Source organism: Enterococcus sp. AZ141, assembly GCF_051714385.1.
Classification (GTDB): Bacteria; Bacillota; Bacilli; order Lactobacillales; family Enterococcaceae; genus Enterococcus_D; species Enterococcus_D entomosocium.
The window spans coordinates 640,687-871,372 of record NZ_JBIORT010000001.1; the positions used below are offsets into that span (position 1 = coordinate 640,687).

Sequence of the window (230,686 nt, forward strand, 5' to 3'; positions counted from 1 at the left end):
TTGCATTTATGTACGAATACTCTTCTCTGATTTCTTGCCATTTTTGTTCATAAAATGACTGCGCCTCGCTGAAAGTTGCAAATGTGAACGCCTCTTGAATATCTGACTGCCATCCCTCAAAAAACCACCACGGTTCATTGTCCCCATACATGACTACTACTTGATACATTCCATTGCTCCTTTCACGATTCCTTCCCCATATTAGTCACTTTTACTTAAACTTGCAAGGAATAAGTTTCAGCATTTAATCATCGCTTAAAGAATTCATTAAACCTTCGTTTTTTTGTACGTTTTATCGGTTGCTTAAGATTACATCATTTCTATGCCCTTATAGTCTAGCACAGAAGTTTCCTGTTGTGAATATAACAGGAAAAGATTAAAAAAATATCAAACAAGATTTATTTTAACCTCGCAAAAAAAATTTTATCTGTGATGGATATGCTACAATAATGGCAACCACGAAACTGCTAGGAGGTGCCCCATGTATCTCGAACAAATCACTTTTCCCGATCAAGAAACCGAGTTTGATTTTTTCCTTTCTATCCAACGGACTGTCTATGATTCTTACTACCCTTTTCAGATTCTCAGTGCCCGCCGTTTTCAGCAGATCGATTTTGAACCAATCACGATTTTATATGGCGGTAATGGTTCTGGCAAAACCACTGCATTGAACGTGATTGCAGAAAAGATCCACGCTCAGCGCTTTGCTGCGTATAATCGGTCGAATTTTTTCGAGGACTATCTATCCTACTGTTCTGCTCGTAGCAACGACGAACCGCAAGAAAAAGTGCTATTGACCAGCGATGACGTCTTTGACTTCATGCTGGATATTCGAAACTTAAACCAAGGGATCGATCATCGCCGAGAAGAAGTGTTTCAAGAATACTACCAAGCAAAGTATGCGGACTTTCGTTTCACTGGTTTTGACGATTACCATGAATTGAAGAAAATCAATCTCGCACGATCCAACACACAGTCCAAATTCACCCGCAAGCACTTGATCGACAACGTCCGAGAATATTCCAATGGTGAAAGTGCCTTTCGCTTCTTTCAAGAAAAAATTCGTCCCAACAGCCTTTACTTATTAGATGAACCAGAAAATTCCCTTTCTGCTGATCGTCAGCTGGAACTAGTGCAGTTACTGGAAGATTTTGTCCGCTATGAACAGTGCCAATTCATTATTGCTACTCATAGTCCTTTCGTTTTATCTTTAAAGGAAGCCAAAATCTATGATTTGGATCAAACACCTGTCGATGTTCGGAAGTGGACGCAGTTAGCTAATGTCCAGCAGTATTACCGCTTTTTTCAAGCACATCAAGCCGAATTTGATGATCGATCATGACCAAAGCAAACCATTTTCCGTCAAAGATTTCTTTTGGCATTTTTTTCCGCTACACTCACACAAAGACCAAAATCAAATTGATCAGAGCAATATAGAAGGCGACAACTCCCGCAATTTTGCCTCACTTGACTTCTGCTTGGTTATACTGATCGGAATGCTCCGCAATCTGAGCGGACAAAAAGTAGAACTTTTTAAAAACAAGCAAATACCCGGCTAAACCAAATAGTACGGCTAAGGCAAGTTGGTTGATTTGGCTTGAAATGACCTGATTCTGATGAAGCATTACCAACCCTACGGCACTAACCTCCCCTCATTTCATGAGGTTGGCTCTTGTACGATTCATGCACCTCCCCCTTTCTTTTAAAAATGCCAATGCATCAAAAACATTCATTTTCTGACTAAATTATAGCATAATTTGACTAAAAAAATAAAATCCAAGAACTCGTAAACGAATGTTCTTGGATTTTTATCAATCGAAAAAGATGATTACTTGCTGGCTAATCACCACCAGCAAAAATTTCTTCTTTATTATAAATCGGTGCATGTTTTTTCAAGTCTTCAAGTGTTCCTACTTGTCTCCCTTTGGAGTAAAAACCATCTAACAAGCCTAAAGATTGAAAAATCGTTTGCTTATAGGCAATTTCCGCATTCCATTCCGTGGTATCTAGTATTTGCAAAGCTTTATGGATTGCTTCGATGCCAGATGCTCCTGGCGCACTGATCAGTACCCCATGACTGTTGAGGAGCAACATATTCGGTAAGGCGAGTTGTTCTTTTTTCATGTAATCAGAAACTAATTCTGCTAATTCTGGTGAGCAATTAGGTTCAAAGTCTAGTACAGGAATATAGCCAATTTTTTGGGTCGCTTCTGTTAAGTTAGGCATATCCAATCCGGCGGTTGCCCAAAACATCGAGTGAGGAGAATGGGCATGTAAGACTGCTTTTATCGCTGGATTCGTATCATAAACCGCTTCGTGTAAGTTGATTTCTCGTGTCAGCTGACCAACCCCATCAATCACTGTTCTCGTATGAGGCTCAACGACTAAAATCTGGGCTGGTGAGACCTCTCCTAAATAGGCTTCTGACATCATAGTTGGTGTCATAATAATGTATTCTTTTCCAGTTTCATCGGTTGTTTTAAAAGAAAAATTACCGCCTGCAACATTTGTATTCTTCCGGGTAAAAATCAATTTTACGATTCGTGCTAAATCTTCCCGTTCTCTTTCAAAAATCATCCGTCCATCTGACATATTCAAGACCACCTTTTTTATTTTTCAAACGTTTTGTTGCGTAAGATTGTTTGTACAGCTTCCCTTACTTTAGCTGCTTCTTCCTCTTTTTTCTTTTTTCGTTCATCGTATTCTTTAAAAAGTACTGGACTGCCATATTTGTATACACAGACTGCTAGACCAATCGCTACGACATTAAATAGGTACTGTTGTGTCACCAAAGCTAAGAGATAGCAGCCAATTGCTAGAAAAAGAAGCAATTGCCATTTTATTTTTTCGCTCTTTCCCATTCCTGTCGTCCTTTCCTTTTTGAAAATATTAGCCATTCGTCGCACGTACTTGCGTCGATGGGGTCCCTTGTTCTTCATATCTTTGACTTGGTACCTTTACCTTATTCATATATTTATACAACCAGACAAACATTGCGATAAACACAACGGAACCGACGATACCCAAGATATTTCCTTTAAACGCTTCTGCAAATAAAATTCGAAATTCCGGTCCTTCGATCGAAGACCAAGTGATTTGCTGCCCTTTTTGTATTCCTTCTACTGCGCCGGTTCGATCTGCTAAGCCCGTTAGGATCGGCGTCAAATACGTAGCTGCATATAGATAGATTGGCATCGAAATAACCCCCATGATCAGCATACGAACCAAGTTTCCGCCGGTGAGCAATAATCCACCTACTGCGATCGAATAGTTAATGATTCCTGCTAAAGGCAACACAGCATTTCCCGGCAAGATGATAGCATAGCCAATAAAGACAGGTACCAACAAGATAGCAGTGACCCAAATCTCAGAGCGACCAGCTAATACGGGCCAATCTAACCCAATATAAACTTCCCGATCTTTAAAGCGTTTTTTCATCATTTCCGACATTGCATCAGCCAGTGGTGAAAGAGACTGCATAAACATTTTTGAGATCATTGGGAACAAAGCCATTGCAGTCGCGATTTGAATAGCTAAGTTCAATGAGCCTGACACGCCATAAGCTGCAGCTAATCCCAAGCCCAAACCAATGAGAAAGCCCATCACCGAATTTTCAGAGAAGATACCGATTTTCTTTTTTAAGGCTTTGGTATCGGCCCGTCGATTAAAGAAAGGAATTTTATCCATAATCACATTGATCGGTAATAAAAGCACTGCTGAAATATTCATCAAGTGGGTCACTGTTACTAAAGGAATACCAGTCAAATCCTCAATGTGGCGTTGGAACATATCCCCCATTTTAAGTTCCAAGATAACCTGTACGATGGCGGTGATAAACCCAGCAAGTAAACTTCCACTGATAAAGTAGACCAGATAGGCAGTCAGCGCTTTGCCCCATACATTCCACATATCGACATTCAACGTCTTGGTCCAGTTCAAAATCAACATGACAAAATTCACGCCAAGAACGACGGCAAAGAAAACAAATGCATAGGACCATGACCAGGTGATACTTGCCGCTCCTGTCCACCCTAAATCTAGCGCAGGCAAGTTCAAGCCAGTATTTTTTGCCAATGCTTCGGAAGCTGGACTAACTGCATTTGACATAAAGCCAATGACCATAGACATCCCAGTAAAAGCAATACCTAACGTGATTGCAGACATAAAGGCTTTTTTGAATTTCATCCCTGCAACCAAGCCTAGGATTAAAATGATTAGCGGCACAAAAATAGCGGAACCTAAACCTAAGATATAATTGATAATGTCTTGAAATACTTGCATTTTTTTCACTTCTTTCTTTTGATAGGATGTTTTGTACTAGCCAATCAATTCTTTGATTTCTTCATAAATCGTATCCATACCCATACCGGTAAGAAACGGAATCCCAGCAAAAACGTGTACACCTAGCTCAGCGGCTTTTTCCAATACTTCATCATCTGGCTGAGCAACATACACATAAATTCCTGTCGACGGCAATTCATTTTGGATCGACTTGTAATCAACTGCTTCAACGGGGAAATCGATTCCGTCATCTTCAAGCATTCCAGCAATTTTACTTGCGATCGTTTGACTTGTTGCAACCCCACTTCCACATGCTACGATCAATCTTCTTTTCATCTTAAATTCCTCCAAAAATTTTATTTTGTATACTGTGTAACTAGCTGATAAATTGCCTGCACTTCTTGTGTTTCAATGAATGCCTTTACAAATCCTTCATCCATAAATAATGCCATTAACGATTGCAGTAAGCCGACTTGCTCTTTTGGTTCTTTGATTCCTAGAAAAAAGAGATCCTTGACCTGCATTTCTTGACTGTCGCCCATTTGCTTCATCTTCACCTCGTTTTTCAGACGCACGATCGCAATAAAAGGCTTTTCGACATACGCTGGTTCTGAATGAGGCAAGCCAATATTCAAATACTGTGTAATCAGTCCAGTTGGAAAAGCTTGTTCTCTTGCTAGTAATCCTTCTACATACTGTTCATTCACAAAACCTTGTTGCTGTAATCGTTTGGCTATTTCTTCAAATAGTTCTTTCAACTCCTCTCCTTCCACATCGAGAAAAATTAGCCTTTCATCAAACATGCTCGTATAGCCCACCTATTCTTCCTCCTTGTTCAACTCAAATGATAAATATTGTTAAAGTTTGTTACAATATGTTTTACAATGTAAATATACAATAGTTAATTTTTCTTGTCAACGCTTTCTTTTGGTATTTTTTTCAAACTGATTCCTTTCACCAATACACGAAACTATCAAACTTTAACAAAGATGAACATTTTCCCTTGCTTTTTCCAAAAGTAAATGCTATTAATTAATGTATAAAGAACATCGATAAAAAAGAAACTTAAAAAAATCGTTAATCAACCAGAGGTGAAACTATGTTAAAGAAAGAACGGCAAGAAAAAATTCTAGCGCTAGTGAATCAGCACGATTACTTATCCATTGCAGAAATAGCCAAAACATTAGACGTTTCCGATATGACCATTCGTAGAGATATTACAGAGTTAGCGAATCAATCTTTATTGGTAAAAATCTATGGTGGCGCCCAAAAACTCGAAAAAATCGAACACGAGCTTTCTACTCAAGAAAAAATCGATACGAACGTTGCCGAAAAGAAATTCATCGGAAAAGTAATGAACAGTATCATATCAGACAACGATACTATCTATATCGGTGCGGGAACTACGATGCTCCACGCTTTACCTGAACTAAAAAAAGCAAACTTATTCGTGATCACAAATAGTTTACTTGCTTTTAATTATTTGATTTACAACACAGACTATCGTGTCTTATTGACCGGTGGAGAATTTTCCCGCACGACAGAAGAATTTTATGGAGAAACAGCAGAGAAGAGTTTTGAAAATTTAAATATCGATATCGCTTTTGCTGCTACAAATGGGATTTTTGAAAATAATATTACCACTGCAAATCTTGTTGAAGGTTCGATTCAACGAGTCGCATTCAAACATTCCCGCAAAAAATGCATCGTTGCAGATAGTTCCAAGTTTAATCGCTCTGACGTTTATACCTTCTACTCGCTTTCAGATATCGACTATTTGATCACTGATGATAAACTTTCTGAGACTACTTTTGACTATTATCGTTCCTTTACAGAGATCCTCAAGGAGGAACAAAAATGATTTTAACCATCACAATGAACCCTTCCATGGACTACAACTATCTTGTTCCTTCGCTAAAATTGGATCAAGTAAATCGGGTAGATAACCCACATACATCAATTGGAGGAAAAGGCATCAATGCTGGCAGAGTCATCGCACAATCTGGGGAAGCCGTTTTATTGACAGGTATTTTAGGTGGACCTGTAGGCAAAACGATCCTTGATTCTTTACTAGCTGAAGAACGTTATGTATTGGATTTCCTCACCATCGACGGCAATTCTCGCAATGCGATCACGATCATGCATGACGGTAACACCCATACTGAGCTAGTAGAAAAAGGACTTTATCTGTCGGAGGAAAACGAACAACTTTTTTACCAACACCTTGCAGCAATAATTAAACAACACCCCATCACGGTCGTCTGTATTTCTGGATCAGTAAATTCTGATAATGGGCATTTTCACGATCAATTGCTTCAATTCATCCGTCAATCATTAGGTGAACAAGTCCCGATCCTCATGGATATAGCTGGGGAACAACTAAAAAATTGTTTGACTCAAACGAATGCTCGTCCGAATTTTATTAAACCAAATCAACAGGAATTAGAAGAACTAATGGGTCAAAAATTGCATTCATCGCAAGACATTTTCTCTGTCTTAGAGAGCTCTCTCTTCGAAGGGATCGACACCGTCATGGTTTCTCAAGGCGACGATGGGGCAATCGTTAAACATCAGTCGACTTTTTTTAAGATCGAGATCCCTAAAATCGCCATCGTTAATACGACTGGTTGTGGTGATTCAACCGTTGGTGGTATGGCTGTTGCATTGAATAAACAGTTTCCAATGGAACAAGCATTGATCTATTCGATGGCTTGCGGTATGTCTAATGCGCTCTCGAAAACAAACGGTACGATCGATCCTGCACAAGTCGCTGCATTTAGCGAAAAGATCCACCTTTTCAAGATCAAAGAATAAACGGCTACCTATTTTTTTGGTTCTCTTGATTACGCAAAACATTCGTTGGTACAAATAAAGAAAGCCCTAGCTAAGTGCAACTGATTGGTTCAGTGTTCTTAGCTAGGGCTGATTTTGTTAGGTGTTAAACATATTGTAATTCTTTGGCTTCTTTGTAGGCTGCATCGATCAAACCGCCGCCCAAGCATTCCATGCCGTCATAAAAAACGACTGCTTGTCCCGGAGTGATGGCGCGTACTGGTTCGTCAAAAATCACTTCTGCTCGATCTCCATCTAATAGACGCACGGTTACCGGTACATCTTGTTGACGGTAGCGGAATTTTGCTGTGCATGAAAATTCCGTGCCGCGGTCTTGTTCTGTAGTAAAGTGGATTTGGCTTGCTTCCAAGCGATCTGCATACAAAGCGGGGTGATGGAATCCTTGTCCCACATACAAAGTGTTGGTCGCTAAGTCTTTTCCTACGACAAACCATGGTTCTTGAGTGGCACCGCCGCCGCCAATGCCTAAGCCTTGACGTTGTCCGATGGTGTAGTACATCAAGCCATCGTGTTGTCCTTTGACTTCGCCATCTAATGTAACCATATTGCCTTTTTTCGCTGGCAAGTAATTACTCAAAAATTGTTTGAAATTCTTTTCTCCGATAAAGCAGACACCCGTGGAATCTTTTTTCTTGGCTGTTGCTAGACCTGCCCGTTCAGCGATCGCTCGTACTTCTGATTTTTCCATGCCGCCTAGTGGGAACATGGTTTTGCTCAATTGTTCTTGTGACAATTGGCTTAAGAAATACGTTTGATCTTTGTTGTTATCCACGCCTCGCAACATATGAGTTACGCCGTTTTCATCAACGGTCACTTGCGCATAATGGCCAGTTGCTACATAGTCGGCACCAAGATCCATCGCATAATCCAAAAAGGCTTTGAACTTGATTTCCTTGTTACACATGACATCTGGATTTGGCGTCCGTCCGGCACGGTATTCTGCAAGAAAATATTCAAATACACGGTCCCAATATTCTTTTTCGAAATTCACTGAATAATAAGGAATCCCGATTTGCGCAGCCACTTTGGCTACGTCTTTGTAGTCTTCTGTTGCGGTACAAACACCGTTTTCATCGGTATCATCCCAATTTTTCATAAAGATCCCGACAACATCATACCCTTGTTCTTTCAGCAAAAGTGCTGTTACTGACGAGTCTACCCCGCCACTCATTCCAACCACCACACGGGTGTTTTCGTTAGACATGATCGTTTCACCATCATTTCAATTATAGATTCTGAAATCATCTACGATTTGAAGGTCGCAACTTTTCAGTAATTTGCATTATACAACAAAACACAAAAAACTTCACTGTTTGCTGTCTTTTCTTAAAAATTCCTTTTTTAGAAAAGACATCTGGAGAGAAGTTGCTGTTCGTTATTCCACCCACTCAGCCAAATAGAGGAAGCGCTGCTTTTGTGTCTGTCATCGACAGCTGTCCAAACAGTAACAACTTACTTTTCAAATGGTGGTTGTCATAAAATCGTATGAAATTCTTCAGGAAATGCAGAAATGCTCTTATTAGAAAAAGACTATACTTCTCTTAGATATTACTTTACGAGGAGGGGCATTTCATGCGATTGCACACAAGGATATCGAAAACGAGGAGAAACGATGGGAAGAAAGAAAAGAGCCTTGCACTGCTGCTTTTTCTCATCGGTGGTGTTTTTGTCATTCATTACGTGATTGATCAGGTCAGGGATGCTGCGTTTGATCAGACAGCGCTTGTCTCAAAACAGTTCACTCGCCAAGCCAATCAAGCTCTTCAACAAGCGATGGCAGATACGCAGCAACTGCCGTTGATTGTACAAACCGATCAACGCTGGGGCAATAACACGTATGGATATGGAGAAGAGCAAAATACGTTTGCGGCAAACGGGTGCGCTATTGCTTCTTTAGCCATGATCGATTCTTTTTGGACGGATCGTCCGCCGAATCCTGACAAACTATTGGAGTGGGCTGGCGATCAATTTTATCTTCCCAAACAAGGAACGAGTTGGCAAATCTTTCCTCAGTTTGCCGAAGCTTTTGGTTACCAATTTGCCGATTTAGGGGACTCATTTGAGGCTGCCTATGAGAAAATGACACAAGGCATCCCCGTTGTGGTCTCGGTTCAAGCAGGAACCTTTACGACATCCGGACATATTATGGTATTGGCTTTGAACAAAGAAGGAACGATTCAAGTATTCGATCCTAATGATTCCCCCGAAAAAGCCCATTATGAGAAAAGCTATCCTAACGATGTCTTTCAAGCAGAAGGAATCCATTATTGGAGCTTTTGGCTTTGATGTTCTGATCGGCTGAAGCTGCAAAAATACGCCTTTTGTGGGACAAAAAAAGACTAGCCGAAGCTAGTCTTTTGCTTATCTTGTTATTATTGAACGCGTGGTTCGTTGTTTTCTTGAATACGCGTCGTTGTCCGGTTGAAGGCACCTTTGGCTTTACGTGTTTGTTTTGACGCAAAGTCGCCAGTTGTTTCTGCCGCACTGCTTACTTTGTCTTGAACTGTTTCAGAGTCTTTTTCGAATTGTTCACGTGTTTTGACATCTGCTACATTCACGTTTACTTCGATGACTTCTAAATTCGTCATTTTGTTGACTTGTGTTGAAACAACCTCTTTGATTTGGTCGTAGATCGTGGTCATGTCGCTGCCATATTCTGCAACGATATCAAGATCGACTGCCACTTGTTTTTTCCCAACTTCAACATTGATCCCTGAAGTCACATCATCGGTGTTGACTAATTTACCTGCAATATTTGAGAAGAAACCGCCATCGACTGTTAAGAGTCCGTCTACAGATTCTAATGCAATGCCTACGATTTTTTGAATCACTTTATCTTCGTAAGTTAATTCTCCTTTAACACCTGTTGTTGGTTTTGTTTGGTTTTCCATCGTACATTCCTCCTACTATAATCTTGATATAAATTAAACTAATAATGTTACCAAAGTTAACGGCGCGGTCTTTGAAATTGTTCAAAGAATCCGACTTCTTTGAGATAAAATCCCAGATACGTACCTAGTGCCGTAAATAGCACCAGCAGTATGGTTTTCAAAAAGCCGATCGTTAGAAACAGGATCGCTAGGATCAAACCGAAACCTGCAAAGATAAGCGGGATCTTATAGTGGTAGAACCATTCACTCATACCTGTTCCTCCTAAACTACACGCGGTTGGTCATGGGCTGCTGGCGTTTCTTGCGTATCTTTTAAAACAACTTCCGTTTGGATATTGCTTTCGATACCGAAAAGCTGCTGCAGACTGCTGCTGATCTCACCAACCAAAGCTTCTTGTTTTTGCGGGATGGCTGCTGTTTGTTTCATTTCTCCATCGATTTTTACCGCTACTTTATTCTTGACGATTTTGATTCTTACCGATGGCTGATGGATGAAATCTGCTTGTTTCACCCGCTCGAGCACAAAATGCTCTAACGCCTTCTTCTGAATCACTAAATCGCCTGTCTTATGGGGAATGATCAAGCGGTCTGAGCGTTTTGGATAAAACAAAACGACAAAGAGTGCGATCACTGTAAAAATAGCAAAGCCAACAGATAACCAAAAGAGCAGCATACTCATGGAAGATCCGACCCAAGGATATTCATCCAAAGGAATCAAGTAAACAGGCAATGAAGCCGCTTGCTGATTGGCGATGATCCCAAAATAAAAGACAAGTAAGAGTAAAAGCAATCCGATGATAAAAATCACTTTAGAAATCTTACGCATTGGCAACCTCCTTTACTGCTTTCTACTTAAAGCATACACATTTCTTAAATATCCATCAAATAATAACTCTTGGAATCGATTATTTTTTACATATAAAGTTTATTTTTATCAAAAAAATTTCCTTAATCAAAGCTTGCTGTCAAAGTCATCACAAAAAAAGCAAGCCACCCGAATCTGTTTGGATGCTTGCTTTTCTTGTTATCTGTTAACGAGCTAGCTTGGCAAGTTCTTGTTGCTTTGCATGATGTAGCACCGCCAGTTCATTTTCGGAAACTGGTCGACCGAAGGGACGCGGCTGCGGCAGAAACGCCAATTCCGGTGCATCGACTCCTACGTTGAGATTCTCAGCGATTGGTACACTATGATGATGGATATGCCCATGCAGATTGCGGCTGTTTTTGGTGATCCCCAGCAGCATAGGATAATGGGTTAGTAAAAATTGCTGATGAGCAAACTTCAGCAAAACACCAACATCTTCAAACGCATACTTTTGGGCTCCCAAACAACCAGGATCATGCTTGCGCAAGTACGCAAAGAAAGCCCGGGTATCATGATTGCCTTTGATAAAAACGATTTTGCCCTGCAGCTGTGCTAACAGCGCCGCAATTTCTGGAAAACCTGCTTCATAAGCAGGGTGCATCGCGACATCCCCTAAATGATAAACGACATCTTTATCCGCAACGACCTCATTCCAGCTAGCGATCATCGTTTCATGCATTTGCGTCACTGTCTCAAAGGGGCGTGGGGCAAAGTCATTGTCCCCGAGCAAGGCTGCATGAAAATAATGGGTATCAGACGTAAAAAATTTCATAGTCGCTCCTTACTTTACTGCTTTTTTCTGTGATTAGGGTCTTCAAATCATCGCTAGCGGCTGCTTTTTCGTTGGCTCCGGAAAGCGTGCATCGATTGTCGCCAATTCGCTTTTGGAAAAAACGATTTTGGTAGCTTCAATGTTCTGCAGCATATGCAGCGAGTCACTGGTTTGGGGGATCGCTAAGACGTGGGGTTGTCGAAGGGTCCATGCCAAAAGCAGCTGAAAAATCGTGCAGCCTTTGGCTTCTGCCAGCTCTTTCACCACTTCATCATTTTTGAAGTGGTGCCCTAGCCGATCGCCTTGAGCAATGGGTGAGTAGGCAATCACCGGAATCTCAGCCTCTGCCTGCCAAGGCAAAAGATCGTATTCGATCCCCCGGGCACCTAAATTATAGAGTACTTGGTTGGCGGCACATTGATCGCCGTTTTCTAACCGCAACAGCTCCTCCATATCTGCCACGTCAAAATTAGAGACGCCCCATGCACGAATCTTTCCAGAGGCTTTGGCAGCTTCTAGTGCGTCAACTGTTTCTGCTAACGGCACATCTCCTCGCCAGTGGAGCAGATACAGATCAAGATAGTCGGTGCCTAAACGCGCTAAGCTACGGTCTAAAGCTTTCGGCAATTCATCTGCGGAGGCATTCCAGGGATAAACTTTTGAAATCAAATAAAGATCCCCTCGTGTAAAGGGCTGGATCGCCTTGCCAACTAGCGTTTCTGCGTTTCCCTCGCCGTACATTTCTGCGGTATCGATGACAGCCGCTCCGGCTTTGATGCCCGCTTGCAGCGCATCGATCTCGGCTTTTTCCTTAGCAGGGTCATCCCCCATATGCCAAGTCCCCATTCCAACGGCTAACACGGATTGCTTGTTTAAGGTTCGTTTCATCTGGATTCCTTCTTTCTCGTCTCAACGTATCCACTTTCTGAGAACGGCTTAGGTTTGTTTACTTTAGTATAAAAAGAAACCGGCAAAGATACAAAAGAAGTGTATCAATCCCTTGCCTGTTTGGCGGAGTGACACACTTCTTGCCCTTTGAACGGTATAGCTGCTTTTGACAAAAGCTTACGCTTTGACAAACAACCCGCGGCTGATAAAACCATCCATTAAAAAGTAAAATTTTTCTTGCAGCATTTTGTGCTGTTCATCTTTGAAAATATTGACTGCTTTTAATCCATTGGCTGTCGTGATCGACATCTTGAAGGTTTGCAGATCTTTTGCAACAGTGATTTTTAATTTAAATCCTTCTTTGCTTTGGGGTGTTGCTTCAAGGCCACGAATCAATTGGAAGTTGCCGCCGTTCGTTTCTGTAAAGCCATTGTCCCGCAACGTATATTTTTTTGCTTCAGGAGCAATGCGGTATTGGGTTGCTGCGCCTAAAACGGTTGCTGTTGTTTCAAATGCCATGTTCTTCACCTCTTTAACATCATTTCTTTCATTATAAATAGTTTTCAGCGAGATTGCTAGCTGTTCTCCTACTTTTTCGTTGCTAAGACAGTTTCTGCTAATAGCTGAGCAAATGCTTCGATTTCCGCCAATGTGTTGCCATAGCCAAAGCTGACTCTGACCGATTCCCGGATAGCTGGATGCTCTTTGCCTACCATCGCTTCTAGCACATGGGAGGGTTCCACATTGCCCGCCGTACAAGCGCTGCCTGTCGAGATGGCGGCCCCTTTTAAGTCCAATTTCATCAGTAACAAGTCACTGCTGACACCTGGGAAACGCAGATTCAAAATATGCGGCAATTTGTGTGCTGGGTCACCATTCAACTGAACATCGATGCCTTGTGCTGCTAAGGTCTCCATCAGTACATCGGCAAACGTTTGATATTGTTCCGCCGCTGCTTGCTGCGCTTCGGGGGTATGCAAAGAAGCTGCTTTGGCCATTCCCATGATGGCTGCTAAGTTTTCCGTCCCTGCTCGCCGTTTTTCTTCTTGTTCGCCACCATGGAGTAGCGCAGGTAGCGACAAGCCATCTCGTTTATACAAAAAGCCGATCCCTTTTGGTCCGTTGATTTTGTGAGCGGAAATGCTTAAGAGATCAATACTGTTTTCATTGATTTCAAGCGGGATTTTGCCATAAGCTTGCACGGCATCGGTATGAAAAACGGCGGGATGCTCCCGTAAAAGGGCGCCAATTTCTGCAATCGGCAACAAATTGCCCGTTTCATTGTTTGCCGTCATTATGGATACTAAAATCGTATCGGGACGTAAGGCAGCCTCAACTTCACTGACGGCCAATTGCCCCTTTTTATCTACGGGCAAATAGGTCACCTCAAAGCCTAAGCCTTCTAAATAGCGCATACTCTCAATGACCGCCGGATGTTCGATCTGGGTCGTAATGATATGTTTGCCTTGTGCTTGTTTGCTAAGGGCTGTACCGATGATCGCTGTATTATCGCTTTCGGTACCTCCACTGTTAAAAATGATCTCATGTTCCTTGACCCCTAGCTGCTGAGCGATCGCTTGACGAGCCAATTCTAATTGGGTGTGGGCGTCTCGACCATAATGATGAATGCTTGATGGATTGCCAAAAAATGTCTGCATCGTTTCACTCATCACTTTGATCACTTCTGGGTGCAGCGGTGTCGTTGCTGCATGATCTAAGTAAACCATTCTTTTCACCTATCCTTCATTACTGCCATTATAACAAATCTTCCTCAGACGTCTATCGTGAGTGTCCATACGAAAAAACCTGTCAGTCAAAAGCGGAAAAATCGCCAATGATGACAGGCAGCTGAACGCGTTCAGCCTTACGAAAAATCAGGAACGTGTGCTGTTTTGCTTGTGCGAATCACGTCACTTGCTGATCGTTTTATTTTTTTCCAGGTTCAGAGGCAATGACAGTCAATTCACCAACCAATTCCCATTTCTTGATCGGGTTTGGCAAAATGCAGCTCGTGCCCATTTTTAGTTCATAGGAATGACCGTCGATCATCAACTGCCCATACCCATCAATCACGGTCATCAAGGTATAATCGGCCTTTTGTGCCAAAGATAATTTCCCACGTACTTCCCATTCATACACATTGAAAAATGGCGTTTCAAGATAGGTAACGACTGCTGATTGTCCTTGTTTGACTTCACGGATCGATAATTCTGGCGTCCGTGCAGGAATCGTCGTCACATCGATTGATTGTTGGATATGCAGCTCCCGTGTTTGTCCTTGATCATCAGTACGATCATAGTCGTACACCCGATAAGTCGTATCCGAGCTTTGTTGGGTTTCTAAGATCATGATCCCTTTCCCAATGGCATGGATCGTTCCACTTGGCACGTAGAAGAAATCGCCTTTTTTCACAGGGACTTTTGTTAACAAATCATCCCAACGACCCGCTTCGATCATTTCCGCAAGTTCTTCTTTGGTTTGTGCGTGGTGGCCATAAATGATTTCCGCACCTGGTTCGGCATCAATAATGTACCAGCATTCCGTTTTCCCTAATTCCCCTTCATGGGCTAGCCCATACGTGTCATCAGGATGGACCTGAACGGATAGATCATCTTCCGCGTCTAGAATTTTAATTAATAATGGAAAGACTGGTTCGTCTGAATGTCCAAACAGTTCTTGATGGTCTTGCCAAAGATCCGCCAATGTTTTGCCTTTAAAAGGACCATTTTCAATGACGCTCACCCCATGAGGATGCGCACTGATCGCCCAATCTTCACCGATTTTGTCACTCGGTAAATCAAAACCAAAAACAGAATGCAGGCGACTGCCGCCCCAAATTTTTTCTTGAAAAACAGGTTTCATAAACAATGGTTCCATAATTGTTCCCCTCTCTAGTTGTTCGTGCATATTATAGCATGAATCCGCTTATTCGGCAGATTCTTTTAAGTAACATTGCAGGATTTCGTCACGATGACCCAAGTAGCTTTCTCGATGATCCACTGGATGGACCCGATTCGATAAGAAAATAAACGCTTTTTGGTTAGGGATATCTACTGCGAGAAACGTGCCTGTATAGCCTGTATGAAATAATTGGTATGGTGCACCCAATAAGTCCCAGCCATAGGTGCGGGGCTTTGTGCTTTCAGGCGTCTGCCTCTGAGCCAGCGCCTGCATCACTTTTTCTGAGAAAAACGGCGCACCTTGCTGCTGACCATTTGCCAATAACAGTTGAACGAACAGCGTCAAATCATCCACGGTAGAAAACAACCCGGCGTTGCCGGCATGGTTTCCCAGCACTCGTGCTTTTGGGTCATGGGTGATTCCTCTAAGGATACTGCCGTCTGGCTGCTGCTGGGTAGGCACGATCAATGGCAGCTGTGAAGGAGGAAAAGGCGGAAAGCCGCTGTTCTTCATGCCTAAAGGCGTCAAGACTTCTTCTTGAAAAATCTCGGTCACTGGTTTTTGATACAGCTCCTCCAATAAAAAGCCCAGCAAAATCGTCCCAGTATCCGTATAGCTGACCGTTTGACCGATCGTATCACTGCTTTCAAGCTGCAAATACGCCTTGCGCAAGGCAGCAGCATCCAACTGGTCTCGATGAGGAATCCACGTGTTGATGGCTGCCGTATGCGTCAGCAAGTGCTTGATCGTTACCCGATCGTCTTTAAACGCTGGCAACCAACGAGTAAGCGGCGCCTCCATCTCGATTTTTCCTTGATCCCACAATTTTAACAGAACACTCGTTGTACAAACGACTTTCGTCAATGAGGCTAAATCAAACAAATGATCTTTCGTCATAGGTTCGGTTTTCGGAAGAAGCGCTGCCTGTCCGAATACCTGGGTCTCTTGGGTTTCACCAGCGATAAAACGCAGCACCGCTCCTGGGAAAACGGTCGGCATTTTTTCTTGAATGAGCTGTACTGTTTCTGGGTACATTGTCATCATTCCCTACTCGCTCCTTTCAGGCTTGTCTTGCTTCTAACTTTAGCACTTTTTAGCAGCAAACAAAACTCGTTATGCCCTTTTTTTCTCCAGCTATTCGCCTCGATCAGCTAATCGATTCGCTTGCTTGGTTTCTTAGCCATCAAAAAACATCGACCACTCAAAAGAGTTTCCGATGTTTTTCTTATCTATTTGGATTTATTTTTTTACGATAAACCACCATTCGATACCGATCGCATCGTAGGTCGTCAACAATTGCCGTTTTTTGTCGATGAAAAACTCTTGATTCTTCTCAGACAAGTGTTTTTCCAATGTATCGATATCTTCTTGACTGATGGAGATTTTCAAGAAGTCTAAGCCAAGCACCTCATGGGTCGGTAAATCGATCGTACCACCTTGTGCTTCCGTCAAGCCAACTTGGAAGTCACCATCATTGAGGATAAATTCCTTCGTTTCGGCTTCTTTTGTTTTCAAGCCTAAGCTTTCTTCTAAGAAAAGCTGCTCTTTGGCTAGATTACTGACGTTTAAATACAGCTTGCCAAAATGAGCTTCTTTTGATAAGCCAGCCGCTTTTGCAGGTGCCGCTTTGATCAATTCTGCTTCGTCTTTTGGTACCGCAGTTCCTGCGGGTGCTGTAAATAAGACTTCGATTTTGTTTCCTTCTGGATCAGCTATCAGGAAGCCTAATTGATTCGCTTCATAACGAGCTTCTTCGAAAGCAATCGCTTTTTGTTGGGCATTGCTCGCGATAGTTGCCGCTTCTTCTAGCGAGGATACGGCTAAAACGATGCGCTGCATCTTTTTGATCTCACCGAAATGGTCGTTGGCACGCGGGCTTTCTTCCAACCATAAAACTTCTCTATCTAATCCTTTTAGACCAAAGATGGCCAACTCATTTTCTTCTCTTTTCAGCTCAAAGCCAAGTACATCGCGATAAAAGGCAATCGCTTGATCGCGGTCTTTTACCCGAATTGCAACAGTCAGCAACTTCGTACTGCTCCCCAATAAGAAATCTGTCATTGTTTCTCCCCCTACTTACATATGTACTCATTGTACTGATAAAACGAAATTCTAGCAAATGAAATCCCTATCTCTTTTATTCTTTTTTTAGAGAAAATAAGAAGAAACGCACAGAAAAGTCAGAATTTTGCATTTTTATGAGTAGAGAGGAGGCGCTTGGGTGTCGCTAATGGCTTCAACTACAGCCAGCTGCTGCTGGACTTGCCGCGAGGATCTGGGTTCCTAAACGATCGATCCGATCGGTGATACAAACGGCAGCTACCCCTGCTTTTAAGGCTTTCTGAGCACTTTTTAGTTTTGGCAGCATGCCGCCCGTGACTACTTCTTCGGCGATCAGTTGGGGGATCTCCTCAAAAGAAACAGCCGACAACCACTTGCTTTCTTGCTTGATCCCAGGGACATCCGTCAACAAATACAGTTTTTCGGCTTGTAAGCTGGCTGCGACCTGACAAGCCACTTCATCCGCGTTGATGTTCAACCATTGCCCCTCTGGCGTAATTCCTAGTGGGGCCAAGATCGGGACATGTTTTTTCTCTGTCAAGAGCTGCAAGAAGGCGGCGTTGATTCGCTGAACTTTCCCTACTTGCCCTAATTTCTCCTCATCGATAACTTCTCCTTGGATCAGCTGATCACAGCCAGCATTCAGTCCCACGGCATGGAAGCCAGCTTGCTGGAAAGCAGTCGTAATCAGCGGTTGAACTTGTCCCAAAAGGACCATTCTAGTCACTTCAAGCGTCTGGGGATCGGTCACCCGCAAGCCGTCTTTGATTTTGACTGTCAACGCCATTTTCTCCATCATTTCTGAGATGTAGTGACCACCGCCATGGACGATGACCACTTTTTTGCCCGCAGCTTGCCAATCTGCTATCGTCTCAAAGAATGACGGGGTTAAATTTTCTGAGGCGACACCGCCGATTTTTACTACGATCGTTTCCATCTACTCGCTCCTTTTTGTCTAGTACCTGATTTGTTTCAGGTATGATATAGTGCGTTGATTTTCACATAGTCATACGTCAGATCACAGCCCCAAGCGGTGCCAACACCTGCCCCTTCTTTCAGCTCAACAGCGACTTTGACTTCATTTTCCGCCAACTGTTCTTGCATGATGGTTTCGTCAAAAGCTACCGGCGTCCCTTGGACAAAGACGGGAATGTCGGCTAATGCGATCGATACCGTTGCTGGATCGATGGGTTGCCCACTATAACCCACTGCACATAAGATACGCCCCCAGTTTGGGTCTTTGCCAAAGAGGGCTGTTTTGACCAGCGGCGAACCGACGATGGTTTTGCTGATCATGCGGGCTGCTTCATCGGTCACAGCTCCACTCGTGTGAGCTTCGATCAATTTGCTGGCGCCTTCTCCGTCCTTCGCAATTGCTTTGGCTAAGGCGGTCAGAACTGCTTTAAGCATCCCTTTAAACTCATGATAAGCTGGCGTATCGGCTTCGATCGTTGGATTTTTGGCTAACCCGTTGGCTAAAACTAACACCATATCATTGGTAGATGTATCACCATCGACCGTGATTTGATTAAAGGTGACATCGGTCAACTCTTTCAGCAGTGTTTGCAAGAGTGCTGACGAGATCGCTGCATCCGTCGTAACAAAGGCCAGCATCGTGGCCATATTAGGATGGATCATACCAGACCCTTTGGCACAGCCCGCAACAGTCACCGTTTTGTCAGCGATCGTTGATTGGATGACACTGCTTTTTTCAGTCAGATCCGTCGTCAAAATTGCTCTTTGAAATCGGTGGGCATCCCCTTGCCTGTTTAGTTGCTGAATCCCTGCAGTGATTTTTTCCATCGGTAAGCTCTTGCCAATGATTCCGGTGGAGGCTACCGCAAAGGCTTCGGGACTCGTATGTAGCTGGGCTGCTGCCAATTCTGCCATCTCTTGTGCATCTTTTAAACCTTGCTCCCCGGTACAAGCATTGGCATTGCCCGCATTGACGATCACGCCTTGCAAGGTGCCTGCTTGCATTTTTTCCTTTGTAACGAGAATGGGTGCCGCTTGTACTTGATTGGTGGTAAAGACTGCCGCAGCACTGGCTGGCACTTCAGAGACGATCCAACCAAGATCGACTTTCTCTTTCTTCAGACCGCAATGCAGACCGTCGGCAAAAAAACCTTTGGGGGTTGCGATCGTTCCTTCGATTTCTTTCATTTTCTTTCCTCCTACTGCCACCTTTTTGCGGATTGTCCACTGGCTGACACGAGTATCCTCACGTGTCTGTTGGCTATTTTATGGGTATAACGGAGCTTGCATAAGACCGGTCGTTTCTGGTATCCCTGCCCATCGATTGAAGTTTTGGATCGCTTGGCCAGCAGCCCCTTTGCCTAAATTATCGATCACTGCGACAACGGTCAACACTTGGGTCAGCGGATTGAAACATAGGCCAATGTCACAAAAATTCGTTCCCGTCACTTGCCGTAGCTCGGGCAGCTTTCCTAACGGTTGCACTCGAACAAACGGATGGTCTTGATACGTTTTTACGTACTGCTCATAGATGTCCTCTTGCGAAATCGCGTCTTTGAGAGGCGCATAAAGCGTCATAAAGATCCCTCTTTTGACAGGCAGTAAGCTGGTAGAAAATTGGATCGGCGGCATTGCCTGATCCCATTGTTGAAACTGTTGCATGATCTCGGGAATATGCTGATGCTGATTTGGCTTATACATCGTCATGTTATCCGCAGCGGTTGCAAAGTGACTGCTGTCGGTCAATTTCTTACCAGCACCCGATAAGCCCGACTTGCCATCAAAAATCAACGTGCCGCTGAATAGTTTTTGCTGAACCAACGGCGCAGCCACTAAAATGGCAGCAGTCGCATAACAGCCTGGATTGGCGATCAAATTGCCAGGAGTCGTTGCAAACTCAGGCAGCGAATAGGTCGCGTGTGCCAACAACTCGGCAGGGGCAGCTTCTTGGTGATACCATTTTTGATAGCTATCCCGATCCTTCAATCGCAGATCACCAGAAAGGTCAATCACTGGAAAGTCATTTGCGACAAGAGTCGCTGCGAGTTCTTTGCTGATTCCAGCAGGAGTCGCAAAAAACACGAGTTGATTTTCCTTTTGGATTTTTTCTGCATCAAAAGGTTCGATTAACCGCTCTGTCAGTCCAATTAAATGAGGATACAAAACTGATGAATTTTCATGCATAGAATGACTATGCAAGGTGCCCACCTCCAATTGGGGATGCTGCTGGATCAAACGAATCAATTCAATTCCGGTATACCCTGTTACACCAACGATTGCTGCCTTCAAACACGTCACTCCTCAAAAGAATTTACTTAAGATTATAAGAAACTCCCATCGCTCTGTCAATGATTATTTATAAAACTATTCAAAATAAACTCGCTGTTATTCGGTTTTTATAAGAAAAAATGCCCAAAAAATCTATTTTTATACAATTATGCTAAGATCGCTTGTAAAATCGCCAAGGCTGCTTGCGTTTCCTCTTGCGAGATCGTTAAGGGTGGCAGCAAGCGCAAAACCTTGGTTCCCGCCTTTAATGCGAGGAGGCCTTGGTTCCGCAGTTGGGTCAACACGGATTGCAAGCTTTCCGAATCTGCTAATTCGATACCGATCATCAATCCTTTCCCACGAATCGCCTGCACTTTAGATAATCCTTGCAATCCGTCGAAAAACTGCTGCTGGCGCAATTGAACATTGACTTGAATGTCCTCTTCTTGCAACACACTGCAAACGGCACTAGCAGCGGCCATCGCTAATTTATTGCCACCAAAGGTCGAACCGTGACTACCTGGTCCAAAAGCCGTTTGCAAATGACTTTTGCCTAGCATCGCTCCGACAGGGATCCCGTTACCAAGCCCTTTGGCTACGGTAAAAAGATCAGGTTCAATGCCGTATCCTTCAAACGCAAACAGCGTTCCTGTCCGTCCCATCCCGGTTTGGATCTCATCCACCACTAGCAGTGCTCCCTGCTCCTGACAAAGGGCTGCCACGGCTTGGACCCATGCCACCTCAGCAGGGATCACGCCGCCTTCGCCTTGGATCAATTCTAAAAACACGGCTGCCGTCTGCTCATCTAAAACGGCTTGCAATGCCTCAAGGTCATTAAACGGTACATAAACCATCTCTGGTACCAGCGGACCAAACCCATCGTGAATACTGCTTTGCCCAGTCAAAGACATCGCGCCAAAGGTCCGACCGTGGAAAGATTGTTCAAAACTGATGACTTTGCTACGGCCAGTCGCTTTGCGAGCCAGCTTTAAAGCTGCTTCGTTCGCCTCAGCGCCGCTATTACAAAAATAGGCCAGATACGGCTCGTCTGATACGTTCTTTTGGTTTTGGGTCAGCTTTTGGGCAACTTCTTCTTGTAGTTGGCTGTCATATAAATTCGGCACATGCCAAATCTGCTCTGCTTGGGTCATCAAAGCGGCTTGCACTTTGGGATGTCCATAACCGAGATTGACAACCCCGATACCGCTCGTTAAATCTAAATATTGGTTCCCTTGCGAATCTACGACATAGCTCCCGCTGCCTTGCTGGATATCGATGGGCAAACGGCTGTAATTAGGAAAAAGATGACTCATTGGTTTCACTCCTTGTCTTGGATCATTCGAAATTATGTATTAATATACATTTTTATCTAGATAATTGCAATAAATATTTAAATTAAAGCGATAAAAATTCATAAAAAAAGAAAGCAGTGACAATCACTGCTTTCTTTCAGTCAACCTTTGGCGGTCTGTTTATTATCATTTGGGGAAGAATTTCTTTCATTACAAACAGTGGATCACGCCACTTCTTCTGAAAATTGACTGTTATAAAGGTCTGCATAGAAACCGTTTTGCGCCATCAATTCCTCATGGTTTCCAGTTTCAACAATAGATCCGTGATTCATCACGATGATATTGTCAGCATCACGAATCGTAGAGAGACGGTGAGCAACCACAAAGCTGGTCCGATTTTCTAACAAACGTCCCATTGCTTTCTGGATCAAAATCTCTGTCCGCGTATCGACACTAGAAGTTGCCTCATCCAAAATCAATACATCTGGATCCGCTAAGAAGGCACGGGCGATCGTGATCAGCTGACGTTGACCTTGGGAGATATTGCTGGCTTCTTCATTCAAGACCGTATCATAGCCTTCTGGCAATTTGCGAACAAAATCATCCACATGGGCAGCCTTCGCCGCAGCAATCACTTGTTCTTTGGTCGCTTTTTCATTTCCATAATGAATGTTGTCATAGATGGAGCCGGTAAACAACCACGTATCTTGCAGCACCATCGAGATATTACTACGCAATTCATCACGAGTCAAGTCTCGGGTATCTCTGCCATCATAACGAATGCTACCGCCAGAAACATCATAAAAACGTTCCAAGAGATTGATCAGCGTGGTTTTCCCAGCGCCGGTTGGTCCTACGATAGCCACCATCTCACCAGCTTTGACATCCAGATTAAAATCGGTCATCAATAATTTGTCTGGGGCATAACCAAATTGAACATGATCGAAACGAACTTTGTATTCACTGTCTTCCACTGGTAAACCAGAAGGCTCATCATTCATTTCTTCTTCATCCAAGACTTCAAAGACCCGTTCGGCAGATGCAACGGTTGATTGGATGGTGTTTAGCAAGCTAGCGATTTGAGTGATCGGTTGAGAGAATTGATTGGTGTATTGCAAGAATGCTTGCACATCCCCTAACGTCATGTTCCCATTCGCTACCTTGATTCCACCAAGGACAGCCACGAAGACATAGCCTAAGTTTTTAATGAAGTTCATCAAGGGCATAATGATCGCTGAAATAAATTGGGCTTTCCAACCAGCAGAATACAGACGGTCATTTTCTTCTTCAAAAACGACTTGATCGGCAGCTTCATGGTTGAAGGTTTTGACTACTGTATGACCGCCGTAAGTTTCTTCGACTTGGTCATTGAGCAATCCTAAACTTTTTTGTTGGGCCGCAAAGAATTTTTGCGATTTTGGTGCGACGATCATCACGACGATCAAGCTTAAAGGAACCGTTGCTAAAGCAATCAAAGTCAGTTGCCAACTGATCGTCAGCATCATCCACAAAACCCCGATAAAGGTCACGACACTCGTAATAAATTGGGTCAAGTTTTGTTGCAGGGTACTTGCGATATTATCCATATCATTGATTGCCCGTGACATGATATCCCCATTTGAGTGAGTATCATAGTAAGAGATCGGCAAGCGGTTCATTTTTTCATCTAAGTCTCGACGCAGCTCATAAACCGTTCGTTGAGAGACACGGGTCATAATAAACTGTTGTAGAAAGTTGAAGACGGCTGAAATCACATACATGCCGATCGCGATCAAAATGATTTGACCAACTTTCTCAAAATCGATAGGAAATTCTGTCACCTGTTGGCCGGCTTGCATCTGCTGCGTACCGATCATGACCCCTTTAAAAATTTCAGTGGTCGCTTCTCCTAAAATTTTCGGTGTTTGGATTTGGAAGATCACGGCTGCGATCGCTAAAACGAAGACGGCAATGATAGCGATGGAGCGTTTCGACATGTACCCGAAAAGCCGTTTGACCGTCCCCCAAAAGTTTTTTGGTTTTGGTCCTTTGGCACCGATGTTACGGCCCGGGCCGCCACCCATTGGTCCGCCACGGTGTTGTGTTGTTGTTTTCTTTTCACTCATGCAAGATCCTCCTCTCTCAATTGTGAAGAAACGATTTCTTGATAGGTTTCATTGTCTGCCATTAATGATTCATGGGTCCCTTTCCCTACGAGTTGTCCTTCATCTAATACTAAGATCGTATCGGCATCCATGACGGTGCTGACCCGTTGGGCAACCACGACCATGATGCTGTCTTGCATGTCGCGTTTCAGCGCTGCTCGTAAGTTTGCATCGGTTTTGAAGTCCAATGCGGAGAAGGAATCATCAAAGACATAGACATCTGCTTGTTTCACTAACGCACGAGCAATCGCTAAACGTTGACGTTGTCCACCAGAGAAGTTGCCGCCGCCTTGTTCTACACGGCTATCTAAGCCATCTGCCAGTTCGGAGACAAAATCTTTGGCTTGGGCGATCTCTAATGCTTGCCAGATTTCTTCGTCTGTCGCATCAGGTTTTCCGTATTTCATATTTTCACGAATGGTACCGGAAAACAGTACCGCTTTTTGCGGAACAAAGCCCACGACTTCTCGTAGATTGTGCTGGGTGATTTCTGCAATATTGACCCCATTGATTTTGATTGCACCAGACTCCACATCGTACAAACGAGGCAAGAGATTGACTAGTGTCGTTTTCCCTGAGCCCGTCCCACCGATGATGGCAACAAAATCACCAGATTTTGCTTGGAAGTCGATATCTTCCAACGCCAATTTCTCAGCGCCTTGGTAGCGATACGCCACATGGTCAAAAGTCAAGGTTGCTTGATCCCCTTGTAAGCTCAATGTCGCTGGTGTTTTTGGATCGAGAATTTCATCTTCTTCATTTAAGACTTCGTTGATCCGGTCAGCTGATGCTTGGGCTCTTGGCACCATCACGAAGATCATGGACAGCATCATAAAGCTGATCAAAATTTGCATCGCATAAGTCATAAACGCAATCAGGTTCCCGACTTCTAAGGTCATTTCGGCAATATAATGACCACCAAACCATGTGATGGCAATGTTCGTTCCACTCATGATCAACGTCATCAAAGGCATCATCAAGGCCACGATGGTATTTACTTTGATCGCGGTGTGGGTGTAATCTTTGTTGGCTTGATCAAAGCGATTCGCTTCATAATCCGTCTTGTCAAATGCCCGAATAACGCGGACCCCCGTCAAGCCTTCACGAAAGACTAAGTTCAAACGGTCAGTTTTCTTTTGCATACTTTTGAATAAAGGAACGGCAAAATACATAATACCGCCAACTAATACTAGCATGATAGGAATAACGACTAAAAAGATTCGTGTTAATTGGGCATCTTTTTGATAGGCCAAGAAGCTCGCCCCAATCAGTGTGATCGGTGCATTGATCATCATACGTAAAAACATTTGCGTCACCATTTGAATTTGGTTGACGTCGTTAGTGGTTCGTGTGATCAATGATGCGGTCCCAAATTTATCGAAAGAACGGGAAGAAAAATTCTCAACTTTTTGGTAAATGTCCGAACGTAGTTTTTGTCCTAATTTTTGTGATTCTCTTGTTGCGAAATACGTATTTCCTAAAGCGGCGATGATACTGATCAATGAAAAGCCGATCATGTAAAAGCCGGTTTTCCAAATGTAATCAATGTCCCCTGTCGCCACCCCATTGTTGATAATATTGGAAGTCAATGTCGGTAGATACAAATCAGAAACGACTTGGATCACCATAAACACCACTGCCATGATTATGGAAATGACGGATACGCGTTTTATCAGCTTAATCATAGGTTTCCCCTCTTTCTTTTTTTGCGCCCTCTCTTAACCAGCGGACTTTACTGTTGAAATCAGCGATCGCTTCGGCAGGATCATAGTCTGGATCAAATGCTGATTGGCGATAGGCTTCGGCAATCGTCGAAAAGACGGTATGCATCAGCAGCTGGATCAGCATTTTCAACTCATGGTCGTCTTTGACTTTCAATAAATCTTTGTCGACCTCTGACAAAAAGATGGCTTGCTGCTTCTGCCGATCGGCTTTGTGTTCTTGATGCATCTTGTGCTGCATCTCTGGCACGACTTTATGGAAGGAACGATAATCCATACTCATAAATAAATTGCGGTAAAAGTTTGCGTTTTTGCCTTTGAAAACCTCGGCGATCATCCGTGAAAAGTACCATTCGAACCCCGCAAACAGATCCCCGTTTTCATGTTGGATCGATTTCAGCAGATCTCGCTGACTATTTTTTTTCAACGTATGGAAATAATAGTAATAAAGATCTTCTTTGTTTTCGAAGTATTGGTAAAAACTCCCGCGAGGAATCTCGGCATCTTTGATGATGTTGGCGATCGAGGCGTCTTTCAGCGGCAGTCTTGAGAATTCTTTTTTCGCCGCATTTAAGATGCGCTTTTGTTTTTCTGGCGGCAAGTGAAAAAATGTATCGGTCGGCATCACAAGCAACTCCTTTCTAATTTAAAATAAATCACAGCTCTCGATATGACACGTTGTCATATGACACTGTGTCATTATACACCCCTCACCAGAGAATGCAAGAATTTAAATTTGACTTTTTTATGAAGGAATCGATTCTGGTCTTTTTATAAAGGGCGTTATTTGAAAAGAAATAACCAATGAAATTTCTGAAAACAAAAAACCTTCGTTTCCCTGATGGAAAACGAAGGTTGCTATTTTTTCATTCTGCCGATTATAAATAACGATCATTTTTTCTTTCGGCGCCATAAAATCAAGAAAACGATCAGCAGCAGGATAACACCGGCGATCAGTAAGGTATAGCTTGGCGCTTCATTGGTTTTAGGTAATGTTTTTTCACCATCGGCAGTAGCGTTGGCCTCTTTCGAAGAAGTCGTTGTCGCTGTTTCTTGAGCAGTCGTCGATGTTGCCGTCGCTTCTTCAGTCGTACTCGTTTGCGTGCCTGTAGGCAGATACATGGAATCATTTGCCGCTTGAATGATATAAGAGATCCGTCCTGGGACAAAGGCACCTGGATCGACTTGCATCTCTTGTTCCATCTGATTTAAATTGGTCAAAATTGAAATCATCCATTCGTTGGAAACGGCTTGATTCAAATGTAAAAAGACTCCGTCTGCTGGATAGACGACCCGTAAATATTCCTGCAACTGATCCACGACAGGAATCAAGTCAGCAAAACTGGCGTAGCTATTCGCATCAAAAGCCAGTTGCGGCTCAATGGCTTCCCAGGATAACGTCTGATCGACAAACAAGGCGCCGATGATTTTTGCCAAGTAAGCAATATCAAAGCCCATCGCATCACTAGAATAACGTAGCGCTAGGCGATTGCCATTGGTCAATTCTTCATCTGTCAACTGGTCCAACTGTTCTTGGGTAAATGCGGTCACACTGCCTTCAGTGATCCCTTGGGTTAACGCACTACGCAACGAACTAGGTTCATCGGCTAATGTATTGATTTCATTGACGTTTTGCGTTCCTGTCTCTGCTTGGATCGAGGCAATAACGGCTTCGGAATCGACCGGCTCTTGATTCTCGTCAGCTGTAGTTTCTGAAGTAGCGGATTGATCCGTTTCTTGGTTTTCCGCTGTACTTTCTTGGGCAGAATTTTGGATCTGCTCACTGTCTGTTTGCCCTTCTGATGAAAGTGTCTCGCTAACGGCAGCCGGATTGTCACTTCCACTCGTAGCCGTTTCATCTGCATGAACCATCAATGGTGAAAATGCCAACGTCATTAGTCCGAGCCAAATTATTTTTTTCATCGTCATTGCCTCCTCGTATGGGATTTCTCCCTTTGTAACGAAACTGTAACATAAAGGCCTCGTTTCCGCAATCAATTTAGTAACTTCTTAAAAAAAACCTCCATCTTTATCAGATAGAGGTTTTATCATTATTTTATCGTTGCCACGTGCATCACTGCTTGACCTGCGTTTGTTTCCGCGATCGGTAACAGTTCAACGTTGGCAGCTTGGTCCATATTGGTGATAATGACAAGCATCTCAGAAGCTTTGCCTTTAGCTGTCAACTGCGCCAAATCGACTTGGGCAACTTGGGTTGCTGGTGTCACGGCTTGGCCTTCCTCCACCAGGATTTCAAAAGGTGCTCCTTGCAATTCCACGGTGTCGACACCCATGTGTAGCAGAATCTCTAGCCCGCTGGCAGTCTTGATCCCCAATGCATGTTTCGTTGGGAAAATCGTTGTGATTGTTCCTGCTGCTGGTGCAAAGATCGCTCCATTGTCTGGCAAGACAAAATACCCGTCGCCCATCATTTTTTGCGAAAATACCGGATCACTTGATGCACTGATTGATTTTGTCGTGCCTGTTGCTACTGCGTATAAGGGTGTATCGATCGTTGTTGCTGATGAATTTGCTGCCGTTTCCTTTGCCGCCGTTTCACTCGTTTCTTTTGGTTGCGGTTGCACAGTGACGGTTGCAGCTGGTTTTGCCTCCTCTGCCTCAATCCCTTTGACTGCTTCTAAGCGATCTTTAGGAATCCCAAAGAAGTAGGTGGCAACGAAGCCGCCAGCATAGCCTGCTAACAAGCCGAAAATATAGCCCATCCAACGGCCGTTGGCAATCAATGGAATCAAAGCTAGCCCTGATGGTCCAATCGCCGTTGCGCCGATATTTGTCAAAGCGCCAATGACCGCACCACCGATCCCACCACCAATACAAGCAGTGATAAATGGTCGACCTAATGGCAATGTCACTCCGTAGATCAATGGTTCGCCGATACCTAAGATCCCAACTGGCAATGCACCTTTGATCATTTCAGAAAGCTCTTTGTCTTTACGTAGTCGTACCCATAAGGCGAAAGCTGCTCCGACTTGACCGGCACCAGCCATGGCTAAAATCGGTAATAATTGCGTGCTGCCTGTTGCTTCGATCATTTGGATGTGGATCGGGGTTAAAATTTGATGCAAACCAAACATGACCATTGGTAGGAAGGCCGCCCCTAAGACAAACCCAGAAAACGCACCGCCCACATTCAAGACCCAAGTGATTGAACCGACTAAGCTGTCAGAGATCAGACCTGCCAATGGCATGATCAAGAAAATCTCCGTCAAACCGATGATCAACAAACACAACGTCGGAGTCACGATAATATCGATCGCTTCAGGAATCACTCGATGCAGCACTGCCTCTAATTTCGCCAAAAGCCATACAGCGAAGATCACACCGATGATCCCTCCTTGGTTGGCAGCTAAAGCTTCGCCGGTGAACAAGTTTTGGATCGGGGCTTCTGGGTTCATACCGGTCAGCAAGATGATCGAACCGATCACTCCACCAAGGGTTGGATTGGCTTTAAAGACCTGCGCAGCATTGACCCCAGTAAAGATTGCTAAATAGGTGAACATCCCATTTCTTAGGACGTTTAAAATCATGACATAATAATTCCAAGTGTCTCCATCTAAATTTCCAGCAGTGATCATGTTGGTCAGAACGGAGGCGATCCCTGCAACGAGTCCTGCACCAACGAAGGCTGGAATCATTGGAACAAAGATATTTGAAATGTCTTTCAGCAGCGACTTCAATGGTGATGATTTTTGTTTGGCTTTTTGGGCTGCTTTCATCTCTGCCGTTTTTTCTGATAACGCCTCTTTGCCTGATTTTTGCTGCGGGATCTCTTGCCCTAAATCAACACCGGCTTTTGCCACCATTGCGTTGGCTACTTTGTTGACTTTCCCTGGTCCGATAATGACTTGCAGCTGCTCGTCATTGACGACACCCATCACGCCGGGAATCTCTTTTAACCCTTGTTGATCGACCTTGTCGTGGTCGCGGACGGTCATTCGTACGCGAGTCATACAGTGATTGACTGTTTCTACGTTGTCCATTCCGCCGGCTTCTTGAAAAATCTTCTCCGCTAACTCTTCTACCGTCAGTGTTTCTTTTGCCATTACTTTTCTCCTCCTAACGCCGTTTTGACAAACCCTTGTGCCGTGGCAAGTTTTGCTTGTGCTTCGTCTTTCGTGCTATCCGTCAACAGCATCACGATCGCCAATTTGACATTCTGATCTGCTTCTTCAAATGCTGCAGCGGCTGTTTCATAATCAGCTTCAGTTGCCTGCATGATGATCCGTTTTGAGCGTTCCACCAATTTTTCGTTGGTCGCTTTCACGTCGACCATCAAATTATTGTAGACTTTACCGATCCCTACCATCGATAACGTCGAGATCATATTCAAAATCAATTTTTGGGCAGTTCCTGATTTCAAACGAGTCGAACCCGTCAGAAACTCTGGGCCACAATCGACTTCAATTGGAAAGCTGGCATGTTGAGAGATCTCCGCATCTTTGTTACAAGCGATCGTAGCCGTTGTGGCACCAAGCTCATTGGCGTAATCAAGAGCCCCAATCACGTAAGGCGTTCTACCACTGGCAGCGATCCCGATCACCATGTCATTTGGGTTCAACTTCAGATCGACAAGGTCTTGTTTCCCTAGCGTTAAGGAGTCTTCTGCTCCTTCGACAGCGACCGTCATCGCTTCTTCACCACCGGCGATCAGACCAACCACCATCTCAGGTGATACCCCAAAGGTTGGGACACATTCGGCCGCATCCAAGACGCCTAATCGACCACTTGTCCCAGCGCCAAGATAAATCAAGCGTCCGCCTTTTTTAAAAGCAGCGATAGTTTGTTCAATCACTTTTTCAATACTAGGAATTTCTTTTTCCACTGCATAGGCAACTTTTTGATCTTCTTGGTTCATTTTTTGGCACGCTTCTAAAATCGTCATTTCATCTAAATTGCTCGTTTCGCTATTGCGTCGTTCAGTCGTTAATTTGTCTAAATTGATTTTATTCATTGGAATCATCTCTTTCTAATTTAAATCGCATCCCTGCTTTGATTTGTTGGATCAAAGGCAGATCGGCTGGTATCACCTGAGCGGCGAGGTTGACTTTGGGGTCTGCAGGCAATGGTCGTTTGCACACTTGAATCTCTCCCATATAACGCAAGTACTCTTGGTTATCGATCGTCACAGCACCCATTGGCCGCTCTTGACTAAGTTCAGGTTTGACTTCTGGAATGGCATTGAAACGGGCATCGGTGCTACGCAAGACATCTCGAGCTTCATCGTAACGATTCTGGTGATCCCCTAGTACGTGTTCAAAGTAAGTAGAACCAAGATCTTTGACCCGCAAAACGATCCGCGCTTCTTGCAGATACGTCGCAAACTGCTGCGCACTTTTTGCAGAAACCATGCCATCGCCAATGTAAACAGCATCAACTGAGCCAGTAGCCAACAAGTCGATTGCTGCGGCAAAAGGCGACCAGTTGCGGTGTCTTTCCAGTGTGGGTAATCCTTGAAATAACGGTCCGCGTTTCTTGGCATCTCCTGGAACAAAGGCTTGGACGAAAAAGCCTTGTGCTTTCAACCAGCGGTTCTTCTCCTGAAACCAGTCAGCATCTAGTCCTGTTTCTGGCCGGGGGTAATAATTGTGCCAAGCTTCCAAACGAGTAAAATCGGCTCCATACGCCTGCAGCTCTCGAATGTCTGTTTCCGTTAATGTACTGGCATTCAAACTGATGGTCATTTCTTTTGAAAAAGCAGCGATTTGTTGATTGTCGATGGCATAGTCCATTCGTAAACCAGTGACACCGATCTCCCTTAGTTCCCCCAGATTGTCGATGGAAAAGCCCGCTTCTGCTAAGGCGTTTCCAGAAATATCTACCATTAAAGACAGCTGATGGTCTTTTGCGAAACCTCCCAAGTCCGTCAGACGCTGCCGATAGGTACTGCGATCGTCTTCTGGTATGTGCATGGAGGTGAAAATCCCTTTAAAGCCTGATGCCATCGCAGTCATCTGCTCAAGTTCTGCTGCCGTCAAGTCTTCGTTCATAAATACAGAAAAGCCGAACATCTCTTTGCCTCCTTGGTGAGTCACTATCGTGATACCGTTTTCTATAAAAGCATTATAACTGATTCTCTTCCTGTTCGCAACTATATTTCATAATTAAACCATCAATATAGAAATATCGTTTCATTTAATAAGAAAGCTTTAGCGTTTAAACTTTCTTATGCCCTTCTTTCTGCACTTGTGGTACACTTTATTAGGAACGAAACTTGCTTTCGTCATTTTTACATAGTAGGAGGAATCACATCATCAATGATTACAATGGATGATATTATTCGCGAAGGCAATCCAACCTTGCGTGAAGTAGCAAAAGAAGTACCATTTCCTTTGAGCGAAGAAGATATCGCACTAGGAAAAGAAATGATGACCTTTTTAGAAAACAGCCAAGACCCAGTCAAGGCAGAAGAACTCGAATTAAGAGGTGGTGTTGGTCTAGCAGCTCCTCAATTAGATATTTCAAAACGAATCACAGCGGTCCTCGTCCCTAGCAGCGACCCAGAAAAAGCAGAACCTGATTTTAAAGATGTTCTTTACAATCCTAAAATTCTAAGTCATTCCGTGCAAGAAGCTTGTTTGGGTGAAGGCGAGGGCTGCCTGTCCGTGGACCGTGAAGTCCCTGGCTACGTGGTACGCCATGCCCGGATCACGATCAGCTATTACGACATCAACGGCAAAAAGAAAAAAGTTCGTTTAAAGAACTATCCTGCGATCGTCGTTCAGCATGAGATCGATCATTTGAACGGGGTCATGTTCTACGATCATATCAATCAACAAAATCCTTTTTCATTGAAAGAAGGCATTTTAGTCATCGACTAACTAAAAAGTCTCTACCGACATTTTGCGGCAGAGACTTTTTTTTCTTCTATATTATTGAGTATCCTCTGGATATCTTCCTTCACGGTTTTGGCGTTAATTGCCTTTTGCTAGGCTTTCTTGATGATCGGCTTTGATTTTTTCTAATAACGCCGGTTGTTCAAAAAGATCTAACGCGGTCAGCGCTAAAAGTTCAGCCGCGATAGCGATCGACTGCAAGCCTTTTTCACTCTTGGCAGCGGCTTTGAATTCTTTCGAATGACCCGCAATGTAGTCATCTGAAATCGAAACGGTGGGTTGGATCGTCGGGATCACTTGACTGACATTGCCGACATCAGAAGAACCAAGACTTGTTTTGGCTTCCGTATCGATCTCATCGGCAGGTACGCCCGCTTCTTGGGCATGCGCAAAGAAAATCTCATCAAAACTTGGTGTCACGATCACATCATCGACGGAGTTTTGGAACAAGCCGAATTCATAGGTCGCTCCCGTGGCTAAAGCGGCTCCTTTGACGATGTTTTCGACTTTCTCGTAGACATCGTTCAAGGTCGCTCGATTGGCTGCTCGTAAATAAAAACGACCGGCTGCATATTCTGGCACGACATTGGCTGCCACGCCACCATCGGTGATCACACCATGAATATTGACGTCTTTTGGTAAGTGCAGACGCAATCCATTGATCCCGTTAAAGACTTGCAGCAATGCTTCTAACGCGTTGATGCCTTTTTCTGGTGCAGCTGCCGCATGGGAAGCTCGACCATAGAACTTGATATCCACTGGATCATTGGCTAATGACGCTGTCGTTTTGCCATAGCGATGGGCTGGATGGACACAAAGAGCGGCATCGACATCATTGAAGAACCCTTCACGGACAAAACTGCCTTTAGCGGAACCATTTTCCCCACCTTCTTCTCCTGGCGTCCCATAGACTCGAATCTCCCCGCCTAGCTCATCGATGAAAGGTTGCAGGGCACTGGCTGCTAAGACGGAATAAGTCCCGAAGAGATTGTGCCCACAAGCATGACCGATCCCTGGTAACGCATCGTACTCAGCTAAAAAGGCAATCGTTGGGCCCGGTTTTCCACTGACATAGCGGGCATCAAAGCCGGTGCGATGTCCTGCGACATCCTTTTTAACAGCAAAGCCTTCTTTTTCTAATTGGGCGATCAGGGCATCGGCTGAGTAAAACTCATAGTTGCTGACTTCTGGGTGATTATGGATATCTAATGCCAAGGCTTGATAAGCGGCTAAACGCTCTTGGATAAATGGTTTAATCGTTGCTTTTGTAATAGTTGCTGTTGTCATAATCAAATCTCTCCTTTTTCTTACATGGTTTTTTTCAGTGTTTTTATCAAATTACATAGCACTTATTTTGCTCCAAAGGTTTCCCAAGCAGGAACACTTGATCCTTTTGACGTTTCCTCGATGACTTTTTTCGTATCCTCTGTTTGGTAAGCAGCAACCACTTTTTGGTAAACTTCATTGTCTTCATCTTCTTTACGGGCGGCAATGATGTTGACGTAAGGACGGGCCGTTTCATCAACAGGCTCTAAAAAGATTGCATCTTCGGTAGGCACAAATCCTGCATCTACCGCCATGCCGCTATTGATAACAGAAACATCGACATCGGAAAGTGCCCGGGCTGTTTGCGCTGCATCAAGTTCCGAAATTTCTAAATTCAAACGGTTTTCAGTAATATCCGCGACCGTTGGTGTTTGTCCGGCTGCTTCATCCACTTTGATCAATCCAGCTGATTGTAACAAGAGCAATGCCCGACCACCATTGGTCACATCATTCGGGATCGCAACTTTAGCTCCTTCAGCCAAGTCGTTGACATCCGTCACTTTGTCGGAATAAATGCCTAATGGCGCGTTGACTGTATTGCCGATCGATACGAGATCGGTACCAAATTCTTTATTATAATTGTCCAAGAAAAATTGGTGTTGGAATGAATTGAGGTCAATGGAACCATCAGCTAAGGCTGCGTTGGGTTGATTGTAATCAGAGAATTGGACATATTCTAAATTGATGCCTTCGTCTTTCAAACGATCTTTGACATCATCCCAGACATCGGTGTCCGCGCCAATCACTCCTAATTTCACAGTGACTTCTTCTTGGTCAGTGGCTGCGGCACTGCCATTGTTTCCGCATCCGGTAATAAATAATAATGCTGCCCCTAAGACGATTGATTGTACGATTTTTTTCATTTTTTCTTCCTCCATAGACTTGCTTGTTTTTTTATTTGTACGTAAGTGGTGGTCAGTGTGATACTCGTTTAATGAGTAGGTTGCTGACAAATTGACTGATAAAAACGAATACTAAGATGATCAAGGTCGCCATGATCGTGACATCGGTCTGGAATCGGTTGTACCCGCGGGTGATGGCTAAGTTACCTAAACCGCCAGCGCCAACTGCTCCTGCCATGGCGGTCAATCCGATCACATTGATCACGGTCAATGCAGAGACCCGAATGATTCCCGCCACGCCTTCTGGCAAATAGACCCGAAAAATGATGCCGAAAGGACTGGTGCCCATCGCTTCGGCTGCTTCCACGACACCGGGGTCAACTTCTAGCAAGGCAATCTCGATCTGCCGAGCAAAGAAAGGAATGATCCCAGCAATCAGAGGAACCAATGCTGCTGTTTCGCCGATCGTCGTTCCCACAAGAAATCGGGTAAAGGTTCCTAGCAACGTCAATAAGATAATAAAAGGGATCGAGCGGACCACATTGATGACCTTATCGAGAAATTCAAAGAGTGGTCGATTTTCTAAAATTCCACTCGGTCGAGTCACTACCAGGACGATCCCTAACAAGATGCCTAAGATGCCCGCGATCAAGGAGGTCCAAAAAACCATATACAAGGTTTGGATCGTTGCTGCGACAAATTCATCTTGGATCGCAACAACATTGGGAAAATATCTTTCTAATAAGGCAGCCATCTAAAATCCTCCTTTAATCACATTGTTTAATGGTTCTGCATGATTTTCTTTTAAAATATTGGTGTACACTCCTTGAGACTTCAAATATTCTAAGGCATGTTTGCGCTGTTGGTACTCTCCGGATAAGCTAACGACCAAGCTGCCGATCGGCACTTCTTGCAAGATCTCCACGTTGCCGTAAAGAATATTGGTGGTCACTTTGTAGCGACTGTACAATTGGGCGATCAGTGGTTCATTGGTTTGATCCCCCACGTAGGACAGCTCCACCAGCCATTCATTCGGTGCCAAGGAAGAAAACTTCGAACTGCCGAGGATCGTTTCTAAGGCTTGGTCGATGTGCGTCGCCGTTCGGATGAAATCTTTGGTCAATGGTTTTTCTGGTTGGCTAAAAATCTGAACGCTCGAACCTTGCTCAATAACTTCACCGTCTTCCATCACTGCCACTTTGTTGCAGATTTCTTTGACAACTTGCATTTCATGGGTAATGATCACGATGGTCAAACCGAGAGTCCGATTTAATTTTTTCAACAAAGCCAATATCTGTAAGGTCGTTTTCGGATCAAGGGCGCTAGTTGCCTCATCACACAGCAAGATCTCTGGATCATTTGCCAAAGCTCTGGCAATGGCGACCCGCTGTTTTTGTCCTCCAGATAGTTGGCTAGGAAACGCTTGGGCTTTTTCTTCCAATCCAACAAGCGCCAGCAGCTCGGTTACTTTTTGATGACGTTCCTGTTTGGACCGTCCCCCATATTTCAAGGAAAAATCCACGTTATCAAAAACATTGCGGCTGTCCATCAAGTTGAAGTGCTGAAAGATCATTCCGATCGTTTTCCGTTTTTCTCGCAGGTCTTTCGCAGAAAGTGTGGTCAGCTCCGTGCCGTTGACGACGACGCTGCCGCTGCTTGGGCGCTGCAATAAGTTGATCACACGGACGAGTGTACTTTTCCCGGCGCCTGAGTAACCCACGATGCCGTACACGTCCCCTTTGTCGATCTCGATCGATACGTTTTTGACCGCTTGGATCGCGGGTTTCTTTGATTGATTGAATGTTACTGATATATCTTTTAATGAAATCATCGTCTTCCCCCTAGTTCTTGTCTTTTTCAATAAAAAAAGGCATCCTCAAACAAGTCACCTGTGACTTGTTTGAGGACGCCTTTTTGCGTGTTACCACCTCAGTTTAAGCTGTACTCGCATACAGCTCCTTTTCGAGTACGATCATACTCTAGCCAGATAACGGTCGCTACCGTCGTCGCCTTGCAAACTACTGCTCGGAACGAATCACTCCTTGGCCATTTTCTAAAAGTCGTTTGATGCTTCTTTTCAGCTACCGAAGCTCTCTGTTGAAAAAACGTGCTTTTGTACTTACCAATTCTTCGTGTGTGGTGCTATTTGATTTTTGTGTATAAAAAAAGTCCTTTTACCAGCGTTTGCTAGTAAAAGGACGAATACTCGTGTTACCACCTTTTGTTTAGAAGGTTTCCCTTCCCTCAACCCAACGTCTAGCCGTGCTAGAGATTGGTGCACTTTGTAACGGTAGTGCGCATCCGTGATTGCCTACTTATCGACAATCAATCCTCCAAGGCCATTTTTCATCGCTTCTGACTTGACTCTTTCCACCAACCAGAGTCTCTCTTTAAAGTATCCGCGGTTACTTTCCTTCTCAACAGATTCATTATTCTTGTTGAGTTGTACTTTACTGGAAAATGAACGCCTTGTCAACAAAAAATCACAATTTTTTCATCTAAGTGTTCCCCAAGACTGCCGATAGCGTCCTTGCCAGAATGGTTTACGCCTCAATTTTGATAGAGCATGCCTTTTTCTGCTAACTGTTGTTTGGCTTTTTCCAGAGCCGCAGGATCGGTGTAACGCAACGTATGCAAGTGTACCCCATTGGTTAAATCTGAGAGCAAGCGGGCTTCTGCATGTTTGGTTTTGTTGATGAAATCAGTCACGTCTTGGTCTGTTTGAATCTGCAAATTGCCAGTGATCTCTCCATAGATTTCATGTTCAACGATGACATCGACCACTTCCACGCCACAAGCGACAAAAATCCGCAATTCTTCTTCGGTTTGTTCAGGCCGATGCTGCACCGCTAGCTTGCTGACATGCCCCGCCTCATTCAACAGTGCTTGCAGTCGATAGCCGCGAGCAGTGGCCGCGATCGCTTCACCGGCTGCTCGCAGCAAGGCAATGTCCCCAACGATGATTTGGCGACTGACTCCTAGTGATTCTGCCAGTTTGCTGGCACTGATCGCTTTGTCCGCTTGCTTCAATGCCGCTAAAATCGTTTCTCGACGTGTTGCTCCATCCATACTCATTCCTCCAATTGATTCTCTTGATAGGTTTTTGAGTGTTTCATAATTGATTGAAACATGGCTAAAATCGTTTCCTCATAGGCTTGATTTGAAATCGCCTGCCGAATATTTTCCAGCACTTTCTCTTCACGATTTTCATCTAAAACCGGCAACTGACTACTTTTCTTCAATTGCACGATTTCATTAACTGTACTCATGCGTTTTTCTAAAAGATGCGTGAGCTGCCAATCAATGTCATCGATCGCCGCTCGCTGAACAGCCAAAGGATCTTGCTGGTTGTTTTCTTCTTCCAAGTCGATCGTCTTGATGACCCGTGCCGGATTTCCCGCCAGCACAACATTGTCTGGGAATGATTTTGTGACCACACTGCCAGCCCCCACCACGACATTGTTACCTAAGCGCACCCCCGGCAAAATCGTGGCCGCGCCACCGATCCACGCGTTATCGCCAATCACGATCGGTGCCCCTAATTCTAAGCCGCTATTTCGTTTGACCGGATGCAATGGATGAGTCGCCGTAAACAACCGAACATTGGGTGCCAGCATACAGTTGTCACCAAAGGTAATTGGACAAACATCTAATAGCACACAGTCGTAGTTAGCATAGAAGTTTTTGCCGACAGAAATATTGTAGCCATAATCAAAGCGGACATTCGGTTCGATATAGATTCGACCAGTCACAGAGCCGAAAGTTTCTTTTAGTAACTGCTCTTTGATTTTTGTATCAGTTTCTTGGTTGATCAGGTTCATTTGTTCACGGGCATATTTCCGGTCTGCCACCAATTCTGGATCTGGGGAAAAGTACAATTCGCCAGCAATCATTTTCTCTTTTTCGGTACGTTGTGTCATATCATAAACTCCTTCATTCAATTTTCTGGAAAAACGTTTCGGCTGCTGCGGTCAACATGCCATATTCATTCGGGATCGCCAATGGTTCCTTATTGATGACCAACACCTGCTGGCTGTAATCGACTAGCCCTGCAAAAGGATAGACTTGCAGCGAAGTCCCCACGACCACCGTCAGGTCGGCTTGAGCAACGGCCTGAATGGCTCCTTCAATGGTTTCATCCGTAAATCCTTCCCCATAAAGCACGATCGCCGGCCGAATCTGACCGTCACATCCTGCATGGTGCCAATCCTGCAAATACGCTTGCCAAGGTACCGGATTACCGCATTTTCGGCAATAACAGTTGTACAAGGAGCCGTGAAAATCGATTCTTTGGTGACTCCCCGCTTTTTCATGCAGTCCATCGATGTTTTGTGAAACGACCGAAACTGTTTTTTTCGTTTGCAGCGCAGCCATTTTTTGATGAATGATGTTCGGCTGGGCCTGAGGATGGTAGAGGTGCTTGACGAACTGATAAAATGTTTCCGGTTCGTTTTCTAAACAGTCATGGCTTAACAAATACTCTGGCTGGGCCAGTCCTTGATAGACCCCTTTTAAGGAACGGTAATCAGGAATGCCCGATGGGGTTGAAACACCGGCACCCGTCAAAAAGGTCACGGATGATGCGGCGGTGACCGTTGCGATTGCTTGCTCAATAGATACCTTCATCGTTCTAACTTCCTTTATGGCTTTTCTCTTATTCTAACCGAAAAAGAACCGTTTTTGCGAAAAATCAGCCATTTTCTTTTTTAAAAGCAACTAATGCTTTTTCTTGCGGAATTGCTTATAATAAATGCAATAAATACAAGAAGAATGGGAAAACCAAATGAAAATTTTGATTATCGAAGACAACAATGAGATCAGCGAAATGTTGGCTACTATTTTAGCAGCTGACTATACCGTCCAGCAAGCCTATTCAGGCACGGAAGGTCTGCTGCTTTTTCAGCAAGATGCTTTCGACTTGATTTTGCTAGATCGAATGCTCCCCGGTAAAGATGGGACACAAGTCTTGCAAGAGATTCGCCAAACCTCCACGGTCCCCGTCATTATCTTGACTGCCTTAGATGAACCAGCTGATGTTTCCACCCTTTTGCTGGCGGGGGCCAATGATTACTTGACCAAACCCTTCAATGTCGAAGAATTAAAGGCACGTATCATTGTTCAATTGCGAACAAATAAACAACCCCCTCCAGTTGCCAGCAGCCACTCGTATAAAAACATTCAACTGTTGCCTGACTCGTTTCAGCTGCAACGAGGAGAGGCAACGGTTCAGTTAAAGAAAAAGGAGTTTGAGATTTTTTCCCTGCTCTTAGCGAACCCCAAAAAAGTTTATACCAAAGAAATGCTCTATGAAGCTGTTTGGCAAGAACCTTACTACGGTGAAGAAAACACGATCAATGTCCATATCAGCCATTTACGCAGCAAAATCAAAACACTCGATCCAGATGAAGCGTATATCGATACTGTCTGGGGCATCGGCGTCAAGCTAGCTTAAAAAGGAGGAACCTCATGCATATACTTCAGTTTTTCGCCGCTCTGATCGTTGTGTTATTGTTGGGCTATTGGTTTTTCTTACTTTATGATCTAAAAAAGTACCACCAGCAATTAACAAGAATCAGCGAAATCGAAACAAATCAAGAGATCCATTTGCAGACCCGCGTCCCCGCTTTAAAAGCGATCGCCTTGTTAAACAATCAGATACTTAGAATAAATAAGCAGCAACACTATCAAATGCTGCAAGAAAACCAGCAGTTGGAACAAGCCATTCAAAATATCTCTCACGACTTACGCACACCTTTGACGGTCGCCAGCGGCTACACACAACTGCTGCAAGCCGATGCGACCCTCACCCCGCAACAGCTACAGCTGCTGGATAAAGTCAGCAGCAACCTAGAAAAAGTCGAAAATCATCTGGAACAGTTGTTGACCTATCAGCGTCTCAAAGACAATCAGCTCGCTTTGACTTTGGAAGAATTCAATCTTTCTCGTTTATTGGAAGAAGAACTGCTCCAGCTTTATCCTTCTTTTGAGGAAAACCATTTATCACTGACGGTTGCGATCCAACCCAACATCATGATCATTTCAGATAAAAAAAGCTGGCAACGAATTTTCCAAAATGTCCTTGGTAACCTGCTGGAACATGGCAGTGAAACGGGGACGATCCGCTTGAATCAGCAAGGAGATCGTATCGTTTTCCAACAAGAAAATCAGCTGAGGACACCGATCCAGCACCCAGAAAAATTGACTCACCGCTTTTATACGGAAGACCTTTCACGGCATAAACAGCAAGCCGGACTTGGTCTGTATATCATCGCGGCATTGACTAATGCATTAGACGGCAAGATCCAATTGGATACAACCGAAGAGACGTTTCGTTTGACCCTTTTTTGGCAGCAGTCCGTTGAACCCCACTAACTCATGGCTATACACAAAAAACACCCAATCGCTCGACCTTCACTAGTCGATACGGTTGGGCGTTTTTCTGCTCTTACAATTCTTGTCTCTTAAACACCAGATGCGCAGCCAAGAGGCAAAGCAATAAACTGATCAGGCTCCCAAGAAAAATGGGTTGGACTGTTTCCCATGTTTGGAAAGTAGTCATGGTCACCATCTCTAACCCGCCTTGAAAGTCCAAGTATTCTAAAAACTTCCAGTTGGGTAAAGAGATTCGGGCAATAGCAAAGGCCATCGGAATAAAAATCGTCGCCAACACGCTGACCGCTGTATTTTTGGTCAAATACAAAACTAGCACTGCAAAAGAGGAAGTCGCTAATAAAATCAGTACAAAACTAACGAAATAATACAACAAGTTTTCTATCTGTGAAAGGTCATTATAACCAATCCCCCCAATAACCGTTCCCGCTACAAAGCTCACCAAACAAATCGCGACGATCTGTAAGACCAGCACCAATGTATAAACCAAGAATTTCCCAAAAAGATAAGCGGGTTTGGAGACACCAACGGTAATGATATTCTTCATGGTCCCTTTCGTGTACTCACTGCCTAAGACCTGCATCACCAATGGCAAGGAGTAATACAGCAACATGGAAGACAGACTGGTCTGGATCGCCAGAAAGCCAGTCATTTCCGTAAGGCTGCCTGCTGTTTGCGTACTATCCCCAAGAGTGACCCCTACACTACCATTGGAAACAACGGATAAAATCACCAACAATAAAATAATTCCTTCTGTGATCCAAAAACTTTTACTTCTTGATAAACGATACAAATCGGCTCGAATAAAATTCAACATCTTAATTTCCCCCTTCACTTGTTACTAACTCTTTGAAATACGACTCTAGATTTTCCCCTTCAAAAGAAATCCGGTCGATAGCGATCCCTTCATAAACCAGCTGACGGACCAGGTCACGAATCAACACATTCTCTTGATAAATATGAATTTTGTGGTCACTGACGACTTTATATTCGGAAATCAGCTGACTCTCTAGCAAGCGGCTAGCTGTGGCTACATCATCCACTTCTAATTGAATAAACCGTTTCGCCATCAGATCGAATTCGTGTTTGGTCATCTCTTTGATCAGACGCCCCTCACTAATGACCCCAAAACGTGTAGCCACTAAGTACAACTCTTCTAAAATATGACTGGAAATCAAAATCGTCATGCCGCGTTCTTGATTCAATCGTAAAAGCAGCTCCCGAAACTCAACGATCGCTACAGGATCCAGGCCATTGATCGGCTCATCTAGTATTAGAAAATCCGGTTGGTTCAATAAAGCGATGGCTAAGCCTAGCTTTTGTTTCATACCCAAAGAAAAATCACGGTATTTCTTGTGGCCAACATTGGTCAATCCGACAAACGCCAATGCTTTACTGACCGCCTCAGGTTCCACCACCCCGCTGATTTTGCAATAATAGTTCAAATTTTGCTCTGCGGTCAATTGGTCGTAAGCAACTGGGGTCTCAATCACATTACCGACCCGTTTCAGCATCTGAGTGTACACTTTGCCGCCTTCAACATCAAACAACTGCAGACTGCCACTAGTTGGTTGGATCAACTGAACGATCGCTTTTAATAGGGTCGTCTTCCCAGCACCATTTCTCCCCACCAATCCATAAATATCTCCCTTAGCGATCGTTAGATCGACATCATGTAGCGCCTGCTGTTTGCCGTAACGTTTGTTTAATCCTTTGATTTTAAGAACATTTTCCATTTTTACTTCCTCCTTGCTTGCTTCTGTGCTTATTCTAGCAAGCAGATCTAAATCAGCTATTAACTAATTATTAATTGATTCTTAACTCGTAGTTTTCTGCAAAAAACAGTTTATTTCTATTATACACAGCTGAAAATGAACCGATCTAGAAAAACCGTCCCTTTTCAGCAAACCAACCAATAGCAGATGATCTTTTCATTACTGCTTTTGCTCTTTGTTTTTTGCCTCACAAAGAAAGAGATTCCTTCATGACAAGGAACAAAAAACGTGGTAAACTAGTCACGAATCAAAGTGAGGTGAAATACATTGGTAGCAGCTATTATTTATTGGGCAATGATCATTATCAGTTTCGGTTGGTTGGCAGTCAGCTTATATTTCTCTATCTTCTATTTAGCACGTAAAGAAAATGGCAATTTATGGGCATTCGGCTTTTTAAATGTCATCACAGCAATCATTCAAGCCATCGTCCTTGTGGTTTACCGTACCTTCGGACAAGATTGGGGCGTTACACAATACTCAAGCCTCATCTATCTAGCACTTGGCTTATTGCTTGCTTTGACAGTCATCCAAGCTGTTTTAGGCCGTGAACCAAAAGCGAAAGTCGCTTAAGGGTTCCAATAGACACTCGTAAAAACGATCCGCTTTCTCTTTGATAAAAATAGGGAAATGGTCGTTTTTTTGTTAAAAAGAATTGACATTTGGGTGCTTTTCTTCTAAACTCTGAGAAGAATCAAATTAAATACGAGTACCCTTTAACATTTAGGTAGAGGTCGCGAGGTTCATTAATCCTGCTGAGTGAAGCAACACGTTTACAGCAGAGCTAGGGAACATCGCCGAAACAAGGTCGGTTTTGCTTGCATCGATTTTGTTGGGCCGCAAATGAACAATTTGCGGACTGTCTTAGCTTGTCTAAGTTGCGCTATGTTTTGTGAAAGGTTTGTCGACGATGACCTGTCAACAGCCGTTTTCCAATCATGGAGTACGGCTGTTTTTTTGCTTTTTCATCCTTACCTGCTTGTCCAACTCGTGAAAGGAAAGAGAAAAAATGAAAAAAAATAATTGGATCTGGGCAGTCTTCGCCCTCTGTCTAACCCTCATTCAGCTGCCCCTAACCGTGCAAGCGGATGACCAAACGCCTGCGGAACAATTCCGTGTCGGTATGGAGGCAGGCTATGCCCCATTTAACTGGACGCAAACGACGGACGCCAATGGTGCCGTGCCGATTTCTGGGGAAGAAGGCTCGGCGTTTGCCGGCGGTTACGATGTCCAGATCGCCAAACGAATCGCTGAAGGCTTAGGCAAAGAATTAGTGATCGTCAAAACCCAATGGGACGGTCTGCCGCCAGCTTTACAAGCGGGGACTATCGATGCTGTGATCGCTGGTATGTCACCAACTGCCGAACGTCGCGAGCAAATTGATTTTACCGATCCTTACTATGAATCAGATTTGGTGGTAGTGGTTCGTAAAGATGGCGAGTTCGCCGATGCCAAAAGCCTCGCTGATCTTTCGGGGGCAAAAATCACTGCCCAGCTGAATACTTTCCATTATACGGTCATAGATCAAATCCCTGAGGTCCAAAAAGAACAAGCCATGCGGGACTTCTCCTCCATGCGCGTTGCTTTAGCTTCGGGTATCATTGACGGCTACGTCAGCGAACGTCCAGAAGGCGTCACTGCCGTCGGGGCAAATCCTGATTTGAAGATGGTCGAGTTCGATGAAGGCGCCGGTTTTGAAACCAACCCAGAAGACGTCCAAGTAGCAGTCGGGATGCGCAAAGGCGATCCCGATGTTGAAAAAGTCAATGAGATCCTTGCAGGAATTTCTGAAGAAGAACGGGTTTCCCTGATGGATCAAGCAGTTTTAGATCAGCCTGCAGATGCCAGCGGAGAAACGGCAGATCAAGGTCTGATCGCTGATTTTAAAAAAATCATTGATGATTACGGCATGCTCTTTTTACGAGGCGCTGGCTTGACCTTATTCATCGCGATCCTTTCAACGATCATCGGATTGATTATCGGTCTTTTAGTCGGTATCTTCCGGACATTGCCGCTTTCAGAAAATCCAGTAGGACGTTTCTTCCAACGCATAGTCAACGGCCTGCTGACTATTTATATCGAAGTTTTCCGCGGCACCCCAATGATGGTTCAAGCAATGGTTATTTTCTACGGAACTGCTCTAGCCTTTGGTGTCTCCATGAATCGCACGCTGGCAGCCGTGCTGATCGTTTCTATCAATACGGGTGCCTACATGTCTGAAATCGTTCGTGGGGGGATTTTTGCTGTAGATGACGGCCAATTTGAAGCAGCTCAAGCCATCGGAATGACCCATTGGCAAACCATGATCAAGGTCGTGTTGCCGCAAGTGATGCGCAATATTTTACCAGCTACCGGGAATGAGATCATTATCAATATCAAAGATACTGCCGTCTTAAGTGTCATCAGTGTTGCAGACCTCTTCTTCCAAGGTACATCAGCCGCTGGAACGAACTTCCAATACTTCCAAACATTTGCGATCATCGGTGTGATCTACTTAGTCTTGACCATCAGTGCCACCCAGATCTTGCGCTTTGTTGAACGCAAAATGGATGGTCCCAGTGCGTATGTCAAATTAGAAGACATCAACCCGAACGAATAAGGAGGAAGAACATGTCAGCAATCATTGAAATTGACCATTTAAAAAAGAGTTTTGGCGACAACGAAGTCTTAAAAGACATCAGTTTGTCTGTTAATAAAGGAGAAGTTGTCACGATCATCGGTTCTTCTGGTTCAGGAAAATCTACACTTCTTCGCTGCATCAACTTATTAGAAAAACCAACCAGTGGGCAAATCATCTACTTAGGTGAAAATGTGCTGGAAAAAGGCTATGACTTGCCGAAATACCGTACGCATCTAGGAATGGTTTTCCAATCCTTTAACCTATTCAACAATATGAATGTATTAGAAAACTGCGTGACGGGCCAAGTCACTGTTTTGAATCGTGATCGCAAAGAAGCAGAAGCGACTGCCAAAGAAAATCTGGAGCAAGTCGGTATGGCTCAATATGCCAATGCCAAGCCTTCCCAGCTTTCAGGTGGACAAAAACAACGAGTAGCCATTGCCCGTGCCTTATCGATGAATCCGGATGTCATGTTGTTTGATGAGCCGACTTCTGCGCTAGATCCAGAAATGGTCGGTGAAGTGTTGAAGACCATGAATACGTTAGCTCATACTGGCTTGACAATGGTGATCGTTACCCACGAAATGGGCTTTGCCAAAGAAGTGTCTGATCGGGTCATCTTTATGGATCAAGGTGTCATTGCCGAACAAGGGACGCCTGAAGATATCTTTATTCATCCAAAAGAGCAACGCACCAAAGAATTCCTTTCCCGTGTGTTGAATTAATTTTCTGTCTTGAAACACTTAGCGGTCTTCTTCCGAGCTTTTTCGTCCTTTTTCAGTAAGCTTGGAAGAATTCAATGCTAAGTGTTTTTTTATTGCAGGAGGAGTAATTGTCAGAATTTATCAAAAAATCACAAAAAACCATTGCTATTTGTTAGAAACTTTGTTATTTTTTTTAAAACTAAGGAATTATAGGAGCTTTCATTTATGGAAAAAAAGTTACAGTTTAAGGATTACATGTATGTTGGATCAATGCTTTTCGGTCTTTTCTTTGGTGCCGGAAATCTGATTTTCCCCGTTCACATGGGACAAGAAGCTGGCGCGAATGTCGGCTTAGCCAACCTTGGCTTTTTAGTTACAGGGATCGGCTTGCCATTTTTAGGGGTCATTGCTATTGGCGTTTCCCAAAGCAGCGGTGTTTTTGAATTAGCTTCTCGGATCAATCGCCGCTATGCAATGATATTTACGATTTTGCTTTATTTAGTGATTGGGCCATTCTTTGCTCTGCCTCGTTTGGCTACTACTTCTTATGAGATCGGGATCGCTCCCCATGTTTCATCAGACATGCAAACTTGGTTATTGGCGTTGTTCTCTGCCCTATTTTTTGGAGCTGCCTGGTGGTTTTCACGCAAACCTAGCAAAATCTTAGATTATGTAGGGAAGTTTCTAAATCCCTTGTTTCTGGTCTTACTAGGAGTTTTGCTCTTTTTTGCCTTTTGGCAACCACTAGGAACCATCAGCGATGCGCCGATCTATCCTAGCTATCAAAGCGATGCTTTCTTTACTGGTTTCACAAACGGCTACAATACTCTCGATGCGCTGGCATCTTTAGCCTTCGGGATCATCATCGTCTCAACGATTCGCAATATGGGGGTTGAGAAACCTGCGACGGTCGCAAAAGACACGATCCTTTCCGGCTCTGTCAGCATCGTGTTGATGGGGATCATCTATACCTTACTTTCTTATATGGGAACCAAAAGTTTAGGCCAGTTTCCCATCAGCGAAAACGGTGGGATCGCTTTGGCACAAATCGCCAACCATTACCTTGGCACTGTCGGCAGTCTGCTATTGGCATTGATCGTCATCTCTGCCTGTTTAAAAACCGCCATTGGTTTGATCACGGCCTTTTCCGAAACCTTTGCTGGATTGTTTCCAAAGCAAAGCTACGGATTCTTTATCGCTTTGACAAGTATCTTACCAGCGATCTTCGCTAATGTCGGCTTGACCAATATCATCGAGTTTTCTATTCCAGTCTTGATGTTTATCTATCCACTGGCGATCACTTTGATTTTGTTGGCGATCATCAGTCCATTATTTAACCATCGTGCCAGTGTCTATCGAATGACGACATACTTCACGTTGATCGCTGCAATCATCGACGGCTTAAATGCGAGTCCTGCAGTGATTACCAACAACGCTTTCGTGCAAGGAATCTTGTCTTTTGCGTCAGATTATCTGCCCTTTTTCCAAATCGGGATGGGGTGGGTCGTACCAGCTGCGATCGGATTTTTGATCGGTTTGCTATGGTCGTGGTTCAAAAAAGACCCTGTTTCAGCCTAAATTAGTTAAAAAGATGAAAATAACCTACCTTTTTTTAAAGGGTAGGCTATTTTTTTGATTAAAAAGACTGACAGTTTCGTAAAAAAAAGATACAATAGAGCCACAAAGGAGGATACCTATGTTTTATGAAGAACTTATGATGGACCCGCAAACATTAATTAAATTTAAAATATTCCGGCGTATGCTGACTCTGCAAAACCCTAGCCACCCAATCGCACAATTGGCAAAGGAAATGGAGTTAAGCTACCAACAAGCTTTTATAGAGTTGACTGAGATCGACCAAGATCTAACTGAGTTAACTCCGGATCATATGTCGATACTCGGTCGTGGCGGTAAATTACAGCCTCAGAATATCGCGGTAACGATCGATGAATACCGCTTCTATTTATTGAATAAAAGCGTTCCGTTCTTATATGTTCTTTACATGCTGAATGAAGACAATCCTACGATCACGGATTTTTGTGCAAAATACGATGTCAGTCGTTCAACGGTGTCTCGCAAATTTGAACATCTAAAAAAACATTTGAAGCAATTTCAGCTTCGCTTTACGTACACTGAATCAAACTTAGTGGGCGATGAGCGTCTTGTGCGGCTCTCCCTATTCAATATCATTTGGTTAGGTACTCGTGGAATAGAATGGCCATTTGCGATCGCTGAGAGTGAGACAGAAAAAATGGTGGATCGATTCACGGAGTATTTCCCAATGACTCATTCTTATCTTGGCCGATTAGAGTTGAAGTATTTCGCCGCCTTGATTCTTTTACGAATCAAAAAAGGGAATTTTGCCAAATACGACAAGCGGTACAATTTCCTGATGAAAAATAATCCATATTTCGATTTTGAGCGTTTGACACAAGTCGTTGATCCTGAAGTTTCAATGACAGACAAACAATTAAAAGGCGAATCAGGGTTTATTTATTTGATGGCGCAAATCTTCCCATTTTACTTGAGTCCTGAAGAAGAAGCTTTGCAACAAACCTTGCAATTCTTTTCAAGCAAACAAAACCCAGTTTATCCGTTAGTCGCAGACTTGTTAGCAGAGATGAAAGCAACCTTCTTTGCTTCACAACCTGGCCTGTTAGACGAGCCATTGGTCGTGGGTAATTTAATCAATGTGACTTTCGGCAACTACGTTTTCCGTCAGCCGTTTCCAAATATCTATCGCTTGCTGACACCCTCGATCAATCGCGGGTCTGCTGAAGAGCAGCTGCAGCAAAAAATCGATGAATTCTTAACGAACTATCGCGAAGAATCAGCGGTGGACTATATCAATGATGAAAACCAAGAGCAGATGGCAACGATGTATACCCACGCCCTGCTGCCGTTTTATGATCAAATCCGTTATTCGAATCGTTTACGGGTAGGGGTTGCGTTAGAAGATAATTTCTTAGTCGTTCAAGGATTGAATCAATTCCTACATGACTTGACCTTCGTAGCAGCAGAACCTTATGATCTAAACCAGCAAGAAAATTATGATGTCATCGTTAGTTCCAATCAGTTGATGAAAAAACTCAAACCAGAAAAAATGAGTTATATTTGGGATTATGCGGCAGACGATCGGCAATACATTGATTTGTATCGTACGTTGAAAAACCGTTTTGATGAAAAGAACCTTTCTCTGTAACCAAACCGTTACGGTTTCTTAAGAACTTCCGAAAAGATTTGTCACAGAATATTCATATTTATCTCGTATACTCTATGTATACCAACAAACAACCCTAACTAACACTTTTTCATTTTTAACTCCTTCCCGTCGGCCACCCACCGACGGGTCTTTTTTTACTTATTTTCGCAGCCAGCAAACTTAAACACTTTCCAATCTTTTCTCCACAAAAAATTCATATTTGGACAGTATAGTATACATAACCCAACAAACAACCCTAACTAACACTTTTCATTTTTACTCCTTGCCTGTCAGCTACCCACTGACAGGCTCCTTTTTTTCTTACGGGGTTTGCCGTATACTAAAGGCAGGAGGTGGCCTATGACAACAGCCATTACGACAGTTGACCAATACATTGCAGCAGCTCCAGCAGAACGACAAGCGATTTTAAGAAAGGTCCGTCAAACCATCAAAGCCGTTTTACCTGAAGCGGTTGAAAAGATCAGTTATCAAATGCCTACTTATCATCAGGGAGAAAATATCGTACATTTTGCCTGCGCCAAACAGCATCTAGGCTTTTATCCCACGCCTTCTGCGATCACGGCCTTCCAAGAGGACTTACAACCATACAAGACCAGTAAAGGGGCGGTCCAGTTTTCTTTTGCACAGCCGATCCCTTACGAACTGATCGCTGTGATGACCGCTTGGCGACTCGCAGAAGTCAAAAACAAGCACGCGTAACTAGCAATTAAAAAACCGCTATGTCTAATGACGCAGCGGTTTTTTTGCTATGCACAGGCTTGTTTACAAGCCGGGTTTTGTATTCAAGGTGCTAACTTTCAGCACATGATGCAGGGGAATAATCCGCAGCTGCTGACGGTCGCTTTGTAATTTCAAGACAACTTGTTCTTTTGCTACCGTTTTGCCGACGATCCAGCCGGTAACGGTTTCAAAACCACCCAATTTCTCTGTTTTTACTTGCAGCACGACCAGATGCTTGGCAGCGGCTGCCTCTTGCAGCGTTCGCCGGATTTCTTTGACTTTCTCAGACTGATTCTTCTTGTCAGCATCATCACTGAAAAAGGTATCCAGCAACGTTGTGGATGTCATCACAATGAGTTTGCCCAATTGTTTGATAGGCGATGGTTTCTTTTCCATTGGACATTCCTTTCTGCGCGTTGCAGCAGTTTCTAAAACCACACATACGTTCGCATTTCCATGGTTCTATTTTAGCAAATTTTTGATAAAATACAAGCGAACACGCCTTATTTTTCAGAAGAAATAACCTCTAGCCAATAAGGAATCCCCTCTTGCAGCAGTTGATAGGTCTCTTCGAAATCTCCTGTATAATAAGGATCTGGTACTTCCTCAGCCTCTTTGCCAGGAACAACACTCAAATACGAACGGATCTTTGCGGTCGTATCGGCAGGTGCTAGCGCTTGAAGTGTTTCAACATTGTTCGCATCCATGCCGATGATCCAATCAAATGTGGCAAAATCCGCTTCAGTGATCTGCCGTGAAATAAGACCGTCACTAGAGATCCCTGCTTGACGCAGTCTTTTTTTGGTTCCGGGATGAGCAGAATGTCCGACTTCCCATGAGCTGGTCGCTGCCGAATCGATCTGCCAATCCAACTTGTGTTTTGCTATTTCTGCTTTATAAATAGCTTCTGCCATGGGGGAACGGCAAATATTACCTAAACAAACAAATAAAACTTTCGTCATCGCTTACTGCTCCTCTTTTTCATAGATTTGGTGGCCAAAAAATTCCACATCCTTCGCCAAACGAAACAATTGCGTCGCAATCTCTAATGGGGTCTCTGGAAAGTCGTTGTGAATCCAATTTTCCAAAATGCCTCCGCAGCCGTAGGAAAAGAATCGGCTATAAAATAGAATGTCTTGTTTCGTCAATTGCTGCTCTTGATCGACCTCCAAGAACAAGCGCTGAAAAAGCGGTTCTGTGATCTGTAAAAAACCGTTCATTAAGATCTCGCGGTCATAAGCCAGTGATTTGCGGTAAAAGGCCGGCGCTTGTTTCATTGCTTTCAGCATGCGCAAGGCGGCTTCTTCCCAGTTATCAAGGGAGACATCTTCTGTCGTCAAAAAAATCAGGGCATCTTGCCGATAGATCCATTGGATCAAAGCTTTTTTATCAGGAAAATGGTAGTAAAACGTCTGCCGATTGACTTGCGCCTTTTCGGCGATCTCCTGTACGCTGATTTTATTCACTTCTTTGGTCTCACAAAGGGTGATCAATGTCTGGCCAATCACAGCCTTCGTTTGTTTCCCATCCATCATAGGGCACCTCTTTTTCTTCTCTTTCTATCATACCAAATTTTCTAGCAAAAAAAAATCCTATCAAATGGTCCTTTTTCACAGACCTTATCCGAACACTTCGTCAGGGCAATAGATCCCTGTGTGCTTTTTGCATATGGGAGATTTCTGCAAAAAACGCCTGCCTTCATTTGAGGCAGACGCTGCTTTTGATAGTTAAACGGCAGGATGCTCACTGTGCCATTTTGGTTTGAAATTGTTCTCTGCGAATCACGCTGATTTTTTCAGTAAAATTGGCCCAATCGATGGGTCTAGGTGGTGCGAGCCATAAAATATGGTCGATCCCCAACGCACCATAAAATGGCAGGTTTGAAAGAATCAGGTGCGTATGATCATCTGGGTAACTCTGGAATTGTACATTCAAATCGAGAATTTTTTCAATATTCTTTTTGATCATCTGGTTGTAGGAATCACCAAATGAAAAATCAACACAGACATATAAAGGAACCAAAATCTCTTTTAATGGAATCGTAGAAACTAATAAAATAAGGTATCTAAAAAACAAAAACTCTTTATTGTTCCATAAGATCGGTCGATTACGACTTTCTTCCAGATAGTTGCGGCAAAAGGCAGCATATTCAGGATACGTCTCAAGAAAATACGTGACATCCATGTATTGGTACTCATAGCGAGAACTAAAAGAAAACGACAGGAGCTGGTAATGAATCGTAGTCGTTTCGGCATGAAGCAGTGCCAACGTGTCCGTGGCTAGCGAAAACTGCTGTTGGACCGCCTGAATAAAATGCTCGTTTAATTGTTGGATATAGGTTTGTTCTTGGTCGATGTAGCTATTGTTGTCGATCAGCCAACCCTCAACGATCAAAAAGCGCAAAATATCTCGTGCTTCACGTTCTAGGACTTCTTGATCGGTGATCGTCAAGATCTCCTGCAACCAACGCTTCAAATCTTCAATGATCACTAAATGTTTTGGCAAGACTAAATCGTTTTCCACACTGTTTTGCATGAAATGTCCTTTAGACATCCGCGCCAAAACAATACCTAGATAATGTTTCTTGCGAATCCGCATGCGGGCAGACTGTTCTGGATTCAGCCAAGTACTTTCATTGAATCGATCAAAGGTTTTTTCTTTGTCCAAGATACCTTTTGGGAAAGGGGAATGGTTCAAATAATATTCCTTCATAAAAAAGAGAAAAATAAACTCCCGAATCTCACTTTCTTCACCCACCAGCTGAAACTCTTTCGTCACTTCAATGTCGTATTCTTTCAAGATCAGTTTAAACTGTTTAAATTCTTTATAGACGGGATTATGACTTAGATAGTGATTGGTAGCAAATTCGTATAAAGAAGACAATTGCTCAAAAAAGCATTCTTTCAACATAGAAAATTTTAACGCTTGATCTAGATAATAGGTCAGTAGTGTGTCTGAAGTTGCCAGCCCGGAGGCATTCAGTTTAATGACCGTCCCATCGGTCACGATCTCAAATTCCTCATTCAATCCTAGTTCATAAAAATCAAGATTCAATTCTTGAACGGTCTTGTTGATCAGAAATTCCGACATGGTCAATTGGTCCATCAATGTTTCCTTCGTTTCAGAAAGAGCGACTGCGTTTTCCAAATATTGCAGCATCATCAATTTTCGTTTGTCCGCCTTATTCAAAAATGTCACAAACATGCGTTTTCAAGCCTCCGTTATTTTTTTGGCCATAAAGAACGTTTCCTGAAAATAGATAGCATAAGCTGGCAAGATACGAAGGTTTGTCATCCCCGTCACCATCCGTATTATTTCCCGGCAGTGCTAAATCGACAGCCAAACGATCCGACGCAAAAACATCTTCTAACATGACTCGTTGTGCTAAGTGCTTCTGTTTTTCCAAAAAACTGCTCTCTGGAAATGCGGATTGTTCCTGTTCTTTTTTCGGAACAGGTTCCGGTTCAGGAGCCGGCGATTCTTTGGATTCTTCCTTTTCTGCAGGCGGTTCATCTGCTTTTTCCGTACTTCCTTCTGGCGGATCCGTTGGGACGATTTCTTCTGAGGGGTCTAGCGGATTATAGATAGTCGCAAAAACAACTTGTTCTGTGACAAGATCGATCATTCCAATAATCATGCAGGCACCAATGACAAAACCAAATCTGCGTTTCATTTCTTCACCCTCCTTATCAACAGAGCTTCTTTTTGATGCTCTTTCTACGGCGCTGAACGTTTCAACAGTTTGTGAACGCCAAGCAGACATCCACTAATTATAAATAAAATAACAAATAAAAGAAACCAATTTTTTTCAGATTGTTGTTTCCATAACATTTCTTGTTTTTGAGCCAACACTCTTGCGCCTTGTGACATACTGCCCATGGTCGCTGTGTTTTGCGACTGCCCGGCAGTTGCTTGCTCAACAGGAATCGCTGTCAGCACGTAGCGTTCTTCTGTTCGAGTAGGTGTGGGACAAGTAATCAATGTCAACTTTGGTGTCTGGTCATCTGTTAGAACCGACAAGTCGGATTCATCTACGACTTTTTTATCGATAATAATATACTGCTGGCGTTCCTCGAGGTAGGTTACGGACACTTCCATCCCCACCTGTGCTTCTAGCAATTGACCAAATAACAAACTTTGTCTACCGAGATGATGCCCTAAAACGACAAAATTGTTATTTTTTAACAAACGTTCCGGAAACATCACGACACCGCCTTTCAGCAGCTGCTGATTGGTTATCCCCACCAATAGCGGCTGCTGGAACTCGATCGCTTCAATTGCAACAAAGCCGTACCCGGTGATCGTTGCCGACTGCGGAGCCAATACATCCCCTAGAGCCGGCATTTGAATCGTTTCTTCTTCTGGAATCGTTGTCGGCAGCTGGGTCGCTATCGTCAATTCGCTTGTGCGTAATTGCCAACTGACGATGCTTTCTTTTAAAAAAGGAAGTGCCAACAAGAGGATACCTGCGATGATCAAGCCATCGATCAAGTATTTCTCAAGGTGCTCACGCTTCATCCGTTTCATTTTTTTTCTTTCGTCGGTACCATAAAAGCAGCAGTAAGGCGAGCAGCAGCAACAGACCGCCGATCAAGAAGTAAAGCCACGTGTAATCTGTTTCGATCGTCACATCTTTCTTATTAAGATCACGAGCAACATCGCCAGTCACTGTGAATTCTTTTTCGAAGCTCCATTTATAGAGATAGCTTTCTTCCTCGCCTTCTTCATTCTCCACTTTGTATTGTCCTTCATCGCTTTTCCCACCATAGGCCACGGAAGTCAACACATAGGTCCCTGCTTCTAAACGTTGTCCTTCCAAGGAAATTGGGTACGAGAAGTTTGAATTAGGTGCCATTTGCATTCGTGAGGTATCTGAAGTATACAAGACATCACTATCGCCTTTCTTCTTCACTTCATTGATCAACCGTAAGGAATTTAAGTAAGCTGATTCAGGATTTTGCAACGTAACATTGATGGTATTGCGAGCGTTGACTTGTCCCGGTCCAACATCCAGCAGTTTTAGATCCGGCGTGACTTCTGTTGTATTTTGACGGAGTAAAATCGCAACGACATAGGCATACTCATTCTTGATGGCTAACCCTTGGTCTTCTTCACTGTCAGCAGTATCGGTTTCCGCTGTCGTTTCTTTCAAGGTCAAACCACCGGCAATAACCCCTTCAAACGATTCTGAGGGCATACTGATCTTTAAGGGTAAGGTGATTTGGGATTGTTTCGGGATCGTGATCTCTTCCTCCACTTCAATCAAATCAGCCATATCATAAGGCAAGGTTTCGTCCGCTTCGATGTCGTTTTCGCCATATTCCACGACCCCGTTTAGATTCGTAGTAGCAGAAGCGATCACTGGCGCGATGACGACCTCTTGATCGGTGTCATTGCGCAATTGGACTTCTACAGTTTGAACCGCTCCTGGCTCCATTTTCAAGTCAAAATAAGTCTTTTCTTTATCGATTTGATTCTCTGGAATCACTGGATTGACGGCAAAGTTAAATTCAGAAGCGGTTCCTATGATTGGTACAAAAAAGAAAATACTTGCGAATAGGAGCGCCAAAAGCTGTTTGATTTTTTTCATGATGGATGTCCCTTCTTTCTATGTATTCTCCTTGAACCCTTTCGAGGTTCAAGGAGAAAGCTGGTACTTATGGGTTGGTTGGTGTGTCTGTTAGTAACCAAGTAAACGTGGTGTTGTATTGGCTGGCATATTTCGTCGTTGAGCCTGGAACTTCCAACTCAATGCTATCCATGGCTGCAGCTAAACTATCGCCCCAGCTCATTAAATAGGTCCCTGCCCCTTCGCCATCTTGGGCACTCATCACTAAGGATTGGGCACCGTTTGGATTCAATGTGATCGTTGCGCTCACATTTGATGGTTTTGGTGACAATGAAGGAGTTACTACAGTTCCCTTCGTCAAACGAATTTGCGCAGCAGTCAATTCTTGATCTTCCGCTGTTTTGAACTGACCATTTTGGCGAACATTCAATGTCCAACCGCTCTCTGTTCCCCGATTGTCTGTCACTTGGACAAAATTCGGTCCTTCTTGATTATCACCAACTGAATCCACATATTTTTGAGTTTCCGCATGGTAGATCTCTGTTTTTGAGGTGATTTTTTGTGTGCCAAAGTAAAGGCTTGAAGCAAAATCAATCGATAGCGGTCCGTTCGTTCCTGGATTTGGTCCATCTGGGTCCGTTGGATCCACTGGTTTGATCGGATTTTCTGGATCTGGATCTGTTGGGCTGATTGGATTGGTTGGATCTGTATTTGGTTCAAAGGTGATTTGTCCATTTGAGTTGTAATCTGCACTGTCCGCTGCTTGTGCCAGCACTGGTGCTGCTAGGCTTAAGCCTAATACTGAGAGAAATGCTAGTGTTTTTTTCATGTCTATACTCCTTATCCTTCCGTTCCTGGTGTATCTGATAATACCCAAGTCAATGTAGTCGTGTAGCTAACGGCATCTTTTGGGGTGCTGCCTGGTACAGAAAGTGCGACTGCTTTGGTAATATCGGCTTGTACTTCTTGATCATCTTTGTCTATTTCAGTGATCGACTCAACACTTCCCCAAGCGTTGACCCATGTTCCAGCACCTGTTTGCTTTGCTGCAGTCATCACCACTGATTCAGCACCGGCTGCATCCAACGTGATCGTTGCTTCTGCCACGGGAGCTGTGACGCCAACCGCATTTGATTTAACGTCAGGACTTGTTAGGGTGATGACAGAACCTGTCAATTCTTTATTCAAGGTCGTCTCATTTTTAAATTGACCATTTTGCTTCACAGACAACCGCCAACCGGCATTACTACCGCGATTATCAGTTACTTGGACATAATTGGCAGTTTTTAATGTAGAAGCTGTGCCATCATCGTTCAAGTACCCTTGTGCTCGTGCATAATAGACTTCGTTTTTATTAGAGATTTTATTGACACCAAAATCTAAGCTAGAGGCATAATCGATCGATAATGGGCCATTCGTTCCAGGATTTGGTCCATCGGGATCGGTTGGATCCACAGGATTGACCGGGTTTTCTGGATCTGGATTTTCTGGATTGACTGGGTTCGTCGGATCAGTATTCGGAATAAAATCAACCGCCCCATTTGAGGTGTAAGAAGCCGCTTCGGCTGCTGAAACCTCGGTTGCTGCACTCGCTGCTGCCAAGACGGCAAAACTTACAAAGACCCATGCTGTTTTTTTCATTTCTATTTGACACTCCTTTATCTGTTTTACTGAAAATCAGTGATTTTAATTGCTTTCAGGGACATTCTTTAAATTCCAAGTCAATGTCGTCCGATACTCTTTGGCTAATTTTACGGAACTGCCTGGCACGTTTAATTTTACTGCTGTTGACCCTTCCGTTGCATCGTTCCCAAACTTGTAGATCCAAGTGCCCATTCCTTTTCCGACAGGTGCGTTGACCAAGGTGATTTCACTATCGGGTACAAAGGTATGACTTGCAGTAACTGTTGGTGCATACTGCATATCGGTGACTGAAGTTGCTGCACCTGAGGCGATCGACAATGAAGCGCCAACTAGCTCTTCGTCATCAGCCGTTTTGAATTGTCCGTTTTGCACAACACTCAATGACCAACCTTCTTGTGTTCCTCGTTTATCTGTTACTTGCACATAGTTTGGTCCAGCAGCGCCAGCTGTGAACTCTTGCAGCTGTGCGTAATAATCTTTTGTTTCAGAAGTGATCAGTTGGTTGCCAAATTGAAAACTTGAAGCAAAATCGATCGATAATGGTCCAGCTGTTCCAGGGTTTGGTCCATCTGGATCGGTTGGATCGACGGGATCCACTGGTTTTTCTGGATCGGTCGGATCAACTGGATTGGTTGGATTCGGGTCCGCTTCAAAAGTGATTGCTCCATTTGAGGTGTATTCAGCGGCATTAACGGTTGTTGGTAACAGAGCAGTGCTCATCAATAGAATGCCTGCCGTCAAGAAAAGTTTTTTCATTTTTTGTTCTCCTTTTGATTAAAATGATTCCTGCTGCCAACAAAACGACGAGACCACTGCTTTGATAGCTATTAAAGTGATCCGACCCTGTTGCAGGCAGAATGTTGTTGCCTGTTTGATTTACTTGTTTATTCCCTGGCTGTTCTTTTACGGGCTCTTCTGGCTCCTCAACTGGTTCTTCATAGACGCCGAAAAAGGAAGTAATGCCATTGCTGTCATAGGCACCTGCTTCGGCTGCTGAAACGAGCTGAGGAAACATTAATAGACAGCCAGCAATAATACCGATCATGATTTTTTTCATTTATTTTCCTGCCTTTATGGGTTGCCAGGTGCCGAAACCAGCTGCCAGCTCAAGGTTCCTTGATAGTCCCCGACTTTTTGCTGTTCGACTGGAACGGTAAGCTTGATTCCTTCATTCTGACTTTCGCCCCAGTGCTGATTCACGACGTATGTGCCATTTTCTGTCAATTCCGTTTCCTCGATGATCATTTCCCCACTGGTTATCATCTGTTCTTGACCGTTTACCACAAAGCGGAAGACATCGGTTAATTGATCTGTCCCATCCGTTAATGGCTGTTGCTCTTTGACCGTCAAGCGCCATGGACTCCGTTCGGATCCTCTCGTATCTTTCACCGCTAGCTCGCCTGTGATCGTTGGCCAATAATCTTGTGTTTCTGTGGCAACTTTCTGCTGCCCAAAATCAAAGTCTGTTGGCACACTGCTTAAAATAAGCTCGCCGGCAACTGCGACATTGACGACTTTTTCTGCCCGTTGACTGCCTGCTTCATAATGGTAAGCCGTTGATACATTTTTCAACAGCTCATCTTCCGTTGCTTGCTGGATCGCGGCAAAAGCTTGCGGATCGACAGTCGGTGGTATATTTGCCCGATTATCTGCAAAAATCGTGGTTGCTTGGGTATAGTCTGCCAAAGCGGCTTCATCTGTCAGCGCCGTTGCTTCTGGTAAGGTCAAACGGACATCTTTTGCATAGACGGCAAATTGCCGATCAGCAGAAATGACACTTTCATTTTTGACCACCACCAGATTCACGGTAGTTTCTGCCTGATTCTGATCGTTTTCCCCTACGGAAAAAGTGATCGCTTGTTTGCGGTAGACCGCTGTTTCTAACGGTTCTTGAATCGCAGCTAAGACCTCATCTGTCAGCGTATCCTTAAAGAAAGGACGCCCACTGGCTTCGAGATAAGTCACGGCTTGTTCTTTGGTCAGCGATTGTGCCTCTTGCTCTGTAAGGATCACATTGCGGGCTTGGACTTCCGCCTTATTTGAGTAGCGGACACTAATATCGTAACTATACTCCCCATCAGGACTCGTCCAGTCAACTGGCTCTGAATCTGGTTGTTCCGTCAACTGCTGATCCGTGCTATCCAGCTTGCTGGATTTGATTTGCCCCGCATAGACCCATGAACCGGACGTTTGGGTTTCTGGTGTAAACGTCAATGTTGGCAATTCCGTTACCGTGTAGGGAATCAATAAACGCCCTTTTTGCACCTGTGTCCCCGCCTGCTCAGTTCCCCATGCTTGCAAGGTCAGCGGCGTATTGTTCTCTTTGACTGCCGTTACATTGTGACTAATGGCGCCAATCCCGTTAGCGACTCCCGGTGTTTCGACTTCGTAGTTAATGATCGAACCTGGTATCGCAATACCGTACCCGTTGGCTGCATTGGTCACATCGTTGTCCCCGATGAAGGTTTTCCCAGTCGCTTTTTCGATCCCGCTGAAGCTGATTGGCGTGATCGCTGCAGCATTAGCAGCAGTTGGATTTATAGTCAGTACTTGATAGGCACTAACCGCTCCAAACCACGTCCCTTGACTGTTGACTCGAGAACCTGCATCATTGGTCGTCGTTTTCAGCCACGTTAAATGATCTTTGTCCGTATCTGGTGTTGCGAAATCTGAAAGATTGATTCGCCCCGTTCCCGGCGGTGACTCAATCGTCCCTTTGTCTTCCACCGTTAACTTCGCGCCTGAAATCAAATTCGTTGCAGAAGAAATACCGATACCGGCATCCTTGGAAAGATGGATGTCACCGAACTGATGATAGGTCGTTGCGTGATTCGCAGCAGTGGCTGAACGGCCATTTTTGATGTCTCCCCCATTGGCCATTAGCTTGATGCCGTTTGTCACATTCAATTCGGTAAAGTTGACGATTCCCAGACCCGTCACAGCGATTGGATCAGTTTGATAAGAAGCTGTCCCATCGACATTTTCACCAAAGCTCATCTTCACTTGATTGCTGCTGTTGGCTACGATCGTGTTCGTAAAGTTGTCTGACGCATTTCCGCCTGAAATCCCATTGATACTTTTGGCTCCTTGAACCCGCATTTCGACATCTCTTAAAATTCGATTTGAAGAAATGTTTGAATAATTTGTTGTATACAAGTTACCGATACTTGATCCTTCAGCTTGTATATTAATATTGATTTTACCGCTTCTTGTGTTGGCGGCCGTTGAACCACCATCGCCATAGATCGTTGCACCATTCAGTGCATCTGACCCCGGCTTTGTGTATATGTTCAATGTAATCGTATTGGTACTATCAGTCCCAACGATGTTGGTACTGTTAAACGGATTTCCACCTGAGATATTCGTTCCTGAAGGAAGCTTAAATTCCCCTTCATAATCCCTTAGGTCGATTGTTAATTGGGCATCCCCTAGCAGCGAACCTGCATTCGTGATTCCCCCAGAAAAAGCACTTGGACCTGTCCGAGGTGTTCCAGAAAAATCTCCGCCGTAAATTCGATTATCAGAATTTCCATTGATCGTGTGTCCCGAAAAATATCCATATGATGCACCCATTGAGGCATTGATAATACCATCATGAACAGTGACTGAAACGTCCCCTGTAATTTTGGCATCCCCCCAACCGCCGCCACTAAGAAACCAGTCGACTTGACCGTAATTTACTTCAGCATGTGAATTACCGAATACACGTTTACCGGTATATCCTGCACCTTCCAAAGTATCAACGATCCCGCCATTCAAGATGTTTGCCGTGTTTCCCTCGATGATTCCTGAAAAACCACCACCATAGGTCCAACGAGCGACTACATTGTTTAAGACTGTTTTTGTATCCCCATAAATATAAAGGTTGGTTGCTTGCACACCATTGGTACCGCCTCCGCCTACGATATCAAACGTTCCGACACCATTTGCTCGTGAATTCAAGCTATTTGAATAGGCGATACCATCTTTATAAGATCGTCCCCCATAACTGTAGACGAATCCAGGTCCGCCGACCGTGCGAGAATCATTTAATACGCCGACTTCGACAGTTGTGCTGCCGTCAATAAAGCCACCATACCCAGCTGCCCGCGTATACGATAAGTTGTCTCCTCCATAGCTGACACAGCCTTCTAGGATTTTCGTCGTAATATCACCGTATACTTTAAAGCGAGCAGTGGTTTCAGCGTAAGCCCGGCGATCAGTTGGTGTCATCGCGTCATACACACTATCAGATCCAGTTTGCAGACTGGTAACACTTACGTCCATTCCTGCTCCGCCATCGACACGATTGAACGACCCTTGATTGTAGTCACCTGCTTTAATCGTATTTTCAATACTCCCAGTAATCGTTCCATTGGTTCGATTGGCACCAATAAAATAGGCTGCTCCTGTAGAATAGGCGCTAGTGTCTACTTGGTTCGTAATCGCTGTTTGCTCTCGTGTCTGTCCAATATTTCCTTCTCTGGAACCACCATAATAATTCAATCCTGTACCGGTCCAACCACCCACTCCTGTGAGAGTATTGTGGACTGTTCCACCAATGTTCCCGTATTGAACACCGCCATAATAGGTTCCTAAACGGAAATTGGTGTTCGTTGTTTGAAAGACTGTTGCGACATTACCGGTAACATTGGCTGTATTTGAAGTAGTGGTTCCGACACCGCCCCCATAATAATTGGTCAGTGTGCCATTTAGTCGATTGATCGTGACACTGGTATTCCCATCAATCGTACCGATATTGGCACCTCCTGCAATCGTACTGATGCCGCCCACCGTATTATTTACGACAACCGCTGTATTCCCAGTCAATGTACCACCGCTTTGATTCCCACCATAGATGTTCCAAGTTCCAGAGCCTGTCGCATTTACAGTGATCGTCGGATTTCCAGTAAGGTCGCCATTGTTGCTTCCTCCATAAATAGAAAGGCCATTGCCGGTGGAACCACCGTTCAAGGAAAGACTATGCCCATTCATGTACATTCTCGTCCCCGTATAGTTGAGGTTTCGAATCACTACATCAGAACCAAAGTAGATGTCCGTGCCAAAAGGAACGGTTCGACTACCCGAAGTCAACGTTGTTGCATCTGTGATGGGATCATCACTATGCCCTGTGATGATCAAGCGACTGATTTTTCCTTGTAGTGCATAAAAAGTCATGTTTGTATTATCGACTGTGTCTGGAATCGTCTTTGAAGTCAGATTTGTTGGCAAAGTCGCTAAAGCTGAGCCAGAGCCGACATACAAAGCAAATTCTTGACCATTGCCGTTTTGATACATATCGAACAACGCTTGACGAATCCCTTCAGCACTATTGGTGTATTCTGCATATGCTGAATCATCTCCAGCTGGACTTGGTACAGCGATCACTTTCGTTTTATCGGCTTCTGCAATGATCTCTTTGATCGATTGTTCTGCCAACGAGATGTCCGCCGCTCTTGCCTTAACAGTCGGTTTAAAAACAGCGGTCAAGGTTTGATTCTCCGTGAGAATCAATTCGGTCAGCGCTTGACTTGTATAGACCGTACCGTCTAACGCCCATCCTTCAAAATTCCTATCATCTTCAAAAGCCGGCAGTTCACTTTCTTTTAATGCTTCCCCTTTATTTTTGCTGATCTGGATGCGAGTTTTTCTGGTAGCAAATACATGCTCAGTATCTGTTAGAAAGGTCACCTGGACTTCTTCTACAGCTTCGGATGACTCTTCTGTCTCAGAAGAAGATGTCTCAGTGGTTGCTGCAGTCGAATCTGCCGAAGCAGCTTCGCTAGATTCTTGTATTTCCGTTTGATTGGTTTCTTCCTGATTGTCGGTTGATGAAGCGACCGGCTCAGCAGAAGAAATCATTTGTTCTTCACTTGTTTTTGTAACACTTTCGGCTTGTGCCACTACCATTGCATATGAAAAACAAGGACCTGATGTTAGTAGAAAAACAAGCAAAGTTGTTAAAAACCGTTTCACTTTATCCCTCCTATCTAAAAAAATGAACGTATCGCGCAGTGCACGCCCTGTGTTACAACTCTTAGTTTAGCGATTTCAAGAAAAAAAATTATAATTCTTTTTTTCTCCCACTCAAAATTATGATTATAATTGTTTTTTCATAATTAAAAATATCTAACAATTTCCATTTATAATGAACTTATTTTTAATTTAAAAACTTCTTTGAAGAAAACCTATTTTAAAAACCTTTTTTTGCAAACAATGAGTATCAAGGATTCATTCATCCTTACAGATAATACAAAAAACGAGGAATAAATCAAGAGAGAAAATGAGCGTTACATTAGAAAAATAAATTAAAATCCAAAAAAATTGACAAATAGAACATCAGTTATAATTTAAATAGCTAAAACTAACTAATAATTAGTACCCAATCAATCCTTACTCGCCCTAAACAATATAATGGTTATAATGTTACAACAATAATTAGAGAGTTTTTTTAATCATCTATATTTAAAATAACAAAAAAAAAAAATATTTTTTTTTGCAAAAATACTTTTAGGATGATGTATTATATAAATATTTAAGAAATGCGGATATTTATAAAACAAAAAAAGTATCAAACAGTCTTCACTGCTTAATACTTTTTTTGTATTGCTTGTTAAAACGAGCCACCATCCACAAAAGTGGTATAAATATGCTCGTCCGCCACTGGTTCCCCTTGGATCGATTGTACGATTTTCTCAGCTGCAACCATCCCCCATCGATGTTTCGAATAGGAGATCGTCGCTAAGCGCGGCTGCACAAAAGCGCCTAATTCCGTGTTATCAAACCCGATGATGCGGATCTCTTTTCCGATGCGATAGTCGGTCTCGCGGACATATTTGTAGACACCGATCGCCATTTCATCATTGAAGGCAAAGATATCAATGGGAAACTGGGGATCATTTGCTAAGAGCTGTTTTGCCGCTCGATAACCAGAAGGTTCCGTGAAGTCACCAGGAATGACTTCATAAGGAATACCAAAGCGCGTCAATTCTTTCGTACTGGCTTCCAAGCGCTCCCGACTGTCGTAGCCTTTTTCTGGCCCTGCTAAGAGGAAGACTTTTTGGCTTTGTCCAGCGATCAAGCGATCGATCGCCAGCGCCGCCCCTCCTTTATTGTCTAACAAGACTTGATGGATATTTTCATGAGACAAGACACGGTCTAACACGACGATTTGATGTCCTCGTTGGGCGTATTGCTCGATTTCCTTTGCTGGAAACGTCCAATCCAAAATGATGGCACCGTCCACCATCCGCTCAGGAATAAACAAGTGTGATTTCTTGCCGCTGCAGACGATCATTTCATAGCCGAAAAGTTCCAACCCTTTCTTGATGCCATCTAGCAATTCCCCATAAAAACTTCCGGCATAATCGGCGAGATAAACACCGATGATGTTGGTTTGTCTGCGTTTCAGTGTGCGAGCAGCCATGTTCGGAACATAGTTCAATTCGTTTGCGATCGCTTGAATCCGCGCACGGGTTTCCTCGGTCACTTTTGGACTGCCATTCAATGCATACGAAACGGTGGATATGGAGACACCCGCTTTTTGGGCAATATCTTTGATTCCTACCATGGCTTCTCCTTTCTTAACGATAAATATCGATCGTATTGGTTTGGTTTTCGCTTAATTTGGCGCAAAGCGCTGCTTTCTTCAGGACAAACGCACCTTGGCGGTAGCGATTTTCCGCAAACTCAGTGGACATTTCTTCGCCGTTGATCAATATTTTCGGCGTACTTGACGAATGATAGACGATTTCGACCGGCCGATCATAGAGTCGATACGTCAGTGTCAATCCTGCTAATTCCGCTGGCAAGACGGGATCAAGTTCAACGTGATCAAAAAAGGTCCGAATGCCTAACACATTGCTGATCAACTGATTCATATAGATCCCCGGTCCACTAGAATAGATGCGCCAGCCGCCTTTGACGCCGACTGCTGCCTCCTTAAGTTTACCAAAATTTTCTTGGGCTTCAACCCTTGTTTTGAAATCGCCATCAGAACTGCTGAAATACGCATTTGCTTGACGGATCTCCGCGTTTTCGACCCGTTGAGCGATCTGGATCGGATTGATGACCCCAAGCGCTTGCCAAGTCTCTTCTTCTCGGCCTAATTTCGCCATCGCTTCGGTAAAGCGGATGTGGGCATGAACGTACTGCAAACCGATTTCTCGTCCAAAGTTGGCTGCTTGTTCTGCTCGCTTGAAATTGGTGCTGACACCACCTGCATAAGTCGCTGGATGATTCATCAAGCGCACCCCATCTGGAAATTGCAAATGCTCCTTGATGATCGCCACATGATGCTCGGCTTGTTCGGGAGATAACAGCTCCCCGATCATGCTTTGCTGCATCGGCAACAAGCGGTATTGGATACCGGTTTTCTTGTCAGTCGGATGGACCATCAGTTCCACGTGCTCGCTATCTTCCATATAGACAAATCCTGGCAAAGTCCCATCAGCTAACATGTATTTTTCAAAGTCATGTTTGATTCCCGCAGACAGTTCCGTTAGATGTTTGGCATACTCTGGGTCAACTGACTGCAACTGGCTGGCTAATTTTTTCAATACTTCATAGGTCAAGGCAACGGTCCAACTGCTGGCCATTTGTTTCTTCAACTTGCTGTTATTTGGCTGCAAGGTGTCATCCCAATCGCCATCACCATAACAAGACAGGTACGTTCCTTCCAAGAAGTTCGCTTCGATATACGCCACTTCTTTTTTCAAATGATCAAACAAAGAAGCTTTGGTCTTGGTTTTCAAGAAGGTTGCGCGATCCGTATAAGGCAGTTCTTTTTCCAAAATCGCAAAATCTTTGGTTTTTTCGAGATAGTCACTAACGACTTTCATTGGCCAGACGATCACATCTCCGTGGCTCTCATCGGCTTTTTGTTTCTCATAGCGATCAAACATAAACCATTGTGGCCAGTTGCCGTCATCTGCAAATTGATTTTCAAACAAATGCTCGATGATGGACGCCACCATCTCAGGACGATTAAGTGCTAAGAAATACTCAGTCGGTCCTTGGGAAACGTCTCGAGTCCCCCAAGCAGCACCACCGTACTGTTCAAGACCATGAGGAGACAAGTAATGAACAAGCATATTGTGGGTGTACCAACGTGCCAAGTGATTGAAGGATGCGACATCCGCCTGCGAATGTTTCAATTCAAACTGATTCAACAAATCATCGACAAAGGCCGTATAGGCAGTGTCTTCTTGCTGGCGATCTAACGTTTCGGAAACAAAGGGTTCACCAGTCAGTGTGCCTTGGATCACGAAGGAAACCGTCGCCTGTTCTGCAAAGGTCAATACGGTCGTGCTATCGTCGGCTGCCACATTGAAAATCGTTTCATCGGTCAGTTCAAAAGGTTGAGCCGCATGGAGATAATACGTCAATTCTGGATAAGTTTCCGCAATCGGTGAATCCGCTGATCCTTTGATGGTGAGCAATTGCTGGTCTTGCGTAATGGTAACAGTCGGTACCGCTTCATCGACCCCCATCACAAATTGATTAGTGATGGCCCAGGTGTAAGCACGACCTTGTTCACTAGTGATGGTGGTTGCAATCGTGCGTCCATTTGCTTTCGTGAAGGTCGTTACTTGAATGACATCATCCGCTGTTTTGTAGTACCACGTCGCCGAATTCAAGCCCATTTCAAAGGCAGATGGCATCGTTAAAATCCGCCATTGATCGCCGTCTTTCAGATAGATCCGCTGACCGGAACGTTTGAAAAGATTCAATGAGTTGCGGCTATTACTCAACAATTTGTTCATGTTCGTATTGCCTAATACGATTTGGGAGTTAAACATCCCCGTCATGTAAACAGTCGTGCTCAAAATGGGTTGATCGACGATCAACTCTTGTCCGCTCATCAAAATATGCCCATGGGAGCGTTCCATCTGCCCTTCCTTTTCCTTCAACACGACATGGTGATAATCAGGGGTAAAAAAGGAATAAAGCTGTTGGTCAACGATTTCCACTGCTTCTTGCTGAGGAAATCGCTCGTTGATTTCTTCTGTGGTAAATGTCAGCCCTGTGAGCGGTCGACCGAAGTTTTTTCGAGCCTGCGCCGTTGCCTGCAACGAGTCAAAGGACAAGGCTTGATACGTTTCTTTCAACGTTTCAAGTGCAAACTGCGGTTCATTGACTGCCGTCGCTTGATTGGCTTTGACCGCTGCGTAAAAAACGATTTCCGTAGGTGTCTCACTTATTGTCAACCATTGCGTTTGCAGTGCCGTATAGGCAAATTCGTATTGATACACTTCATTGGCTAATGTCTCTTGGCTGAGTGCAGCTGGTTGATTCGTTTCTTTGTAGCTGCGACCGAAAAATTGATAGCCATCCGTCGAGAAGCCTTTTAAGGCTTGGAAGCTGCCCTGTTCCACCAATGGAAATTGACCATTTTGTGGTTGATTTTGGCGAGAAGATAGCACGATTCGATCCTTATCATGGCTAACATGATGGTCGATATATTGCGAAACATAGGCTTCATTGGATTGAACAGCCCCTTTGGCTGCGTTACCAAGATCTTGTCCGTAAACCAATTCCGCTTCCCCAGAACCACTCAATTGAACTCGCCAGAACCAGCAATCTTGTGCCAATTGGAAATCTACTTGGTAACTGATAGACTGGTACGTTCCAGTCCAAGTCAGCTGTTTGTCTGAGTAAGCAAAGGCACTGTCAGCATTTGAGCCGATCAAGGGAATGAAGTGCCATTCCCCCGCTTCACGCAGTCGTAGATAGATTTGATTCAAACTGCCATCTAGCGCATTCCCATTCAATTGATTGATCATCACATCGTGACTTTGGATCTCATATAAATCACCGTTTGGTAAAAACGTCACGGTCGTATTTGCATTATTCATCACTATTTTTTTCGTCATAGAAACCTTCCTATCTTACCTAACTAATTGCAGGGTTGTTTGTTGGGTGTCTCGGCTGTTCCCACCAATCATGATGTGGAATTTCCCAGGATCACTGCTTGCTTGTTGGTTGCTGTGGACATAGCGCAGCAGTTCTTCCGTGATCTCAAATTGAACGGTTGTTGATTCGCCAGCTTCTAGCCAAATTTTCTTAAAGCCTTTCAGTTCTTTCACTGGGCGAACCACTTCACCGACTAAATCGCGAATGTAGCATTGGACCGTTTCCCAGACCGCTGCTGTTCCTTGGTTCGTAACAGTGATGGATGCCGTGACTGTTTGATCTTTGGTCATGGTCGGCTGATCCAACGTCACCGTAGAATACGCAACTGGGCTATAGCTCAAGCCGAAGCCAAATGGATATTTGGCATAATTGGAGACATCCAAATATTTTGAGACATATTTTTCATCCGGTGCACTTTCATATGGACGACCGGTATTGTCAACGTTGTAATACACAGGGACTTGTCCAACGGTTTCCGGGAATGACATACTCAAGCGGCCGCTTGGATTGTATTCTCCCCACAAGATCTGAGCAAGTGCGTTTCCGCCTTCGGTTCCAGGGAACCAAGCCTCGACGATCGCTTTGGCTGCATCAACCCCTTGCAAGTCAAGAGGACGACCGTTATAAAGGGTTACGATCAATTGCTCGTTGTATTCTTTCAAGGTTTCAACCAAGGACAATTGGGCTTGCGGCAATCGAATGTCGCTGCGACTGGCAGCTTCACCGCTCATCCATTCTTGCTCTCCTAGCGCTAAGACAACTTTATCCGCTTCTTTCACTAATTCGATCGCTTCTTGGATCGCTGCTTCAGACGGTGCAAAATAATCAAAGGGCTCTTGACCGATCAACAGATCCGCGCCCAAGGATTGAGCCCCCGCCACTAATGTCACCACTTCTTCTTGTTTCCCTTGCCAAGACCAAGCACCTAATAGATCACGGGAGTGAGCACCCGGGCCCACGATCGCCACTTTTTCGGTTTTCTGCAACGGCAGGACACCTTCATTTTTCAACAACACCATTGATTTCTTTGCGATATCGCTGGCGATCTCTCGGTGTTCTTGAGACAGAACAGTGGCTGCTTCAGCGGCTTCATCAGCACCGCGGTATGGATTTTCAAATAGACCTAGTTCATTTTTCAAGGTCAAGATTCTTAGCACGGCTTCATCGACTAAGGCTTCCTCAACGGTGCCTTCTGCGATCAGCTCTTTCAAGTTATCAGTGTAGCAAGTCGTCATCATCTCGATATCGACCCCAGCTTTGATGGCTAATTCAGCGGCGTGTTTTTCATCTTCCGCTGCGCCATGGGCGATCACTTCTTTGATTGCTGCCCAGTCAGAGATCACAACGCCTTCAAACCCGAATTCTTCTCGCAAAACATCGCGGAAAAGCCAGCGATTGGCTGTTGCTGGAATACCGTCCACCGTATTGAAGGAGGTCATCACCAGTTTGGCACCGGCATCAAGGGCCGCTTTATAGCCCGGTAAATAACTTTCTCGCAGTTGGCGTTCTGACATATTGACCGTGTTGTAATCGCGACCGCCGATAGCCGCACCGTAAGCCGCAAAATGTTTGACACACGCAGCTACGCGGTTGAAATCTGTTCGCAGATCATCCCCTTGATAGCCTTTGACAAAGGCTTCAGCGAAGCGACTGTTCAAGTAAGGATCTTCCCCCGTCGATTCCATGACACGGCCCCAACGTGGGTCTCTTACTAAGTCCACCATCGGTGAAAAGGTCACATGCAAGCCAGAAACAGCTGCTTCTTTGGCAGATACTTCCGCCATCTTCTCCGCTGCTGACAAATCCCATGAACTACCTAATCCTAATGGAATCGGAAAAATCGTCCGAAAGCCGTGAATGATGTCCGCCATCAATATCGTCGGGATATTCAAGCGGTTATTTTCGATATACTCTTTTTGGACGCGGATCGCTTCTTTTGCACCAGAAACACCTAGCGTTGTTCCCGCATTGTTGATGTTCTCTTGTGTCAGTCCTAAGTCGCCCATTGGGCCGGTTTTCTCTTCTGCTTTATCTGAATAAAAAGCCGCTGCCAGTTGCAGCAACTGATCGATTTTTTCATCTAAGGTCATTTCTGAAAGTAGTTCGGTTAATTTCTGCTGTTCCATTTTTATTCATCCTTTGCTTTCTTCAAATTGGACTTCTGCTTCTAAAGGGAAATGATCGGAAGGAAAACGACGATCACAAGAATCCGTTAGACAGGCGGTTTTGACCACCGTGAAGCCTTTCGTATAGATATAATCAATTTCTTCTAGTTCTTGCCATGGTAACGTATAAATAAAATTTTGATAGGAGCCTTTGGGTCCGTGATGAGGCTTTTGTCCGTGTTCTTTGGCATTTCGAAAATGCTGCTCTAAGTACCAATGCACCCGCTCGGTTGGTTCCGCATTCAAGTCGCCCATCAGCAATACAGGATAGCGTTCGATTTGATCTGCCAGCTGCTCAAAGATCACTTTCATCCCTTCAAAACGAGCCATTTCTGAAATATTATCTAAATGGGTCGTGATGACAAGAAACGGCGGATTCTTTTTTTCCTGTAAGACAGCCCAAACACATAAGCGTGAATAGGCAGCTTCTGGATGAATACTTGGTTCAGTCGGTGTCAATGACAACCAAAACGAACCTGAAGCTAATAACTCGAAAGCCTCTTTTTGATAATACAGTCCGATGCCTTCGCCTAAGCCATCACCATCTCGTTCAGCCGTGACGGAAGCAAACTGCGCTAACTTTGCTAAATCTGCAAATTGGCTGGGACGAGCTTCTTGGATCGCCAGAACATCCCAGTCGTAGTAATCGATCAAGGAGCAAACCGCCTCCGATCGATAGTGCCATTGCCATTCTTGGTCATAGTCGGTATCGACTCGTAGATTGTAGGTTGCTACTTTCATCTTCATTCATTTCCTTTGAGTAATTTTTTGATTTGCTGCATTTCACGACGGATTTGTTTCGCTTCGCCGCCGCCATGCCCTTTATTTAAGTAAATACGCAATTCTTTCGGTCCAGGAATCTTTTTATAGGAAACGAAGAAATCTTCCATGGGACAGATCGGATCAGCACTGCCGACCGATGTATAAACAGGACCAGTTATCTGATGAGCAAAATACTTCAAATCAAAATAACTCATGACTTGATAGATCGTTTCCCGCATTTCTGGAAATTGTTCGATATACTCTTGAATCACCTGGTAACTTCCTGTTTTTTGTTCGATCCGATGGACAAGATTGGAGTGGCTTGGCACATCGGCAAACGTCGCAAAAATCGGGACGTTCGTTAATGCGTTGACCAATAAGGCGATGCCGCCTCCTTGCGAGCCGCCTCTTAAAATAACCCGCTGCGGATCGATTTCCGGTATCTGTTGAAGGACTTCTAGTGTGCGCAAACTATCTGCGACCAATCGCTTCATATAAAAATCTTCTTTTTTCAAGATGCCGCGTCCAAAAGGTGCTTCATGCTGCGTGGTTTCATAGGGAACCTGATCTTGCGTGCGTCCCCCTTGTCCACGATTGTCGATGACAAGACAGCCGCAGCCGATCAGTAACCAATGAGCGAATTGGAACGGTTCTTGCACATGATTCATATAGCCTAAAAAATCAATCACGATTGGACAATCTGCCGCTTGTTCTGGCAGCAGCAGATGCCCATAGATCGTTTCATTACCAAGACTTTGAAAAGAAATCGTAAAACAATCGATCCCTTTTAGCAAAGGCGTTTGTTTGGTTCTTTCAAAGGCTAGCGGAAGGGCGTCAAGTTCTTGTTGGACCGAAGCCCAAAAACAGGATCGATCAGTTGCGGTCGATTCAGTCATTTGTCTCTTCTCCCTTCGCTAATACTTTATTGAAAAACAACACCTGTACAAAGGCTGAGCCTGAAATGCCTAAACAAACAAATAAGAATAGGTTTACTTTGCTGCACAATACAAAAACAATGATTGGGATCACCAGTAAAATGATCGCATTCGCCGTACTGCTAAGAACCGCATATGCCGTTTCTTTCGCTGTTTCTTGCAATGATTGCGCAAACAAACTGTACAAGAGAACGAACACGACGAGATACAGCGCAGCCAAGCTGACGAGGATCACGGCTAAAACGCCAAAGTAAGGTGTAAGCATCATCAAGGAATAGATCAAACCGGCAAAGACTGCGACATACGCAATAACAAGACCTTCTAAGAAGAGACCACGTTTGAGGTTGCTTAAGAATGCTTGCTTGTATCGTTGCCAAATCGGGACATCTCGTTCCTTGTACAATTGATCGATCGTCCGATACAGCGCGATCAATGCTGGCCCTGCGAGAATCAGCGTCATTGCTGGAATCATAAAGAGAAAACTAACAATGATCATATCTGCTAGAAAAGCAAAGACCCGATAGTACCATCCTTCATAAGAAAATAGTCGATTCATTATGATCCTCCAATCAAAACTTGCTGATTTGTGCTGCGGGTGCTGCGTAAACCTGTTTCTTGCCTTCTTGTGATTTTGGGTCGTTTCTCAACGTACGGGTTTCTGGGTTGCAGGTCTCACTGCGTGAGCCAATCGCAGTGCTTCTTTGTATGGACACTACGCTCCCTGCAGTCGCCTAGTACTTTTCATCATCTGCTCGTCTCCGCTTTCGCTTCGCCTACAGTTGCACTAAGTAAAACACACTAAGTGCAGCTTGCATGTCTCACTACGCGAGCCAATCGCAGTGATTCTTTGTATGGTCACTACGCTCCCTGCGGTCGCCTAGTACTTTGAAACATCAGATTTTGCGCAAAGTGCGCGCAAAACCTGTGTTTCAAAGCAAAGGAGAGGAAAGGTCTTTTTTTTGGCTTCCTTTCCTCTCCTATGGGGGTTATTTTAGTCGTTCGCGGTTTTCGGCCATTTTTTCAGTTTTAATGTCTTTGATTGCATCCCAGTTGTTTGAATCTAAGAAGCCTTCAAAGTCGGTTAGTGTGCTGTCAAATGTTCCTTCATCTTTTGAACGAATCAATGAGATGATCGTACTGTTGATTTTGGTTTTGATCGCTGTGTTTGAACGTGCTTCAGCAGTTCCGGCATCTGGATCCGTATTTTCGATCACAAAGTGTGGATACAATTTGCCTTCGCCCCATTCTTGCATTTGGGTCAACGCATTTTCGGTTTTGACTTTCAGTGCATTGACACGGTCGTTGTTAAAGTAGTTGAAACGGCTGATACCATATTTTTTGTTGTAGCCTTCGTTGTCGGTTTGTTCCATTTCTTTGATTTCTGGCAAGTAATCGATTTTGCCTTCATCGTTGTATTCATACGTCACGCCTTCAACACCGAATTTTGTCAAAATTTGTCCTGGTTCATCGATCAAGTACGTGAAGAGTTGGGTTACTTTTGCTGGATCCGCCGCATCTTTTGTGATGTAGTTGATCAACCAGCCAGAGATTCCTGTTTGGTTCAAGGTTGCTTCACGACCAGAAGTGCTGGCAGGTCCGTCGATTGCGATGTAGCGTGTGTCAGAGTTTTTCATGAATTCGGTGAAGTTCCCACCTTGTCCGCTCGTTCCTGCGACTAAGATCGTTGCATAGTCCCCTTGTTTTACTTTTTCATCATAGGTTGGACCGTCATCGGTAAAGCTGTCATCACTGATGTTGCCGTCACGATACACTTGATTAAAGGTTTTCAACCATGAGATATATTCTTCATCTAAGTTACGATCGTAGAAAGCACCATCTTCATCTTCTAACGGAACACCTAAGAAGTCTTGCAATTTATCTAAGAATGGTCCTGCTGTTTCGCCGATCGTTGTGAAGCCCATTGGTGTCAAATCAGGGAATTTCTCGCTGATTTCTTTCATGACTTTCACATAGTTTTCTGGAGTCGAAACATCTGGTTTGCCCAATGCTTCATAGACATCTTCACGGATCACAAAGTTATCGTTGACGGGAATATTGCCGCTTTCGTAGTCCGCTGCTGTGTTGGAATAGTTTGGATAGCCATAAGTTTTGCCATCATCTAAAGCAAACCATTTGAAGGTATCTTCGGTCACGACATTCATCAAATACGGATCGTATTGTTCCGCTAAATCGTTTAATGAGTATGCCCAGCTATCAGCTTTTGTGGCTGCTTGACTGGTTTTATCCATCAACGTCACGATATCAGGCATATCACCACTTGAAATCAAAGCATTTAATTTCGAATCATCACCTGAAATAAATTCAATATCAATGTTCAAATCTTTTTTGATTTGGGCTGTCGTCACATCTTCACCAAATGGCAAAGCTGTCCAGTCTGAATTGATGTACCATGTGATCTTGGTTGGTTCTTCTTTGGTATCGAGTTTCCATGCTGGTGTCTTTTCATCTAACTCATACCGATCTTTGATAGAAAAATCCGAACTGCTGGCATTGTCTGAGCTGCCGCCACATGCTGCTAAGCTAAGTAATGCTGATGCTGCCAATAAACCGCCTACTACTTTTTTCATGTCTATCCCTCTTTCTATTCTTTTACTGCACCGGCCATCATACCGCCGATAAAGTGTTTTTGAAGCAATGGATATATAATTAAAATTGGCACTGTCGTGATGACGATCGTAGCCAACTGAACCCCACGGGTCGTTGCTTGGACGATAAAGTCGGTACTACCGCTTTCAGTCATCGTACTCAAGTTGGATTGGACGATGATTTCATAAATCTTCATTTGCAGCGGATAAAGATACTCTTTTGTGATATACAGTTTTGTTGTCATAAAATCGTTCCATTGGCCAACCCCGTTGAACAAGATGATGGTTGCCAATGCCGGTTTCGTTAATGGTAAGAAGATTTTATAAAAGATTTGGAATTCACTTGCACCGTCGATCTTCGCCGATTCTTCGAGTGAAGGCGGAATCTCACGGAAAAAGTTCATTAAAATCACGACATCATAATAGCTGAACAAAGCTGGAATAATGTAGACCCAGAAAGAATCCAGTAATCCTAGCGAGCGAATCAGCAAGTACGTTGGAATCATCCCACCACTGAAGTACATGGTGATGACCCCCATCGTTGTATAAATGTTGCGGCCAACCAAGCGTGATTTACTCAATCCGTAAGCCACGATCGCACAAAACAAGGTATGGGTTGCAGCCCCAAGAACCGTTTTTAACACTGAGATCAAGAAGGCACGGGGGATACTTGCGTCGGAAAAAACTTTCCGATAGTTTTCCCAGGTAAAGCCTTTGGGCCATAACACGAGGCCGTTGCCCGCTAATCCAGAACTAGAAGACACGGAGGAAACCAAGATATTCCAAATCGGTACAATGATCATTAACGAGAATAAAATCAAGATCACGGTATTGAAGAAGTAAAACCACGTGTTTTCTTTTGCTTTTCTTTTGATCATGTTTTTTCCTCCTATAAGATAACTGAATTGCCGTTGTTCAACTTGCGGGTCACTCGATCCGTGATCACCAATAAGATGACGGAAATGACCGCGATCCCCAAGCCGACAGCAGTTGCATAAGAGAAATCACCTTGCGTCAACCCCATTTTATAAACAAAGGAGTTGATAACTTCTGAACGGTTTTGGTTCTGTGAATTCATCAAAACTAATGTTTGATCTAGGTTTGACCCTAAGATACCGCTCACATTCAGAATCAAGTTTAAGGAGATGATCGGTGTCAGTAATGGCAATGTGATCGAACGAATCTGTCTTAGCTTGCTGGCACCATCGATTCGTGCGGCTTCATAAAACGTTGGATCGATCCGCGACATACCTGCCAAGTAAAGAATCGTTCCCCAGCCGACTTCTTTCCATAGATCAGAAAGGACCGCGATCCACCAATATTTGCTTGGATCCAATAGATGATTGACCCCTTTGTCCATCAATCCTACGGACATCAACACTTGGTTGATAAAGCCGTTCGTGGACAGCCAAGAGATCATCATCCCACCTAGCACGATCCATGAGAAAAAATGGGGAATGTATGAAACCGTTTGAATAAATTTCTTCAAGCGCCCATCTTGCATTTCAAAAATCATAATGGCTAACACAATCGGGATCGCAAAACCTAATCCTAATTTCAATAAGCTGATGGCTAACGTATTTCTAACCGCTTCCCAGAAAAAACTGTCATTCATAATGATACGGAAATTCTCTAACCCAACCCATGGTGCTGATGAAATCGTGTCAATCACCGTATAGTTTTTGAAAGCGATTATAATTCCGTAGATCGGAATATAATTAAATACGATCATAAATGCCACGCCGGGAAAAACCATCCAGTGAAGCTGCCGTTGACTATAAAACTTTTGCAGTTTACTCATACACAAAATCTCCTTCTTTCTATCCTCGCAACACTACGTATATCTCCACACTTTGGTGAAACGTTTCTACAAAAAGATTATATCCGCTGCCATTCGAAAATGCAAGCCTTTCCAATTATTTTTTTCAGGTTTTCTTTTTTCACAAATTTCGTTGAGCTCCTCACAAACACAAAAGCTATTATATCAACATTTTCATAAGAAATCATTTTTCCAAACACTTCCGTTTAATCAAATTTCACAAATAATGTATTTTTTCAACATCGATTGATTCTCAGAAATTATTAAAAAACAAAAAGAAACGTTTCACCAAAAGCACAAAAAGCAGCAATCATCGTTGATTGCTGCTTCGTTCTATTCACTTCTTTGGGGATAGCCAAAATGGTCATACGCTAACGGTGTTGCGATCCGCCCACGCGAGGTGCGTTTCAAAAATCCTTTTTGGATCAAAAACGGTTCGTACATATCTTCCACTGTTTCGGTTTCTTCCCCGATATTGACAGCGATCGTACTTAATCCCACCGGGCCGCCTTGATACAATTCGATCATCGTGCGGATCAATTTCTGATCGATATAATCCAAGCCAGCATGATCGACTGCCAAAAGCGCCAATGCCTGGTCAGCAACGGTGCGATCGATCAATCCATCTGCTTGCACTTGCGCATAATCGCGAACTCGTTTAAGCAAACGGTTGGCGATCCGCGGGGTGCCTCGTGACCGACGGGCGATTTCGATCGCCCCTTCTTCCACGATATCCGTTTCAAAGATCGACGCAGTCCGCTGCACGATCTCTTTTAAATCATGGTCTTCATAATATTGCATATGAGAAATGATCCCGAAGCGATCCCGTAATGGCGCCGAGAGCATCCCCGCCCGCGTCGTTGCGCCGACTAAGGTAAATGGCGGAAGCGGAAAATGTACTGGGTGAGCCGTTGTCCCTTGCCCCACCATGATATCCACATAAAAATCTTCCATTGCCGAATAAAGCATTTCTTCGGCGACACGAGGCAAGCGATGGATCTCATCGATAAACAGAACATCCCCTGGCTGCAGCTCATTCAAGATCGCAATCAAATCCCCTGGTTTTTCGATTGCAGGACCGCTGGTCGTCTTGATTTGGACCTGCATCTCGTTGGCGATCACCATTGCCATCGTCGTTTTCCCTAAGCCTGGCGGACCATATAAGAGGACATGATCCAACGCTTCTTCTCGATTTTTCGCCGCTTGGATATAAATCGAAAGCTCCTGCTTGACTTTGTCTTGTCCGATATATTGGGCAAGGGTTTGCGGACGCAAGGATTTTTCGATGATCTCTTCTTGTTCAGTACTTTCTGGCGAAACAATTCGTTCATCCATCGTCTACTTGCTCCTTACTTTTTCATCATCAATCGGAGAGCTTCCCGCAAGTACTCATCCGTCGATTTTGTCGTATTCGCCGCTAATTGTTTTTCGGCTTTCTTGACTTCTTTTTCGCTATAACCCAATGCTTTCAAGGCTTCCATCGCTTCATCTAAAGCAGTCGTTGCCACGCTTAGAGGAACGATCGCTTCTTCTCCAACCAGTTCAGCCACTTTGCCTTTCAAGTCTAGGATCATTTGCTGCGCCGTCTTTTTACCGACACCTGGGAACTTAGTCAAATAGTTGACGTCCCCATTTTCGACTGCTGTGATCAACCCTGTATGGTCTTCATTGGCCATAATTGCTAACGCACTCTTGGGTCCAATGCCTGAGACACTGATCAATTTTAAAAACAACTGCTTGCCTTCGATCGTGGCAAAGCCGTAGAGACTATGGGCATCTTCACGAATCACTTGGTGCAGATAGATTTTTACTTCTTGGTTTAACTTGCCGCTAAATGAATACGGATTGCCAAAAGCGATCTGATAGCCGATGCCATGGGTCTCAACGACGATATACGCCGGAAAGATATCCGTTACTTTCCCTATGATATATTCGTACATGTGCTTTCCTTTCTGTACATATGTTCCCTTTATTGTAGCACAGACGAGAGGGCAAAAAAAGGACTGTGAACGAAGGAAAAGGCTTAGCAGGAAACAAACGGAGGAAAAACCGTTGTTTCAGTCGCATTTTTTCAAACGAGACATGCTGCTGCATCTTTTTTTTCGCACACAGTTCCTAATACTTACTCAACGAGTGATTTGAATTCGCCATAGCCTTTTTCATCCATTTCTGCTAAAGGGATGAACTTCAATGCTGCCGAGTTGATACAATAGCGCAAACCGCCTTTGTCTTGAGGACCGTCTGAAAAAACATGTCCTAAATGAGAGTCAGCTTCTTTGCTGCGGACTTCTACCCGATGCATACCGTGAGAAAAATCGGCTTTTTCTTGAATATCTTGGCGACTGATCGGCTTCGAAAAGGAAGGCCAGCCACAACCGGCGTCATATTTATCAGTAGAAGCAAACAATGGTTCTCCGTTGACGATATCAACATAGATCCCTTTTTCATAAAAATCATCATACTCGCCAGTAAAGGGGCGTTCAGTTGCATTTTCTTGGGTCACCGCATATTCGATCGGTGACAATTTTTCTTTTAATTCTTTTTTATCTGTCATTTTTTCACCTGCTTTCCCTCTAGACTCATCCTGTATGCTCTATCATGCCTTTTTTCTTAGCGAATGTAAAATGACTTGCTCAAATTATTTAAGGGTTTTGCAGCTTTTCCCAACGAGTCGTTGGTTCCGCAAAATGGTAAAACTGCGGTTGGTCTTTTGTATAGATTTCTTCGGTTAAGACAGCTTCTGGCAAGTTGCCAAATAACCCGGCCGCAAAAAAATAGGTGTGTGCTTCTTTGAGGTAAAAGAACAGACTCGAGCCGCATTGACTGCAAAATCCTCGCTGTGCCCACTTAGAAGAATCATAACGTCGCAGCCACTTCGCTCCTTGAAGAGCCATCTGGTTCTCAGAACATGGCGCAAGAGCAAACATCGGTCCGCCGTGAAATTTCTGGCAGAGACTACAATGACAAACCGTGATTTCTTTCGAAACTCCAGTCAAGTCAATCGTGACTTTGCCGCAAAGACAACTACCAGAAACATCCATCCTTATTCCTCCTCCATAAACTCTTGCAACAACTGATAGACCGTAGTGACAGGAAACCCTACAATTGTATAAAAATCGCCGTTTATCGATGAGACAAATACTTTGGCCGCCCCTTGGATCCCATAGGCGCCCGCTTTGTCTTGGTACTCATCTAAGACAAGATATTGGTCGATCTCTTGATCCGTCAAAGGACGAAACACAACTTCCGCCGAAACCACTGCTTGGCGCTGTTGTTTGCCTTTTTGTAAAACGACGGCGGTATGCACCCAATGGGTCCGTCCGTTCATTTTTCGTAACATCGACCGAGCATCTTCACGGTCGGCTGGCTTTCCTAAGATTTCTTCATCCACCACGACCGTGGTATCGCTCGCGATCACCAGATCTTCAGGATATGCTTGCGTAATAGCCGCCGCTTTTTCTGCTGCCATCCGTTGGACATAAGGGATCGCCGCTTCGTTTGGTCGGACCGACTCGTCGATATCCGCTGGTATGACCGCAAATTCCGGGACTAACTCCGCTAATAATTCTTTGCGTCGCGGCGACTGTGAAGCCAAAATAATCATTCCATGCCACTCCTTGCTCGATGAGGATCTTGAATCCGTTTGAACATCCGCTCCATGTCGCTGTTGGTGAAATGGATCAGCACCGGGCGACCATGGGGACAGTTGAAGGGATTCTCGCATTTCGCTAAATCTTGCAACAAGATCCGGGCTTGTGCTTCATTCAAATAATGATTGGCTTTGATGGATCGTTTGCAGCTCATCATGATCGCGGTTGCTTCACGAAACTTTTTGACACTGACACTTCCTGTGGTCAATAACATATCGATCATTTCGCGGATGATGGCTTCTTCTTCACCGCTAGGATACCACGTCGGGTGCGCCCGGACGATGAAACTATTGGTCCCAAAAGATTCCAGATGGATCCCGACTTCTGCCAGCTTGTCGCTTTGTTCTTGTAATTGCAGTGCATCGCTGTTGGGATAATCCAAAACGATCGGCACTAACAACTCTTGCAGGTCATTGGTCACTTCGCCGATTTTTTCGCGGTAATACTCATATTTGATTCGTTCCTGTGCCGCATGCTGGTCGACGATATAGAGCCCCGCCTCGCTTTGGGCAAACAAATAGGTCCCATGCATCTGCCCAAAATAATCCAGTTGGGGAAAACGCTCCTTCGCTGGTTCTTCTTCCAGCAACCGTTCGACCGTTTTCAGGTAGTTGCGGTCATCCCCATGCATTTCAGGGTGCAGAGTCGCTTGACTTTGCAGATCTTGCGCCGTAAGCTCTGGTGTCTCATCTGGGAGAAAGGCTGGCGCTTCTGGCAGCGGCGCTTTTGTTTCCATCTGGTCTTCCACAAATGGTTTTCGGACAGGCTTATTTGGCAGCGTCTTTTCCAAACTGCGAAAGGTTTCCTCAGTTTCTTCCAACAGGTTTTCGCTAGATTCCTGTCGCATTTCTGGAAGTTTTCCACCTTCCTCCACAGGTTTTTCCACAGAGTTATCCACAGTCTGTTGATAAGTACTGCCCTGAACCTCAAATTTCCCGGTTTCGCGATTATAAGACAACCCAGAAGTCGAATTTCCTGCTGACTCCAGTTCCAAGCCAAGCTGCTGGGCTTTTGGCTGATCGGCAACTTTTTTCTTAAACCGCAGATTATCAGCGGCGTTAGGAATCAAATTGATTTCCCGCAGCGCCTCATTGATGGCTTTACTGATTAGCTTGGTCAGTTCTTCTTCTTTTGACAAGCGAACTTCTTGCTTAGTCGGATGAACGTTGACATCGACTAATAAGGGGTCCATTTTGATTTCAAGGACAGCTAATGGAAAACGACCGACCATCAATTTTGATCCGTAACCAGCAACGATCGCTTTATTCAAAGCGAAGTTGCGAATATAACGACCATTGATGATCGTGGATAAATAGTTGCGGCTGGCTCGGGTAACTTCTGGCAGTGACACAAAGCCAGTGACTTTAAAGTCGAGATCCTCAGTATCGATTGCAATCATTTTTTTGGCCGTTTCCACTCCGTAGATCCCGGCGATGGTTTGTTTTAACTGCCCACTTCCAGTGGTGCTCAACATCTTATTGCCTTCATGAACGAGGCGAAAAGCCACTTCTGGATGGCTCAGGGCGATCCGATTGACGATATCGCCGATGTTCGCAAGTTCCGTTTGCAGCGTCTTGACATATTTCAAACGTGCCGGTGTATTGTAAAAGAGGTTTTCGACAGTGATCTTGGTTCCTTGTCGCAAGTTGGCAGGCAGATGCTCTTCAACAGCGCCGCCTTTTAAGCGCACAAAGGAGCCTTGTTGGGCACCTTTGACTGCCGTTTCAATCGAGAGGATCGAAACCGAAGCGATACTAGGCAAAGCTTCCCCGCGAAACCCGAGGGTACGTATTCGAAACAAGTCATCTCGATTGTGGATTTTACTGGTGGCGTGGCGTTTAAAGGCAGTCAAGACATCCTCTTCTGCAATTCCTTCGCCATTATCGATGACTTGGATTTTACGCAAGCCTGCTTCTTCAATAAAAATATCGATTTGGGTACTGCCGGCATCCACGGCATTTTCAACTAATTCTTTGACGACAGAAGCCGGTCGCTCAACAACTTCTCCTGCCGCGATTTGGTTCGCCAGACGTTCGGATAGCTCTTGGATCTTTCCCATCTGCTGACCTTCTTTCTAAATTCGTTTTTGCAGCTCGTACAATGTATTCAGAGCATCCATCGGGGTCATTTCCAACAGATTCAATTTCTTCAATTGATCGATGACGCCGATTTCTTCCGTAGATACTTCACTAAACAACGACAACTGCTGACTTTCTTCGACGACTGGTTTTGGCTGTACCGTCGGTTCATGTTCTTCCAGCGCTTTCAGGATCGTCGCTGCGCGCTGTAAGAGTGCACTTGGCAGTCCAGCGATTTTGGCTACATGGATCCCATAGCTTTTATCTGCGGGTCCTTCCATCATCTTATGCAAAAAGACAACTTCGCCTTCTTTTTCAACGGCACCGACATGGACATTGCGTAAGTGTGCCAATTCCTCATCTAAAACCGTCAGCTCATGATAATGGGTAGAGAAAAGTGTTTTGGCATGAACTTCTTTGTGGATATATTCAATGATGGCTTGTGCCAATGCCATCCCATCATAGGTCGCAGTCCCGCGCCCTAACTCATCAAACAAAATCAAGCTGTTAGGCGTTGCATGACGCAGCGCTTGGTTGGCTTCCATCATCTCTACCATAAACGTACTTTGACCGGCGATCAGGTCATCGCTGGCACCGATGCGAGTAAAGATCCGATCAAAAATCGGCATCTCTGCAGATTGTGCCGGTACGAAACAGCCGATCTGCGCCATAATGACTAGCAAGGCAAACTGCCGCATGTACGTACTTTTCCCAGACATATTTGGTCCTGTGATCAACAGGATCTCTGTTTCTTCATCCATCACGATACTATTTGGAATGTACTCTTGGTGACCAAGGACTTTTTCCACTACAGGATGACGGCCATCGATGATCGATACTGCTCGTTTTTTCGCTACTGTCGGCCGCACGTATTGGTAGCGTTCCGAAACCGTGGCGAAACTTTGTAAGACATCGACCGCACTGACGGCTTTGGCTAACTTTTGTAGACGTGTGATACTCTTTTTCACTTCTTCACGAACGTCAAGAAAGAGGCGATATTCCAAATCCACCGATTTTTCTTCGGCTTCTAAAATCAAAGTCTCCAGTTTTTTCAACTCGGGTGAAATAAAGCGTTCCGCATTGGCTAAGGTTTGCTTGCGCTCGTAGCGAGAGGTATCTAAATTCACTAGATTGGCTTTCGTGATCTCAATGTAATAGCCAAAGACGCGGTTGAACCCAACTTTCAGGTTTTTGACCCCCGTCGCTTGACGTTCGTTGGCTTCTAATTCCGCCAACCATTGCTTGCCGTTACGCATCGCCGTACGGTATTCATCTAATTGTTGATGGAACCCGTCTTTGATGATGTTGCCTTCTGTGATCTGCAACGGGGCATCTTCATCGATCGCCGCTTCGATCAGTGCAACCAAATCATCTAAGGGCGTTAATTCCAGCAGCAAGTCATTCCACTCGCCACGGTTGATTCCCTGCAGCAATTGCGCGATCAAAGGCACTTGCTCCAAAGAAGATTTCAACTGCAGCAAATCGCGGCCATTGACATTTCCGAAGGCGACCCGTCCGACTAGGCGTTCCATGTCATAGACTTTCGTCAACGCTTCTTGCAGATCTGCTCGCTCAAAGAAACTGTCCAGTAACGATTGGACCATTTCTTGGCGGGCAGTGATTTTCTTTGGCTGGATCAAGGGACGATCCAACCATTGCTTTAACAAACGTCCCCCCATTGCGGTCTTTGTCTCGTCCAGCAACCACAAAAGAGTCCCTTGTTTTTTTCCGGTTCGAATCGACTGCGTCAATTCTAAGTTGAATTTGGAATAATGATCCATTTTCAAGGCATGATCCGGCTGATATTCCACGGCTTGCTGAATGTGGGCTAAACTGCGTTTTTGGGTGATCGCCAAATAACTTAGCAATTTCCCTGTGACTACTTTTTCTAACCCTTGGGAGAGAGGTTCCGTTAAAAATTGAAATTCGGCATTTTCTTCCAACGTTTCTTGCTTAGAAAACACGACATTCAAGCGATTGGTCAGCATCGTTTGCAATGATTCAGGAATCTCGCTGCACAAAACGACTTCTTTCGTTTGCAGAGCGGCGGCCTCATTGACGACGGCTTCTTCATCTTCCAATTGCGCTGCTTTTAATTCACCGGTACTTAGATCGACATAGGCAAAGCCAAAACGCTCCCCTTGCTGCAAAACAGCTGTTAAAAAGTTGTTTTCTTTGGCGGATAGGCCTTTACTGTCCATCACCGTTCCCGGCGTGATCAGTTGAACGACTTCGCGTTTGACCATTCCTTTGGTGGTTTTTGGGTCTTCCACTTGCTCACAAATCGCTACTTTGTAGCCTTGCTCGATCAAAGTGTCGATGTAATTGCTGGCGGCGTGGTAAGGCACCCCACACATAGGGATCGGTTCCTCCGCATTTTTGTTGCGGCTGGTTAACGTCAGTTCTAAAATTTGTGCTGCCTTGACAGCATCCTCATTAAATAATTCATAGAAATCCCCTAAACGATAGAATAAAAAAGCATCTTGGTACTGAGCCTTGATGCTTAAATACTGTTCCATCATCGGGGTATTTTTAGTTTTTTGAGGCATTGGTTTCATCCTCCTCGATGGCTTTATTCATTTTCTTTTGGATCTCCGTCGTGACATATTGCAGCAATTCATCTGCTTGCAGTAACGCTTGGCGATAAGCAACCACTAAGGGGTGCTGCTCGTATTCGTTTGTCAATGACGCATAACGCTGCTCCGCAGCTTTTTTTGCTTCGGGTTTCTCATAATGCTCAAATTGAACGATTTCTTTTTGCGCTTGCTTCAGCGCTTCTTCCAACTCCAGTAGCCCTTGGTTTTGCAAGGCTCGTACTTGAATTTCTTGAAATTCTTGAACGATCGGATGATTAGACAAAAGCTTTTGCAAAGCAGCCAACTCTTGGGCAACGTTTGATTCTTTGGTTAATTGCTCTTCCATGCTTCTCCTATTCTGTAAACGGGCGATCTTCACTGATTTGGATCGGACGGATCGATTTTGCTTTACCAGTGGCTTCATCAATCTCAAGCAAGCAAGCCGACAAAATACTGCGGCCTTTTTCAATCACTTCAAACCGTTGCGGCAACGCCGTCAAAAATTTTTCAATGACTGGTTCGCGTTTCATTCCCAAAATCCCATCATAAGGACCAGTCATGCCGACATCTGACAAATAAGCCGTTCCTTGGGGCAAAATCCGCGCATCGTTGGTCTGTACGTGGGTATGCGTGCCGACGACTGCCGAAACTCGGCCATCCAAATACCAGCCCATCGCTTGTTTTTCGCTAGTAGTCTCCCCATGAAAATCCACAAAGATAAACGGTGTACGATTGCGGGCAATCGCAACCAATTCATCCATTTTGCGAAACGGATCATCAAGGTCTACCATGAACGAGCGAGCTTGCATGTTGATCACCGCCAACTCAATGGTGTTGACTTTCACAAACACCATGCCGACCCCCGGTGTTCCCTCTGGAAAATTGGCTGGACGAATCATTTTCTTCGCATCGCCAATAAATTCAAAAATGTCACGGTTGTCCCATGTATGATTGCCTAATGTCACGACATCGACACCATCTTGCAAAAATTTCTTATAAATTTTACCAGTGATCCCACGACCCGCCGCCGCATTCTCGCCGTTCGCGATCGTCACCTGTGGTCGATACGCCTTCTTTAATTTGGGAAGGTACTCCGTGATTGTTTCTCTTCCTAATGAACCAACTACATCTCCAATGAATAATACCCGCACACATTTTTCCTCTTCTCTTTTAGCTTCTTTTCTATTATAAGGGTTTTGGTCCAGAAAAAAAAGGTTCTTTCACTTGCTGTTCTTCCTTGCAGCAAAACAAAAAAACACGCTAGACTTTTTCGCTTTAGTCTAGCGTGTTGCCGCGTTCTCTAGGAAACGGTAGTGTCTTCTTTCCCGACATGTTCCACGATCGCCACGATCAAATCACGGGCTTTTTCCATCGCTTCCATGGTAATAAATTCATACTGGCCATGGAAGTTTTCACCGCCAACAAATAAGTTCGGTGTTGGAATGCCTTTATAGGTGATTTTCGAGCCATCGGTCCCGCCACGAAACGGCGCTTCGATCGGTGTCACACCAATCGCTTGCATCCCTGCTCGGGCAGCTTCGATACTGCGGGGATCTTTCTTGATCAAATCCCCCATATTGTAATATTGGTCATACAGCGTATAGGTGATGCGTTCTTGCCCATAGGCTGTGTTCAATTCGTCAATGATCCCCACGATGTTAGCTTTTCGCTGTTCAAAAAGCATATGATCGTGATCACGAATGATATAAGAAACTTCTGCTCGACCAATATGTCCCGTCAAATTGTGCAGTAGGTAAAAACCTTCATACCCGCGGGTGCGTTCAGGAACTTCCTCTGCTGGTAAGGCATCGTCGATTTGATGCGCGATTTTCAAGGCGTTGACCAAACGACCGTAAGCAGTTCCAGGATGCACACTCGTACCATCAATCGTTATATCAATACGAGCAGCATTAAAGGTTTCATATTCCATATGCCCCACACGACCACTGTCCATCGTGTAAGCAAATGCCACTGGAAAATCCGCCGCATCAAAGCGATCAGCGCCAGTCCCGATCTCTTCGTCAGGCCCAAAAGCGACCCAGACATCGCCACGTTTATGCGCATCCATCGTTTGTAAGATCCGCAGCGCGTCAATGATCTCTGCGATACCAGCTTTATCATCTGCACCCAGCAGGGTCGTTCCATCCGTTGTGATCAGCGTTTCGCCGACATAGTCTTTGAGATTAGGAAATTCAGCAGTTGTCATATAAATGGCTTTTTCTTTATTTAAACAAACATCCTTGCCATCGTAATTTTCATGGATCTGCGGCTGAATATTTTCAGCTTCGAAATCTGCCGTGTCTACATGGGCAATAAAGCCAATCGCCGTTTTTTCAGGATTACCAGGTAGACGTCCGATCACAAAACTATTCTTTTCATAGTAAGCAACATCCGCTAACCCCATCTCGATCAACTGATCTTTCAATAAAAGAGCCAACTCAACTTGTCCCGGCGTCGTTGGGATGGTCTGACTCGTCGCATCCGAGCGAGTATTCATTTTTGCATAGGTCAAAAAATCCTTTAAGATTGCTTTCAATTCTGCACGTCCTTTTTCTTCAATTCTTCTACTATCTTTATAACGACAAGGGACGATTGTCCGTTTCGTGGATCACTTGTCGAAAATCAGCAAAGCCAGCTGCTAACCCCCGCAACAAGATTTCTGCCGTTCCCATATTGGTAGCTAAAGGAATCTCGTACACGTCTGACAAGCGAATCAATGCCGTTACATCTGGTTCATGGGGTTGTGCGGCTAAAGGATCGCGCAAAAAGATCACCATGTCCAAGTCATCTTGCGAAATCATGGCGCCAATTTGCTGATCTCCTCCCAGCGGCCCTGATTTGTAGCGGTGGACAGGCAACTGGGTTGCTTCTTCGATCCTCTTCCCCGTAGTTCCTGTTGCGAAAAGTTCATGCTGCGCTAAAATTTCTCGATAGGCAGTCACTAATTTTACCATTACATCTTTTTTTCGATCATGAGCAATCAATGCGATTTTCATTTGCTGCATTCCCCCTTTTTTCTATTGTACCAATTTATTTTCTTTGCGACCGAGAAAAAACAAAAAAACATAGCACAGATGCCGTAAACCGACTGTGCTATGTCTAAAGGATTCCTTTTTAAATCAGTTGTAATTCTTTCAAGGCTAACCAGATGCCATCTTCATCATTGCTAGCGGTCACCATATCTGCGACTTGTTGGATCTCAGGGACCGCATTGCCCATTGCCACACCGACACCTGCGGCAGTCAGCATTTCACGATCATTTTGGCCATCACCAAAACAGATCACATCTTCTTGCGCTATCCCTAATTGTTCCGCGACGCACAGGATCGTTGCTGCTTTGGAGCCTTCTTTTGGAACGACATCCACACTGTTTTCATGCCAACGCACAAAACGCAGTTTGCTATATTTCTCGTCAAAGAAATGCTCATACTCTTTTCCGTAAAAAGCCAATGCTTGATAGACTTCTTTTTCTTCGGGAAAATCCATGTCCAACTCAGGAAGTTGGGCACCAAAAGAATGCATCGCTGCTTCCATTTTAGCAATATCCAAAGAAGACGCTCGTTTCGCTGTATCCATCCCGACAAATGCCGTGTCGATCCCAAGCTCTTGGGCTTCTGCCACGAAAGCAGCCAATTGCGTTTCATCGAGTAAGTTTTTATACACCTGCTGATGCGAAAGAAAAGCAGCTGCGCCATTACATAAAATGTAATTATCAAAGGACAACGAACGAATAATATCTTGAGCGTGGAAACGACTGCGTCCAGTGGCAACGGTCACGAAATGGCCAGCATCTCGTAAAAGATCAAGGGCTTTTAGCGTACTGTCTAGTGGCTGTTTGTTCGAGTCAAGCAAGGTTCCATCAATATCAAAGGCAAAGAATTTCCGATTCATAAAAGGTTAAGGCTCGCTTTCTATTAAGAAGTAACTAAGATTTTGGTCTTGGTTGCGGTCATTTTTACAAAAAACAGCAAGAAAAACCGTACATACTTATTCTTAACATAAATAGGCGCTGATTTCAACGCTCCGTTAAGGGATGATGGCTTCTTCCTGGAGAAATGTTAGAGAAAAGAAAAAAAAAGAAGCATCGCTGCTTCTTTTGGTAGGTTCTAATTAATCGACATAGGTCGATTTTGAGTTGTTCAACCATGCATAGCCCAGCCCCATGACCAAGCCACCGCCGATATAGTTACCGATAAAGGCAAAAACTAAATTATGGATCACACTGCCGACAGTCATACCTGCCAAGTGTCCGCCTGAAGCCCAGAAAGCTAAGGTAAACGCTGGGAAGTTAGCAATAACGTGTTCGAATCCTAAGAAAGCAAAGATGAAGATGATGAAAATGATTGCTGCAACTTTTCCGGCATCGTCTTTCATCCGCATGCTTACTAGCACAGCTGTGTTTACAACGATATTGGCGAACATCGCTTCTACTAAAATTTGGATGGTCGATTTTTCTAATTTCGCAGTGATCGAGGTCAGCATAAAGTTGTCTGCGGTCAGCCCTTGAAAAGGACCTGTCAGTGCAACGATTGAGCCGAAGATCACCCCGCCGATCAAGTTGAACAAGACACACGTAAGCAAAATTTTCAATGCCAAAGGAATACTTAGACGTTTACGGTAAACCCCAACAGTCATATACAACATATTTGATGTTCCTAATTCTGCGTTCATATAAAGAATCATGACTAAAGACCAGCTAAACATAAATGCATATAGAATTTTCCCTAACCCGTGAACCATCGATTCACCTTTCATAGCGATCGCAAAAGCAATAGCTGTTCCGAGGGTCAAGAATAAACAAGCCATCATCGCACGTACAGCGTAACGCAAATAACTACTCTTGATCAGATCGATTTTCTTTTCTATGGAAGAATCGATCTTCTCAAATAATGGGGATACTGGATTCATTTTTTCTACTCCTTTTATGAATAATTTCACTTCGTTATCATTTGCACAATACTTTCATATTCTAATGACGAAAAGCTGTTTTGTAAAGAGATATTTGAAAATATAAGTAATTAATGAAAAATTTCAAGATTTGTTTTCATCAAATCCAAAGCCAGCTCCATCTTGACTTTTGCCCCTAGTTTGTCGTATACTATTCCTTGTGTAAAATAATGCAGCAGGAAAATAACAGCTCGTCACCAGTTCGTTGCCCCTCGGGTGCAATTGCGTAACCGCGGCTGCAAAGGTGAAGATTGAAGAACGAACTGCACGAATGTGAGTTTTTCAACGGATTATTTTACTCCAAACTATTTTATTGGAGGAACTAAATTATGTCTCGTTATACAGGACCATCATGGAAAATTTCTCGTCGTTTAGGAATTTCTTTATCAGAAACTGGAAAAGAATTGGCACGTCGCCCTTACGCTCCAGGACAACACGGACCAAACAGCCGTGGCAAAAAATCAGAATACGGCATGCAATTAACTGAAAAACAAAAATTGCGTCATATGTATGGCATGAACGAACGTCAATTCCGTACATTGTTTATCAAAGCAAGCAAAATCAAAGAAGGTAAACACGGTGTTAACTTCATGATCTTGCTAGAACAACGTTTAGATAACGTTGTTTACCGTCTAGGTTTAGCAACTACTCGTCGTCAAGCACGTCAATTAGTAAACCACGGTCACGTTTTAGTTGATGGCAAACGCGTTGATATCCCTTCATACCACGTTGAAGTTGGACAAGTCATCAGCGTTCGTGAAAAATCACAAAACATCTCAACAATCAAAGAAGCAGTTGAAGCAACAGCTGGCCGCGCGTCATTTGTAAGCTTTGATAGCGAAAAATTAGAAGGTTCATTAACTCGTTTACCTGAGCGTGATGAATTGTCTGCAGAAGTTGACGAAGCACTAGTCGTTGAATTCTACAACCAAAAACTTTAAGATTTCAACCGACACGATTCCTTTTTGGAATCGTGTTTTTTTGTGGAATCAACGGATTTACTGATCCTCTTAAGAAGACCCTTGAAAAAATACCAAAAAAACCGACAATGATACATCGCTGTATTCATTTGCCGGTTTTGTTCCTATTATTAGATAAAGTTCGCAACAGATTCGCCTTCTTCTTGCTTTTGGCGATAATTAAACATGAGCAGCTCTGTTTGGCGTCGTTTGAAAATGATCTTTCGTAAGTTTCGTGGCACGAATTTACGAATGTCTTCTTCATTGTACCCCACTTGGAGCTTGTTCTCATCTAAGATAATTGGCCGTTTCAATAAGTTCGGGTATTGTTCGATCAATGAAAGCAGCTCTTCTAGCTTCAACTCTTCTAAATCGATGTCTAACTTTTGGTACACTTTCGAACGAGTAGATATAATGTCTTCCGTTCCATTTTTTGTTAAAGAAAGAATCTCCATTAGTTCATCACTATTTAATGGATCGCTAAAAATGTTTCTCTCTTTAAATGGCAGTTCATTTTCGGTCAACCATGCACGGGCTTTACGACATGACGTACAGCTGGGTGTTGTATATAGTGATATCATTTGTTTATTCTTCCTTTCTCTTTGATGTATTTCGATTTTTTGCGTGGTGCTCAACCTTCGATTTGATCGATCGTTTCCTGTTTGACGATATCGGCGATTCGAATATTGATCTCTTTAACTTTTAAAGAAGTCAAGCGACTGATTTCTTCTAAAACCACTTCTTGGACTTGCGCAAAGAGTTTAGGGATATCTTTGCCGTAAGCCACGATTACTTCCAAATCAACTGCAACCTCTTCTTTGCCAACTTCCACATCGATTCCAGAAGCGACTTGCGGCTGTTCTTCAAGGTTTTCGGTCATATCTGAAAGAAATCTGCCATTTACACTAATCAAGCCATCAATTGACTGCAAAGCGACACCAACAATTGTTTCAATGACTTTTTCTTCAAAGGACAGTGGACTTGCTTGCGCTGCTTCATTAGACACATTCGTTGTTTGCTGATCGTCAGTCATTTTTCACACTCCTTGGTTAAATAAGAAAGGATACTAGAGACATCGCAAAGTCGCATACACGACCTTGTCTAAAGTGGACATTCCTCTTGGGAATTTTTTTCCCTACCTTTCTAGCATAAATTCTTTTTGTTTTTTTTACAAAGAAAAACACTTGTTTTCGGAATAAATTTATCGTGCAAAATAAAATGAATGCGCTAAAAAAATCTCAAAGCATAATTTCCCTGAAATGATTCGTTTTTCTTGACAAAAAAAAGAAAGCAGCTATACTGCTCTCTTTTATTCTTTGTTATTTTGACAAGGCATCTAATGGATCAATCAGTTGATGCCGGGCTAAACTAGGTGAAAGACTAACTTCAAAATGCAAGTGAGGACCTGTACTGTTCCCCGTACTTCCCATGGAAGCAATCACTTCGCCTTGTTCGACCGTTTGACCGACTTCCACTAAATTGCGATGATTGTGCGCATACAATGTCGTCAGCCCATCTTTGTGCTCGATAGCAACATAATTCCCCCATGAAGAATGATATTCTGAGCGGATCACCGTTCCTGAAAGACTAGCCATGATCGGCGTTCCTTGCGGGGCGGCGAAGTCCACTCCACGATGAAACCCATTGCCTCGTGGACCAAAGACAGAAGAGACAACTGGATTGCTGACAGGATAGATCATCTGTTCGCTGCCTGTCGGTAATTCTGGTTTCTCTTTGTCATAACTCGTCAGAGCATATGCTTCGATCAGCGCATTTAGCTTCTCATTGTATTGTGTATCTGATGCATAACGCCCGGTCAGATATTCCGTGGCATCTTCATAAGACTCCGTTTCTGATTTCCAAACACCTTTATAAAAATTCGGATTGTGGTCCAATCCTTCTTTCAACAATTTCGCATAATCTTTCAAAGAAGATTCGATACTGTCATATTGGCGAAACGTGGCATGAACTGTGTATAAATTACCGGAACCATCGTCTTCTTGCGTTTGGAAGGAAATCCCATTCCCTTCATAAAGTCCCTTAATACCAAATAGGTTATAAAAAGGCTCCTGGCTCAGACGACTTCTTCCGCTACCAGACTCTAAAATCGCTTGTGCAATCATGACCGATGCGTAAAGATCTTCTTCTTGTCCAACTTTACGAGCATCTTCTCCAATCTCCATAATAAAGTCCCACGTTTCTTTGACTGGCGTGACTTCAAATTTTGCTGGCTCATCTTCTTGCGGCGGCGTTACCGTCAACTCTGGTACGTTCGGTACTTCTTTGATGTCAGGCGAAGGCTGGCTTGGTGTTGATTCTTGCTCTGGATTTGGTGTTGTCTCTGGTTCTGGGTTTGGTGCTGGCTCTTCTGGTTCTGGCGCCGGCTCAGGTGTTGGTTCTGGCTCTGGATTCGGCTCTGGATCAGGATTTGGTACCGGTTCTTCTGGTGTTGGTTCTGGCGTCGGGGTTGGTTCCGGTTCTGGCAATGGTTCTGGTGTTGGCTGTTCAGGAACAGGTGTTGACTCTCCTGGAACTACTTCGCCGTTTTCTCCTGGTACCGTTGCGGCATCTTCAGGGACCAAGCCCATTGTTGGCCCGTTCACTCCCGGAACCGTTGACTCAGCTGTATTTTGACCAGCAGTAGACTCGCTCGTTAAAACAGCCGCAGCCGCTGATACTGGCAGCAATGTTGAAAATTGACTGGTAATAATGGCAATTGCCATCCATTTCTTTATTTTCATTCGTGAACTTTCCTCCTTTATTCCTCCCTCTATCATACAAAAAATGCAAGAAACTTTGTAATCAATTTTTGCATTCCTATATGAAAAAGGAGAAATACTTGATTTTTCTAACGAATGAATGATCCAAGTCATTCATTTGCTCTCTAGTAAAAATACGCAAAAACAGCTCAATACCATCTTTTCAAATGTCCAAAACAAAAACAGCAGCGAGCGTCCTCCCTGCTGTTTTGATCTATCTTGACTCTATATCGATATATTCGCGATCATTTGACACTTCTTTATAGGCGGGGCGCATGATTTTTTGTGCGTTGACCAGCTCTTCGATCCGATGGGCGGACCAGCCGACGATCCGCGCGATAGCAAACATTGGTGTATACAGTTCTTCTGGCAGATCCAACATGTTATAAACAAACCCGCTGAAAAAGTCGATATTGGCACTGACTCCTTTGTAGATTTTGCGCTTTTCATTGATGACTTGAGGAGCAATACGTTCGACCATCGTATACAATTGATATTCTTGCCAAGCTTCTGATCCTTTTTCTTGTGCCAGTTTGGCTACATAATTTTTAAAGATTGCCGCACGGGGGTCGTTGTCGCTGTATACCGCGTGGCCCATGCCATAAATCAATCCTTTACGGTCAAACGCTTCTTTATCTAAGACTGCTTCCAAATAGCTGCGGATCGCCTGTTCATCGGTAATATCAGCAACGTTGCGCTTCAAATCTCCCATCATTTCTGTCACTTTGATATTAGCACCACCGTGTTTAGGCCCTTTCAAAGAACCTAGCGCTGCAGCAATCGTTGAATAGGTATCCGTCCCACTGGAGGTAACGACTCGTGTCGTAAAGGTCGAATTATTCCCGCCGCCATGTTCCATATGCAAAACAAGTGCCATATCCAATGTTTGGGCTTCTTGGAAGCTATATTCTTTCGTTGGACGCAGCATAGTCAAAATCGTTTCAGCTGTACTCAACTCTTCGGTCGGGCGGTGGATGTACATGCTCTCCCCTTGATTGTAATGATTGTAGGCATGATAGCCGTAGATTGCCAAGAGTGGAAAGACACTGATCAGCATCAGACTTTGTTCCAACACATTTTCAATGCTGATGTCATCTGCTTGCGGATCATAACTTGCCAGTGTCAAGATACTGCGAGATAAACTATTCATGATATCAGAAGAAGGTGCTTTCATAATGACGTCACGAACAAAATTGGTCGGCAAAGTACGTTTTTCTGCTAATAGGCAATGAAATGCCGCAAGTTCTGTTTTGTTTGGCAGTTCGCCGAAAAGTAATAAATATGCAATTTCTTCAAAGCCAAAACGTTTTTCATTGACGAACCCTGCTACTAACTCATTGATGTCAATTCCGCGATAACGCAGCTCGCCACAAGCTTCAACTGGCTTGCCGGCAATGATTTTTTCTGGATAAATGGTGGAGATCGTCGTAAGACCTGCTAAGACCCCCGTGCCATTTAAATCCCTCAGTCCACGCTTTACATCATATTCTGAATAAAGATTCATATCTATCAAATTGTATTTCTGACATTGCGATGCAAGATAGGACAATTTCTCTTTCTTTTCTAATCTTTCCACGGTGATGTTACCTCCAATCTTTCTACAAACTATCGACTATAATGTTATTTAACCGTATACAAACATCGTTAAAATAGTCATCCTATAAAATCGTTGCTTTTTAACAAACTTTCACACATTATAGCACGATGTTTAGAAAATGAAATATTTTTCATAAATTTAATTGATTTTTTAAATTATCAACGTATAATTATTCCTAATAAGTACGATTATCTTCGTAAAAAGGAGGATTCTTATGAAGTGGCAAACTCAACTCACCGTCAATGACACGCAATACACGTATATTGACTTAGCGAAAATCACCCAAGACTTAGGGGCTGATTTATCTCGCTTGCCCTACTCCATTCGAGTTTTATTGGAAAGTGTTGCTCGTCATCAGGACGAGGAAATTACAGAGGATTATTTACCATTTTTAGCGAATTGGCAGGCAGAAAGCCCTACCGGTGTCGTGCCATTCAAACCAGAGCGGGTCGTCTTGCAAGACTTTACTGGGGTGCCTGCAGTTGTTGATCTGGCTGCCATGCGGGATGCGATGGTCGCTTTAGGCGGTGCCGCAGAAGACATCAATCCTGAGATCCCCGTCACACTCGTCGTCGACCACTCTGTGCAAGTCGATCAAGCCGGTACGCCTGGGGCGATCGCTTTTAATACGGAGCGGGAATTTGAACGCAACGCAGAACGCTATCAATTCTTGAAATGGGCACAAGGTTCTTTCGACAATTTCGAAGTCGTTCCGCCTGAAACAGGGATCATTCATCAAGTCAACATCGAATCATTGTCTGATGTGATCTTGCAAAAAACACACGAAGACCAACGTCTGCTGTTTCCTGATACATTGCAAGGAACCGATTCTCACACCACGATGATCAACGGTTTGGGGGTCCTCGGTTGGGGGGTTGGCGGTATTGAAGCGGAAGCTGCGATTCTTGGCGAACCTTCTTTCTTTCCTACACCTGAAGTCATCGGGGTGAAATTTATCAACGAGATGCCTGCAGGTACCACAGCAACCGATTTAGCACTAAAAGTAACCGAAGTGCTGCGGATCGAAAAAGTGGTTGGAAAATTTGTCGAATACTTTGGCCCGGGCTATGGTCATTTGAGCTTAGCCGATCGGGCGACATTAGCGAACATGGCCCCTGAATATGGTGCCACTTGCGGTTTTTGTCCGATCGACCAAGAGACCTTGAACTACTTGGCAACGACCGGGCGCTCCAGCGAGCTGATCGAACTCGTTACCGCTTACGCCAAAGCCAACCATTTCTTTTATGATGAAACGACCGTGCCGACCTATACTAAGGCGATCACCATTGATCTAGCAGAAGTTCAGCCGGCATTAGCGGGCCCCAAACGCCCGCAAGATCGGATTTTGCTTCCAGCAGTCCGTCAGGATTTTGAACAATCAGTCACAGCAGCCGTTGGTCCCAAGGGCTTTGGACTTTCGGAGGATGAATGGCAAAAAGAAGCCAGCGTTACTTGGCCAGATGCTGCAGCAGACAAATTAGAGACCGGCGATATCGTTTTGGCGGCGATCACTAGCTGTACGAATACTAGCAATCCTTTCGTCATGCTCTCTGCAGGCTTATTGGCCAAAAAAGCCATTGAAAAAGGTTTGACCGTCCCTCGTACGGTCAAAACCTCCCTTGCACCTGGTTCCCAGATCGTGACCACCTATTTGCAAAACAGTGGTCTGCTGCCGTATTTAGAGCAACTCGGCTTTTATTTAGTGGGCTACGGTTGTACCACCTGTATCGGAAATTCCGGTCCTTTAGAAGCGCCGGTCGCTGAAGCAATTGAGGCGGAAAATCTACTGGTGGCGTCGGTTCTGTCAGGCAATCGGAATTTTGAAGGAAGAATCCATCCACAGATCAAAGCCAATTATTTGGCTTCGCCGCCGTTAGTTGTTGCCTATGCGATCGCTGGCAGCACTCGCAAAGATCTTACAAAAGAACCATTAGCTATCGTCAATGACGAGCCGGTGTATTTGTCTGATATTTGGCCTAGCAATGAAGAAGTCAATGCTTACGTTCAAGAATACGTCGGACCAGAAGCATTTCGCGCTGCCTATGAGCATCTTTTTGATGCCAATGAACGCTGGAATGCGATCGAAACCACCACGAGCGCATGTTATGAATGGGAGGAACAATCTACTTACATTGCTCATCCGCCCTACTTTGAAACATTGACCAAAGAATTGCCTAAACCAGATGTCTTAGCCGATCTGAAAGTCTTGGCAAAATTGGGTGATTCCGTCACCACTGACCATATTTCTCCTGCCGGCAGCATCAGTATGGATTCAGCAGCTGGAAAATTTTTACAAGAAAAAGAAGTTCCATATCGTGAATTCAATTCCTTTGGTTCGCGGCGCGGCAATCATCAGATTATGATGCGGGGGACTTTCGGCAACATCCGTCTGCAAAACCAGCTGGTTCCTGGCAGTACTGGCAGTGTCACGCATTATTTTCCAACTGGGGAAACCTTGTCGATATTTGATGCCGCTATGAATTACCAAAAAGCCGGCCAAAGCTGTATCATTTTAGCCGGTAAAGATTATGGCATGGGTTCTTCTCGCGACTGGGCCGCCAAAGGAACACAATTGTTAGGCGTTAAAGTCGTTTTAGCAGAAAGCTTCGAACGGATCCATCGCAGCAACTTGGTCATGATGGGGATCATTCCTCTTGAATATCTGGCTGGTGAAAGTGCCGCCTCTTTTGCTTTAGATGGCAGCGAAACATTCTCGATTGCTTTGCCAGAAGAGCCAGCGGTCAAGCAGCTGGTCGAATTCACTGCGCAACGGACCGACGGAGGGACTGTCTCCTTTATGACCCGTCTACGCTTTGATGCCCCTGCAGATATTCGCTATTGGAAGCATCAAGGAATTTTGCCAATGGTCATTCGAAAAAAAGCGGAATTAGGAGGAGCTGCCCATGTCTAACCAAACAACCCATGAAGCAACGACGATCACCATTCCTTACATTGCAGGAGACGGCATCGGTGCCGAGATTTGGCAGGCTGCGCAACCTGTGATTGATGCAGCTGTGAATAAAGCTTATGACAATCAGCGCCACATCGAGTGGCTGGAAGTTTTAGCTGGAGAAGCCGCCTTTGAACAGACAGGGGAATGGCTACCGCAAGCAACCATCGATACGATCAAGGCCCAGCAATACGCCTTGAAAGGACCGTTGACTACCCCGATTGGCGAGGGCTTTCGCTCCTTGAATGTCACCTTACGGCAGACCCTGGATCTTTATGCCTGTGTCAGACCTGTTCGCTATTTTACAGGGGTCCCTTCGCCTTTAAAACAGCCAGAAAAAACCGATATGGTGATCTTTCGAGAAAATACTGAAGATGTTTATGCTGGCATCGAATTTGCCAAAGACGACGACGCAACACAGCGTTTGATCCAGACACTGCAAGCAGACTTTGCCGTCAAGGCGATTCGTTTTCCTAAAACTGCCGCTATTGGCATCAAGCCGATCTCTTTAGAAGGCAGTCAGCGCTTGATCGCTGCTGCCATTGAGTATGCGATTACTCAAAAGCGGCCCACGGTGACACTGGTGCATAAAGGCAATATCATGAAATTTACAGAAGGCGGATTTAAAAACTGGGGCTATCAGCTTGCAGAAACCACGTACGCCGACCAGTGTTTTACAATGAATCAATACAACAAAATCAAAGCAGAAAATGGTTCAAAGGCAGCCGAAGCCGCCCTTGCCTCGGCAAAAACGGCTGGAAAGATCGTTGTTAACGATGTGATCGCCGACAACTTTTTACAGCAGATCCTTTTGTATCCAGAAAAATTCGATGTCATTGCCACTTGTAATTTGAACGGCGACTACATTTCTGATGCACTCGCTGCACAAGTTGGCGGCATCGGGATCGCCCCCGGCGCCAATATCAACTACGATACTGGGGCAGCCATCTTTGAAGCTACCCACGGAACAGCACCGGATATCGCGGGACTTGGCAAAGCCAATCCTTGTTCCCTGTTGCTATCGGCGTGCATGCTATTAGAACATTTGAACTGGCCGGAAGCTGCTGCAATACTGACGCAAGCCATTGAACAAGCCTTGCAAAGTCAGCACGTCACTGCCGACTTCGCACAGTTGATGCCCGAAGCCGTCTGTTTAACGACACAAGCGTTTGGTGAATACCTCCTTCAGCTGATCCATTCGTAAACTCAAGCTGTGATTGAGTCGGCATTTGCCTGCTCAATCACAGCTTGAGTGCGTTTTCACCTTTTGAGAAACTATACTTAGAGCATGAAAGGGGGAATTCATTTATGAGTGAATTCAACATGAGAAAAATTGGTCAGCAGATCGCTACCAAACGCAAAGAAAAAAATCTGACCCAAAGCAACTTGGCCGACCAATTACTTGTCAGCTATCAAGCGGTCAGTAATTGGGAGCGGGGCAACTCACTGCCGGACATTGAAAAATTGCCGCAGCTAGCGGCGATTTTAGGCCTATCGATCGATGAGCTGTTAGGGAAGCCAGCAGCTGCGGTTCAACATTATCAAGCAGGAACCGCGCAGCCAAAAGAAATCGCCGAACTAGCTCCGCTGATCAAACCGCAAGAACTATCGGCACTGATTCAAGAAGAACCGTTTCAAGAATCTTCTTTAGACCTAGACTTATTGCCTAGACTAGCTCCTCATTTGAATAGTGCTGACTTGCAGCACTTGCTTAATGGCGCCGAAAATATCCCAGAAGATGTCATGGAAGAACTCTTGCCGTTTTTGAAAAAGCCCCAAATAGAAGAGATCCTTAAAGGCAACCACTATTCCATGGCTTTTTGGGAAGAGGCGGCGCCCTTTTTAACCCCCAACTTTTTGGCGGGAGAAATCAAAGGCTGGCTTGAACCCCCTGACTTTCGCTTTTCTGAGATTGAAGAACTGCTGCCCTTTTTACCTGCACCGTATCTGGATGAACTCCTGCTGACGGCCCTGGAACAGCCAAACGTTACCGCATCAGAACGCTTGTCTTATGATGAAATCGAAGAACTGCTGCCGTTTCTGACAGAAGCAACGATCTGCCGGCTTGTTCAAGCACTGCCCTTCTCAACAGATGAATTGGAAGAAATCGCCCCTTTCCTCTCCTCAAAGAACTTACTTGTCCTATTAAAAAAAGGACACTAAAAAAACAAGATTCTTCTTTACTTTTGGTAAACCACCGTTTATAATTTCGTTAACCAAATAAATCTTTTTTAGGTTAACGAAATTATTACTAGAGAGAAGGATTCGATGAAATTATCATTACGTGAACAAATCCATGCCGCATTATTTGCGATCATTATTGCTGGTCTTTCCCAATTGACGATTCCGTTCGGTTTGATCCCATTGACAGGACAAACCTTTGCGATTGGACTGGCGGTGACTTTCCTCGGCACGCGAACAGGAACGATGGCGATCATCATCTACTTGCTGTTAGGATTGATCGGTTTGCCCGTTTTCGCTGGTTTTTCCAGCGGTGTCGGTGTTTTGTTAGGACCAACCGGAGGCTATTTAGTCGGCTTCCTCTTTAACGGATTGCTTACTGGATTGGTCGTAGAAAAAACGGCGTTTCGCTACACAGGAGCAGTGATCGGCAATATTGTCGGTGCGCTGGCAACTTTGTTGTTTGGTACATTATGGCTGAAATGGAGCACTGGCATGGCATGGCCGGCGGCTTTTAACGGTGGTTTTGTTTTGTTTATTATCCCCGGGATCATCAAAGCCGTTGCCGCAGCTTATCTAGGTATCTTTTTAAGAAACCGCTTGGCGCAACGACTGGCTTTGCGTTAATAAAAAACACTCGCGTCATATGCAGCGATTCCCATCAGTTAGCTTTTTCGTCTAACTTTTGGAAATCGCCACATCACGCGAGTGTTCTTTTTTAGTTGTCGATCTCTTCAATCAACAACTGCGGCCAAACTTTCTGCCACTGCTTCATCGCTTGGCGTTGTCGGTAAACCGCAAGGTACTGGTCATTTTGGGCGAAATGCGGTGTTGGACGCACCCGAAAACTGCAAACATCCTGCCAACCGAAAGGCGCCATCAATTCAATCTCGCCTTGTTTCATTCGTGCCGCCACCGCTGTACAACGCTCTGGAAACTTCGTTAAAGCATCGAAGGTACTTGTATAAGTGGGTTCCTCGGCAAAGTTGTGCTGGTGCATCAACGCTTGGTTTCGAACCTCCCAAGGAAATTCGGGAAACGAACGGCGCAGTTGCGCTTCGATCGCTGCTGTTTCTTCTAAGCTTACAGTCGGATCATAAAACACGACATCAATATCGGTTATCGGCACCTCCGCTATTTTTCCGCTGAGAAAACCCCATAAATAATTCCGCAGGTACCCGGCACACAGCCAGCAATCCGGAAGCTGTAACGCTTCAATGATCGTAAGCAGTTGTCGACATTCACGATTTTTTGCAAACAAGTTCTGGATCGCTTGTTCCTTCATTGGCGTCCTCCTCTAATGGGCTCAGGCTAGTTATTTCAAGGTCCAACCACCGTCGATGGGCACGATCGCCCCCTGCAAGTAACTAGCTTGCGGGCTGGCAAGAAAAAGGGTCAGCGCTGCAACTTCTTCTGGTTGCGCCCAACGCTTGACCGGCGTCTCCTCTGCCACCCATTGCGCCATTTTTCCGTCACCGGCAAAATCAGCCGCATTCATCGGCGTTTGAATCGCACCTGGCGCGATGCCCTTCACCGAGATCCCTTGATCTGCAACATCCAATGCCAACTGTTTGGTAAACCCGACGATCGCGTGTTTTGCGGTTGTATAAGCGATCCCACCTCCACCTGCGACCATTCCAGCGATCGACGCCATATTAATGATCGTTCCGCCACCATTGGCTTGCATCAGCGGCAAAATTTCTTTCGTTAAATAAAACATGCTGTAGACATTGGTTTGAAATATCTCCTCCCACTCCATTGATGTCGTCTCAGCGATCGTATGATAGCCATCTAGTTTCCCGGCTGTATTCAACAAGATCGTCATGCCACCAAAGTGTGTAACACAAGCTTGGACCGCTGCAAGACAATTTTCTTCCACCGCTAAATCGCAACACGTGCCGAAAAAGCGGGGCTGGGCTAAAAGCGTATCAGGAAACGATTGGCAGTCAACCCCAAATACTTGAGCGCCTTCTGCAAGAAACGCCTCTGCTTGCGCTCTGCCGATGCCTGAAGCAGCTCCTGTGACAAACACAATCGTTTTGTCATCGATCCACGATGCTGTCATTCCACGATTTTCCAATCTTCCGCAAGAATGTCGCAAACAGTCGGTGCGAAACTCGAGAATCCCTCATCTGCTGTTTTGATCAAAAAGTAAGGGGTGACTGGGGCATTGTCGTACACTTCCCCTTCAACGAATGTCACATAAAGTTCAAAACCGCCCCAACCTTCACGGATGATTTTTTTGCCGGCTTTTAATTCTGGTAAGATTTCTTCAAATGTCATAATTTTTCTCCTTTGTGTTTTTCTTCTAATGGTTTAAATTGCTTGGAAATTCAATTACGAAAACAAGCAGGACTCGGTTGCTGCGCTAATACGGCAGTAGTGTGATCGCTTGCGCCAATTCTTCTAAAAGATGCGTCGTTTTATAGTCCTCAAATGCCTCATGATGGTTTCGCAGCAGCGTCCGAACTTTCGTTGGCGAATATGCTTCTGCTAAGTGATTTTCCATAACGAACCGGCGGGTCAACTGCCATTCATAATAGTAGCCGAAGGGGCGGCAATAGTAGCTGGTTCCCGCAAGTTCTTTTTTCTCAAAGCGTCGATGGGTATGCCCAAAGACAACTGCCCGAACATTGGCGTAGCGGTCGATCACTGCGCCAAAATCGGGCGACCCTAAAAACGCATTTAGGTGGTTCCAGCGGGCATACTTGCCGGTCTGACGAACAATAAACGCTTCTTGGGGCACAAAATGGGTAGAAAGAAGAATTTCTTGGTCTTGCGGCAAACGGGCCAATGTTTCCGCTAAACGCTCATTGATGGCTTGACTGATTTCCTTATCCGATCCCTTTCGCTGAATCATGCGGTCATACCAAAACAAATTTTTCAGCCGCAAGATCTCAGATTCACTGGTCAGATCAGAATATTGGTAGTCATACCAGCCATTGATTCCCAACAGCAGTGTTTTTTCTGATAAGCGATACGTCTGAAAATTAAGAAAGGCGGGATCATCGAAAGCCTCGATCTCTTGTTCCGTCAAGTCCACCATTTCATGATTGCCCCAGTGAAAGGTCGTTGGCACCTGTCGACTTTGAAAAAATGCGACCACGTCTAATAGCCTTTGCTTTTTATTCGCCACATCTCCTGCCAGATGCAGATGGGTCACCTGATTTTGCTGCAAATAATCAGCGATCAGCTGCAGATGGGGGTCGAATAATTGGTTGATATCGACGTGCAAGTCGCTAATAACCGCCAGCGTGCCCATATCAGCGGCCTGCCGTCTGCTTTTCGATCCGTAACAATTGGACATCATTAGCTAAGATCCCGCTATTTCCCACCAATTGCAACCGTTGATAGGTCGGTTCCACCTGCATCCGAGTCTGTTCTTCTAAATACACCTGAGCCCCTTGCTTCAACCAAATCGTGCCTAAGGGTGTCGTTAAAGGGGTGTCGTAGATCGCCAATCCTTCTTCTGGATAGCTCTGTGGCACGATGATCAGGCGAAAATGGATGTCCAAACGGCAGGTGATCTCCGTTGCAGGAAACGGACCGACGCCGTCTTCAAAATCCAAATAGAGACGATCATCTGGCTGTACATAAGAGGTTATTTTTTCAATTGCTGCTGGCTCAATGTTCAGTTCCATGACGAGAGCCCTCCTTTACATAATACGTTTTTTCCATTCCTCCAGCGTGATGCCGCGCGTGACTTCATCGATGATTTCTTCACCCGTTTTGCGGGCAGCTGGGATCGTTGCTTCCAATTTCATCCCAATTTTCTCCATGACCCGTCCAGACTTGGGATTTCGAGCATCATGTCGAGCAAAAATCCGAATCAATTCGAGTGTTTCAAAACCAAAATGCAGCAGTGTCATTGCCGCTTCTGGCATGATCCCTTGCCCCCAGTAATCGCGACTTAATGTATAACCAAGCTCAGCGATCTCTTTTTCAGATTCCACCCGTAAATCGATGGTCCCGATCATTTTGCCTGAGTCTTTTTCTTCGATCGCATATTTCCCTAAGGGTGCAGCAACAAAATACTCGGCAATGCGCAGTTTTGTTTCGTCAACCGACCCATGTCTAGCAAAGACGAAGGTCGTCGTTTCTTCATCATTTGCATAGGCAAACATGTCTGCTGCATCCGCCAAGGAAACGGGGCGCAAGAGCAGCCTCGGTGTCTCCAACCGCTGATTTTCTGCTAATAATAGCAAATGTCGTTCTTTTGTTGTCATAGGATCCCTACTTTCTATCAGAACTCTCTCACGATCGCACCCCTCTTTTGCTATTTGTTGGATATGCTATAATAAGCATAAGTAAACGCTTTGAGGAGGATACTTCAATGTCAGACGAATTAGAAAAACGCCTTGATACAGGAATGTATGGGACGCCTCGCGTCAACCCAGATGAACAGCGCAAGTATTTAGGCACGTTTCGTGAACGGTGTTATCTTAGTATGACAGTAACAGAAATGAAGAAGAAGGACAACCAGAAAACGCTCTTGAACGCCTTACCAGATTATCAAGGTGCGCTCGTGCTGCTCAACGGAAAATTGCCAGAATCGATCCAGACCGATTACATCACTTTACTGACCAAACAACAGATGGAATTTCGGATCGTCTCCGATGCCCAAGATGCCGGTCCAGACAGTATCGGCTTGCTGATTGCCGGGAAAGAAGCCGTCAATCAAGACGTCATCGATATCGAAAAAAAATACCCTGCAGCTGCCGCTCCATCAGATAAAGAGCACGAACAACCAGAGAAAACGTCATTTTGGAAACGTCTTTTCCATTAAAAGGAGGAACTATCATGGAACAATCAACACCGCCCTACCTTTCATTAAAGAAAGAACTGCTTGATGCTTTGGATTTGCATATCGATTTGTTGAAAACGGCCCCTACGATCGAATCGAGCCATCTGGATGGCGTATTGTTCATGATGCGCAGCTTGGGTTTTATGCTGGATCGCGCTCCGAAAGTACTCCTACTGGAGGATCAGAATGAAATGAACTTTATGATGTTTCAATATTATAGCCTCCTGTCGGAACTGAAGTACAATCTCGTTTTAAACTTTCCCTATGCCTCGATTCAAGGCGTACCGTTATTGACCTTGATCCAACGTTTTCCTACCACGTATGAAAAAGAAATGAAACAATGGTGGGAAGCCCGAACGGGTCTCAAGGTGGAAGAAACAAAACAAACGATTGAGATCGCTGCTTTTGAATCCTAATAAAAAAGACTGCACACTTTCGAAGGGAATCACCTTCCAGAGTGTGCAGTTCTTTGCTCTCTAAGCTTCCATCAGCTTTCGAAGACTTCAGGGAACAACAGGCGTAAAACAGACATAGTTAAGCGTCGGCCTTTCCCGCTGTATGGATAAACGTGCATATGCATCGCTGGGTTGAAATTGGCTTCAATGATTCCATAAGCCCCCGGTTCATTGGCTGGCTTGGTTTTATCTGGAATAATCAGATCGATTCCACTGATAGACGCTTGTAATGCGGCGACCGCATCGACTGCTACTTGTTTGTAGTCATCGTTGAAGTCATCCGTTACATCGATAGAATCACCGCCAGTACTGATATTCGAGTTTTCTCGCAGATAAACGATCTGCCCTTCTTCCGGCACTGAATCAACTTGATACCCTTGCTCTTTTAACATCAGTTGTTCCAGTTCCCCTAATTGAATCAACTCTAATGGAGTCCGATGATGGGTGCCGCGCAATGGATCGAGATTTTTCTCTGCGACGAGTTCCGTGATCGTACGCTTGCCGTCACCCACGACATTGGCTGGGATACGTAATAAAATCGCATCGACTCGCCCATCGATCACGAAGAACCGATATTCCGTCCCTGATAAAAAGGTCTCAACGAGGATCGAATCATCTTCCGCAAAGGCAATGGCGACCGCCGCTTGATAATCCGCTAAAGAGGCGCCTTCTTTGAAAATCGAGATACCGATCCCATAGTTGGTGGTTTTCGGTTTTACCACAAACCCGCTGTGGGCGATTTGCGGATAAAACGCGATCGCTTCTTCTGTCGAAGCGAATTCAGCACCACCTGGTACATGAAAGCCATTTTCGGCTAAGATTTTTTTGGTGACCGTTTTATTCGCCATGATCAATGGGACGATGTACTGATCCTTACTAGTCATATTGGCATTTTTAACATATTCGATGTGGTCTTTCACGGCTAATTTCAAGAACTGATCCGTTTCATCCAGTACCGTCACTTCGATGCCTTTTTGGATCGCATCGAACAAGAGAATCTGGGTCGACAATTCCATTGCTCGAAAGCCAGCTAATTGATACGGTTTTTCCCAAGCAGCTTGATGATACTTTTGTCCCAGCAATGTTGCTGTCTGCGCTTGGCTAGTTGCTTGACTCGCTGAGAAAAGACGTCCGGCGAAGGTTCTTTCTGGTTCAGCCAGCATCACAGAAAGCTGATCCAAAAATGGCGGATGCGGCAGCTCAAGGGCTTGGGCAAAGTCCATCATTTCAGCAATCAGTGCTTGCGCTTCTTGCTGATAAGTCAATCGTGCAAGTGGGTGTTCTAATGCGACCTGATCATTTTTCTGATTGCCCTCTTCGATCCACGCATCGGCATCGCTGCCTTCTTCTTTTGTACTTAAAAACAATAAGAAGAAATGTAAGAACGCGACTTGCTCTTTGGAAATGCCATAGCGGGCAAAGGGATCGATATCGATATTTCTTAACTCAATATAACGGATACCAGCTGAGGCTAGATCTGCGACCCGTTTTCCCCCACGTAAACGCACTGGCGCATAAAATTCTTTTTCTTCTGAAAGCTTTCCTGTCTCCACTAAGTTGGCAATATCCGCAAGATAGGTCTCTAACGAAGCATAAGATACCTTGACGTCTTCGTGATTCGTGTAGCCATAACGGCTATTGCGAATACTGCGGACTGGTTCTTGCGGTCCGTTTTCTGTCGTAAAATAATTGGCTTCTGATGCAGGGGTCGCCCCAAAGAAATACGTCAAAAACCAGCGATAATGCAAATAATTGCGAGTTACTTTCAAATAAAGCGCCGTTTTAAAGGCTTGATAGCTTTCCTTCGTTTCAGATAAAGCATACAGTTGCTGCAAAAAGTCTTCCGCAAATTCAAAATTGAAATGTATCCCACTGACCATTTGCTTACGGCGACCATAAGTTTTGGCCAAATAGCGGCGGTAGAGCACATCTTCAAATTGGTCTAATTTAGCAATGACGATGTCTTCTTCTTTTTCTGGTAAAGCCGGTGGCATGCTCAAAGGCCAGAGCATTTCTTCTGCTGACATCGAACGATACGCCACATCATGAATAGCCCCTAAAAAACGGAACAATTCATCCACTGAATCAGCGACCGGCGTGATCAGTTCCAGTTGATTTTCCGCAAAATCTGTTTGGATATACGGATGGAAGCGCCGATTGCCCAGCGCTTTAGGATGATCGGTTCCCGCGAACGTCCCATCGAGCCGCACCCGTTGCGCTTCACGCTCAATCCCATAGCGTCCTTTCAATAAATAGGGAAAAAGCTCTTTATGTGATAACAATGTTTTTATTTTCATTCGACTGCCCTCTATGTTCTTCTACTATTTTTTTCTTATATTCTGTTTCTTTCCATCTATTATAGTGAAAAATGGTGAAAAATGCAGAAATTTGCTCTTCACTTGTAATATCTCTTACTAAAATTACCAAGAATTTATAAAATACTTGAATAAATTTGATATTTACCTTCAAAATAAAGTATACTGCTTATAGAACAGTAAATTATTATGTCCATATTACTCTTTTTGAAAGGAAGAATAGTGAATGAAGCCACTTAATCTTACCAAACGCGAACGTCAAATCATGAATATCTTCTGGAATTCAGACAAACCTCTTTCTGCAAATGACATTGCTGTCCAACAGCAAGATCTAAGCAAGAATACCATTCAAGCAGTCGTACGTAAACTAAAAAACCACGACTTATTGAAAGTAGCAGATATCGGCTACAGCGGTACTGTTTTGACTCGGTTGTATTCTCCGAATGTGACCCAAGAAGACTTCTTAGCAGCAGAATTGTCTGATCAATCGTTATTGAATTTGATTACGAACTTTATCGAAACCAACAAAGACATCGATACGTTGAACAACTTGGAAAAAATGATCACTGAGCGCCAAGGGGAACTTAAGAAATAATCTTTCCCCCTCGTTCAACTCGTTGTATTCTGCCTGATACTTCCCAAAGTTTTTAGACAGTGCAGAAGAAAACGAATCGTTCAAACTGCTTTTCCTGATTTTTGGCAAAGTCGTGCATCGCTGTACCCACATTTGCCACGCCAAGTGTTCTCAGCTTTCCGTCACAAGTCAAGCTCATGGAAAGAGACGACGGACCCGTTTTCTCTTCCCTTTGATCTCACAAAAGCAACAATAAAGGAGAGCCATGTGCAGGTATTTGACCTGACACAGGGCTCTTCTTTTTTTATTCTTTGATCAAGCCTTTGAATAAGCCGACGACAAATTCATTTGGATCAAATGGTTCTAAATCGTTGATGCCTTCTCCAAGTCCCACTAATTTGACTGGCAGCCGCAGCTCGTTACGGATCGCCAAGACGATCCCTCCTTTAGCTGTGCCATCAAGTTTGGTTAAGACGAGGCCAGAAACATCCGTCGTCTCTTTAAACTGTTTTGCTTGATTCATGGCATTTTGCCCCGTTGTTGCATCCAACACGAGCAAGACTTCATGAGGGGCCGTTGGGTCCACTCGCTGAATGATCCGTTTGATTTTTTCTAATTCGTTCATCAAATTGACTTTGTTTTGCAAACGACCAGCGGTATCTACTAATAAAACGTCAGCATTTTCTCGTTTTGCGCGCTCCATCGCATCAAACACAACCGCTGCTGGATCGCCTCCTGCATTGCCACGAACGACTTCAACCCCAGCCCGTTCACCCCAGACCACTAATTGATCGATGGCACCAGCACGGAAAGTATCCGCTGCAGCCAATAAGACTTTCTTGCCTTCGGCTTTGAATTGATGGGCTAATTTCCCGATGCTGGTGGTTTTTCCAACACCGTTCACGCCAACAAATAAAATGACGGTCAACCCCGGTTGCATGTTCAACTCGTTGACTTCACCGACACCCGCTTCCCCATATAGGTCAACCAATTTTTCGATGATGACATTTTGGACATCTGCCGTTTTCTTCACATTACGCAATTTGACTTCTTGTCTCAATGCATCCGCGATCTTCATCGCCGCATCAAAGCCGACGTCTGCGCCGATCAGCGTTTCTTCCACTTCTTCGAAGAAGTCTTCGTCCACCGTACGGAAGTTGGCAAACAATTCGTTCATCCGTTGCCCAAAGGTTTTCCGTGATTTCGTCAATCCTTTGGTGTATTTGTCCTGCACACTTTCCGTCTCTGGCGCTGCTTGAAGGATTGGTTCAGAAGCTGGTACTTCCTCTGATGGTGTATCCTTAGCCACTTCTTCTGGAATACTTGGTGCCTCTTCTCCTTTATTCGCTGTCGTTGCTTCTTGCTGCGGGGACACTTCCGCAGTTTCTTGCTCTGCCTCCAAATCACTGGAGTCGGCGGCTTCTGCAGGTGCCACTGGTTCTGAAGCGCCTTGTTCAGCAGGAGTTTGTGCTGGCTGGCTTTCTTCTGAACGCTGTGCCTCTGGTGAGTCAGCATCGACTATCGGTTTGTCGATTTCTTGCTCTGCTTCTTTGGTTTCTCCAATCAGCGCTTTTTTGATTTTGTCAAAAAATCCCATCTTACGCACCTCCTTTTAAGACATATTCTTCAATCACTGCTGCCACACCGTCTTCTTGGTTTGAAAGGGTGACAACGTCAGCCGCTTCTTTAATGATTGGCACGGCATTGGCCATCGCTACGCCAATCCCTGCATAGCGAATCATCGGCAAGTCATTTTCTTCATCACCGATCGCCATCACTTCTTCTTGCTTGATCCCTAAATCTTGCGCCAATAGGCTGATACCATAGGCTTTGGTGATTCCTTTAGGCATAAATTCCAACAGGTTATTCCGGCTTTTGATGATTTCATATTTCTCGCGGATCTCTGAGGAAATCTCAGGGATCTTAGGATCCAAAACTTCCTGATGGTAGGCGATCACCGCTTTATTATAGAGCATCGATTCATCCAGATCAGCTACGGCAAAAGGACGACAATCCAATAAAGGATTCAAGGAGCCATAAATCGATGGATGCGCTGCTGAAGTCGGCAAACTCAAGACGATCTCTTCTGATACCACGTCTAGAGGCAAATTTAAGTCTTCCGCCACTGAAACCAATTCATGGATATCTGCCAGCTGCATCGCTGCTTTTTCAATGATCTCGCCAGTCTCATTTTTTTGAACCAAACCGCCGTTAAAGGTGATACTGTAGTCGCCGGGTTCTTTCAGCGATAATTCTTCTAAATAGGGACGGATCGCCCGCAACGGACGTCCGGTACAAATAACGATTTTCACGCCTTGTGCTTTAGCACGAGCAAGTACCTCTTTGTTGCGAGGAGTCACTTCTTTTTTGTCATTCAATAACGTTCCGTCTAAATCGATCGCAATCAGTTTAATCATACCATTCCTCCTCTATGCTTGATCTGCTGCAAAACTACCGCCTTCACGCACTTCTTCTAAGCGCACGGACACGGTCTTCGACACTCCGGACTCTTGCATGGTCACACCATACAACACATCTGCGGCTTCCATCGTTCCTTTGCGGTGGGTCACGACGATAAACTGCGTATCATTTTGGAAAGCACTCAAGTAATGACCGAAACGAGAGACATTGGCCTCATCCAATGCTGCTTCCACTTCGTCAAGCACACAAAATGGTACTGGACGAACTTGAATAATGGAAAACAATAACGCAATCGCAGTCAGCGCCCGTTCGCCCCCTGATAGCAAGCTGAGGTTTTGCAATTTCTTGCCCGGTGGTTGGGCTTCAATCTCGATCCCAGTGTTCAATAAATCTTTCGGATCTGTTAAGACTAATTCCGCATGACCGCCGCCAAACATATTAGGAAATACTTGTTTGAATTGCAGACGGATCGCATCGAAGACTTCGCCGAAACGGGTTTTGACTTCTTCATCCATTTCAGACATCGTATCAAACAGCTGTGCTTTAGCCGACAGCAGATCATCTCGCTGACTCGTTAAGAACAAATGCCGTTGATTGACTTGTTCATATTGTTCGATCGCATTTAAATTGACTGGACCAATTTGCTCGATCGCATGTTTTAGTTCCTGAATGTCGATTTTGGCTTGTTCTGCATCCTCGATTTCAGGGAAATCTTGCGCGGCCTTTTCAAAGGTGAGATTGTATTCTTCTTGTAAATACAACAAACGATTGTCCATCACCAATTCTGCGCGATTTTTTTCGATCTCAACTTCAGTTTTTTCTGACAGCTTTTCTTTTTGCGTTAAGTTTTCAGCACTCAGGGATTCGTCTAATGCGCCGATTTCTTGTTGAACCACTTGCCGTTGTTCACGAATCACCGTCAATTCCGCTGTTACCTGCTGCTTGGTTTTTGTGAATGCTTCAATTCGCTGAAGAATGTTTTCTTCTGAAAACTCATGATCGCTGACGTTACTTGTCAAGGCAGCTAACTGCCGTTCTAAGGAGTGCTGACGCGCTTCGTTTTCTTCCAATGCTTGATTCGTAGCGGCAATTTTTTGCTGCAAATGCGCCACTTGTTCTTTTTGAACGGCGAAAGCTGCCTGCAAGCGCGCACTTTCTTGTGCTAAGGTTTGACGTTTTTCCTCGATCAAGTCTTCTTCGGCATTCATTTGATGAATATCTTGATCGATTTTCGCCAATTGCGCCGCAATATTCTTTTGCTGTTCTTCCAAACTCGTCTTCTTCTCATCATATTCTTCAAAGAAGGCTTGCACTTCGCGATGTTCAAAATCAAACACTTGCTGCTCTTGCTTCAAGCGGCTCAGGTCATTCTCAAGATTTTGTAAGCGGCTTTGCAGCTCATGCTCCGTCATACGAGCCTGTTCCCCTTGCGTCCGCAATTCTTCTAGTGCTGCTTGTGCTTCTTTGGTCGCTGCTTCAAAATGCTGGACTTGCTTTTCCGTTTTTAAAAGCCGCTCATCCAGTTGCGCCGCTTGTGCCGTCAATTGTTGCAGCTCATTGCTTTGGCTAAACAAACTACCGGCATTTTTCTTCGTTGCGCCACCCGTCATGGAACCGCCAGCATTCATGACATCCCCTTCTAAAGAAACGACCCGATAGCTATAGTTCAATGCCCGTGCTAACGCATTGGCACTTTGCAAGTCTTCGGCAATCAAGATACTACCTAACAAGTTATCCGTAATGGTTTGGACGTGTTCAGACGACTGGACCAATTCGCTGGCAACACCGATAAAGCCAGACACTTGCTTGGCTTGATTGCGGGCATAATCTGGCAAATGACGGGCTTTGATGGTCGTCAACGGCAAGAAGGTTGCACGACCGCCGCGATTTTCTTTCAAATACGTGATGGCTGCCCGTGCATCCCGCTCATTTTCAACGACAACATGCTGTGCAGCGGCGCCTAGTGCGGTCTCGATCGCCACAGTATAGTCTTGCGGCACATCGATCAACTCCGCTACTGCGCCAACGATGCCGCTGATTTGCTGTTTGTTTTTCAAAATCAAGCGAACGCCTTGATAGAAGCCGCTATAATTTTCTTGAATATCTTGCAGACTGCGCTGTTTCGCTCGTACTTGCTGCACTTGACTCATTAACTGATACATTTTCTTTTGTTCTTCATCAAAGCGTTTTTTGTTGGTCTGGGATTTTTCTTGAAGATGGATGTATTGTTTGCGTTGTTCTTCTAAAATCGCCTTAGCCTGCGTTAGCTGTTCTTCCACGATTTGCGCTTCCGTCGTCTTTTCTTTCAACGACGTATTCATTTGCGTCTGCTTGCTCAACGCCGTTTGATTTTTCGCGGCTTCTTGCTGGTATTGACGCTCCAAGTATTTCAATTCGTTTCCGATCGTTGCCTGCTCTTGCATGGCTTCGACATATTGGCTACGCAATTCTTCAATGATTTCTTTTGCTGAACGTTGGTACTTTTCCTGCTCTTGCTGACACGCCAGCATCGCTGCTTCAACTTCCTGCACACTCCGATTCTTTTGTGAAAGCAAGCCGATCAGTTCCGCTTTTTCTTCATTTAAAAGCGTGACCCGTTCCGTAACTTCCTCTAGGGTTTCTTGGTATTCCGCGGAGCTTTTTTGCGTATGTTTTGATCGCTCATCTAAGACTTCTTTTTGCCCTTCGGCTTGCTTCAGTCCTTCGGTGACCTCTAAAAGCTGCTGATTCAAACGCTCCAACGTTTCATCAAAGGCGGTACGTTGTTGCCGCAAAGAATGTAGCGACAGTTCCCCTTGGTTAATCTTTTCGGAAATCTGCGCCAGTTCTTGGTTAAAGGTACTCAGTTGAGCTTTGGCTGTCTCCCACGCTTCTTTTGCTTTCGTGATCTCTAAGACCGCATAGGCCACATCAACCGTCGTCAATTTTTCTTTTAACGCTAAAAAGCGATTGGCTGCGTCACTTTGGGCTGCCAAAGGCACCAACTGATCTTCTAGTTCATAAATGATATCTTGTAGACGGCTTAAATTGTCTTCCGTTTCAAACAACTTTTGCTCGGCTTTCTTTTTCCGCTGTTTGTACTTCAATACCCCCGCCGCTTCTTCAAAAATCCCACGACGGTCTTCTGGTTTGCTGCTGAAAATTGCTTCTACCTTGCCTTGGGAAATGATCGAAAATGATTCTTTCCCCAGCCCAGAGTCCATAAATAACTCTTGGATGTCCTTTAAGCGGCAAGCTTGTTTATTTAAGAAAAAGTCGCTTTCGCCGGTTCTTCTCAAGCGGCGAGTCACGCTGATCTCACTGTAATCCATCGGCAAGTAATGATCGCTATTGTCTAAAACGATCGTCACTTCCGCTATATTTAGCGCTCTGCGGGTGTCAGAACCTGCAAAAATAACATCAGGCATTTTGCCACCACGTAGATTTTTGGCAGATTGTTCTCCTAAAACCCAACGAATCGCTTCGGTAATATTGCTCTTGCCGCTGCCATTTGGTCCGACGACTGCAGTCACACGATGTTCGAAATCAATGACTGTGCGGTCGGCAAAGGATTTAAAGCCGGCAATCTCTATTCGTTTTAAATACACTCCGCCAGTCCTCTCTTACTGTTCAAGATCCGCCAAGGCATTCGCCGCGGCGTCCTGTTCTGATAATTTCTTCGATTTTCCTTGTCCTTTTCCGATCAAGGTATCATCGCAATAGACTTCCGTCCAAAAAATCCGTTCATGGGCGGGGCCTGCTTCTTTGATCAAACGATAGTTGATGGAAACATCGCCGCCACGTTGCAAGACTTCTTGCAAGCGGGTCTTGTGATCCATCTCATGGGAAAAAGCACCTGCTTTTACTTTTGGAAAAACAACTTTCGTCAAAAAGCCGCTGACACTTTCCAGTCCTTGGTCCAAGTATAACGCACCTAAAAAGGCTTCAAATAGATCACAAAGCAAAGAAGGTCGTTTACGACCGCCAGAGTTTTCTTCCCCTTTGCCTAGACGAATGTATTCATCGAATCGGCAATCTTTGGCAAACATGGATAAACTGTCTTCGCGAACGATTGCCGCCCGTAGCTTCGTCAGCTTACCTTCGGGCAGATCTGGCAATTCACGATACAAATACCGTGAAACGATCAACTCTAAGACAGCATCGCCCAAAAACTCTAAACGTTCGTTATCTGACAAGTGCAAGTTGCGGTGCTCATTCACATAAGATGAATGCGTAAACGCTTGTTCAAGCAGATCTACATCATGGAACACAATATCAAACTTTTCTTTTAGTTCTTTCGTTAATTGTGTATTCATTTGTCACATTCCTTCATTAGTTTATCGACACTTCCCTATTATACTGGTTTTTGCCGAATTATGAAATGTTTCCTCCAAATTCTTGGAAAGACCGTAATAAAATTTTATCTACTTATTCTTCTCCTGTATAAAAAAGCCTGTTTTCCTCAGATACCTGCAAAAAAACAAGAAAAAAGACGTCCCAGAAAGGACGCCTTTTCAACGATCATTGATTAACGAGATTCAGCTGTAACTGAAACTGTTGCCCATGTGTTATGGTCTGCATCATATGCCCATGTAAAGTCTTTCACGCGATTTGAAATTGGTAAAACTTCATTACGATAAAGTGTTGGGATTACGAATGCTTCATCTGCAGCATATTCTTGCCATGCATCAAATGCTTCTTTACGTTTTGTTTCGTCAAATGAATCTTTTGAATCGATTGCTTCTAATAGCTTCGTGTTTTCTTCAGATTCAAAACGAGTGTAGTTGAATGCTGAGTTTGGTCCATAAAGGCCAGTTGGAGAAGGATCTGATCCAGTTCCCCATGCACCTTGGTAAACATCAACTTCAGGATCATCATTTTTCAGCTTGTCATAGAATGCTTGGAAGTCAATCAAACGACCAGTTGTGTACTGTACATCAAGGCCGATTTCATTCCATTGTTGAATGTAGTAATCTGCTAATGGTTGTGCTGTTTCGCCACCTGACATTGAAGCAAAGTTGATGGTTAATTTCTCACCATTTTTGTCTTCACGCATGCCATCACCATCGACATCTTTATAACCAGCATCATCAAGTAATTGATTTGCTTTGTCGATGTTTAATGTGTAGCCTTCTACTTCGGTGTTGTGCAATGTACCGAATACTGGTGGGATCAATGTCGTTGCATTTGTACGCAAGCCATTATAGAAACGACTTCCGACAGCATCATTATCTAATGCATAGCCCATTGCTTGACGCAATGATTTATCCGCCATTTTTGAATCAGGATCGTAATTAACTTTTCCTTCTTCATCATTCCAAGTCCCCAATTTAAAGCCGATATAAGTATAGGCTTGTTCAGGACGACCTAAGATTTGGTAGCCATCTGTATCTTTGTAGGTTGGGTACGTATCTGTTGGCATTGACAATGCAATATCATATTGTTTTGCATTCAAAGCTTCTACGATTGAAGAAGTTGGAACAGCTTTAAATGATAATTTATCCATTTTAGGAGCGCCGCCGTAGTAGTACTCATTTGGTACATACTCAACAGATTCTCCCGCAACGATGTTTGACATCACATAAGGACCAAAGACGATTGGATTTTTACGAACAGGATCGCTTGATTCCATATCTTTGACTTCAATTCCTTCAAAGGCGTGTTTTGGTAATGCTGAAGACCAAATACCGCCACCGGCTTGCATCATACCAGGGTGAACTTCTTTGTATTGAATTTTAACGACTTTGTCACTTTCTTTGGTGATACCAGAAATTGTATCAGATTTGCCATCATGGTAATCTTCCATACCAACAATGTTAGTAAAGTTATTATCGTAACGGATACCTGTATAATCTTTATGACCGATTACTTCATAAGAGAAGATCACGTCATCTGCCGTTACATCTTCACCGTCAGACCATTTCAAGTTGTCACGCAATGTGATTGTTGCTGTGTTGTTCTCTTCGTCTAATTCAAGATTAGCCGCACCACCATCAACGATTCGGAAATCGGCGTCTGTTAAGAACAAACTTTCATTACTTGGTTGCATAAATTGGAAATCATAGTTATCTTGATAAAATTCTGTTTGGAACAACCCTTGGAACTGCGTATCCATCACTACTGCAACGTCCAATGTTCCGCCTTCGATTGCATCCTCGTCATTGTTGACTTCTGTTGGCATTGAGCTGATATCTTCTGTTTCTGTCGCTGCATTGCCGCCACCAGAAGAATCGGTTCCGCCGCCGTTGCTGCCACAAGCTGCCAATGCTAACACTGACAAAAGAGTGACCATACCAAAAATATTTTTCTTCATCCTGTATCCTCCTTGTTTATCCTAGTCGTTGACGCGCATCCGCTGAACGCTTAAATGCTTGACCAACGTAATTGATACTCAACATCAAGACTAAAATTAGAATTGATGCGGGTAACCAGATCCACTGTCTGTTGACCAGCACATCACCGCTGCTGGCATATCCGATCAGTGTTCCCAAACTTGGAACATTGGTCGGCAGACCAAAACCTAAGAATGTTAGTGTCGTTTCAATACCGATATTCGCTGCAAAGTTCATTGTTAAGTTGGTGATGATCAATGAGCTAAGGTTCGGCATGATTTCGCGGAACATGATGACAAAGTCATTGGTTCCGAGGGTTTTCGATGCACTAACATAGTCGCGACGGCCTTCTGAAAGGGTCTTACTTCGGAAGAGCCTTGCTTTTCCGACCCAGTAAAAGGCACTCATGACCCATATAAAGGTCCAAACGTTATAACGAGGTACGATCGATACGATAACGATAATGATCAACATGATCGGCAAAATCATAACGAAGTCAACGATACGCATCAAAATGTTATCAATGATGCCGCCGTAGTAACCTGAGATGATCCCTAATCCGACCCCAACGATCGACGTAATGATCGTGATTGAAAAACCAATCAAGATTGAGTTACGCGCACCGATGATCAATTGTCCCCAAACATCACGGCCACCTTCATCCGCCCCTAAAAGGTAGGTGCCGCCGTTTGGCGAAATCGCGCCAGGTACAGCGTATTTATCAAGGATGCTGACACGCATCACTTGTGATTGATCGATAACTGCCGAGCCGATAAACACGAATAATAAAACTGCGACTAACAAAACTAATGAAAAAATCGCCATTTTATCTTTTAAGAATTCGCGAAAAATCATTTTCAATCCCATAGGCGGGATGCTCTCTTGTTTTAGTACTTTTTCTTTCTTTTCAGACACATTTATCCCCTCCTATTACTGGATTCTGATTCTTGGATCGACAATACTCATGATGATATCTGACAGCAGCGTACCGATCAAGGTCGCTAGTCCTAAGATCAATGTCAGTGAAGTGATCACGGCATAGTCCCGTTGGACGATACTATCGATAAACAGTTTTCCGACACCTGGGTAGGCGAAGATTTTCTCAATGACCACAGAACCTGCGATCAATGACGTGATCTCGTAGCCCATTTGTGATGCGATCGGCAACGATGCATTCCGGAAAACGTGACGTGAGAAGACTTTGTTCGTTGGTACCCCTTTTGAACGAGCGGTACGAACGAAATCCAATGATTTCGAATCAATGACTTCACTTCGCAAGTATTGGATCGTCACTGCTGTTCCTAATAATGCAGAAGTGATTGCCGGTAATAGTAGGTGATACAAGCGACTCCAAAACTCAGCCATGCCGCTGACCCCCGGTGCAACGGAACCACCCGTTGGGAACCAAGCCAATCGGTAACCGAAGATGAACAATGCGATCAACGCAAAGATAAACAACGGTACGGCGAAACTGAAGAAGTTGTAAACAACGACGACTTTATCAAGCAATGAATTTTGGTAACGTCCTGCCCACATCCCTAAAGGAATGGCAATCACGTAAGTCAAAATGACCGTCAATAAAGATAACCACAATGTATTGCTGATACGTCCTGCTAATAATGTTGAAACAGGCAATTTAAAGATGAAGCTTTGTCCAAAGTCCCCTTTTAAGGCATTTCCGATCCAACGGAAATACTGGGTATACCATGGGTCATTCAAACCAGCGGCTTCACGCATCCGCTCAATAACAGCTGGATCTTGGTTTGGATTGATCAAACCAGTAAATGGATCCCCAGGCATTGCTTGTGCGATCAAGAAAATCAAGATACTCAAAATAATGACTTGTGGGATCATCAACAACAAACGACGTAGAATTGTTTTCCACATTATTCAGCACCCCCGTTTTTCAATGCGACTTGGTGCGACTCGGTGATTTTACGCAAGTCATACACTCTGCCAGATTCGTCGTAGTAATCTTTTTGATGGGTCACATATTCCAACTCGACCTTGCGGCGGTTTTCTTTGTGAGCATCGCGATTTTTTACGTCGATTTGAGGAATCGCTGATAATAAACGTTTTGTATAGATGTGACGCGGGTCTTGGTAGATATCTTCCCGAGTCCCGATCTCAACGAAGCGGCCTTTGTACATGATGGCGATATTGTCGCACATATGTTTTACGACCCCTAAGTCATGAGAGATAAATAAGAAACTTAAGCCGAATTCTTGCTGGATCCGTTTCATAAAGTTCAGTACCTGTGCTTGCACGGATAAGTCAAGAGCTGAAACCGGCTCATCGGCGACGATCAGTTTTGGATTGGAAGCTACCGCACGGGCAACCCCTAACCGTTGACGTTGTCCGCCAGAGAATTCATGAGGATATTTGTATAGGGCATCTTCTGGCATCCCAACGATATCCAACAAACTTTTCACACGTGTTTTCTCTTCTTGATCGCTTAAGCGTTCAAAGTTGCGCAATGGTTCTGCGATAATGTCCACCACACGTTTTTTAGGATTCAAGCTAGACATTGAATCTTGGAAAATCATTTGGACATCTTTGTTGTAGTTCATTTTCTTGCGGACAGAACGTTTAGTCACGTCTTGCCCATCATAAATGATTTCGCCGCTAGTGATTTTTTCTAACCCAACGATAGCTTTCCCAGTTGTGGATTTACCAGAACCAGACTCACCAACCAATCCGTAGGTTTTTCCTTTTTCAATGACGAAGTCCACACCATCAACGGCGTACACGTGATCCGTGACGCGGTTGAAGAATCCGCTGCGAATAGGATAGTGGACTTTCAGATCTTTGATTGTAATTAATTCTGTCATCTACACTTCTCCTTCTTCGTCTCTAAAATGAAAATGCTTGTAGCATGTGCAACGGACCAAATGATCAGGTGCTACTTCATGCAAGACTGGGTTTGCTTCGTGGTCGCTTTCAGGGATCCAAGGAATCCGTGCAGCAAACCGACAACCAGTCCGAGGCATATTTTTCAAGGAAGGAACCACCCCTTCGATCACATGCAGTTCACTGTCTTGAGAATTTTCTTGAGGGATCGAGTTAAGCAATGAGCGGGTGTATGGATGTTTCGGATTGGCAAACAACTCTTCGGCTGATGCGACTTCCACAAACTGTCCCCCATACATTACGGCTACTCGGTCGGCCATCTCTGCTACGACACCTAAATCGTGGGTGATCAAAATGATCCCCGTTTGCGTTTCTTCTTGCAAATCTTTTAGTAGATCAAGGATCTGTGCTTGGATCGTCACGTCCAACGCTGTCGTTGGCTCATCCGCAATGATGATTGGCGGTTTACAAGCAATCGCGATCGCGATGATGACCCGCTGACGCATCCCACCAGACAATTCATGAGGGTATTGACGTCCTACACGTGGCGGATTTGGAATCCCAACTTGTTCTAATAATTCTAATGCTCGTGCTTGGCGCTGTTCGGCATTCATATCTGTATGATAAGACAAACCTTCTTTGATTTGGTCTTCGATCCGCATCAACGGATTCAGTGCAGACAACGGATCTTGGAAAATCATCCCAATATCATTTCCGCGAATTTTGTTGTATAACGTTTCATTTAAGTTTGACAAGTTTAAATCTTTATATAAGATTTCCCCAGTGATTTTCGTGTTGTTTGGGTCATGTAGCCCCATGATCGTTGTAGCCAACGTACTTTTTCCGCAACCAGATTCTCCTACGATTGCTAAGATCTCATTACGATCCAGTGTAAAAGAAATACCATCTACTGCGTCATAGTAATCGTCTTTGATACGAAAACCTGTGTGAAGGTTTTGAACATCTAGTAATTGATTATCTCTGGACAATCGAATACCCCTCTCTACTTTCTAAGATGTCTTGCGTTTTAATGTAAAAAAGAAGGAACATGCATTTCATTTCCAAAAGCTTTCTTAACATTGTATAATATATTCTTAATAATTATATAGAAATGCTAACAATAATGCAAGTCCCAGAAAACTTAATACACTGAATTTTCAGAAAATTTACATTACGCTTCCAACGCCGTCATGTCAGGTTTAACGATCGTTTTTTTGATTTCGATTCTAAAGAAAAGCCGCCCAAATCACAGCGGATCAATTATGAGAAAGAAAGAGCTAAGTCATCTAGGACTTAGCTCTTATGTCTGTCTTAAGCAAGATGGCTTGAAATATAATCAACCGCTCCACCGACTGTTTCGATCTGCTCGGCATCTTCATCAGAAATCTCGGTACCAAATTCATCTTCTAGTTCAAGGACGAATTCCATCACACTGATCGAATCAGCGTTCAAGTCGTCTTTAATGCTCATCGTATCCGTTACGTTCTCTGCGTCAATTTCAAAATGATTGGCGATCACGACCGCAACTTTCTTGAATACTTCATCTCGTGTCAACTGGCTTCACCTCCACGCGTTTGCACAAAACATAGAATGGCTAACAAACATTGTACTGCTTTCTATGCTTTTTGTCTAGATTTTTTTGCAATTTCATTACAATGATTGCATTATGATTGCGTTTCGTCTTTTGCAGCCGGCATTTCTTCAAAGTGGGCGACCAATTGTGCCACGACATCTGTTGCTAGCATCGTATGGATCTGCTTGATGGTGTACGCTACCGCTTCTGGTCCTGTCGCACCATGGGTTTTGATGACTGGTGCTTTCAAACCAAACAATACGGCCCCGCCATGTTTCGCATAATCCATTTCATTTTTCACTTTCCGCAATGCATCTTTCAGTAACAATGCGCCTAATTTTCCTTTGGTACCTGAATCAAGAATCGATTGTTTCAACAACGCCATCAAGTTCAAGGCGGTTCCTTCGATCGATTTCAAAACAGCGTTCCCAGTAAAGCCATCTGTCACGACGACGTCAGCTGCACCATCCAGTAATTCCCGGGCTTCGACATTGCCGATAAAGTGGATCGTAGGATCCGCTGACAGCAGTTCAAAGGCTTTTTTCGTTAATTCACTACCTTTGGTTTCTTCCGTTCCGTTATTTAACAAGCCGACCCGTGGTCGATTGATCCCACGAACTTTTTGGGCGTAAAAGGATCCTAAGACGGCATAGTTTGCCAAATGTTCTGGTTTATTGTCGGCATTGGCACCTAGATCCAGCATATCAAAGCCAGCATCTTTGCCGATCACTGGCATTGTGGACATTAATCCTGGACGATCGATTCCTTTGATCCGACCGACGATAAACAAACCAGCCGCTAACAAGGCACCGGTATTTCCAGCTGAAAAAATCGCATCTGCTTCGCCATTTTTCACTGCTTGTGCCGCTAAGACCATTGAAGCGGTTTTTTTCCGTCTGATTGCTTTGACGGGTTCGTCATCACTATTGATTTTTTCATCTGTGTGGATGATAGTGACATTTTTATCATCCGTCATGTATTTTTTGATTTCATTTTCTTTTCCGTAAAGGAGGAATTCAATCTCTGGAAAGTCTTTTTTCGCCAGCATGACTCCTTCTACGATCGCTTTTGGGGCGTTGTCTCCGCCCATTGCATCAACAGCAATCCGCATCTCGCTGCCACTCCCTTCATTTTCCCAATCAGTATAGCATATTCTTTAATCAAAAAATTGTTTGTCTGCTTTTTTTGCTGCCAAATAGTTCGCCAATGCCGAAAATTCTGGCAACAGCTGCCAGCCGTTTTTTTGCCAAAGCTGGGTAGCTTCGACTTGTGCCACTTCTAGAATATGGGCATCCGCGACCAAATCGGCAGCCGCAAACTCTGGCAAGCCCGATTGTCGATTGCCGAAGACTTCTCCTGGCCCCCGCAACTGCAAGTCTTTTTCGCTGACTACAAAGCCGTTGGTGGTTTCTGTCATGATTTTCATTCGTTCGACCCCCGTCTCATTTTTCGGGTTCGCGATCAAAATACAGTAAGAAGCATCGGCGCCGCGTCCTACCCGTCCACGTAATTGGTGGAGCTGGGCTAATCCGAAACGATCAGCATCGATGATCAGCATCACTGTCGCATTGGGAACATTGACCCCTACTTCGATGACCGTCGTGGAAACCAAGATCTGCAGTTGATTTTCTTTGAATGCTTCCATAATAGTGTCTTTTTCTTGATTCTTCATTTTCCCGTGCAACATCCCTACTTGATAGGTTGGGGAAAAATAACTTTGCAGCTGCTCATAAATCTCCGTGGCATTCTTGACATCCAGCATTTCGGATTCTTCGATCAAAGGACAGATGACATACATCTGATGCCCTTGGGCCAATTCTTTTTGCGCCCACTCTAAGATCGATTCAAACTGCGGTGGCCGGACCCAGCGAGTCTCTACAGGAATCCGTCCTGCCGGCATCTCATCGATCACCGAAACATCCATTTCGCCATAAGCCGTGATCGCTAGCGTACGAGGGATCGGCGTGGCGGTCATAAAGAGTACATCAGGCAGATAGCCTTTTTCCCTTAAGACTTTTCGCTGATTGACCCCGAAACGGTGTTGTTCATCGGTGATGACTAAGCCAAGATGTGCAAAGTCTACCCCTTCTTGGATCAGCGTATGGGTCCCAACGATGATGTCGATCTCCCCGGCTGCTAATTGTTCTAAGATGACCCGCCGTTCTTTTGGTTTGGTCGAGCCTGTTAAAAGAGCGGTGGTCACTTCTAAGGGGTCAAAGAGTTGATTCAAGCTCTCTAGGTGCTGTTGGGCCAAAATCTCAGTTGGCACCATCAGTGCGCCCTGAAAGCCAGCCGTCATCGTAGCATAGAGGGCGATCGCCGCAACGACTGTTTTCCCGCTCCCTACATCTCCTTGCAAGAGCCGCTGCATGTGCTGCGGACTTTTCAGGTCATGGCAGATTTCATTGGTCACGCGCTTTTGCGCATTCGTCAATTCAAAGGGCAGTTTACGAGTAAATTCTTTCAAGCGTTGCACATCATAATCGATCGCCAAGCCGTTTTTCTCGGCTTTTTCGCTTTTCTTCAGTCCTTGGATCTGCATTTGGAACAAAAAAAACTCTTCAAAAATCACCCGACGCTTCGCTTGATGGCTCTCTTGGGGATCTTTGGGAAAATGCATTGCAAACATCGCGGATTTTCGATCCAACAACCGATATTTTTCGATCAATGACAAAGGCAAGATCTCCGTGATCTGATCACCAAAATCAAGAAATGCCTGTTTGATCAGTTCGATCAACACACTTTGACGCACGGCTTTATTGACATGATAAATTGGGGCAAAGTCTTCTGCGCTCTTGCTGCCGAGAATTTTCATTCCCGTCAGTCCTTTGCGTTTGGCGTCCCATTTGCCATAGACGGCGATCTCTTCTGAGACCTCTACTTTATCCTTCAAATAAGGCTGATTGAAAAAGGAGACATTAAAGACATCGTGGTCTTGCATCATGCGAAATTGCAACCGACTTTTCTTGTAACCAAAGCGATTGACGACCGGTGGGGAAACGACGATCCCCTTGATCGTTACTTTTTCTTGGTCTTGAATCTCCGCTAATTGCCGTTCTTGAATGTCTTCATAACGAAACGGGTAATACTTTAGCAGGTCTTCGATGGTTTCGATTCCTAAACTCGCCAAGTCTTGGGCGCGTTTTTCTCCGACACCCTTTAATACCGTAAGTGGCTGATTCAGCATAGGTACCCTCCTTTTCCAAAAGTGATTTTGATTCATTGCAGGGGTTCCTGCATTCATAGAAAAAGACGGAGCCAAAAATCATCTACGATTTTTGCCCCCGCCGCCTAATTTGTTTATTCTGCTGAGAAAAGATATGGATAAACCGGCTGATCTCCTTGATGGATCTCTACTTCGATCTCAGGATGCAGTTCAACGATCGCTTCTTCGATTTTCGCTGCTTCTTTGGCTTTGCCTTCTTCACCGATAATGATGGTGACGATCTCAGTATCTTCTGTGATCATTTTTTCTAAGGTAGTCATAGAAGCAGAGAAACGATCGGGAACAGAAACAACGATTTTGCCGTCCACCATTCCTAAGAAGTCGCCTTCTGTGATTTCGATGCCATCAATTGATGTATTACGAATCGCATGGGTCACTGAGCCACTGACAACACTTGCTAAGACATCAGTCATCGCTTGCTGGTTTTCAGCTAGTGTGGATTGCTCGTGGAAGGCTAGCATCGCCGTCATCCCTTGAGAGATCGTCCGTGTTTCAACAACCGCTACTGGAATCTCGGAAACTTCCGCTGCTTGCTGCGCAGCCATAAAGATATTTTTGTTGTTCGGTAATACGATCACTTGATCAGCATTGACTTCATTGATTGCCACCAAAATGTCTTCTGTACTTGGGTTCATCGTTTGGCCACCACTGATGACATAAGAAGCGCCTAGGCTAGTAAACAATTCTTTCAAGCCTTCGCCAGCCGCGATCGCGATGATCGCAAATGGTGTCCGCGGACGTTTTACTGGTGCAGTTTTTGCTTCTTGCTGATCGTGTTCCAAGATCGTTTCATGCTGAAGACGCATGTTATCGACTTTGATTTTCACCAACGAACCGAATTTTTGACCATAATTCATAACTTCGCCGGGATGTTCCGTATGGACATGGACTTTGATGATCTCATCGTCATTGACCACTAATAAGGAATCCCCTAACTCGTTTAAGTAATTACGGAATGTTTCATAATCAAATTCACTATCTACAGTCGGACCTTCACCGATCTTCACCATGATTTCTGTACAGTAACCAAAGGTGATGTCTTCTGTCGCTAAGTGCCCTTGAACGCTGCGATGATGTTCGGCATTGACCATTTCGTCCATAGCCGCTGGGGAAGGTTCGAAGATTTCATCGGCTGGGTATTCCCCAGTCAATGCATTTAAGAAGCCTTCATAGATAAACAACAATCCTTGACCGCCGCTATCTACCACGCCGACTTCTTTTAAGACGGGCAATAGATCAGGGGTTTTCGCCAATGAACGTTTTGCGCCGTGAACCACGGCTTTCATCACTTCGATACAATCATCGGTAGTTTGTGCTTTTTTCTCGCCATATTCAGCTGAGATGCGTGCCACAGTCAAGATGGTTCCTTCCACAGGTTTCATGACTGCTTTATAGGCGGTTTCTACTCCATGAGTAAAGGCTTGAGCCAATTCTGGTGCAGTGAGTGTTTCTGCGGTCGGGATAGCTTTAGAAAAACCGCGGAATAATTGAGACAAAATGACGCCGGAATTCCCACGTGCGCCCATCAATAGTCCTTTTGAAAGTGTAGCGGCAAGATCGCCGACGTTTTCTGAAGTCGCATCTGCGACAGCTTTTGCTCCACTGGTCATGGATAGATTCATGTTTGTCCCGGTGTCTCCATCTGGAACAGGAAACACATTCAATGAGTTGACAAACTCTGCATTAACTTGTAGACGAGCCGCGCCTGCCTGCACCATTTCTTGAAACTGACTTGCGCTGATATTCGTTACCTTCACTTAGATAGTCCTCCTTAAAATCATCCGCCATGAACGGATCCCTTGCCTAATCTGGCAGTACACGTACGCCTTGAACAAATACATTTACCGAGTTCGCAGATACACCTAGCATCGTTTCTAAGTTGTATTTCACTTTTTCCTGCACGTTGCGGGAAACTTCGGAAATTTTTGTTCCATAGCTAACAATCGTGTATACATCCACTGCAATGCCGTTTTCTTCTTGGCGGACAACGACACCGCGAGAATAATTTTCTTTTCGTAAAATTTCATTGATGTTATCTTTGATTTGTTTCTTGCTAGCCATACCAACAATGCCGAACACATCTGTTGCTGCGCCTCCGACCACTGTTGCAATGACTTCATTGCTGATTTCAATAATACCTGATGAGGTTTGAATTTTTACAGCCATTTTATAGCCTCCTTCAATGGGCATGACCCATCTTTCTTCTTACATATTTTATCATAGCTGTACCGCAAATAAAAGGATGAGACATATGAAAAGGGGCTTTCTGACCAAACGTCTTGCATTTCGACCTTGTTTAATTTACAATGTTTACTGGGAAAAGTCAATGTTTCTTGAAAATTACTCTTGCTTTTTTCACCTTTCTGTGATAAATTCAGATGGTATGAGCTGAAATAGCGCTCCAACATCAAGGCAAAGGAGGAAATAACCACATGGCTAAAGTTTGTTACTTTACTGGACGTAAAACTGCAAGTGGAAACAATCGTTCTCACGCAATGAATGCGACAAAACGTACTGTGAAACCTAACTTGCAAAAAGTTCGCGTTATGATTGACGGAAAACCTAAAAAAGTTTGGGTGTCAACTCGTGCTTTGAAATCTGGAAAAGTTGAGCGCGTATAATTAGACCTTTTCGGCCGTTCGTTTTGAACGGCTTTTTTTGTACCCTTTTTTCTTTGGTGCGCTTTCACTTAGGTTTTCATTAAAGAAAATAGGTCTTTGTTTTTTTAATCGATTCACCTGTGGTAAACTAAGAAAAAATTGATAAAGAACAGGTGACTTCTTGTGACGAAAATAAAAACATTTGCCAAACAACATTGGCCTTATATGCTTGCTAGTTTCTTCTTGCCGTTTCTTATCATGGCAGTGATCTATTTGACCATCGGTATCTACCCCGGCAGCAGCCGCAGTGTCTTAGCCAGTGATGCCTTTTCGCAATTCTCAAACTTTCATGCCAGCTTTCGCAATATGCTCTTAGGCAAGCAAAGTATCTTTTATACATGGAACGCCTCTTTAGGCTTAAATTATCTGGCATTGATCTCCTATTATTTAGGGGGAATCTTCACTCCCCTCGTCTTATTTTTCCCAAATCAGCTAATGCCAGATGCGCTGTACTTTTTAACCTTGATCAAAATCGGCAGTGCGGGCTTGGCGTTTTGGTTCTATGCCAGCCAAACCTTTAAGATCCAACGTTGGCAGCATGTGACCTTAGCCGTCTGTTATGCCTTGATGTCCTTCATCACCGCCCATTCGGAACTGATCATGTGGCTTGATGCCATGATCTATCTACCGCTAGTGATTTTAGGTATTGACCGGTTAGTGAAAAAGAAAAAAACAGTCGTGTTATTTATCAGTTATCTGCTGTTATTTTTATCCAGTTTTTACATGGGCTTTATGATCGGTCTCTTTTCCGTGATGTATTTCTTGGTTCAATTGGGTCGCAACTGGAAGCAAGCTCGGGGGGCGATCATTCCTTACGGCATCACCTCTTTGTTAGCTGGCGGCGCCTCAATGGTGATCATCTTACCTGCCTTATTAGATTTGCGGTCGAACGGGGAAGAATTGACGACGATTTCTTCCTTTAAAACCGAAGCCACCGATGTCTTTGATCTCGTGATGAAAAACATGATCGGTGTTTACGATACGACAAAATACGGCTCCATTCCCTTCATCTATATCGGCTTATTGCCGTTGCTGTTGTGTATTTTATATTTTGTTTCGAAGAAAATCCGCTTGAAGGATAAATTCTTATACGCTGGCATGTTTGCTGTTTTGATCGCCAGTTTTTATATCGTGCCGATGAATCTTTTTTGGCACGGGATGCATGCCCCAAATATGTTCCTTTTCCGCTATGCCTATTTGTTCTCCTTCTTAGTGATCATGCTGGCGGGATACGGATGGGAGCAACTGCAGCAAAAAGATCGCGGATTGTTTCTCATTATTGGTCTTTCTATGATCGTGGTATTTGCCCTCTCCTACGCATTGAAAGGAGCCGGAACCTATGAATATGTTTCCGCTACTTCCTTTGCGCTAACGATCGTATTCTTTGTTCTTTACTTGTTATGTATTGGGTTCGGGCAATTAGGTCTTTTAACACAAAAACGAGTGACGATCTTGATGCTGATCTTCGTCTGCGGAGAAATGGCCGTCAATACGAGCGGCATGGTTCGCGGAATTTTGAATGATTGGAACTATGCTTCTCGCAGTTTGTATACAGAACCTTATCCGGACATCAAAAAACTAGTCACTCAAGCCAACGAAGACAATGATACCTTTTTCCGATTAGAAAACCTTGATCCTGTTTCTTCCAACGACAGTATCAATTATGGCTACAGCGGGGTCAGCATGTTTTCTTCAATTCGTAACCGCAATTCCTCAAGCTACCTGGATAAGCTGGGCTTTCGGTCTCGCGGCACCAATTTAAATATCCGCTATCCGAATAATACCTTGCTGATGGATGCTTTTACAGGAATCAAATACAATATCTCCAAGCCAAATCTCACCAAATACGGCTTTCAACGAGTCGGAGAATCTGGTGAATACAAGCTCTATGAAAATCAAAATGCGTTACCGCTAGGTTTCTTGGCTGAACCGACCATCGAATCGATTGAACAGCCGCAAAACGACAACTTGACGAGCCAGAAAAATCTTTTCAATGGCTTGGCCGATTTAAATTTAGAGTATTTTGCCTTTCAGCCGATCACGGTGATCCATAGTAAAAATACAGATATCACCAATGACGGCATGTATATGAAATTTACCGAACAAGAAAGCAATGTCGCAAAAGAAGTGACTTGGCAAGTGGAGGTTCCAGCGAACTCGCAAGCATACTTGAGTCTCTTCCCTGCCAACTTTGGGGAATTGGAAAGCTCATCTGCCACCGTGACAGTCAACGGTCAGCAGCGAGAAACGCAAATCAGTATCAACGGTCAATACTACGACTTAGGACATTATGAGACCGATACGACGGTTCAATTCACCGTCAGCTTCTACGGAACGCCTGAAATCTCCTTCCAAAACCCGCAAGTCGTGACCTTGGATACCAACGCCTACCAACAAGCAATTGATGCGATCCAAGAACGAGGGGTCGCTATGACGGTCGGCAAACGCAGTGCCAAAGCCGACATCACGACTGAAAAAGAGCAGCAGCTTGTAACAACCATCCCTTATGACAAGGGCTGGACTGCTACGCTTGACGGCAAAGAAGTCCCAATCACGGCCTTTCAAGATGGCTTTATCAGTGTGACGATCCCAAGTGGCACCCATCACTTGGAACTCTCCTTCTTGCCGCAAGGCTTTGTTATCGGTGTTTGCTTGTTCTTTGGCTGCATCGCATTGTTTATCTTGTTTGCTTGGTTTTACCAGAAACAAGTAGCCAAAAAGCAAGTCTTGGACAACCAACGCCAACTCATGGATCAACCACCAGAAACCTAATCGAAAAAGAACCAACTCGTCTTTTTGAGGCGATCTCCTTAAGTTAGAGCAAAAGCTGACTTATGGGTGTCGCTCAATGATCGGTGAGTTTGGTTCTTTTTTGTGCTCAGGTTCCGCAGTTGTTCGCTCTAGTGGTCTTAGCATCCATTACCCGCTAGATCCCCTTCGATTCGGGGAGCAATGCCTAGCCCGTTAGCCCTTAGAGCGTTTAGCGAAACATAAGATAACTGTTGGGTTCTTCCGCATTTTTCTTGATGGAGTGCAACGATCGCTCCCATAATTTAACCATTTTGGTTTGTTTTAAGACGCGAAAGATCGAAAGCCCTTGATCGATTTTCAACAGTCCTTTTTCTTGATCGCCATAAATATACCAGTACCATCCTTGATAGCAAAGAAGATGCGTACTGTTTAGCATGTCTCCGCGATCTGCCAATAATTCCTCTGCAATGGTCAACACCTCTTTTGCCCACTCCAGGCGGCGAAAATTGACAAACGTCGTAAAACAACTAAAAATCAAATCCATTTGAATTTCTCGCATCAAGGACAAACCTTGTTCTTTTTTTGTGCGAGAGATAGCGATCTGCAGTAAGTGATAGGAGGTTTCGACAGGAAACAAGAATTGAAAATAACGAAACAGCAAAATCTCATAAACGCCCCAGTTGTCTACTTTCGTAAGGTAGGAAATGACGGGGCGGGTTTTGGTGCGTAGCTTTTCCATATAGTCGCCAGAAGAGTGATCGGGTTTAGGACCTGAGAGATTGATTTCATGTATCTCCTTTGTGATCTCAAGGTACAGAAAAACAAAAGAATGCTGTTTGGAAGCGGCGATCAGTTCGCTACGCATTTCCTCCAGCCCTTCTTTGCTTCTCTGGGCGTGGGCGTTACTCAAATAAGCTTCTTTGTTGATCCCTAAAATTCGATCCAGTAAATCCATAAATTCGCTCGTCATATAGCTGGGAAAGCTCATCAGGTTGTCGTGACCTTTTACGCCCTTTTGTTGCGCACGCAAATAATAAAACTCCTCCACTGTGACATGGATATTTTCTAATAAGCGTTCCAATCGATGAATACTGATACTTGAAGCACCTTGCTCAAATTTACTGATAAACGAGCGACTGTTTTGTTCATCCGCCACTTGAGCGATCGTATAGCCGCGCTCTTTGCGCAATTGTCGGTACAGTTTTCCTTCTTCCATAACCATCCTCCTCACAACGATCGGTCTACAAACACCAAACCAATCCCACTTCACGAATGAAGCTCCGCAATTAAATTTTCCTGTTCTAGATTCAAATTTAGATTCAAACCTATAAAATGTTGAGGAACAAAATCTGCGGCACCTTATTTACATGCCACTCTTTTAGCTGTTAACCACTCGTGACAGTAACCTCTGGTACGCTCCTGGTACATTTAAATTCCACTATAGTGGATTATTTTCTCTTCTTAGTATAAAGCATCCTATACTGATTTTACAACGTAGAACGTGAAAGGATGATTTCGATGAAAGAATATCAACAAAACAACGGCTATCGTGCCTTAGTCAACGCCGCCTTACTCAGCGGTATCGGCATGAGTTTATTTAATATCGTCTTTGTAGTTTATGCCAGTACTTTACCCTTTAATGCCCTTGCTGTTTCCTTAGCCTCCATGGCACTGCTGATCCCTGATCTCTTACGGATCCTGACCGGCTATCTAGCCGATCGTACCAAAAACAAAGTGCAATGGATGATCAGCAGTCGACTATTACAAGGAGTCCTTTTCGTGGCACTCGCTTTTTTGATCCAACTGCCGCCTAGTTTATGGTCTTTCTTCCTTTTGCTAGGCATCAACATTGTATCTGATTGTTTGGGCGCTTATTGTTCTGGGTTACAGCTGCCCTATGTTCGCCGTCTTGTGCCTGCTGATTCCTTAGACAGTGCCATGGGCTTTCAAATGGCGTGTCAAACCACCGTTCAAATCGTCTTTCAAGGCATCGGTGCTTGGGGGATCATTTTACTGAATAATAACTTTGCGGCTTTTGGTTTGATCAATGCCGTGACGTTTTTCTTAGCCGCGATCGTGATCTTCCTGAACCGCTCGCTCTTCTATGCGGTGCCAGGGAAAATCAATCAAGCAGCAACACCACTCTTTCAGAATTTCTCGGATACTTTTAAATTATTGACTGGTACGGCTTTTCTTAAAAAGATGATCCTCTTTGCCTTACTGATCAATACCTTAGCTGCTAGTACGAGCGGTCTACTAAATCTCCAGCTGTTGGATGACCTTGCGCTTTGGTTTGCCACTTATGGCAACACCGTTGCGATGGCAGGCATCGCTACTTCGATCGGTATGGTCGCTGGCGCCTTGTTTGCTGCCGACTGGTTCAAGAATACCGGTCTAGTTCGCTTGATTGCGTATACCTCTTTCGTTTTATGTCTGTTGACCTTGAATTTTCTCTTCCTGCATAACCGTTGGCTCATGATTGCGCTGCTCTTTGCTGAAGGCTATCTGATTGGAAAAATCAATCCTCGTTTTTCGGCACATCTGATTCGTGAGATTGATGAAGAACATCTCGCCATCAGCAGCGGGATCTTTTCCACCATTGTGATGCTAGGGGGACCTGTCGGACAAATGGTCTTTTTAGGCATCGGCAATCGCTATCACGTTGCTTGGAGCTGGCTGCTTTACTTGCTTTTCGCATTTTTGGTAGCCATCGCCGCCTTAGTCGCTGCCGGTACCTTGGAAAAAACACCCACCACTGCTACGCCTAAAATCGCTGCGGAAAGGACTGAAGATTGGCAAGAAACCACCTCTGTTTTACCTGAGAAAAAATAAAAACACAAGCTTTCGCTATCTCTTGTTGTGTAAGAGCAGCGAAGCTTGTGTTTTTCCTTATTCATAAGCAACATGAACCAAATACAATCCTTCTGGATGAGCCGTGGGACCTGCCGCATTTCGGTCTTTTTGCGCAATGATTGCAGGAATGCTGTCAGGTGCGATCCGTCCATTGCCGATTTTCAGCAATGTGCCCACCATGATCCGGATCATCTTGTACAAAAATCCATCGCCGCGAAAGGTAAAAATTAACTCATCTCCAGCGTCATTGACCGCCATGGACGCCTCATGGATCGTCCGCGTCTTGTCATCGACTGAACTGCCCGTCGCACAAAAACTGGTAAAGTCATGGGTGCCTAAAAAATCTGGCAACGCCCGTTGGATTTTTTCCAAATCTAGCGGATACGGATAATAACTTGCATAATGACGGCGGAAAGGACTGCGGGGCTTCCCAATGTCTACCCGAAACTGGTAGGTTTTTTCAATGACTAAGTAGCGGGCATGGAAGGTATCGTCAACGATCTCCACCGATTTTACCGCAACATCTTCTGGCGTTTGGGTATCTAAACCAAAGCGCATTTTTTCCAGTGGGCGCTTTTGAGGGAAATCGAAGTGGATCACTTGCCCTTGCGCATGGACACCCGCATCGGTGCGGCCAGAGCCATGAATCTGAATCGGCTGACCATTGTTCATCTTCGTTAATGTCTTTTCAATCTCTTCTTGAACCGTTCGTCCATTGGGTTGACGTTGAAATCCTTGAAAATTCGTGCCATCATAAGCGATTGTCGCTTTATAGCGGACCATTGAATCACCTGTTTCTTTCTATTTTTTTCAAAAAAAGGCCTATGAGAAAAGTCTGATCGGTCGACAGGTCTTTTCGAACCAGCCGCTGGGATTGCCAGCAGCCTCGTTGCTTCGTTAAGAACCTTTCGTGGGTTGACTTCAATCATAGGTCTTCGTTTATCCTCTTAAGAACACTAATGCTACTGTAAAGAGCGCAAAAACGATGACAACCAATGTGTCCCGTTGATGCCAGTGCAAAATACGATACTTGGTACGCCCTTCGCCGCCTTGATAGCCTCTGGCTTCCATAGCGGTAGCTAGATCTTCCGCACGGTTAAAGCTGCTGACAAATAAAGGAATCAATAAAGGAACGATCGCCTTCATCTTCTGCAACAGTCCCCCTTCGCCGAAATCGACCCCGCGGGCACGCTGGGCGTTCATGATTTTTTCTGTTTCATCCATCAAGGTTGGCACAAAGCGCAACGCAATCGACAGCATCAGTGAGATTTCATGGACAGGGAAACGGATCGCTTTTAAAGGACGCAAAATGTATTCGATCGCATCTGAAAGCTCTAATGGGGGCGTCGTTAACGTCAAGAGCGTCGACATGAAAATGATCAAAACAAAACGACAAAAAATAAAGATCCCGTTTTGGACACCATATTCTGTGATGTTAAAGATCCACCAAGACCAATAGACGTCACCGCCGGTAGTAAACAAAATCTGTAACGCCACGGTAAACAAAATCAGCCAAATCAACGGTCGAACGCCTCGAATAAAGAAGCCAAAATCGATTTTTGAAAAGGAGATACAAAAGAGCGTAAAAGCACCCGCTAATAAATAGCTTTGCCAATTATTCGCCAAAAAGATAATCGCAATAAAATAAAAACTAGCAATCAATTTGACTCGTGGATCTAAACGGTGGATCAAGGAGTCTCCGGGAATAAAACGACCGAAAATCAGTTTATTCATCATGGGCAGTCGCCCCCTTTGCTACTAAAACATCTGCCAGCTCATCAGCTGTTAGTGGTAACTGCTCAAATGCCAGTCCTCTGGCTTGTAGTTGTTCCGCAAATGCGGTTGCTGTCGGTACCCCCAACTGCTTTTCTTGCAGCCAAGCAGTATCTTGAAACACAACGGACGGCGTGCCGGCTTTGACGAGACGTCCCTTTTCTAACACATAGACATAATCAGCATAGTTCGCCACATCATCCATCAAGTGGGTCACTAAAATGATCGTCATGTTCTTTTCCCGATGCAGGCGATCAAACATTTCCATCATCTCTTTGCGTCCTTGTGGATCTAAGCCAGCTGTCGGCTCATCTAAGACCAAAACTTCTGGTTCCATAGCTAAGACTCCAGCAATCGCTACACGGCGCATTTGGCCCCCTGAAAGGTCAAATGGTGAACGTTCCAGAAAACTTTCATCTAAACCTACCAATTGAATGTATTCTTGGGCTAAACCTTTGGCTTCTTCTTCGGAGATGCCAAAGTTTTTCGGTCCAAAAGCGATATCTCTCGCAACGGTTTCTTCAAATAATTGGGATTCAGGAAATTGAAAAACGATCCCGACTTTTTTACGTAACGGTTTTAGATTTTTGTTGTCTGACTCGGGTTTGATGACTCGCTCACCGATCGTGACCGTTCCAGTCGTTGGTTTTAATAATGCATTCAAGTGCTGCAGCAACGTAGATTTTCCGCTACCCGTATGACCGACTAAGGCGGTATAAGAGCCTTCTTTGATCTCTAAATCGATATCGAACAAAACCCGTTGTTCAAACGGAGAATGCGGTTGGTAGGTGAATCCTACTTGTTCAAAACGGATGTCCATAGCCAATCCACCATCCCTTCTTCAGTTAAGTACGCTTGTGGTACCGTGACGCCCCGCTGTTTTAGTGCCGCCTTTAATTTTTCAGGAAACGGCAGATCTAAGCCTAGCTCAATCAGTTCCGGACCTGCAGAAAAAATCTCTGCTGGTGTCCCTTCGCGGACGAGCTCTCCTTGACGCATCACCAGCACCCGATTGGCGTTAGCTGCTTCATCAATATCATGGGTGATCGATAGCACGGTCAAATTGTTTTTCTCTTTGATTTTTTTGATCGTTGCGATCACTTCTTCACGGCCTTCTGGATCTAGCATACTAGTGGCTTCATCAAGAATGATGATATCCGGGCGCAGTGCAACGACACCGGCAATGGCTACCCGCTGTTTTTGACCACCAGAAAGGCGCGCGGGTTCCCGGGTCGCAAACTCGCTCATCCGTACTTGTTCCAGAGCGTCTTTGACACGAACCAGCATTTCTTCTCGCGGGATTCCTTGATTTTCTAAACCGAAAGCCACATCATCTTCCACCGTCGAACCAACGAATTGATTGTCAGGGTTTTGAAAGACCATACCGACCATTTTTCGAAAATTCCAGATATTTTCTTCATTCAAAGGCAATTCGCCGACAGAAACACTGCCTTCTTGTGGCAAGATCAAGCCATTGATGGTTTTTGCTAAAGTTGATTTTCCAGAGCCGTTATGGCCGATCAACGCCACCCATTCCCCTTTGTTGATGGAAAAGGATACGTTATTTAACGCGGCACGCTCTTCTTCGCTATAACGCACAGTAATAGCATTCAATTCAATGATTGGCTTCATGATAGACTCCTTCATTTGCGATTAATTCTTTCTAACACTACCAAAAAAGCGCACGTTTTTCAATGATTCACGCACGATTTGTCTCCAGATCTTTTTTTCACTTGCCATTACCTGTCTTGACAGGTAATCGAAAGTAAAAAAAAAGCACTTTATGATGAGTGCGTACACCTCGAAATACATCGAGGTGTAGGCGCTGAGCTAGACTCGGAAAGTTTCTTCCAACATCATAACACTCTTAGTAAACATCTATAAAGTGATGATAAGTGTGATTTTAAACAAGTTCTAGGATAACCATTGGTGCAGCATCTCCGCGTCTTGGTTCTGTTTTCAAGATACGAGTATATCCACCTTGGCGATCTGTGTAACGAGGAGCGATATCATTGAATAATTTTTGTAATGCTGATTCAATAACTACTTCTTCGTTTTCTTCACGTACACTTGCAACTTCATTACGAACGAATGCTGCTGCTTGACGACGTGCATGCAAATCACCACGTTTACCTAAAGTGATCATTTTTTCTGCAGTTGAACGAACTTCTTTCGCACGAGCTTCAGTCGTAACGATACGTTCGTTAATGAATAAATCAGTTGTCAAATCACGCAACATCGCTTTACGTTGGCTAGATGTGCGTCCTAGTTTACGATAACTCACGTGGTTTCCCTCCTTCACTTTCGAATGTTGTATCGGTCAGACGAACCGAACTAACGTAATCGAAAACGGTTTAATCGTCTTTACGTAGTCCTAAACCTAAATCATGTAATTTCACTTTGACCTCTTCAAGAGATTTACGGCCTAAGTTTCTTACTTTGATCATTTCTGGTTCAGATTTGTTTGTCAATTCTTGTACAGTATTGATTCCTGCACGTTTTAGACAGTTGTATGAACGAACAGATAAGTCTAATTCTTCGATCGTCATTTCCAACATTTTTTCTTTTTGTGTTTCTTCTTTTTCAACCATGATTTCAGCGTTTTTCGCTTCATCAGTTAGGTTAACAAAGATGTCTAAATGTTCAGTCATGATCTTCGCAGACAAACTCATTGCTTCCAATGGTTCGATTGAGCCATCAGTCCATATTTCCATCGTTAATTTGTCGAAATCATCCCGACGACCGACACGTGTGTTTTCTACTTGGTAGTTGACACGACGTACTGGTGTATAGATTGAATCGACTGGAAGAACGCCGATTGGCATGTCTTCTTTTTTGTTTTCGTCCGCTTGAACGTAGCCGCGGCCAGGTTTCACTGTTAAGCGAGCATGGAACGTAGCACCTTCAGAAACGGTACAGATATACATATCTTTGTTAAGGATTTCTACATCACTATCAACGATGATATCGCCAGCAGTTACTGTAGCAGGTCCTGAAATATCAATTTCAAGGGTCTTTTCTTCATCCCCGTACATTTTCAATGCAAGACCTTTAATATTCAAGATGATTTGAGCAACGTCTTCCCGAACACCCTTAACAGTTGAGAATTCGTGTAAAACTCCATCGATTTGAATATTGGTGATTGCCGCACCAGGTAAAGAAGATAATAAAATACGACGTAGGGAATTTCCTAGTGTAGTTCCGTAGCCTCTTTCAAGAGGTTCCACGATGAACTTGCCATAATCTTTGTCTTCATCAATCTTTGCGATTCTTGGTTTTTCGAATTCAATCATTCTTATCTATTACCCCTTTCAAAACGAAAAGTGTCTTGTTCAATGACGTATTTGTTACACTCAAAATGAGCAGCACTCATTAAACACGACGGCGTTTTGGAGGGCGGCATCCATTATGAGGGACTGGAGTCACGTCACGGATCGCACTCACTTCCAAACCTGCTGCTTGTAATGAACGAATTGCTGCTTCACGTCCAGAACCAGGTCCTTTAACTGTTACTTCAACAGTTCTTAATCCGTGTTCCATTGCTGCTTTGGTAGCTGTTTCTGCTGCCATTTGAGCGGCAAAAGGAGTAGATTTTTTGCTTCCTTTGAAACCTAATGAACCAGCTGATGACCATGCTAATGCATTACCATGAGTATCAGTGATCATTACGATTGTATTATTGAATGTTGAGTGAATATGTGCAATACCCGCTTCAATATTCTTTTTCACACGGCGTTTACGACTCACTTTTTTTGCTGCCATGAAGTTTTAACCTCCTTCACTTAGGAATTATTTTTTCTTGCCTGCGACTGTTTTAGACGGGCCTTTACGAGTACGTGCATTGTTTTTCGTGTTTTGTCCACGAACTGGCAATCCACGGCGATGACGGATCCCACGGTAAGAACCGATTTCCATCAATCGTTTGATGTTTAAGTTCACTTCACGACGAAGGTCACCTTCAACTTTTAATTTATCAACTTCTGCACGGATAGCATCTGTTTGTTCATTCGTTAAATCACGAACACGAACTTCTTCAGACACGCCAGCGTCAGCTAAAATTTGTTTTGCAGTCGTGTTACCAATACCATAGATATAAGTAAGTGAAACGACCACACGTTTATCACGAGGAATATCTACTCCTGCAATACGAGCCATATTTGTTACACCTCCGATTATCCTTGACGTTGTTTATGTTTTGGATTTGCTGGGCAAATCACCATAACGCGTCCTTTACGACGAATTACTTTACAATGTTCGCACATTGGTTTTACTGATGGTCTTACTTTCATGATAATACCTCCTGTGGTTTTACGGAGTACAATTATTTAAAGCGATAAGTAATGCGGCCACGGTTCAGATCATACGGGGATAATTCCACCGTTACTTTGTCTCCAGGTAAAATACGAATGTAGTGCATCCGGATCTTACCAGAAACGGTCGCTAGAACTTGGTGTCCGTTTTCCAATTCTACTTTAAACATTGCATTCGGCAAAGTTTCGACGACTGTACCTTCGACTTCAATCATATCTTCTTTTGCCACGCACAGTACCTCCTTGTACTTGTGATTTTCACACGATAAAATGGCGGAAACTCGGTTCCCACCTGATATTCTCAAACTATGCTCCTACTTAATAAAAAGTAGAAGTCGGACTGACATATTCTATCATATCCTGTCAAAGATTTCAAGAGAAAGTTTTAAGCTGCAAGTTGGACTCGGGCAATCTATGATTAGTCAATGATCTTTTGAACATCTTCGAATACAGCGTCGATGTCGCGATCCCCATCAATCGATTGCAATAACCCTTTGTCTTTGTAATAAGTCAAAATTGGTTCACTGCTTTTGATATTGACAGCTAGACGATTTTTGACCGTCTCAGGCTTATCATCTTCACGCTGGTAGAAGTCATGACTTCCACAACGATCACATGTTCCTTCCTCTTTGGGAGGATTGAACAATTTATGATAAGTTGCCCCACAATTGCGGCACATGAAGCGGCCGGCTAAACGTTCTACAAGAACTTCTTCAGGAACATGAATATCAATAACGGCATCAAGTTTTTTGTTAAGGTCAGCTAGCATCTCATCTAACGCTTTTGCTTGATCCAAAGTACGAGGAAAACCATCTAATAAGAAACCTTTCTCGGTATCAGGTTCAGCTAAACGTTCTTTAACGATCCCATTTGTAACCTCATCAGGAACTAATGCGCCTTGATCCATGTATGATTTTGCTTTAAGGCCTAGTTCTGTTTCGTTCGCCATCGCAGCCCGAAACATATCGCCTGTTGAAATATGAGGAAGACCGTATACAGCAACGATACGTTCTGCCTGAGTACCTTTTCCAGCACCAGGTAATCCCATTAAAATGAAGTTCATTCTAATTCCTCCTGTAAGTTTTTGAATAGTGTTGAGGAAATCCTCAACACTTCAATAACTTTAATTGATGAAACCAGTATATTTCCGTTTCAGCATAAGCCCTTCTAACTGCTTGGCAGTATCAAGTGCCACACCGATAATGATCAATAGACTCGTTCCACCTAGTCCGATCGATTGCGGTAAATTCCAAGCCATCTGAGCGATGATTGGAAGTAAAGCAACCAATCCTAAAAAGATCGATCCAACCGTGCTTAATCGCATCAACAAACGCGATACATATTCTTCTGTTCCTTTACCAGGACGCACACTCGGAATGTAACTTCCTTGTTTTTGCAAGTTTTCCGCTAATTTCTCAGGGTTCACTTGAACAAATGCGTAGAAGAAGGTAAACGCAACAATCAAGACAGTGTAGATGATCGCACCCGGTACAGTGTTGTAACTAAAGATCGTTTGCACCACTTCGTACCAAGTTTCTCCTCTATATGAACTACCTAATGCTTGAATGATCGCATTTGGTGTTGTAATAAAAGAACTGGCAAAGATAACTGGGATAACCCCGGCAGCATTTACTTTCAAAGGAAGGTAACTGCTGGTAGGCGCTCCTGCTACCCGTTTTGTATATTGGATCGGAATCTTGCGTTCTGCCTGTTGAACATACGTTACTAAAGTAATGACGATCAACACAGCGATCACAAGCAGCGCCATAAAGATAGCATTTAGCCAGATATCCGATTGATCCACGTTAATGAAGTAATCTTCAATCAATTCTTTGATGCTTGCTGGTAAGCGTGAAATGATCCCCGCAAAGATGATCATTGACACACCGTTTCCGATACCACGCTCGGTGATCTGCTCTCCTAACCAAGTGACTAACATCGTTCCGGCTGTTAAAATCAGTCCGATCACGATATAGGTTGCCATATTAGGATTGTTTACAAACCCGAGTTGAGTGTAATAGTTAAATCCAGCCGTTAATGTCATGGATTGGACAAAGCCTAATACCAACGTCAAGTAACGTGTTGCCTGATTTAATTTCTTACGACCCACTTCACCTTGTTTCGACCATTCAACAAATTTAGGGACGATATCCATCTGCAACAACTGAATGACAATTGAGGCAGTGATGTAAGGCGAAACCCCCATCGAGAAAATCGAAAATTGTTGCATGGCGCCACCACTTACCAAATTCAACATGTTTAAAAATGGTAGATCCGCGATGGTATTTAGGCGACTTGCGTCTACGCCTGGCACAGTAATATGTGTTCCCAGACGAAAGACAAACAAGATTAAGACGGTGAACAATATTCTGGATCTAATATCCTTAACCTTAAAGGCATCCTTCAATAGTCTGATCATTAGATCACCTCGATTGATCCACCAGCAGCAACGATTGCTTCTTCAGCTGCTTTTGAGAATTTAGCTGCTTTCACAGTCAATTTCTTCGTTAATTCTCCGTTAGCTAATACTTTGATTCCAGCTTTTTCGTCTTTGACGATTCCAGCTTCGTGTAAAGCAACAGGTGTTACTTCAGCACCGTCTTCAAAGCGGTTCAAGACATCAAGATTGATGACTGCATATTCTTTGCGGTTCACATTTGTAAAGCCACGTTTTGGTAAACGACGGAACAATGGTGTTTGTCCACCTTCGAATCCTAGACGTACTCCGCCGCCTGAACGAGCTTTTTGACCTTTTTGTCCACGTCCAGCTGTTTTACCGTTACCAGATGAAGTTCCTCGTCCGACACGGTTACGTACTTGGCGTGAGCCTTCTGATGGTTTTAATTCATGAAGTTTCATAGGTTTGGCACCTCCTTAATCAAACTAGATCTGCTGATCCTTAGACCTCTTCAACGTCCACTAAGTGAGAAACAGTGTTAACCATGCCTTTGATTGCATCATTAGCAGGTTTTACAACTGTTGAATTCAACTTTGTAAGACCTAACGCTTTTACAGTATCACGTTGGTTTTGGGGACGTCCGATAATACTGCGTTTTAAAGTAATTTTCAATTCAGCCATTATAGTGTCCTCCTTAACCGATTAATTCTTCTACTGATTTGCCGCGAAGTGCTGCCACTTCTTCAGCGCGTTTTAATTGTTTTAAACCTTCAACTGTTGCGCGAACAACGTTGATTGGTGTGTTAGAACCTAAAGATTTAGATGTGATATCAGCTACCCCAGCTAATTCCAATACGGCACGAACTGGTCCACCAGCAGCTACCCCAGAACCTTCTACAGCAGGTTTCATAAGGATGCGTCCGCCGCCGAATACACCGATAACTTCGTGAGGGATTGTAGAACCAACCATTGGTACTTCCACCAAGTTTTTCTTCGCGTCTTCGATTGCTTTACGGATTGCTTCTGGTACTTCTTGCGCTTTACCAGTACCGAAACCTACGTGTCCGTTTTTGTCACCGACAACAACTAATGCAGCAAAACGTAGACGACGTCCACCTTTAACAACTTTAGTTACACGGTTGATCGCAACAACGCGGTCTTCTAATTCCAAATGTTTTGGATCAATATAAACCATGAATGGTGTTCCTCCTTCTCTTAAAATTCCAGTCCATTTTCGCGAGCTGCTTCAGCTAAAGCTGCTACACGGCCATGGTAAAGGTATCCACCACGGTCAAAGACTACTACTTTAATACCTTTTGCTGCTGCACGTTCTGCGACTAATTTACCGACAGCTTGTGCTTGTTCAGTTTTTGTTGCACCTGAAACTTCTTTGTCTAAGGCAGAGGCACTTGCTAGCGTCACACCCGCTACGTCATCAATTACTTGTGCGTAGATGTTTTTGTTCGAACGGAACACGTTTAAGCGTGGGCACTCAGCAGTACCAGAGATTTTGTTACGTACACGACGATGTCTTTTCTGACGTGTCTTGTTTTTATCTGGTTTTGTAATCACAATTTGTCACCTCTTTTAATTTTGCTAGCCTAAGCTGCTAGTCGTAAAGAATTACGACTATTTACCAGTTTTACCTTCTTTACGGCGTACAAATTCGCCAACATAACGAATTCCTTTGCCTTTGTAAGGTTCTGGAGGACGAACGCCACGGATATTGGCAGCCAATTCGCCAACGACTTCTTTATCTGATCCTTTAACGATCACAGAAGTGTTTGAAGGAACTTCGATTTCGATTCCAGCTGGCGCTTCGATTTCAACTGGATGAGAGTAACCAACGTTCAATACAAGTTTTTTCCCTTGTAATTGAGCACGGTACCCAACCCCGATTAATTCTAACGCTTTTTGGAAACCTTCAGAAACACCAACAACCATGTTGTTGAAGTTTGCACGGGTAGTTCCGTGGATAGTTTTCATTTCTTTACTATCATTTGGACGAGTGAATGTTACTTCGTTTCCTTCGATATTCATTGTGATATCAGAAGAGAAAGTACGTGTTAATTCACCTTTAGGTCCTTTAACTGTAATGTCGTTTCCGTTTTGCTTGATTTCAACACCAGCAGGAAGAACGACGATCTTATTACCGATACGACTCACTTAGAGGCACCTCCTTGTGGAATATTTTAAATTACCATACATAAGCGACTACTTCGCCGCCAACATTTTTTGCTCTAGCTTCTTTGTCAGTGATTACACCGTCAGAAGTTGAGATAATCGCGATTCCTAGACCATTCAATACTTTTGGTACTTCGTCAGCTTTGACATAAGCACGCAAGCCTGGTTTAGAGATACGTTTTAAGTTTGTGATAACACGTTCACCGTTTTTACCGTATTTAAGAAATACGCGGATCACGCCTTGTTTGTCATCTTCAATGTATTCAACATCGCGGACGAAACCTTCACGTTTCAAGATTTCAGCGATATCACGTTTGATTTTTGAAGCAGGTACTTCTAGGCTTTCGTGTTTAACCATGTTTGCGTTACGCACGCGCGTTAGAAAATCTGCAATTGGATCTGTCATGACCATGGGATAATTTACCTCCTTTATGCGAGTATAGTTTACCAGCTAGCTTTCTTCACGCCGGGAATTTGTCCTTTATAGGCAAGTTCGCGGAAGCAAATACGGCAAAGATGAAATTTACGATAAACTGAATGTGGACGTCCGCAACGTTCACAACGAGTATATTCTTGCGTTGAGAATTTAGCAGGGCGTTTGTTTTTAGCAATCATTGATTTTTTAGCCACGTAGTTCGCCTCCTTTTTTTATTTTTGGAATGGCATGCCTAATTGTGTCAACAATTCACGAGATTCTTCATCTGTGTTTGCTGTTGTTACAATCACGATATCCATACCACGTACTTTGTCGATCAAATCATAATCTACTTCAGGGAAAATCAATTGTTCTTTGATACCTAAAGTGTAGTTTCCGCGTCCGTCGAACGCTTTTTTGCTCACACCGTGGAAGTCACGGACACGTGGCAATGACACACTTACTAGTTTATCTAAGAATTCATACATTCTTTCGCCGCGTAGAGTTACTTTCGCACCGATTGGCATTCCTTCACGTAAACGGAATCCTGCGATAGATTTTTTCGCTTTTGTGATCAATGGTTTTTGACCTGAGATCAATTGTAATTCTTCAACAGCTTTGTCTAAGTTTTTAGCATTAGAAACAGCGTCACCGACACCCATGTTGATAACGATTTTATCAACTTTTGGTGCTTCCATGATTGAGCTGTAGTTAAATTTGTCCATTAATGATGGGACAACTTCTTTTGAATATTTTTCTTTAAGGCGGTTCATCTGTTAGCCCCTCCTTCCTTCATCAGATTATTTATCAAGAACTTCTCCGGTTTTCTTAGAAACGCGGACTTTTTTGCCGTCAACTTCTTTGTAACCGACACGCGTAGCTTCACCGTTCGATGGATCAACCACCATCACGTTAGAAACATGAATTGGTGCTTCCATTTCAACGATTCCGCCTTGAGGAGCAGTTTGAGAAGGTTTTTGGTGTTTTTTGACAACATTGACACCTTCAACAACGACTTTGTCATTTTTAGGAAACGCTGCTAGCACAACGCCTTCTTTGTTTTTGTCTTTACCAGTGATAACTTTAACTTTATCGCCTTTTTTAACAAACATGTTTGTTTCGCACCTCCTTTAGATAAGAATCACTATTACAATACTTCTGGTGCTAGGGAAACGATCTTCATAAAGTTGCCTTCACGCAATTCGCGGGCAACTGGGCCAAAGATACGAGTTCCACGAGGGCTCTTATCGTCACGGATAATAACCGCAGCATTTTCATCGAATTTGATGTATGAACCGTCTGTACGACGAGCTCCTGATTTAGTACGAACGATAACGGCTTTAACGACGTCACCTTTTTTGACAACCCCACCTGGCGTTGCTTGTTTAACCGTAGCAACAATCACGTCACCAATATTGGCAGTTTTACGACCAGATCCGCCAAGGACTTTGATCGTTAGAATTTCACGGGCACCTGAGTTGTCCGCCACTCTTAATCGGCTTTCTGCTTGGATCACGATGTGTATCCTCCTTTCAGATTTTGCAATTCACAATCTATATAGGAAAATCTCGTGTGATTAGATAATCACTGCCTTTTCAACAATCTCTACTAGACGGAAACGTTTCGTAGCTGATAATGGACGAGTTTCCATAATTTTCACGATATCGCCAACTTTTGCTTCGTTGTTTTCATCGTGTGCTTTGTATTTCTTAGAATAGTTCAGACGTTTGCCGTAGATAGGGTGGTTTTTCTTTGTTTCAACGACAACAGAGATAGTTTTATCCATTTTGTCTGATACCACGCGACCTTGGTAAACTTTGCGTTGATTTCTTTCTTCAGTCATACGCTAAATGGCCTCCTTCCACTATTACTTAACTTGTTCACGCAATACTGTTTTAATGCGTGCAATCGATTTACGTACTTCTTTGATACGTGCAGTGTTTTCTAATTGACCTGTTGCTAATTGGAATCTAAGATTGAACAATTCTTCTTTCAATTGTTTTTCTTGATCTAGCATTTCGGCAGTGGTTAATTCTCTGATTTCTTTAACCTTCATTCGATTCACCACCCATTTCCTCACGTTTTACGATCTTCGTTTTCACTGGTAATTTGTGAGAAGCAAGACGTAGCGCTTCGCGCGCAACTTCTTCAGGTACACCGGCAATTTCAAACATGATTTTACCACGTTTAACTGGTGATACCCATCCTTCAGGAGCCCCTTTACCAGAACCCATACGTACCCCGATAGCTTTGGCAGTATAAGATTTGTGAGGGAAAATTTTGATCCATACTTTCCCGCCACGTTTCATATAACGAGTCATTGCGATACGGGCAGCTTCGATTTGACGGTTTGTGATCCAGTGTGATTCAACAGCTTGTAAGCCGTATTCACCGAATGCTACTTCTTTTCCGCCTTTCGCTTCGCCACGCATTTTTCCGCGGAACTCACGACGGTGTTTTACACGTTTAGGTACTAACATGTTTATTTCCCTCCTTTCTCAGTGTTCTTTTTAGTTGGAAGAACTTCTCCACGATAAATCCACACTTTAACTCCTAGTTTTCCGTATGTTGTATCTGCTTCTTCCCATGCGTAATCAATGTCCGCACGTAATGTATGAAGTGGAACTGTTCCTTCTGAGTAACCTTCTGAACGAGCGATATCCGCACCATTTAGACGGCCAGAAACTTGTGTTTTGATTCCTTTAGCGCCAGAACGCATTGTGCGTTGGATCGCTTGTTTTTGAGCACGACGGAAAGCAACACGGTTTTCTAATTGACGTGCGATTCCTTCGCCTACTAATTTAGCATCTAAATCTGGTTTTTTGATTTCAACGATGTTGATGTGAACTCGTTTGCCAGTTAGGCTATTTAATTCTTTTCTTAGGTTTTCGACTTCAGATCCGCCTTTACCGATAACCATACCTGGTTTAGCTGTGTGGATTGAAATATTCACGCGGTTTGCTGCACGCTCGATCTCAACTGTAGACACAGCGGCATCAGCAAGTTTAGATGCGATAAATTTACGGATTTTCAAATCTTCATGTAGAAATTCAGCATACTCTTTTTCAGCATACCATTTAGCATCCCAGTCACGGATGATGCCTACACGCATTCCAATTGGATGTACTTTTTGACCCACTGATTGTCCCTCCTTATTTTTCTGATACGACTACAGTAATATGACTTGTACGTTTGTTGATCGGTGAAGCTGAACCTTTCGCACGTGGACGGAAACGTTTCATCGTTGGTCCTTCGTTTACGAATGCTTCAGAAACAATCAAGTTTTCAACATCTAAGTCAAAATTATTTTCTGCATTGGCAATAGCTGACATCAAGACTTTCTCGATGATTCCAGCTGCTTTATTTGGTGTGAACTTTAAGATCGCGATTGCTTCAGCAACGCTTTTCCCTCTGATTAAGTCAATAACTAGACGAGATTTACGAGGAGAAACGCGGACTGTTTTAGCAGTTGCTTTCGCTGATGTGATTTGTTCTGCCATTTTTGGATATCCTCCCCTCAAAATTAGCGTCTTGTTTTCTTATCATCGGCAGCATGTCCGCGATAAGTTCTTGTTGGTGCAAATTCACCTAATTTGTGTCCTACCATGTCTTCTTGGATGTAAACTGGTACATGTTTCCGTCCATCATACACAGCAATTGTAAATCCGATAAAATTAGGGAAAATTGTAGAACGACGTGACCAAGTTTTGATCACTTTTTTCTTTTCAGCGCCTTCTTGTGCTTCGACCTTTTTCATCAAATGGTCATCGACAAAAGGTCCTTTTTTCAAACTACGACCCATGGTGTACCTCCTCTCAAAATGTGCGACACACGGTCAAGTATATTACTTAGTTTTACGACGACGAACGATAAGTTTGTCTGATTTTGCTTTTTTGTTACGTGTTTTGTAGCCAAGTGCTGGTTGTCCCCAAGGAGAAACTGGTGCTTTACGTCCGATTGGTGCTTTACCTTCACCACCACCGTGTGGGTGATCATTAGGGTTCATTACGCTACCACGTACAGTTGGGCGTTTGCGCATCCAACGAGAACGGCCGGCTTTACCGATGTTGATCAATTCGTGTTGTTCATTACCAACAGAACCGATTGTTGCACGACATGATGCTAAGATCATCCGTACTTCACCAGAGTTCAAGCGGATCAATACGTATTTGCCTTCTTTACCAAGTACTTGAGCACTTGTTCCAGCTGAACGAATCAATTGTCCACCTTTACCAGGTTTCATTTCGATGTTGTGGATAACAGTACCGACTGGAATGTTTTCTAGTGGTAATGCATTCCCTACTTTAATATCTGCATCTGGACCAGAAACGACAGTCATGCCAACTTCTAATCCTTTAGGTGCTAAGATGTATGCTTTTACTCCATCCTCGTAATGTACTAACGCAATGTTAGCAGAACGGTTTGGATCATATTCAATCGTTTTAACCGTAGCAACGACGTTGTCTTTGTTACGTTTGAAATCGATCAAACGGTATTGACGTTTGTGACCGCCACCTTGATGACGAACCGTGATACGTCCGTTGTTGTTACGACCAGCATTGTTTTTCAAAGGAGCTAACAATGTTTTTTCTGGTGTTGAAGTTGTGATTTCAGCGAAATCAGAACTTGTCATATTACGACGGCCGTTCGTGGTAGGTTTGTACTTTTTAATCGCCACGTCTTTTTCCCTCCCATGTAAAATTTATGCGTGAGTTGCTTATTCAGCAGCTTCGAAAATTTGGATTTCTTTAGAATCTTCAGTTAAAGTCACAACAGCTTTGCGACGTTTTTTTGTATATCCTGCATATTTACCCATGCGTTTGAATTTAGGACGAACGTTGATGATGTTCACGTTTGCCACTTTCACTCCGTCAAAGGCAGCTTCTACAGCTTGTTTTACTAAAGTTTTGTTAGCTTTTGTGTCCACTTCAAAAGTGTATTTCTTGTCATCCATGGCAAGCATTGATTTTTCAGTGATCACTGGGCGTTTAATAACGTCTAGTAAGTTCATTATGCAAGCACCTCCTCGATCTGAGTAAGAGCAGTTTGTGTCACTAACATTTTGTCGTTAGAAACGATGTCTAGCACACTAATGTTATCAGCAGTAACTACAGAAACTTTTGGCAAGTTGCGCGCAGATAAAGCGGCAAAGTCGTTTTCAGATTCTAAAACTACCAATACTTTAGAGTCAATTGTCAAGTTAGCTAAAACTTGTTTGAATTCTTTTGTTTTTGGAGCATCAAAGCTTAATCCTTCTACTGCTACCAAGTTATTTGAAGCAACTTTTTCTGACAATACAGATTTCATTGCTAAGCGACGAACTTTTTTAGGAAGTTTGTAGCTGTATGAACGTGGTGTTGGTCCGAAGACTACGCCACCTCCACGCCATTGTGGTGAACGGATTGAACCTTGACGGGCACGTCCAGTTCCTTTTTGGCGCCATGGTTTACGGCCACCGCCACGAACGGCACTGCGGTTTTTCACAGCGTGTGTTCCTTGTCTTAATGAAGCGCGTTGCATGATGATTGCATCATAGACAACTGATTCATTTGGTTCGATTCCGAAGATTTCTTCGTTCAATGTAATTTCGCCATTTTGGCTTCCATCTTGTTTGAATAATGCTACATTCGGCATTCCTTAGTTCCTCCTTTCTTCCTATCTACTTATTTAGCTTTCACAGCTGATTTGATTGTAATCAATGATTTTTTCGCGCCAGGTACATTACCTTTGATCAAGATAACGTTGCGTTCTGCGTCTACGCGTACGATTTCCAAGTTTTGGATCGTGATGCGATTTCCGCCCATACGTCCAGCAAGACGTTTGTTTTTAAATACACGGTTAGGTGCAACTGGACCCATTGATCCAGGACGACGGTGGTAACGAGAACCGTGAGCCATTGGTCCGCGGCTTTGTCCGTGACGTTTGATAACGCCTTGGAATCCTTTACCTTTCGAAGTGCCGGTTACATCGATGATGTCTCCTGCTTCAAAAATATCAACTTTGATTTCTGATCCTACTTCTAAGCCCTCTAGCTCTACATTCTTGAATTCGCGAATGAAGCGCTTAGGAGCCGTGTTTGCTTTTGCAACATGACCTTTCGCAGGTTTGTTAGACAAAACTTCACGCATATCTTGGTAGCCGACTTGAATTGCTTCGTAGCCGTCATTTTCGATTGTTTTCACTTGTAGCACCACGTTTGGTGTAGCTTCTACTACAGTTACTGGAATCAATTCGCCAGATTCAGTGAAGATTTGAGTCATTCCCACTTTTTTCCCTAAGATTCCTTTGGTCATGATTACACCTCCATCTTAATTATTATAGTTTGATTTCGATATTAACACCGCTTGGCAAGTCTAGCTTCATTAAAGCATCAACAGTTTTTGGTGTTGGATTCACAATGTCGATTAGACGTTTGTGTGTACGCATTTCGAATTGTTCGCGTGAATCTTTGTATTTGTGCGTCGCACGGATGATCGTGTACAAGCTGCGTTCAGTTGGTAATGGAATTGGACCAGATACGCCAGCTCCAGTTCTCTTTGCAGTTTCTACGATTTTATCCGCTGATTGATCTAAAATACGATGTTCATACGCTTTTAAACGGATACGAATTTTTTGTTTTGCCATTGTTTTCCCTCCTTCGCCTATTTTGAAAAGTAGACATAGCTCCACGAAAATTTTCCGTCACGCTCGTCCATGGCAAAGCGTCCGGGCGTGTCGCAACCTCTCGTTTCGTAGCCGGCAGAAAATTTCTTTGCTGCCAGTGTGACTTACGTATTTACGTAAACAGCACCTTTATGATTATATTACGGATAAACATTGATTGCAAGCTTTTTTTATGGAAAAACCGGGATTCTTTTGCATTTCTTTCAGAAAATTTTCTTTTGTTTTCGAAACACAAAAAAAGAAGCGTTGCCCGCTTCTTTTAAGCGCTTCTTCAATTCCTATTTATGATAGAAGCAAACCTGCTATTGCGGCGCTTCTTCATTCATACGTCCTTGGGCGTGGGTATAGGCACCATGCCACACATGGCCCACATAGGGATTGATGACCACGCCTTCTTTGATTGCTGCTGTGACAAAGGCTTTCGCTAAGCGAACACTTTCCACGACGGGTTTGCCTTTTGCAAGACCGGCAGCGATCGCCGCTGAAAAGGTGCAGCCTGCTCCGTGATTGAAATCAGTAGCGATTTTGCCACTTTCTAACAAGAGGAAGGATTCTCCATCATAAACAAGGTCAATGGCTTTTGCTCCTGGCAAGCGATGACCACCTTTGATCACGACGTATTTAGCACCTAATTGATGGATTTTTTCAGCAGCTTGCTTCATGGCTTCCACACTCGTCAAATCACCCAAACCTGAAAGAATCCCCGCTTCTACTAAATTAGGGGTGACAACATCTGCTAAAGGCAACAAATGCGTGATGATGGCATCGACACTTTTTGGCTGTAAGATTTCTGCAGTCCCTTTGCAAGCAATGACGGGATCGATCACCACATTTTTAACTTGCTGTTGTTGAATCATCTTCGCTGCTTGCACAATATTGTCTTCATTGCCTAACATCCCCGTTTTAAGGGCATCCATCGGATCACCTGCAAAGGCGGAGATCAATTGCTTTTCAACAAGCGCTGGTTCCATTGCCGTTACTTCATGGCTCCAACCCGCTTGTGGATCCATCGTGACGATCGAAGCAATCGTGGCAAAACCAAAGACACCATACTCCTGAAACGTTTTTAAATCTGCTTCGATACCGGCACCTCCGGTTGAATCAGACCCGGCAATTGATATTACTTTTTCCATCTTCCTCATCTCCTTGTTCTTTTTGCTAAGTATAGTCAATCTTCCCCTTGACGAAAAGAGCCATTTGGCTTATTTTTAAACCATCCAATTGAAAAAGGTGGTGCAGGATGGCTTCATCAAGTATCGACAAACAAAAGAAACAACCGATTTACCAGCAGATCGTGACCCATTTTATCGAAGAGATCCAAGCGGGAACCTATGGGCCTGGGGATCGTTTACCACCAGAGCGCAGCCTTGCTCAGACTTTTGACGTCAACCGTTCCACCGTCGTCAAAGCGTTAGATGAATTGAAGAGCTTAGGATGGATCGAACGAAAACAAGGCAGCGGCTCTCGCGTATTGGAAGGTCGTTGGGGGAACCGACAAACACCGCTTTCTTATTTGCGCTCGTCTTTAAGCAGCCCTTACTTGCAGCAAGACCCTTACGTTCAACAGATTCAGCACTTGCGCACCGAGAAGGATGTGCTGGATCTGTACACAGGTGATCTACCTACCGATCTGATTCCCGACTTCACGTTTCCCGCCTTTACATGGGAAGAGATCCGCAAAGAAAGCACCAAAGTATTACCGACGGGTTATGAGCCTTTGCAAGAAATCTTATTGCAGCACCTTGCTGATTCCTTCAATTTGCCCATCAGCGGTCAAAAACTAGTAATTACTGCCGGTTCGACGCAAGGAATCACCTTGCTGATGCAAGTCTTATTGCATGCGGGGGATTGTATTGCGACAGAGGACCCTTCTTTCTTGTTCTCTCTCCCCTTGTTTTCCACGATGAATGTCCAGCTGATTGGGATCAAGCAGGATAGTGAAGGGATGCGGCCTGCGGCATTGGAAAAAGTGTTGAAGGAAAAGAAGATCAAATTCGTCTATCTGAACCCCACCTTCCAAAACCCAACTGGCCACACCATGAGCGAGCATCGGCGCCAAGCGATCATCCGCCTTTGCCAGACCTACCAAGTACCGATCATTGAGGATGATGTTTTTAGCGAGTTGGCTTTTGATGAAGTACCGCCCAAGCTAAAATCCATGGCTCCCGAAACCGTCATTTATTTAGGCTCGCTTTCAAAATTACTTGGGTCATCAATCAAAATCGGCTGGCTTTTGGTGCCAGAAGCGTTAGCCGACCAATTTGCCCAAGCGAAAAAACGGATGGCGATCGATACCACGATCTTCCCGCAAGTCCTTGCCAACATCGCCTTACGCTCCTCTGATTACCACCAGCAGCAGCGGACACTGCTTACAGAAATGGCCCAGCGCCAGCAAGACCTACTCCAACTCTTGCAGGCATTTCAGGAGGACTGGCAATGGCAGCCGACGAAAGGCGGTCTTTACCTGTGGTTGACTTGGCGTCACCGCACATTGACTCGCAAAGATTGGTCGCTCTTTTTGGCGAACGATTGCTTAGTAGCACCTGCGTTTCTTTTCAGTAACGATACGAATGGCTTGCGTTTGAACTATACCCGCTTAGCCAAAGATGATTTACCACGATTTCAAGAACGATTCACAAAAATCACCCAACAGTTAAAGGAGCAAACCTATGAACGAAACCATTGAGCTTTTGCACAATCATCGCACTTACCGACAATTTGACCCTGACTACCGCTTGAGCCAAGAACAAGTAACCGCGATTTTGACTGCCGCTCGTCAAGCACCAAGCTGGATGAATGGGCAAGCCTATTCGATCCTGGTGATCGACGACCCGCAGATCCGCCAACAAATGGTCGAATGGAATACTGGCAATCCTCATATCGCAGCAAGTTCACTCTTTCTGCTATTTTTAGCTGATTTAAATCGAACCAAAAAAGTTGCTGACGAAAAACAGACTCCCTATCCAATCGATGAGGGCTATCAGCCACTATTGATCGCCACCACTGATGCCAGCATCGCTTTGCAATCTGGTGCGATCGCTGCTGAATCACTGGGCTTAGGCACCGTCATTTCTGGCAGTGTCCGCAAAGACAGCGCCAAAATCGCTGAATTGTTGCACTTACCAGAATATGTCTATCCTGTGGCTGGCTTGAGCATCGGTAAACCAATCGTAGAAATGAAGGTCAAACCTCGCTTGCCAGAAGAAGCGGTCATTCATTACAACCATTATCAGGACTATTCTTATGAGGCGATCGAAGCGTACGATCAAACGATGACTGCTTTTGGAGAAGCCCGCGAGACCAAACCATGGTCAGAAAAATTCGCTGGCTTTTACAGCAATCGTCCTGACCAAGGATTTGACGCCTTCTTGAAGAAGCAAAATCTAATAAAATAAAAAGCACCGCTCTCTTTAGCTTCGATGAACCGTAACGGATTCATCAACGCTAGAGAGAGCGGCTTTTTTCTACAAAAGTCAAAAAAAGGGCTCTATAATTTATGGGACTGATGAATCAGAATTGATTCTTCAGTCCCATTTTCATTTTAGGTATTAAAAAACATATCGTTCTCTAGTATGATTAAATCACCACAAAATAAACAACTGAGAGGACGATATGCTATATGAATGATTCTATCAAAAAAATGCTGAGAATAATAGAGAAAGATTTGATGATTATAGAGGTCTCTTACGAGACCCTTCAGAAGAAAAAGACGTTGGTCGTCGATGCTGTTCTCTCGCCTACTCCTCGTGCTTGTAGAAGTTGTGGTTCTACTGTGGTAGATGGAAACGGGAAAACAATTATAGTGAAAAATGGGAAGAAGGAAACGATTGTCCGTTTTGAACAATACAATCAGATGCCTTTGGTTATGCGCCTAAAAAAGCAGCGCTATACCTGTAAAAACTGCCGAACCCATTGGACTGCTCAAAGTTATTTTGTCCAACCCAGACATTCAATCGCAAATCATGTTAGATATAAAATTGCTTCTTTACTGACTGAAAAAGTATCTTTATCTTTTATTGCGAAAAGCTGTCAGGTATCTTTGACCACCGTTATTCGTACATTGAAAGAGTTTAAAAGCTATTTACCAAAGCAATCTAAGAAGATTCTCCCCAGAGTATTGATGGTTGATGAATTTCGTTCGCATGCTTCCATAGAAGATAAAATGAGCTTTATTTGCGCAGATGGCGAAACAGGAAAATTAATAGATGTTTTGCCTACGCGTAAATTACCTCGATTAACAAGCTATTTCTTAGGTTGTACCAATCCAGAAGAAGTAGAATTCTTGGTGACAGACATGAACGCCGCCTACTTCCAGCTCACCAAACGTGTTCTGCCAAATGCGAAAGTAGTGATTGATCGGTTTCATATTGTCAAACACATGAATCAAGCGTTCAATGAGTTGCGTATCCGTGAAATGAATGAACTTCGTAAAGCCGGACAGAAAAGCCAGGCAGAAAAACTGAAAAAGAACTGGCGCTTTTTGCTAAAAAATCGTGCAAACATCAACCATTATGAATACAAAACATGGAAAAGTTTCCGAGCACCAAAATACCCATTTCTTACTGAAGCAATGATGATTGATCGATTGCTTGAGTTTTCTACGCCCCTGAAGGAGGCGTATCCCTTTTTTCATGAATTAGTTGAAGCCTTTCGAGACAAAGACCCTGACTTGTTTTTCTCCTTATTGACAGAACTTCCCAAAACGTTAGATGACAGCTTTCGGGAGAAGCTTCAAAACCTTCTGACCTATGAAGAAGGCATCACCAACGCAATGATCTATCCTTATTCCAATGGAAAAATAGAAGCGAAGAATACCCACATAAAGACAATGAAACGAGTATCCTACGGATTTAAATCATTCGAGAACATGAGAATTAGAATCTTTTTGATCAATCAATTAATCAAAGTAAGATAACAAAAAATCTGAGCCAGAATGTGGTTCATTCTGACCCAGATTTGATTTTACGCAACTCATCAGTCCTTATTGACAAAGAGCCAAAAAAAGAGCAAAAGCGCGTACGCTTTTGCTCTTCGATCAATCAAATTAAGCTTGGATTGAAGTTACAACGCCTGAACCAACAGTACGTCCGCCTTCACGAATTGAGAAACGAGTTCCGTCTTCGATAGCGATTGGGTGGATCAATTCAACGTCGATTGTTACGTTATCACCAGGCATAACCATTTCAGTTCCTTCTGGTAATTCAACAACACCAGTTACGTCAGTTGTACGGAAGTAGAACTGAGGACGGTAGTTAGTGAAGAATGGAGTGTGACGTCCACCTTCTTCTTTTGTTAAAACGTAAACTTCAGCTTTAAATTTTGTATGAGGTGTGATTGTACCAGCTTTAGCCAATACTTGTCCACGTTGGATGTCTTCACGAGCAACACCACGTAGCAATGCACCAATGTTATCCCCTGCTTCAGCATAGTCTAACAATTTACGGAACATTTCAACACCAGTTACAGTTGTTTTAGCAGTTTCTTCAGCAATACCAACGATTTCAACTTCGTCACCAACGCGAACTTGTCCACGTTCAACACGGCCTGTAGCAACAGTACCACGTCCAGTGATTGAGAATACGTCTTCGACTGGCATCATGAATGGTTTGTCAGTGTCACGTTCTGGAGTTGGAACGTATTCGTCAACTGCAGCCATTAATTCCATGATTTTTTCTTCGTATGAAGCATCGCCTTCAAGAGCTTTCAAAGCAGAACCAGCGATTACAGGAACATCGTCGCCTGGGAAGTCATATTCTGACAATAAGTCACGAACTTCCATTTCAACTAATTCTAGTAATTCTTCGTCATCAACCATATCCATTTTGTTTAAGAAAACAACGATGTATGGTACACCAACGTTACGTGATAACAAGATGTGTTCACGTGTTTGAGGCATAGGACCATCAGCAGCAGATACTACTAAGATCGCGCCGTCCATTTGAGCAGCACCAGTGATCATGTTTTTAACGTAGTCCGCGTGTCCTGGGCAGTCAACGTGAGCATAGTGACGTGCTTCAGTTTCGTACTCAACGTGAGCAGTTGAGATAGTGATTCCGCGTTCGCGTTCTTCTGGAGCGCCATCGATTTGGTCGTAAGCTGAAGCTTGAGCCAAACCTTTTTTAGATAATACAGTTGTGATAGCAGCTGTAAGTGTAGTTTTACCATGGTCAACGTGTCCGATCGTACCAATGTTTACGTGGGGTTTAGAACGGTCAAATTTTTCTTTTGCCATTTTAAAATGTTCCTCCTAAAAATGCAGTTTATTTTTTATATTTGATAGGTAGGGAGCCGCAGCTCCCCATCCCTTATCATCGATAATATTGTACACGAAACTCAGAAAAAAATATAGCTTTTTACTTAATTTCCTATACTTCCATCAATTATTCAGCTTTGCCGCCGTTTTTCTTGATGATTTCTTCTTGAACAGATTTTGGTACATCTTCATAGTGATCAAATGTCATCATGAACGTACCGCGACCTTGTGTTGATGAACGAAGTGTCGTTGCGTAACCGAACATTTCAGCTAATGGCACGATTGCGTTCACGATTTGTGAGTTACCGTGTGCTTCCATTCCTTCTACGCGTCCACGACGAGCAGTTACGTGACCCATAACATCACCTAAGTAATCTTCTGGTACAGTGATAACTACTTTCATCATTGGTTCAAGAATTACTGGATTTGCTTTCTTCGCTGCAGCACGTAAAGCCATAGAAGCTGCAACACGGAAGGCAGTTTCACTTGAATCGACATCATGGTATGAACCATCATAAAGTTTTGCTTTGATGTCTACTAATGGGTAACCGGCTAAGACACCGTTCGCCATTGAGTCTTCAAGTCCTTTTTCAACTGCTGGGATGTATTCACGAGGAACCACACCACCGACAATCGCGTTTTCGAATTCGAAGCCTTTACCTTCTTCGTTTGGTGTAAATTCGACCCATACGTGACCGTATTGACCTTTACCACCAGACTGACGTACAAATTTACCTTCCGCTTGTGTTGCTGCACGGAATGTTTCACGATAAGAAACTTGAGGCGCACCTACGTTTGCTTCAACTTTAAATTCGCGACGCATACGGTCAACTAAGACGTCCAAGTGAAGTTCTCCCATACCAGCGATAACAGTTTCGCCTGTTTCAGCGTTTGTTTCCACACGGAATGATGGATCTTCTTCAGCAAGTTTTTGTAAAGCAACCCCCATTTTATCTTGGTCAGCTTTTGATTTAGGCTCAACAGCGACTTCGATAACTGGTTCTGGGAATTCGATTGATTCAAGGATTACTGGTGATTTTTCATCACATAGTGTATCCCCAGTTGTTGTGTCTTTCAAACCAACAGCAGCGGCGATATCGCCTGAGTATACTGTTTGGATTTCAGCACGTGTGTTGGCGTGCATTTGTAGGATACGACCGATACGTTCGCGTTTGCCTTTTGAAGCATTCAATACGTATGATCCAGAGTTCAAGATACCTGAATACACACGGAAGAATGTCAAACGACCTACGAATGGGTCAGTCATTACTTTAAATGCTAATGAAGCAAATGGTGCTTCATCGTCAGCCGGACGATCAGTTTCTTCGTCTGTTTTAGGATTGATCCCTTTAATCGCAGGAACATCAAGTGGTGAAGGCAAGTAGTCGATGACTGCATCCAACATCAATTGAACCCCTTTGTTTTTAAAGGCAGATCCACAAAGAACAGGGAAAAAGTCAACAGTCAATGTTGCTTGACGAATACCAGCTTTCAATTCTTCTTCAGTGATTTCTTCACCTTCCAAGAATTTCATCATTAGTTCTTCATCAGTATCAGCAACAGCTTCGATTAATTTTTCGCGCCATTCTTCAGCTAATTCTACATATTCTTCAGGAATTTCAGTCTCTTGGATTTCAGTTCCTAAGTCATTTGTGTAGATTTCAGCTTTCATTTTTACTAAGTCGATAATACCAGTAAAGTCATCTTCCGCACCAATTGGTAATTGGATTGGGTGAGCATTTGCTTGTAAACGATCATGTAAAGTTGATACAGAGTATAAGAAGTCTGCACCAATTTTGTCCATTTTGTTACAGAATACAACACGTGGTACGCGGTAATCTGTCGCTTGACGCCAAACTGTTTCTGTTTGAGGTTCTACACCTGATTGTGAGTCCAACACAGTTACAGCACCATCAAGTACACGCAATGAACGTTGCACTTCGATTGTGAAGTCCACGTGTCCTGGTGTGTCGATGATATTTACGCGGTTTTCTTTCCATTGCGCAGTTGTCGCAGCAGAAGTGATTGTGATCCCACGTTCTTGTTCTTGTTCCATCCAGTCCATTTGAGAAGCACCTTCATGTGTTTCACCAATTTTATGGATTTTACCTGTGTAATAAAGGATACGTTCAGTTGTCGTTGTTTTACCAGCGTCAACGTGGGCCATGATCCCGATATTACGAGTTTTTTCTAGCGAAAATTCTCTTGCCATTCTAGGTTGTTCCCCTCTCATTCTTACTTAACTTAAGCTAAGGTTGTCTCAGTACCTTCCAATAAAAAGCAGTGAGGATCTTACCAACGATAGTGAGCAAATGCGCGGTTGGCTTCCGCCATTTTGTGTGTGTCTTCGCGTTTTTTCACAGAAGCACCAGTGTTGTTTGCTGCATCCATGATTTCTTTTGCAAGACGTTCTTCCATTGTGTGTTCGCCACGCAAACGAGCGTAGTTTACCACCCAACGAAGACCTAGAGTTGTACGACGTTCAGGACGTACTTCTACTGGTACTTGGTAGTTAGAACCACCGACACGGCGAGCTTTAACTTCCAATACAGGCATAATGTTTTTCATTGCTTGTTCGAAAACTTCCAATGGATCATTTCCTGTAGATTCTTTGATAATGCCAAAAGCATTGTAGATAATATTTGCAGCAACACCGCGTTTACCATCAACCATTACACGGTTGATCAAACGAGTTACTAATTTTGAGTTATAAATAGGATCTGGTAAAACATCACGTTTTGCAACAGGACCTTTACGAGGCATCCGTAACTCCTCCTTCCGAGATATCAGTTCTGATTTAAATAAGATTCATTTGATCTGTTTGTCTTAAAGATTAAGCTTTAGGACGTTTTGTACCATATTTAGAACGAGATTGTTTACGATCGTTAACACCGGCAGTATCCAATGCACCACGAACGATATGGTAACGTACCCCTGGTAAGTCTTTTACACGTCCACCACGTAACAAGACCACGCTGTGTTCTTGTAAGTTGTGTCCGATACCTGGAATATAAGCTGTCACTTCAATCAAGTTTGACAAACGAACACGCGCATATTTACGTAGAGCTGAGTTCGGTTTTTTCGGTGTCATAGTTCCCACACGAGTAGCTACCCCACGCTTTTGAGGTGAGTTAACATTCGTTTGAGCTTTCTTGAAACTGTTATATCCTTTGTTCAATGCTGGTGAATTTGATTTTTCAACCTTGGATTTACGAGGTTTACGTACTAATTGATTAATTGTAGGCATCCCTAGTTGTCCTCCTTCCTTGATTCGCTTTATAGTCCCACACATCCAGGTGGTTCTTTTTTTGCGATAAAAAATAATGCATTCTCTGCATTCATATCAACTATGCTTTGATAGACAGTCAGCACGTCTCCAACGAGAGACCTGTAGATAAAGCACCTTTGATAGAATATCATGCTTATTCTTACCTGTCAAGTATCCTCCCAAGCTTTTTTCAAAAGAAATCTGTTACGAAAAAATCCGCAAATTTTGCGCTTCTTCCTATATAATAGAGACAAAGCATTTATTTAAAAAAGGCGGGAAGAAAATGAACCTAAAAGAAATGGTCGGCATTGAAGCGGCTAGTTATGTAAAAGATGGCATGGTCGTTGGCTTGGGCACTGGCTCAACAGCCTACTACATGATTGAAGAACTGGGTCGACGTGTAAAAGAAGAAGGTCTATCGATCACTGGTGTCCCAACTTCTTGGGCATCGAAAAAACAAGCAGAAGGATTAGGTATCCCGATTCGCACCATCGATGAAGTGGACGCTGTGGATCTAACGATCGACGGTGCAGATGAGATCAGCAAGGATTATCATGGCATCAAAGGCGGCGGTGCAGCCCTTTTATTCGAAAAAATCGTGGCGTCTAACTCCAAAAAAGTTTTGTGGATCGTTGATGAATCGAAAATGGTCGAAACACTTGGTGCCTTCGCGTTGCCAGTGGAAGTGATCCCTTATGGCAGCCAACAGCTGTTGCGTCTGTTCGAGAAGAAAAACTACCATCCAAAACTGCGTCTGAATGAAGAAGGCGAACCTTTAAAAACCGATTGCAGCAATTACATCATCGATCTTCATCTAGAAACGATCACCGCTCCTACTGAGTTGGCACAGGAATTAGATGCTACAGTGGGCGTGGTTGAACACGGTCTGTTTTTGGATATGGTTCATACGATCATTGTCGGATTGCCTGAAGGACCGAGTACCAAGCACGTTAGATAAAGGAAACAAAAAAGGAGAAGCAAAAATGCTTCTCTTTTTTTCGTTATTTTTCTTCAATCGACTTAATTTTTATTATTTTTTGTGCAAATTACCCTATCATTTAAGAAATAATTATGATACATTCAATAAAAAGGGAAAGGTAGGAGGGTTTATGAAAATCATAGGCTATGCTCGTTCAACGATCACCGATAACTCAACAAGTGAACAATTAAACAAGCTCGAAGAATTTGGGTGTCATGAATTTTTCCATGAGACATTTAGCGTGGAAGAAAGTGAAGAAAATCATTCATTGGAGTCAGTGGTGGCACAAATGCAGCCCGGCGACACCTTAGTCGTTACGGAACTGCATCGTTTAGGGAAAACGACCAGACAGCTGACCGATCTCACTGATCTATTAAAACAGCGAGAGCTTCATCTGGTTTCACTGGCAGAACAAATCGATACCCGCGGTCCGATGGGACAGGTTTACTTCAATTTAATGGAAGGACTTGCGATCATGGAACGCTCACTCATCAAAGAGCGCACGCTGGTCGGCTTAAATAAAGCCCGCAAAAAAGGCAAAATTGGCGGTCGTCCAAAAATCGATCCAAAAACGATTAAAAAAATCCGTCAATTGTACTACGAAAAAAAAGAAACGATTCAATATATTTCTGAAAAATGCGGTGTTTCTGTAGGTACATGCTATAAATACATAAAATTATCCGAAGAAGAATGGAACAAGTTACGTTCATAGTTGTCGACTCCCCCTAGAACAGCATGAAACAAAAGCGGTCCTCTTTTTAATGATCCCCTTTTGTTTTTCCTTAAGAATGGCGTTTTCCCCCAGCTTTTCCTCCAAAACCATGGAAATTCTTTGAGAAAGAGTGTACAATAAATACGGAATTGAAAATTTCAGAAAAATATCGAATATCTAAAGGAGAGTTTTACATGCCAAAATTAGTATTTTCTCGTCATGGACTAAGCGAATGGAACAAATTAAACCAGTTTACCGGTTGGGCTGATGTTGATCTAGCGCCAGAAGGTGTCGAAGAAGCAATCGAAGGCGGACGTAAAATCAAAGAAGCAGGCATCGAATTTGACGTTGCTTACACATCTGTTTTAACTCGTGCCATCAAAACTTGTAATTACATTTTAGAATATTCTGATCAACTTTGGGTACCAACGATCAAATCATGGCGCTTAAACGAACGTCATTACGGTAAATTACAAGGTTTAAATAAAAAAGAAACTGCTGAAAAATACGGTGACGAACAAGTACACATCTGGCGTCGTTCTTACGATGTTTTACCTCCATTGATGGAAGCTTCAGATGAAGGTTCTGCTGCAAACGACCGTCGTTATGCAATGCTTGACCCTCGCGACGTACCTGGTGGAGAAAACTTAAAAGTTACTTTAGAACGTGCATTGCCTTTCTGGCAAGATGAAATCGCCCCAGCATTAAAAGACGACAAAACTGTCTTAGTTGCGGCTCACGGAAACTCTCTACGTGCATTAGCAAAACATATCGAAGGTATTTCTGACGAAGATATCATGGATCTTGAGATCCCAACTGGTCAACCACTTGTTTATGAATTGAACGATGATTTGACTGTTGCGAAAAAATACTACTTATAAGCCTCGCTTATCGCTGCCCTTTTTAACCAAAGGGCAGTTTTTTTATTGGCATTTTCTCCCCCCTCTTTTATAATTGAGGGCATACTCGAAAGGAGCTTATTATGAAACTAGTCAAAAATGATACCGTTTTATTTTTAGGTGACAGCATCACAGATTGCGATCGTGATCGCCAAGCCCCCCACGATTTAGGACATGGGTTTGCCCGTCTCGTTGCCGATCAGCTGGCAGAGAAATTCCCCACTGCGGGCTTTACCTTTTATAACCGCGGGATCGGCGGCAATAAAGCTGCCGATGTCTTAGCCCGTCTCCAAGAAGATTGCCTCCAATTAGCGCCTGACGCCTTGGTCTTTATGATTGGGATCAACGACACGTGGCACAATGCCGGTGGTCCCGATTTTGGTTCAGAAGCTGCGGCAACGTCCTTTGAGGCAACCTACCGTCAAATTCTGGAACAAGTGACCCAACAGGGGATCACGCGTATTTTCTTGCTGGAACCTTTTGTATTGCCATATCCTGAAGATCGCCAAACCTGGCGGATCGATCTTGATCCGAAAATCCAAATCGTTCGTCGCTTAGCTGCCGCCTTTCATTGTCAACTGCTGCCGCTGGATGGCTTGTTTGCCGAAGCATCCGTCGCTAGCTCCCCACAGGCACTGACAGGCGATGACGGTGTGCACCCCACTCCTGCAGGACACGCCTTGATTGCGAATCAGCTAATGGCCCGTTTGGCTTTTTCTTCTGAAGGGTAAATAAACAGACCGCTCCGCGACAACCAAGTCGCAGGAACGGTCTTTTTAATGATTAAAGATAGGTTGAAGGAGTCAAGGAATCTTGGTAGATTGCGATCACGTCTTCTTCTTGTAGCGGTACATACGCATTTGTTGCAATAGAGCTGAATTGAACTGCTTGAGCCGCCATTTCAGCAAAATGAGTGTCATCGGCGATCCCCACTTCTGGCAAAGTCATCGGAATATCGCAAGAAGCAAAAAAGTCATACAGTTTTTGAATCCCCATTCGGGCAGCTAATTCTGGCACTGCTTCTTGGACACCAAAGACTTCTCTGGCAAAACGCGCAAATTTCGGCGCCGTTTCTTCATTCAATACATGAAGCATCCAGCGTGGGGTCAGGATCGCTAAGCCTACGCCATGGGTAATGTCATAAAACGCACTCAACTCATGCTCCATCGCATGACAAGACCATGCACCACCCTTGCCGCTTCCAGTCAAACCATTTAAGGCTAAGGTGCTCGCCCACATCAAATTCGCCCGTGCGTCATAGTCCGAGGGATCCTTTAATGCGATGGGCAGATTTTTAATGACTGCTTTTAGCAATCCTTCTGCTACACCGTCTTGGACATCTGTTCCTTCTGTTTTACTGAAATAATTTTCAATCAGATGGCTCATGATATCCGCTGAACCGGCAGCCGTTTGATAACGACTGACACTAAAGGTCGTTGTTGGATCTAAAAAGGATACTTTCGGTAAAAATTCGGGTCCGTGAACGCCAAGTTTTTGTTTCGTTTCTAGATTAGAGATCACTGCGCCGCGATTCATTTCACTGCCGGTAGCCGCAAGGGTCAAGATCGTTACTAATGGAATCGCTGGTCCTTGATAGCTTCTGGAAAGTACTAAGTCCCAAGGCTCTTGCTCACTGCAAGCCGCCCCAGCAATCACTTTGCTGCAATCAATGACAGAACCGCCGCCAACAGCTAAAATGACGTCGATCTTTTCTGAACGACAAAGAGCGGCTCCTTGACGAACGGTTTCGATTCGTGGATTTGGATCGACACCAGTCAATTCAGTGACTTGATTGCCGTTGGCAGTCAATTGCGCCATGACTGCATCGTACAAGCCGTTTTTCTTGATACTGCCGCCACCATAGACTAGCAAGACGTTTTTTCCAAATGTATTCAGTACTTCTGGCAATTCGTTCAGACGGTCTTTCCCAAAACGAATGTCCGTCGTTACATGAAACGTAAAATTATTCATTGTCTCGTCTCCTTTTTACACCTTTTCTTTTCATTAAACCATTTTCTGGCAAAAGTGCAACGCTTCTTCGTGGCTTTTTGCCAACAAAAAAAGATAACACATTCTCGGTTGCATGCAAACCAATACGATTTGGCTGCTTGCTCTATCAAAAGCAAGCAGCCCTCGCATCGTTCATGCACCGATCCTGTGGTATCTTTTTTACGCAATCGCTGTTTCTAAGCCAACTTTGATCATGTCGTTAAACGTCGTTTGTCTTTCTTCTGGCGTTGTTTCTTCTCCAGTGATGATGTGGTCGCTGACGGTACAGATCGCTAAGGTTTGAACGTGGAATTTCGCCCCTAAATAGTATAAGGCTGCGGCTTCCATCTCAACACCCATCACCCCAAGGTCTGCCAACTGTAACGTTTCCGTCATGTCATCTTTGTAGAAGGTATCTTCAGATAAGATGTTGCCGACGTGGGTCGTAAATCCTGATTCAATCGCTGTATCATAGGCTTTACGCAGCAGTGCAAAGTCAGCGATTGGTGGGAAATGGAAACTTTGGAAGTTTTTTGCCACCATCGAGGAACTTGTTGCTGCCGCTTGGGCAATCACAAGATCACGCACATGGACATCTTTTGAGATGGCACCACACGTACCGACCCGAATCAATTTCTTCACGCCGTAAGAGTTGATCAATTCATGGGCATAGATGCTCGCTGAAGGCATGCCCATGCCGGTTCCTTGGACAGAGACCCGCTCGCCCTTATAAACGCCTGTATAGCCCAACATTCCCCGAACATTGTTGTAACAGATCGGGTCTTCTAAAAATGTTTCAGCAATATATTTCGCCCGCAGTGGATCACCTGGTAACAAGATTTTGTCTGCGATCTCGCCTGCTTTTGCTTCGATATGAACGCTCATTCGTTTTTCTCCTTTGGTCTGCTTTTTATAGTACTGTTAACGTTTCTTTGATCAACGCTTTAAATTCTGCCTTGACCCGTTCCGTCGTTTCCACGACTTCTTCGTGATTCAAGCTCGCTTGCATACCAGCAGCCAAGTTTGTGATGCAAGAAACACCTAAGACTTTCAAGCCACTGTGAACAGCAACGATCACTTCTGGGACAGTCGACATACCGACAGCATCGGCACCGATCGTCCGAGCAAAGCGGATCTCTGCTGGCGTTTCATACGTAGGACCTGAGAAGCCCATATAGACGCCTTCTTTTAAGTGCAATCCTTTTGATGCGCCAACTTTTTGTGCCGCTTCCCGATAAGGCAAATGGTAAGCTTGGCTCATATCTGGGAAACGTGGACCCATTTCTTCTTCGTTTTCACCAATCAGTGGGTTGTCCCCCATAAAGTTGATTTGATCGGTGATCAACATCAAGTCTCCAGGCTGGAAGCTTTCGTTCACACCGCCACAGGCATTGGTCACGACTAAGGAATGAGCTTTCAATGCCGCCATCACACGGACGGGGTAAGTGACCGTCTGCATCGAATGGCCTTCATAATAATGGAATCGTCCTTGCATCGCTAAGACTTTTTTCCCAGCTAATGTTCCATAGACCAATTGTCCGGCATGACCGACCACTGTCGAAACAGGAAAATGCGGGATATCGTTATAAGGCAACACGATTGGGTTTTCGATCTCATCGGCTAGTTCCCCTAAGCCAGATCCTAAAATCAACCCAAATTCCACTTCACCGACGCCGCTTCCTTTGATAAATGCCGTTGTTTCTTGTAATTTCTCATGTAACGTTGTCATTTCATCACCTCTAATTTAAATGTTTTAAAAAGCTTGTTCCGTTTTCTGTAGCTGAAACACCAAAGTTTTCAGCGATCGTTGCGGAAATATCCGCATAGTAGCCTTGTGGCAATTGGCCTTGGCCTTGAAATTTCTTGCTGTACGCTAGTAATGGCACATATTCTCTCGTGTGATCCGTTCCCGTAAAGGTTGGGTCATTGCCGTGGTCAGCTGTGATCAACAGCAGATCCTCGTCTCCCATTGCTTCTAAGAGTTCTGGAATACGCAAATCAAAATCTTCAATGGCGTGGGCATACCCTACGACATCGCGACGGTGACCATAAAGCGCATCGAAGTCGACTAAGTTCGTAAAGCTTAGACCCGTAAAGTCTTGTTTCATCGCCTTCAATAATTGATCCACACCGTCCATATTGCTCTTCGTCCGTACAGAATCGGTGATTCCTTGCCCGTTGAAGATATCATTGATTTTCCCAACGGCGATCACGTCTTTTCCAGCTTCTTTCAATGAATCTAACACTGTATGGCCAAATGGATCGAGTGCGTAGTCATGACGATTGCTCGTACGAGTAAAGTTTCCAGGCTCACCGACATAAGGACGCGCGATGATGCGGCCGATCATATACGGCTCATCTTTCGTGATATCCCGAACGTACTGACAAATACGATACAATTCTTCTAATGGAATGATTTCCTCATGAGCGGCGATCTGCAACACTGGGTCAGCCGAAGTGTAAACGATCAGATCCCCGGTCTTCATTTGATGTTCGCCAAAGTCATCAATGACTGCTGTCCCAGAATACGGCGCATTGCAGACGATTTTGCGTCCAGAGAACGCTTCGATCTGTTGCAATAATTCATCGGGAAACCCATCTGGAAATACGCGGAAAGGCTTTTGGATATTCAAGCCCATGATCTCCCAGTGACCCGTCATCGTATCTTTCCCAACAGAAACTTCTTCCAATTTGGTTGCATACCCATCATGGTCAGCTACCGCCTTTACGCCTTCTAAAGGACGAATCGTACCTAGGCCTAATTGTTCCAAGTGAGGGATCGTTAAGCCTGCTTCTTTTGCAATATGGCCTAATGTATCTGAACCGACATCACCAAAAGCTGCCGCATCAGGTGCTTCACCAATTCCGACTGAATCCATCACGATCAAGTGTACACGTTTAAACATTCTATTCCCTACTTTCTTTATTTTATGCTTTTACAAGCGGATCTACTACCTCTATCATACTAAACTTAAGCAAAAATTGCGCTGGGTTGCTTTGGAAATTTCCTGACGCTTTCCTTTCACCCAGAGGATAGAAAAAGGGCAGGACACAGCAACACATTCATGTCCCATAGCCCCACCCTTTCATACTGAAAAAATTATTTAGATTTAATGTAGTTCTTCCCGTTAGCTTTCGGACCAGCAGCTTTTCCAAGGAAAAGAACGAGCACGATGATCGTCAAGGCATAAGGCGCAGCTTGTAAGTAAACTGCTGGAATGGAAGAGATGATTGGCAGCTGGCCACCTACGATACTGATGTTTTGCGCGAAACCGAAGAAAATCGCTGCTCCCATCGCACCAAGTGGATTCCATTTACCAAAGATCATCGCAGCCATCGAGATAAACCCTTGACCGGCGATCGTTGTCACAGCAAAGCGACCCGCGATCGATTGAGCAAACAAGGCACCGCCCATCCCACCAAGGAATCCAGAGATCAAGACGCCTGAGTAACGCATCACGTAAACATTGATCCCTAAGGTATCAGCTGCTTGAGGATGCTCACCGACAGAACGAAGACGCAACCCAAAGCGTGTTTTGAAAATCACGAACCACGCGATCACTGAGATCAAAATAGCGAAGTACGCCGGTAAGAACGTTTGATTAAAGAAAATCGGGCCAATGATAGGAATATCTTTAAGAATCGGGAAATTGAAATACCCCAATGTCCGTTGGATGTTATCGGTTTGCCCTTTGTTGTAGATCGCTTTAACTAAGAACACGGCCAAAGCTGGTGCCATCAAGTTCATCACCGTACCACTGATGATGTGGTCTGCACGGAAGTTGATGGTTGCCACCGCATGCAGCAAGGAGAAAACCACACCGACAAGTCCGCCGACGAGCATCCCTAACCACGGTGTCCACGCACCAAATTGTGACGCAAATTCAATATTGAAAACAATCGAGCTAAAAGCACCCATAACCATGATTCCTTCAAGACCCACGTTAACGATCCCGCTTCGCTCTGAGAACACGCCACCTAGCGCCGTCAAAATCAGAGGAGACGCATAAATCAATGTTTGAGTGACGATCGAAGAAATTAAACTAATATCCATTAGATGGTTCCTCCTTCCTGATCTTGATCGTTTGGTTGGGCTTCAATCTCCTGTACGACCAGCGCTTCTTTTTTGCCGTCAAAGATTTTTGCCAACAAGAAACGAATCACAAAACTGATCGCTACGAAGAAAATAATAATTGCGATATTAACATCAACTAATTCAGATGGAATACCTGCAAACTGCATGCCTTGTCCACCTAATTTCAAAATACTGAACAAGAGGGCTGAAAGCAAGATTCCGATCGATGAGCCGCTTCCTAACAAGGATACAGCCATACCGTCAAACCCGATGCTTAATGATGACCCTTGAACGAAGAAGTTTTCAAACGTTCCTAGTCCTTGAACGACTCCACCTAATCCGGCAAGTGTTCCAGAGATGATCATGGAGATAATGATCGTCCGTTTGCTACTCATCCCCGCATATTCAGAAGCGCTTGGGTTCAAGCCCACCGCGCGGATCTCATAACCAAGAGTGGTTTTTTTCATCAAGAACCAAACCAAAACTAAGAAGATCAAGGCTAAGAAGATCCCCAAGTTCAAGCGAGAGTTGCTCGTGATGCTTGCTAGAAACGGGGTCTGCATGGAGGCATTTTCCCCCACCATTTTCGTGACCCCTTTTGTCGTGATCATGGATTCGCTCATCACATTATTGACTAAATGGTTCCCCGTATAAAGCAAGATATAGTTCATCATGATCGTCACGATGACTTCACTCGTACCAAAGAATGCCCGTAGGAACCCAGGAATCGCAGCTGCGATCGCCCCGCATAAAGCCCCTACGATCACGGCTAATGGCAAGACCACCAACCGAGGCGCATCCGGCATCGCTAGTGCGACCCAGATACTGGCAACCCAACCTGCTAGCGCTTGACCAGAAAGACCGATATTGAAGAATCCCGCTGAGTTTGCAACGGCAAATCCAAGAGCGGTAAAGATCAATGGTCCTGCTGTAACAAAAATCTCACCAATGTTGCGGGCATTTAACCCACCTGTTTGTCCGTTGATAAAAACGGTCCGGAACATTTGTGTATACCCTGTGATCGGGCTGTAGCCGAAGGCCGCCATGATGATTCCGCCAAGGACGAATCCCAACAAGACAGCGATGATCGGCACTAATATATTGCGGATCTTTTCTTTGCGGTTATTCAACCGAACCACCTACTTCCTCCATTTGCAGCTCTCGTCTTGCTTCCTCCAAGGAGTACCCTGCCATCAACAAACCAAGCTCTTTCTCTGATGTTTCTTTCGGATCAACGACCCCAACGATCTCACCAGCATGAATAACAGCAATGAGGTCTGATACATTCAAAATTTCATCTAATTCAAAGCTGACTAATAAAACAGCTTTGAACTTATCCCGTTGTTCAATCAAGCGTTTGTGGATAAATTCGATTGCTCCGACATCCAACCCACGGGTCGGATTGGCAACGATCAATAGATCAGGATCGCGGCTGATTTCTCGTGCGATAATCGCTTTTTGTTGATTCCCGCCGGACAATGCCCGTGCCGGTACGATCTCATTGACTGTTCGTACGTCAAATTCTTGAATCAAGTCACGAGCAAACTCGTTGATCTCTCCATAGTCCAAGACACCTGCATTACTCAAAGGTTTTTTGTAGTAGGTTTGTAAGGCGATGTTTTCTGATAACATCATATCCAAGACAAGCCCGTATTTATGGCGGTCTTCTGGCACATGACCAACGCCGGCTTCGGTGACTTTCCGAGGCTTGAAGTTGGTGATGTCATCGCCATTCAGCAAGACCTTGCCACTTTCGACTTTCCGTAAACCAGTGATGGCTTGTAACAGCTCTGATTGCCCATTGCCATCGATACCAGCAATCCCCAATACTTCACCTGCACGTACTTCTAAGCTTAAGTTTTTGACTGCTTCTAAGCCGCGGTTTTCTTTTACGACTAAGTTTTCAACAGAAAGCACGACTTCTTTTGGTGACGCCTCTTTCTTCGGTGTCTTGAAGGACACAGAACGACCAACCATCATATCGGCCAACTGTTGGGAGCTGACGTCTTTGACATTGACAGTGCCGATCCCTTGCCCCCGACGGATAACTGTACAGCGGTCTGCCACCGCTTTGATCTCATCCAGTTTGTGGGTGATCAAGATGATCGATTTCCCTTCACGCACCAATCCGCGCATGATCTCGATCAGCTCTTCGATTTCTTGCGGTGTCAAAACTGCCGTTGGTTCATCAAAAATCAGTACATCTGCGCCGCGGTAAAGAGTTTTCAAGATCTCTACCCGTTGTTCCATCCCGACAGAGATGTCACGCACATAAGCATCTGGATCAACCGATAAACCATATTGTTCAGAAACTTTTTTGATTTCTTTGCGGGCTTTCTTGCGATCTAACACACCGAGATGATGGGGTTCGCTTCCCAAAATGATATTTTCTGTTACAGTAAAGGCGTCTACCAGCATGAAATGCTGATGCACCATACCGATCCCCAATTTGTTTGCTGCGGTCGGACTCGTGATATTCACTTTTTCACCATTCATCCAGATTTCACCAGATGTTGGTTCCAATAATCCTGACAACATATTCATCAAGGTCGACTTGCCCGCTCCATTTTCACCAAGCAATGCGTGGATTTCTCCTGGCCTTACTTGCAAGTTGACATCGTCATTGGCTTTGAACGTTCCAAACTCTTTGGTGATATGACGCATTTCTACAACATATTTTTCCTCAGCCAAATTACTCACATCCTTACTTTCTAATTCGCTTATACAAACCATTCGTCATGTCAAAAAAATAATTGCTATTGCTTAGGATGATTACTATCCTCATGAAAACCCGTAGCTTTCATCAACATAGTAATCCAACAACGATCATCTTGCCCTAGGCTAGGGCAAGATAACCGAAAAGAACCACTTTATTTTTCAGGTGTTTCTGGTACTTCTACTTTGCCGTCGATCACGTCTTGTTTCGCTGTTTCGATCGCTGCTTTGGCATCATCTGAAAGGAACCCTTCAGTAATGTCTACACCGCCATCTTTCAAGCCGTAAACAATGTGTTCGCCGCCAGGGAAGTTATCTTCTAACGCACGAGTTGAGATATCTTGTACCGCTGCGCCAACACCTTTCAATGTTGAAGCCAGTGTGAAGTTATCTTCTTTGCCGTCAGCAGTTGTGAATTTTCCTTCGTCTTGTTGATCGCTATCCACACCGATGACCCAAACTTTTTTGTCTTCTAGGTCTGCTTCGTTCAATTGTTCGTTGATTGCTTTTGCTTCTTGGAAGACACCTGCACCAGTACCGCCAGATGCGTGGAAGATTACGTCAGCGCCGCCTTGATACATTGAAGCTGCCAATGCTTTTCCTTTGGCAGGATCACCAAATGATGCTGCATATTGAGAATCAATGGTAATTTCTTTGCCTAGTTTTTCAGCTGCGTCTTGAACACCCTTTGTGAAACCAGCTTCGAAACGGTCGATAACGACGCCTTCTTCACCACCGATGAAGCCGACTTTGTTTGTTTTGGTTGTATAAGCTGCAGCATAACCAGCTAAGTAAGCTGCTTCATTATCTTTAAATGTTGCTGAAACAACGTTGTCTTTGCCTTCGATCACATCATCGATGATCCCGAATTGTGTATCAGGGTTTTGGTCTGCTGCTGCTGCGATTGAATCTTTCAATAAGTAACCTACACCGAAAATCGTTTTGAAACCATTTTGAACGGCACCATTTACGTTTGTTGTGTATTCTGATGCTTCATTTGATTGCACGTAGTCATAACCACCAGCACCGCGAGCGATCCCGTGTTCTTCCCCCCATGCTTCTAAGCCTTCCCATGCGGATTGGTTGAATGAACGGTCATCCACCCCGCCGATATCGGTAACGATTGCGACACTATGCGCTGCATCAGTCGTACCGTCTGCAGAACCGCCACCAGTTGAATCAGTTGAACCTGAATTTCCTCCGCCACAAGCACCAAGTAAAGTCAACCCAGCTACTGCAACAATACCTAAACTAAATAATTTTGCTTTTTTCATTGCTGTAAAGCCCCCTAAAAATATAGTTTTTTTCAACAGCCGCATCGACTGAATGAACATGGTTTATAAATCTTTGTTCGTAAAGTAATAAGGCAATAGGCCTTCTACCGTGGTTTCTTTGATCACACCATCATCGCCGACTAAGGTCACCGGCATATCTGGCGCACAAAATTCCACCATGACCTGGCGGCAAGCACCGCAAGGAGAGATCGGTTCTGGCGTATGACCCGCCACAACCAAATGTTGAAACTCTTTTTCGCCTTCAGAAACGGCTTTGAAAAAAGCCGTTCTTTCTGCGCAATTTGTTAAGCCATATGAGGCATTTTCAATGTTGATCCCTTGATATATCGTCCCATTTTTGGCAACGAGACAAGCACCGACCGGAAACTTAGAGTACGGCACATACGCTTTATCTAAGGCGGAAACGGCGGTGTCGATCCACTCTTTTTTCGCTATTGTCATTGTCTTCCCCGCTCTTGTTTTTAATTTTTGCTACTTTACTTAACAATGCTAAGCTTAGTAGCCAGCACCTGTTGAGCCAGTCACGATAGCAACACTTGCGCTTGTTCCTAAGCGATTTGCCCCCGCTTCGACCATAGCTGCAGCTTCTGCTTCGTTGTGGATACCACCAGAAGCTTTGACACCCATTTCTGGTCCTACTGTTTCACGCATCAAGCGAACATCTTCAACGACTGCCCCACCAGTTGAAAAGCCAGTTGAGGTTTTCACGAAATCTGCACCAGCTGCTTTGGCTAATTCACAGGCTTTGACGATTTCTTCGTTGTCTAATAACGCTGTTTCAATGATTACTTTGACAAGCGCTTTGTCTTTGGCTGCTTCAACGACTGCTTCGATGTCTGCTTGAACTTTTTTGTATTGTTTTGATTTCAAGGCACCTACGTTGATTACCATATCGACTTCATCTGCGCCGTTTTTGATCGCATCTGTTGTTTCATAAGCTTTGACTTCAGATGTGTTTGCCCCTAAAGGAAACCCGATCACGGTACAAACAGCCGTTGGTTCGCCTTGTAATTTTTCTGCTGCTAATGAAACCCACGTTGGATTGATGCAGACAGAATAGAAGTGATAGGTTTTTGCCTCTTCGATGATTCGTAAAACATCTTCCTCCGTTGCGTCTGCTTTCAAAATCGTGTGGTCGATCATGCGATTCAATTCCATTTTTATTCGCTCCTTATTCTGTAATAATGTCATGGATCAATGGCGGTTCTGCGCCATCTTCCCCAATTTCAATATTTTGGTCGATCAATGCTTTGACATCCTCGATTGCTTCGGTATTGCTATAGATCGTCAATAGCGATTCCCCTTCAGTTACGGATTCGCCAACTTTCTTATGCAATTTGATGCCCACTGCATGGTCGATGTCTTCGTCTTTGGTCTTACGACCTGCCCCTAACATCATCGCCGCGATCCCTAGCTCATTGGCAACTAATTTCGTCACCACGCCGCTAGTTTTCGCTGGGACCTCAACTTCATATTTTGCTGTCAAAATCTTGCTCGGGTCATCGATCACTGAAGCGTCTCCGCCTTGATCTATGATCATCTGTCTGAATTTTTCTAACGCTTTGCCTGAATGCAAGGCTTCTTCCAACAGTTGGCGTGCTTCTTCCAATGAATCAGCTTTTTTCGCTAAAACGACCATTTGGCTGCCCAGTGCATAGCACATTTCTTCCAAGTCTTTCGGTCCTTTTCCTTGCAGTGTCTCAATAGCTTCCACCACTTCCAAACTGTTGCCGATCGCTTCCCCTAGAGGTTGTGACATATCAGAAATGACTGCCATCGTTTGGCGATTTGCCAATTTTCCGATGCGGACCATCGTTTGGGCTAAGCGTTTGGCATCCTCCAAGTTTTTCATAAAGGCGCCATCGCCTGTGGTTACATCTAACACGATCGCATCGGCACCTGCCGCGATTTTTTTACTCATGATCGAGCTGGCGATCAATGGGATCGAACTAACCGTTGCCGTCACATCTCGTAAGGCATACAGTTTTTTGTCTGCAGGAGCTAAATCTCCTGATTGACCGATCACGGCCACTTTGCTTTCGTTGACTAATCGGATAAAGTCGGCTTCAGAAAGCTCGATTTTAAATCCAGGGATCGCTTCAAGCTTGTCTAACGTCCCACCAGTATAGCCTAAGCCGCGCCCAGACATTTTCGCAACTGGTACGCCAACACTAGCCACTAATGGCGCTAAGATCAATGTGGTCGTATCACCAACACCGCCAGTCGAATGCTTATCGACTTTGATTCCTTCAATTGAGGATAGGTCGATCACTTCACCAGAATTTGCCATTGCTAGCGTTAAGTTCGTGATTTCTTCATCTGTCATATCTACATAAAAAATAGCCATCAACAAGGCACTCATTTGATAATCTGGAATACTTCCTTCAGTATACGCAGTTACAATGTAGTCAATTTCTTCCTTCGTCAATGACTTGCCGTCACGTTTCTTTTCAATTAAATCCACCATTCGCATCGAAATGACCCTCGCTTCCTTTAACATTATACAATAATTTTTCGTAGGGTAAACCACTTTAGTAAAACAGTTTACTAAATATCGCAAAACTATGAAAACACTTACAAGAAGAAATATACCGCATTATTTCTCGCTTGTCAATGTCTTCACGCTCTCACGAATAATTAATTTTGTATCAAAAATCTTATTTGGAATTCGCCGTGTCGGAAACTCAATGGCGTCCACTAAAAACTTCGCTGCGGTAAACCCGATCTCAAAAGTCGGCTGCATGACCGTGGTAAGCGGTGGTGTGATGTATTCCGATAATTTCAAGGCATCAAAGCCGATCACCGAGTAGTCTTCTGGTACTTTTTTGCCCGCCTCATAAATCGCTTGATAACAGCCGATCGCCATGGCATCGTTGCCACAGAAGAACGCTGTGATCTCTTTATACTTCAATAATTTCTTCGTTGCTTCGTACCCGCCAGTAACCGTTAATTCAGCATTTTCTACATATCGGCCTTTAAAAGGGATCTGATGATCCTTTAAGGCATGGCGATAGCCATTGAACCGTTCCTCTAATTGATAGTAGCCGGTGATTTCTTTGAGCATCGCAATGTTGCGGTGACCATTTTTGATCAAATAGCTGACGGCTTGGTAGGCGCCTTCGTATTCTTTCACGATCAAACGACCATTGTCCCGCTGATTGATCCCACGATCGACTAAAATAATTGGTCGGTCATCAAAGAACCCGCTCTTCAAGGAATAATCCTCTGGCAGCAAATGCGGCGTCGCTAATAAGATGCCATCTACCGAACGATGAGACAGTTCATTCAAATATTGAACCTCTTTTTCTTGGCTGTGGCGCGAATTGCATAACACTAGCATGTAACCTAGTGGATTGAAATAACTTTCCGCCCCTTCAATGACTTTAGAGAAAAAGAAATCCGTCACATCAGGCACGATCATTCCGATCGTTTTTGAATGGCGGTTGATAAGATTCGAAGCAAAAAAATCCGGCTTATAGTGATATTTATTTACGATATCTAAGACCCGCTTCCGGGTTTCTTCACTAAAACGGCTGCCTTTATTGTTTAGGATCTGCGACACGGTCGTGACAGAGACGCCAGCCATTTCAGCAATCTGTTTAATCGTCAATTTCATCTGCTTCTCTCCTCTCTTGCCTAAAGTGTAGCAAATTTTTCTCAAAAAAAATAGCACACTTTCAACAAGTGTGCGACTTTCTTTTTCGTTGATCAAAAATAGCCCGATGATATAGACAGCTGATTAACCAACGCTGCAATTGCCCGAAAGGCTGCTGGCAATAGGCTTTTTGAGAAACCAACTGGTCCAGTTGCTACTAACCAGCGCTTGCCTTGGCGATGCCTTTGATCTGCTGAGAATCAAAGAGCAGCTACGCTTCTTTTACGCTTTGAATGATGTAATAGCCTTTGTCTTTTTTGATGATTTCGGCATTGCCAAAGGTCTCTTGCATTTTCTTTTGAGCACTCGGCGCCCCTTGTTTCTTTTGGATCACGATCGTTAAAGTTCCCCCTGTTTTTAGTAGCGGAAACGCCCCTGTCAAAATCTCATGGACGACTTCTTTTCCTGCCCGAATCGGTGGGTTGCTGAGGATCGCCGCATAAGCAGGTTGATTTAATTGGGCATAGATATTGGATTGATGGATATCTACCTGTTCAATGCCGTTACGCTGGGCATTGCCTTTTGCCAAATCCACTGCCCGCTGATTGATATCGATCATCTCGACAGGTCGCTGACTTGCATAAGCCAACGATAAGCCAACAGGACCATAGCCACACCCAACGTCTAGCAGACTTCCTTCTGGCAGCTCCGCCCACTCAAACGCATCGATCAGCACCCGCGAGCCGTAGTCCACCGTGTCTCGGGAAAACACCCCGCTATCTGTCACAAAATGAAACTTCTTTCCTCTTAATTCAAACGACCACTGTTCAAAATCATGGGCCGTATCAGGATTTTCTGTATAGTAATGATTACTCATGTTTATGCTCCTTTCTTCTATTCCCTTTTCGCTTGTTTTTTCTACTGGCTTCTACTGGTTTTTTCCTTGTTTCTTCTATTAGAACGAGTGAACGTAGTGAAAACACCAGTAAAAAAGACGTGCAAGATTTGCCTGCTGCTTCTTTCTAATCATACCGAAAAACAGCCAGAAGTAAACGCCCAGCAAAAAAAACAACGAAAAAACAGTTTTTTGTTGTTTCTGCAAAGGAAATCATGTCTTTTTTCCAAGTTCTGTGGGTTTCTATGGTAAAATACTTTCGAACAGTGGCCTATCGCTTCTAATAGAAACCGATGATGCCGCAAAAAAGGAGCCTACTATGCAAGAAACCATGAATTTTTATCAAATTCCTCGTGAGCAATGGCAAGGGTTTTATACGAACGGCATGATGCCTTTCACTCAAGAAGAATTGGATAATATCAAAAGTTTGAACGACCGGATCTCGGTCCAAGATGTGGAAGATGTTTATGTGCCTTTATGCCATCTGATCCATCTTTATATGAAAGAGTTTGAATCATTGACCCTCAGCAAGGGACTCTTTTTACACCGCTATGTTAAAATGCCGCCTTTTATCATCGGCATCGCCGGAAGCGTCGCCGTCGGCAAAAGTACCACCGCACGGCTCGTCCAAAATTTATTGGCCCGTTTGTTTCCCCGCAGAACCGTCCAACTGATCACCACTGACGGCTTTTTGTACCCGAACGAAGTCTTGGAAGAACGCGGCAGCTTGAATCGCAAAGGATTTCCAGAAAGTTATGACATGGAAGCCTTGATCAACTTTTTGAATGCGGTCAAATCAGGAGAACCAGACATCCAGATCCCCGTCTACTCCCATGAAGTCTACAATATTATTCCTGATACGTATGAAACGATCAGTCAACCAGATATCTTGATCGTGGAAGGCATCAATACCTTGCAATTGCCTGCCAACCAACAAATCTATATCAGTGACTTTTTTGATTTTTCAATTTTCGTGGATGCCCAACCGGCACTGATTGAAAAATGGTATTTGGAACGATTTGAATCATTACTAGACACTGCCTTTCAAGACCCTAGCAATTATTATTACCAATATGCGATCGGGGATCGCAAGGAAGCGATTAAAATGGCAAAAGAAGTATGGAAAAATGTGAATTTAAAGAATTTACACGAGTATATCTTGCCTACACGCAGCAGAGCCGATATAATTCTTCATAAAACAAAGCACCATTTGATCGATGAAGTGTTCTTGCGCAAGTATTGACCGCTTCATTTTTATAATTATGCTGTTGAAAAGGCCCAGCCTTTTTTCAATAAAAACTAAAAGAATTGAGGTAATTTATTGTGACAAACGTTGACACTTTGCCAAACGTCGAAAAAATTATCGTACTTGATTACGGTAGTCAGTATAACCAGCTGATTACACGCCGTATTCGTGAGTTCGGTGTTTTCTCAGAATTATTGAGCCACCGCATTACCGCTGAAGAAGTAAAAGCGATGAATCCAAAAGGGATCATCTTATCTGGCGGACCAAACAGCGTCTACGACGAGAACTCTTTCGGCATCGACGAGAAAATTTTTGATTTAGGCATCCCAGTTTTAGGGATCTGTTACGGCATGCAGTTGATTACTTATAAATTAGGCGGAAAAGTTGAACCTGCCAAAAACCGTGAATACGGCAAAGCAGAATTGGAAGTCACTTCTGATGCAGCGGCCCTTTTCCAAAACACGCCCGCAACCCAAACCGTGTGGATGAGCCACGGGGACTTGGTCACTCAAGCACCTGCAGGCTTTGATGTTGTGGCGACGAGCAAAGATTGCCCGATTGCTTCTATCCAAGATGCAGAACGCAAAATGTACGGTATCCAATTCCACGCAGAAGTTCGCCATTCAGAATACGGCAACGACTTACTGCGTCACTTTGCCATTGACGTTTGTCAATGTACAGGTGATTGGACAATGGACAACTTCATCGATATGGAAATCGCAAAAATCCGCGAACAAGTGGGCGACAAAAAAGTCTTGCTTGGTCTTTCCGGCGGGGTCGATTCTTCTGTCGTTGGTGTTCTTTTACAAAAAGCGATTGGCGATCAACTGACTTGTATTTTTGTTGACCACGGCCTCTTGCGTAAAGGCGAAGCCGAGCAAGTAATGGAAAGCTTAGGTGGCAAATTCGGCTTGAACATCATCAAAGTTGATGCCAAAGAACGTTTCCTATCAAAACTTGCTGGGGTTTCTGATCCTGAAGAAAAACGCAAGATCATCGGGAATGAATTCGTGTATGTCTTCGATGATGAAGCAACGAAACTAGCTGGCGAAGAAGGCGTTTCTTTCCTTGCCCAAGGAACCCTTTATACCGACGTCATCGAATCAGGAACCGAAACTGCTCAAACCATCAAATCACACCACAATGTGGGTGGTTTACCTGAAGACATGCAATTCAAATTGATCGAACCATTGAACACCTTGTTCAAAGACGAAGTCCGTGAATTAGGGACTCAACTTGGCATGCCAGACAGCATCGTATGGCGCCAACCATTCCCTGGACCAGGTCTAGGTATTCGTGTCCTTGGCGAATTGACAGAAGAAAAACTAACGATCGTCCGCGACTCGGACGCAATCTTGCGGGAAGAAATCGCAAATGCCGGCTTAGACCGCGACATTTGGCAATACTTCACCGTCTTACCAGGCATCCGCTCCGTCGGTGTCATGGGTGATGGCCGGACCTACGATTATACCGTCGGCATTCGTGCAGTCACTTCAATCGATGGCATGACCGCTGACTTTGCCCGCATCCCATGGGAAGTCCTACAAAAAATCAGCGTCCGCATCGTCAACGAAGTCGCACACGTCAATCGAATCGTGTATGATATTACGAGCAAACCACCTGCTACTGTGGAGTGGGAATAAAGTAGCAACCTCACTTGGTTGCGAAATGTTGATTTAACAGTTTTTAGTTCACTTGGAATGGATAACAATGACCTGTTTTACCTAGGTTCACCACCAAAATCCCGTCAGATTTCTCTGACGGGATTTTTGATTTAGGCTTAATCTGACAACCCTTTTGGGAAAATACGATAAGAAATTGTTGATTCTCGTTAACTATGTTAATCCCAATAGTGGGACTAACGCTCATATTGGAAATCAGATACGATAAAATAAGCTTAAATGCTTTTATTGCCTAAGTTTCTATAGAAGGTTTTTATTAAAAAATAAAAAACACTAAAAAGGGTGGACCTGAACTATGAAGAAGAAAGCTGTCGTTTATTGTGTTACGGGGTCACATATTCAATTAGCTGCAGTATCCATTGCGTCAATAGTAAATACTTATGAAGGGAATGAACCTTTAGATATATTAGTAGTTGTAAATGAACTAGGGAACGAAGAAATACTGAAATTGAAAAGTATTTCTAGATTATATGGAGAAAAAAATGTAATTATTACTATTTGGTATCCACCTAAAATAATAAACGAAATAAAGAATTATAGTAATTCGCGTTTTCCTGAAGTCACTCTGTGGAGATTATTTCTACCTTCATATTTTAGCAATTATGATTACATTCTCTATTTAGATAATGACACTATTGTATACGATGACGTATCCAATTTCTTTGATTTGATCCCTGATCAAAAATCAATTGCTGCAGTTAGAGACTTCTACTTCTCAGTTATAAGTGATACAGAGGACAGCTTTAAATATTTTGGCGTAAAAACTATGAAGAATTACTTCAATTCTGGAGTTATTTTATTTAATGTAGTTGTGTTCAATGAACAGATACGACCAGAAGCCATAGTACGTATGATAAATAAGAATGAATACTTGTATTTAGATCAAACCATTTTAAACATTCTTTGTGAGAGAAGTGTTGAGTTGTTGCCTTATGAATACAATTACCAGAAAGATGATCATTGGTTATTTGATTGGGCAAAAAATGTGAATCCACTCAAATTTTTGAAAATTGAAAAAGCTAGAAAAAATATAAAGATTCGACATTTCGTTGAATTTGAAAAAAATTCGATGCCCTGGGAGCATCTTTCCATACAAGATAAATGGGAAAAAGATTTTTGGAATTATCTGTATGAAATCAAGTCAACAAGTTTAAGGAGTGGAAAACAATGAAAAAAAATTTTTTCAAGAATTCGTTCGTTATTTTTAATTGCATTAATTTACTCTATAGGAACAATTTCTGTAGATGCAAAGTCAGCCGACATAGCGAAGACGCCTATTGTTGATTATTACTATCCTGGAATATTGTATGGTACAGCTACTTGTGTTAACGAATACGGTACCATCATTTACGACTCAAACTCACTAGGAGAAGCCTACCAAGAGGCTGTCAATGAAGCTGCGCAATCATGGAATCAGTCGATTGGGAGATCGGTAATTGTCGAAAAATCAAGTGTAAATGCAGCAGATAACCAAGTTGATTTAGTTTTGCAATCAACGGATGGCGATTCCTATGCAGATATGGGGTACTCCGGATTTGGTTGGGGGAATAGTACGAACAGAATATTTTTGAATAAAGCTGCTTTAAATGACGCATCATCTGGAAAAGGAACCTCCGGCTACGTACAGCTGGTTTCAACTATCCGACATGAAATGGGGCATACTTTAGGTCTCCAACATGACAATGGATCAGTGATGGCTGATTTATATGATGCCCAGGTTAGCAACAATCAAGAGATGCTGGATGCAGCGCAAAAAACGGCGGACTCAATTTCTAAGGGGATACTTCCTGCTGTCCCATTATTCAACAAATATGCGATACTAAATATCCTTAATAATAGGGATAAAATCTATTATTTGAATAATCATCGTTCTAATCAAATTGCCTCAATCTTTTTAGATTCTCCTGCTGGAAAAATTTCTGGCGTTACTTTCATCGATCAAACAGTTGAAATAACAGGTAACTATAATTTGTATAAACTGTCTCTGTCCCCAAGAGATCCGTATGTAGGAACAATTTCTAGTAATAATCTTATGAATAGAACTGTTTCAGTTACTGAAGATATTGTTTCTATTTATGGTCAACACTATTATCTTTTTGAAATTGATGGAGAAGAGTATATTGTTAATCGCCGCGCCTTCGGATAAATTCGCTACCAATTCTTACTTGAAAAGTTGCCACTGCAATCTTGGAAAAGTGTGCTTGCAATCTTAGATACATTCTTTAGTGGCAAACATACGCCTTTTAAGTAAGAAGAAAATTAGCAAACGTTTCATGCTAATGCGCAAGTTTTCAGCATTTTCTGTGAGGATTTTTTTGACAAAACCTCGGCCCTTGAAAAGTAGTTAAAGGAATTAATAGTCAACGAAAAAATCTATGTTTAGCCTTTCATCGTTTCATTTTCTAGCTGACAAAAAACAGCTAGAGATTGATCCCTAGCTGATGATGAGACAGATAGCATTGAAACACCTTACTCGACTACAATCACTTTATTTCCACCATCTTGCTCCGCAAAGTTTACCGTAAATAGATCCGTCGAAGCATCATAGCTGATTCCATCACTTTGAGAGACGATTTTTTGGTAGTCTTTTGGCAATTTTAAGGTCATGGTCGTCGTTGTTTGAGTTGGATCAGAAAAGGCATAGATGGTTTTGCCTTCTCTACTTGTTCTAATCAATGAAAGAGGTTTGTTAGTAGTAATATCGGCGACACTACCTCCATCATTCTGCCAAAAATTGATACCTAAATAGTCAGTTTGATCAAGTTTTACTGCTTGAACTTCCGAGGTATTGGCTAAAATCTCCAGCGGTTCTTCTTGGGCATAGGCAGTCAGTTCTGTTTCATTGATACCTGGCAACATGACATACGCATAATGATCCTCCATGGGATTTTTGCCATGATTGATCAAGAATTTTCGATATTCTCCGGTATAAACCGCATTACTTGGAAAGGCCTCATTGATTTCTGTATAGCTACCTGTTCGTGTTTCACTTACCACGTTTACTGTCGTTTCTTCTGGAAAATAGTAACCGATATTGGCCTGGGAATGATCGGAGTCTAACAACAACCACTGCTTGCTACTTGTTTCATTTAACTGATCAATACTTCCTTGATCAGAAAGGATTTGATAAGTATACGCATCGTTTAGTAAGCGATTATCCACGACCGTCTCAATAGAAGCTGTCGTATCACCAGTGATTCCCGCACCTAAAGCGACAATCTGCCCATCAATGATAAACCACGATTTTTTTGCCCGCACGTTCATAGGTAAAACATTCCCGTTATTTTTTGTACCCGTTTTGTTTAATGCCATTCCCACCGCAGCTGCACCATCATAAGCCACACCGCCTACCCACTTTTCTGGAGACGTTACCGTTGTAAAAGCTGAATTTTCATCCGCTAATTGTATGGTGTCCACGGTTGTTCCTGGCAAGCGATATGGATCGACGGTCGGCCAATAGCTAGAATTGAATTGAACTTGATCATCATTATAGAGGTAGAGCATCCCGTCTGCTGTATGCCACCCACGCTTGTTTTCCTTGTTGCCAGCTTCAAAGGAAGAAATGCGACTGGAATATAGTCCTAAACCCACCATATAATCAGTTGTTCGTTGAACAAAGCGATCCATTGAAGCGTACAGTTTTGTTCCCGTAAAAGGTAATGCATCCCCTGTAATCGATGGGTCTGCCAAGAGATTCATTGTCATTTGTAAATCATTGAAGTCTCTTGCATTCGTCAAATAATAGTCTGGATTTTCTTTGAGCCAATACTTGGCAGCTTCACGGAATTTTTGCTGGTATTGGGTTGGTGCGAATTGGGATACGATCAACAAATTATAGACTGTTGATGAGCCATAGCCGGCTTTGGTTTTGGCTGGAGCTCTTGAAATCGAACGACCATTGACCAACGGCAGCATTTCTCCTTGATAGATCAACGGCAAGAATGCTTGATCAACATTTTTAACAAACGTTTGTACGAGATCAGCGTCCATCTCAAAACTTGATCCTTGCGTGATAGCTAGAATTTGTCCCACACCCTTGATCAGTACATTTCCATAAGAACCAGTATAAGGGATCGTATTATGCTGAATAAAGGAACCATCTTTATAAAAACCATCGCCTTTTGTGACTAACTGAAATACTTCTTCGATACTTGCTGAAGCTTGGGTGATTTTCCCAGCGTCCCTTTGCAAAATGCCCAAGCCTAATACAGTAAGCGCGAGATCTGTACGATTAGCACCAGAAGTCACAAAATTTGGAATAAAAGCAAGCTCAGTAAAACTGCCTTGTGTCTTCGTATACAATTGCTTGAAGGGATCTGGTACATAACTGCTGATAATGGCAGTGTATTGCTGTAATTTCTCGGACGGTAACTCAGCGCCTAAAATCATTAAAGTACTGATCAGTTTTTGCGGGACACCGATTTGCCAATCCCACCAGTTTCCATGGTACTTTTTCCCATCATACCCTTTTCGAGTGACCATGAAATCTATCCCATCAATAATCGTCGTCGCCACTGCATCATCTTGATACAAAGAACTACCTTTCGTGCCATAGGCTAAAGCCATTTTCTGTAATTTTGTAAATTGAGTCGTTACATCCGCTGAAGCAGTATTCCCTTGTTCGAGGGGCCATAGGCTCGTTCGATCAGATGCTTTATTTATGGTTTGATACAACGCCTCAGCTTCTGAGGTGACCATCTGCACGTAATCAGCCATAGTCGGATTATTTGGATCATAGTGATCGGAAACCAGTTGATTTTGCCATTTTTCTTGCAGCTTCATAAATTCTGCTGTATGATCTTCCACGGGCAAGCTGCCGATAGGACCGCTGCGCATCGATAATACCTTCAGCTTAGATAAATTGCCAAACAAACGGATACCCACATACCCGGACCAGTCCCCATCAATTGCCGTACCATTGGGATAGTTTACCTTTTGATTCTCATAAAATAGCTGATCATTTAAAAAGGCACGAAAACTCGAGCCCTCATACTGAAGCAAGAGTTTATATTTTTGTCCCGCAATCAAAGTAGGTCCAGAAATAGCTGTCAGCCATTTTCCACCTGGTTGACCAAGTTGCCACTGCCCATCACGATTATAAGCAAACGATTGCCACTGATCTGTCTTTTGTTCATCTGCGCGAAAGACCACCCCAATGTTCGCTTGGTCTTCATATAAGAAAGTAGTTTCAAAATCCCCTGAAGACCGCTTGGGAGCATCTTTGTTGAGCGTTACTGATTCCAGATTGGTGCCTTGCTTCGTATTACTGATCATTAAACCAGTAGCATTTTGTGCTACTTCGGCTTTCCCGACTAAATCTTGCCAAGACCCTTTCTGGTTTGAAAAATCCGAGTGATAGATCGATTCTGCTTCCGGCAATTCGGGTATTTGTTCCTCGGCATTTCCAGAAAGACGAGTGGCGCCAACTACCGAATACAGCAACAAGAAACACCCCATGATCAGCAGATATTTTTTCCCTTTTTCCATCCTTTACTCCTCCTATTTCCCCGCGCAAAAGATAGCGCTATCATTTCGTGGAATAGGAAAAGAGTGAAGAAATTCATTTCCGCACTCTTTTCCATTTAGTTCAACTATTCTAAAAAAGAAAACAGGTTGACTACCCTAACTGCTTATACGATTTACAAAACAATCACAGCAGCTGCCCATTTCCTTTTACACCATGATTCTTTCCTAACCCAAAATACCAAACGCACTCAAAACGATCGACAAGATCAAGATGATCCAAATTACTCGAGTGGAATTTAGTTTCTTTTGGCCTAGCATCCAGTAGGTCAGCAAGACGAGCAAGATAGGTACAAGGGATGGCAAGATGGCATCCAACGTGTCTTGGATCACTAATTCGACACCGTCTTTTTTATAGACAAAAGGAACAGTTGCTTTGACCACAGAGGGAATCAAGGCACCAATCACTGTAACCCCTAAAACGGTTGCGGCATTGGTAAAGGCAGATAATTTGTCTTTCAAGGTCGTCACTAATTTGACCCCTTGTTTGTAACCAAGGGGAAGCAACGCTGCCCGACCGAAAAGTAACGCGATGTTGGCGATGATCCAGATGACACAACCAACGACGGAACCATTTTGCGCTAATGTGCCAGCAACAGAGCCAAAGATTGTTCCCCAAATCACGTGGAACAAGGAGTCACCGACACCGGCCAAGGAACCCATCAAGGCCGTTTTCAAGGCGATGATCGTTTCTTTGGCTTTGTGTCCATCTTGTTCTTCAATCGCGACATCGATCCCCATGATCAAGTTCCCAAAGATCGCATTGGTATTGAAAAATTGATTGTGGGTCCGCAGCATATCTTGCAGCTGGGTTTCATCATGGCCATAGAATTTTTTCAAGACGGGCAGGATGCCGTAAAGGTAGCCCGAACTCATCATTCGCTCATAGTTCCAGTTTAATTGGCTTGCCAAAATATAACGCCAGCTAATGGTATTCAACTCTTTTTTTGTCAGTTTTTGATCACTCATCGCCATCATATCCTCCTTCAAAATCTCCGGCAGCTGCCGTTGCAACGGTGCCTTTTTCGCTATCACGTTTAAAGACTAACATTGCTGCTACAAGTCCGATGATGGAAACGCCGAGCATTGGTACTTGCAGATACGCAGCTAAAAAGAAGCCTAATAACAAATAAGGAATGTAGTGCTTTGTTGGCAAGTAGCGCAATAAGATCGCTACCCCGACGACTGGCAAGACGCCACCAGCGGTTTTTAGTCCGGTCATCAGCCATTCTGGCGTGTTATCGGTAATCGTCGTAACGACTGCATCTCCAGCTAAAAGCATCAATAAAATCGGAATCGCCCGTGACAATCCCCATAAGAAAGAACCCGATAAAACTAACCGTGGGATTCGTTTGACTTGCATGTTGTCGATGGCTCTATCGATCCGGTGTAGTAGAAATACGTTACAAAAACGAGCCACGACATCCAGTTGCAGCATCAGCAAGGACACTGGAACTGCTAAGCCGATGCCATATTCCGCGCCGTTTCCTGAGATCACGGCAAACGCTGTTCCCAGTACTGCGCCGGTAAAATAATCCGGGACGGATGCACCACCAAATGCGGCGATCCCCAAACGCATCAACTGTAAGGTCCCACCGACCATCAAACCGGTCTTTAAGTCCCCCATGATCATTCCAGAAATCATTCCGGCGATCGCTGGTTGGGTCAACGTATTGGAAATAAGTGAATCATTAATAGCAATAAAAGCATAAACAGTAATAAGAATGATTTGATACGCTGCTAAATGCATGAATTTTCCTCCTAATTGTATGAACGAGTCTTAACTGGCTAGTTATCGATCGTTATGTCGCCTCAGATAAATCGTGAAAAACACTCGTTTTTTGACAAATCTTCCGCTACATATTCTCCTCGATTCAATCCCTGCCTGGTTTATCCTCGTAATTTCTTCATAAAGTCGATCGATGGTTCATTGGGTACAAGCTGTGCCGTGACGGTGATGCCTTTTGCGGCGATCGCTTCAAAGATCGGCTCTTCTTCTGGCAGTACTTGAATGCTTTTGGTCACTTCCCGTGCGCCTTCTTTGTAGCTCATGTTGCCGACGTTGATCGCTTTGATCGGTCCATCTGCTTCAATATAACGCAAAACATCTTGGGGATTTTTGAAAAGCAAAAACAACCGTTGTTTTCCATAACGACCGGCGCGAATATTTTTGGCTGCCGTTGCCACCGGAAGGACCGAAAGTCGCATCGAAGTTGGCGCTGCCATTCGTAAAGAAGATTTTTGTAATGGGTCTACGGCGGCTTCATCATTGGCTACGATGATCCGTTGCGTGTTTAAACTGGTGGACCAGATACCGGCGACTTGTCCATGGATCAAGCGCTCATCGATTCGACTATTGACGATATTTTCTTGCCCAGCATACGCACTGTAATCCCCTAATTCCTCTTGCTTTTCTTCTAACATCTCTTGTTCTGCTTGGTTCATCCCTGCTTTGACATCAACGATGTTTTCTTTGGCTAAGCAAAGCAGCTCTTTGATCGTCGCTCGTTGATTGACGACTGCCTCGATCACTACGGACAATGTCATTCCAGCGAAGATCGCCACTTCGTCATCCTCTAAATAATTCTTGACTGCAACGTTGCACGGGGTTCCTCCTAATAAATCCGCAATAATCAATGTTGAACCGTTAAGGGCTTTCATTTTCTCGTTCAATTCTTTCTCAAATTGCAGATTGTCACTATCTGGTCGTAATGAAACGGTGTGAACGTTTGCTTGCTGGCCTACGATCATCTCGAGACTACTTTTGACCCCTTCTGCCATGCCGCCATGACTGATCAATACAATGTTTTCCACTAATTTCCCTCCTACTCCGCAGGTCGCCCTACTTAACATGTTATGTTCCTTGTAAGCATACTATACCACATGGCAAGCCATTCGTAAACCTAATATCTTAACATATTGAATTTTATTTTTCAGACCTGTATAGACTGGAAAACAACGAATTTTCTACACTAATTAAGTGGCAGGAAAGGATTTAACATGTTATGCTTGATGTATTCATATGGAATGGAGGGAAACCACTGTGTTGCCAAAGTATGAGCAGATCAAGCAAGATCTTTTACAAGAAATCAAAGACCATAAATTCATTCCCGGTGATAAGTTTTATTCAGAGGCAGATATCAAGCGGATGTATTCTGTTAGTTCGATCACGGCAGTCAAAGCGTTGAATGAATTGACGAGTGCTGGCTATCTGTATCGCATCCAAGGCAAAGGGACCTTTGTTTCAAAAGCAAAAGTATCTCAGAGTGTGAAGTTTTCCGACATTGAGCTGCATTCACTGGACCAAGAAAAGGTCAAGGTCCTTGCGGTGGAAGAAGGAAATGCCCCAGAGATTTTGAAAGAATTAGGATTGGCTGCCAGTGCTTCCTACTACCGAATCAAACGAGTCCGCTATTTTGGCGACGTTCCTTTCTTGGTTCACATCACTCATTTGCCGAAGAAGCTGATGAAAGAACCGATCGCCAAAAACCTCAACCAATATGCTAGTGTTTATGAGCGGGTCCGAAAAGACTTTGCGATCGACCTTTTCTCATTGGCTTCTGTTGAAACCAACGAAATCGTATTTCCTGATGACGCTGAATTGTTGAACTTATTGCAACTGAGCTTCCGAGAGCCTGCGGTCAAACAAGTCAAGCACTCCTATTTAGCAGATGGAAGTGTCGCTGAATACATCGTCAGCTACAAGCACTGGAAATATTTCAAAACAAAAATAGAAGTAGAGCCCGCGTAAATTTGGGTCTCTACTTCTATTTTTTTATTCTACGACAGGTTGATCACAGAAAACGAGTTCCTTGATCTCAACGCCATCGGTTTCAAATACCACGACTTCGTTGCTGCCTTTTTTCAAAAATTCTTTCGGACAGTATAAGGAATGCACGGGGCCACGTTGCCAATAGCGACCAAGATTGATGCCATTGACGATAACGACGCCTTTCCCATACCCACGGCAATCGATAAACGTATCTCCTACCTCTGTCAGACTGAAGGTCGTTTGATAAAAGGAGGGGTGTGTCGGATTTTTTCCTGCTTGATAATCGATGGCTTGTAGCTGCTCTGCGGAAAGCGTCAATGGGTAATGACGATAGCCTTGATGGAAATGAATATCTTGCATGATGCCCCCACGGATGCCTTTGGCTTGTGTAGGCCCATTCAATTTAAACCCGTAGTTCACGCGCCCTAAGTTTTCTACTAAGACATCTAGCTCGATGGTTTCTTTATCTGGTGTCCCTTGGATCAACAGCTCCTCACCTAGCGTTTCTTGGTATTGGATCGCCTGTAATTGGCCGTCGGTAAAAATATGCAACCGATCGCTAGCTTCTACCACTTTTAATTTGTTTTCTCGATGATAGTTTTTTAACTGAACCGAATAGAGCAAATAGCCGTAGCCTGTGCTGACAGTTTCCATTGTTAGTGGATACATGTTTTCTTGCGGTGCCATCAGTTGATCTTTGATAGCCAATAATGAGACACTGTTTTCGATGGGAAAGGTTCCTAATGCCTCTAATTGCTTGGTCCGTGGTTTGGCTTGCCACACTTCGGGACAGGCTTCTTTTATGGCTTTTTGTACATGATAGTATTTGTCGGTAGGTTCTCCTGCTTCTGTCAGTAAAGCATCGTAATCATAGCTGGACACTTGTGGTAGATCCAGCGCTCCCCGAGCGGAACAGCCATTGTAAAATCCAAAATTCGTCCCTCCATGGAACATGTAAAGATTCAAGGAGCCGACTGCTAACATCTCGTTGACTTCATTGGCTAAGTCTTGACCGTCTCGCTTGATGATTGGCTCCCCCCAGCGGTTGAACCAGCCATCCCAGTATTCCATACACATGATGGGCCAATTTTTGCCATGTTTTGTCATGAAATCTTTCATCACAGCCGCATTTTCCTTGGAACGACTGCCGAAATTGCCTGTGACAAAGACGTCGTCTTCAATCAATGTCCCAGCGTCCAAGACTTCTTCCCATGCCCCATCTGAGGTAAACAAGGGTACATCGATGCCGTATTCTTCCATCAACTCCTTGGTCTGGCGCAAATACGCTTTTTCCATTCCATAAGAGCCGTACTCATTTTCCACCTGCATCATGATCACTGGTCCCCCATGGGTGATCTGCAACGGCACAAGCTTTGGCAACAAGACCTGGAAATAGTTGCGCACCTTTGCCATGAAGCGTGGGTCGGTTGAGCGCAACCGCATCGGTTCATTTAACAGCCAAGCTGGCAACCCACCAAATTCCCATTCAGCACAAATGTAGACGGAAGGTCGCAAAATGACCATCAAGCCAAGCGTTTGGGCTTGCTTTACAAAAGCACAGATGTCTTTCATCCCCTCAAAGTCGTAGACTCCTTCACGAGGTTCGTGGAGATTCCAAGGAATGTAGGTCTCAACTGTGTTGGCTCCCAGTGCTTTTAGATTGTAGAGGCTATCTGTCCATTGCACCGGTGTCATGCGGAAATAGTGGATCGCTCCGCTGATCAATTTGATTGGTTTTCCATCTAACAAAAAATCTTCTTTTATCTCAAACGTTCGCATGTCGTCTTCCCCTTTACCAGTATCTTTGCCAATCAGGCAATGCCAATCGGATCAATCCTTCTAAATAGAAATAATCACCCCAAAGATTGGGCTCATCGATGCCTTTGCCTTCCGCATGAGCATACACACCATGCAGCAATAAGCCTTCATTTTCTGGCACTTGGCTCGCTGCATACTGCTCGCCTAATTGGTAAAGCATTCCTTTAGCGATTTTTTGGGCATCGGGATATGCCCCCATTTTCTCTGCTTCCAACAAGCCACAAGCCGCAATCGCTAAAGCAGAGCTGTCTTTTTCAGCAGGATGTTGGTCGTTAAAATCAAAGTCCCAATACGGCACCAAATCTGCTGGCAAATGAGCCAAAAACACCTCCACGATCTGCGGATAATTTTCTGGAAAAGGCTGACTATGCAGGTAGCTTTCATTCAAAGGAAGCCCTAAAATCGCCCAGCTCTGCCCTCGTGCCCAAATCGATTGGTCGCTGTTTCCTTGATGCGTCGCACCGTGACTTGGCTGCCCCGTCTCAGGATCGAAATAATACGTATGAAAGGTGGTGGCGTCATTCTTAATGACGGTCTTTCGGACTGTCTGATAATGCTTACTCGCAGCCTCTGCGTAGCGAGGCTCTCCCGACAATTGAGTTGCTGCAAATAAAAGCGGCAAGTTTAGTAACGAATCAATAATCAAGCGGTATTCTTGTGGGTCGCCATAAGTGCCCCAAGCTTGAATAAATTCCCCCTTTTCTTGAAACCGTGCCAGCAAAACATCTGCTGCTTGAATGACTTCTTGCTTGCAGTGTTCATCGCCAGTGATCTTGTAGCCCGCACCGGCAGATAAGCTATATAAAAAACCAATATCATGATGATCTAATACAAAATGGTCGTCTAAACGCGTTTGAAAACTGTCGATATTTGCCATAGCTCGATCAAGAAAGTTCTTTTCCTTGGTCCACTCATAGGCGAGCCACAACATCCCGGTCCAAAAGCCATTGGTCCAATCATCGTTGCCTTTCAGCCGATATTTGCCATTGGTGGCACAGGCTGAAGGAAACTGTGTGCCAAAGCGCTGACTATTTTTTTCGATCTGTTGGATGCACGCGGTGATTTTATCCGCTAACCACACATCGGTCACTTTTTCTCCTAACAGGATCAAGCGTTGTTTGTTCTCTTGCAGACGCATGTTTACACTCTCCTTAACTTGTTAACATATTAACTGAAATCATTATAACGTAAACGCACAAAAAAAGCGACCTTCCTTCCTTGATTCCTAAAAAAGAGCATGACAACTGCACACAAATGCAGACCTGTCATGCTCTTGTCCTCTTTTTTTAACAGTTCCAACCAAATACTTCGATTTGTGAAAGAGCTGGGAAGGGGGAATCATCCTCTGCTTTTTGCAGCTTTTTATAGGTCAGCTTAGTCGTTTCTTTTTTCGGAAAACGAACTTCTTGAAAAGACGCCGTATTTGTCGTTTCCACCACCAGCTCTTCTCCATCAGCAAAGACCAAGGTCCCTTTGGTCCAGTAGCTATCATGGGGATAATCTGCCCGCAATAGGAAGCGAACCCGATCAATCAAGACGGGACGACCAAACTCAATGGTCAACGCAGCATCGGCTTGCTGATTGATGCCCCAAGAAGCAAACGGATACGAACCGTGGGATCGGTTGCCATATTTTCCATCAATCGCATTCTTGGCAAAAAAGACGGAATCATCTCGCGTTTCCACATTCGCTGAAGCATGAGGATACGCCCCTGTCGCTGACTTTTGATCATGGGCATTGAAGGATAAATTTTGATAATTCGTGATCTCAAACGCATGGGCTTTGCGCACCATCAGGTGATGGCGCTGCGAGGTAAAGGCCGTTTCCACCGAGGACTTTCGAGCGGACTCCGTCCAAGGAATCTGATACTCCCAAGTGGATTGGGAAAGATAGATCAGTGATGGTGCTAAGGTTTCATCAAGCTGAAGGACATAATACGGATTTTCCCCCGTCACCTCAATAACGATCTTATCTCCTTCCTCATAGGGATAGTTTTTAATGGCTAATACGGCCAAATCATCATCAGAAACTTGAAATGGCGCGGGTTCTTTTTCATGGTCGATGCGACCGACGATCACCTGGTCCTGCTTATTTTTTATTGCTAGCGTAATCATTTGGATCGATCCTTTCTTTTTCTACGATACCACCGACTAAACAAATCAAACGGTGCTTCCCTGGCGGAATATGTTGTGCTAAGTATGGAAAACTGGTTCTTGGAAAAAAGACGGAGGTATTGGCTTCTGGCTGAACAATACTGGCTTGTTGATAGCCTTCGATGTTGATGATTTGAGAACAAAAGCCCTCTTCACTGACTCGACTCCAGGTCGGTCCTGTTTGGGCCTGAGGCAACCGTCCAGTCAGCGGTACACTAAATCCGCCCTCACGAAGGTCCAACGAAATCGTCGTCGTCAACTCGTGCACGCGCACATGCCACTGACCAAATGGATAAATCTCAGTTTCAATCACTACCTCCCCAAAGGGAGCCCATTGGATAAAGATGCCTTTTTCCGTCACTCGATAATCCATGACTGCGCCCTTCGTGCGAAAATAGCTGCCATCTCGAGCAATAGCTAATGTACTATCGAAGGCGCCTTCGGCATACGTGACGCCGGCTTTCGGCACACTGAAGCCAAATTTGCTCGAATAGACGAATTTGCTGTATTTTGCTTGAGCATGCGCTTGCTGTTCAAGCATCAAACCTGCAGGATACCCCAACAAATGATGGTTTTTTTCATTGTGCACCAGCAACATATTGCCTTTTTCAATCCGTTTTTGCGGCTCTCTCTTGATTGGCTCAGGTTCAGCCCGCCAAAAAGGATGCGTTTCTGCGACCGCTAAAAGCAAAAAGGTCTTAAGCCCCCAGTAAGGCGAGCCTGGTGCATTGTACCCTTCTGCCATCACTTGATTTTCATAGTGGTATCCGATGGACAAGCGACCATCGAAAGTGAAAATCTCCTGCGCCATCCAATTGCGCAAGTGTTTCGCCAGTAGTCCTCGCACCTGTCCCCATGGGATCGCTTCGACATCTGCGAAAACCAGCGCCGAGAAAAACGCCCCTTGCGCAAACCGATAAGTCAGGCTGCGGCCATAGGGCAAGGCTTCGCCGTCTTCATCAAAATAATAGATGAAATCTTGGGCAAATCGGGTGGCTCGTTCTTTAAAACGCTGTGCCCATTCTGGGTCTTCGTCTTGCATAAATGTAGCGTAAATCAAGCCATAATAATGAAACGCAAAAGGAATATAGTAATCTCGCTGCGTCGTTTTCCCATCTACGTACCAACCATCGCCAATGTACATGGAATCGATCAATGCCAACTCTTGGGACAATGCTTCTTTTGCCAACGGTTCCCCACAGTGAAACAGGGCAACGCGAATCAACACTTTGAAGAATGTCCAGTTGTTCTTAGGAATCTTGCACTCAAGTGCTTGGGATAGCCAAGCCACTAGCTTTCGCTGGTTCTTCTGCGGCAACGCTGTCCAAAAAGCATCCTTTTGCAATAAAAGAGTCAATGACAATGCGGCTGCTTCCACGATGTATTGATCATAATCCGTGATCCTTCCCCAGTAAAATGCGTGTTCAGGATCTGTCCCCGCGATCACTTTTTCCACATAAGCTACTCGTAACGGATCATCTGAGCAAATCCTCCAATAAGGCGCCAGCCCCCACAAAGGACGCACAAGCGCTTCCATCTCAGCCCGTGTTCGGTCATACACGGCCCCACTGCTACCTAGATTCAATCCTGGATAGTCATCTGCCAAGATCGCTTCTCGCAAAGGAGCGATCATGTCTTCCACTGCCCGCTGATAATCCAGACGCGTCAAAAACGGATTCTCTTTGATTGCCATTTGCTTCATACGCCATCTCCTTCTGTCAATTTACAGAACAGAATAGCAAGCCACGACTTTTTTATCAAGCGATTTTCTACTGGCAATACTGCTGAAAAATGAGAAAAGATTTTGAGGGATTTTTGACTTAACCTGTTAACAAAAAAAGAGGAATTGAAGCTATGGGAAAGTGATTGGAGAAATGGCGAAAGTTAACTGATTTAATATTAAGAAAATATGATAATCAATAGGAATATTTATTAAAAAAATCATAGAAAAGTTTTAAACTCATTTACTAATCAACACATACAAACACCATTGAAATACAAATACGCGACAGCAGTTGAAACTGCTGTCGCGCGCTTTGGGTCTTATGCTTTTAAAAAGCCAAGCATGAGGCACACTCCTACTTGCAACGATTGTCTGAGTTTTTCTGTTTCTATCTTTTTGCTCCCCTGCTCATTCACAGCCTTTTTTATAATTTATCTCCATTAGAAGCAATCACTTTCTTGTACCAATAAAACGAGTCTTTCCGATAACGAGCCAAACTTCCTTGTCCTTGGTCATCTTGATCCACATAGATAAAGCCGTAGCGTTTTGACATTTGAGAAGTTCCGCAACTGATTAAATCAATGCAGCCCCATGGCGTGTATCCCATGAGATCAACACCGTCTTTAACGGCTTCGCGCATTTGTTCAATGTGTTTTTTTAAATAATCGATTCGATACGCATCGTGAACTTCCCCATTGACTAACTCATCTTTCGCTCCTAACCCATTTTCACAAACAAATAAAGGTTTTTGGAAACGATCATATAATTTAATCAATGATATTCTTAACCCAATTGGATCAATTGGCCAGTCCCATTGAGAGAGCTCTAAATATTCATTTTTAATTGGGCTATCAAAAGTACCTGCTAATTTAGAAGCATCTTCTCTAGCCTCCGCAACATGAGACATATAATAACTAATGGCCACAAAGTCCACTGTCCCCTCTTGAAGGATATCCGCATCTTCTGGTCGGATATCGATGGACAAGTCATTCTCTGAAAAGTAGCTATAAATATAGCTAGGATAATACCCCCGTGCTTGAACATCAGGATAAAACATATTCAACTGGTTGGATTTCACCGCTTGCAGTTGATCTTCTGGCTTTGTTGTATGTGCATATGCTTCTATTTGATTGATCATACACCCAATCTCTACATCAGGAATAATTTCTTTCGCAGCTTTTACAGCCAATGCGCTTGCCAAGAATTGATGGTGAGACGCTTGATATGCCGCTTGCAATGAATCATCCACTAAATCTTCTAAGATCCCCGCCCCTGTATATAAGCTATTAAGATTCATATTCATTTCATTGAACGTGATCCAATACTTCACCTTATTTTTATAGCGTTCAAGAATAACCCGGGCATACTTCTCAAACAAGGGAACTAGCTCACGACTGATCCATCCGTTGTACTTCTTCGTCAGTTCGATCGGCATTTCATAATGTGACATCGTTACCAAAGGCTCAATGCCATATTTCTCACACTCATCGAAAACAGCATCATAAAAAGCTAGACCTACTTCATTCGGCTCATCTTCAAGTCCCGTGGGGAAAATCCTCGCCCATGAAACTGATAAGCGAAAACATTTAAATCCCATTTCTGCAAATAAAGCAATATCTTCTTTGTACCGATGGTAAAAATCAATGCCCCAACGTTTTGGGAAAAGATAACATTCAGGATGCATCGCATACTCAGCTAACTCTTTTGAAGTGACGTTAAAAGTAAAATTATTTACTTTTCCAGAAGCATAAGGGTCTTTGTATGCGGCAAAATCTGAAGTTGATAATCCTTTTCCGCCTTCTAAATAAGCACCTTCGATTTGGTTAGCAGCGGTAGCTCCTCCCCATAAAAAATCATCTTTAAATCCTGTAAATTTTTTCATTATTTTCTCTCCTTTTCTATTATTGAATGCACATCATCAAGCGCGATGTCGTTGACTCCACATGCCTATCTCCAGTAATGATCACGTCTAAAAATTCTGAGCTATTGGTCACAATGATCATTGTTGTTAGATCATACCCACTTCTAGCTATTTTTTCTAAGTCAAACCTAATGATGGGTTGTCCTTTTTCGACTGTTTCGTCTGCTGCAACAAGATAATCAAAAGATTCGCCTTGCAGCTTGACAGTATCGATCCCAACATGGATCAAAAGATCGACACCTTCTTCTGAACGTATTCCTACCGCATGCTTCGTCGGAGTCATCATCGTGATTTTCCCGGAAAATGGTGCGTAGACTACGCCTTCTTCTGGAAAAATTGCTACCCCTTTTCCCATTAGCCCTGTTGAAAATGTCTCATCTGCAACGGTCGCTAAATCTCTGACCTCGCCTTCCATAGGAGAATAAACTTCAATTGGATATTTGGTTTCAACTGCTATATTGGTCGTTTTTTCTGATGCTTTTTCTGATGCTTCTTCTTCAAATCCCAAAAACATTGTTAGAACAAACGAAACGACAAAACTAGCGATATAACCGATCAGCGCATAAATAAAATTATTCGAATCCTGAATAATGTATGTTGGTAAAGCAGTAATACCAGGAATAGAAAATGCGGTCACTTGGACTGCAAAAAAGCCAAAAATCGTTCCTCCTACAGCGCCTCCTGCCAATGAGGCATAGAAAGGTTTCTTCAAGCGCAACGTTACGCCATAGATAGCTGGTTCAGTAATTCCGAAAATTGCAGGAATCAGAGTAGAAAATGCCAAAGATTTCGTGGTCGCTTTTTTCGCCTTCAAAGCTACCCCTAAAACAGCTCCAGCCTGTGCACTATTCGCAACCAAATTCATCGGCAAAAGCATAATATCGTAGCCTAATTTTTGAAGACTAGCAAATGTTCCAGGAAAGAAAGCATAATGCATACCTGTTATGACGATCAGCGGCATCAGTCCTCCCATCAACAAGCCCGCTAAAGGACCTGCAACGGTGAACAACGTGGTAAAGATTTCTTCTAAATATTTACCTAAAAAATTTCCTAGTGGTGCAACGATCGCTAAGAGAATCGGTGCCGTGACTAGTAAGGTCAACATTGGACTAAAAACGATGTTAACTGTTTTAGGAACTACTCGATCCATCCATTTATTGATATAGCTCATAAGAAGTACACCTAAAATAATCGGTAATACCGTAGAAGAATAGTTATTTAATGGAATGGCTAGACCAAATAACGATAATGCACTTCCTCCTTCTGCCGCACCATTGATCAGCGTGGGATACATGAGGATCGCTGCTAACGCAGCAGCCAGAGACTCTTTCGTCTGAAATTTTCTAGCTGCTGTGATAGCAACAAAGAAAGGCAAGAAGTAAAATACCGCATCTGAGAAGATATTCAATACTTCATAGGCAGAGCTCTCTGGTGAAAGCCACCCAACTACAACGAATAATGCCATGAGACCTTTGATCAAACCTGACCCGATGATTGCAGGCATCAGTGGCGTGAAGATTCCACTAATCACATCGAAAATTTTATCTAAGAAGTTCATTTTCTTATTCGAAGACCCTTCCATAGTAACCTCTTCCCCTAATTGATCGGCAACTTCTTTGTAGACTTCAGCCACCTTGGCACCAATGATCACTTGATATTGCCCCCCACTAAATTGACTGCCGATCACTCCTGCTAATTCATTGATCTCATTCTTTTCTACTTTCGAATCATCTATCAAATTAAATCGTAAACGGGTAATGCAATGCCAGCTTTGGGATATGTTACTTTTTCCACCAACTAAGGCAATGATTTTTTTCGCTAATTCTTTATTTTCCATTGTTGCTCCTCCTTTACTAAAGAAAAAGCCCAAGTGAAAAAAACTTCCACTTAGGCTTATGCTCTTTTCTAGATAACACACCTTATCTTTATTTAGTTGTAATTCGTTCAATATGAATGACTAAATATACCAATTCATCCTCAGAGATTTTCCAATGGTACTCTCTATCTAGCATATCTTTAATGAGCAGACCACAGGCATAACTTTTCATATATCGTTCCTGAATCAGTTCACGTATTTGCTCGTCCATCTTCAACGACGTTTTTTTGTTTTTTTGGCGCATAATGAAATAACGAATATGAGTAATAAATCGTGAATAATCTGCTGTTGTTTTATCTAAGACTGTTCCATAAAGGATTTGGACGATTTTAACAATTTTTTTGATCACTTCTGTTATTTGCAATGTATCTGCCATATTCGACTGATCAATCTGTCCATTCACAAAATGAAGCGCAATAAATGCTGCTTCCTCTGGCAATAATTGCACAGCTAACTCTTGTTGAATAAGTGCCAACGCTTGCTTACCGATTTGATATTCTTTGTAATATAGATGAGGAATCTCCCATTTGATGGGATTTTCATTTTCTACCGAATTGTTCAACGAAAAAGTTAAATGGTCTGCTAAAGAAAACAACAATCCGGTACCAAACTTTTGATTTAATTCTGCTTCCCCAAGATCAATAATTTTTGCTGCAATACTTAATACTTCCGGCGTATAATTCTCTATCTTATGGCTATGCTTCTCCTCTTCATTGGGAGTAAAAATTTTACTGATCAATGCTTCATCAACCATGTCTCCACGTTTCTTTTTAAACCCAATTCCTGTCCCAAATAAAACTTTCTCAGTCCCTTGATCATCTCGTACCAAAACAATATTGTTATTCAGTGTTTTTACTATAGTCATCATTTCCACCTCCTTAAAGACAAAAAAACACCAAACCTAAAACGAAGCTTCCTGCGCTGTTACGCGAAGAATAACTTTGCTTTTGGACTTGGTGGTGCCTGACTTGTTTATCAGTAACACTCCTGCATCTTTGACAACATCGTACTATCTACAAAAGAAAATGTCAACCCTTACATTTTTCTTAAAATCGATGACTATACAAATCGATAAGGGCACCAAGTCGCAGTATTAGTTATAAAAACCAACGATTTTTTATAGCTACTTTTTCGTAATGTTTACTCATTTATTTAGGATTGTTTTCCAGAAAATCTAATTTAATAAGGAGGTTTTTTAAATTTTCATAACCGAATGATTTGTTATTTCATTCTTGCTTCACCTGTTGTTTAAGAATTTCTGATCTTTTTCTCAAAGCAGACCACACTTACCTTCTGATCATTGACTGTTGTCACGGCTTTTCGTGTTTCTTTAAATCCTTGACTCTCCCAGAAAGATCTACCGGCTGTATTTTCTTCAATAACAGCGAGAGATACGAGAGAAATCCCCTTTATGCGCCAGTCTTGTTCTACTTGATGATAAAGAGCTTGCCCGTGCCCCTGACGTCTTTCGCCAACCAGCAGCAAGCCAATATACGCAGTGCCCTCTTGCGGATAATCAACAAGATAATCCATGATAGCAATAGGTTTTTGATCATAATAAATAATAGAAAATACCTTTTGCTCTTGAGCCACAGATGGCGGTAGAACAGTCATGTCCCGCATGAGTTGTTCGATGGAAGGTGTCTCTTTCGTTAAAGCAAAATAGGCCTGGTTTTTCTGATAAATACTATAGGCAGCTTGTTGGTTTTCTGACGTGACGGAATGAAACGTATACTCGTTCATGAATGCTCCTTTATTGTAGGTTTATTGAACCTTATTTCGACCAAAAGTGAAGCAGGTGGATTTGATGGCTCTTACTGCTAGTTTATCCTATTCAAGTCCCCTCGTAAATTACTCTCGAAACCTCTTCCTATTTACGTTTCATTCCTACGATGATAACCGAACTTGTCAACGTATAAAAAAGACACCCTAAAGCCTTAAGTCAGAAGCCTGCCACTTCTTCTCAAAAGCCCTTAAGATGTCTGATTATTGGCCATTTCTCTTGTCAAACAGTGAAAAAACTATTCCTTGACTGCGACTTTGTCCCACCAAGAAGTGGCGGTCTTTTGGATCACTTCATTCAAGTCTTCGATGTGCTGTTTTCCAGTACTTGCTAGCCATTCTTTGGCTGCTTCTGTTCCTTGTTTTACAAAGGGCTCAACACCATCTTTCCACGTTGCCCGGCCGCACAAGACGCCATTGAAGGTGGAGCCAGCTTCTTTGGCAAAAACCAGTGTTTCTTGGAATAAGCTGGCTGATACGCCTGCACTGAGAAAAATAAACGGCAGATGTGTCGCGTCGCTTTGCGCTTTGAAATACGCGGCAGCTTCTTCCTTGGTATGCACGGCTTCTCCCTTGGCAAAACCTGCCACATAATTCATGTTGACTGGTACTTCCACTTTTAACACATCGACTTTGTACTGCGGTTTTGAAAATTCCTTCATCAATCCAATGACTTTTTCTGGTTTGCGTTGCGCATATGCTTTTGAGTCGACTTCAGGCAGCTTAGCATCATAGGAAAGGACTTCTAAAAAGAAGGGCAGATCAGCCGCTTGGCATTCGCTGCCGAGTCGTTCCACAAAGACGTGTTTCAACTGATTGATCTGGGCATCTTCATCTACATCATAATAAAGCAAAAATTTGATGGCATCGGCGCCTGCTGCTTTTAATCGCTCAACTGACCATTCCCCTAATAAATCAGGCAAACGTCCCGGCGTAGTCGCATCATAGCCGGTTTTTTCATACGCCAGCAAAAGCCCCGCCTCTGGATCACGACTTTGCGCAGCTGCCAACCCATATTCTGGATCTAGTAAAATGGAAGACGCGTAAGGGGTCAATTCTTGTGAGACTAGCTTTTTAAACTGGCTGATTTTTTCTGCATCAGCCTCCACGCCAAGTGCTGCCATCATTTTTTTCAAGGCACCTCGTTGGTCGATTGCTAAAGCTGCGATCACTCCTTCTTTCGTTGACAGGCGATCCATTGCTGCTTTTTTGGCTTTCGTTATGGTTGCTTTCATTAAAATTCCTCCTTTTTTGTCCATGCCAAAGAATCAACCGCTTTCACTTTTTTCAGTGTTGGCGAAACGGTTGTCAGCACATATAAAAATGTCTATTGATGAAGCCGTTCGACTGATTGACCACCGCACGTATCGACTTCGTACACGAAAAGATACGTGCTCGTGGTGGTCTTTCTCAGTCATCGTTAGTTGTTATACGGATGAATCGTCACGCCTTTGACCACCCGATTGACGGTACGCGTTGGCGAAGGGGTATCCGGTGTATTACCGACTTTGATCGATGCCAACAGTGCGATCGTTTGCGCAAAAACAATGTCTACTAAGGCAAGATAACCGTCTGGCAATAATGTGGCATCTGGAAAGAAAAAGTTTGTTCCTGAAAAATTCACAGCTGCCGGCTGTCCGATGGCGGTCACTGCGACGGCGATGCCGTCACTCTTTAATTCTTCCAACATATCAAGATCATACTGCCGCGTGTATGGCGTATTGCTGACAAAGACAAAGACGAGGGTTTGATCATCTACGAATGATTTCGGTCCATGACGGAAGCCCATCGAAGAATCGAACACGGTGGCGATTTTTCCCGCAGTCAGTTCCAATACTTTTAGCTGTGCTTCCCTGGTCAACCCCGACAACGTGCCTGAACCAAGGTAAACGATTCGCTTAAAGGAACGGTCCGTCAGTACTTGGAGTTCTGTTTCTCTGTCGATCACTTCTTGCCCCAACCGGCTAAGGGTTTCAACATAATGCCCTTTTTCCGCCAGAGGCGTCTGGTCAAAAATCAGCAGTGCCGAAAGGGCCATGCAAGAAAAGCTTCCCGTCATCGCAAATCCAGCATCATTTGACCTCTCAGGCATCAATAACAGATAACTCGCTTCATCAGCCGCAGCTTGTTGTGCCAAAGATCCGTCGGCTGCACAAGTGATCGTCAAATGATAGCTGTCCGCAACGAATTGATCGACGATTTTGACCGCTGCTAAACTTTCTGGTGAATTGCCACTTCTAGCAAAAGAAACGAGCAGTGTTGGCTCATCCGCAAATAAAACTTGTTCTGGAGCAGCGACAATATCCGTCGTAGCAATACTTTCAAAAAGATAATCCACCGTTGCGCCGTTCTTATTCAAGTAAGGAACGATCGTATCTCCAACATATTGCGATGTCCCCGCTCCCGTGAAGACCACGCGGATTCGCTTGTCCGTCTTTTGCTTGATAGTACGTAAGAAAGCCGCGATAGCCTCTTGCTTTTCTTGATAGATCGTCAAGGTTTCTTGCCACAGTTCTGGCTGTTGTTTGATTTCTCTTGTTGTAATCTCCGCACCTAATTCTGCTAATTCCTTTGTTGACAGTTGAAACATCTTTCTTCCTCCTAGCTGCTGGTTTTCCAGTATGTATTCCCAGTGACGGTACGAGGAGCGTTGTCTTGGATGAATACTTAGCGATCACCCAAAGGGCAAACTTCCTCGACCTCACTGGTTTTGAATACACACCTTTTCTTTGCTCGAGCGGATCATTTCAGACTGTCTAGGAAATGCGCTACTCGTCGTTACGCAAGTGGCGGACTTTGTATCTAAATTGGTCTGCTCGAGCAACACTCAAGGTGTATTCGATCACTTCATTTTCAATATTGAACGTGCTGCGTACCAGGTTCAACACCGGCGCACCTTCGTGGATTTTTAGCAATGCCGCATCTTTCGCACTGGCAATGCTGGCAAAAAATTCTTCGTCCGCTAGGCGGATCACTTGATGAAAATCTTCATGGAAGATATCGTACAATGGTTTTTGCTCGATCATCTCACTCGTTAAATTCATGAAGCGCTTGACGGGCAGATAAGAACGCTCGATCATCATCGGTTGGCCATCAGCAAGACGCAATCGTTTTAACTTGTAGATCGGCTCGCCAATGGAAACTTGCAACTGAGTAGCAAAATATTTTGTCGCTTCCATTTTTTTGAATGCCAATACTCTAGTTTCCGGTTGTTTCCCCAGTGCTTTCATCTGTTCGGTAAAACTATAGGAACCCGATAAATTGGTTGCCTGCTTGCGGATATCCGAGACAAAGGTTCCTTTACCATGTTGGCGATAAATATAGCCTAATTTTTCTAACTCCTGTAGTGCCAAGCGAACGGTGGTCCGACTTAACCCGTAGCGCTTTGACAGTTCTCTTTCTGAGGGAAGCATCGTGTCTGCTTCCATTTCATTTTCGATTTTTTCAATCAGTAAATTTAACAATTGATCGTATAATGGTTGTCGATTTTTATTGATATTCATAAGCCCCTCCAAACTGGTTACTACCACATAACGAGTGTACTATTTCCCGATAGGCGTGTCAAACAATCGTCTACAGGGGCTCTGTTTCCTGAACTTGCATCTCTTCACGCAGGAAAATGAACCAATTGCCAGCACGAGCTAAGCTGAAAAGTCAGCTTTTGCTTGCTTAGCAAAACTCCTCCTACGGTTTGCGCCGTTTCTTCTGCTAGCTTGCTTATTGCGGCCAAATGGATGGATACAGACCAAAGCCAGAACCGATCAAGCCGATCACTAGCAGCAAAGCGATACATTTCAACGGCGTCCAGCCGCGTTTTGATAAGAAGAAATACAGCATCAGTGTGATGGTCAATGGAATCACTTGCGGCAAGATCCCATCGAGGATTTTTTGAATATCGATCGTCACAGGCACTTCGTTGACTTTGTTAAACGTCAATTCATATTTGCCGTTAGCCAATTCGTTGACCGCCGCATTTTCTTGCAGTGTGTCGGTCAATTGTCCATTCTCATCCGTGGTATACAGCATGTCTTCGTAAGCGGCAATGGCTGCTTGATCATCCACGATCGTCGTCGCTTGTGTCACTTCATTGGTAGTACCGTTAGGGATCTGAATATCCAAAGACGTCGCCCCATACACGCAGGTCAAGGAACCGACAACAAAAATCCCTAAAATACTCGCTGCTCGGGTGAACTCTTTGGCATTTTCCGTTAAGATCCCAATCGCATCTGTCCCTAAACGATAGGACCAATGCATCAAGAAGAACCGTAAACCAAATTGGGCCGCATTGAATACCAGTAAGAAAATAAACGGTGCAGCGATGTTGCCGTTGATCGCCATATTGGCTGTGATACCAGCTGTTATCGGTACCAGAGTGAACCAGAATAACGCGTCACCGATCCCGCCTAGCGGTCCCATCGCGGCGACTCGCACTGCCCGAATCATGGGAATATCGGCTTTGTTTTGTTCCATCGATAGAATGATCCCCATCACAAAGTTCACGAGGAATGGATGAGTATTGAAAAACTCTAGGTTATGGCTCATTGAAGCAGCCAAGTCCTTTTCATTTTTGTGGATCTTTTTCAATCCCGGTAAAATACTGAATAACCAGCCTCCTGCTTGCATTCGCTCATAGTTGAAAGAGGCTTGTAGAAATAAGGAACGCCAGACCATATTGTTCAAGGTCTTTTTATCCAGTTGTTCTGCGGGCGCTTGTTCGCTATAAGAATCGGGAATATTATATGCCATCTTCATCGCCTCCGAAATCATAGGTATTGGCTGTTGCTACTTTAAATTTGGACTGGATTTGATAATCCCAAAAGGCTAATGCAAAACCGATAAAGGCTAGAATGATCAAGGCTGGTCCTTGCAAAGAAGGTGCCGCCATTACGATCGTGGCTAAACCAAACCCCATAAAGAAGAAGCCCCACATTTCTTTGGAAACCATCACTTTTAGTAAAATCGCAAAACCGACATACCGCATCATGCCCCCAGCTGCGCCGAGCCCACCCATCAACCATTGAGGGATCGCTGCGACCGCCTGATTCCCGAAGGCAGCACCGCCGATAAAGAATAAGACCACAATCAAGCCGAAGATCGTTCCAAGACCCACCATCGCTAAATAATTGATCCGGTCAATGCCCTTCGTATTGGCATCATGGGCGTAGCTGTCAGCTTTTGACATCACTGGCGACATTAGTGAGAAGATAATCGTCACCCCATATTGCCCCAGCAAAGAAAACGGAATCGCCGTAGCGACGGCCACTGTCGGTTCCAGCTGCAGCGTGATCGCTAAGATTGCTGCCATAATTCCGCCAATCACCGCATTTGGCGGTTGCGCGCCGCCCACCGGCATATTGCCGATCGTCATTAACTGATAGGTTCCGCCAACGATCAAGCCGGTTTGAAGATCTCCAAGAATAAGTCCGATAACCATCCCGGTAACAATGGGCTGGTACAATGATTCTAAAAAACTAAATTGATCGATTGCGGCAATGAATGTAACTATGAAGACTAAAATGATTTGAAAAATCGTGTAATCCATTTTCTTTCTCCTTCCTTATCTCTGCATCACTGAAATAATTTCTTTTCATCTTCAACAGGTGTCGTTGGAACCCGCTGAATCACTAATTGCACCCCCATTTCCTTCAGTTTTTTAAAAGCATCGACATCTGCTTCATCGACGGCAACTGTCGTAGCAACCTGTCTTTTCCCTTCTGACATATGCATATTCCCAATGTTGAGTTTCTTGATTGGCACCCCACCTTCAGCTAATTTCAACGCATCTTGAGGATTTTCAACCACCATGAAAATCTTTTGTTTTGGCGATGCTTTATGAATGATCTCGATGGTTTTTTGAATCGAGAAATACCTCGTTTGGACGCCAGCTGGCGCCGCCATATCCATCAACCCTTGTCTGACTTTGTCTTTGGCGACCTTATCATTTGCCACTAAAATTAGATTTGCCCCCAACGTACCGTTCCATTGGGTGGCAACTTGCCCATGAATCAACCGATTGTCGATTCGCGTCAACAAAATATTTGGTTCTCCCATAAATATGTCCTCCTTCTATTTACTGCATGATTTCTGCAACCGCACTGCGTTCTACTTCGATCACCGTTCCCGATTTCACCCTTAGATCGACCGTCTCTTTCCCAAGTGCTTGAATCTCCCCAATAATGCCGCCGTATAATTTGATTTTCTGCCCCTTTTTCAAGGACTGCTGCAATTCAGCGAAATAGCCTTTTTGCTTTTTCAGATGTTTCCCATTCAAGAAAGATGAGACCGCCAAAAAGAGAAAGAGAAAAACAAGCACCACGATTGAGGCTGCTAAGATCATTTCCCACATCGTTAAATCCCTTCTTCCTCATTGGTTTCCTCATGGCCTTTGATCTTTCCGTGAAAAATACCGCTCTTGCCAATCTCTGCCAGTTCTTGACAAAAACGCTCTGGATCAGTTGCCGTATATCTAGTCAACGAACCTTCCACTAGCAGCAGTAGATTGATGCCGCCGATGACCTCGACTTGCGGGACCTCATTGGCAGCGGTCATCGCAACATTAAAAGGGGTCCCGCCTACAAGGTCTGCACAAATCACGACCCCATCACAGGTTTCCTTTAATTGATCGATTGCTCCTTGCAACTCTTTTTCAAAGTCAGCTAACGGATTTTCCTCTAAAAACGACACTGCTAGAAACTGTTCTTGCGGCCCTGCAATCATCGCAAGCGCATTTTCCATCCCTTGCGCAAATCCTCCATGACCTGTTAAAACCAAACCAAGCATCTTATGTCCTCCCCTTACTCTCAACTGGTAGTAACCACATATCCAATATAAACGCTTTCATTTTGTCTGTCAACAATTTTTTTGTTTTTATATAAAAATGTCTTTGTTATCTTTAAATACGAAAAATGGCGCCAAAACAATGATTATCAATTAATAACCCAATTGATAAAGGTATTGAAATCCATCAAGGGAACGACCTTAATGTTATTTTTAACAAGTACGTTCACTGGTTTTTGAGTCTTGGTATCTAAAGAACCACAAGTCACTCACTATTCACCGATACAACAATCAACGTTGTTAAATAAAGGAACTATCAACAAATTTGCTTCCTTACTAAAAAACCAGCTAGGTATAATCCCTAACTGGTTTTGATCATCACCAAACTCATTTTCCATTATGCGTTTTATTAAATTGTATCTCCAACATTGCCAATACCACTCAGATGCCATCCTGTTTTTAGTTCGGATAGATGATTTGCGTCAGTTCTCCAATCTTATCGTTATAAGCATCAGAAATAATGACAACGTCTTCTGTACTAAAAGCTTTTACCGCGGCGACTTGTCCATATTTCGAACTGTCACACAATAAATAGGCGGTTTTGGCATTATTTAGAATTTCACGCTTTTTGTTCGCCTCTACCAAGTTGGGCGTGCTTACACCTTTTTCAGCATCAATACCATTAGCACCTAAAAAAGCCGTTTGAAAGTTAAACGTTTGTAAATTTGCATCCGTCAATGGACCATTCAAGGATGAAATAACGGGATTGTATCGGCCACCAAGAAGTAAAATCTCGGCAGGAGTTTCTTGTTGAATTGTAAAGACACTCGTATTGGTAGTAATAATCGTGATTTTTTTATTAATGATTTTATGCAGTAACGCTGTACAAGTCGAACCAGAATCTAGGTAGATCACATCACCATCGTGAACCAACTCAGCAGCCAAAGTAGCGATCGCTTCTTTCTCTTGGGAATACAAAGCAGCTTTAGCTGCAATCGGCATTTCGGAAGCCGTTGAACAAATCTTCACTGCGCCACCAGCCAACAATTCAACTCTTCCTGATTTTTCTAATTCTTTTAAATCCCGCCTCAATGTTGAGATAGAAACAGTAGGCAAAATGCTTTGCAATTGCTCTATTTTTAACAGTTCATCTTGAGCCAAAGCTTCTAAAATTTTTTCTTGTCTTTCATATGGAATCATAGCAACCTCCATTAATTGGTCAACTTCACTTTTTTTCAAATTATACCATACTTTTTCTCTCGGTATGAGCAAGGACTTTCATTGTTCGTCAATTTGATCTAGATTATGGGATAAATTTCTCGTTAACAAAAAAAGACGAGGATTCGCATTAGCGAATCCTCTAACCTTTGATCATTCTACTTCTAACTGACCAATCATTGCTACCCGTTTTTGGTGACGACCACCTTCAAACTCAGCAGCCAGCCATTCCTTAGTAATCATTTTCGCTAGTTCGACGCCCACGACGCGCGAACCAAACGCCAATACGTTGGTATTGTTATGCTCTTTTGAGAGCTTAGCACTATAGGGTTCGCTGCACACTACGGCTCGGATGCCCTTGATTTTGTTGGCAGCAATTGAGATACCCACGCCTGTGCCACAAATCAAGATTCCCAAATCACACTTTTGGGTTACCACCGCTTCTGCAACAGTCGCCGCATAATTGGGATAGTCAACGCGTTTATCACTTTCTGTCCCAAAATCCTGTACCGTGTGCCCTAACGACTCCAAATAGGTGATGATATCAGTTTTTAATTCAAACCCAACATGATCACAACCGATTGCTAGTTTCATGCTTGATCCTCCTCTTTATATATTGAGATCAGTTCTTGATACGATTCTTCTTTTCCAAAAAGAGCGGAGGTCCCTAAAACAAACCCATCAACACCTAAGGCGCTTAAGCGAGTCATTACGGCAGGCGAAATCGCTCCATCTGCCATTAATTGGTAGAAATAACGTTCCTTAACTGCAGCAAGCTGCTTTATTTTTCCTTCTACATGTGTCAAATACGCTTGACCTGAAAAACCGGGATCAACAGTCATTACCATCACGTAATCGATCAATGGCAGCAGTTCTTCAATCATTGCTACACTTGTTCCAGGATTGATAGCGATTCCGGCTTGTTTTCCCTTTTGCTTGATTTTGTTGATAGTTCTTGTAGGATGGCGATCTGCTTCCGGATGAAAATAAATGATATCTACACCTATATCCGCAAATTTCTCTACATACGCTCCCGGATCTTCAATCATCAAGTGGACATCAACTAAGGTTTCTGACCATTTGCAAATAGCTTCGATATCTTGAAGTCCCATACCAAAATTTGGAACAAATCGTCCGTCCATAACATCAAGATGAAAAATATCGATTTTCGCCGCTTTTAAAGCGGCAACCTCGTCCTTTAGCATTGAAAAATCAGCACACATCATAGATGGACACAAAATTTTTTTCTTCAAAACACTACCTCCTGTCAGCAACTGTTCTCACTCATTGATAACGCCAATCGTTTGTCCACAACGCCCTTGCTTCTCTGTAATCGTCAAGGTTCGCTGTGCGGAATTAGTGAAAACAACGATTACATCCGTTTCTTTGCCTTGTGATGCCAGAAACGGAAAATCAACGTTTGCCAGCACACTCTCGGCAGTAACTTTGTCACCTTCAGAAACTTTGGTATCGAATCCTGCGCCATTTAGTTCCACAGTATCGATCCCAATATGGACTAGAACTTCTAAGCCATTTTTGGTTTTTAACGAAATCGCATGTTTTGTAGGAAACACAGAGACCACCGTTCCTTCAATCGGTGCTGTAACAAGATCATCTGTTGGTACCACAGCAAACCCATCGCCTAATAGTTTGGTTGAAAACATCTCGTCCTTCACTTGGTCAATACTTTTCACCACGCCATTAGCTGGTGCATATATAACGTTTTTCTTCTTAAATAGACCCATATTTCCCCTGCTTTCTACGCCAACGTCTCGTCTCGATTGGTAAATACAAATGCTAAGACTGCTGAAACCACCATTGAAATCAGTAAGCCGATCATCGCTTGTATGAAATTCGAGGAAGTTGAGCCTACAAAGGCGGGAAAAGTGGTGACACTACCAAAGACAAAGGCATTCGTTACAACTTGCATCAATCCTAAATAGGCCCCACCCACAGCACCACCAATAATTTGCGCTAAGAAAAGTTTTTTATTTTTTACAAGTAAGCCGAACAAAGTAGCTTCGATAATCGCTGATAATGCGATCGTGACCAAGCCAGTTAAAGCAAAGCTTCGTAGTTTTTTATCTTTTGCTTTAAAGTAAACGCCAATCGTTGTACCTATCACAGCGAAGTTACATGCAAAAGTAAAAGGAACGATGTAATCAAAGCCATAGGTTGAAACGTTATTAATCATGATTGGATTGACTGCCCAGTGAATGCCCAAACTTACGAGAACACTCCAACCACCACCAACTAAGATTCCAGTTAGCACACTACTGCGCTCGATCAACCAATTCACCACATTAGCGACTGCTTCGCCACTATAGACCCCGATTGGTCCAATAACGATCACTGTCAATGGAACCATAATCGCTAGTGAGACTAAAGGAACGACCACCAATTTTAAAGTCTCCGGTATGTGTTTGTCTAAGAATTTGTAGAGATATGAAAAAGCCCAAATCGAAAGGATGATTGGTACGACAGTCGAATTGTAGTTCATCAAAACGACTGGAATCCCGAAGAACTCCGTCGTTGCACCGTTGCCTGCTCCTCCCATCAATGCAATAAAATCAGGATTGATTAACGCAGCCCCGATCAATGCCGAGATATACGGACTGGCACCAAACCGCCGCGCTGAAGTAAACGCTAACAATACGGGTAAGAAATAAAATACACTCATAGAAGCAACAAATAAAATCGAATAAGTGCCGCTGTCTTCACTGATCAACCCGAGCTGAACAAACAAAATCAGTAGTCCTCTTAAAATACCTGAGCCCGCCAAAACTGGGAGTAGTGGCGCAAAAATAGCAGATACGGCAGAAAAAACATTGCTGATAATACTGCCAGAAGCTTGTTCTTCTGTGGTAGGGCTACCAGAAATTTCGTCACCTTTAACTAACGGCTCAAACTCATCATAGAGCTTTCCAACTTCTGTCCCAATCAAAAGCTGGTACTGGCCCGCCTTATTAATGACATTGATCACTCCGTCGATATTCTCGACGGCTTGATCGTCCGCTTTTGCGGTGTCATGTAACGTTAGACGCAACCGGGTGGCACAATGTGTCATATTGCGAACATTTTCCGCTCCGCCTATTTTTTCTAAAATATTTTTTGCCATCACTTTGTAATCCATCTTCCCCACTCCTTTTATTTTGATTGATTTGTTGGTGACAAAAATTCAAGCAGCAACTGATTGGCTGCGACTGCATCGTTTTGATCGATCACAGCTTGAATCGCAGCCAAGCCTACGTTATCGATCATTTGATCCATTTGTTTGATCATTTTCATGTTTTGTTCGCACTCTTTTGAGGCATGCTCAATTACAGGGAACGTATCAAAATAAATCACACCGTCATAGTTATGCTTTTTGACATAATACAAGAATTCTAATGTTTTGAAGGGTGTTGCTGAACCGATCATCAATCCATCGTCGTTTAACCCATACCCATCATTCAGATGCACCCCGTATAATAACCCTTTTCCAGCGAACAGATCCGCAGCAAAAGCAGGGTTTTCGTGTTTCATTAGCATGTGGCAATAATCAAGGGTCACACCTACATTTTTACGGTTGATCTCATTAAGCATCATTCCAGTGACACCCATACTATCAATGAACGCATAGGCTCTTGGTTGAAATGGCTTATACTCGATACTGATTTTCAAATCTGGTGCGTAGTCAGCAATTTCAATAAAGGCAGCCCGAATCTGATTCCAAACCTTTTGGTAATTGATTTGAAAACTATAGTCAAAGCCATCAAACCCGAGCCAAATGGTTACGACTTCTCCACCTGCTGCACGACAATAATCAACAGCTTCTTTGCATAACGTTAAGGCATGCTGCGCAACCTGTGGGTCAGCATTGCCTAATTCACCGTTGATAAACTCTTCTCTGAATCGCAATGCAACACCATTCAATTTCAAATCAGCTTGTCCCAATCTCTCTTTCATTTCAGAGGCAGTCGTCCCACCGACGTGCTCCGGATAATTTAAATCTACGTAATCAAGCCCCAATTCTTTGAATGCGCCAAATACATTGTCTAAATCATTTTCGTAAATTGATAAAAATGAATTGATTCTCGTTGCTAATTTCATCTTCATTCTCCTTAGCCATTTATTATAGACTCAGAATAGCACAAAATTTTTCCATTAACAACCACTTTATTTCATATTATTTCAAATTAATTCATAAAGAAGCATTGTCTCTATTAAAAGAAATACTTCAAAAAATTGATTTATAAGCATTTATTTTGTTAAAACTCCATTTTGGAATCATTTGAAATAAATTGATTTTTTATGGATAATTTTAAAAAAGTTGTCTTGATTCACTGATTATGCTGATTTGACTCTATTCGTTTCAGAAAAAGGATCATTTGGTAAATTCCTAGTGGGCTGTTATTGAACTAGGCGTCCCTAGTAATGTATCCCCTCTCACTCTTTCGAATTGTTTTCACGTGAAACAAAAAAACCTAACCAACCAGCAGGATCGCTGTTTGATTAGGAAATGGGCACTGCTTTATTGTTTGGTCAACCACGTGCGCGAGTGTTCAACTTCTTCATACGTTAACTGATGACTTGGGGTCCAAACGGTTGAAAGGACTGCGCCCCGCGAGGTAAAGATCTCTTGGACGTAAGCACTGTCAGCTAGGGAAACGATCGGGTCGTTTCTGCCAAAACTCAGAAACACATGAGTGTCAGGCAAGGAATTCGTCGGTACATTCTCGACTGGATACATGGCGTGGTAGAGGATCGCTTTTTTGAAGTGGTCACTATCATTTAGTAATAAGCGAATGGCAATGTTGGCGCCATTGGAATAACCCACCAGTACCACTTGCGCTAACGAAAAGTTGTATTCTTTGGCGGCTTGCCGAATAAAATCGGCTAATTCGTCGCCGCGAAGTGCTAAGTCGGCTTCATCATAAACCCCTTCAGCTAGGCGTTTGAAGTAACGGGGCATGCCGTTTTCTAAGACATTGCCGCGAATACCTAATAGTGAAGCTTGGGGATCAAGGGCTTTGCCTACTTCTAGCAGCGACTGTTCGTCGCCACCGGTGCCGTGGAGCAGCACCAAAACTGGTGCGTCAGCTGCTCCTTGTTGATAGATTGCTTTCATCGAAGTTCCTCCTTTAACTTGGTCGTTTGATATCGAAAATCTCCCCAATCGTTGCGTAAGAATTTCCCGCTAGCCGGCTGACTGCTTGTAAGGCACGGGGATCGATCTTGCCATCTTGATAGACATCCTCTGCAATCTGGTAGCCGACGACTTCCAACAATAAGAGATCGGCAGTGGTCTGCTGGTCTTTTTTGATGGGTACGTGTTGATGCAGAATCGTTTCTAAGCGTACATTGGCTTCTTTCAAGCCAGGAACGACAATTGTTTTCGATGTCGTTGTGGTAAATCCAGAAACCGTCAACTCGCTTTGGTCTGCGGGCAATAATGCCGCGGTTTTATTGGCCTCTTGGACATTTGTTTGATCCAAAATATGCACGACGGCTTCTTTTGTCGCCAACAGATTGCGGGCGGTGTCTTTCAGTTCCCCCTCTTTACGCTGGATAGCCAACGAGAGGATCACGGGTTCTGAGCTGACGATGTTAAAAAAACTGAATGGGGCGATGTTGACGATACCATCGGCTGATTGCGTACTGACCACTGCCACTGGCCGTGGAATGATGGAGCCGATCAGTAGTTTATAATTTTCTCGTTGGGTCAAATTCTTGGGATCTAAATAGTGCATACAGCGTCTCCTTTTTTCTAAACCGATAAGTCTGGCAAGCGATCCTCGATCTCTGCACGACGGCTTTCAAATTGGGCTGGCAGCATCAACTGCTGTCCTAACGTTTCTAATGGTTCATCAACTAAAAAGCCTGGGGTTTCTGTTGCGATCTCAAAGACGATGTTGCCCCGCTCTTGGAAATAGACGGCTTTGAAATAATTGCGGTCTTTGATTTCAGTGACTCCGTATCTTTGATCGTACAAGTACTCTTGCCACTCTTTTTGCACTGCTTCCGTTGGCACAGACCACGCGATGTGATGGACGGTGCCGACACCCCAGCGCCCTGCTGGCAGTGCTTCATGGGGCACGACGATCTCATGAGCGAGGGTGCCTGCGGTATGAAGATGGGTGCTTTTCTCTGTTTTGTTAAAAATGTTTAGTCCTAGATCATCTGCCAACGTTTGAATGGTCGCTTCTGGTTGTGCCGAAAGCAAGACGGCCCCATGAAAGCCTACAATCGCTGGTGTTTCCGCCGATTCTTCGGCTTCGACTAACGCCAAAGACAGGTCATGCTGATCATGAAGTTCTAAAGTTGGCCGATCAAACAATGTACTTTCTTGGACAGTTACTTGATGTTTCGCCAAATGTTCTTGCCAATAGGCACTGCTGCCTTTAGGAATACGAAACGCGATCGTGCCGACTTGTCCGCTTCCTACTCGTCCAGGATGGGCATTTGCCCATGGAAAGAAGGTGATGATGGTCCCATTTTCTAATGCTTGATTGCTGTAATAAAGATGATACGTGTACGGATCATCAAAATTGACGGTTTGTTTGACGAGGCGCAACCCCAACACGTCGCGGTAAAAGGCAACGTTCGTTTGCGGATCGCCTACGATGGCTGAAATATGGTGGATCTGTTGAATGGGTTGCATACTGTGTGCCTCCTTAGGCGCGTTTTGTATTGAAGGGTTTGATGACTCCTTCGATGTATTCACGGCGATTTTCTAAAAATGGTGCCAATGATAAGGACTCACCCAATGTTTCGTATGGCTCATCCCCCATGAACCCTGGTTCATCTGTTGCTAGTTCAAAAAGAATATGGCCGATGCGCACATACAAGGATTCAAAATAGTAGCGATCCACATAGCCGGAGTTGGCCAATCCCAAGTTATCAAAGATTTCTTGCCAAACTGCTAATGAGTCGTGGTGAGCTAAGCGAAAAGCGACATGATGTACTTCGCCATCGCCTTGTTGCGCTTGCGGGCTCGTGGTATCTTCCACTAAAACGACTTGAGCGCCATTGCCGCCTTCACCAACTTCTAGCAAATAGCGATTATCTACTTGATCAATGGTTTTGAAATCAAAAACGGATTCCAGCAGCCCTTTGAAATCTGCCAAGTAAGAAACAGACATTTCGACAGGACCTAAGCCATAAATCGCAAATTTAGTAGGAACCGGTCCTTTTTTCCAAGGAGTACCAGCTTTCACGCCAGTATTGTGTTCGTCAGAGATCAATTGATAAGCTTGCGTATCAAAATCCCAAAAACGCATCACTTTTTTCCCAAATTCGGTGGTGATTGCTTCGTGTTTTACCTCAAATTCATCAAAGCGTGCGGCATAATAATCAAGGGCAGCATCACTGGGTACTCGGAAACTGGTGCGGGTGATCGAGTTGGTTCCTTTGCTGCCGCGAGCGGTATTGGGAAAATCAAAGAACGTCATGGTCGTTCCCGGTGACCCTAAATCATCCGCAAAGTAGGTATGGTACGTATAAATGTCATCTTGATTGACGGTTTTTTTCACTAAACGCATCCCTAACACATCTGTAAAGAAATGGTAATTCCGTTCCACATCACTTGTCATGGCCGTCACATGGTGTACCCCTAATAATTGATCTTGTTTTCTCATTTTCTTTTCCTCATTTCTGATTGTAAGTTATTTTTCGTAAAATTGTTTTTAATTGTTGCAATTCTTCACTGCTGAGTTCGGAAAAACTCGCCGCAATCTTTTGTGCATGACTGGGAAAAATTTTCTCCATCAATGCCCTGCCTGCTTCCGTAATCCTGACGTAAGTTACCCGTTGATCTTCTTGGCTAGGTTCCCGGCGCACGCAGCCTTTTTTGACTAATTGATCGACTACATAGGTTGTCGAGCTGCTGGCGATCAAAATTTTTTCCTTGATGGCTTGCGTCGTATGGGTGCCTTTATGGTAAAGCAATTCCAGTACAGAAAACTCTGTGATATTTAAGCCATAACAACGAACATCTTTTTTTGCCACTTGTTCCAAACGACTCGCCGTACGCAGCAAACCGATGTACGCTTTGAGCGCTTCTTCTTGATGCGCCATTTTCCTCACCTCTTTATTTCGAATTCGAGATAATCATAACTTACTTTTTGTAAGTTGTAAAAAGATGTGCTTTGGTTGTTTAAGAAAATCATTCAATGCTTATTTTTATAGAGGTTAAGAACGGTTAGACACTAACGAAGGTCCCACCTTTTCTCTACGTCCCCTTCAAATCTAATAAAAAAACGGAACTCATGAAAGGTTCCATGAGTTCCGCTAAATATATATTTTACTGAAGAGGATTCGATCCATTCCATGTACCGATGAATGAAGCGCTGATTCCGACGCATACTTGTCCTTTTTAGATCATTGTGGTCGGCTGCACCTGCTTTTCCAAAGCCAGTAACCACTTTTTGCGTTCGACACCGCCGCCATAGCCGCCGATGCTGCCATCGCTATTGATGACGCGGTGGCATGGAACGATCAACGCCAATTGATTTTTTCCGTTGGCATTGGCAACAGCTCGGGTAGCTTTTTCATTGCCGATTCGCTGTGCCAATTGTTTGTAAGAGTATGTTTCTCCGATCTTCATCGCCAACAGCTGCTGCCAGACGGCTTTCTGAAAATCGGAGCCGATCAATGCAATTGGAATCGTGAAAACAGTTCGATTTCCTTCAAAATATTCCGTCAGTTCTTGCTTAAGCTGCTGGATGATTGCTGTTTGCTGGGGAATAATCACTGCATTCAAACGGCTTCTCAAAACAGCGATCTCCGTTTCTAGCCCTCTGCGATCCACGAATTCTAACAAGTAAAGCTGCTGCTGGTCGCTGATCGCCAACATCGATCCCAGCTTGGTCTCAAGCCAAGCAGAAGAAAGAATCGTTTTTTCGCGGCTGTTGGAAGGCAATTCCCCCATAATCCGGGAAAACGCATCTCGAAAGCCGTTGCCAGAATCGAAGCCGGCTTCTAATTGTGCTTGGATCAGCGGTTCTCCTTCACGAATCTGCTTAAACGCTAACCCTAAACGGCGTGAACGGGAATATTCGATAAAGGTCATGCCAAAATATTTTTTAAATTGTCGACGCGCAGTATTGGGATGGATCGCTAGCGCTTCAAAATCTTTGTCGGTCCACTTTTTCTCCGGGTTGCTCTCCACCGCTTCCACAAGGCTTTTCACGTCAGGGGATAAGTGGCTAGGTGAGCTGAGCGGGCGACATCGTTTGCAGGGACGATACGCCGCCAGCAACGCTTCTTGTGCCGTCTGAAAAAACTCGCAGTTTTTCTTGAGCGGTTTTTTCGCTGGACAGGTAGGACGGCAAAAGACGCCGGTGGTTTTTACTCCAACGTAAAAAATCCCTTCATATTGGGAATTTTTTTCAATCAGCATGTCGTAATAGTGGTCCCGTTGACGGCTATCTTCAATCATCTTGCGCATCCCTCCTTCTTTTCTATACTTACAAAAATACTTTGTGCTTGTCCAAACACACGACCAACCAATGCAGCAGCCTGCAAAGGCAGGTCGAAAATTTGCCCACATCCTTCTGATGACATACGATCACCCTTTCCTCTGAATGACCTTAGTGTACAAAGAATGGTCTTGACGCATCCCATAAAAATTAACACCAATTTTTTAAAAAGGATCGAAGGCAGTTATCCTCCGATCCTTTTGATTTCCCGTTTGCCTATTTTTCGGCGAATCTTAAAAGCAACGCCTACATGAACCTAGACCGTCGCCTTCTGCTTGACTTGCAGGGCACTTTTTTTCAGCAAGACTCGCTCCAAACGGGGGCGATTATAGCGTTGGATCATGATGAATGGGCAGTTTGCCAATAACGCATAGGCGATCATCACCCAGCCCGCCCACGTAGGATTCCAGAGGAAAAAGAACGGTGCTGGAACAATCAGCAGCCAATGGGTCAGCTCTGCTCGGCGTGTTTCGATGACGAATTTTTCCAGATAGTCCTTTTGTTGCTGAGCCAAGCGAGATTTGTCAAAGCCTTTTTTGGCAATCACAGTGCCGTCGGGCAATTTGTCTTTCCACTGACGAATACGAAATACCTCCGCCCAGATTCTGCCGCCTTTTTCAAAGGCAAAAGAACGGAACCAGTTGGCATGACGTTCAAAAAAAGCATCACTGACTTTGCGCAAGCCAAACGAGATGCCTAGATGAAACAGCAGCCAAGCCAAGCTGTCTGTAATGAGCAAGAGCAGTGGAGATAAGGTGATCAGCGGCATGTGCATCGCCTCCTATAAATTGATTTTTCGTCCTTTCCAGGTCACGGATTTCAACAAATGGGTTTGGATCCATGACCAACCAAATAAGCCTAGGAAAAAAAGAAAGTAACATGGGAAAAAAAGCAGCAAGACTCGGTTGAAGTTGCCGACACGGCGAGCAAAGCACAGAGTTTGTCCAAAATAAGCAGCATAAAAAAGCAGTCCTAGCCAAAGCGGTTCCATCAGAAACGGTGCCGCCAGTACCCCAATGCCGCCGCTGATCCACAAGATGACACCCGCCATGATCAAAGGGTGAGTGAATTGCGAAGCAGTGGCAAAGTCCTTCGTCCAGCCTTGAACAAGTTGACGAACACCAGCTGGATACATCCGAAAGGCCAACAGGTCTTTTCCACCATACAAGGTGATCGGCAAGCGTTTTTTCTTAAAGCGTCTCGCTAATGCTAGATCATCTAAGATTCCTTGTGGCATGTCCTGATGCCCATTGGCTTGAAGGTACGCTGTTTTGCTGCACAAGATACACGGACCAAAGGCGCCGCCGGCTGAGAGTTTTTCGCCTACGATAGAGAAACGGTTCAACCCGACAGGTAAGATGACATTAAAGACGGCAGATAGTTGTTCATACAGGCGCTTCGTTTGATGATAGGGCTGCACCGAGAGCAGGCCTTGTCCCGATCGCTCCTCATACGCAGCGAAAAGGCGCTCTAAGCCATCTTCTGCTAGAAAGAAGGTATCGGCATCCAAAAATAATAGATACTTGCCCGCCGTTTGTGAGGCGCCTAACCAGCAAGCCGCCGCTTTCCCAGCAGAATCAGCAGCGGTTTGCAAGACCGTCGCACCGAAGCGCTTGGCACAGGCGATCGTCTCGTCTTCCGATCCGTCATCAACCACCAAAATCTCCACAGGATAAAGGGTTTGCTGCTGCAAGGATGCCAACAATTGCGGCAAATTTTCTGCTTCATTGCGGGCGGGGATGATGATCGACAATTCTGCCCTCTCCTTCAAGTCTTTGGATGCGGCTGTCTCCTTGCGGGTGGGTATCGTCGGCAGGCGGAAAAAAATCAGCCAGCCTGCCAGCCAAGCAGCGCAAATACCAGCGAGCAGCAGGTACACAGTCATCATCCTTTCTTGTCTTAGTGTTCTCTTTTGGTGATCATCTCACTGACTTGCTGGCCACTAAGGGTCACCATCGGCATGCCGGCACCGGGATTGACCGTACCGCCAACGAAGTATAGATTGTCGTAGCGTTCGCTGTGTTTCGGGTGTTTAAAGCCATGATTTTTCTTGCGATTAGAGACCGTGCCGTAGATGGCGCCGCGATGTGACAAATAATTCTTTTGGATGTCTTCGGGTGTCCAACGGTCTTCATACACGATGTGCTTGCGTAGATCCGTTAAGCCCATGTTTTCCAGCTTGATCAAGATCCGTTCACGAAAGGCATCGTATTCCGCTTCCGTAAAGGGTTTATCCTGCAAATAAGGGATATGAGGCAAGATTTTGATGTTCTCATGCCCTGCCACTGTTTGCGACGGATCGGTTTTGTTGGCATTGACCAAATAGATCGTTGGGTCTTCCGGCAGCTGATGCTGATGGAAATTTTGATCAAAGTTTTCTTTTGAGGCATTGGAAAAGAAAAAGTTGTGGTGCGCCAGTTGCGGATAGGAGGTTTTGACCCCTAAGTGCAAGACAAAGCCAGAACTTGCTGGTTCAAATTTTTCTTCCAGTTTTCGAGTAAAGGTCGGCGCTTCTTCTAACAGCTCTTCATAAGCCGGGATCACTTCCATGTTGGAAACAAAATAGTCGGCTTCGATCAACGTACCATCATCCAAACGAGCGGCACGGATTTGTTCTTGTTCAACGATCAATTTTTCCACTTTATGTCCCGTATGGAAGGTCACACCGATCTCTTTTGCTAAGCGAACGATGCCTTCGGCTAACCGATGCATCCCGCCTGGCACGTACCAGACACCTTGGGCATGCTGCATGTAGATCATCATGTTCAAGACGGCTGGGGCGTCATAAGGAGACGAGCCGACATACTTGATAAAATAGCTCAGCATGTCTTGCAGCTGCGGATTGCTGACACGTTTTTGAATGGCATCATGCATGGAAGAGAAATAATCAAAGCCTTTCAGCGCTTTGATCACGCCGTGATACTTCAAGATTTCTTTCGTGGTATCTAAGCCTTTCTCGAAATAGCCTTTTTCCGTGATATCATAAATCTTTTGCGCATAGTCCAAAAAGTTTTGGTACTCTGCCATGTCTTTTTCCGACAAGTGGGGGTTTTCCTTTGCCATGCGGGCAAGATCGCCATAGAGATCGATCTTGGTGCCGTCGGGGAAAAAGGAGCGCCATTCCAATGGCAATCGGCGAATCGCAACATAATCCGCCATATCGCGATTGCTGCCAGTAAATAATTTTTCAAAAATCTGCGGCATCGTCAAAATCGAAGGACCTAAGTCAAAGCCGAAGCCGTTTGTTTCCAGTCGGTTCAATTTGCCACCTAAATGGTGATTTTTTTCATATAATGATACATCAAAGCCATTTTGGGCTAATGAGACCGCCGCTGATAGACCACCAAGTCCGCCGCCGATCACTACAACTGTTTTTTTCTCATTCATTGAATTGCTCCTCGTTTGCTTTAATAAACGTCCCTATTTAGCCAATTCTTTTCACCGAAACAGACGGTTGCGTCTCACTGCAACTGCGTGTCTTCGCACTATTTTGGCATTGGCAACTTGAATCAAAGGATCGTTTTTCTAGATAATTCTATAGTATCACACCTTTGAAAAAATGACGGGGATGAGCCTACCGGTCAACTGATGCTGTTTTTTCTCAACCATGATTTCAGCGAATGAAAAAACAACCTGCTGGAAAAGAAAGGAAACCCAGTCATTTCGTCCATTCCGAAAATATTCTTTTTATAACAACAATTATCAGAATAGTTGAACATTTTTGACGTTAATACCAGCGAAAACAAATCTTCGTATGGTTACGAAAAAACGCGTTTGAGCCAATTTGGAATATCCTGTACATTGAATGTAGCGAAAGTCCTTCCCCCAATCATTAAAAAAAACAAAAGGGCCTTCTCAGTAAGACATTGCTTAACAGTGACTCTTTTTGATAATGACACGTATTGTCACCTTTTCCTAACACTTATAAGGAGTATTGATATGAACTTAAAAACGATCCAATCAGCCGAAGAATATGTAAACTTTTTTGACGTAGAATTTATCCACTCTCCCTGTTCTTATACACACCCAAAAATCTTTAATTTTTATCTCTCTTTGCGCCAACGATTCTTGGCGATCTATGAACAAGACGAGGGTACTTTTTTCGAAAAAATGTCGTTGCTCTTAGATATCGACGCACAGCTGCAAATACTAAAAGAACTTTATGTTTTAAAAATTTCTTCTCTAAACGAGTATACGGAAGAAGAGATCATTCAGCTGACGGTCAAAGACAAAACCTGTTTCTATCGGGAATTGACCGGTCTTCAGCTAAACCAAAAGGCGCCTTGGAGTTTGATTTACTTAAGTGAAGCCCAATGATTTCGCCCACATTGATCGATTGAATTGAAAACCGCTGGTTCCAAAGGCTTGCATCCGTACCTGATGCATTCCCCACTTCCCCTTCCCACACTCCTGCACAGCTGCGGAGAGTCAAGCCATTAAAAAAGAAAGCATCTTTCCTTCTCACTGTCTAAGCAGTGAAGGAAAAATGCTTTCTTTTCATGTAAAAGGCCCTTTCTAGCAACTCTTTAGGTCAAAACAGAATGGGAAACTAGAAGAGGTCTTTTAGGGCAAATTGGCGGGTGACGTTAGGATTGATCCGTTCAAGCAGCCGATTCCAGTCAGAAGAAGAAGGGATCGTTTTGAAGACGATACATTCAACGATATCTCGAAATTCGGTCGCATGCTCGGCATAGTTCGTCACTAGCAGATCAATGGTATTTTGTTCTAAATATTGAGCATTGACTTCCCCTGAGTCAGGATAAAAGACTTGATGGGATCGGCTAAAATAGCGGTTGGACCAGCCCTCAATGTACTGAACGATATTGTTATTTCCTTCGAAGATAAAGGCGATATTTTTTCGGGGAAACCAATGACGTTCTCGAACAGATTCGATAAAAATCACTAAGTTTGCACAAAAATCCGTCAGATACTCCACAGAATAAAGGGTGTGGTACTCGCAACTACTTTCTAAAAACTCTCGGTAAGCAGCAAACTCCTTAGAAAAAGTTTTCTTAATAAACGCATTCACATCATAAATATTACGATTGGCCGAAGTGGATAAGCACTCCTTCAATTTGGCAGAAGTAAAAAAGGATTCGATCAGAATCTGATCTTCCTTAGGCTTTTTCGACGATACATTCAACATCTGATAAAACTCGTTGGTCAACGTGCGAATCTCGGTCCAATGATTATAAGAAAGACAAAACTTTTGTTCGACGATCACATTTTGCAGTTTTTTCTTTGTGATAATACTAACAAACAAAAAGATAAGTTCATCGTTCGTCAATCGACATTGAAAGTACTTTTCAATAATGCCATTGATTCGCTGAAAGTGCATCAGCTGAATACTGTGTCGCAAGGCGTGGTACAATTCGTCGTTGATTTGCACAGTTTTGCCTTGCATAAATCGCTCAAGCGAAATATAGAGTAGATACGTATATTGTGAAAACGAAACGGTGTGATAACTATTTTTGTTAAACATCCTGCCGATTTCCGTTACTGCCTGTTGGACCGCAGCTGGCGGAAAGACAGTATGGGGTGTGCTATCCGTTTCATAGAAAAAGGTACAGAAGAAATTGCGGATATCTGCTTCTTGTCCAACGATATTCAGGGGATCTAGTGCTAGTTGGAGATCAAAACGTGCCAGTTGTTCATGAATGCGCTGCAAGTATTTTGATAAGGTACTCTTGGATAAAAACAAGCAGTCCGCCCACTCATCGATCGTCTTTAACTCTCCAATAAAAATATTTTCCAATAAAATAAAGAGCGGTTCATTCGCTAAAAGCGAGGCTTTTTTCTTTTCATACTGTGAATAATCAAATAGTTCAAACGAATAGCCTTGATTGGTGGAAGTGATCAGGATCAACCCACAGAAATAATCATTAATCTGACTGATGTCTTTGCCAATCGTCCTTGTGGTACTACTTGTTACTTCAGCCAAATGGCTGGCACTGCAAATTTCATTTTTTTCAAATTCACTTAGAATCTGCAGCCATCGGACGGTCGATTTGCTTGTGACAAAACTCAATTGAAAATTTTTCAAACATAAGCTCCTTACTAAGAATTTCTTTTTTGCGGCTAATTTACGCATGAAAGGCGCCTAAGCAGTCTCATTATATCGGTTTTCATCCTACATAAAAAATCGGTTTTTTCATAGACTGATGAAAAAAAGCGTTGTGTCCAGACTACTGTCTTATAACAATTATTTTATCGGCTATTAAAAATAGTGCAAGGATTTCGCTTTTACTTTCATCAGATTCTGCTTAAGGAATAAGAAAATTCTTTGTATTATTTGCTTCATTTTGAAAAAAAACTGCTATGTTGAAAATCACCTATGTTTTCTTTATTTGTCTAAATGTGTCTGTCATGATGTTTAAAAGCTGTTCATATTGCGTTTCTTGACTTACTTTTTTCATCTGCACATTAAAGTCCTGTTCAATAAATTGTTTGGGTATCAACTGATCCATTTCTATTTTTGAAAGCCTCTCGGTACATTCCGCTAACAGTTGGTAATCCTTTACGAGTGTTTGCGGCAGCTTGTATGTTTGTGTAAAAAAGGAATAGCTCGCATTCTTTTGAATCGTTAGTGCCACCTGCTTTTGAATCAAATAGTGTAATTTTTCTAATTGCTTATCTGTGACGGATCGTTCACCGTTTTGTTCAAATAATTGACAGTAATAGTCTAAAAATTCGCTATTGGCCATCACTGTCTCAAAATCCGTTTTATTTATTCTCATAAAATGTTCCCCTCTTTTTTTATTTTATGCATCACTGTGTAAAACATTCTTTTCGTTTAACAGAAAAAAAGAGCAGCTCATTTATCTCTTCTACTTTTTTATGGTTAATCATTTCTTGTTAGTTCTTTTCAACGATCAATACTGATTAGAAAAAAAGGAGTAGACTTATAATTGATGCACTTCCTGATTATTCGCTCCCCTACTTCGTTAGCAAGTTTTTATTCGTAGGGGTAATAACTGTAACGATTTTGCTTCTCCGCTCATCATCAATAGCATTCGAACCTACCATTTGTGCTGCTGGCTGACCGATCTGTTCACGCCAGTTTATGGGTTAGCAACTGTTACGGTTATGTGAAAATTATAAAGAATCTATGCACGATTTTTTTAAACATTTTTTTGGTTTTCATGAAAAAAAAATTAAAATCGTTGCTCCCAAAAAATTGCTGGAAAAAGACAAAAAAAGAAAGTATCCACGATACTCTCTTTTCGGCAATCCTTATTTTGTTAAAAAAGCGATTGGATCGACCAATTTCGCTTGGCTCAAGCTAGGCGATGCACTGACTTCAAAGTGCAGGTGTGCGCCTGTGCTATTGCCCGTACTACCCATGAGCGCAATCGTTTCTCCTTGTTCCACTTGTTGACCAACCTTCACAAGGTTCTGTTGATTGTGAGCATAGAGTGTCGTCATCCCGTCCTCATGGAGAATCGCTACATAATTCCCCCAAGAAGGATGAACCTCTGAACGGATGACCGTTCCAGATTGACTTGCCATGATGGGTGTCCCAAACGCTGCGGCAAAGTCAACGCCCCGATGAAAGCTTCCCCAACGTGGGCCAAAAGTAGAAGTGACAACGGCTTTTTCAACAGGAAAAAGATACGTCTCACTTGCGGTCACATCAGGTTTTTTCTGATCATAACGGGTCAACGCATAGGCTTCGATCAATGCGGTCAGCTTTTGATCATACGCGGTATCAGTGGCATACCGACCAGTCAAATAATGGGCAGCTTCTTGATAAGAAGCCGCTTCTGATTTCCATACACCTTTATAAAAATCAGACTGCTGTCCGACCCCTTCTTTCAACAAACGAGCATAGTCCATCAATGACTCTTTGTAGCCAGTATATTGGCGGAACGTTGCCGTGATTGTGTAGTGATTTCCCGAACCATCATCTTCTTGTGTCCGAAAGGCAACACCCTGTCCGTGATAGGTTCCTTTGATACCAAAGAGATTGAAATACGGCGCCTGACTCAATCTGCTTTGACCGCCACCTGATTCTAAAATAGCCTGTGCAATCATGACAGAAGCGTACAAATCATTTTTCAAGCCAATATCTCGGGCATCTTCGCCGATTTCTTGGATAAAATCCCACACTTCTTTTACTGGTGTGACCGTCAAGCTCGTTTCGCTACCTTGCTGCGTTATAGGATCGGATTGACTTGGCCCGCTTGGTGCTTGGGTACTTGGTGGTATGATCGGAGACACAGCCGCCGGTGTTTCTTGACTTGCATCACTGTTTGCTTCTGGTGTCGGTTGCGTTTCTACAGGTTCTGACGGTTGGGGCTTCTCTGGCTGCGTCTCAGGTTTGGGCGCTTCAGGCTTCGTTGGTTTTTCTGGTTTCGGTGCTGGGGTTGGTTCTTCTGGCTGAGAAGGCTCTGGCTTACTCGGTAGTTCTGGCTCTGGTTTCGGCTCTGGTTTCGGTTCTGGCGTCGGTTGGGGATCTGGGGTTGGTTCTTCGGTTTGCTCTGTTCCCTCCGGCGCTGTCTCAGATCCTTCTGGTACACTTTCTACAGGTGCCGATCCTTGCTCCGAATCGGACACTTGTCCTTCCCCTGCTGGAGCAGTTTCTTCAACCGTCCCTGCTGTGCTGCTACTGTCACTTTCTTGTGCAGCTGTTTCTGATGTTTGGGCAACGATCGTACCTTCCGATGCAACAACCGCAGCTGAAACTGGCACACCAGCTAAAAGTTGTCCGCAAACCAAAAGAAGCGCTACCCCTTTTTGCGAATGCTTCATAGGCGATTTCCTTTCTCTCCTTTTTTCACTTAACAACCTCTATCAAAAAAACATGTTGTCATCCAAATAGTAAATAAATATCAATTCTCTTTTATTATACTACGCTTCGTTTTTTCGACTCAAGCAAATGACTCCCGTGCTTGTCAAAGAGAACGAGTTGTTGGAAGAATGGGTCTACTGGTAAAGGATCACGTTTTGCATCCAATTCGTTATCGAGTCTGGGTTGCAGCTTTTTCTTTCTGTTGCCTAAGATCCTCTGGCGTCATCAGAAAAAAACACAGTTTTTCAAATGGGCAACTGCCAGTTGAAAAACTGTGTTTTTATCGTCTTTTCTTGCTTCATTAGCTTTTTATCTAGCGTTTGGAGCCTTTCTATTAGCGCTTCGTTTTCTCAAGTTTATGTATGATTTTTGGCAATTGGTTTCTCAGGTCCTTGCTATACTTACCGTGAACGATTGATATTCCCGGAAATGTTCTGCTGGTAGTCAGAGCCTTCAAGGCACTGTGGCAAGAACGCCTAACAGTTGAACGTTTCATTCTCTGTGTAAATGATTATGCTATAATTATTTAAACTTATTTTTCGGAGGCTGACATGAAAACATTTCAATTAAAATTCATGCGAAATCGTACGTTGATTCGCTGGCTGCAATTGTTGAATGAATTTGAGAAAAGTCCCTCCCGTACACTGGGAGAACTCGCTGAAGTGACCGAGAGCAGTACGCGTACGTTGATTACTGACATTGCTAGCTTGCGAGAGTATTTTAAAGGGGCTATGGCGATCCATACAGCAAAAATCGGGTATCTTTTTGAAGAAATCGATCATGATAGGTATCGAAAGCAAAAGCAAGAATTGATAAAAGATGAACCGATTTTCCAGATTTTAGAAAGTATTTTTTATGATGAGCAGCAAACCCTCTTTGATTGGAGCTTAACGCTTAATATTTCTGAACAAGCGCTGATCAGCTACTTCCGGAAAATACAGCCATTTTTATCCCCTTTCTGTTTAAAAATCAAAACGGATCCCGTCTCTTTGTCAGGTTCGGAGATCGATATACGAAAATTTTTCTGTCTTTTTTACTACGAGTCTGACATTAATGTCCACACGTTATTTCCCTCGATCCATGTACAAGATGCGGTGATGGAAATCACTGACCTTTTGGAAACGAAGGCCTTACAGAGCTCTTCTTTTTCTTATTTTGCTTATATCCTTTATATGAGCGTGGAGCGCAGCAAACGCGGTTTACTTGCTGCCCCCTCTCCAGAACTAAGCGAGTTAGTTAAAAAAAATGGTTTACTTTCAAATTATGAGGACCTTAAAAAGATTATCCAGCGTTATTTTACCTTTGAGTTTCCTCAAGAAGAAGCAATCTATCTTTTGACTTGCATCATTTGTCGTCGCAAACTCAACACCGATCTAGAAACAAGCAAAGTGTTTTGTCTTAACTATAACCACTGGCCCGCGATCAAACAAATCACTGCTGATTTCTATGCCCAAAATCGCGGCAACAGCTTTGATGAACAAAAAGATTTGCTTTGGTTAGAGTCATTCTTCACTATTTTCAAGCTTCGTGAGTTGTTATCGCCAACGATGAACGTCAACATCGATGATTTGAATGCTTTCGTCAAAGAAAAATTTGCGGCTGAATATAAAAAAAATCGCCAGTTTTTGCTCTCACATCCTCTTGTGAAAACACTCTATTCTTTCGACCATTTGGATGATTTTTGTGCAAGTCTCACCTTCCACATGGAAGCCATCATTGAAGAGAATTGGGGCACACGGAGAACTATAGCTGTTATTTTTGAAGGTAACGAGTATGTTTGTGAGTACGCCGAAAGTATTATCCGAAAATATCTTGGCGTTTATCATGAAATGTACTACCCTGATTCAAACGAACTCTCCCACGAGTATTTAAAAGAAAAAAACATTAATTTTCTCATTACTAACTACTCCGAATACGCCACTGAATACTTACTGGATGTTGAAAGTGTCTTATTAAAATCAATACCCGACGCTGCCGACTGGAATTATCTTTTGAATCGAATCAATCCGAGAATTTTGCGGTTGGTCGTTCTTGATAATACGTAGTAATTCCAATCATTCACGCCGCTTCTCCAAAGAAAGAGAATTGATATTTCCTTGTCGCCTTTAAACGAACGCCTGACTAATCCTCCCATATAAAGCTGTTCTTTTTTAGTGGAAGCAGCTTTATATGGGACTTTTCCAATGAATCAAGTACGCTTTTTCCTTCTACGCTGCTACTATCAGCAATCATTGCTCTTTGGATTGATCTGCACTTAAAAATGTCCGTTTCGTAAAAGCCAGTGCGCCTACGAGGGTCATGAGTACGATGATTGGATGAGAAGATGCAGACAAGATCCCCAAAATCGCCGTCAACAGCGTGCCCGTATAACTCAAACCGACTGCCCATTGCTGAAGCCTTGAAAGCTCTCGCAGCTGCCCTTTAAAGGCCACCCCCAGCATCATTGCTCCGACAAAAGATAAAAGACCAAAAACTACATGTAAAAGTAACATTCTTTTTCCTCCTTTCTTAAATGTTCACATCGATCGCTTCAGCGATTCGTCTGCCGTATTCTGGGTCCGCACGGTAAAAATGCATGACCTGCCGTTCTTTGATCTGTTGATTTTGAACCTGTCCCAAACTTCCCGCAATCGTTTGAATTAAACGTGTTCGTTCTTCTTCTGAGAGCAAACGATAAAAATCACCTGCTTGGCTATAATAGTCTTCATCGTAATCAAAGGAACCGATCTCTCCTTCTAACGAATAGTGGATGCCCTTGGCATGCGGGTTTTCTTTGATGCCATCGAAACTGTTCGGTTCATAATTGATCCCTGAAGAATTCGTTTTGGTATTCATGAAACCGTCCTGTTGGTGATTATGGACAGGCGCTTTTGGCGCATTGATCGGCAACTGGCTGCTGTTGGGTCCAACTCGATAACGATGCGCATCACCGTAAGCAAACAGCCGACCTTGCAATAGTTTGTCCGGAGAAAAATCAATCCCTGGAACGATATTGCCCGGTGAAAAAGTGACTTGCTCGACTTCGTTGAAATAGTTCTCTGGATTGCGATTCAAAGTCATTCGTCCCACTTCAATGAGCGGATAGTCTTTTTGTGAGACTGTTTTGGTCACATCAAAAAGATTGACGGCAGCTGACCAACCTTCTTCAAAGGGAATGATTTGAACATAGAGTGTCCAAGAAGGATACTCCTTTGCCTCAATCGCTTTATATAGATCTTCAATATGATAATCAGGATTGCTTCCCGCAAGTTCTGCTGCGAGTGCCGCACTCATGTTCAT

The 230,686-nt window shown here is 43.8% G+C and carries 228 protein-coding genes, 1 riboswitch and 1 other annotated feature (2 of these 230 running past the window's edge); of the genes, 38 read left to right on the forward strand and 190 right to left on the reverse strand.

Annotated features, from left to right (window positions below; genetic code table 11):
- Positions 1-169, reverse strand: partial view of a DUF1033 family protein gene (locus tag IGI89_RS02915; RefSeq protein WP_005227251.1) — the beginning only. 209 nt of this gene lie to the left of the window's left edge; 169 of the gene's 378 nt are visible here — the first part of the coding sequence; its start codon is at positions 167-169; the stop codon falls past the left edge of the window.
- A 312-nt stretch (positions 170-481) separates the two neighbouring features.
- Between IGI89_RS02915 and IGI89_RS02920 the strand changes: the two genes are divergently transcribed.
- Positions 482-1,342, forward strand: a complete 861-nt coding sequence (locus tag IGI89_RS02920; protein WP_430607806.1) for an AAA family ATPase — start codon at positions 482-484, stop codon at positions 1,340-1,342.
- Positions 1,343-1,463: 121 nt separating this feature from the next.
- On the opposite strand, the gene IGI89_RS02925 is transcribed toward IGI89_RS02920, so the two are convergent.
- The 6 genes from IGI89_RS02925 to IGI89_RS02950 form a co-directional block, all read right to left on the reverse strand.
- A complete protein-coding gene (locus tag IGI89_RS02925; protein ID WP_008376152.1) occupies positions 1,464-1,625 on the reverse strand; it encodes a hypothetical protein in 162 nt (53 codons plus the stop codon).
- A 214-nt stretch (positions 1,626-1,839) separates the two neighbouring features.
- A complete protein-coding gene (locus IGI89_RS02930) occupies positions 1,840-2,592 on the reverse strand; it encodes a class II aldolase/adducin family protein (RefSeq protein ID WP_008376153.1) in 753 nt (250 codons plus the stop codon).
- A 17-nt stretch (positions 2,593-2,609) separates the two neighbouring features.
- Entirely contained in the window at positions 2,610-2,861 is a 252-nt protein-coding gene (locus IGI89_RS02935; protein WP_008376154.1) for a hypothetical protein, read from the reverse strand.
- Positions 2,862-2,889: 28 nt separating this feature from the next.
- Positions 2,890-4,281, reverse strand: coding sequence for a PTS galactitol transporter subunit IIC (locus IGI89_RS02940; protein WP_008376155.1), 1,392 nt, complete (start codon positions 4,279-4,281; stop codon positions 2,890-2,892).
- A 36-nt stretch (positions 4,282-4,317) separates the two neighbouring features.
- Entirely contained in the window at positions 4,318-4,617 is a 300-nt protein-coding gene (locus tag IGI89_RS02945; protein ID WP_005227245.1) for a PTS sugar transporter subunit IIB, read from the reverse strand.
- A 20-nt stretch (positions 4,618-4,637) separates the two neighbouring features.
- Positions 4,638-5,099, reverse strand: coding sequence for a PTS sugar transporter subunit IIA (locus IGI89_RS02950; protein WP_008376156.1), 462 nt, complete (start codon positions 5,097-5,099; stop codon positions 4,638-4,640).
- Positions 5,100-5,380: 281 nt separating this feature from the next.
- On the opposite strand from IGI89_RS02950, the gene IGI89_RS02955 reads away from it, so the two are divergent.
- Positions 5,381-6,142 (forward strand): DeoR/GlpR family DNA-binding transcription regulator, encoded by a 762-nt coding sequence (locus IGI89_RS02955; RefSeq protein ID WP_008376158.1) that lies wholly within the window; start codon positions 5,381-5,383, stop codon positions 6,140-6,142.
- Entirely contained in the window at positions 6,139-7,095 is a 957-nt protein-coding gene (locus tag IGI89_RS02960) for a 1-phosphofructokinase family hexose kinase (RefSeq protein ID WP_087664820.1), read from the forward strand. Before IGI89_RS02955 ends, IGI89_RS02960 begins: the two co-directional genes overlap by 4 nt.
- A 124-nt stretch (positions 7,096-7,219) precedes the next feature.
- Here IGI89_RS02960 and mnmA read toward each other — a convergent pair whose 3' ends face one another.
- Entirely contained in the window at positions 7,220-8,338 is a 1,119-nt protein-coding gene (gene mnmA, locus IGI89_RS02965) for a tRNA 2-thiouridine(34) synthase MnmA (protein ID WP_026008140.1), read from the reverse strand.
- A gap of 368 nt (positions 8,339-8,706) precedes the next feature.
- On the opposite strand from mnmA, the gene IGI89_RS02970 reads away from it, so the two are divergent.
- Entirely contained in the window at positions 8,707-9,420 is a 714-nt protein-coding gene (locus IGI89_RS02970) for a C39 family peptidase (RefSeq protein WP_086372569.1), read from the forward strand.
- Positions 9,421-9,506: 86 nt separating this feature from the next.
- Here IGI89_RS02970 and IGI89_RS02975 read toward each other — a convergent pair whose 3' ends face one another.
- From IGI89_RS02975 to IGI89_RS03075, 21 genes are all read right to left on the reverse strand, one after another.
- Positions 9,507-10,025, reverse strand: coding sequence for an Asp23/Gls24 family envelope stress response protein (locus IGI89_RS02975; protein WP_005232258.1), 519 nt, complete (start codon positions 10,023-10,025; stop codon positions 9,507-9,509).
- Between the two features lie 56 nt (positions 10,026-10,081).
- The gene (locus IGI89_RS02980; protein ID WP_005232259.1) at positions 10,082-10,276 is read right to left on the reverse strand and encodes a DUF2273 domain-containing protein; all 195 of its coding nucleotides are present in this window, start codon (positions 10,274-10,276) and stop codon (positions 10,082-10,084) included.
- Between the two features lie 11 nt (positions 10,277-10,287).
- Positions 10,288-10,851: an alkaline shock response membrane anchor protein AmaP gene (amaP, locus tag IGI89_RS02985; RefSeq protein WP_430619287.1), complete on the reverse strand. Its 564-nt coding sequence runs from the start codon at positions 10,849-10,851 to the stop codon at positions 10,288-10,290.
- Between the two features lie 205 nt (positions 10,852-11,056).
- A complete protein-coding gene (locus tag IGI89_RS02990) occupies positions 11,057-11,662 on the reverse strand; it encodes a metallophosphoesterase (RefSeq protein ID WP_005232261.1) in 606 nt (201 codons plus the stop codon).
- Between the two features lie 42 nt (positions 11,663-11,704).
- Positions 11,705-12,550, reverse strand: a complete 846-nt coding sequence (locus IGI89_RS02995) for an aldo/keto reductase (protein WP_008376169.1) — start codon at positions 12,548-12,550, stop codon at positions 11,705-11,707.
- 177 nt (positions 12,551-12,727) lie between these two features.
- Positions 12,728-13,069, reverse strand: coding sequence for a DUF1831 domain-containing protein (locus IGI89_RS03000; RefSeq protein WP_005232263.1), 342 nt, complete (start codon positions 13,067-13,069; stop codon positions 12,728-12,730).
- 68 nt (positions 13,070-13,137) lie between these two features.
- Entirely contained in the window at positions 13,138-14,277 is a 1,140-nt protein-coding gene (locus IGI89_RS03005) for a cysteine desulfurase family protein (protein WP_139959831.1), read from the reverse strand.
- Positions 14,278-14,476: 199 nt separating this feature from the next.
- Complete coding sequence (gene manA / locus IGI89_RS03010) at positions 14,477-15,430, reverse strand: mannose-6-phosphate isomerase, class I (protein ID WP_176257035.1); 954 nt, start codon at positions 15,428-15,430, stop codon at positions 14,477-14,479.
- A 45-nt stretch (positions 15,431-15,475) separates the two neighbouring features.
- Complete coding sequence (locus IGI89_RS03015) at positions 15,476-16,492, reverse strand: serine hydrolase domain-containing protein (protein WP_082741607.1); 1,017 nt, start codon at positions 16,490-16,492, stop codon at positions 15,476-15,478.
- Between the two features lie 198 nt (positions 16,493-16,690).
- A complete protein-coding gene (locus IGI89_RS03020; protein WP_087664815.1) occupies positions 16,691-17,512 on the reverse strand; it encodes a VOC family protein in 822 nt (273 codons plus the stop codon).
- Positions 17,513-17,687: 175 nt separating this feature from the next.
- The gene (gene argB, locus IGI89_RS03025; RefSeq protein WP_087664814.1) at positions 17,688-18,449 is read right to left on the reverse strand and encodes an acetylglutamate kinase; all 762 of its coding nucleotides are present in this window, start codon (positions 18,447-18,449) and stop codon (positions 17,688-17,690) included.
- Positions 18,450-18,484: 35 nt separating this feature from the next.
- Positions 18,485-19,675 carry a bifunctional glutamate N-acetyltransferase/amino-acid acetyltransferase ArgJ gene (gene argJ / locus IGI89_RS03030; RefSeq protein WP_034872069.1) on the reverse strand — a complete coding sequence of 397 codons (1,191 nt, stop codon included), beginning with the start codon at positions 19,673-19,675 and terminating at the stop codon, positions 18,485-18,487.
- 78 nt (positions 19,676-19,753) lie between these two features.
- Entirely contained in the window at positions 19,754-20,776 is a 1,023-nt protein-coding gene (gene argC, locus IGI89_RS03035) for an N-acetyl-gamma-glutamyl-phosphate reductase (protein ID WP_438735321.1), read from the reverse strand.
- Positions 20,777-20,922: 146 nt separating this feature from the next.
- Positions 20,923-22,068, reverse strand: a complete 1,146-nt coding sequence (locus tag IGI89_RS03040; RefSeq protein WP_438735322.1) for an acetylornithine transaminase — start codon at positions 22,066-22,068, stop codon at positions 20,923-20,925.
- 203 nt (positions 22,069-22,271) lie between these two features.
- A complete protein-coding gene (locus IGI89_RS03045; RefSeq protein ID WP_061053672.1) occupies positions 22,272-24,152 on the reverse strand; it encodes an ABC transporter ATP-binding protein in 1,881 nt (626 codons plus the stop codon).
- Positions 24,149-25,876 carry an ABC transporter ATP-binding protein gene (locus IGI89_RS03050; RefSeq protein ID WP_008376197.1) on the reverse strand — a complete coding sequence of 576 codons (1,728 nt, stop codon included), beginning with the start codon at positions 25,874-25,876 and terminating at the stop codon, positions 24,149-24,151. Before IGI89_RS03050 ends, IGI89_RS03045 begins: the two co-directional genes overlap by 4 nt.
- Complete coding sequence (locus tag IGI89_RS03055; protein ID WP_005232294.1) at positions 25,869-26,537, reverse strand: TetR/AcrR family transcriptional regulator; 669 nt, start codon at positions 26,535-26,537, stop codon at positions 25,869-25,871. Before IGI89_RS03055 ends, IGI89_RS03050 begins: the two co-directional genes overlap by 8 nt.
- A gap of 266 nt (positions 26,538-26,803) precedes the next feature.
- Positions 26,804-27,835, reverse strand: coding sequence for an LPXTG cell wall anchor domain-containing protein (locus IGI89_RS03060; RefSeq protein ID WP_061053671.1), 1,032 nt, complete (start codon positions 27,833-27,835; stop codon positions 26,804-26,806).
- Positions 27,836-27,963: 128 nt separating this feature from the next.
- On the reverse strand, positions 27,964-29,976 hold the full coding sequence (locus tag IGI89_RS03065; protein WP_194199310.1) for a glucose PTS transporter subunit IIA: 2,013 nt from the start codon (positions 29,974-29,976) through the stop codon (positions 27,964-27,966).
- Positions 29,976-30,884, reverse strand: a complete 909-nt coding sequence (murQ, locus tag IGI89_RS03070; protein WP_008376205.1) for an N-acetylmuramic acid 6-phosphate etherase — start codon at positions 30,882-30,884, stop codon at positions 29,976-29,978. The genes IGI89_RS03065 and murQ overlap by 1 nt, the downstream gene beginning before the upstream one ends.
- Positions 30,877-31,941, reverse strand: coding sequence for a DUF871 domain-containing protein (locus tag IGI89_RS03075; RefSeq protein WP_438735323.1), 1,065 nt, complete (start codon positions 31,939-31,941; stop codon positions 30,877-30,879). Before IGI89_RS03075 ends, murQ begins: the two co-directional genes overlap by 8 nt.
- A 246-nt stretch (positions 31,942-32,187) precedes the next feature.
- Here IGI89_RS03075 and def point away from each other — a divergent pair, with 246 nt between their 5' ends.
- Positions 32,188-32,751: a peptide deformylase gene (gene def, locus IGI89_RS03080; protein WP_008376209.1), complete on the forward strand. Its 564-nt coding sequence runs from the start codon at positions 32,188-32,190 to the stop codon at positions 32,749-32,751.
- 93 nt (positions 32,752-32,844) lie between these two features.
- Here the strand turns inward: def and IGI89_RS03085 are convergent, their stop codons facing one another.
- From IGI89_RS03085 to IGI89_RS03115, 7 genes are all read right to left on the reverse strand, one after another.
- Positions 32,845-34,053: a M20 family metallopeptidase gene (locus tag IGI89_RS03085; RefSeq protein ID WP_144331001.1), complete on the reverse strand. Its 1,209-nt coding sequence runs from the start codon at positions 34,051-34,053 to the stop codon at positions 32,845-32,847.
- Positions 34,054-34,115: 62 nt separating this feature from the next.
- The gene (locus tag IGI89_RS03090; protein ID WP_008376213.1) at positions 34,116-34,955 is read right to left on the reverse strand and encodes a MetQ/NlpA family ABC transporter substrate-binding protein; all 840 of its coding nucleotides are present in this window, start codon (positions 34,953-34,955) and stop codon (positions 34,116-34,118) included.
- Positions 34,956-35,007: 52 nt separating this feature from the next.
- Entirely contained in the window at positions 35,008-35,688 is a 681-nt protein-coding gene (locus IGI89_RS03095; protein ID WP_005232318.1) for a methionine ABC transporter permease, read from the reverse strand.
- On the reverse strand, positions 35,689-36,765 hold the full coding sequence (locus IGI89_RS03100) for a methionine ABC transporter ATP-binding protein (protein ID WP_008376218.1): 1,077 nt from the start codon (positions 36,763-36,765) through the stop codon (positions 35,689-35,691).
- 360 nt (positions 36,766-37,125) lie between these two features.
- Positions 37,126-37,364: a binding site (T-box leader), on the reverse strand.
- Positions 37,365-37,484: 120 nt separating this feature from the next.
- The gene (locus IGI89_RS03105; RefSeq protein WP_016611442.1) at positions 37,485-38,009 is read right to left on the reverse strand and encodes a transcription repressor NadR; all 525 of its coding nucleotides are present in this window, start codon (positions 38,007-38,009) and stop codon (positions 37,485-37,487) included.
- Positions 38,006-38,854: a chorismate mutase gene (locus IGI89_RS03110; protein ID WP_008376222.1), complete on the reverse strand. Its 849-nt coding sequence runs from the start codon at positions 38,852-38,854 to the stop codon at positions 38,006-38,008. The genes IGI89_RS03105 and IGI89_RS03110 overlap by 4 nt, the downstream gene beginning before the upstream one ends.
- Positions 38,855-38,867: 13 nt before the next feature.
- Positions 38,868-39,560, reverse strand: coding sequence for an NAD-dependent protein deacylase (locus tag IGI89_RS03115; RefSeq protein ID WP_008376224.1), 693 nt, complete (start codon positions 39,558-39,560; stop codon positions 38,868-38,870).
- A gap of 157 nt (positions 39,561-39,717) precedes the next feature.
- On the opposite strand from IGI89_RS03115, the gene IGI89_RS03120 reads away from it, so the two are divergent.
- Positions 39,718-40,386 carry a response regulator transcription factor gene (locus IGI89_RS03120; RefSeq protein ID WP_005232327.1) on the forward strand — a complete coding sequence of 223 codons (669 nt, stop codon included), beginning with the start codon at positions 39,718-39,720 and terminating at the stop codon, positions 40,384-40,386.
- A gap of 14 nt (positions 40,387-40,400) precedes the next feature.
- The gene (locus IGI89_RS03125; protein WP_438735324.1) at positions 40,401-41,306 is read left to right on the forward strand and encodes a sensor histidine kinase; all 906 of its coding nucleotides are present in this window, start codon (positions 40,401-40,403) and stop codon (positions 41,304-41,306) included.
- A gap of 73 nt (positions 41,307-41,379) precedes the next feature.
- On the opposite strand, the gene IGI89_RS03130 is transcribed toward IGI89_RS03125, so the two are convergent.
- Entirely contained in the window at positions 41,380-42,141 is a 762-nt protein-coding gene (locus IGI89_RS03130) for an ABC transporter permease (protein WP_080555166.1), read from the reverse strand.
- 1 nt (position 42,142) lies between these two features.
- A complete protein-coding gene (locus IGI89_RS03135; protein ID WP_008376231.1) occupies positions 42,143-43,060 on the reverse strand; it encodes an ABC transporter ATP-binding protein in 918 nt (305 codons plus the stop codon).
- 306 nt (positions 43,061-43,366) lie between these two features.
- Here IGI89_RS03135 and IGI89_RS03140 point away from each other — a divergent pair, with 306 nt between their 5' ends.
- The 6 genes from IGI89_RS03140 to IGI89_RS03165 all read left to right on the forward strand — a co-directional run bounded on the left by IGI89_RS03140 (position 43,367) and on the right by IGI89_RS03165 (position 50,342).
- Positions 43,367-43,669: a hypothetical protein gene (locus tag IGI89_RS03140; protein ID WP_005232333.1), complete on the forward strand. Its 303-nt coding sequence runs from the start codon at positions 43,367-43,369 to the stop codon at positions 43,667-43,669.
- Between the two features lie 147 nt (positions 43,670-43,816).
- A riboswitch (Lysine riboswitch) is annotated at positions 43,817-43,990 on the forward strand.
- A 115-nt stretch (positions 43,991-44,105) separates the two neighbouring features.
- The gene (locus IGI89_RS03145) at positions 44,106-45,695 is read left to right on the forward strand and encodes an ABC transporter permease subunit (RefSeq protein WP_005232337.1); all 1,590 of its coding nucleotides are present in this window, start codon (positions 44,106-44,108) and stop codon (positions 45,693-45,695) included.
- A gap of 11 nt (positions 45,696-45,706) precedes the next feature.
- Positions 45,707-46,441 (forward strand): amino acid ABC transporter ATP-binding protein, encoded by a 735-nt coding sequence (locus tag IGI89_RS03150; RefSeq protein WP_005232339.1) that lies wholly within the window; start codon positions 45,707-45,709, stop codon positions 46,439-46,441.
- Between the two features lie 204 nt (positions 46,442-46,645).
- Complete coding sequence (brnQ, locus tag IGI89_RS03155) at positions 46,646-47,998, forward strand: branched-chain amino acid transport system II carrier protein (RefSeq protein WP_008376239.1); 1,353 nt, start codon at positions 46,646-46,648, stop codon at positions 47,996-47,998.
- A 118-nt stretch (positions 47,999-48,116) separates the two neighbouring features.
- On the forward strand, positions 48,117-49,622 hold the full coding sequence (locus IGI89_RS03160; RefSeq protein WP_005232342.1) for a helix-turn-helix domain-containing protein: 1,506 nt from the start codon (positions 48,117-48,119) through the stop codon (positions 49,620-49,622).
- Positions 49,623-49,982: 360 nt separating this feature from the next.
- Positions 49,983-50,342: an iron chaperone gene (locus IGI89_RS03165; protein WP_005232344.1), complete on the forward strand. Its 360-nt coding sequence runs from the start codon at positions 49,983-49,985 to the stop codon at positions 50,340-50,342.
- Between the two features lie 63 nt (positions 50,343-50,405).
- Here the strand turns inward: IGI89_RS03165 and IGI89_RS03170 are convergent, their stop codons facing one another.
- The 35 genes from IGI89_RS03170 to IGI89_RS03340 all read right to left on the reverse strand — a co-directional run bounded on the left by IGI89_RS03170 (position 50,406) and on the right by IGI89_RS03340 (position 89,968).
- Complete coding sequence (locus IGI89_RS03170) at positions 50,406-50,759, reverse strand: hypothetical protein (protein WP_005232346.1); 354 nt, start codon at positions 50,757-50,759, stop codon at positions 50,406-50,408.
- 107 nt (positions 50,760-50,866) lie between these two features.
- Positions 50,867-51,325 carry a low molecular weight protein-tyrosine-phosphatase gene (locus IGI89_RS03175; RefSeq protein WP_005232347.1) on the reverse strand — a complete coding sequence of 153 codons (459 nt, stop codon included), beginning with the start codon at positions 51,323-51,325 and terminating at the stop codon, positions 50,867-50,869.
- 3 nt (positions 51,326-51,328) lie between these two features.
- Positions 51,329-51,898 carry a TetR/AcrR family transcriptional regulator gene (locus IGI89_RS03180; protein ID WP_005227190.1) on the reverse strand — a complete coding sequence of 190 codons (570 nt, stop codon included), beginning with the start codon at positions 51,896-51,898 and terminating at the stop codon, positions 51,329-51,331.
- 208 nt (positions 51,899-52,106) lie between these two features.
- The gene (locus IGI89_RS03185) at positions 52,107-53,567 is read right to left on the reverse strand and encodes a helix-turn-helix domain-containing protein (protein WP_438735325.1); all 1,461 of its coding nucleotides are present in this window, start codon (positions 53,565-53,567) and stop codon (positions 52,107-52,109) included.
- Positions 53,545-54,036: a hypothetical protein gene (locus IGI89_RS03190; protein ID WP_016611451.1), complete on the reverse strand. Its 492-nt coding sequence runs from the start codon at positions 54,034-54,036 to the stop codon at positions 53,545-53,547. Before IGI89_RS03190 ends, IGI89_RS03185 begins: the two co-directional genes overlap by 23 nt.
- A gap of 44 nt (positions 54,037-54,080) precedes the next feature.
- Entirely contained in the window at positions 54,081-54,881 is an 801-nt protein-coding gene (locus IGI89_RS03195; protein ID WP_438735841.1) for a class A sortase, read from the reverse strand.
- Complete coding sequence (locus tag IGI89_RS03200) at positions 54,871-55,953, reverse strand: DUF916 and DUF3324 domain-containing protein (protein WP_438735326.1); 1,083 nt, start codon at positions 55,951-55,953, stop codon at positions 54,871-54,873. Before IGI89_RS03200 ends, IGI89_RS03195 begins: the two co-directional genes overlap by 11 nt.
- A gap of 67 nt (positions 55,954-56,020) precedes the next feature.
- A complete protein-coding gene (locus IGI89_RS03205) occupies positions 56,021-56,761 on the reverse strand; it encodes a WxL domain-containing protein (protein WP_016619635.1) in 741 nt (246 codons plus the stop codon).
- 11 nt (positions 56,762-56,772) lie between these two features.
- On the reverse strand, positions 56,773-57,573 hold the full coding sequence (locus tag IGI89_RS03210; RefSeq protein ID WP_438735327.1) for a WxL domain-containing protein: 801 nt from the start codon (positions 57,571-57,573) through the stop codon (positions 56,773-56,775).
- A gap of 45 nt (positions 57,574-57,618) precedes the next feature.
- The gene (locus IGI89_RS03215) at positions 57,619-58,332 is read right to left on the reverse strand and encodes a WxL domain-containing protein (RefSeq protein WP_016609549.1); all 714 of its coding nucleotides are present in this window, start codon (positions 58,330-58,332) and stop codon (positions 57,619-57,621) included.
- On the reverse strand, positions 58,265-58,633 hold the full coding sequence (locus tag IGI89_RS03220) for an LPXTG cell wall anchor domain-containing protein (RefSeq protein ID WP_194199317.1): 369 nt from the start codon (positions 58,631-58,633) through the stop codon (positions 58,265-58,267). Before IGI89_RS03220 ends, IGI89_RS03215 begins: the two co-directional genes overlap by 68 nt.
- 14 nt (positions 58,634-58,647) lie before the next feature.
- Complete coding sequence (locus IGI89_RS03225; RefSeq protein WP_438735328.1) at positions 58,648-63,531, reverse strand: hypothetical protein; 4,884 nt, start codon at positions 63,529-63,531, stop codon at positions 58,648-58,650.
- 637 nt (positions 63,532-64,168) lie between these two features.
- Entirely contained in the window at positions 64,169-65,125 is a 957-nt protein-coding gene (locus IGI89_RS03230; RefSeq protein WP_244732914.1) for a LacI family DNA-binding transcriptional regulator, read from the reverse strand.
- Positions 65,126-65,138: 13 nt separating this feature from the next.
- Positions 65,139-68,429 carry a GH36-type glycosyl hydrolase domain-containing protein gene (locus IGI89_RS03235; protein ID WP_438735329.1) on the reverse strand — a complete coding sequence of 1,097 codons (3,291 nt, stop codon included), beginning with the start codon at positions 68,427-68,429 and terminating at the stop codon, positions 65,139-65,141.
- 15 nt (positions 68,430-68,444) lie between these two features.
- Positions 68,445-70,595, reverse strand: coding sequence for a glycoside hydrolase family 3 N-terminal domain-containing protein (locus IGI89_RS03240; protein ID WP_438735330.1), 2,151 nt, complete (start codon positions 70,593-70,595; stop codon positions 68,445-68,447).
- A gap of 6 nt (positions 70,596-70,601) precedes the next feature.
- Positions 70,602-71,381, reverse strand: coding sequence for an endonuclease/exonuclease/phosphatase family protein (locus tag IGI89_RS03245; RefSeq protein ID WP_438735331.1), 780 nt, complete (start codon positions 71,379-71,381; stop codon positions 70,602-70,604).
- On the reverse strand, positions 71,378-72,292 hold the full coding sequence (locus IGI89_RS03250; RefSeq protein WP_086299015.1) for an acetylxylan esterase: 915 nt from the start codon (positions 72,290-72,292) through the stop codon (positions 71,378-71,380). The genes IGI89_RS03245 and IGI89_RS03250 overlap by 4 nt, the downstream gene beginning before the upstream one ends.
- Positions 72,285-72,887, reverse strand: a complete 603-nt coding sequence (locus IGI89_RS03255) for a DUF624 domain-containing protein (RefSeq protein ID WP_016611459.1) — start codon at positions 72,885-72,887, stop codon at positions 72,285-72,287. The genes IGI89_RS03250 and IGI89_RS03255 overlap by 8 nt, the downstream gene beginning before the upstream one ends.
- A 13-nt stretch (positions 72,888-72,900) precedes the next feature.
- A complete protein-coding gene (locus tag IGI89_RS03260; protein ID WP_172634707.1) occupies positions 72,901-73,044 on the reverse strand; it encodes a hypothetical protein in 144 nt (47 codons plus the stop codon).
- A 273-nt stretch (positions 73,045-73,317) separates the two neighbouring features.
- A complete protein-coding gene (locus IGI89_RS03265) occupies positions 73,318-74,919 on the reverse strand; it encodes a hypothetical protein (RefSeq protein ID WP_061053659.1) in 1,602 nt (533 codons plus the stop codon).
- 14 nt (positions 74,920-74,933) lie between these two features.
- Complete coding sequence (locus IGI89_RS03270; protein WP_005227173.1) at positions 74,934-75,815, reverse strand: carbohydrate ABC transporter permease; 882 nt, start codon at positions 75,813-75,815, stop codon at positions 74,934-74,936.
- Positions 75,816-75,826: 11 nt separating this feature from the next.
- A complete protein-coding gene (locus tag IGI89_RS03275) occupies positions 75,827-76,738 on the reverse strand; it encodes an ABC transporter permease (protein WP_005232388.1) in 912 nt (303 codons plus the stop codon).
- Positions 76,739-77,089: 351 nt separating this feature from the next.
- Positions 77,090-78,091, reverse strand: a complete 1,002-nt coding sequence (gene ruvB / locus IGI89_RS03280) for a Holliday junction branch migration DNA helicase RuvB (protein WP_005227171.1) — start codon at positions 78,089-78,091, stop codon at positions 77,090-77,092.
- Between the two features lie 14 nt (positions 78,092-78,105).
- A complete protein-coding gene (gene ruvA, locus IGI89_RS03285; protein WP_005232405.1) occupies positions 78,106-78,696 on the reverse strand; it encodes a Holliday junction branch migration protein RuvA in 591 nt (196 codons plus the stop codon).
- A 182-nt stretch (positions 78,697-78,878) separates the two neighbouring features.
- Positions 78,879-79,310, reverse strand: coding sequence for a peptide-methionine (R)-S-oxide reductase MsrB (msrB, locus tag IGI89_RS03290; protein WP_008376288.1), 432 nt, complete (start codon positions 79,308-79,310; stop codon positions 78,879-78,881).
- An 88-nt stretch (positions 79,311-79,398) separates the two neighbouring features.
- Positions 79,399-79,797, reverse strand: a complete 399-nt coding sequence (locus IGI89_RS03295) for a GFA family protein (RefSeq protein ID WP_008376290.1) — start codon at positions 79,795-79,797, stop codon at positions 79,399-79,401.
- Between the two features lie 2 nt (positions 79,798-79,799).
- Positions 79,800-80,360, reverse strand: a complete 561-nt coding sequence (locus IGI89_RS03300) for a Maf family protein (protein WP_016619623.1) — start codon at positions 80,358-80,360, stop codon at positions 79,800-79,802.
- The gene (gene mutL, locus IGI89_RS03305; RefSeq protein WP_438735332.1) at positions 80,357-82,465 is read right to left on the reverse strand and encodes a DNA mismatch repair endonuclease MutL; all 2,109 of its coding nucleotides are present in this window, start codon (positions 82,463-82,465) and stop codon (positions 80,357-80,359) included. Before mutL ends, IGI89_RS03300 begins: the two co-directional genes overlap by 4 nt.
- Before the next feature lie 15 nt (positions 82,466-82,480).
- The gene (gene mutS, locus IGI89_RS03310; RefSeq protein WP_008376296.1) at positions 82,481-85,033 is read right to left on the reverse strand and encodes a DNA mismatch repair protein MutS; all 2,553 of its coding nucleotides are present in this window, start codon (positions 85,031-85,033) and stop codon (positions 82,481-82,483) included.
- Complete coding sequence (locus tag IGI89_RS03315) at positions 85,017-85,406, reverse strand: YlbF family regulator (protein ID WP_008376299.1); 390 nt, start codon at positions 85,404-85,406, stop codon at positions 85,017-85,019. Before IGI89_RS03315 ends, mutS begins: the two co-directional genes overlap by 17 nt.
- A 7-nt stretch (positions 85,407-85,413) precedes the next feature.
- Positions 85,414-86,211 (reverse strand): TIGR00282 family metallophosphoesterase, encoded by a 798-nt coding sequence (locus tag IGI89_RS03320; RefSeq protein WP_144330784.1) that lies wholly within the window; start codon positions 86,209-86,211, stop codon positions 85,414-85,416.
- 149 nt (positions 86,212-86,360) lie between these two features.
- Complete coding sequence (pepT, locus tag IGI89_RS03325; protein ID WP_438735333.1) at positions 86,361-87,596, reverse strand: peptidase T; 1,236 nt, start codon at positions 87,594-87,596, stop codon at positions 86,361-86,363.
- Positions 87,597-87,633: 37 nt separating this feature from the next.
- On the reverse strand, positions 87,634-88,056 hold the full coding sequence (locus tag IGI89_RS03330) for a methylglyoxal synthase (protein ID WP_008376307.1): 423 nt from the start codon (positions 88,054-88,056) through the stop codon (positions 87,634-87,636).
- 118 nt (positions 88,057-88,174) lie between these two features.
- Positions 88,175-88,951 (reverse strand): Cof-type HAD-IIB family hydrolase, encoded by a 777-nt coding sequence (locus tag IGI89_RS03335; RefSeq protein WP_005227160.1) that lies wholly within the window; start codon positions 88,949-88,951, stop codon positions 88,175-88,177.
- A gap of 219 nt (positions 88,952-89,170) precedes the next feature.
- Entirely contained in the window at positions 89,171-89,968 is a 798-nt protein-coding gene (locus IGI89_RS03340) for a formate/nitrite transporter family protein (protein WP_005227159.1), read from the reverse strand.
- 368 nt (positions 89,969-90,336) lie between these two features.
- Here IGI89_RS03340 and rpsD point away from each other — a divergent pair, with 368 nt between their 5' ends.
- Entirely contained in the window at positions 90,337-90,948 is a 612-nt protein-coding gene (gene rpsD / locus IGI89_RS03345) for a 30S ribosomal protein S4 (RefSeq protein ID WP_005227158.1), read from the forward strand.
- Positions 90,949-91,097: 149 nt separating this feature from the next.
- On the opposite strand, the gene spx is transcribed toward rpsD, so the two are convergent.
- The 4 genes from spx to IGI89_RS03365 all read right to left on the reverse strand — a co-directional run bounded on the left by spx (position 91,098) and on the right by IGI89_RS03365 (position 95,301).
- Positions 91,098-91,547, reverse strand: coding sequence for a transcriptional regulator Spx (gene spx / locus IGI89_RS03350; RefSeq protein ID WP_008376310.1), 450 nt, complete (start codon positions 91,545-91,547; stop codon positions 91,098-91,100).
- A gap of 50 nt (positions 91,548-91,597) precedes the next feature.
- Positions 91,598-91,999 (reverse strand): Asp23/Gls24 family envelope stress response protein, encoded by a 402-nt coding sequence (locus IGI89_RS03355; RefSeq protein WP_005227156.1) that lies wholly within the window; start codon positions 91,997-91,999, stop codon positions 91,598-91,600.
- A 286-nt stretch (positions 92,000-92,285) separates the two neighbouring features.
- Positions 92,286-93,707 carry a peptidoglycan DD-metalloendopeptidase family protein gene (locus IGI89_RS03360; protein ID WP_438735334.1) on the reverse strand — a complete coding sequence of 474 codons (1,422 nt, stop codon included), beginning with the start codon at positions 93,705-93,707 and terminating at the stop codon, positions 92,286-92,288.
- A 232-nt stretch (positions 93,708-93,939) separates the two neighbouring features.
- The gene (locus tag IGI89_RS03365) at positions 93,940-95,301 is read right to left on the reverse strand and encodes a citrate/2-methylcitrate synthase (protein ID WP_016611474.1); all 1,362 of its coding nucleotides are present in this window, start codon (positions 95,299-95,301) and stop codon (positions 93,940-93,942) included.
- Between the two features lie 235 nt (positions 95,302-95,536).
- Between IGI89_RS03365 and acnA the strand changes: the two genes are divergently transcribed.
- From acnA to IGI89_RS03385, 4 genes are all read left to right on the forward strand, one after another.
- Positions 95,537-98,233 (forward strand): aconitate hydratase AcnA, encoded by a 2,697-nt coding sequence (gene acnA / locus IGI89_RS03370; RefSeq protein ID WP_438735335.1) that lies wholly within the window; start codon positions 95,537-95,539, stop codon positions 98,231-98,233.
- Positions 98,226-99,476 carry an NADP-dependent isocitrate dehydrogenase gene (icd, locus tag IGI89_RS03375; protein ID WP_016611475.1) on the forward strand — a complete coding sequence of 417 codons (1,251 nt, stop codon included), beginning with the start codon at positions 98,226-98,228 and terminating at the stop codon, positions 99,474-99,476. Before acnA ends, icd begins: the two co-directional genes overlap by 8 nt.
- Before the next feature lie 104 nt (positions 99,477-99,580).
- On the forward strand, positions 99,581-100,435 hold the full coding sequence (locus tag IGI89_RS03380; protein WP_016611477.1) for a helix-turn-helix domain-containing protein: 855 nt from the start codon (positions 99,581-99,583) through the stop codon (positions 100,433-100,435).
- Between the two features lie 105 nt (positions 100,436-100,540).
- Complete coding sequence (locus IGI89_RS03385; RefSeq protein WP_005232455.1) at positions 100,541-101,080, forward strand: biotin transporter BioY; 540 nt, start codon at positions 100,541-100,543, stop codon at positions 101,078-101,080.
- A gap of 91 nt (positions 101,081-101,171) precedes the next feature.
- Here IGI89_RS03385 and IGI89_RS03390 read toward each other — a convergent pair whose 3' ends face one another.
- From IGI89_RS03390 to IGI89_RS03415, 6 genes are all read right to left on the reverse strand, one after another.
- Complete coding sequence (locus IGI89_RS03390; protein ID WP_008376325.1) at positions 101,172-101,738, reverse strand: nucleotidyltransferase family protein; 567 nt, start codon at positions 101,736-101,738, stop codon at positions 101,172-101,174.
- Positions 101,739-101,768: 30 nt separating this feature from the next.
- Entirely contained in the window at positions 101,769-102,518 is a 750-nt protein-coding gene (locus tag IGI89_RS03395; protein ID WP_438735336.1) for a 3-oxoacyl-ACP reductase, read from the reverse strand.
- A complete protein-coding gene (locus tag IGI89_RS03400; protein ID WP_005227147.1) occupies positions 102,515-102,736 on the reverse strand; it encodes a DUF2829 domain-containing protein in 222 nt (73 codons plus the stop codon). Before IGI89_RS03400 ends, IGI89_RS03395 begins: the two co-directional genes overlap by 4 nt.
- Before the next feature lie 85 nt (positions 102,737-102,821).
- Complete coding sequence (locus tag IGI89_RS03405; RefSeq protein ID WP_005232461.1) at positions 102,822-103,715, reverse strand: metallophosphoesterase; 894 nt, start codon at positions 103,713-103,715, stop codon at positions 102,822-102,824.
- 1 nt (position 103,716) lies between these two features.
- Positions 103,717-104,094 carry an iron-sulfur cluster biosynthesis family protein gene (locus tag IGI89_RS03410; protein ID WP_005232463.1) on the reverse strand — a complete coding sequence of 126 codons (378 nt, stop codon included), beginning with the start codon at positions 104,092-104,094 and terminating at the stop codon, positions 103,717-103,719.
- A 15-nt stretch (positions 104,095-104,109) separates the two neighbouring features.
- Entirely contained in the window at positions 104,110-104,679 is a 570-nt protein-coding gene (locus IGI89_RS03415; RefSeq protein WP_438735337.1) for a GNAT family N-acetyltransferase, read from the reverse strand.
- Between the two features lie 107 nt (positions 104,680-104,786).
- Here IGI89_RS03415 and IGI89_RS03420 point away from each other — a divergent pair, with 107 nt between their 5' ends.
- Together IGI89_RS03420 and IGI89_RS03425 are read left to right on the forward strand one after the other, a co-directional pair.
- A complete protein-coding gene (locus IGI89_RS03420; protein ID WP_005232467.1) occupies positions 104,787-105,239 on the forward strand; it encodes a YueI family protein in 453 nt (150 codons plus the stop codon).
- Between the two features lie 14 nt (positions 105,240-105,253).
- On the forward strand, positions 105,254-105,673 hold the full coding sequence (locus IGI89_RS03425) for a hypothetical protein (protein WP_005232469.1): 420 nt from the start codon (positions 105,254-105,256) through the stop codon (positions 105,671-105,673).
- A 71-nt stretch (positions 105,674-105,744) separates the two neighbouring features.
- Here IGI89_RS03425 and gshAB read toward each other — a convergent pair whose 3' ends face one another.
- Positions 105,745-108,009, reverse strand: coding sequence for a bifunctional glutamate--cysteine ligase GshA/glutathione synthetase GshB (gshAB, locus tag IGI89_RS03430; RefSeq protein WP_430619270.1), 2,265 nt, complete (start codon positions 108,007-108,009; stop codon positions 105,745-105,747).
- Between the two features lie 244 nt (positions 108,010-108,253).
- Between gshAB and IGI89_RS03435 the strand changes: the two genes are divergently transcribed.
- Positions 108,254-108,622 (forward strand): BlaI/MecI/CopY family transcriptional regulator, encoded by a 369-nt coding sequence (locus IGI89_RS03435; RefSeq protein ID WP_005227140.1) that lies wholly within the window; start codon positions 108,254-108,256, stop codon positions 108,620-108,622.
- A gap of 283 nt (positions 108,623-108,905) precedes the next feature.
- Here IGI89_RS03435 and ftsY read toward each other — a convergent pair whose 3' ends face one another.
- The 14 genes from ftsY to IGI89_RS03505 form a co-directional block, all read right to left on the reverse strand.
- Complete coding sequence (ftsY, locus tag IGI89_RS03440) at positions 108,906-110,198, reverse strand: signal recognition particle-docking protein FtsY (RefSeq protein WP_087664795.1); 1,293 nt, start codon at positions 110,196-110,198, stop codon at positions 108,906-108,908.
- 1 nt (position 110,199) lies between these two features.
- Positions 110,200-111,018, reverse strand: a complete 819-nt coding sequence (locus tag IGI89_RS03445) for a Cof-type HAD-IIB family hydrolase (protein WP_016619609.1) — start codon at positions 111,016-111,018, stop codon at positions 110,200-110,202.
- A gap of 12 nt (positions 111,019-111,030) precedes the next feature.
- Positions 111,031-114,609 carry a chromosome segregation protein SMC gene (smc, locus tag IGI89_RS03450; protein ID WP_438735338.1) on the reverse strand — a complete coding sequence of 1,193 codons (3,579 nt, stop codon included), beginning with the start codon at positions 114,607-114,609 and terminating at the stop codon, positions 111,031-111,033.
- 15 nt (positions 114,610-114,624) lie between these two features.
- The gene (gene rnc / locus IGI89_RS03455) at positions 114,625-115,317 is read right to left on the reverse strand and encodes a ribonuclease III (RefSeq protein WP_005227136.1); all 693 of its coding nucleotides are present in this window, start codon (positions 115,315-115,317) and stop codon (positions 114,625-114,627) included.
- Between the two features lie 212 nt (positions 115,318-115,529).
- On the reverse strand, positions 115,530-117,314 hold the full coding sequence (locus IGI89_RS03460; protein WP_016619606.1) for an oligopeptide ABC transporter substrate-binding protein: 1,785 nt from the start codon (positions 117,312-117,314) through the stop codon (positions 115,530-115,532).
- A gap of 16 nt (positions 117,315-117,330) precedes the next feature.
- On the reverse strand, positions 117,331-118,200 hold the full coding sequence (locus IGI89_RS03465; RefSeq protein ID WP_153883525.1) for an ABC transporter permease: 870 nt from the start codon (positions 118,198-118,200) through the stop codon (positions 117,331-117,333).
- 63 nt (positions 118,201-118,263) lie between these two features.
- Positions 118,264-119,220 (reverse strand): oligopeptide ABC transporter permease, encoded by a 957-nt coding sequence (gene opp4B, locus IGI89_RS03470; RefSeq protein ID WP_005227132.1) that lies wholly within the window; start codon positions 119,218-119,220, stop codon positions 118,264-118,266.
- Positions 119,220-120,164: an ABC transporter ATP-binding protein gene (locus IGI89_RS03475; protein ID WP_005232492.1), complete on the reverse strand. Its 945-nt coding sequence runs from the start codon at positions 120,162-120,164 to the stop codon at positions 119,220-119,222. The genes opp4B and IGI89_RS03475 overlap by 1 nt, the downstream gene beginning before the upstream one ends.
- Positions 120,165-121,172: an ABC transporter ATP-binding protein gene (locus IGI89_RS03480; RefSeq protein WP_005232494.1), complete on the reverse strand. Its 1,008-nt coding sequence runs from the start codon at positions 121,170-121,172 to the stop codon at positions 120,165-120,167.
- A gap of 322 nt (positions 121,173-121,494) precedes the next feature.
- Complete coding sequence (acpP, locus tag IGI89_RS03485) at positions 121,495-121,737, reverse strand: acyl carrier protein (RefSeq protein ID WP_005227129.1); 243 nt, start codon at positions 121,735-121,737, stop codon at positions 121,495-121,497.
- A gap of 110 nt (positions 121,738-121,847) precedes the next feature.
- On the reverse strand, positions 121,848-122,867 hold the full coding sequence (gene plsX / locus IGI89_RS03490) for a phosphate acyltransferase PlsX (protein ID WP_005232496.1): 1,020 nt from the start codon (positions 122,865-122,867) through the stop codon (positions 121,848-121,850).
- Between the two features lie 45 nt (positions 122,868-122,912).
- Entirely contained in the window at positions 122,913-124,979 is a 2,067-nt protein-coding gene (recG, locus tag IGI89_RS03495; RefSeq protein ID WP_438735339.1) for an ATP-dependent DNA helicase RecG, read from the reverse strand.
- A gap of 77 nt (positions 124,980-125,056) precedes the next feature.
- Complete coding sequence (locus IGI89_RS03500; RefSeq protein WP_005232500.1) at positions 125,057-126,739, reverse strand: DAK2 domain-containing protein; 1,683 nt, start codon at positions 126,737-126,739, stop codon at positions 125,057-125,059.
- 46 nt (positions 126,740-126,785) lie between these two features.
- Entirely contained in the window at positions 126,786-127,148 is a 363-nt protein-coding gene (locus tag IGI89_RS03505; protein WP_005227125.1) for an Asp23/Gls24 family envelope stress response protein, read from the reverse strand.
- Positions 127,149-127,414: 266 nt separating this feature from the next.
- On the opposite strand from IGI89_RS03505, the gene rpmB reads away from it, so the two are divergent.
- A complete protein-coding gene (gene rpmB / locus IGI89_RS03510; protein ID WP_005232504.1) occupies positions 127,415-127,603 on the forward strand; it encodes a 50S ribosomal protein L28 in 189 nt (62 codons plus the stop codon).
- 162 nt (positions 127,604-127,765) lie between these two features.
- A complete protein-coding gene (locus tag IGI89_RS03515) occupies positions 127,766-130,414 on the forward strand; it encodes a YfhO family protein (protein WP_438735340.1) in 2,649 nt (882 codons plus the stop codon).
- Between the two features lie 208 nt (positions 130,415-130,622).
- Here IGI89_RS03515 and IGI89_RS03520 read toward each other — a convergent pair whose 3' ends face one another.
- Positions 130,623-131,609 (reverse strand): Rgg/GadR/MutR family transcriptional regulator, encoded by a 987-nt coding sequence (locus IGI89_RS03520; RefSeq protein WP_034872077.1) that lies wholly within the window; start codon positions 131,607-131,609, stop codon positions 130,623-130,625.
- Between the two features lie 302 nt (positions 131,610-131,911).
- Between IGI89_RS03520 and IGI89_RS03525 the strand changes: the two genes are divergently transcribed.
- A complete protein-coding gene (locus IGI89_RS03525; protein ID WP_438735341.1) occupies positions 131,912-133,225 on the forward strand; it encodes an MFS transporter in 1,314 nt (437 codons plus the stop codon).
- 57 nt (positions 133,226-133,282) lie between these two features.
- On the opposite strand, the gene truA is transcribed toward IGI89_RS03525, so the two are convergent.
- The 34 genes from truA to thiD all read right to left on the reverse strand — a co-directional run bounded on the left by truA (position 133,283) and on the right by thiD (position 152,122).
- Positions 133,283-134,029: a tRNA pseudouridine(38-40) synthase TruA gene (gene truA / locus IGI89_RS03530; RefSeq protein ID WP_008376361.1), complete on the reverse strand. Its 747-nt coding sequence runs from the start codon at positions 134,027-134,029 to the stop codon at positions 133,283-133,285.
- Between the two features lie 156 nt (positions 134,030-134,185).
- Complete coding sequence (locus tag IGI89_RS03535; RefSeq protein WP_016611496.1) at positions 134,186-134,983, reverse strand: energy-coupling factor transporter transmembrane component T family protein; 798 nt, start codon at positions 134,981-134,983, stop codon at positions 134,186-134,188.
- Positions 134,973-135,839, reverse strand: a complete 867-nt coding sequence (locus IGI89_RS03540; protein WP_008376364.1) for an energy-coupling factor ABC transporter ATP-binding protein — start codon at positions 135,837-135,839, stop codon at positions 134,973-134,975. Before IGI89_RS03540 ends, IGI89_RS03535 begins: the two co-directional genes overlap by 11 nt.
- Positions 135,815-136,651 (reverse strand): energy-coupling factor ABC transporter ATP-binding protein, encoded by an 837-nt coding sequence (locus tag IGI89_RS03545; RefSeq protein ID WP_438735342.1) that lies wholly within the window; start codon positions 136,649-136,651, stop codon positions 135,815-135,817. The genes IGI89_RS03540 and IGI89_RS03545 overlap by 25 nt, the downstream gene beginning before the upstream one ends.
- Before the next feature lie 271 nt (positions 136,652-136,922).
- Positions 136,923-137,303: a 50S ribosomal protein L17 gene (gene rplQ / locus IGI89_RS03550; RefSeq protein WP_003128038.1), complete on the reverse strand. Its 381-nt coding sequence runs from the start codon at positions 137,301-137,303 to the stop codon at positions 136,923-136,925.
- A 70-nt stretch (positions 137,304-137,373) separates the two neighbouring features.
- Complete coding sequence (locus IGI89_RS03555) at positions 137,374-138,312, reverse strand: DNA-directed RNA polymerase subunit alpha (protein WP_008376367.1); 939 nt, start codon at positions 138,310-138,312, stop codon at positions 137,374-137,376.
- Between the two features lie 79 nt (positions 138,313-138,391).
- Positions 138,392-138,781 carry a 30S ribosomal protein S11 gene (rpsK, locus tag IGI89_RS03560; protein ID WP_005227104.1) on the reverse strand — a complete coding sequence of 130 codons (390 nt, stop codon included), beginning with the start codon at positions 138,779-138,781 and terminating at the stop codon, positions 138,392-138,394.
- A 27-nt stretch (positions 138,782-138,808) separates the two neighbouring features.
- Positions 138,809-139,174 (reverse strand): 30S ribosomal protein S13, encoded by a 366-nt coding sequence (gene rpsM / locus IGI89_RS03565; RefSeq protein WP_005227102.1) that lies wholly within the window; start codon positions 139,172-139,174, stop codon positions 138,809-138,811.
- Positions 139,175-139,191: 17 nt separating this feature from the next.
- Entirely contained in the window at positions 139,192-139,308 is a 117-nt protein-coding gene (gene rpmJ, locus IGI89_RS03570) for a 50S ribosomal protein L36 (RefSeq protein ID WP_002288710.1), read from the reverse strand.
- Positions 139,309-139,340: 32 nt separating this feature from the next.
- The gene (gene infA, locus IGI89_RS03575; protein WP_002288695.1) at positions 139,341-139,559 is read right to left on the reverse strand and encodes a translation initiation factor IF-1; all 219 of its coding nucleotides are present in this window, start codon (positions 139,557-139,559) and stop codon (positions 139,341-139,343) included.
- A 188-nt stretch (positions 139,560-139,747) separates the two neighbouring features.
- On the reverse strand, positions 139,748-140,392 hold the full coding sequence (locus IGI89_RS03580; protein ID WP_086293755.1) for an adenylate kinase: 645 nt from the start codon (positions 140,390-140,392) through the stop codon (positions 139,748-139,750).
- A 60-nt stretch (positions 140,393-140,452) separates the two neighbouring features.
- Entirely contained in the window at positions 140,453-141,748 is a 1,296-nt protein-coding gene (gene secY, locus IGI89_RS03585; RefSeq protein WP_005227099.1) for a preprotein translocase subunit SecY, read from the reverse strand.
- Positions 141,748-142,188, reverse strand: a complete 441-nt coding sequence (gene rplO, locus IGI89_RS03590; protein WP_003128016.1) for a 50S ribosomal protein L15 — start codon at positions 142,186-142,188, stop codon at positions 141,748-141,750. Before rplO ends, secY begins: the two co-directional genes overlap by 1 nt.
- Positions 142,189-142,228: 40 nt before the next feature.
- Entirely contained in the window at positions 142,229-142,408 is a 180-nt protein-coding gene (rpmD, locus tag IGI89_RS03595; protein WP_003128015.1) for a 50S ribosomal protein L30, read from the reverse strand.
- Between the two features lie 13 nt (positions 142,409-142,421).
- A complete protein-coding gene (gene rpsE, locus IGI89_RS03600) occupies positions 142,422-142,922 on the reverse strand; it encodes a 30S ribosomal protein S5 (RefSeq protein ID WP_003128014.1) in 501 nt (166 codons plus the stop codon).
- A gap of 20 nt (positions 142,923-142,942) precedes the next feature.
- Positions 142,943-143,299, reverse strand: a complete 357-nt coding sequence (gene rplR / locus IGI89_RS03605) for a 50S ribosomal protein L18 (RefSeq protein ID WP_005227097.1) — start codon at positions 143,297-143,299, stop codon at positions 142,943-142,945.
- Positions 143,300-143,356: 57 nt separating this feature from the next.
- Complete coding sequence (gene rplF / locus IGI89_RS03610; protein ID WP_005227095.1) at positions 143,357-143,893, reverse strand: 50S ribosomal protein L6; 537 nt, start codon at positions 143,891-143,893, stop codon at positions 143,357-143,359.
- Between the two features lie 31 nt (positions 143,894-143,924).
- Positions 143,925-144,323 (reverse strand): 30S ribosomal protein S8, encoded by a 399-nt coding sequence (gene rpsH / locus IGI89_RS03615; RefSeq protein ID WP_005227093.1) that lies wholly within the window; start codon positions 144,321-144,323, stop codon positions 143,925-143,927.
- A 32-nt stretch (positions 144,324-144,355) separates the two neighbouring features.
- Positions 144,356-144,541, reverse strand: a complete 186-nt coding sequence (locus tag IGI89_RS03620; RefSeq protein WP_003128010.1) for a type Z 30S ribosomal protein S14 — start codon at positions 144,539-144,541, stop codon at positions 144,356-144,358.
- Positions 144,542-144,559: 18 nt separating this feature from the next.
- Positions 144,560-145,099: a 50S ribosomal protein L5 gene (gene rplE, locus IGI89_RS03625; protein WP_005227088.1), complete on the reverse strand. Its 540-nt coding sequence runs from the start codon at positions 145,097-145,099 to the stop codon at positions 144,560-144,562.
- 27 nt (positions 145,100-145,126) lie between these two features.
- Positions 145,127-145,438: a 50S ribosomal protein L24 gene (rplX, locus tag IGI89_RS03630; RefSeq protein ID WP_005232526.1), complete on the reverse strand. Its 312-nt coding sequence runs from the start codon at positions 145,436-145,438 to the stop codon at positions 145,127-145,129.
- A 35-nt stretch (positions 145,439-145,473) separates the two neighbouring features.
- Positions 145,474-145,842, reverse strand: a complete 369-nt coding sequence (rplN, locus tag IGI89_RS03635; protein ID WP_003128006.1) for a 50S ribosomal protein L14 — start codon at positions 145,840-145,842, stop codon at positions 145,474-145,476.
- A gap of 60 nt (positions 145,843-145,902) precedes the next feature.
- The gene (gene rpsQ, locus IGI89_RS03640) at positions 145,903-146,169 is read right to left on the reverse strand and encodes a 30S ribosomal protein S17 (protein WP_005232528.1); all 267 of its coding nucleotides are present in this window, start codon (positions 146,167-146,169) and stop codon (positions 145,903-145,905) included.
- Between the two features lie 24 nt (positions 146,170-146,193).
- Positions 146,194-146,382, reverse strand: a complete 189-nt coding sequence (gene rpmC / locus IGI89_RS03645) for a 50S ribosomal protein L29 (protein ID WP_005232529.1) — start codon at positions 146,380-146,382, stop codon at positions 146,194-146,196.
- Positions 146,372-146,806, reverse strand: a complete 435-nt coding sequence (gene rplP, locus IGI89_RS03650) for a 50S ribosomal protein L16 (protein WP_005226918.1) — start codon at positions 146,804-146,806, stop codon at positions 146,372-146,374. The genes rpmC and rplP overlap by 11 nt, the downstream gene beginning before the upstream one ends.
- Before the next feature lie 2 nt (positions 146,807-146,808).
- Positions 146,809-147,465 (reverse strand): 30S ribosomal protein S3, encoded by a 657-nt coding sequence (gene rpsC, locus IGI89_RS03655; protein WP_005226916.1) that lies wholly within the window; start codon positions 147,463-147,465, stop codon positions 146,809-146,811.
- A 13-nt stretch (positions 147,466-147,478) separates the two neighbouring features.
- Positions 147,479-147,826, reverse strand: coding sequence for a 50S ribosomal protein L22 (gene rplV / locus IGI89_RS03660; protein WP_003127973.1), 348 nt, complete (start codon positions 147,824-147,826; stop codon positions 147,479-147,481).
- Between the two features lie 23 nt (positions 147,827-147,849).
- Positions 147,850-148,128, reverse strand: coding sequence for a 30S ribosomal protein S19 (gene rpsS, locus IGI89_RS03665; protein ID WP_005226914.1), 279 nt, complete (start codon positions 148,126-148,128; stop codon positions 147,850-147,852).
- 42 nt (positions 148,129-148,170) lie between these two features.
- The gene (rplB, locus tag IGI89_RS03670; RefSeq protein ID WP_005226912.1) at positions 148,171-149,004 is read right to left on the reverse strand and encodes a 50S ribosomal protein L2; all 834 of its coding nucleotides are present in this window, start codon (positions 149,002-149,004) and stop codon (positions 148,171-148,173) included.
- 39 nt (positions 149,005-149,043) lie between these two features.
- The gene (locus tag IGI89_RS03675) at positions 149,044-149,337 is read right to left on the reverse strand and encodes a 50S ribosomal protein L23 (protein WP_005226911.1); all 294 of its coding nucleotides are present in this window, start codon (positions 149,335-149,337) and stop codon (positions 149,044-149,046) included.
- Positions 149,337-149,960, reverse strand: coding sequence for a 50S ribosomal protein L4 (gene rplD / locus IGI89_RS03680; protein WP_005226910.1), 624 nt, complete (start codon positions 149,958-149,960; stop codon positions 149,337-149,339). Before rplD ends, IGI89_RS03675 begins: the two co-directional genes overlap by 1 nt.
- A gap of 29 nt (positions 149,961-149,989) precedes the next feature.
- Complete coding sequence (rplC, locus tag IGI89_RS03685) at positions 149,990-150,619, reverse strand: 50S ribosomal protein L3 (protein WP_003127967.1); 630 nt, start codon at positions 150,617-150,619, stop codon at positions 149,990-149,992.
- 22 nt (positions 150,620-150,641) lie between these two features.
- Positions 150,642-150,950, reverse strand: coding sequence for a 30S ribosomal protein S10 (gene rpsJ / locus IGI89_RS03690; RefSeq protein ID WP_003127966.1), 309 nt, complete (start codon positions 150,948-150,950; stop codon positions 150,642-150,644).
- Between the two features lie 341 nt (positions 150,951-151,291).
- Positions 151,292-152,122, reverse strand: coding sequence for a bifunctional hydroxymethylpyrimidine kinase/phosphomethylpyrimidine kinase (gene thiD, locus IGI89_RS03695; protein WP_087664790.1), 831 nt, complete (start codon positions 152,120-152,122; stop codon positions 151,292-151,294).
- A 107-nt stretch (positions 152,123-152,229) separates the two neighbouring features.
- Here thiD and IGI89_RS03700 point away from each other — a divergent pair, with 107 nt between their 5' ends.
- From IGI89_RS03700 to IGI89_RS03710, 3 genes are all read left to right on the forward strand, one after another.
- Positions 152,230-153,675, forward strand: a complete 1,446-nt coding sequence (locus IGI89_RS03700) for a PLP-dependent aminotransferase family protein (RefSeq protein ID WP_016611501.1) — start codon at positions 152,230-152,232, stop codon at positions 153,673-153,675.
- Positions 153,659-154,384 (forward strand): nitroreductase family protein, encoded by a 726-nt coding sequence (locus IGI89_RS03705; protein ID WP_005232539.1) that lies wholly within the window; start codon positions 153,659-153,661, stop codon positions 154,382-154,384. The genes IGI89_RS03700 and IGI89_RS03705 overlap by 17 nt, the downstream gene beginning before the upstream one ends.
- Before the next feature lie 224 nt (positions 154,385-154,608).
- Positions 154,609-155,904, forward strand: a complete 1,296-nt coding sequence (locus IGI89_RS03710) for an ISL3 family transposase (RefSeq protein ID WP_429946989.1) — start codon at positions 154,609-154,611, stop codon at positions 155,902-155,904.
- Between the two features lie 129 nt (positions 155,905-156,033).
- On the opposite strand, the gene tuf is transcribed toward IGI89_RS03710, so the two are convergent.
- The 4 genes from tuf to rpsL all read right to left on the reverse strand — a co-directional run bounded on the left by tuf (position 156,034) and on the right by rpsL (position 160,489).
- Complete coding sequence (tuf, locus tag IGI89_RS03715; protein WP_005226902.1) at positions 156,034-157,221, reverse strand: elongation factor Tu; 1,188 nt, start codon at positions 157,219-157,221, stop codon at positions 156,034-156,036.
- Positions 157,222-157,369: 148 nt separating this feature from the next.
- On the reverse strand, positions 157,370-159,454 hold the full coding sequence (fusA, locus tag IGI89_RS03720) for an elongation factor G (protein ID WP_005226900.1): 2,085 nt from the start codon (positions 159,452-159,454) through the stop codon (positions 157,370-157,372).
- An 80-nt stretch (positions 159,455-159,534) separates the two neighbouring features.
- Entirely contained in the window at positions 159,535-160,005 is a 471-nt protein-coding gene (rpsG, locus tag IGI89_RS03725; protein ID WP_003127957.1) for a 30S ribosomal protein S7, read from the reverse strand.
- Between the two features lie 70 nt (positions 160,006-160,075).
- Entirely contained in the window at positions 160,076-160,489 is a 414-nt protein-coding gene (gene rpsL / locus IGI89_RS03730; RefSeq protein WP_003127956.1) for a 30S ribosomal protein S12, read from the reverse strand.
- Between the two features lie 304 nt (positions 160,490-160,793).
- Between rpsL and rpiA the strand changes: the two genes are divergently transcribed.
- The 4 genes from rpiA to IGI89_RS03750 all read left to right on the forward strand — a co-directional run bounded on the left by rpiA (position 160,794) and on the right by IGI89_RS03750 (position 163,831).
- A complete protein-coding gene (gene rpiA, locus IGI89_RS03735; protein WP_438735343.1) occupies positions 160,794-161,468 on the forward strand; it encodes a ribose-5-phosphate isomerase RpiA in 675 nt (224 codons plus the stop codon).
- A gap of 151 nt (positions 161,469-161,619) precedes the next feature.
- Positions 161,620-162,201, forward strand: a complete 582-nt coding sequence (locus IGI89_RS03740; RefSeq protein ID WP_005226873.1) for a recombinase family protein — start codon at positions 161,620-161,622, stop codon at positions 162,199-162,201.
- A gap of 194 nt (positions 162,202-162,395) precedes the next feature.
- Positions 162,396-163,082 carry a 2,3-diphosphoglycerate-dependent phosphoglycerate mutase gene (gene gpmA, locus IGI89_RS03745; protein ID WP_005226871.1) on the forward strand — a complete coding sequence of 229 codons (687 nt, stop codon included), beginning with the start codon at positions 162,396-162,398 and terminating at the stop codon, positions 163,080-163,082.
- A 101-nt stretch (positions 163,083-163,183) separates the two neighbouring features.
- Entirely contained in the window at positions 163,184-163,831 is a 648-nt protein-coding gene (locus IGI89_RS03750) for an SGNH/GDSL hydrolase family protein (protein ID WP_438735344.1), read from the forward strand.
- Between the two features lie 52 nt (positions 163,832-163,883).
- On the opposite strand, the gene IGI89_RS03755 is transcribed toward IGI89_RS03750, so the two are convergent.
- From IGI89_RS03755 to IGI89_RS03815, 13 genes are all read right to left on the reverse strand, one after another.
- Entirely contained in the window at positions 163,884-165,071 is a 1,188-nt protein-coding gene (locus IGI89_RS03755) for an iron-containing alcohol dehydrogenase (RefSeq protein WP_420657317.1), read from the reverse strand.
- A 198-nt stretch (positions 165,072-165,269) separates the two neighbouring features.
- On the reverse strand, positions 165,270-165,974 hold the full coding sequence (gene deoD / locus IGI89_RS03760) for a purine-nucleoside phosphorylase (protein WP_005226852.1): 705 nt from the start codon (positions 165,972-165,974) through the stop codon (positions 165,270-165,272).
- 25 nt (positions 165,975-165,999) lie between these two features.
- A complete protein-coding gene (locus IGI89_RS03765) occupies positions 166,000-166,818 on the reverse strand; it encodes a purine-nucleoside phosphorylase (protein WP_429970083.1) in 819 nt (272 codons plus the stop codon).
- Positions 166,819-166,828: 10 nt separating this feature from the next.
- Positions 166,829-167,995: a phosphopentomutase gene (gene deoB, locus IGI89_RS03770; RefSeq protein ID WP_422705469.1), complete on the reverse strand. Its 1,167-nt coding sequence runs from the start codon at positions 167,993-167,995 to the stop codon at positions 166,829-166,831.
- A 194-nt stretch (positions 167,996-168,189) separates the two neighbouring features.
- The gene (locus IGI89_RS03775) at positions 168,190-169,143 is read right to left on the reverse strand and encodes an ABC transporter permease (RefSeq protein ID WP_005232556.1); all 954 of its coding nucleotides are present in this window, start codon (positions 169,141-169,143) and stop codon (positions 168,190-168,192) included.
- Positions 169,143-170,294 (reverse strand): ABC transporter permease, encoded by a 1,152-nt coding sequence (locus tag IGI89_RS03780; protein WP_005226844.1) that lies wholly within the window; start codon positions 170,292-170,294, stop codon positions 169,143-169,145. The genes IGI89_RS03775 and IGI89_RS03780 overlap by 1 nt, the downstream gene beginning before the upstream one ends.
- Positions 170,287-171,828, reverse strand: coding sequence for an ABC transporter ATP-binding protein (locus IGI89_RS03785; RefSeq protein ID WP_438735842.1), 1,542 nt, complete (start codon positions 171,826-171,828; stop codon positions 170,287-170,289). The genes IGI89_RS03780 and IGI89_RS03785 overlap by 8 nt, the downstream gene beginning before the upstream one ends.
- A gap of 206 nt (positions 171,829-172,034) precedes the next feature.
- Positions 172,035-173,153, reverse strand: coding sequence for a BMP family lipoprotein (locus tag IGI89_RS03790; protein WP_034872080.1), 1,119 nt, complete (start codon positions 173,151-173,153; stop codon positions 172,035-172,037).
- Positions 173,154-173,216: 63 nt separating this feature from the next.
- Positions 173,217-173,615 (reverse strand): cytidine deaminase, encoded by a 399-nt coding sequence (locus IGI89_RS03795; protein ID WP_005226837.1) that lies wholly within the window; start codon positions 173,613-173,615, stop codon positions 173,217-173,219.
- Between the two features lie 54 nt (positions 173,616-173,669).
- A complete protein-coding gene (gene deoC, locus IGI89_RS03800; protein ID WP_005226835.1) occupies positions 173,670-174,332 on the reverse strand; it encodes a deoxyribose-phosphate aldolase in 663 nt (220 codons plus the stop codon).
- 13 nt (positions 174,333-174,345) lie between these two features.
- Positions 174,346-175,647, reverse strand: a complete 1,302-nt coding sequence (locus IGI89_RS03805; protein ID WP_042890150.1) for a pyrimidine-nucleoside phosphorylase — start codon at positions 175,645-175,647, stop codon at positions 174,346-174,348.
- 123 nt (positions 175,648-175,770) lie between these two features.
- Positions 175,771-176,790, reverse strand: coding sequence for a LacI family DNA-binding transcriptional regulator (locus IGI89_RS03810; protein WP_413134971.1), 1,020 nt, complete (start codon positions 176,788-176,790; stop codon positions 175,771-175,773).
- 250 nt (positions 176,791-177,040) lie between these two features.
- A complete protein-coding gene (locus IGI89_RS03815; protein ID WP_016611508.1) occupies positions 177,041-177,646 on the reverse strand; it encodes a class I SAM-dependent methyltransferase in 606 nt (201 codons plus the stop codon).
- Between the two features lie 337 nt (positions 177,647-177,983).
- On the opposite strand from IGI89_RS03815, the gene coaA reads away from it, so the two are divergent.
- The 4 genes from coaA (at position 177,984) to IGI89_RS03835 (ending at position 182,738) form a co-directional block, all read left to right on the forward strand.
- A complete protein-coding gene (coaA, locus tag IGI89_RS03820; protein ID WP_005226828.1) occupies positions 177,984-178,907 on the forward strand; it encodes a type I pantothenate kinase in 924 nt (307 codons plus the stop codon).
- 80 nt (positions 178,908-178,987) lie between these two features.
- Positions 178,988-180,553: a glutamine-hydrolyzing GMP synthase gene (gene guaA / locus IGI89_RS03825; RefSeq protein ID WP_016619593.1), complete on the forward strand. Its 1,566-nt coding sequence runs from the start codon at positions 178,988-178,990 to the stop codon at positions 180,551-180,553.
- A 334-nt stretch (positions 180,554-180,887) separates the two neighbouring features.
- Positions 180,888-181,763 carry a glycosyltransferase gene (locus IGI89_RS03830; protein WP_016619592.1) on the forward strand — a complete coding sequence of 292 codons (876 nt, stop codon included), beginning with the start codon at positions 180,888-180,890 and terminating at the stop codon, positions 181,761-181,763.
- Between the two features lie 132 nt (positions 181,764-181,895).
- Positions 181,896-182,738 (forward strand): matrixin family metalloprotease, encoded by an 843-nt coding sequence (locus tag IGI89_RS03835; protein WP_233499076.1) that lies wholly within the window; start codon positions 181,896-181,898, stop codon positions 182,736-182,738.
- 323 nt (positions 182,739-183,061) lie between these two features.
- On the opposite strand, the gene IGI89_RS03840 is transcribed toward IGI89_RS03835, so the two are convergent.
- The 4 genes from IGI89_RS03840 to IGI89_RS03855 form a co-directional block, all read right to left on the reverse strand.
- Positions 183,062-186,079 (reverse strand): polysaccharide lyase 8 family protein, encoded by a 3,018-nt coding sequence (locus tag IGI89_RS03840; protein WP_438735345.1) that lies wholly within the window; start codon positions 186,077-186,079, stop codon positions 183,062-183,064.
- 204 nt (positions 186,080-186,283) lie between these two features.
- Entirely contained in the window at positions 186,284-187,093 is an 810-nt protein-coding gene (locus IGI89_RS03845; RefSeq protein WP_005226799.1) for a PTS system mannose/fructose/sorbose family transporter subunit IID, read from the reverse strand.
- A complete protein-coding gene (locus tag IGI89_RS03850) occupies positions 187,077-187,865 on the reverse strand; it encodes a PTS mannose/fructose/sorbose/N-acetylgalactosamine transporter subunit IIC (protein WP_005226797.1) in 789 nt (262 codons plus the stop codon). The genes IGI89_RS03845 and IGI89_RS03850 overlap by 17 nt, the downstream gene beginning before the upstream one ends.
- A 140-nt stretch (positions 187,866-188,005) precedes the next feature.
- The gene (locus tag IGI89_RS03855; RefSeq protein ID WP_430601313.1) at positions 188,006-188,968 is read right to left on the reverse strand and encodes a PTS mannose/fructose/sorbose transporter subunit IIAB; all 963 of its coding nucleotides are present in this window, start codon (positions 188,966-188,968) and stop codon (positions 188,006-188,008) included.
- Positions 188,969-189,158: 190 nt separating this feature from the next.
- Here IGI89_RS03855 and IGI89_RS03860 point away from each other — a divergent pair, with 190 nt between their 5' ends.
- The gene (locus IGI89_RS03860) at positions 189,159-189,866 is read left to right on the forward strand and encodes a GntR family transcriptional regulator (RefSeq protein WP_008376433.1); all 708 of its coding nucleotides are present in this window, start codon (positions 189,159-189,161) and stop codon (positions 189,864-189,866) included.
- Between the two features lie 24 nt (positions 189,867-189,890).
- Here IGI89_RS03860 and IGI89_RS03865 read toward each other — a convergent pair whose 3' ends face one another.
- From IGI89_RS03865 to IGI89_RS04015, 31 genes are all read right to left on the reverse strand, one after another.
- Complete coding sequence (locus IGI89_RS03865; protein ID WP_438735346.1) at positions 189,891-191,666, reverse strand: glycoside hydrolase family 35 protein; 1,776 nt, start codon at positions 191,664-191,666, stop codon at positions 189,891-189,893.
- A gap of 13 nt (positions 191,667-191,679) precedes the next feature.
- Complete coding sequence (locus tag IGI89_RS03870; protein ID WP_430601311.1) at positions 191,680-192,843, reverse strand: glycoside hydrolase family 88 protein; 1,164 nt, start codon at positions 192,841-192,843, stop codon at positions 191,680-191,682.
- 148 nt (positions 192,844-192,991) lie between these two features.
- A complete protein-coding gene (locus IGI89_RS03875) occupies positions 192,992-193,819 on the reverse strand; it encodes a DUF7402 domain-containing protein (RefSeq protein ID WP_430601310.1) in 828 nt (275 codons plus the stop codon).
- Positions 193,794-195,560: a DUF2264 domain-containing protein gene (locus tag IGI89_RS03880; protein ID WP_086332891.1), complete on the reverse strand. Its 1,767-nt coding sequence runs from the start codon at positions 195,558-195,560 to the stop codon at positions 193,794-193,796. The genes IGI89_RS03875 and IGI89_RS03880 overlap by 26 nt, the downstream gene beginning before the upstream one ends.
- Before the next feature lie 445 nt (positions 195,561-196,005).
- Positions 196,006-197,463: a glycoside hydrolase family 1 protein gene (locus tag IGI89_RS03885; RefSeq protein WP_086332890.1), complete on the reverse strand. Its 1,458-nt coding sequence runs from the start codon at positions 197,461-197,463 to the stop codon at positions 196,006-196,008.
- Positions 197,464-197,482: 19 nt separating this feature from the next.
- A complete protein-coding gene (locus IGI89_RS03890) occupies positions 197,483-199,339 on the reverse strand; it encodes a beta-glucoside-specific PTS transporter subunit IIABC (protein WP_430601309.1) in 1,857 nt (618 codons plus the stop codon).
- An 88-nt stretch (positions 199,340-199,427) separates the two neighbouring features.
- On the reverse strand, positions 199,428-200,243 hold the full coding sequence (locus tag IGI89_RS03895) for a PRD domain-containing protein (RefSeq protein WP_223347153.1): 816 nt from the start codon (positions 200,241-200,243) through the stop codon (positions 199,428-199,430).
- A gap of 383 nt (positions 200,244-200,626) precedes the next feature.
- On the reverse strand, positions 200,627-201,121 hold the full coding sequence (locus tag IGI89_RS03900; protein WP_429946947.1) for a GNAT family N-acetyltransferase: 495 nt from the start codon (positions 201,119-201,121) through the stop codon (positions 200,627-200,629).
- 278 nt (positions 201,122-201,399) lie between these two features.
- A complete protein-coding gene (lacD, locus tag IGI89_RS03905) occupies positions 201,400-202,395 on the reverse strand; it encodes a tagatose-bisphosphate aldolase (protein ID WP_438735347.1) in 996 nt (331 codons plus the stop codon).
- 185 nt (positions 202,396-202,580) lie between these two features.
- Complete coding sequence (locus IGI89_RS03910) at positions 202,581-203,750, reverse strand: SIS domain-containing protein (protein ID WP_430601307.1); 1,170 nt, start codon at positions 203,748-203,750, stop codon at positions 202,581-202,583.
- A gap of 178 nt (positions 203,751-203,928) precedes the next feature.
- The gene (locus IGI89_RS03915) at positions 203,929-204,663 is read right to left on the reverse strand and encodes a GntR family transcriptional regulator (RefSeq protein ID WP_016619581.1); all 735 of its coding nucleotides are present in this window, start codon (positions 204,661-204,663) and stop codon (positions 203,929-203,931) included.
- Between the two features lie 214 nt (positions 204,664-204,877).
- Complete coding sequence (locus tag IGI89_RS03920; RefSeq protein WP_008376454.1) at positions 204,878-205,906, reverse strand: PTS system mannose/fructose/sorbose family transporter subunit IID; 1,029 nt, start codon at positions 205,904-205,906, stop codon at positions 204,878-204,880.
- Positions 205,896-206,702: a PTS mannose/fructose/sorbose/N-acetylgalactosamine transporter subunit IIC gene (locus IGI89_RS03925; protein ID WP_005232623.1), complete on the reverse strand. Its 807-nt coding sequence runs from the start codon at positions 206,700-206,702 to the stop codon at positions 205,896-205,898. Before IGI89_RS03925 ends, IGI89_RS03920 begins: the two co-directional genes overlap by 11 nt.
- 26 nt (positions 206,703-206,728) lie before the next feature.
- A complete protein-coding gene (agaV, locus tag IGI89_RS03930; RefSeq protein WP_005232625.1) occupies positions 206,729-207,211 on the reverse strand; it encodes a PTS N-acetylgalactosamine transporter subunit IIB in 483 nt (160 codons plus the stop codon).
- 19 nt (positions 207,212-207,230) lie between these two features.
- Positions 207,231-207,506: a preprotein translocase subunit YajC gene (yajC, locus tag IGI89_RS03935; protein WP_008376459.1), complete on the reverse strand. Its 276-nt coding sequence runs from the start codon at positions 207,504-207,506 to the stop codon at positions 207,231-207,233.
- A gap of 2 nt (positions 207,507-207,508) precedes the next feature.
- Positions 207,509-207,940: a PTS sugar transporter subunit IIA gene (locus IGI89_RS03940; protein ID WP_086332885.1), complete on the reverse strand. Its 432-nt coding sequence runs from the start codon at positions 207,938-207,940 to the stop codon at positions 207,509-207,511.
- A 456-nt stretch (positions 207,941-208,396) separates the two neighbouring features.
- Positions 208,397-209,149 carry a DeoR/GlpR family DNA-binding transcription regulator gene (locus IGI89_RS03945; RefSeq protein ID WP_005226765.1) on the reverse strand — a complete coding sequence of 251 codons (753 nt, stop codon included), beginning with the start codon at positions 209,147-209,149 and terminating at the stop codon, positions 208,397-208,399.
- A 159-nt stretch (positions 209,150-209,308) separates the two neighbouring features.
- Positions 209,309-209,749: a ribose 5-phosphate isomerase B gene (rpiB, locus tag IGI89_RS03950; protein WP_016611535.1), complete on the reverse strand. Its 441-nt coding sequence runs from the start codon at positions 209,747-209,749 to the stop codon at positions 209,309-209,311.
- A complete protein-coding gene (locus tag IGI89_RS03955) occupies positions 209,746-210,408 on the reverse strand; it encodes a ribulose-phosphate 3-epimerase (protein WP_077453031.1) in 663 nt (220 codons plus the stop codon). Before IGI89_RS03955 ends, rpiB begins: the two co-directional genes overlap by 4 nt.
- A 27-nt stretch (positions 210,409-210,435) precedes the next feature.
- A complete protein-coding gene (locus tag IGI89_RS03960) occupies positions 210,436-210,900 on the reverse strand; it encodes a PTS sugar transporter subunit IIA (protein ID WP_077453032.1) in 465 nt (154 codons plus the stop codon).
- Between the two features lie 14 nt (positions 210,901-210,914).
- Positions 210,915-212,288, reverse strand: coding sequence for a PTS transporter subunit EIIC (locus IGI89_RS03965; protein WP_077453034.1), 1,374 nt, complete (start codon positions 212,286-212,288; stop codon positions 210,915-210,917).
- Between the two features lie 14 nt (positions 212,289-212,302).
- Entirely contained in the window at positions 212,303-213,247 is a 945-nt protein-coding gene (locus IGI89_RS03970) for a sugar phosphate isomerase/epimerase family protein (RefSeq protein WP_077453036.1), read from the reverse strand.
- A 421-nt stretch (positions 213,248-213,668) separates the two neighbouring features.
- Positions 213,669-214,265, reverse strand: coding sequence for an alpha/beta hydrolase (locus IGI89_RS03975; protein ID WP_005232636.1), 597 nt, complete (start codon positions 214,263-214,265; stop codon positions 213,669-213,671).
- A gap of 13 nt (positions 214,266-214,278) precedes the next feature.
- Positions 214,279-214,887: a flavin reductase family protein gene (locus IGI89_RS03980; protein WP_016611541.1), complete on the reverse strand. Its 609-nt coding sequence runs from the start codon at positions 214,885-214,887 to the stop codon at positions 214,279-214,281.
- Between the two features lie 17 nt (positions 214,888-214,904).
- Positions 214,905-215,798 carry a VOC family protein gene (locus IGI89_RS03985; protein WP_167822637.1) on the reverse strand — a complete coding sequence of 298 codons (894 nt, stop codon included), beginning with the start codon at positions 215,796-215,798 and terminating at the stop codon, positions 214,905-214,907.
- Between the two features lie 13 nt (positions 215,799-215,811).
- Positions 215,812-216,774 carry a ring-cleaving dioxygenase gene (locus IGI89_RS03990; RefSeq protein WP_430601306.1) on the reverse strand — a complete coding sequence of 321 codons (963 nt, stop codon included), beginning with the start codon at positions 216,772-216,774 and terminating at the stop codon, positions 215,812-215,814.
- 10 nt (positions 216,775-216,784) lie between these two features.
- A complete protein-coding gene (locus IGI89_RS03995) occupies positions 216,785-217,213 on the reverse strand; it encodes a MarR family winged helix-turn-helix transcriptional regulator (protein WP_438735348.1) in 429 nt (142 codons plus the stop codon).
- Positions 217,214-217,511: 298 nt separating this feature from the next.
- Positions 217,512-218,576 (reverse strand): bifunctional transcriptional activator/DNA repair enzyme AdaA, encoded by a 1,065-nt coding sequence (locus IGI89_RS04000; protein ID WP_438735349.1) that lies wholly within the window; start codon positions 218,574-218,576, stop codon positions 217,512-217,514.
- A 296-nt stretch (positions 218,577-218,872) separates the two neighbouring features.
- Positions 218,873-219,391, reverse strand: coding sequence for a glycosyl-4,4'-diaponeurosporenoate acyltransferase (locus IGI89_RS04005; protein ID WP_218192983.1), 519 nt, complete (start codon positions 219,389-219,391; stop codon positions 218,873-218,875).
- Between the two features lie 6 nt (positions 219,392-219,397).
- Positions 219,398-220,504, reverse strand: a complete 1,107-nt coding sequence (locus IGI89_RS04010) for a glycosyltransferase (RefSeq protein WP_422705483.1) — start codon at positions 220,502-220,504, stop codon at positions 219,398-219,400.
- Between the two features lie 11 nt (positions 220,505-220,515).
- Entirely contained in the window at positions 220,516-222,003 is a 1,488-nt protein-coding gene (locus tag IGI89_RS04015) for a phytoene desaturase family protein (RefSeq protein WP_422705484.1), read from the reverse strand.
- A 552-nt stretch (positions 222,004-222,555) separates the two neighbouring features.
- On the opposite strand from IGI89_RS04015, the gene IGI89_RS04020 reads away from it, so the two are divergent.
- Positions 222,556-222,933 carry a DUF7006 family protein gene (locus IGI89_RS04020; RefSeq protein WP_005232663.1) on the forward strand — a complete coding sequence of 126 codons (378 nt, stop codon included), beginning with the start codon at positions 222,556-222,558 and terminating at the stop codon, positions 222,931-222,933.
- A gap of 232 nt (positions 222,934-223,165) precedes the next feature.
- Here IGI89_RS04020 and IGI89_RS04025 read toward each other — a convergent pair whose 3' ends face one another.
- The 3 genes from IGI89_RS04025 to IGI89_RS04035 all read right to left on the reverse strand — a co-directional run bounded on the left by IGI89_RS04025 (position 223,166) and on the right by IGI89_RS04035 (position 227,367).
- Positions 223,166-224,659, reverse strand: a complete 1,494-nt coding sequence (locus IGI89_RS04025; protein WP_233499075.1) for a helix-turn-helix domain-containing protein — start codon at positions 224,657-224,659, stop codon at positions 223,166-223,168.
- Between the two features lie 289 nt (positions 224,660-224,948).
- A complete protein-coding gene (locus IGI89_RS04030) occupies positions 224,949-225,353 on the reverse strand; it encodes a hypothetical protein (RefSeq protein ID WP_016611554.1) in 405 nt (134 codons plus the stop codon).
- Between the two features lie 496 nt (positions 225,354-225,849).
- Positions 225,850-227,367 carry a peptidoglycan DD-metalloendopeptidase family protein gene (locus IGI89_RS04035; RefSeq protein WP_005232667.1) on the reverse strand — a complete coding sequence of 506 codons (1,518 nt, stop codon included), beginning with the start codon at positions 227,365-227,367 and terminating at the stop codon, positions 225,850-225,852.
- A gap of 591 nt (positions 227,368-227,958) precedes the next feature.
- Between IGI89_RS04035 and IGI89_RS04040 the strand changes: the two genes are divergently transcribed.
- Positions 227,959-229,452 (forward strand): helix-turn-helix domain-containing protein, encoded by a 1,494-nt coding sequence (locus tag IGI89_RS04040; RefSeq protein WP_438735350.1) that lies wholly within the window; start codon positions 227,959-227,961, stop codon positions 229,450-229,452.
- Positions 229,453-229,635: 183 nt separating this feature from the next.
- Here the strand turns inward: IGI89_RS04040 and IGI89_RS04045 are convergent, their stop codons facing one another.
- Together IGI89_RS04045 and IGI89_RS04050 are read right to left on the reverse strand one after the other, a co-directional pair.
- Positions 229,636-229,899: a hypothetical protein gene (locus IGI89_RS04045; protein WP_005232670.1), complete on the reverse strand. Its 264-nt coding sequence runs from the start codon at positions 229,897-229,899 to the stop codon at positions 229,636-229,638.
- Between the two features lie 16 nt (positions 229,900-229,915).
- Positions 229,916-230,686, reverse strand: partial view of a catalase gene (locus tag IGI89_RS04050; RefSeq protein ID WP_005232671.1) — the 3' portion only. 660 nt of this gene lie beyond the right edge of the window; the window shows 771 of its 1,431 coding nt (coding positions 661-1,431); its start codon lies off the right edge, out of view; it ends in the stop codon at positions 229,916-229,918.

Excerpts from the sequence above, each read along its gene's own strand:
- rpsS (WP_005226914.1), bottom strand. The coding sequence starts at position 148,128 with ATGGGTCGTAGTTTGAAAAAAGGACCTTTTGTCGATGACCATTTGATG.
- IGI89_RS03815 (WP_016611508.1), bottom strand. The coding sequence starts at position 177,646 with ATGAGTAATCATTACTATACAGAAAATCCTGATACGGCCCATGATTTT.
- IGI89_RS03180 (WP_005227190.1), bottom strand. The coding sequence starts at position 51,898 with ATGATGGATGGGAAACAAACGAAGGCTGTGATTGGCCAGACATTGATC.
- IGI89_RS03425 (WP_005232469.1), top strand. The coding sequence starts at position 105,254 with ATGGAACAATCAACACCGCCCTACCTTTCATTAAAGAAAGAACTGCTT.
- IGI89_RS03060 (WP_061053671.1), bottom strand. The coding sequence starts at position 27,835 with ATGAAAAAAATAATTTGGCTCGGACTAATGACGTTGGCATTTTCACCA.
- IGI89_RS03245 (WP_438735331.1), bottom strand. The coding sequence starts at position 71,381 with ATGAAGATGAAAGTAGCAACCTACAATCTACGAGTCGATACCGACTAT.
- IGI89_RS03840 (WP_438735345.1), bottom strand. The coding sequence starts at position 186,079 with ATGGAAAAAGGGAAAAAATATCTGCTGATCATGGGGTGTTTCTTGTTG.
- IGI89_RS03055 (WP_005232294.1), bottom strand. The coding sequence starts at position 26,537 with ATGCCGACCGATACATTTTTTCACTTGCCGCCAGAAAAACAAAAGCGC.
- IGI89_RS03085 (WP_144331001.1), bottom strand. The coding sequence starts at position 34,053 with ATGACAACAGCAACTATTACAAAAGCAACGATTAAACCATTTATCCAA.
- IGI89_RS03340 (WP_005227159.1), bottom strand. The coding sequence starts at position 89,968 with ATGAATCCAGTATCCCCATTATTTGAGAAGATCGATTCTTCCATAGAA.
- IGI89_RS03700 (WP_016611501.1), top strand. The coding sequence starts at position 152,230 with ATGGCTTCATCAAGTATCGACAAACAAAAGAAACAACCGATTTACCAG.
- IGI89_RS03205 (WP_016619635.1), bottom strand. The coding sequence starts at position 56,761 with ATGAAAAAAACACTAGCATTTCTCTCAGTATTAGGCTTAAGCCTAGCA.
- rplC (WP_003127967.1), bottom strand. The coding sequence starts at position 150,619 with ATGACCAAAGGAATCTTAGGGAAAAAAGTGGGAATGACTCAAATCTTC.
- rpmD (WP_003128015.1), bottom strand. The coding sequence starts at position 142,408 with ATGGCTGAATTGAAAATTACTTTAAAACGCAGTATTATCGGACGTCCC.
- brnQ (WP_008376239.1), top strand. The coding sequence starts at position 46,646 with ATGGAAAAAAAGTTACAGTTTAAGGATTACATGTATGTTGGATCAATG.
- IGI89_RS03985 (WP_167822637.1), bottom strand. The coding sequence starts at position 215,798 with ATGCAACCCATTCAACAGATCCACCATATTTCAGCCATCGTAGGCGAT.
- IGI89_RS04030 (WP_016611554.1), bottom strand. The coding sequence starts at position 225,353 with ATGAGAATAAATAAAACGGATTTTGAGACAGTGATGGCCAATAGCGAA.
- IGI89_RS03400 (WP_005227147.1), bottom strand. The coding sequence starts at position 102,736 with ATGACATTTGAAGAAATCTTACCAGAATTAAAAGCCGGCAAAAAAATC.
- IGI89_RS02995 (WP_008376169.1), bottom strand. The coding sequence starts at position 12,550 with ATGAAACGAACCTTAAACAAGCAATCCGTGTTAGCCGTTGGAATGGGG.
- IGI89_RS03115 (WP_008376224.1), bottom strand. The coding sequence starts at position 39,560 with ATGAAGGTATCTATTGAGCAAGCAATCGCAACGGTCACCGCCGCATCA.
- murQ (WP_008376205.1), bottom strand. The coding sequence starts at position 30,884 with ATGAATAAAATCAATTTAGACAAATTAACGACTGAACGACGCAATAGC.
- def (WP_008376209.1), top strand. The coding sequence starts at position 32,188 with ATGATTACAATGGATGATATTATTCGCGAAGGCAATCCAACCTTGCGT.
- IGI89_RS03870 (WP_430601311.1), bottom strand. The coding sequence starts at position 192,843 with ATGCGTCTGCAAGAGAACAAACAACGCTTGATCCTGTTAGGAGAAAAA.
- IGI89_RS03545 (WP_438735342.1), bottom strand. The coding sequence starts at position 136,651 with ATGAAGCCAATCATTGAATTGAATGCTATTACTGTGCGTTATAGCGAA.
- ruvA (WP_005232405.1), bottom strand. The coding sequence starts at position 78,696 with ATGTACGAATATATCATAGGGAAAGTAACGGATATCTTTCCGGCGTAT.
- IGI89_RS03520 (WP_034872077.1), bottom strand. The coding sequence starts at position 131,609 with ATGGAAGAAGGAAAACTGTACCGACAATTGCGCAAAGAGCGCGGCTAT.
- IGI89_RS03920 (WP_008376454.1), bottom strand. The coding sequence starts at position 205,906 with ATGGCATATAATATTCCCGATTCTTATAGCGAACAAGCGCCCGCAGAA.
- rpmJ (WP_002288710.1), bottom strand. The coding sequence starts at position 139,308 with ATGAAAGTAAGACCATCAGTAAAACCAATGTGCGAACATTGTAAAGTA.
- IGI89_RS03435 (WP_005227140.1), top strand. The coding sequence starts at position 108,254 with ATGAAGCCACTTAATCTTACCAAACGCGAACGTCAAATCATGAATATC.
- IGI89_RS03460 (WP_016619606.1), bottom strand. The coding sequence starts at position 117,314 with ATGAAGAAAAATATTTTTGGTATGGTCACTCTTTTGTCAGTGTTAGCA.
- IGI89_RS02945 (WP_005227245.1), bottom strand. The coding sequence starts at position 4,617 with ATGAAAAGAAGATTGATCGTAGCATGTGGAAGTGGGGTTGCAACAAGT.
- rpsJ (WP_003127966.1), bottom strand. The coding sequence starts at position 150,950 with ATGGCAAAACAAAAAATTCGTATCCGTTTAAAAGCGTATGAACATCGT.
- IGI89_RS03775 (WP_005232556.1), bottom strand. The coding sequence starts at position 169,143 with ATGGATATTAGTTTAATTTCTTCGATCGTCACTCAAACATTGATTTAT.
- mutS (WP_008376296.1), bottom strand. The coding sequence starts at position 85,033 with ATGCCTCAAAAAACTAAAAATACCCCGATGATGGAACAGTATTTAAGC.
- rplV (WP_003127973.1), bottom strand. The coding sequence starts at position 147,826 with ATGGCAGAACAAATCACATCAGCGAAAGCAACTGCTAAAACAGTCCGC.
- IGI89_RS03210 (WP_438735327.1), bottom strand. The coding sequence starts at position 57,573 with ATGAAAAAAACAGCATGGGTCTTTGTAAGTTTTGCCGTCTTGGCAGCA.
- rplX (WP_005232526.1), bottom strand. The coding sequence starts at position 145,438 with ATGTTTGTTAAAAAAGGCGATAAAGTTAAAGTTATCACTGGTAAAGAC.
- IGI89_RS04010 (WP_422705483.1), bottom strand. The coding sequence starts at position 220,504 with ATGATGACTGTGTACCTGCTGCTCGCTGGTATTTGCGCTGCTTGGCTG.
- rpsQ (WP_005232528.1), bottom strand. The coding sequence starts at position 146,169 with ATGACTGAAGAAAGAAATCAACGCAAAGTTTACCAAGGTCGCGTGGTA.
- IGI89_RS03390 (WP_008376325.1), bottom strand. The coding sequence starts at position 101,738 with ATGAAGGAACAAGCGATCCAGAACTTGTTTGCAAAAAATCGTGAATGT.
- IGI89_RS02960 (WP_087664820.1), top strand. The coding sequence starts at position 6,139 with ATGATTTTAACCATCACAATGAACCCTTCCATGGACTACAACTATCTT.
- coaA (WP_005226828.1), top strand. The coding sequence starts at position 177,984 with ATGCAAGAAACCATGAATTTTTATCAAATTCCTCGTGAGCAATGGCAA.
- IGI89_RS03865 (WP_438735346.1), bottom strand. The coding sequence starts at position 191,666 with ATGCGAACGTTTGAGATAAAAGAAGATTTTTTGTTAGATGGAAAACCA.
- IGI89_RS03960 (WP_077453032.1), bottom strand. The coding sequence starts at position 210,900 with ATGGGTCTATTTAAGAAGAAAAACGTTATATATGCACCAGCTAATGGC.
- IGI89_RS03165 (WP_005232344.1), top strand. The coding sequence starts at position 49,983 with ATGACAACAGCCATTACGACAGTTGACCAATACATTGCAGCAGCTCCA.
- IGI89_RS03975 (WP_005232636.1), bottom strand. The coding sequence starts at position 214,265 with ATGAAAGCAATCTATCAACAAGGAGCAGCTGACGCACCAGTTTTGGTG.
- IGI89_RS03335 (WP_005227160.1), bottom strand. The coding sequence starts at position 88,951 with ATGAATCGGAAATTCTTTGCCTTTGATATTGATGGAACCTTGCTTGAC.
- IGI89_RS03250 (WP_086299015.1), bottom strand. The coding sequence starts at position 72,292 with ATGACTGAATCGACCGCAACTGATCGATCCTGTTTTTGGGCTTCGGTC.
- rplP (WP_005226918.1), bottom strand. The coding sequence starts at position 146,806 with ATGTTAGTACCTAAACGTGTAAAACACCGTCGTGAGTTCCGCGGAAAA.
- rpsK (WP_005227104.1), bottom strand. The coding sequence starts at position 138,781 with ATGGCAGCAAAAAAAGTGAGTCGTAAACGCCGTGTGAAAAAGAATATT.
- IGI89_RS03020 (WP_087664815.1), bottom strand. The coding sequence starts at position 17,512 with ATGACAGATTTCTTATTGGGGAGCAGTACGAAGTTGCTGACTGTTGCA.
- IGI89_RS03195 (WP_438735841.1), bottom strand. The coding sequence starts at position 54,881 with ATGAAGCGTGAGCACCTTGAGAAATACTTGATCGATGGCTTGATCATC.
- IGI89_RS03095 (WP_005232318.1), bottom strand. The coding sequence starts at position 35,688 with ATGGCTGCCTTATTAGAAAGATATTTTCCCAATGTTGTTGCGATCCAA.
- IGI89_RS03145 (WP_005232337.1), top strand. The coding sequence starts at position 44,106 with ATGAAAAAAAATAATTGGATCTGGGCAGTCTTCGCCCTCTGTCTAACC.
- fusA (WP_005226900.1), bottom strand. The coding sequence starts at position 159,454 with ATGGCAAGAGAATTTTCGCTAGAAAAAACTCGTAATATCGGGATCATG.
- IGI89_RS03990 (WP_430601306.1), bottom strand. The coding sequence starts at position 216,774 with ATGAGAAAACAAGATCAATTATTAGGGGTACACCATGTGACGGCCATG.
- IGI89_RS03970 (WP_077453036.1), bottom strand. The coding sequence starts at position 213,247 with ATGAAATTAGCAACGAGAATCAATTCATTTTTATCAATTTACGAAAAT.
- spx (WP_008376310.1), bottom strand. The coding sequence starts at position 91,547 with ATGATATCACTATATACAACACCCAGCTGTACGTCATGTCGTAAAGCC.
- IGI89_RS03705 (WP_005232539.1), top strand. The coding sequence starts at position 153,659 with ATGAACGAAACCATTGAGCTTTTGCACAATCATCGCACTTACCGACAA.
- IGI89_RS03740 (WP_005226873.1), top strand. The coding sequence starts at position 161,620 with ATGAAAATCATAGGCTATGCTCGTTCAACGATCACCGATAACTCAACA.
- IGI89_RS03105 (WP_016611442.1), bottom strand. The coding sequence starts at position 38,009 with ATGAGTATGGATGGAGCAACACGTCGAGAAACGATTTTAGCGGCATTG.
- IGI89_RS03910 (WP_430601307.1), bottom strand. The coding sequence starts at position 203,750 with ATGTTTCAACTGTCAACAAAGGAATTAGCAGAATTAGGTGCGGAGATT.
- IGI89_RS03295 (WP_008376290.1), bottom strand. The coding sequence starts at position 79,797 with ATGGATGTTTCTGGTAGTTGTCTTTGCGGCAAAGTCACGATTGACTTG.
- yajC (WP_008376459.1), bottom strand. The coding sequence starts at position 207,506 with ATGTGGGAAATGATCTTAGCAGCCTCAATCGTGGTGCTTGTTTTTCTC.
- IGI89_RS03160 (WP_005232342.1), top strand. The coding sequence starts at position 48,117 with ATGTTTTATGAAGAACTTATGATGGACCCGCAAACATTAATTAAATTT.
- IGI89_RS03710 (WP_429946989.1), top strand. The coding sequence starts at position 154,609 with ATGAATGATTCTATCAAAAAAATGCTGAGAATAATAGAGAAAGATTTG.
- IGI89_RS03540 (WP_008376364.1), bottom strand. The coding sequence starts at position 135,839 with ATGGACATCCGTTTTGAACAAGTAGGATTCACCTACCAACCGCATTCT.
- IGI89_RS03380 (WP_016611477.1), top strand. The coding sequence starts at position 99,581 with ATGAGTGAATTCAACATGAGAAAAATTGGTCAGCAGATCGCTACCAAA.
- IGI89_RS03830 (WP_016619592.1), top strand. The coding sequence starts at position 180,888 with ATGAAGAAGAAAGCTGTCGTTTATTGTGTTACGGGGTCACATATTCAA.
- ftsY (WP_087664795.1), bottom strand. The coding sequence starts at position 110,198 with ATGGGATTTTTTGACAAAATCAAAAAAGCGCTGATTGGAGAAACCAAA.
- IGI89_RS03900 (WP_429946947.1), bottom strand. The coding sequence starts at position 201,121 with ATGAACGAGTATACGTTTCATTCCGTCACGTCAGAAAACCAACAAGCT.
- IGI89_RS03880 (WP_086332891.1), bottom strand. The coding sequence starts at position 195,560 with ATGAAGCAAATGGCAATCAAAGAGAATCCGTTTTTGACGCGTCTGGAT.
- IGI89_RS03395 (WP_438735336.1), bottom strand. The coding sequence starts at position 102,518 with ATGACAGCATCGTGGATCGATGACAAAACGATTGTGTTTGTCACAGGA.
- IGI89_RS04000 (WP_438735349.1), bottom strand. The coding sequence starts at position 218,576 with ATGATTGAAGATAGCCGTCAACGGGACCACTATTACGACATGCTGATT.
- deoB (WP_422705469.1), bottom strand. The coding sequence starts at position 167,995 with ATGTTTAAACGTGTACACTTGATCGTGATGGATTCAGTCGGAATTGGT.
- IGI89_RS03915 (WP_016619581.1), bottom strand. The coding sequence starts at position 204,663 with ATGAATATCAATAAAAATCGACAACCATTATACGATCAATTGTTAAAT.
- argJ (WP_034872069.1), bottom strand. The coding sequence starts at position 19,675 with ATGAAAGAAATCGAAGGAACGATCGCAACCCCCAAAGGTTTTTTTGCC.
- IGI89_RS03120 (WP_005232327.1), top strand. The coding sequence starts at position 39,718 with ATGAAAATTTTGATTATCGAAGACAACAATGAGATCAGCGAAATGTTG.
- IGI89_RS03040 (WP_438735322.1), bottom strand. The coding sequence starts at position 22,068 with ATGAGTCATCTTTTTCCTAATTACAGCCGTTTGCCCATCGATATCCAG.
- IGI89_RS03275 (WP_005232388.1), bottom strand. The coding sequence starts at position 76,738 with ATGAGTAAACTGCAAAAGTTTTATAGTCAACGGCAGCTTCACTGGATG.
- IGI89_RS03555 (WP_008376367.1), bottom strand. The coding sequence starts at position 138,312 with ATGATTGAATTCGAAAAACCAAGAATCGCAAAGATTGATGAAGACAAA.
- IGI89_RS03805 (WP_042890150.1), bottom strand. The coding sequence starts at position 175,647 with ATGCGAATGGTGGATTTAATTGAAAAGAAACGTGACGGCAAGTCATTG.
- rpsL (WP_003127956.1), bottom strand. The coding sequence starts at position 160,489 with ATGCCTACAATTAATCAATTAGTACGTAAACCTCGTAAATCCAAGGTT.
- IGI89_RS03170 (WP_005232346.1), bottom strand. The coding sequence starts at position 50,759 with ATGGAAAAGAAACCATCGCCTATCAAACAATTGGGCAAACTCATTGTG.
- rpmB (WP_005232504.1), top strand. The coding sequence starts at position 127,415 with ATGGCTAAAGTTTGTTACTTTACTGGACGTAAAACTGCAAGTGGAAAC.
- IGI89_RS03175 (WP_005232347.1), bottom strand. The coding sequence starts at position 51,325 with ATGACGAAAGTTTTATTTGTTTGTTTAGGTAATATTTGCCGTTCCCCC.
- IGI89_RS04040 (WP_438735350.1), top strand. The coding sequence starts at position 227,959 with ATGAAAACATTTCAATTAAAATTCATGCGAAATCGTACGTTGATTCGC.
- IGI89_RS03135 (WP_008376231.1), bottom strand. The coding sequence starts at position 43,060 with ATGGAAAATGTTCTTAAAATCAAAGGATTAAACAAACGTTACGGCAAA.
- IGI89_RS03200 (WP_438735326.1), bottom strand. The coding sequence starts at position 55,953 with ATGAAAAAAATCAAACAGCTTTTGGCGCTCCTATTCGCAAGTATTTTC.
- IGI89_RS03895 (WP_223347153.1), bottom strand. The coding sequence starts at position 200,243 with ATGACTATAGTAAAAACACTGAATAACAATATTGTTTTGGTACGAGAT.
- IGI89_RS02970 (WP_086372569.1), top strand. The coding sequence starts at position 8,707 with ATGCGATTGCACACAAGGATATCGAAAACGAGGAGAAACGATGGGAAG.
- IGI89_RS03190 (WP_016611451.1), bottom strand. The coding sequence starts at position 54,036 with ATGAAACGCAGATTTGGTTTTGTCATTGGTGCCTGCATGATTATTGGA.
- rpsE (WP_003128014.1), bottom strand. The coding sequence starts at position 142,922 with ATGGTTTATATTGATCCAAAACATTTGGAATTAGAAGACCGCGTTGTT.
- IGI89_RS03125 (WP_438735324.1), top strand. The coding sequence starts at position 40,401 with ATGCATATACTTCAGTTTTTCGCCGCTCTGATCGTTGTGTTATTGTTG.
- gpmA (WP_005226871.1), top strand. The coding sequence starts at position 162,396 with ATGCCAAAATTAGTATTTTCTCGTCATGGACTAAGCGAATGGAACAAA.
- IGI89_RS03415 (WP_438735337.1), bottom strand. The coding sequence starts at position 104,679 with ATGACAACAAAAGAACGACATTTGCTATTATTAGCAGAAAATCAGCGG.
- recG (WP_438735339.1), bottom strand. The coding sequence starts at position 124,979 with ATGAATCAAAATCACTTTTGGAAAAGGAGGGTACCTATGCTGAATCAG.
- rpsG (WP_003127957.1), bottom strand. The coding sequence starts at position 160,005 with ATGCCTCGTAAAGGTCCTGTTGCAAAACGTGATGTTTTACCAGATCCT.
- acnA (WP_438735335.1), top strand. The coding sequence starts at position 95,537 with ATGAAGTGGCAAACTCAACTCACCGTCAATGACACGCAATACACGTAT.
- agaV (WP_005232625.1), bottom strand. The coding sequence starts at position 207,211 with ATGGGAGAACCAAATATTTTGTTGACGCGAATCGACAATCGGTTGATT.
- IGI89_RS02955 (WP_008376158.1), top strand. The coding sequence starts at position 5,381 with ATGTTAAAGAAAGAACGGCAAGAAAAAATTCTAGCGCTAGTGAATCAG.
- IGI89_RS02975 (WP_005232258.1), bottom strand. The coding sequence starts at position 10,025 with ATGGAAAACCAAACAAAACCAACAACAGGTGTTAAAGGAGAATTAACT.
- IGI89_RS03090 (WP_008376213.1), bottom strand. The coding sequence starts at position 34,955 with ATGAAAAAAATCGTACAATCAATCGTCTTAGGGGCAGCATTATTATTT.
- IGI89_RS04015 (WP_422705484.1), bottom strand. The coding sequence starts at position 222,003 with ATGAATGAGAAAAAAACAGTTGTAGTGATCGGCGGCGGACTTGGTGGT.
- mutL (WP_438735332.1), bottom strand. The coding sequence starts at position 82,465 with ATGGGAAAGATCCAAGAGCTATCCGAACGTCTGGCGAACCAAATCGCG.
- IGI89_RS03405 (WP_005232461.1), bottom strand. The coding sequence starts at position 103,715 with ATGGGCACGCTGGCGGTTATTAGCGACTTGCACGTCGATATCAACCAA.
- IGI89_RS03075 (WP_438735323.1), bottom strand. The coding sequence starts at position 31,941 with ATGTTCGGCTTTTCTGTATTTATGAACGAAGACTTGACGGCAGCAGAA.
- IGI89_RS03790 (WP_034872080.1), bottom strand. The coding sequence starts at position 173,153 with ATGAAAAAAGCAAAATTATTTAGTTTAGGTATTGTTGCAGTAGCTGGG.
- rplO (WP_003128016.1), bottom strand. The coding sequence starts at position 142,188 with ATGAAACTTCATGAATTAAAACCATCAGAAGGCTCACGCCAAGTACGT.
- IGI89_RS03505 (WP_005227125.1), bottom strand. The coding sequence starts at position 127,148 with ATGGCTGTAAAAATTCAAACCTCATCAGGTATTATTGAAATCAGCAAT.
- IGI89_RS03995 (WP_438735348.1), bottom strand. The coding sequence starts at position 217,213 with ATGGCGCATCAAGAAGAAGCGCTCAAAGCGTACATCGGTTTGCTGCGT.
- IGI89_RS02940 (WP_008376155.1), bottom strand. The coding sequence starts at position 4,281 with ATGCAAGTATTTCAAGACATTATCAATTATATCTTAGGTTTAGGTTCC.
- tuf (WP_005226902.1), bottom strand. The coding sequence starts at position 157,221 with ATGGCAAAAGAAAAATTTGACCGTTCTAAACCCCACGTAAACATTGGT.
- gshAB (WP_430619270.1), bottom strand. The coding sequence starts at position 108,009 with ATGAAAATAAAAACATTGTTATCACATAAAGAGCTTTTTCCCTATTTA.
- IGI89_RS03535 (WP_016611496.1), bottom strand. The coding sequence starts at position 134,983 with ATGATGAATAAACTGATTTTCGGTCGTTTTATTCCCGGAGACTCCTTG.
- IGI89_RS03465 (WP_153883525.1), bottom strand. The coding sequence starts at position 118,200 with ATGGGATTGAAAATGATTTTTCGCGAATTCTTAAAAGATAAAATGGCG.
- IGI89_RS03845 (WP_005226799.1), bottom strand. The coding sequence starts at position 187,093 with ATGATGGCGATGAGTGATCAAAAACTGACAAAAAAAGAGTTGAATACC.
- IGI89_RS04020 (WP_005232663.1), top strand. The coding sequence starts at position 222,556 with ATGAACTTAAAAACGATCCAATCAGCCGAAGAATATGTAAACTTTTTT.
- IGI89_RS03100 (WP_008376218.1), bottom strand. The coding sequence starts at position 36,765 with ATGATTTCATTAAAAGATATATCAGTAACATTCAATCAATCAAAGAAA.
- IGI89_RS03300 (WP_016619623.1), bottom strand. The coding sequence starts at position 80,360 with ATGATTATTTTGGCTTCACAGTCGCCGCGACGCAAAGAATTATTAGCG.
- IGI89_RS03045 (WP_061053672.1), bottom strand. The coding sequence starts at position 24,152 with ATGAGTGAAAAGAAAACAACAACACAACACCGTGGCGGACCAATGGGT.
- argB (WP_087664814.1), bottom strand. The coding sequence starts at position 18,449 with ATGGAAACGATCGTAGTAAAAATCGGCGGTGTCGCCTCAGAAAATTTA.
- deoC (WP_005226835.1), bottom strand. The coding sequence starts at position 174,332 with ATGGAATTGAATCGCATGATCGACCACACGATTTTGAAAGCAGACGCA.
- rpsD (WP_005227158.1), top strand. The coding sequence starts at position 90,337 with ATGTCTCGTTATACAGGACCATCATGGAAAATTTCTCGTCGTTTAGGA.
- IGI89_RS03810 (WP_413134971.1), bottom strand. The coding sequence starts at position 176,790 with ATGAAATTGACGATTAAACAGATTGCTGAAATGGCTGGCGTCTCTGTC.
- plsX (WP_005232496.1), bottom strand. The coding sequence starts at position 122,867 with ATGCGGATTGCTGTTGATGCAATGGGCGGAGACAACGCCCCAAAAGCG.
- IGI89_RS03925 (WP_005232623.1), bottom strand. The coding sequence starts at position 206,702 with ATGGATTACACGATTTTTCAAATCATTTTAGTCTTCATAGTTACATTC.
- IGI89_RS03270 (WP_005227173.1), bottom strand. The coding sequence starts at position 75,815 with ATGATCAAAAGAAAAGCAAAAGAAAACACGTGGTTTTACTTCTTCAAT.
- IGI89_RS03765 (WP_429970083.1), bottom strand. The coding sequence starts at position 166,818 with ATGACAACGTTACATGAGAAATTACAAGAAACAACGGCATTTATCAAA.
- IGI89_RS03360 (WP_438735334.1), bottom strand. The coding sequence starts at position 93,707 with ATGAAAATAAAGAAATGGATGGCAATTGCCATTATTACCAGTCAATTT.
- thiD (WP_087664790.1), bottom strand. The coding sequence starts at position 152,122 with ATGGAAAAAGTAATATCAATTGCCGGGTCTGATTCAACCGGAGGTGCC.
- IGI89_RS03065 (WP_194199310.1), bottom strand. The coding sequence starts at position 29,976 with ATGGCAAAAGAAACACTGACGGTAGAAGAGTTAGCGGAGAAGATTTTT.
- rpiA (WP_438735343.1), top strand. The coding sequence starts at position 160,794 with ATGAACCTAAAAGAAATGGTCGGCATTGAAGCGGCTAGTTATGTAAAA.
- IGI89_RS03150 (WP_005232339.1), top strand. The coding sequence starts at position 45,707 with ATGTCAGCAATCATTGAAATTGACCATTTAAAAAAGAGTTTTGGCGAC.
- IGI89_RS03525 (WP_438735341.1), top strand. The coding sequence starts at position 131,912 with ATGAAAGAATATCAACAAAACAACGGCTATCGTGCCTTAGTCAACGCC.
- IGI89_RS03475 (WP_005232492.1), bottom strand. The coding sequence starts at position 120,164 with ATGACAGAATTAATTACAATCAAAGATCTGAAAGTCCACTATCCTATT.
- IGI89_RS03240 (WP_438735330.1), bottom strand. The coding sequence starts at position 70,595 with ATGGAACAGCAGAAATTAACCGAACTACTTTCAGAAATGACCTTAGAT.
- IGI89_RS03235 (WP_438735329.1), bottom strand. The coding sequence starts at position 68,429 with ATGACGAAAAAAATAGTGATGAATAATGCAAATACGACCGTGACGTTT.
- IGI89_RS03675 (WP_005226911.1), bottom strand. The coding sequence starts at position 149,337 with ATGAACTTACTAGACGTTATTAAACGCCCAGTGATCACTGAAAAATCA.
- IGI89_RS04035 (WP_005232667.1), bottom strand. The coding sequence starts at position 227,367 with ATGAAGCATTCGCAAAAAGGGGTAGCGCTTCTTTTGGTTTGCGGACAA.
- IGI89_RS03015 (WP_082741607.1), bottom strand. The coding sequence starts at position 16,492 with ATGACAATGTACCCAGAAACAGTACAGCTCATTCAAGAAAAAATGCCG.
- truA (WP_008376361.1), bottom strand. The coding sequence starts at position 134,029 with ATGGTCCGCTATAAAGCGACAATCGCTTATGATGGCACGAATTTTCAA.
- rpsM (WP_005227102.1), bottom strand. The coding sequence starts at position 139,174 with ATGGCTCGTATTGCAGGAGTAGATATTCCTCGTGATAAACGTGTGGTC.
- IGI89_RS03000 (WP_005232263.1), bottom strand. The coding sequence starts at position 13,069 with ATGGCATTTGAAACAACAGCAACCGTTTTAGGCGCAGCAACCCAATAC.
- IGI89_RS02920 (WP_430607806.1), top strand. The coding sequence starts at position 482 with ATGTATCTCGAACAAATCACTTTTCCCGATCAAGAAACCGAGTTTGAT.
- IGI89_RS03755 (WP_420657317.1), bottom strand. The coding sequence starts at position 165,071 with ATGAATAATTTTACGTTTCATGTAACGACGGACATTCGTTTTGGGAAA.
- IGI89_RS03885 (WP_086332890.1), bottom strand. The coding sequence starts at position 197,463 with ATGAAAAAATTTACAGGATTTAAAGATGATTTTTTATGGGGAGGAGCT.
- IGI89_RS02930 (WP_008376153.1), bottom strand. The coding sequence starts at position 2,592 with ATGTCAGATGGACGGATGATTTTTGAAAGAGAACGGGAAGATTTAGCA.
- IGI89_RS02980 (WP_005232259.1), bottom strand. The coding sequence starts at position 10,276 with ATGAGTGAATGGTTCTACCACTATAAGATCCCGCTTATCTTTGCAGGT.
- rnc (WP_005227136.1), bottom strand. The coding sequence starts at position 115,317 with ATGAATACACAATTAACGAAAGAACTAAAAGAAAAGTTTGATATTGTG.
- msrB (WP_008376288.1), bottom strand. The coding sequence starts at position 79,310 with ATGACAGATAAAAAAGAATTAAAAGAAAAATTGTCACCGATCGAATAT.
- IGI89_RS03965 (WP_077453034.1), bottom strand. The coding sequence starts at position 212,288 with ATGGATTACAAAGTGATGGCAAAAAATATTTTAGAAAAAATAGGCGGA.
- IGI89_RS03945 (WP_005226765.1), bottom strand. The coding sequence starts at position 209,149 with ATGGAGGTTGCTATGATTCCATATGAAAGACAAGAAAAAATTTTAGAA.
- IGI89_RS02925 (WP_008376152.1), bottom strand. The coding sequence starts at position 1,625 with ATGCTTCATCAGAATCAGGTCATTTCAAGCCAAATCAACCAACTTGCC.
- IGI89_RS03890 (WP_430601309.1), bottom strand. The coding sequence starts at position 199,339 with ATGGAAAATAAAGAATTAGCGAAAAAAATCATTGCCTTAGTTGGTGGA.
- IGI89_RS03580 (WP_086293755.1), bottom strand. The coding sequence starts at position 140,392 with ATGAACTTCATTTTAATGGGATTACCTGGTGCTGGAAAAGGTACTCAG.
- IGI89_RS03855 (WP_430601313.1), bottom strand. The coding sequence starts at position 188,968 with ATGTTAAGTAGGGCGACCTGCGGAGTAGGAGGGAAATTAGTGGAAAAC.
- IGI89_RS03940 (WP_086332885.1), bottom strand. The coding sequence starts at position 207,940 with ATGCTTGGTTTGGTTTTAACAGGTCATGGAGGATTTGCGCAAGGGATG.
- IGI89_RS03980 (WP_016611541.1), bottom strand. The coding sequence starts at position 214,887 with ATGCACTATTTAGATCCCAAGAATTTGACCCAACGAGAAAATTATAAA.
- IGI89_RS03255 (WP_016611459.1), bottom strand. The coding sequence starts at position 72,887 with ATGAATCGACTATTTTCTTATGAAGGATGGTACTATCGGGTCTTTGCT.
- rplE (WP_005227088.1), bottom strand. The coding sequence starts at position 145,099 with ATGAACCGCCTTAAAGAAAAATATTCAAAAGAAGTTGTCCCATCATTA.
- IGI89_RS03750 (WP_438735344.1), top strand. The coding sequence starts at position 163,184 with ATGAAACTAGTCAAAAATGATACCGTTTTATTTTTAGGTGACAGCATC.
- icd (WP_016611475.1), top strand. The coding sequence starts at position 98,226 with ATGTCTAACCAAACAACCCATGAAGCAACGACGATCACCATTCCTTAC.
- IGI89_RS03850 (WP_005226797.1), bottom strand. The coding sequence starts at position 187,865 with ATGCATTTAGCAGCGTATCAAATCATTCTTATTACTGTTTATGCTTTT.
- IGI89_RS03265 (WP_061053659.1), bottom strand. The coding sequence starts at position 74,919 with ATGAAAAAAGTAGTAGGCGGTTTATTGGCAGCATCAGCATTACTTAGC.
- IGI89_RS03185 (WP_438735325.1), bottom strand. The coding sequence starts at position 53,567 with ATGTTTGTGACATTTTTGAATAAGGCGGACAAACGAAAATTGATGATG.
- IGI89_RS03230 (WP_244732914.1), bottom strand. The coding sequence starts at position 65,125 with ATGGTAGGAATCAAAGATATTGCCCAAAAAGCGGGTGTCTCCATATCC.
- IGI89_RS03445 (WP_016619609.1), bottom strand. The coding sequence starts at position 111,018 with ATGATTAAACTGATTGCGATCGATTTAGACGGAACGTTATTGAATGAC.
- IGI89_RS03795 (WP_005226837.1), bottom strand. The coding sequence starts at position 173,615 with ATGACAATAGCGAAAAAAGAGTGGATCGACACCGCCGTTTCCGCCTTA.
- IGI89_RS03315 (WP_008376299.1), bottom strand. The coding sequence starts at position 85,406 with ATGGAAGAGCAATTAACCAAAGAATCAAACGTTGCCCAAGAGTTGGCT.
- lacD (WP_438735347.1), bottom strand. The coding sequence starts at position 202,395 with ATGAAAGCAACCATAACGAAAGCCAAAAAAGCAGCAATGGATCGCCTG.
- amaP (WP_430619287.1), bottom strand. The coding sequence starts at position 10,851 with ATGCGTAAGATTTCTAAAGTGATTTTTATCATCGGATTGCTTTTACTC.
- deoD (WP_005226852.1), bottom strand. The coding sequence starts at position 165,974 with ATGAGCGTTCATATCGAAGCAAAAGCAGGCGAGATCGCAGACAAAATC.
- IGI89_RS03785 (WP_438735842.1), bottom strand. The coding sequence starts at position 171,828 with ATGCGTCATATCACCAAAGAGTTTGGAACGTTCAAAGCCAATGACGAT.
- IGI89_RS03355 (WP_005227156.1), bottom strand. The coding sequence starts at position 91,999 with ATGACTGACGATCAGCAAACAACGAATGTGTCTAATGAAGCAGCGCAA.
- mnmA (WP_026008140.1), bottom strand. The coding sequence starts at position 8,338 with ATGTCTAACGAAAACACCCGTGTGGTGGTTGGAATGAGTGGCGGGGTA.
- IGI89_RS03130 (WP_080555166.1), bottom strand. The coding sequence starts at position 42,141 with ATGTTGAATTTTATTCGAGCCGATTTGTATCGTTTATCAAGAAGTAAA.
- IGI89_RS03050 (WP_008376197.1), bottom strand. The coding sequence starts at position 25,876 with ATGATTAAGCTGATAAAACGCGTATCCGTCATTTCCATAATCATGGCA.
- rpmC (WP_005232529.1), bottom strand. The coding sequence starts at position 146,382 with ATGAAGGTTAAAGAAATCAGAGAATTAACCACTGCCGAAATGCTAGAT.
- ruvB (WP_005227171.1), bottom strand. The coding sequence starts at position 78,091 with ATGGATGAACGAATTGTTTCGCCAGAAAGTACTGAACAAGAAGAGATC.
- IGI89_RS03420 (WP_005232467.1), top strand. The coding sequence starts at position 104,787 with ATGTCAGACGAATTAGAAAAACGCCTTGATACAGGAATGTATGGGACG.
- IGI89_RS03875 (WP_430601310.1), bottom strand. The coding sequence starts at position 193,819 with ATGATTACGCTAGCAATAAAAAATAAGCAGGACCAGGTGATCGTCGGT.
- opp4B (WP_005227132.1), bottom strand. The coding sequence starts at position 119,220 with ATGTGGAAAACAATTCTACGTCGTTTGTTGTTGATGATCCCACAAGTC.
- IGI89_RS03330 (WP_008376307.1), bottom strand. The coding sequence starts at position 88,056 with ATGAAAATCGCATTGATTGCTCATGATCGAAAAAAAGATGTAATGGTA.
- IGI89_RS04005 (WP_218192983.1), bottom strand. The coding sequence starts at position 219,391 with ATGCACATGCCGCTGATCACCTTATCTCCACTGCTCTTGCTCATTACA.
- IGI89_RS03110 (WP_008376222.1), bottom strand. The coding sequence starts at position 38,854 with ATGACACAACGTACCGAAAAAGAGAAAATGATTGCTGGCGAATTGTAC.
- IGI89_RS03005 (WP_139959831.1), bottom strand. The coding sequence starts at position 14,277 with ATGGTTTACTTAGATCATGCAGCAACGACACCGCTGCACCCAGAAGTG.
- IGI89_RS02935 (WP_008376154.1), bottom strand. The coding sequence starts at position 2,861 with ATGGGAAAGAGCGAAAAAATAAAATGGCAATTGCTTCTTTTTCTAGCA.
- IGI89_RS03220 (WP_194199317.1), bottom strand. The coding sequence starts at position 58,633 with ATGAAAAAAATCATGATCGGTATTATTGCTGGCTGTCTATTAATGTTT.
- rplD (WP_005226910.1), bottom strand. The coding sequence starts at position 149,960 with ATGCCGAATGTAGCATTATTCAAACAAGATGGAAGCCAAAATGGCGAA.
- IGI89_RS03410 (WP_005232463.1), bottom strand. The coding sequence starts at position 104,094 with ATGGAACTGAACATTGAGCCAGCAGCAATTGAAAAAATAACCTCTTAT.
- IGI89_RS04045 (WP_005232670.1), bottom strand. The coding sequence starts at position 229,899 with ATGTTACTTTTACATGTAGTTTTTGGTCTTTTATCTTTTGTCGGAGCA.
- IGI89_RS03215 (WP_016609549.1), bottom strand. The coding sequence starts at position 58,332 with ATGAAAAAACTTTTCTTGACGGCAGGCATTCTATTGATGAGCACTGCT.
- rpiB (WP_016611535.1), bottom strand. The coding sequence starts at position 209,749 with ATGAAACTAGCAATCGGTTGTGATCATGTTGGGTTTGAATTAAAAACT.
- IGI89_RS02990 (WP_005232261.1), bottom strand. The coding sequence starts at position 11,662 with ATGAAATTTTTTACGTCTGATACCCATTATTTTCATGCAGCCTTGCTC.
- rpsH (WP_005227093.1), bottom strand. The coding sequence starts at position 144,323 with ATGGTCATGACAGATCCAATTGCAGATTTTCTAACGCGCGTGCGTAAC.
- secY (WP_005227099.1), bottom strand. The coding sequence starts at position 141,748 with ATGATCAGACTATTGAAGGATGCCTTTAAGGTTAAGGATATTAGATCC.
- IGI89_RS03385 (WP_005232455.1), top strand. The coding sequence starts at position 100,541 with ATGAAATTATCATTACGTGAACAAATCCATGCCGCATTATTTGCGATC.